This is a genomic window from Rhizobium sp. M1 (assembly GCF_002531805.1).
Classification (GTDB): Bacteria; Pseudomonadota; Alphaproteobacteria; order Rhizobiales; family Rhizobiaceae; genus Rhizobium; species Rhizobium etli_C.
On record NZ_NWSW01000008.1, the window covers coordinates 57,672 to 229,900 of the forward strand.

At 62.3% G+C, this 172,229-nt stretch carries 146 protein-coding genes and 2 pseudogenes (1 of these 148 only partly in view); 75 read left to right on the top strand and 73 right to left on the bottom strand.

The window, feature by feature from the left end; genetic code table 11:
* Positions 1–523 carry the 5' portion of an L-threonate dehydrogenase gene (gene ltnD, locus CO655_RS09315; protein ID WP_097664440.1) on the bottom strand. It extends 422 nt beyond the left edge of the window, so only the first 523 of its 945 coding nucleotides appear in the window; it begins with the start codon at positions 521–523; its stop codon lies beyond the left edge, outside the window.
* A gap of 68 nt (positions 524–591) precedes the next feature.
* Positions 592–1,908 carry an MFS transporter gene (locus CO655_RS09320; RefSeq protein ID WP_097581029.1) on the bottom strand — a complete coding sequence of 439 codons (1,317 nt, stop codon included), beginning with the start codon at positions 1,906–1,908 and terminating at the stop codon, positions 592–594.
* Between the two features lie 242 nt (positions 1,909–2,150).
* Between CO655_RS09320 and CO655_RS09325 the strand changes: the two genes are divergently transcribed.
* The 4 genes from CO655_RS09325 to CO655_RS09340 all read left to right on the top strand — a co-directional run bounded on the left by CO655_RS09325 (position 2,151) and on the right by CO655_RS09340 (position 5,986).
* Positions 2,151–3,149 (top strand): LacI family DNA-binding transcriptional regulator, encoded by a 999-nt coding sequence (locus tag CO655_RS09325; RefSeq protein ID WP_097664537.1) that lies wholly within the window; start codon positions 2,151–2,153, stop codon positions 3,147–3,149.
* Between the two features lie 16 nt (positions 3,150–3,165).
* Positions 3,166–3,834, top strand: coding sequence for an aldolase (locus CO655_RS09330; RefSeq protein WP_097608744.1), 669 nt, complete (start codon positions 3,166–3,168; stop codon positions 3,832–3,834).
* 195 nt (positions 3,835–4,029) lie between these two features.
* On the top strand, positions 4,030–4,698 hold the full coding sequence (locus CO655_RS09335) for a haloacid dehalogenase type II (RefSeq protein ID WP_010032957.1): 669 nt from the start codon (positions 4,030–4,032) through the stop codon (positions 4,696–4,698).
* Between the two features lie 13 nt (positions 4,699–4,711).
* On the top strand, positions 4,712–5,986 hold the full coding sequence (locus tag CO655_RS09340) for an FAD-binding oxidoreductase (RefSeq protein WP_097608745.1): 1,275 nt from the start codon (positions 4,712–4,714) through the stop codon (positions 5,984–5,986).
* A gap of 94 nt (positions 5,987–6,080) precedes the next feature.
* Here CO655_RS09340 and CO655_RS09345 read toward each other — a convergent pair whose 3' ends face one another.
* The 6 genes from CO655_RS09345 to argE all read right to left on the bottom strand — a co-directional run bounded on the left by CO655_RS09345 (position 6,081) and on the right by argE (position 12,774).
* Entirely contained in the window at positions 6,081–7,538 is a 1,458-nt protein-coding gene (locus tag CO655_RS09345; protein WP_097608757.1) for an NAD-dependent succinate-semialdehyde dehydrogenase, read from the bottom strand.
* Between the two features lie 54 nt (positions 7,539–7,592).
* Positions 7,593–8,636 (bottom strand): tartrate dehydrogenase, encoded by a 1,044-nt coding sequence (locus CO655_RS09350; protein ID WP_097664441.1) that lies wholly within the window; start codon positions 8,634–8,636, stop codon positions 7,593–7,595.
* Positions 8,637–8,645: 9 nt separating this feature from the next.
* Positions 8,646–10,109, bottom strand: coding sequence for an aldehyde dehydrogenase family protein (locus tag CO655_RS09355; protein ID WP_097608747.1), 1,464 nt, complete (start codon positions 10,107–10,109; stop codon positions 8,646–8,648).
* Between the two features lie 204 nt (positions 10,110–10,313).
* Entirely contained in the window at positions 10,314–10,667 is a 354-nt protein-coding gene (locus CO655_RS09360) for a cupin domain-containing protein (RefSeq protein WP_097581022.1), read from the bottom strand.
* Between the two features lie 35 nt (positions 10,668–10,702).
* Positions 10,703–11,626: a glyoxylate/hydroxypyruvate reductase A gene (locus CO655_RS09365; RefSeq protein ID WP_097608748.1), complete on the bottom strand. Its 924-nt coding sequence runs from the start codon at positions 11,624–11,626 to the stop codon at positions 10,703–10,705.
* A 23-nt stretch (positions 11,627–11,649) separates the two neighbouring features.
* On the bottom strand, positions 11,650–12,774 hold the full coding sequence (gene argE / locus CO655_RS09370; protein ID WP_097608749.1) for an acetylornithine deacetylase: 1,125 nt from the start codon (positions 12,772–12,774) through the stop codon (positions 11,650–11,652).
* Between the two features lie 265 nt (positions 12,775–13,039).
* On the opposite strand from argE, the gene CO655_RS09375 reads away from it, so the two are divergent.
* Positions 13,040–13,942, top strand: a complete 903-nt coding sequence (locus CO655_RS09375; RefSeq protein WP_097608750.1) for a GNAT family N-acetyltransferase — start codon at positions 13,040–13,042, stop codon at positions 13,940–13,942.
* A 116-nt stretch (positions 13,943–14,058) separates the two neighbouring features.
* On the opposite strand, the gene CO655_RS34285 is transcribed toward CO655_RS09375, so the two are convergent.
* Complete coding sequence (locus CO655_RS34285) at positions 14,059–14,262, bottom strand: hypothetical protein (protein ID WP_097608751.1); 204 nt, start codon at positions 14,260–14,262, stop codon at positions 14,059–14,061.
* 249 nt (positions 14,263–14,511) lie between these two features.
* The gene (locus tag CO655_RS09385) at positions 14,512–14,823 is read right to left on the bottom strand and encodes a hypothetical protein (protein ID WP_097608752.1); all 312 of its coding nucleotides are present in this window, start codon (positions 14,821–14,823) and stop codon (positions 14,512–14,514) included.
* Between the two features lie 286 nt (positions 14,824–15,109).
* On the opposite strand from CO655_RS09385, the gene CO655_RS09390 reads away from it, so the two are divergent.
* Entirely contained in the window at positions 15,110–16,015 is a 906-nt protein-coding gene (locus CO655_RS09390; protein WP_097664443.1) for a LysR family transcriptional regulator, read from the top strand.
* Positions 16,016–16,072: 57 nt separating this feature from the next.
* On the top strand, positions 16,073–17,203 hold the full coding sequence (locus CO655_RS09395) for an HPP family protein (RefSeq protein WP_097664444.1): 1,131 nt from the start codon (positions 16,073–16,075) through the stop codon (positions 17,201–17,203).
* 61 nt (positions 17,204–17,264) lie between these two features.
* Here CO655_RS09395 and CO655_RS09400 read toward each other — a convergent pair whose 3' ends face one another.
* The 4 genes from CO655_RS09400 to groES all read right to left on the bottom strand — a co-directional run bounded on the left by CO655_RS09400 (position 17,265) and on the right by groES (position 22,763).
* Positions 17,265–20,333, bottom strand: coding sequence for an FAD-binding and (Fe-S)-binding domain-containing protein (locus tag CO655_RS09400; RefSeq protein ID WP_097664445.1), 3,069 nt, complete (start codon positions 20,331–20,333; stop codon positions 17,265–17,267).
* 115 nt (positions 20,334–20,448) lie between these two features.
* Positions 20,449–20,715, bottom strand: coding sequence for a hypothetical protein (locus CO655_RS09405; RefSeq protein WP_097608758.1), 267 nt, complete (start codon positions 20,713–20,715; stop codon positions 20,449–20,451).
* Between the two features lie 57 nt (positions 20,716–20,772).
* Positions 20,773–22,401, bottom strand: coding sequence for a chaperonin GroEL (gene groL, locus CO655_RS09410; RefSeq protein ID WP_097664446.1), 1,629 nt, complete (start codon positions 22,399–22,401; stop codon positions 20,773–20,775).
* 47 nt (positions 22,402–22,448) lie between these two features.
* A complete protein-coding gene (gene groES, locus CO655_RS09415) occupies positions 22,449–22,763 on the bottom strand; it encodes a co-chaperone GroES (protein ID WP_010029452.1) in 315 nt (104 codons plus the stop codon).
* A 387-nt stretch (positions 22,764–23,150) separates the two neighbouring features.
* On the opposite strand from groES, the gene CO655_RS09420 reads away from it, so the two are divergent.
* The 4 genes from CO655_RS09420 to CO655_RS09435 all read left to right on the top strand — a co-directional run bounded on the left by CO655_RS09420 (position 23,151) and on the right by CO655_RS09435 (position 24,691).
* Complete coding sequence (locus tag CO655_RS09420; protein ID WP_010032737.1) at positions 23,151–23,441, top strand: hypothetical protein; 291 nt, start codon at positions 23,151–23,153, stop codon at positions 23,439–23,441.
* Positions 23,442–23,524: 83 nt separating this feature from the next.
* Complete coding sequence (locus tag CO655_RS09425; RefSeq protein ID WP_097607799.1) at positions 23,525–23,881, top strand: hypothetical protein; 357 nt, start codon at positions 23,525–23,527, stop codon at positions 23,879–23,881.
* 58 nt (positions 23,882–23,939) lie between these two features.
* A complete protein-coding gene (locus tag CO655_RS09430) occupies positions 23,940–24,266 on the top strand; it encodes a DUF2934 domain-containing protein (protein WP_097664447.1) in 327 nt (108 codons plus the stop codon).
* Positions 24,267–24,271: 5 nt separating this feature from the next.
* Positions 24,272–24,691 carry an HD domain-containing protein gene (locus tag CO655_RS09435; RefSeq protein WP_097664448.1) on the top strand — a complete coding sequence of 140 codons (420 nt, stop codon included), beginning with the start codon at positions 24,272–24,274 and terminating at the stop codon, positions 24,689–24,691.
* Between the two features lie 55 nt (positions 24,692–24,746).
* Here the strand turns inward: CO655_RS09435 and CO655_RS09440 are convergent, their stop codons facing one another.
* Entirely contained in the window at positions 24,747–25,850 is a 1,104-nt protein-coding gene (locus CO655_RS09440; RefSeq protein ID WP_097607796.1) for a flavodoxin family protein, read from the bottom strand.
* Positions 25,851–26,128: 278 nt separating this feature from the next.
* On the opposite strand from CO655_RS09440, the gene CO655_RS09445 reads away from it, so the two are divergent.
* Positions 26,129–28,471 (top strand): PAS-domain containing protein, encoded by a 2,343-nt coding sequence (locus CO655_RS09445; RefSeq protein ID WP_097664538.1) that lies wholly within the window; start codon positions 26,129–26,131, stop codon positions 28,469–28,471.
* Positions 28,472–28,554: 83 nt separating this feature from the next.
* Positions 28,555–29,064, top strand: coding sequence for an HIT domain-containing protein (locus CO655_RS09450; RefSeq protein ID WP_097607795.1), 510 nt, complete (start codon positions 28,555–28,557; stop codon positions 29,062–29,064).
* 3 nt (positions 29,065–29,067) lie between these two features.
* Here the strand turns inward: CO655_RS09450 and CO655_RS09455 are convergent, their stop codons facing one another.
* From CO655_RS09455 to CO655_RS09485, 7 genes are all read right to left on the bottom strand, one after another.
* Positions 29,068–30,921 (bottom strand): DUF2264 domain-containing protein, encoded by a 1,854-nt coding sequence (locus CO655_RS09455; protein ID WP_097664539.1) that lies wholly within the window; start codon positions 30,919–30,921, stop codon positions 29,068–29,070.
* Positions 30,922–30,998: 77 nt separating this feature from the next.
* Entirely contained in the window at positions 30,999–32,273 is a 1,275-nt protein-coding gene (locus CO655_RS09460; RefSeq protein ID WP_097607794.1) for a sugar ABC transporter substrate-binding protein, read from the bottom strand.
* Between the two features lie 35 nt (positions 32,274–32,308).
* Positions 32,309–33,022, bottom strand: coding sequence for a YesL family protein (locus tag CO655_RS09465; RefSeq protein ID WP_097664449.1), 714 nt, complete (start codon positions 33,020–33,022; stop codon positions 32,309–32,311).
* 18 nt (positions 33,023–33,040) lie between these two features.
* Positions 33,041–34,150: a sn-glycerol-3-phosphate ABC transporter ATP-binding protein UgpC gene (gene ugpC, locus CO655_RS09470; RefSeq protein ID WP_097607792.1), complete on the bottom strand. Its 1,110-nt coding sequence runs from the start codon at positions 34,148–34,150 to the stop codon at positions 33,041–33,043.
* Positions 34,151–34,165: 15 nt separating this feature from the next.
* Positions 34,166–35,338: a glycoside hydrolase family 88 protein gene (locus CO655_RS09475; RefSeq protein WP_097664450.1), complete on the bottom strand. Its 1,173-nt coding sequence runs from the start codon at positions 35,336–35,338 to the stop codon at positions 34,166–34,168.
* Between the two features lie 4 nt (positions 35,339–35,342).
* Positions 35,343–36,179: a carbohydrate ABC transporter permease gene (locus tag CO655_RS09480; protein WP_037145706.1), complete on the bottom strand. Its 837-nt coding sequence runs from the start codon at positions 36,177–36,179 to the stop codon at positions 35,343–35,345.
* The gene (locus CO655_RS09485; protein WP_245423769.1) at positions 36,176–37,156 is read right to left on the bottom strand and encodes a sugar ABC transporter permease; all 981 of its coding nucleotides are present in this window, start codon (positions 37,154–37,156) and stop codon (positions 36,176–36,178) included. Before CO655_RS09485 ends, CO655_RS09480 begins: the two co-directional genes overlap by 4 nt.
* Before the next feature lie 221 nt (positions 37,157–37,377).
* Here CO655_RS09485 and CO655_RS09490 point away from each other — a divergent pair, with 221 nt between their 5' ends.
* A complete protein-coding gene (locus CO655_RS09490; protein ID WP_097664451.1) occupies positions 37,378–39,171 on the top strand; it encodes a heparinase II/III family protein in 1,794 nt (597 codons plus the stop codon).
* 69 nt (positions 39,172–39,240) lie between these two features.
* Positions 39,241–40,089, top strand: coding sequence for a carbohydrate-binding protein (locus tag CO655_RS09495; RefSeq protein ID WP_097664452.1), 849 nt, complete (start codon positions 39,241–39,243; stop codon positions 40,087–40,089).
* Here CO655_RS09495 and CO655_RS09500 read toward each other — a convergent pair.
* Both CO655_RS09500 and CO655_RS09505 read right to left on the bottom strand, forming a co-directional pair.
* Positions 40,084–41,094 (bottom strand): helix-turn-helix domain-containing protein, encoded by a 1,011-nt coding sequence (locus tag CO655_RS09500; protein WP_097664453.1) that lies wholly within the window; start codon positions 41,092–41,094, stop codon positions 40,084–40,086. The genes CO655_RS09495 and CO655_RS09500 overlap by 6 nt on opposite strands.
* On the bottom strand, positions 41,091–41,657 hold the full coding sequence (locus CO655_RS09505) for an isochorismatase family protein (RefSeq protein WP_010032668.1): 567 nt from the start codon (positions 41,655–41,657) through the stop codon (positions 41,091–41,093). The genes CO655_RS09500 and CO655_RS09505 overlap by 4 nt, the downstream gene beginning before the upstream one ends.
* Positions 41,658–41,862: 205 nt before the next feature.
* On the opposite strand from CO655_RS09505, the gene CO655_RS09510 reads away from it, so the two are divergent.
* Both CO655_RS09510 and CO655_RS09515 read left to right on the top strand, forming a co-directional pair.
* Positions 41,863–42,531, top strand: coding sequence for a response regulator (locus CO655_RS09510; RefSeq protein WP_097664454.1), 669 nt, complete (start codon positions 41,863–41,865; stop codon positions 42,529–42,531).
* Positions 42,521–43,921: a sensor histidine kinase gene (locus CO655_RS09515; protein ID WP_097664455.1), complete on the top strand. Its 1,401-nt coding sequence runs from the start codon at positions 42,521–42,523 to the stop codon at positions 43,919–43,921. Before CO655_RS09510 ends, CO655_RS09515 begins: the two co-directional genes overlap by 11 nt.
* Before the next feature lie 260 nt (positions 43,922–44,181).
* Here CO655_RS09515 and CO655_RS09520 read toward each other — a convergent pair whose 3' ends face one another.
* The 5 genes from CO655_RS09520 to CO655_RS09540 form a co-directional block, all read right to left on the bottom strand.
* On the bottom strand, positions 44,182–45,063 hold the full coding sequence (locus tag CO655_RS09520; protein ID WP_097607784.1) for an ABC transporter permease: 882 nt from the start codon (positions 45,061–45,063) through the stop codon (positions 44,182–44,184).
* 11 nt (positions 45,064–45,074) lie between these two features.
* Positions 45,075–45,893 carry an ABC transporter ATP-binding protein gene (locus CO655_RS09525; protein ID WP_097664456.1) on the bottom strand — a complete coding sequence of 273 codons (819 nt, stop codon included), beginning with the start codon at positions 45,891–45,893 and terminating at the stop codon, positions 45,075–45,077.
* A gap of 95 nt (positions 45,894–45,988) precedes the next feature.
* Positions 45,989–47,002 (bottom strand): ABC transporter substrate-binding protein, encoded by a 1,014-nt coding sequence (locus tag CO655_RS09530; protein ID WP_097664458.1) that lies wholly within the window; start codon positions 47,000–47,002, stop codon positions 45,989–45,991.
* 276 nt (positions 47,003–47,278) lie between these two features.
* Positions 47,279–48,007 (bottom strand): FadR/GntR family transcriptional regulator, encoded by a 729-nt coding sequence (locus CO655_RS09535; protein WP_088675663.1) that lies wholly within the window; start codon positions 48,005–48,007, stop codon positions 47,279–47,281.
* A 117-nt stretch (positions 48,008–48,124) separates the two neighbouring features.
* Positions 48,125–49,132: a LacI family DNA-binding transcriptional regulator gene (locus tag CO655_RS09540; RefSeq protein WP_010030799.1), complete on the bottom strand. Its 1,008-nt coding sequence runs from the start codon at positions 49,130–49,132 to the stop codon at positions 48,125–48,127.
* A 207-nt stretch (positions 49,133–49,339) separates the two neighbouring features.
* Between CO655_RS09540 and CO655_RS09545 the strand changes: the two genes are divergently transcribed.
* The 6 genes from CO655_RS09545 (at position 49,340) to CO655_RS09570 (ending at position 57,045) form a co-directional block, all read left to right on the top strand.
* Complete coding sequence (locus tag CO655_RS09545; RefSeq protein ID WP_097664459.1) at positions 49,340–50,662, top strand: alpha-L-fucosidase; 1,323 nt, start codon at positions 49,340–49,342, stop codon at positions 50,660–50,662.
* Positions 50,663–50,711: 49 nt separating this feature from the next.
* Positions 50,712–51,935: a sugar ABC transporter substrate-binding protein gene (locus CO655_RS09550; protein ID WP_097664460.1), complete on the top strand. Its 1,224-nt coding sequence runs from the start codon at positions 50,712–50,714 to the stop codon at positions 51,933–51,935.
* Between the two features lie 37 nt (positions 51,936–51,972).
* The gene (locus tag CO655_RS09555) at positions 51,973–52,899 is read left to right on the top strand and encodes a sugar ABC transporter permease (protein ID WP_097664461.1); all 927 of its coding nucleotides are present in this window, start codon (positions 51,973–51,975) and stop codon (positions 52,897–52,899) included.
* On the top strand, positions 52,889–53,773 hold the full coding sequence (locus tag CO655_RS09560; RefSeq protein WP_010032110.1) for a carbohydrate ABC transporter permease: 885 nt from the start codon (positions 52,889–52,891) through the stop codon (positions 53,771–53,773). The genes CO655_RS09555 and CO655_RS09560 overlap by 11 nt, the downstream gene beginning before the upstream one ends.
* A gap of 178 nt (positions 53,774–53,951) precedes the next feature.
* Positions 53,952–54,881 carry a substrate-binding domain-containing protein gene (locus CO655_RS09565; protein WP_097607778.1) on the top strand — a complete coding sequence of 310 codons (930 nt, stop codon included), beginning with the start codon at positions 53,952–53,954 and terminating at the stop codon, positions 54,879–54,881.
* Between the two features lie 16 nt (positions 54,882–54,897).
* Positions 54,898–57,045, top strand: a complete 2,148-nt coding sequence (locus CO655_RS09570; protein WP_097664541.1) for a methyl-accepting chemotaxis protein — start codon at positions 54,898–54,900, stop codon at positions 57,043–57,045.
* A gap of 75 nt (positions 57,046–57,120) precedes the next feature.
* Here the strand turns inward: CO655_RS09570 and CO655_RS09575 are convergent, their stop codons facing one another.
* Positions 57,121–58,233, bottom strand: a complete 1,113-nt coding sequence (locus CO655_RS09575) for an NADP-dependent oxidoreductase (RefSeq protein ID WP_097664462.1) — start codon at positions 58,231–58,233, stop codon at positions 57,121–57,123.
* A gap of 146 nt (positions 58,234–58,379) precedes the next feature.
* On the opposite strand from CO655_RS09575, the gene CO655_RS09580 reads away from it, so the two are divergent.
* Entirely contained in the window at positions 58,380–59,309 is a 930-nt protein-coding gene (locus CO655_RS09580; RefSeq protein ID WP_176539230.1) for a LysR family transcriptional regulator, read from the top strand.
* A gap of 138 nt (positions 59,310–59,447) precedes the next feature.
* Here CO655_RS09580 and CO655_RS09585 read toward each other — a convergent pair whose 3' ends face one another.
* Both CO655_RS09585 and CO655_RS09590 read right to left on the bottom strand, forming a co-directional pair.
* A complete protein-coding gene (locus CO655_RS09585; protein ID WP_097664464.1) occupies positions 59,448–60,710 on the bottom strand; it encodes a DUF3422 domain-containing protein in 1,263 nt (420 codons plus the stop codon).
* Between the two features lie 264 nt (positions 60,711–60,974).
* Complete coding sequence (locus CO655_RS09590) at positions 60,975–62,261, bottom strand: ABC transporter substrate-binding protein (protein WP_097664466.1); 1,287 nt, start codon at positions 62,259–62,261, stop codon at positions 60,975–60,977.
* Between the two features lie 191 nt (positions 62,262–62,452).
* Here CO655_RS09590 and CO655_RS09595 point away from each other — a divergent pair, with 191 nt between their 5' ends.
* The 6 genes from CO655_RS09595 to CO655_RS09620 are packed head-to-tail and all read left to right on the top strand — an operon-like array spanning position 62,453 to position 70,590.
* Entirely contained in the window at positions 62,453–64,975 is a 2,523-nt protein-coding gene (locus CO655_RS09595) for a hypothetical protein (protein ID WP_097664467.1), read from the top strand.
* Positions 64,976–64,991: 16 nt separating this feature from the next.
* Complete coding sequence (locus CO655_RS09600) at positions 64,992–66,086, top strand: glycoside hydrolase family 88 protein (protein ID WP_097607772.1); 1,095 nt, start codon at positions 64,992–64,994, stop codon at positions 66,084–66,086.
* A complete protein-coding gene (locus CO655_RS09605) occupies positions 66,083–67,447 on the top strand; it encodes a glycoside hydrolase family 28 protein (protein ID WP_097607771.1) in 1,365 nt (454 codons plus the stop codon). Before CO655_RS09600 ends, CO655_RS09605 begins: the two co-directional genes overlap by 4 nt.
* Positions 67,435–68,541, top strand: a complete 1,107-nt coding sequence (gene ugpC / locus CO655_RS09610) for a sn-glycerol-3-phosphate ABC transporter ATP-binding protein UgpC (protein WP_097607770.1) — start codon at positions 67,435–67,437, stop codon at positions 68,539–68,541. Before CO655_RS09605 ends, ugpC (CO655_RS09610) begins: the two co-directional genes overlap by 13 nt.
* Positions 68,542–68,543: 2 nt before the next feature.
* Positions 68,544–69,530, top strand: coding sequence for a sugar ABC transporter permease (locus CO655_RS09615; RefSeq protein ID WP_097607769.1), 987 nt, complete (start codon positions 68,544–68,546; stop codon positions 69,528–69,530).
* A 13-nt stretch (positions 69,531–69,543) separates the two neighbouring features.
* Positions 69,544–70,590, top strand: a complete 1,047-nt coding sequence (locus CO655_RS09620; protein WP_170965030.1) for a carbohydrate ABC transporter permease — start codon at positions 69,544–69,546, stop codon at positions 70,588–70,590.
* A gap of 238 nt (positions 70,591–70,828) precedes the next feature.
* Here the strand turns inward: CO655_RS09620 and CO655_RS09625 are convergent, their stop codons facing one another.
* Positions 70,829–71,980, bottom strand: a complete 1,152-nt coding sequence (locus CO655_RS09625) for an ROK family transcriptional regulator (protein WP_097664469.1) — start codon at positions 71,978–71,980, stop codon at positions 70,829–70,831.
* A 169-nt stretch (positions 71,981–72,149) separates the two neighbouring features.
* On the opposite strand from CO655_RS09625, the gene CO655_RS09630 reads away from it, so the two are divergent.
* A complete protein-coding gene (locus CO655_RS09630) occupies positions 72,150–73,181 on the top strand; it encodes an AraC family transcriptional regulator (RefSeq protein ID WP_097664470.1) in 1,032 nt (343 codons plus the stop codon).
* A gap of 38 nt (positions 73,182–73,219) precedes the next feature.
* On the opposite strand, the gene CO655_RS09635 is transcribed toward CO655_RS09630, so the two are convergent.
* A complete protein-coding gene (locus CO655_RS09635; RefSeq protein ID WP_097664471.1) occupies positions 73,220–74,257 on the bottom strand; it encodes a LacI family DNA-binding transcriptional regulator in 1,038 nt (345 codons plus the stop codon).
* A 177-nt stretch (positions 74,258–74,434) separates the two neighbouring features.
* A complete protein-coding gene (locus CO655_RS09640) occupies positions 74,435–75,067 on the bottom strand; it encodes a TetR/AcrR family transcriptional regulator (RefSeq protein WP_097607764.1) in 633 nt (210 codons plus the stop codon).
* 110 nt (positions 75,068–75,177) lie between these two features.
* Between CO655_RS09640 and CO655_RS09645 the strand changes: the two genes are divergently transcribed.
* The 5 genes from CO655_RS09645 to CO655_RS09665 all read left to right on the top strand — a co-directional run bounded on the left by CO655_RS09645 (position 75,178) and on the right by CO655_RS09665 (position 83,242).
* On the top strand, positions 75,178–76,251 hold the full coding sequence (locus CO655_RS09645; RefSeq protein WP_097664472.1) for an efflux RND transporter periplasmic adaptor subunit: 1,074 nt from the start codon (positions 75,178–75,180) through the stop codon (positions 76,249–76,251).
* Complete coding sequence (locus CO655_RS09650; RefSeq protein ID WP_097664473.1) at positions 76,248–77,333, top strand: efflux RND transporter periplasmic adaptor subunit; 1,086 nt, start codon at positions 76,248–76,250, stop codon at positions 77,331–77,333. Before CO655_RS09645 ends, CO655_RS09650 begins: the two co-directional genes overlap by 4 nt.
* Positions 77,330–80,401: an efflux RND transporter permease subunit gene (locus tag CO655_RS09655; RefSeq protein WP_097664474.1), complete on the top strand. Its 3,072-nt coding sequence runs from the start codon at positions 77,330–77,332 to the stop codon at positions 80,399–80,401. The genes CO655_RS09650 and CO655_RS09655 overlap by 4 nt, the downstream gene beginning before the upstream one ends.
* 76 nt (positions 80,402–80,477) lie before the next feature.
* Positions 80,478–81,632 (top strand): alpha/beta fold hydrolase, encoded by a 1,155-nt coding sequence (locus CO655_RS09660; protein WP_097664475.1) that lies wholly within the window; start codon positions 80,478–80,480, stop codon positions 81,630–81,632.
* A gap of 158 nt (positions 81,633–81,790) precedes the next feature.
* Entirely contained in the window at positions 81,791–83,242 is a 1,452-nt protein-coding gene (locus tag CO655_RS09665) for an NCS1 family nucleobase:cation symporter-1 (protein WP_097607759.1), read from the top strand.
* 90 nt (positions 83,243–83,332) lie between these two features.
* Here CO655_RS09665 and CO655_RS09670 read toward each other — a convergent pair whose 3' ends face one another.
* Positions 83,333–85,216, bottom strand: a complete 1,884-nt coding sequence (locus tag CO655_RS09670; RefSeq protein ID WP_097664477.1) for a HAMP domain-containing methyl-accepting chemotaxis protein — start codon at positions 85,214–85,216, stop codon at positions 83,333–83,335.
* 200 nt (positions 85,217–85,416) lie between these two features.
* Between CO655_RS09670 and CO655_RS09675 the strand changes: the two genes are divergently transcribed.
* Both CO655_RS09675 and CO655_RS09680 read left to right on the top strand, forming a co-directional pair.
* Positions 85,417–86,127, top strand: a complete 711-nt coding sequence (locus CO655_RS09675) for a DUF4272 domain-containing protein (protein WP_097664478.1) — start codon at positions 85,417–85,419, stop codon at positions 86,125–86,127.
* Between the two features lie 135 nt (positions 86,128–86,262).
* Positions 86,263–87,306, top strand: a complete 1,044-nt coding sequence (locus CO655_RS09680; protein ID WP_097607807.1) for a magnesium and cobalt transport protein CorA — start codon at positions 86,263–86,265, stop codon at positions 87,304–87,306.
* A 129-nt stretch (positions 87,307–87,435) separates the two neighbouring features.
* Here the strand turns inward: CO655_RS09680 and CO655_RS09685 are convergent, their stop codons facing one another.
* From CO655_RS09685 to CO655_RS09695, 3 genes are all read right to left on the bottom strand, one after another.
* Complete coding sequence (locus CO655_RS09685; RefSeq protein WP_097664479.1) at positions 87,436–88,209, bottom strand: aminoglycoside phosphotransferase family protein; 774 nt, start codon at positions 88,207–88,209, stop codon at positions 87,436–87,438.
* Between the two features lie 25 nt (positions 88,210–88,234).
* Complete coding sequence (locus tag CO655_RS09690; protein WP_097664480.1) at positions 88,235–89,116, bottom strand: MBL fold metallo-hydrolase; 882 nt, start codon at positions 89,114–89,116, stop codon at positions 88,235–88,237.
* A 63-nt stretch (positions 89,117–89,179) separates the two neighbouring features.
* Positions 89,180–89,542 (bottom strand): hypothetical protein, encoded by a 363-nt coding sequence (locus CO655_RS09695; protein WP_097607754.1) that lies wholly within the window; start codon positions 89,540–89,542, stop codon positions 89,180–89,182.
* 62 nt (positions 89,543–89,604) lie between these two features.
* On the opposite strand from CO655_RS09695, the gene CO655_RS09700 reads away from it, so the two are divergent.
* The 4 genes from CO655_RS09700 to glgB all read left to right on the top strand — a co-directional run bounded on the left by CO655_RS09700 (position 89,605) and on the right by glgB (position 99,501).
* The gene (locus CO655_RS09700; RefSeq protein ID WP_097664481.1) at positions 89,605–90,666 is read left to right on the top strand and encodes a DUF1963 domain-containing protein; all 1,062 of its coding nucleotides are present in this window, start codon (positions 89,605–89,607) and stop codon (positions 90,664–90,666) included.
* A 118-nt stretch (positions 90,667–90,784) separates the two neighbouring features.
* On the top strand, positions 90,785–94,012 hold the full coding sequence (locus CO655_RS09705) for a maltotransferase domain-containing protein (protein WP_097664482.1): 3,228 nt from the start codon (positions 90,785–90,787) through the stop codon (positions 94,010–94,012).
* Positions 94,013–97,294 (top strand): maltose alpha-D-glucosyltransferase, encoded by a 3,282-nt coding sequence (gene treS, locus CO655_RS09710; RefSeq protein WP_097664484.1) that lies wholly within the window; start codon positions 94,013–94,015, stop codon positions 97,292–97,294. It begins immediately after the preceding gene.
* Positions 97,291–99,501, top strand: coding sequence for a 1,4-alpha-glucan branching protein GlgB (glgB, locus tag CO655_RS09715; RefSeq protein ID WP_097664485.1), 2,211 nt, complete (start codon positions 97,291–97,293; stop codon positions 99,499–99,501). The genes treS and glgB overlap by 4 nt, the downstream gene beginning before the upstream one ends.
* A gap of 6 nt (positions 99,502–99,507) precedes the next feature.
* Here the strand turns inward: glgB and CO655_RS09720 are convergent, their stop codons facing one another.
* On the bottom strand, positions 99,508–101,136 hold the full coding sequence (locus CO655_RS09720) for a thiamine pyrophosphate-dependent enzyme (protein WP_097664486.1): 1,629 nt from the start codon (positions 101,134–101,136) through the stop codon (positions 99,508–99,510).
* A gap of 34 nt (positions 101,137–101,170) precedes the next feature.
* The gene (locus tag CO655_RS09725; protein ID WP_097664487.1) at positions 101,171–102,349 is read right to left on the bottom strand and encodes an amino acid aminotransferase; all 1,179 of its coding nucleotides are present in this window, start codon (positions 102,347–102,349) and stop codon (positions 101,171–101,173) included.
* A 147-nt stretch (positions 102,350–102,496) separates the two neighbouring features.
* Between CO655_RS09725 and CO655_RS09730 the strand changes: the two genes are divergently transcribed.
* A complete protein-coding gene (locus tag CO655_RS09730) occupies positions 102,497–102,964 on the top strand; it encodes an Lrp/AsnC family transcriptional regulator (protein WP_009995216.1) in 468 nt (155 codons plus the stop codon).
* A gap of 19 nt (positions 102,965–102,983) precedes the next feature.
* Here the strand turns inward: CO655_RS09730 and CO655_RS09735 are convergent, their stop codons facing one another.
* The 9 genes from CO655_RS09735 to CO655_RS09775 all read right to left on the bottom strand — a co-directional run bounded on the left by CO655_RS09735 (position 102,984) and on the right by CO655_RS09775 (position 110,502).
* Positions 102,984–103,745, bottom strand: a complete 762-nt coding sequence (locus CO655_RS09735; protein WP_097664488.1) for an ABC transporter ATP-binding protein — start codon at positions 103,743–103,745, stop codon at positions 102,984–102,986.
* On the bottom strand, positions 103,742–104,782 hold the full coding sequence (locus tag CO655_RS09740; RefSeq protein WP_097664489.1) for an iron ABC transporter permease: 1,041 nt from the start codon (positions 104,780–104,782) through the stop codon (positions 103,742–103,744). Before CO655_RS09740 ends, CO655_RS09735 begins: the two co-directional genes overlap by 4 nt.
* Positions 104,779–105,804: an ABC transporter substrate-binding protein gene (locus CO655_RS09745; RefSeq protein ID WP_010031421.1), complete on the bottom strand. Its 1,026-nt coding sequence runs from the start codon at positions 105,802–105,804 to the stop codon at positions 104,779–104,781. The genes CO655_RS09740 and CO655_RS09745 overlap by 4 nt, the downstream gene beginning before the upstream one ends.
* A 155-nt stretch (positions 105,805–105,959) precedes the next feature.
* On the bottom strand, positions 105,960–106,805 hold the full coding sequence (locus CO655_RS09750) for a metal ABC transporter permease (protein WP_010031420.1): 846 nt from the start codon (positions 106,803–106,805) through the stop codon (positions 105,960–105,962).
* Entirely contained in the window at positions 106,802–107,662 is an 861-nt protein-coding gene (locus tag CO655_RS09755; RefSeq protein ID WP_097664490.1) for a metal ABC transporter permease, read from the bottom strand. The genes CO655_RS09750 and CO655_RS09755 overlap by 4 nt, the downstream gene beginning before the upstream one ends.
* Complete coding sequence (locus CO655_RS09760) at positions 107,659–108,558, bottom strand: manganese/iron ABC transporter ATP-binding protein (RefSeq protein WP_097664491.1); 900 nt, start codon at positions 108,556–108,558, stop codon at positions 107,659–107,661. Before CO655_RS09760 ends, CO655_RS09755 begins: the two co-directional genes overlap by 4 nt.
* Positions 108,555–109,472 carry a metal ABC transporter substrate-binding protein gene (locus tag CO655_RS09765; protein ID WP_097607739.1) on the bottom strand — a complete coding sequence of 306 codons (918 nt, stop codon included), beginning with the start codon at positions 109,470–109,472 and terminating at the stop codon, positions 108,555–108,557. Before CO655_RS09765 ends, CO655_RS09760 begins: the two co-directional genes overlap by 4 nt.
* A 257-nt stretch (positions 109,473–109,729) precedes the next feature.
* Positions 109,730–110,011: a hypothetical protein gene (locus CO655_RS09770; RefSeq protein WP_097664492.1), complete on the bottom strand. Its 282-nt coding sequence runs from the start codon at positions 110,009–110,011 to the stop codon at positions 109,730–109,732.
* Positions 110,012–110,037: 26 nt separating this feature from the next.
* Positions 110,038–110,502, bottom strand: coding sequence for a hypothetical protein (locus tag CO655_RS09775; RefSeq protein WP_176539231.1), 465 nt, complete (start codon positions 110,500–110,502; stop codon positions 110,038–110,040).
* Between the two features lie 202 nt (positions 110,503–110,704).
* Here CO655_RS09775 and CO655_RS09780 point away from each other — a divergent pair, with 202 nt between their 5' ends.
* Positions 110,705–117,007 carry a HAMP domain-containing protein gene (locus CO655_RS09780; protein ID WP_097607736.1) on the top strand — a complete coding sequence of 2,101 codons (6,303 nt, stop codon included), beginning with the start codon at positions 110,705–110,707 and terminating at the stop codon, positions 117,005–117,007.
* Positions 117,008–117,017: 10 nt separating this feature from the next.
* Positions 117,018–118,691, top strand: coding sequence for a response regulator (locus CO655_RS09785; RefSeq protein WP_097664495.1), 1,674 nt, complete (start codon positions 117,018–117,020; stop codon positions 118,689–118,691).
* Between the two features lie 74 nt (positions 118,692–118,765).
* On the opposite strand, the gene CO655_RS09790 is transcribed toward CO655_RS09785, so the two are convergent.
* A complete protein-coding gene (locus CO655_RS09790) occupies positions 118,766–119,071 on the bottom strand; it encodes a type II toxin-antitoxin system RelE/ParE family toxin (protein ID WP_097664496.1) in 306 nt (101 codons plus the stop codon).
* Positions 119,071–119,352, bottom strand: coding sequence for a type II toxin-antitoxin system ParD family antitoxin (locus CO655_RS09795; RefSeq protein ID WP_010028205.1), 282 nt, complete (start codon positions 119,350–119,352; stop codon positions 119,071–119,073). The genes CO655_RS09790 and CO655_RS09795 overlap by 1 nt, the downstream gene beginning before the upstream one ends.
* A 181-nt stretch (positions 119,353–119,533) precedes the next feature.
* On the opposite strand from CO655_RS09795, the gene treZ reads away from it, so the two are divergent.
* The 10 genes and pseudogenes from treZ to CO655_RS09840 all read left to right on the top strand — a co-directional run bounded on the left by treZ (position 119,534) and on the right by CO655_RS09840 (position 126,535).
* Positions 119,534–121,291: a malto-oligosyltrehalose trehalohydrolase gene (gene treZ / locus CO655_RS09800; protein ID WP_176539232.1), complete on the top strand. Its 1,758-nt coding sequence runs from the start codon at positions 119,534–119,536 to the stop codon at positions 121,289–121,291.
* Positions 121,292–121,318: 27 nt separating this feature from the next.
* The gene (gene malQ, locus CO655_RS09805) at positions 121,319–123,226 is read left to right on the top strand and encodes a 4-alpha-glucanotransferase (RefSeq protein ID WP_097664498.1); all 1,908 of its coding nucleotides are present in this window, start codon (positions 121,319–121,321) and stop codon (positions 123,224–123,226) included.
* Between the two features lie 17 nt (positions 123,227–123,243).
* Positions 123,244–123,432 (top strand): annotated as a pseudogene (locus CO655_RS09810) (hypothetical protein); the annotation flags it as partial.
* 203 nt (positions 123,433–123,635) lie between these two features.
* A complete protein-coding gene (locus CO655_RS33805) occupies positions 123,636–123,797 on the top strand; it encodes a hypothetical protein (protein ID WP_170964797.1) in 162 nt (53 codons plus the stop codon).
* Between the two features lie 135 nt (positions 123,798–123,932).
* Positions 123,933–124,337, top strand: coding sequence for a hypothetical protein (locus CO655_RS09815; RefSeq protein ID WP_097664499.1), 405 nt, complete (start codon positions 123,933–123,935; stop codon positions 124,335–124,337).
* Positions 124,338–124,404: 67 nt separating this feature from the next.
* On the top strand, positions 124,405–124,653 hold the full coding sequence (locus CO655_RS09820; protein ID WP_097607731.1) for a hypothetical protein: 249 nt from the start codon (positions 124,405–124,407) through the stop codon (positions 124,651–124,653).
* Between the two features lie 211 nt (positions 124,654–124,864).
* Positions 124,865–125,095, top strand: a complete 231-nt coding sequence (locus tag CO655_RS09825) for a hypothetical protein (RefSeq protein ID WP_097607730.1) — start codon at positions 124,865–124,867, stop codon at positions 125,093–125,095.
* Positions 125,096–125,193: 98 nt separating this feature from the next.
* Positions 125,194–125,457, top strand: coding sequence for a hypothetical protein (locus tag CO655_RS09830; protein WP_010026897.1), 264 nt, complete (start codon positions 125,194–125,196; stop codon positions 125,455–125,457).
* A 128-nt stretch (positions 125,458–125,585) separates the two neighbouring features.
* Positions 125,586–126,083 carry a hypothetical protein gene (locus CO655_RS09835; protein ID WP_097664500.1) on the top strand — a complete coding sequence of 166 codons (498 nt, stop codon included), beginning with the start codon at positions 125,586–125,588 and terminating at the stop codon, positions 126,081–126,083.
* A 200-nt stretch (positions 126,084–126,283) separates the two neighbouring features.
* Positions 126,284–126,535, top strand: a complete 252-nt coding sequence (locus tag CO655_RS09840; RefSeq protein WP_097664542.1) for a hypothetical protein — start codon at positions 126,284–126,286, stop codon at positions 126,533–126,535.
* 4 nt (positions 126,536–126,539) lie between these two features.
* Here the strand turns inward: CO655_RS09840 and CO655_RS09845 are convergent, their stop codons facing one another.
* Entirely contained in the window at positions 126,540–129,044 is a 2,505-nt protein-coding gene (locus tag CO655_RS09845) for a methyl-accepting chemotaxis protein (protein WP_097664502.1), read from the bottom strand.
* A gap of 227 nt (positions 129,045–129,271) precedes the next feature.
* On the bottom strand, positions 129,272–130,000 hold the full coding sequence (locus tag CO655_RS09850) for an endonuclease/exonuclease/phosphatase family protein (RefSeq protein ID WP_097664503.1): 729 nt from the start codon (positions 129,998–130,000) through the stop codon (positions 129,272–129,274).
* A gap of 123 nt (positions 130,001–130,123) precedes the next feature.
* Between CO655_RS09850 and CO655_RS09855 the strand changes: the two genes are divergently transcribed.
* Positions 130,124–131,086: a lysylphosphatidylglycerol synthase domain-containing protein gene (locus tag CO655_RS09855; RefSeq protein WP_097664504.1), complete on the top strand. Its 963-nt coding sequence runs from the start codon at positions 130,124–130,126 to the stop codon at positions 131,084–131,086.
* On the opposite strand, the gene CO655_RS09860 is transcribed toward CO655_RS09855, so the two are convergent.
* Positions 131,033–132,559 (bottom strand): phospholipase, encoded by a 1,527-nt coding sequence (locus CO655_RS09860; RefSeq protein WP_097664505.1) that lies wholly within the window; start codon positions 132,557–132,559, stop codon positions 131,033–131,035. The two genes, CO655_RS09855 and CO655_RS09860, sit on opposite strands and share 54 nt — an antisense overlap.
* A gap of 90 nt (positions 132,560–132,649) precedes the next feature.
* On the opposite strand from CO655_RS09860, the gene CO655_RS09865 reads away from it, so the two are divergent.
* The gene (locus tag CO655_RS09865) at positions 132,650–133,900 is read left to right on the top strand and encodes a DUF763 domain-containing protein (RefSeq protein ID WP_097664506.1); all 1,251 of its coding nucleotides are present in this window, start codon (positions 132,650–132,652) and stop codon (positions 133,898–133,900) included.
* Positions 133,901–133,902: 2 nt separating this feature from the next.
* Here CO655_RS09865 and CO655_RS09870 read toward each other — a convergent pair whose 3' ends face one another.
* The 10 genes from CO655_RS09870 to CO655_RS09915 form a co-directional block, all read right to left on the bottom strand.
* Positions 133,903–134,820: a DMT family transporter gene (locus tag CO655_RS09870; protein WP_097664507.1), complete on the bottom strand. Its 918-nt coding sequence runs from the start codon at positions 134,818–134,820 to the stop codon at positions 133,903–133,905.
* Positions 134,821–135,021: 201 nt separating this feature from the next.
* Positions 135,022–135,765, bottom strand: coding sequence for an ABC transporter ATP-binding protein (locus CO655_RS09875; RefSeq protein WP_097664508.1), 744 nt, complete (start codon positions 135,763–135,765; stop codon positions 135,022–135,024).
* Complete coding sequence (locus CO655_RS09880) at positions 135,762–136,616, bottom strand: ABC transporter ATP-binding protein (RefSeq protein ID WP_097664509.1); 855 nt, start codon at positions 136,614–136,616, stop codon at positions 135,762–135,764. The genes CO655_RS09875 and CO655_RS09880 overlap by 4 nt, the downstream gene beginning before the upstream one ends.
* Entirely contained in the window at positions 136,613–137,548 is a 936-nt protein-coding gene (locus tag CO655_RS09885) for an ABC transporter permease (protein ID WP_097664510.1), read from the bottom strand. The genes CO655_RS09880 and CO655_RS09885 overlap by 4 nt, the downstream gene beginning before the upstream one ends.
* Before the next feature lie 4 nt (positions 137,549–137,552).
* On the bottom strand, positions 137,553–138,647 hold the full coding sequence (locus tag CO655_RS09890; protein WP_097664511.1) for an ABC transporter permease: 1,095 nt from the start codon (positions 138,645–138,647) through the stop codon (positions 137,553–137,555).
* 5 nt (positions 138,648–138,652) lie between these two features.
* Positions 138,653–140,239, bottom strand: coding sequence for an ABC transporter substrate-binding protein (locus CO655_RS09895; protein WP_097664513.1), 1,587 nt, complete (start codon positions 140,237–140,239; stop codon positions 138,653–138,655).
* Between the two features lie 145 nt (positions 140,240–140,384).
* Positions 140,385–141,335, bottom strand: coding sequence for a dihydrodipicolinate synthase family protein (locus CO655_RS09900; RefSeq protein WP_097664514.1), 951 nt, complete (start codon positions 141,333–141,335; stop codon positions 140,385–140,387).
* 22 nt (positions 141,336–141,357) lie between these two features.
* On the bottom strand, positions 141,358–142,245 hold the full coding sequence (locus CO655_RS09905) for an SMP-30/gluconolactonase/LRE family protein (RefSeq protein ID WP_097664515.1): 888 nt from the start codon (positions 142,243–142,245) through the stop codon (positions 141,358–141,360).
* Positions 142,242–143,072, bottom strand: coding sequence for an NAD(P)-dependent oxidoreductase (locus CO655_RS09910; RefSeq protein ID WP_097664516.1), 831 nt, complete (start codon positions 143,070–143,072; stop codon positions 142,242–142,244). Before CO655_RS09910 ends, CO655_RS09905 begins: the two co-directional genes overlap by 4 nt.
* 18 nt (positions 143,073–143,090) lie before the next feature.
* Complete coding sequence (locus CO655_RS09915) at positions 143,091–143,804, bottom strand: FadR/GntR family transcriptional regulator (protein ID WP_097664517.1); 714 nt, start codon at positions 143,802–143,804, stop codon at positions 143,091–143,093.
* A gap of 372 nt (positions 143,805–144,176) precedes the next feature.
* On the opposite strand from CO655_RS09915, the gene CO655_RS09920 reads away from it, so the two are divergent.
* From CO655_RS09920 to CO655_RS09945, 6 genes are all read left to right on the top strand, one after another.
* The gene (locus CO655_RS09920; RefSeq protein ID WP_097664518.1) at positions 144,177–146,117 is read left to right on the top strand and encodes an ABC transporter substrate-binding protein; all 1,941 of its coding nucleotides are present in this window, start codon (positions 144,177–144,179) and stop codon (positions 146,115–146,117) included.
* 113 nt (positions 146,118–146,230) lie between these two features.
* Positions 146,231–147,217, top strand: coding sequence for an ABC transporter permease (locus CO655_RS09925; RefSeq protein ID WP_097607711.1), 987 nt, complete (start codon positions 146,231–146,233; stop codon positions 147,215–147,217).
* 9 nt (positions 147,218–147,226) lie between these two features.
* Positions 147,227–148,348 (top strand): ABC transporter permease, encoded by a 1,122-nt coding sequence (locus CO655_RS09930; protein ID WP_097664519.1) that lies wholly within the window; start codon positions 147,227–147,229, stop codon positions 148,346–148,348.
* Between the two features lie 7 nt (positions 148,349–148,355).
* On the top strand, positions 148,356–150,092 hold the full coding sequence (locus tag CO655_RS09935; RefSeq protein WP_097664520.1) for an ABC transporter ATP-binding protein: 1,737 nt from the start codon (positions 148,356–148,358) through the stop codon (positions 150,090–150,092).
* The gene (locus CO655_RS09940) at positions 150,089–151,300 is read left to right on the top strand and encodes a mandelate racemase/muconate lactonizing enzyme family protein (protein WP_097664521.1); all 1,212 of its coding nucleotides are present in this window, start codon (positions 150,089–150,091) and stop codon (positions 151,298–151,300) included. The genes CO655_RS09935 and CO655_RS09940 overlap by 4 nt, the downstream gene beginning before the upstream one ends.
* Positions 151,301–151,312: 12 nt before the next feature.
* A complete protein-coding gene (locus CO655_RS09945) occupies positions 151,313–152,500 on the top strand; it encodes a galactarate dehydratase (RefSeq protein WP_097607806.1) in 1,188 nt (395 codons plus the stop codon).
* Between the two features lie 161 nt (positions 152,501–152,661).
* Here the strand turns inward: CO655_RS09945 and CO655_RS09950 are convergent, their stop codons facing one another.
* The 7 genes from CO655_RS09950 to CO655_RS09980 form a co-directional block, all read right to left on the bottom strand.
* Complete coding sequence (locus CO655_RS09950) at positions 152,662–153,234, bottom strand: NADPH-dependent FMN reductase (protein WP_097607707.1); 573 nt, start codon at positions 153,232–153,234, stop codon at positions 152,662–152,664.
* An 83-nt stretch (positions 153,235–153,317) separates the two neighbouring features.
* Positions 153,318–153,983 carry a nitroreductase gene (locus CO655_RS09955; RefSeq protein ID WP_097664522.1) on the bottom strand — a complete coding sequence of 222 codons (666 nt, stop codon included), beginning with the start codon at positions 153,981–153,983 and terminating at the stop codon, positions 153,318–153,320.
* 133 nt (positions 153,984–154,116) lie between these two features.
* Positions 154,117–154,476, bottom strand: coding sequence for a metalloregulator ArsR/SmtB family transcription factor (locus CO655_RS09960; RefSeq protein ID WP_097607705.1), 360 nt, complete (start codon positions 154,474–154,476; stop codon positions 154,117–154,119).
* Between the two features lie 205 nt (positions 154,477–154,681).
* Positions 154,682–155,374 carry a response regulator transcription factor gene (locus tag CO655_RS09965; RefSeq protein WP_097664523.1) on the bottom strand — a complete coding sequence of 231 codons (693 nt, stop codon included), beginning with the start codon at positions 155,372–155,374 and terminating at the stop codon, positions 154,682–154,684.
* Between the two features lies 1 nt (position 155,375).
* Positions 155,376–155,753 carry a response regulator gene (locus tag CO655_RS09970; RefSeq protein WP_040141746.1) on the bottom strand — a complete coding sequence of 126 codons (378 nt, stop codon included), beginning with the start codon at positions 155,751–155,753 and terminating at the stop codon, positions 155,376–155,378.
* A gap of 2 nt (positions 155,754–155,755) precedes the next feature.
* Positions 155,756–156,397: a response regulator gene (locus CO655_RS09975; RefSeq protein WP_097664524.1), complete on the bottom strand. Its 642-nt coding sequence runs from the start codon at positions 156,395–156,397 to the stop codon at positions 155,756–155,758.
* Positions 156,394–159,231 carry an MASE1 domain-containing protein gene (locus tag CO655_RS09980; protein ID WP_097664525.1) on the bottom strand — a complete coding sequence of 946 codons (2,838 nt, stop codon included), beginning with the start codon at positions 159,229–159,231 and terminating at the stop codon, positions 156,394–156,396. The genes CO655_RS09975 and CO655_RS09980 overlap by 4 nt, the downstream gene beginning before the upstream one ends.
* 322 nt (positions 159,232–159,553) lie before the next feature.
* Here CO655_RS09980 and CO655_RS09985 point away from each other — a divergent pair, with 322 nt between their 5' ends.
* The 7 genes from CO655_RS09985 to repC all read left to right on the top strand — a co-directional run bounded on the left by CO655_RS09985 (position 159,554) and on the right by repC (position 166,371).
* Positions 159,554–160,306, top strand: a complete 753-nt coding sequence (locus tag CO655_RS09985) for an NAD(P)H-binding protein (RefSeq protein WP_097664526.1) — start codon at positions 159,554–159,556, stop codon at positions 160,304–160,306.
* Positions 160,307–160,373: 67 nt separating this feature from the next.
* A complete protein-coding gene (locus tag CO655_RS09990) occupies positions 160,374–160,607 on the top strand; it encodes an AbrB/MazE/SpoVT family DNA-binding domain-containing protein (RefSeq protein ID WP_010028283.1) in 234 nt (77 codons plus the stop codon).
* Positions 160,604–161,008: a type II toxin-antitoxin system VapC family toxin gene (locus CO655_RS09995; RefSeq protein ID WP_097664528.1), complete on the top strand. Its 405-nt coding sequence runs from the start codon at positions 160,604–160,606 to the stop codon at positions 161,006–161,008. The genes CO655_RS09990 and CO655_RS09995 overlap by 4 nt, the downstream gene beginning before the upstream one ends.
* Positions 161,009–161,124: 116 nt before the next feature.
* A complete protein-coding gene (locus CO655_RS10000; RefSeq protein WP_097664529.1) occupies positions 161,125–162,438 on the top strand; it encodes a hypothetical protein in 1,314 nt (437 codons plus the stop codon).
* 276 nt (positions 162,439–162,714) lie between these two features.
* Complete coding sequence (gene repA / locus CO655_RS10005) at positions 162,715–163,908, top strand: plasmid partitioning protein RepA (protein WP_040112154.1); 1,194 nt, start codon at positions 162,715–162,717, stop codon at positions 163,906–163,908.
* A gap of 2 nt (positions 163,909–163,910) precedes the next feature.
* Positions 163,911–164,912, top strand: coding sequence for a plasmid partitioning protein RepB (gene repB, locus CO655_RS10010; RefSeq protein ID WP_097607699.1), 1,002 nt, complete (start codon positions 163,911–163,913; stop codon positions 164,910–164,912).
* Positions 164,913–165,066: 154 nt separating this feature from the next.
* The gene (gene repC, locus CO655_RS10015; RefSeq protein ID WP_097664530.1) at positions 165,067–166,371 is read left to right on the top strand and encodes a plasmid replication protein RepC; all 1,305 of its coding nucleotides are present in this window, start codon (positions 165,067–165,069) and stop codon (positions 166,369–166,371) included.
* Positions 166,372–166,503: 132 nt separating this feature from the next.
* On the opposite strand, the gene CO655_RS10020 is transcribed toward repC, so the two are convergent.
* Entirely contained in the window at positions 166,504–167,517 is a 1,014-nt protein-coding gene (locus CO655_RS10020) for a substrate-binding domain-containing protein (protein WP_097664531.1), read from the bottom strand.
* Positions 167,518–167,785: 268 nt separating this feature from the next.
* On the opposite strand from CO655_RS10020, the gene CO655_RS10025 reads away from it, so the two are divergent.
* The 5 genes and pseudogenes from CO655_RS10025 to CO655_RS10045 form a co-directional block, all read left to right on the top strand.
* The gene (locus CO655_RS10025) at positions 167,786–169,051 is read left to right on the top strand and encodes an ABC transporter substrate-binding protein (RefSeq protein WP_097664532.1); all 1,266 of its coding nucleotides are present in this window, start codon (positions 167,786–167,788) and stop codon (positions 169,049–169,051) included.
* A gap of 67 nt (positions 169,052–169,118) precedes the next feature.
* Positions 169,119–170,105, top strand: coding sequence for a sugar ABC transporter permease (locus CO655_RS10030; protein WP_097664533.1), 987 nt, complete (start codon positions 169,119–169,121; stop codon positions 170,103–170,105).
* Entirely contained in the window at positions 170,105–170,935 is an 831-nt protein-coding gene (locus CO655_RS10035; protein ID WP_097664535.1) for a carbohydrate ABC transporter permease, read from the top strand. Before CO655_RS10030 ends, CO655_RS10035 begins: the two co-directional genes overlap by 1 nt.
* 10 nt (positions 170,936–170,945) lie before the next feature.
* Positions 170,946–171,971: an ATP-binding cassette domain-containing protein gene (locus CO655_RS10040; RefSeq protein WP_097664536.1), complete on the top strand. Its 1,026-nt coding sequence runs from the start codon at positions 170,946–170,948 to the stop codon at positions 171,969–171,971.
* A 62-nt stretch (positions 171,972–172,033) separates the two neighbouring features.
* Positions 172,034–172,229, top strand: a pseudogene (locus tag CO655_RS10045) (trehalose utilization protein ThuA); the annotation flags it as partial.

Here is a 172,229-nt window from a genome sequence, read left to right on the forward strand (position 1 = left end):
CGGCGTCGCCGAGCTCGTAGACCTTGCCGGCCATGGCGTCGAGGGCCGGGCGGGCCGTATCGAAGGCTTGCCTGGAGCCGGAAGCCATGATCGTCAGCTCGCCAAGCGCGGCCTTGGCCGCGCCACCTGAAATCGGCGCGTCGAGATAGTGCAGGCCGAGGGCCTCCGTCCGCCCCGCCAGGTCGCGCGCGATGGCTGGATCCATGGTTGCCGACGAAATGAAGACGGCGCCGGGCTTCATCGTATCCGCAGCGCCCTGCGGTCCGAACAGCACCGTCTCGGTCTGTGCGCCGTTGACCACCACGGAGACGACGATGTCGGCGTCCTTGGCGGCGTCGGCTGGGGTCGCCGCGCCACGTCCGCCTTCGGCGACGAAGCGGTCCACCGCTGCCGGGGTTATGTCATACCCAACGACGTCGAGACCTGCGCGCTTCATCGACCGGGCCATTCCCAGCCCCATGGAACCAAGACCGATAACGGCCACGACGACGGCAAGGCGCGGGTTTTCAGCAAGCGGTGTCATGAGGAGGTTCTCCAGTCTCCGAGGAAAGATCCGTGCCCCTCCGGAAGCCGTCCCGGAGGGGCTGTGGTTTAGCGATTGACGGTTTTCGCAGGCACCGTCAACACGGCCAGCGAACCGATGACCAGTGCGGCCGCCAGCAGATACATGCCGGCGCTGTTGGTGCCGGTGAAGTCCTTCAGATAGCCGACTAGAAACGGTCCGAGGAACCCGGCGAGATTGCCGACCGAATTGATCCAGGCGATGCCGGCCGCAGCGCCCGTGCCGGCGAGGAAAGCGGTCGGAAGCGACCAGAACAGCGGTGCGCAGCTGATGGCGCCCGCCGCGGCCAGCGAGAGGCAGATGATCGACACCGTCGTGCTCGTCGCGATCGTTGCGGCAACGAAGCCGCCGGCGGCGATGAGAGCCGGAACGACGAGGTGCCACCGGCGTTCGCGCAGCCTGTCGGCCGAACGCCCGAGCGCCAGCATGGCGACGAATGTGCAGATATAGGGAATGGCGGAGATGAGGCCGATGTTGAGATTTCCGCTGACTCCCGAGGCCTTCACGATGGTCGGCATCCAGAAATTCAGGCCATATTGCCCGAGCACGAAACAGAAATAAATCAGGCACATCAGCCAGACGCGACGGTCGGTCAGCGTGCCCGAGATGCTGTGCGGGCTTGCTGTTTTGGCTTGATTTTCCGCCTCGATATTGGCCGTCAGCACCCGCTTTTCCTCATCGTCCAGCCACGTCGCGTCAGCGATCCTATCATCAAGATAAAAGAACGTCGCGATGCCGAAAAGAATGGCCGGAACGGCTTCGATCAGGAACATCCATTGCCAGCCGGAAAGCCCGTGCGTTCCGTGAAATCCGTCCATCAGAAGGCCCGAAAGCGGATTGCCGAAAATGGCGGATACCGGGATGGCGGACATGAAGGTGGTGATGATCTTGGCGCGGCGATGCGCCGGATACCAGGATGTCAGATATAAAATGATGCCGGGGAAAAATCCTGCCTCGGCAACGCCCAGCAGGAAACGCAGGACATAGAAGACGGTTTCCGACGAGGTGAACATGAAGGCGGCGGAGATGACGCCCCAGGTGATCATGATGCGGGCGATCCAGACCCGCGCGCCGACCTTGTTCATGATGATATTGCTCGGCACTTCAAACAGAAAATAGCCGATGAAGAAAATGCCGGCACCGATGCCATAGGCAGCTTCCGAGAGGCCGAGCTCGCTCGACATCTGCAGTTTGGCGAAGCCGACATTGACGCGGTCGAGATAAGCGACGACGTAACACAACATCAAAAACGGCACGATGCGCCAGAACACCTTGCCATAGGCGCGGTCTTCCGTCGCCTCTGCGGGATATGCGCCAGCGATTGGCGCCTCGGTATGCAGCGTCATGATTCTCTCCTCCGATCGTTGCCGCGGTCTCCGACAGGTCCTCCCGCGGCACGCTGAGCCTTTTTGGCAGCGCTGCCATTCTTGTTAACTTATTTTGGCAGCGCTGCCAACCGCAAATTGGCAGCGCTGCCAAAAAAATCTTGCTTCTTGCCTGAAGTAGTGAAAAATGAAGCCTGCCTAGCGACGGTGTTGTCAGACCGCTTCGCGCCGGAAGCTGCCTCATGTCGGGTTCAAAATTGACGATGGAATTCAAACACCAGGCGACGGTCACCCTTGCAGAGGTCGCGGAAGCGGCCGGTGTCGGTGAGAGCACGGTGTCGCGCGTGCTGCGCAATCACGGCTCGTTTTCAGGCAAGACCCGGGAGCGGGTGATGGCCGCCGTCGAGCGGCTGGGCTATGTGCCGAACCGGATCGCCGGAACGCTGGCCTCCACCGGTTCGCGCCTCGTCGCTTTCGTCATTCCTTCGCTGTCCAACATCGTCTTTCCCGATGTGCTGCGCGGCGCCAGCGCCGTTCTGGAGGAAAACCGATATCAGGCGGTTTTTTCGGTGACCGACTATGATCCGGGCAAGGAGGAAGCGCTCGCCGCCGCGATGCTCGCCTGGCGGCCGGCGGCGGTGATGCTGGCAGGATACGAACATACCGAAGGCACGGCGAAGATGCTGCGCGCCAGCGGCTGCCGGGTTGTGGAACTGCTCGATCTGGACGGGGATGCGCTCGACATCGCGGTCGGCTTCTCGAACCGCGCGGCCGGGCGGGAGAGCGCTGCCTTCCTGCTCAGGCGTGGCTACCGACGGATCGGTTATGTCGGTCACGACCTGAACCGTGACACCCGCGCCGGCAAGCGCTTTTCCAGCTTTTGCGAAACGCTCGACGCCAACGGCACGCCCCTGGTCGCCCACGAAATTCTTGCCGGCCCATCCTCGGTGGAGAACGGCAGGTTGGGGCTGGAGCGACTGCTTGCACGGGCGACCGATCTCGATGCCGTCTATTTTTCCAATGACGACATGGCGTTGGGCGGTTATTTTCATTGTCTGGCTCAGGGGGTTTCGATCCCGTCGCAGCTCGCCATTTTCGGCTATAACGGCCTCGATATCGGCCGGGCGATACCGCAGCCGCTGTCGACGATCCGGACGCCGCGCGTGGCGACGGGTGAGATAGCCGCGCAGCTGATCGTCGCCAACGCGCCGCCCCAGGCCGTCGATCTCGGCTTTGAACTGATCGAGGGGGCAACTGCCTGATATTGGAGGAAGTGTCATGTCCGACGCGCGCCAGCGTGAAGAAATCTGCCGATACGGCCGCTCGCTGTTCGAGCGCGGGCTGACGCCCGGCTCGTCAGGCAACATATCGTTGCGGCTGGAGGACGGCGGCTGGCTGGTCACGCCGACCAACGCCTCGCTCGGCTTTCTCGATCCGGCGCGTATTTCAAGGCTCGATGCCGAAGGCCGGCTGCTCTCCGGCGACAAGCCGACCAAGGAAATCCCGCTGCACACCGCCCTCTACGACACACGCGGCAGCGCTCGCGCCATCGTCCATCTTCATTCCACCCATGCGGTGGCGCTGACCATGCTGCCGGAGATCGATCCGCGCGCCGCCTTGCCGCCGATGACGCCATATTATCTCATGCGCGCCGGCGAGACGGCGCTGGTGCCCTATTATCGCCCCGGCGATCCGGCGGTGGCCGATGCGATCCGCGGGCTGGCGGGCAAATATTCGTCGGTGCTTCTGGCCAATCATGGACCCGTCGTCGCCGGTGATAGCCTGGAGGCGGCGGTCTTCGCCACCGAGGAACTGGAGGAAACGGCGAAGCTCTATCTGCTGCTGCGCAACCTCAATCCCCGCTTCCTCAGCCCGGAGCAGGTGGCCGATCTCGTCAAGACCTTCGGCCTCGATCTTCCCTCGCATCATCACCACGATCACGATTGAACCGGTCCTCGTTTCGTGGACCATCGAGCGTGACGGCATGATCCGTTTGCGGGAGCGCGCAACCTTCTGCCAAACCCCGCTTTCGATACGATAGATTCTGCTTCCGATGCCGCCAATTCAGGCAAGCCATGGGCAAAGCGGTGCCTATGATGGTGAACACGTTCCCCCTAGTTCCGATCGTACGAGGATATGCAGATGACCACGTTCCGTCCGAAATACATTACCTTCGATTGCTACGGCACGCTGACCAATTTTCAAATGGCGGAAGCAGCCCGCGACCTTTACGGCGACCAGCTCGACGAGCCGCGCATGGCGGAGTTCATCAAGAATTTCGCCGCTTATCGTCTCGACGAGATTATGGGCGCCTGGAAGCCCTATGCGGAAGTCGTGCACAATTCGCTCGAGCGGACATGCAAGCGCAACGGCGTGACCTTTCGCGACGAAGCCGCGGAAATGATTTATGCGCGTGTTCCGACCTGGGGTCCGCATCGCGACGTACCCGAGGGCCTTGCCAGGGTTGCGCGGGAAATTCCGCTGGTCATCCTGTCCAACGCCATGGACGCTCAGATCATGTCGAATGTCGAAAAGCTCGGCGCGCCCTTCCACGCGGTCTATACCGCTCAGCAGGCAAATGCCTATAAGCCGCGTTTCCAGGCCTTCGAATATATGTTCGACATGCTCGGCTGCGGACCGCAGGACGTGCTGCACTGCTCGTCTTCCTTCCGCTACGATCTGATGTCGGCGCATGATCTCGGCATCAAGAATAAGGTCTGGGTCAATCGCGGCCACGAGCCGGCCAATCCTTATTACGGCTATGTCGAAATCCCTCACATCTCGGGCCTGCCTGGCGTCGTCGGCCTCTGACGGAGACAAGCGGATGCAGTTCCAATCCTACTGGCACGACACGGCCCGCGCTTTTGCCGATGCGGCCCAAGGTCCTGTCGAAGGACATTACGACGTCGCCATCATCGGTGCCGGCTTCACCGGGCTTGCTGCGGCGCGCCAGCTTGCGAAAGCCGGCGTCAAGGTCGTCGTGCTGGAGGCCGAACGCGTCGGCTGGGGAGCATCGGGACGCAATGGCGGCCATCTCAACAACGGACTTGCGCATAGCTTCCTGTCCGCCAAGGCCGCGCTAGGCCCGGAGCGGGCCGTTGCGCTCTACCGCGCGTTCGACGATTCCATCGATACGATCGAGACGATCATCACCGAAGAGGGGATCGACTGCGATTTCCGTCGTGCCGGAAAGCTGAAGCTTGCCTCCAAGCCGCAGCACTTCGAGGCGATTGCCCGCAATTTCGAAGCTGTGCACAGAGAAGTCGATCCGGACACGGCGCTTCTGGGGGCAAACGAGCTGAAGAGCGAGGTCGGGTCGCCTTTTCATGGCGCCATGCTCTCGAAGAAGAGCGCGATGATGCATATGGGCCGCTATGTCGCCGGCCTTGCGACCGCGGCCGCCCGCCGCGGCGCGACGATCTACGAACAGGCTGCGGTGACCGGCCACAGGCAGGGTAACGGCCGCCACAGCCTTGAGACCGCGCGGGGCACCGTCACCGCCGACCACGTGCTGGTTGCGACCGGCGCCTACACGCCGTCGCTCTTTACCTATTTCCGCCGCCGGATCATTTCCGTCGGCAGCTTCCTGATCGCCACCCGTCCGCTGAGCGATGCCGAAATCGCCGCGACGATGCCGGCAAACCGGACCTGCGTCACGTCGATGAACATCGGCAACTATTTTCGGCTGTCGCCGGACAAGCGGCTGATCTTCGGCGGTCGCGCCCGCTTTTCCGCCGCGTCGGATCAACGATCGGACGCAAAGAGCGGCGATATTCTGCGTGCCAGTCTCGCCGAGATCTTCCCGCAGCTTGCCGGCGTCGAAGTCGATTATTGCTGGGGCGGTCTCGTCGATATGACCAAGGACCGTTATCCGCGTGCCGGCTATGTCGACGGCGTTTGGTACGCCATGGGCTATTCCGGCCACGGCGCCCAGCTTTCTACCCACCTCGGCATGATCATCGCCGACGCCATCATGGGCAAGGCGGACCGCAATCCGGTAAAAGGGCTCGAATGGCCCGCCGTTCCCGGCCATTTCGGCAAGCCGTGGTTCCTGCCGATGGTCGGGCTTTATTACAAGACACTCGATCGCTTCAAGTAAGCGGCGCGCACGCGAGAGCGGTTCGATCTTTCCAGAACATAGATGGTGCAGGGGCGCCGGGATGAATTTCCGGCGCCCTTTGTTTTTGCGCGGGTCAGGAAAGCCCGCCGATGTGGAAGCTCTTCATTTCCAGATATTCCTCGATGCCGCATTGCGCGCCCTCGCGACCGAGGCCGGATTGCTTGACGCCGCCGAACGGGGCGACCTCGGTGGAAATGGCGCCGGTGTTGAGGCCGATCATGCCGAATTCGAGCGCTTCGCCGACACGCCAGGAACGTTTCAGGCTCTCGGTGTAGAAATAGGCGGCGAGGCCGAAGGGGGTGGCATTGGCGATACGGATCGCCTCTTCCTCTGTGTCGAAGCGGAAAAGAGGCGCAACCGGCCCGAATGTCTCTTCGCTGGCAAGCTGCATGTCGGTCGTCGCGCCGCCAAGCACCATCGGCGCCGCATATTGATCGCCGGCCGGCATCGAACCCGCCGTGGCGAGGATCCTGGCGCCCTTTTCCACCGCATCGTCCACATGACGCTTGATCTTTTCGATCGCCGCCTTGTTGATCATCGGCCCGATATCTGTGCCGGCATCCGTTCCGGCCCCGACCTTCATGGCCGCGACCCGCGCACCAAGTTTGGCGGCGAAGGCCTCGTAAACGCCGGACTGGACGAGAAGGCGGTTGGCGCAGACGCAGGTCTGGCCGCCATTGCGGAATTTCGAGGCGATTGCGCCTTCCACGGCAAGATCGAGATCGGCATCGTCGAAAACGATGAAAGGCGCATTGCCGCCGAGTTCGAGGCTGAGCCGCTTGACGCTGTCGGCCGCGCCGCGCATCAGCAGCGAGCCGACGCGGGTCGAGCCGGTGAACGAAATCTTGCGCACGGTCTGGTTCGTCATCAGTTCGTCGCCGATCCCGGCCGGCATGCCGGTGACGATATTGATCACGCCTTTGGGGATGCCGGCGCGCTCCGCCAGGACGCCGAGCGCCAACGCCGAAAACGGGGTCAAATCCGATGGCTTGATCACGACCGTGCAGCCTGCCGCGAGCGCCGGCCCCACCTTGCGGGTGATCATCGCATTGGGAAAATTCCACGGCGTGATGATCGCCGAAACGCCGACGGGCTCCTTCAGGACGACGATCCGCCGATCTGCTGTCGGTGAGGGAATGGTTGTGCCGCCGATGCGCCGCGCCTCCTCGGAAAACCATTTGACGAACGAGGCGCCGTAACGGATTTCGCCGCGCGCTTCCGCAAGCGGCTTGCCCTGTTCGCTGGTGAGGATCAGCGCCAGGTCCTCGATATTGTCGAGCATCAGATCATGCCAGGCTTCCAGCAAAGCGGCGCGCTCGGCATGGGTCTTTGCCCGCCATGGGCCAAAAGCTTTTTCCGCCGCCGCGATTGCGGCCCGCGTATCGGCTCCGTCCATATCGGGCACCGTGCCCAGCACCTGTTGCGTCGCCGGGTCGGTCACCTCGATCGTGCGGCCGGCTGCGGCCCCGCACCATTCGCCGTCGATGAGACCTTGCTGGCGAAGCAGGCTGCCGTCTCTCAATCCGTTCATTTTCTCCCCTTTCATCAAAGCTTTTCCAAATTACTGTCCAGTTTGCGCGACGCGCTAACCGAGTGCGGAAAGCACCGATGCCGTGATCGCGTCGGTTTTGTCCTTGCCGGGAATTGCGCCGGTGCCGCGCGCCGTCGTCGCCTCGATTGCGGCCATCACCTTTTCGGCGGCGGTCGTCTCTCCGAGATGTTCCAGCATCATCGCTCCCGACCAGATGGCGGCGATCGGATTGGCGATCCCGAGATGAGCGATGTCGGGCGCCGAACCGTGGACGGGTTCGAACATGGAGGGCGCCGATCGATCGGGATTGATGTTGGCGGATGCCGCAAAGCCGAGTCCGCCCTGGATCGCGGCGCCAAGGTCGGTCAGGATGTCGCCGAACAGGTTGGAGGCGACCACGACATCAAGGCTTTCGGGCGCCATGACCATGCGGGCGGCCATGGCGTCGATATGGTAGCTGGTCACCTCGACATCGGGATATTCCGCAGCGAGCCCGTGGGTGATTTCGTCCCAGAAGACCATCGAATATTTCTGCGCATTGGACTTCGTCACCGAGGCAAGCTTGCCCCGCCGCCGCCGCGCCTGCTCGAAGCCGAAACGCAGAATGCGTTCGACGCCTGTGCGGGTGAAGATCGCGGTTTCGATCGCCACTTCGTTGTCCGTGCCCTGATGGACGCGGCCGCCGGCGCCTGAATATTCGCCCTCGGTGTTTTCACGGATGCAGAGAATGTCGAAACCGTCGGACCGCAGCGGCCCCTGCACGCCCGGCAACAGTCGGTGCGGGCGGATATTGGCATATTGCACGAAGGCCTTGCGGATGGGCAGCAGCAGCCCATGCAGCGATACGGAATCCGGCACTTTTCGCGGCCACCCGACGGCGCCGAGCAGGATGGCATCGAACGACCGCAGCGTCTCAATGCCGTCGGCCGGCATCATGCTGCCATTTTCGAGATAGTAGTCGCAGGACCAGGGGAGGCGGGTTGCCTCAAGAGAAAATCCGCTCGATCCGGCCGTCTTTTCGAGCACGGTCCAGGCTGCTTCCGTCACGTCGCGGCCGATGCCGTCTCCAGGCAGAAGGGCGATCTTGTAGGTCTTCATCGCAGCTCCTTAAAGGCTGATGAGCACGCTCTTGCTCTTGCGGTTGGCGTGATAGGCTTCGCGGCCGAGATCCTTGCCGATGCCCGACTGCTTGTAACCGCCGGTCGGCAGGATATGGTCGCGCGAGCGGCCGTAGCGGTTGACCCAGATGGTGCCGGCCTGCAGGCGGCGGGTGAGGCGGATGGCGCGCGCGAGATCGCGGGTGAAGAGGCCGGCGGCGAGCCCATAGGCCGGATGATCGGCCAGCCGTAGTGCCTCCTCCTCATCCTCGAAGGTCTGGATCGTCAGCACCGGTCCGAAGATTTCCTCGAGAACCGCAGGTGATGTTGCGGTCACGCCTGACATCAGCGTCGGTGCGTAGAAATAGCCGTCGCGGTCAAGGCGGTGGCCGCCTGTGAGGCACTCGGCCCCGCCGTCGATCGCGGCGCGGATGATGCCATCCATACGGGCAATCTGGCGTTCGGAGATGACGGGCGAATAGTCGGTCGTTTCTTCCCAGGTGGGACCGGGGCGGATTGCCGCCAGCCTGGCAAGCAGTGCCGTCACAAGCGCATCCGCCACCTTCACCTCGACGATGAGGCGGGATCCGCAAACGCAGGCCTGGCCGGCATTTGACAAAATGCTGCCGGCGATGGCGCCTGCGGCGAGTTCGAGATCGGCGTCGGCGAAGACCAGCTGCGGGCTCTTGCCGCCGAGTTCCAGTGTCATCGGCTTCACGCCGGTCCGGGCGATATTGGCCATGATCGCCGCGCCGGCCGCGGTCGAGCCGGTGAAGCTGACCTTGGAAATTCCCGGATGGCCGGTGATGGCGGTTCCGGTGGTCGGACCGTCGCCGAGGACGACGTTGACGAGGCCGGCGGGCAGGCCGGCCCGCACCGAAAGTTCGGCAAGGTAGAGCGTCGAAAACGGCGTCATCTCCGATGGCTTCAATACCACCGCATTGCCCGCCGCCAGTGCCGGAGCAAGCTTCCACCCCGCCATCGACAATGGAAAATTCCACGGCGTAATGGCGCCGACGACGCCATAGGGCTCGGTCACGATCATGCCGAAATTCGCATCGTCGGTCGGGACGAGATCGCCGCCTTCCTTGTCTGCGAATTCGGCGAAGAAGCGGATCTGCTCGGCGGTGACGGCGATATCGCCGGCGACGAGCTGGCCGACCGGGCGGGTCGAGGAGAGCGCTTCGAGCCTGGCGAGGGTTTCCGCCTCGGCTTCGATCAGGTCGGCCCAGCGCTGCAGCGCCTTGGTGCGCTCGCGCGGCCGCACGCCTCCCCAATTACTGGTCTTCAACGCCTTTCCGGCCGTCTCGACGGCGTGGCCGACAAGAGCCTCGTCAGCAAGCGGACAGCCCGCATAGGCCTTGCCGTCGGACGGCCGGTGCATGTCGATGACGGCTTCGGCCGGAACCAGCCGGCCGCCGATGAAATGTCCGACAGGCAAGGAGATCGTGTTCGGATCGAAGTTGAGTGTCATTGCGTGTCCTCGGCATGAACTGAGGGCAAGCCTAGCTGGGGAAGGCGAGCAGCATGCATCGACCGATCGCGCTGCGGCGGCCGAAAATTGCGTTTTGCCCGCCGCGGCCAGTCAAATCTACGGCGGGTGGCCGGCGCCCATGCCGCGCTGTCTGCGGTCGGGAAACGCCTGCTCCGCAGGCGAGCGTGGCGCGCGGCATCGGCGTCATGACACCGTCACGTAGATCTTGCGCACCGTCTCGATCGTCTTCCAGACGCCGACGAAACCCGGCTTCATGACAAAACTGTCGCCGGCCTTGTAGACCACCGGCTCTCCGCCGTCCGGCGTCAGCTCGACCAGGCCGGAAAGGATGTGGCAGAACTCGAACGTCTCGCCTTTGATCGAACGCGTCTCGCCGGGCGTTGCCTCCCACACGCCGGTATGAACACTCTCTGCGCGGGCGACATCCTGCGCCCAGGTCTTAAAGGTGGGATTGCCCGAGATCAGGCGCTCGGGAAGGGGGCCGGACTCGCGCGGCGCCTGGGATGGGTTGGTGTCGATCGTCTTGAGCAGGGTCATGGCTTTCCTTTCGGGGTTTACGTTTGGGGGATGATTCAATAGCCGCGGCTGCGGTCGACCAGCCCGATCGGGTCAAGGCCTGCCCGATGCCGCTTGATATTGTCGATCACCGCCGCTGCGGCAGTTTCGGGCTGCGTGACGCTGGCAATATGCGGCGTCAGCAGGATTTGCGGATGGCTCCAGAAGGCGTGACCCGCAGGCAGCGGCTCCGGATCGGTGACATCGATGACGGCGCCGGAGAGATGCCCGGCATCGAGCGCGTCGACGATCGCCTGATGATCGAGCTGCGCGCCGCGGCCGATATGGGCGAGCGCGGCGCCGACCGGCAACCTTGCGAAGAGCTCGGCATTCAGGAAGCCGCGGGTCTCCTCCGTCAGCGGCAGCAGGCAGACGAGAATGTCGGTGGTTGCAAGCAGGGTGTCGAGACCTTCGCCGCCGCTGAGGCACCGGACGCCGCCGATCGTGCGCGGACTGCGGCTCCAGCCGGAAAGCGGGAAGCCGAAGGGCTGCAGACGTTCGAGCACCGCGCTTCCAAGCATGCCGAGACCGAGCACGCCGATGCGGCGTTCTGCGGCCTGTACCGGTTGGATCGGCTGCCAGATCCCGCGCCGCTGCTGGTCGAGATAGGCCGGCATGTCGCGATGGAGCGCAAGGACGGCGAGCGTCGCATATTCCTGCATCATCCTGACGATGCCGTCCTCGACCATGCGCACCACCTTGACCCGCTCAGGCACGGCATCGATGCGGAACTGGTCGATGCCGGCGCCGATCGAGAACAGGATTTCGAGATTGCTGTAGCGCGCGAGATCGTCGGGCACGGTCCAGGTGATCAGGTAGCGCACAGCCTCCGCTTCGACCGATGCCGGGTCCATGGAAAAGGCGATGTCAGGCAGTTCGCGCGCGAAGGCTTCGGCGAACATGGCGCCGCGCTTGGCGTCGGAATTGAAGAGAAAGGTCATTGCATCGGCTCCGTGATCTCAGGTCAGGCGGTGCAGCGGCGGGCGAGGGCTTCGACCATTGCCTGGCAGGCCAGGAGTTCTTCAACCAGAATGAATTCGTCCGGCCTGTGGGCCCGGCCGATATCGCCCGGCCCGCAGATGATCGCATCGATGCCGGCGCGCTGGAAAAGGCCGGCTTCGGTGCCGTAGCTGACGGCGGCGAGCGGCTCGATGCCGGTCAGTTCGCCAAGCAGGCGCGCAAGCGGCGCATCGGCAGCAAGCGACAGGGCCGGATAGGCGCTGAGTTCGCGCCATTCCACCTCGAAGCCCCGTAGCGGTAGCGCCTCGGCCGCGGCGCGCAGCGGCGCCAGCAGCACGGCCGGATCGATGCCGGCAATGGCTCTTGCCTCGAACTCGGCCTCGCAGGTGTCGGGAATGATGTTGACCGCCTGGCCGCCCTTCAATGTGCCGACCTGGAGGGACGAGTAGGGCGGCTCGAACACACCTTCGAATGGGCCGTGTGTCAGCCGGGCGGCTTCGGCATTGGCGCAAGCGAGGACGCTGCTCATGGCATGGATTGCGTTCAGTCCCTGATCCGGGCGGGAGGAGTGGCCGGACCGGCCCCTGACCGTCAGCCGGGCGGCGGCCTTGCCCTTGTGGGCGCGGATTGCCCGCATGCTGCTCGGCTCGCCGATGATCGCGCCAAGCGGGGGCGCGCAGAGGTCCGGCAGGCGTGCGATCATGTGCGGGACGCCGCGGCAGCCGGCCTCCTCATCGTAGGAAAAGGCGAGGTGGATCGGCCGGCGGAGCTGCGTCTTCGCGAGCATCGGGACGGCGGCAAGAACGGCGGCCAGGAAACCCTTCATGTCGGTAGCGCCGCGGCCGTAGAGGCGGTCCGCGTCGGCGCGCAGGCGGAACGGGTCGCTGCTCCAGCCGGCCTCGGCGGCGGGAACCACGTCCATATGGCCGGAGAGGATATAGCCCGGCACCTCGACCGGCCCGATCGTCGCGAAGAGGTTCGAGCGGTCACCCTCGGGGCCGGGAAGCTCGGTGGCGACGATGCCGTGGCGTTGCAGATAGTGCCGGATCCAAGCGACGATTTCGCCGTTCGGCGTACCGACGACGGAGGGAAAGCCGACCAGCCTTTCGAGAATTTCAATTGCCTGCATGGGCGTCCTCACGGCACGGGATGTCGGGTGCAACCGGGCTCTTGCGGTCAACGGCGCCGTCGGCCGGTCGGGGTCTGGCCAATGACTGTAGAGACCGGCCCAGGCTTTATTTGCCGAAAGCGCATCGGATTTGGTCGATTGTTGTGTTTGCGCGGGCGTCGCCAGTGAATTGTATCGCGCAATCCGTCCTAATCTCGATGAGGGAGTTTTCCGTGGGGCAGCTTTCCCTGGGGACTTTGCCAGAAAATGCGGCAGGAGGGCGGGAGTGAGCGCACTGACATCCGAATCCAGGTTTGTCGACAGTTTCGAGACGCGCATTGCCGACATCGACAGCGTCGATATCGATAAGCTGCATGCGCTCTCAATGTCGGTCGCCTGGCCGCATCGTCGCGAAGACTGGCAGTTCTTGCGCGACTTCGGCCAGGGCATTGCGGCGATCGATGAAATCGGCCGCATCCTCGGCTCTGCGATGTGGTTTCCCTATGGCCGCCAATTCGCGACAATCGGCATGGTCATCACCTCGCCGCGCCTGCAGGCCAACGGCGCCGGGCAGTGGCTGATGGGCCACGCACTCGATCAGGTTGCCGGGCGCAATCTCGGGCTGAACGCGACGCGGGCGGCGCGGCGCCTTTACATGTCCCTGAATTTTGTTCGCGAGGCGTCTGTCTTCCAATGCCATGGCGAAGCGATCTCGCCGCCGGATGTGGAACTGCCGCCAGGTGCCGCGATACGGGCAGTGGAAGCCGATGACCTGGAGGCGATTGCGGCATTGGATGCTTTGGCCTTCGGCGCCGATCGCACGCTGCTCCTGGCTCGGCTCCTTGCAAATTCCAAGGGTGTCGTCCTGATCCGCGCCGGCCGGATCGAGGCCTTCTCGCTTTGCCGAAGGTTCGGGCGCGGCCATGTCATCGGTCCGGTCGTGGCAAGCAATGACGCCGATGCGATTGCCGTCGTCCATCCGCATGCGGTCGAGCATGCTGGAGCATTCTTGCGCCTCGACACACGCGAGAAAGGCGGGATATTTGCCGATTTCCTCTCCCGCTGCGGTCTTCCCATTTATGATATCGTGACGACCATGTCGCGGGGCGACCCTTGGCTCCCGGTTCCGGGACGTCGAGGGATGCACGAGCCGAAGACCTATGCGCTCGTCAGTCACACGCTCGGCTGACCTGGACGAGTTCTAAAGCGCGTCGCATCAAATATGATTCACGCAACGCGCTTTAGCGCTTTGTTTTTATGCATGTCGTTGTCCCGGAACCGCTGCACACTTCCGGGCGACATGCATTAAGCGCCGGGACAGAGGGGCAGCGATGCCTGAGCCTGAGCGCGCTCGCATTCGGGCCGGAATGAGCGATATTGCCAGAAACCGTCCGGAGATTCTCGCCGGTATACGGTCTCGAGCCAATAGATGGTGTCGTCGAGCGGCAAGACGGGATGCCAGGCATACCACTGCGACCAGATCTTTCTTCCCTGTTCGTTTCCTCTCATCGCCCCCTCTCTTTTCTGAGCGGTCCGCTCCGACAAATATTCAGAGGATGAGAATAATATTACGAAACTATTCTTCTACGAAGATCCTTTTAGGATTAGTCAAAATTGTCCTTCACCGAATGAGGCAATTCCGCACGATATGGATGGGCACGACCTGTTTGCGGGGAGCTGCGAGCCGCGTGATGGAATGAGACCGACTTTTGCAACGGCTCCATCGCCGTCTGCCGGGTCATGAGGCAGAGCGGGTGCTCAGTTGATCGAGCGCAGCCCGAGATAAGCGGCCAAGCAGACGGCGGAAAGGCTGATGGTCAGCCTGGGTCTGCCGTCGTCGAACATTGCCGCCACCGAAAGGCAGAGCATCAGGATGACCGTTTTCGCCCAAAGGTCCTGATCGGAGAGGGTGAAGGCGACTGCCGCCAGAAAGACCGCACTGGCGACCATCGTGACGGGAGCGGATTTCTCGGCGAGATCACCGTCAGAAAAATACGGCAGGAGAAAACGTCGCATGCTCAAGCCTGAAGCGACGCTCAGAAGAAGGCAGGTCAAGATAAGGTGCAACATTGGTCGTCGACGATCGCTCTGCAGATAGCTTTCAGATGCAAACGCCATGCCAGCCGCAATTGCCCTGCCGCAGAGGCAATGCTGGGCTTCTATGGCTATTTCGGCGGCGGCGCGATCCTTTTTTCGGCAGTCGCCGGCTTGTCCATGCGCTGAATAGCGCGCGTGCAGCCCCGACAAGCCGGGATGACGAGGCGAAACTGTGCGACGCTGAAACCTGCTTGAGCGGATGCAATGATTTTTATATAGAGAATGATAAATCATCCAAATTCTGAAAAAGAGATTTTCATTGGATCTTTCCTCGATCGAGATATTCCTCGCCGTCGCCAGCGACCGGAGCGTTACAAAGGCCGCCAGGGCCGTCGGGCGGGTGCCGTCGAACGTGACGACACGTATCCAGCAGCTGGAGGAAGACCTCGGCGCTTGCCTGTTCAGCCGTGACGGCAAGAAGATGACGTTGACGCGGGAGGGCGAAACGTTTCTCACCTATGCCAACAGGCTTCTGGCGCTTGCGCTCGAAGCGCGCCAAGCCGTGCGGCCACTCGCCCCATCGGGAACATTGCGGGTCGGAACGATGGAGAGCACGGCGGCGAGCAGGCTGCCGGCGGCGCTGACGCACTTCAACCAGATGTGGCCTGACGTGTCGCTGCAGCTGACGATGGGCGCGTCCCGCGATCTCGCCCGCGATGTTCTGGCCGACGCACTGGATTGCGCCTTGATTGCCCGGCCGCCGAAGACGATGCGCGAAGATGACCGCGATTTCGATGCCGAGCTCGAGGCGCTGGCGTTGGAGACGGTCTTCGTCGAGGATCTGTTGATCGTGCTGCCGTCCGGGCATCCCGCCATCAAATCCGCCGCCGACCTGCGTGTCGGGGCGCTCGCCGCTTTGGAGCCCGGCTGCACCTATCGCAGGATCGCCGAAAACTGGGCGCGTCAATCGAGCGCCCTGCCGACGAGCGAGCTCGGCTCCTACCACGCGATCCTGGCGAGTGTTGCGACCGGCAATACCGCAGGCGTGATGCCGAAATCCGTGCTCGACCTCATGCACTGGCCGGCGGCTCTCCCGACCCATCAGCTCGGCCCCGTCGAGACGCTGCTGGTGTCCCGCAGGGGTAGTCGCCCCAGCGCCTTTAGCGCCTTCCATGAAGTCCTCAGCGCGACCAAAGGCAGAGACATGAGGCTGGCGACAAACTAGTTTCTCCGTCTTCCTCCTTCGCTCGCCAGACAATCCTCGCTTCCAGTTGGTCTTTGCATGCAATATCCCGTTTCCCCAAAGATGGGGCCGAGCCGTTTTCGCCGCTTTCGCCTATTTTCGCCCATCCTGGCCGGTGCGACGCTAAAAGAGCGGCTGATCGCCTGTTTCGGCGCGTTGCTGGGCATCGGTCTCACCGGCGTCATCAGCGGCTATCTGTTCGGCCAGGGACCGCATCTTCCCTTGATCGTCGCGCCGATGGGCGCCTCGGCAGTGCTGCTTTTCGCAGTGCCGGCAAGCCCGCTGGCGCAGCCATGGTCGATCATCGGCGGCAACACCATTTCCGCCATGATGGGCATCATTGCCGCTTATTTCATTCGCGACCCGATTATCGCGACCGGCGTCGGAGTTTCACTGGCGATCGGGGCGATGTCGTTCACACGATCCCTCCATCCGCCCGGAGGGGCTGCGGCGCTGACCGCGGTGCTCGGCGGTCCCGTCGTTGCTGGCTGGGGGTTCCTCTTTCCCTTCGTGCCCGTCGCCCTGAACTCCTGCATTCTCGTCGCACTTGGGCTGCTGTTCCACAGGCTTTCCAAGCGGAATTATCCGCATGTCGTGCTGAAGCCGGCGGAGAATACCCATCAGACGGTCGACCTGCCGTCTGCCGTGCGGGTGGGCTTTCGTGAGGAGGATGTCGATGCCGCCCTGGAAGCGCTCGATGAAACCTTCGATATCGATCGGGCCGATCTCGGACGGCTGCTGCAGCAGGTCGAGTTGCAAGCCGCCATCCGCTCGAACGGCAAGATCAGCTGTGCCGATATCATGTCGCGCGATGTGATCGCTATCGGCGAGGCTTCGGAACCGGATGCTGCACGGCATCTTCTCCTGAAGCATAATATCCGGACGTTGCCGGTGAAGGATCCGGAGGGCCGTCTCGTCGGCACCGTCGGCCTGCGGGAGTTGTTCGCGAGCGGCGATACGATTGCCCATGCGATCTCCAGGCCGGCGGTGGCGAGAGCTTCGGATGCCGCTCTGTCGCTGCTGCCCGTTCTGACCGATGGGCGCACGCATGCCGTCATCATTGTCGATGACGATCACCGGATCCTCGGCCTGATATCGCAGACCGATCTGCTGAGCGCCGTGGCGCGGCTGCTGCCAAGTGACGGTGAGGCGATCGCGGCCGTGGCGTGAACTCGCGAAGCGGCTCGGCTATTGCCGGCCGGTCTTTGCGTCGCAGCCACTGCCTTCGTCGTCAGCTCCGTGGAGGTGTCGTGTGCAAGTGCGGGATTTCTGCCTTTTCCGACACTATCCGGGCAATGACCTGCAGCGGATGCGGGATGCGCCTGTCGTCGATTTCCTTCACCTGGGAGCGGCAGGAATATCCGGTCGCCATAAGGATATCGGCATCGCCGGCCGCATCGAGCTCGGGCTTCCAGCTTAGCGCATAGAGGCGCTCTGCGATCGGCCGGTTGCGGGCCTCGTGGCCGAAGGTGCCGGCCATGCCGCAACAGCCGGTTTGCGCCGCCTGTAGGTCGATGCCGAGGCTTTCGAATACTTTTTGCCATTGTGCGACGGAGGCCGGCGCATTGGTGCGCTCGGTGCAATGGGCCATCAAGCGAAAGCTTTTGCCTTCGGCAGCGGAAGGCGAGGCGGTCAGCCGGTCGAGGTTGGCGGTCAGCCATTCCTGAGGCAGCAGGACATTCGCCTTCGATATCCCCTTATATTCGCTGCGAAAGGCGAGCGTCATCGATGGATCGAGCCCGACCAGCGCTACGCCTGTCTCATCCAGTCGCTCGAGATAGCGGGCCGTCCGCTTGGCCGCCGCCTCGAAGCGTCCGAGATAGCCATGAACATGCAGGGCTTTGCCATTGGTGTGGGAGGCCGCAAGGAACGGCGTGAGCCCGATTTTCCTGGCGAGCCCGATTGCGGCAAGCGCAACCTCAGGATCGAAATAGGCGGTGAAGGCGTCGGCGACGAAGACGACGCTGCGCTGCCGTTCCTGCGGCGGCAGAGCTTCGATCGTTTGAGCGGTCGCAAGCGGCACGCCGAGGCGGGCGGCTTCCCTGGCGAGCGAGATCCGCGGCAGATGCGGCAGGGAGGTCAGCCCGGCGACACGCATCATCGTTCTGCCGGCGCGCGTGCCCACGACCATATTATAGGCTGGCCGGATGCGCCGGACGAGCGGCAGCGTGGTTTCGATCGCCGCGACCAGCGGATCCTTCAGCGGGCGGAGGTAGCGTCCGTAATAGAGTTCCAGGAATTTCGAGCGGAAGGCCGGCACACTGACCTTCACCGGACACTGCCCCGCGCAGGCCTTGCAGGCCAGGCACGTGTCCATCGCCGCGCGCACCTCGTGGGAAAAGTCATCGCGGTTTGCCGGGTTCAGCGAATTGAAGGCGCGCCGCGCCAGGCTGGCGAACGGAATGCTCCGTCGCAGGCGCATCGCCTCCTGGCGGGGATCGATGCCGTTCTCGGCCAGCAGCCTCAGCCATTCCCGCATCAGCGCGGCGCGGCCCTTGGGCGAAAAGCGCCGGTCGCGCGTCGCCTTGTAGGAGGGGCACATCGGGCTCGTTTCGTCGAAATCGAAGCAGGCGCCGTTGCCGTTGCAGTAGGCGGCGTTGTCGAAGGCGGCGCGGATCTCGTTGCCGATGATGCGGTCGATATCTCCGCGCAACGGAACATCGTCGATTTTCGTCAGTCCTTCCGCGGAAGGGGTTGCGATCTTGCCGGGATTGAGCCGATTCTCGGGATCGAAAGCCCGCTTGATCTCCTGCAGGCTGGGATAAAGGTCGCCGAAAAACTCCGGCACATATTCCGAACGCACGCCCTTGCCATGCTCTCCCCAGAGCACCCCGCCATATTTGCGGGTGAGCGCCACGACGGCGTCGCTGACCTCCCGAACCAGCCGGACGTGATCAGCGCGGGTGAGGTCCAGTGCCGGCCGTACGTGCAGGACGCCGGCATCGACATGGCCGAACATGCCGTAGGAGAGGCCGGCACCATCGAGTAGTGCGCGGAACTCGCGAATATAGGCCGCCAGGTTTTCCGGCGGCACGGCCGTATCCTCGACGAAAGCGACGGGTCTGACCGGCCCTTCCACGTTGCCGAGCAGGCCGACCGCGCGCTTGCGCATCGACCAGATCGCCTGGACATCGGCATGGCCCCGGGCGATCGTATATCCGGCATGGCGGGCATTCGCGCCCGTGTCGAGCGCGGCGGTCACCTCCGCAAGCCTGCGTTCGAGTTCCTCTTCATCGTCGGCCAGCACTTCGGCGATGTTGATGCCGTTGGTCGCGCTGCCCGGATCGTCCGGAAAGAAGCGGGCAATGCCGGTCCAGACGATGTCGCCTTTCGCGAGGCCGAGAACTTTCTCGTCGACCGTTTCCACCGAAGCGACATTCAGCGCCACCAAGTTGCGGGCATCCTCCAAGGCGGTGTTGAAGTCGCCGTAGCGGATGTTGATCAGCGCCGCATGGGCCGGGATCGGCAGAAGGTTGAGTTCGGCTTCGGCGATCATCGCCAGCGTTCCCTCCGAGCCGCAAAGAACGGCATTGAGGTCGAAGCGTCCGTCGTCACGCCTGATATGGGCGAGGTCGTAGCCGGTCATGTAGCGGTTGAGCTTCGGAAAGATCTCGGCGATCTGCTCGTGTTTTTCCCGGGCGATCCGTTCGACCGTCCTGTGGATCTCGCCGACGCGGCTCTCTCGCGCGGCGATCTCCTCGAACGCCTCCGCGTCGAGCGGGCGCGACCAAAAGTCGGAGCCGTCCGTAAGCACGATGCGCAATCCGAGAACGTGGTTGCTGGTCTTGCCGTAGAGGCATGAACCCTGACCGCAGGCATCGGTGGAGATCATGCCGCCGATCGTGGCGCGGTTGGAAGTGGAAAGTTCGGGCGCGAAGAACAGGCCGTAGGGCTTCAGGGCCCGGTTCAGCTCATCCTTGACAACGCCCGCCTGGACACGCGCAATCCTTCGGACAGGGTCGATGTCGAGAATGGATTTCATATGCCGCGAACAGTCCACCACGACGCCCGATGTCAGGGATTGACCGTTCGTGCCGGTGCCGCCGCCGCGCGGCGCGATGCTTATCTCCCGGAAGGTCGATTCCGACAGCACCGCCGCCACAACCTGCAGGTCTCCGACGCTCCTCGGAAAGAGGACGCCGGTCGGCTCGACTTGGTAGATGGAATTGTCGGTTGAAAATACGGTCCGGCTCGCCGCACCGGTCTCGATATCGCCGTCAAATCCCGCCTCGACGAGCCGCTGGAAAAAACCCGGGGCGGGAAGCGGGATGGGAGCCTTCGGCTGGAGGCGTGGAATCATTTCGAAACCTTCAGAATGCACTCGAGCCTTGTCACTAGCGCATCGGCCCGAAAATCGGAATCGATTTTCGGAAGGAGCGGCATATGCCGCTCCTGAAGGCATCGTCAACGGCCTGTCAACCGGTCGGCGTGGCCGCCGGCCGGTTGACAGCGCCGTCCGCTTCGAAGAGGCCGCGGGCCGCCTCGACCATCGACTGCAGGTGGTTGGGGTCGCGCACGCCCTGTCGGTAGAGCTCGATGATGATGCTCGCCATTCGTTCGGCTTCGGCGCTGTCTCTTGCTATCGCGTAGTCGGCGCTGAGCTTGTCGAAGACCTGCTGGCAGGTTGCCAGATCGCGGGAGTCCAGCGGCACCTGCGATCGGTTTACGATCGTTTGAACCATTTTCATTCCCTCGAAAAAAGCCCGCCCGGCGATGCGTGCGGGCCGATGTTTCATCTGTTAGAAATCCATGCCGGGGCCGCCCGGCATTGCCGGAGGGGCATCCTTCTTCGGCTTCTCGGCGATCATGGCTTCCGTCGTCACGAGAAGACCGGCGATGGATGCCGCGTCCTGAAGCGCGGTGCGAACGACCTTGGCCGGATCGATGACGCCCTGCGCATAGAGGTCGCCATATTCACCCGTCTGGGCGTTCCAGCCATAAGAGAAGTCGGTCTTTTCGCGCAGCTTGCCGACGACCACCGAGCCCTCCGCGCCGGCGTTCTCGGCGATCTGGCGAGCCGGCGCCTCAAGTGCGCGGCGAACGATGTCGACCCCGACGCGCTGGTCGGCATTGGCGGTCTGGACTTTTTCAAGCGCCTTGACGGCGCGCAGCAGGGCCACACCGCCGCCCGGCAGGATGCCTTCCTCGACCGCCGCGCGGGTTGCGTGAAGCGCGTCGTCGACACGGTCCTTCTTTTCCTTGACTTCGACTTCGGTCGAGCCGCCGACGCGGATGACGGCAACCCCGCCGGCGAGCTTGGCGAGGCGTTCCTGCAGCTTCTCGCGGTCGTAGTCGGAGGTGGTTTCTTCGATCTGGGCCTTGATCTGGGCAACACGGCCTTCGATGTCGGACTTGGCGCCCGAACCGTCGACGATCGTGGTGTTTTCCTTCTCGACCGACACTTTCTTGGCGCGGCCGAGCATGTCGAGTGTCACGGATTCGAGCTTGATGCCCAGGTCCTCGGAGATGACGGTGCCGGCAGTGAGCACGGCGATGTCTTCGAGCATGGCCTTGCGGCGGTCGCCGAAGCCAGGAGCCTTGACGGCAGCGATCTTCAGGCCGCCGCGCAGCTTGTTGACGACGAGCGTTGCAAGGGCTTCGCCTTCGACGTCTTCGGCGATGATGAGGAGCGGCTTGCCGGACTGGACGACGGCTTCGAGGATCGGCAGCATCGATTGCAGGTTCGAGAGCTTCTTCTCGTGGATCAGGATATAGGGATCCTCGAACTCGACCCGCATCTTGTCGGCGTTGGTGACGAAATAGGGGCTGAGGTAACCGCGGTCGAACTGCATGCCTTCGACGACTTCGAGTTCGGTGTCGGCGGTCTTGGCTTCTTCAACCGTGATGACACCGTCATTGCCGACCTTTTCCATCGCCTCCGCCAGGAAGCGGCCGATTTCAGCATCGCCATTGGCGGAGATCGTGCCGACCTGGGCGATCTCGGAATTGTTGGAGATATTGCGGGCGTTGGCCTTCAGTTCCGCGACGATGGCGACGACGGCGAGATCGATGCCGCGCTTCAGGTCCATCGGGTTCATGCCTGAGGTAACGGCCTTGGCGCCCTCCTTGACGATGGCCTGGGCGAGGACCGTCGCAGTCGTGGTGCCGTCGCCGGCGATGTCGCTGGTCTTCGAAGCGACTTCGCGGACCATCTGGGCGCCCATGTTCTCGAACTTGTCTTCGAGTTCGATTTCCTTGGCGACCGAAACGCCGTCCTTGGTGATACGCGGCGCGCCGAAGGACTTGTCGATCACGACGTTACGGCCCTTCGGGCCAAGGGTCACCTTCACGGCGTTGGCCAGGATGTCGACGCCGCGCAACAGCTTCTCGCGGGCTTCGACGTTGAATTTGACTTCTTTAGCAGCCATGTCCTCACTCCTTCATAGGCAGCTAGCATTGACCACGTCCTGAGGGTTCAGGCGGCCTGCTTTCCTTCGCTCTGGGCTTCGATGATACCCATCACGTCGCTTTCCTTCATGATCAGCAGGTCTTCGCCGTTGATCTTGATTTCCGTGCCGGACCACTTGCCGAACAGGACGCGATCGCCGACCTTGACGTCGAGCGCCTGAATCTGGCCGGCATCGTTGCGGGCGCCGGGACCGACGGCGATGACCTCGCCTTCCTGCGGCTTTTCCTTGGCGGTGTCGGGAATGATGATGCCGCCCTTGGTCTTTTCCTCGGAATCGACGCGGCGGACGAGAATGCGGTCATGAAGCGGTCGGAACGACATGTCTTCCTCCATCGACAAACAATGATGACGTTGTTCGCCAGACCGGACCGGATGACGAGGTCCGGGTGGGTGCAAGGTCGCGCGCCTTGCGGGATTGATCTGGTTCGATGGTTTTTCGATTTCAAGGGGCGGCGCAGAAAAATTAGCACTCGCTGCCGGCGACTGCTAATGGCCCTGCGGGGAACAGAAGACCGGCTGCTGCGTTCGAACTAATGACGATGGTCGTCCCCTCGTCTTGAAGACGCGTTCAAAACTGTGCTCCGGCTTGAATCCGGATTTCGGCGTTCCTAGCTCTCAGGCGATCGAGGCTCGATGAGCTCGATCACCGTCACACGTTCTTTTAGGCCCACGTTCTTTTAGGCCCACGTTCTTTTAGGAGTGAGTGACATGGAGGAGAAGACCAATATAATCAAAGACCTCACTATCGAGGAACGCGAGGAAATCTTCGTCGACATCGCTCGTACGCTGGAGGATACGGCGCGCGAGGCCCTCGTCGAGGGCAATATGCACTTTGCTGTACTGTCGAACAACATGGCCGAAGCGATCCGCGTCAACGCCGACGAACTCGCCCGGGACGATCCCGAGAATGCCGAGCGCGTATTGCTCCAGGCGACGGCGATGATCTCGCAGTTCGAGGCCGTGCACCCTTATCGCATGGTAAGCATGGCCGTTCACTGATTGACCCGCTCAAATCAATCGCCGGCGTGCGGAACTCTCACAGCTGGCGAAGGTTAATGGATCACAGCATCGAGAGGTGATCCATGACGACTTCGAAAACCAACACACCACCCGAAAGCGGAACCGACGACGCGCGTTCCTTCGACACGCAACGGGCCGAGGTCTATCGCCAGAATGCATCGGACGCAGCCCGGCGCAATGCGAGTTCGACATCGGATCGCGACAGCGGCACCGAAACGCCAAGCCTGAAACTCGCGAAAGAGTATCTGAGCCTCGGCGGGCGCCGCCGGTCCAAGATCGACGACAACATCACCACTGTTCGCCAATGGGAGGTGGATCCGCCGGCGGCCGAACGCTTCTGGCAGGAGCGGGTGGAGACGCTTTCAAAGGCTGAGCGCAAGCAGGTGGAGGATTTTCTTCCCACCATCAACACGCCTTGAAACACGGCCGCTCGAGGCGAAACCAAACTGCGAGGTCTGGTCGGACCTGGAGAAGATCATGGCCACAGACAAACACGAACAGATACGCCGGCGGGCCTACGAAATCTGGGAGGCCGAAGGCCGCCCCGAAGGGGCGGACCTGCGTCATTGGATGCAAGCCTGCGACGAGCTGGCCGGCGAGGACGAGGATGAGACGCTGCAGGACCTGCTCGATCAAGACGACAGGGACGACGCGGCGCTGCTTCAAGGCGCCGGGGAAAGCGGCGATCTCGATCGGCCACGCCCCGGATTTGGTCAAGGTGCCGGGGCGACGCCGCCCGATATCGAGATAACCACGGGGGAGAAACCTTCCCGGCAAAAGATCAGAGAGACCGAAGGACCGTAATCGTCATGCAGCATCTCGACCACGCCATGCAGATCGCCATGGAGGCACATGACGGCCAGACGGACAAAACCGGACGGCCCTTCTTCGAGCACTGTCAGCGGGTCGCGCTTCTCGTGCCGGGCGACGAGGCGCGAACCGTCGCCTACCTTCACGACGTCGCCGAAAAAGGCAATGGCTGGACGCTCGACAGGTTGAAAGAGGAAGGCTTCCCGTCGGCGATCATCTCTGCGGTGGATGCATTGACCCGGCGGCCCGACGAGCCGGACGAGGAATTCGTCAGGCGTGCGGCAGCAAACTCGCTCGCTTTGCCTGTCAAGTGGACCGATCTCGAAGACAATCTACGCCAAGCCGAACAGGCCGGCAAAGACAAGCAAAAATATCAAAGCGCCCTGGATCTGCTACGCGATATCGAGAACGGACAATAGTGTTCCCTTCCGGTGGCCGCAGCGAAGGTCCGGCCGGCAAGAGGCGTTCGTGTCGCTATTTCTGACGCGGCTGCCGCAAGCCGGCGCCGGCAGCGATCTGGCCGCCTTGGCGCCTGGCGGCAGCGGCTTCGTATAGCGTTCGCGCCGCATTGCGGATTTCCTCCTGCATCGCCTGGTCTTTCTCGTATGCCGCATGGCTTGTCGCGTAGGGTTCCCAGTAACCAATATAGCGGTCGATTTCGGCAAGCGGGCCTGCTGGTACAAGATCCATCGATCTCAGCCAGTCCGAAAGGTTCCTGCGGACACCTTCTGCACCTTCCGTGTCACCATGAACGACGACGGAAAACAGGCGGCCTTCCAGATGGCGGGGATAGGGCCATCCGTTCATCTCCAGCTGTTTTGCCTGGTCGGCATGTTTCCCATGGGTGCTCGTCGGATCCGGGTTGCCGCCGTCGGCACAGACAAGCCGGTCGATCATCAGCTTCAGGGATGACGGCGCCTGATACCAGTGCACCGGCGTGACGATCATGATGCCGTGCGCCTCGACCCACATCGGATAGATCTCGTTCATCCAGTCATGGATCTGTCCGAGCGAATAGTTGGGATAACAGGAACAGGGCCAGTGACAGAGAGCCGCCGCCGTGGAGAAGCAGGCTTTGCACGGATGGATCTGCCGGCCGTATTCCGAGGCGAGCCGGCTCAAGTCGAGGATCTCGATCTTCACATGGCGCTGCTGTTCCAGCACCTCCCTGGCGATGTCGACCATGCGGTAGCTCTTCGAAATCTCGCCCGGGCAGGTGTGTTCGCTGCGCGTCGAGCCGTTGACGAGAAGCAGACGGGTCGGCCCGTTCGGATCGTCATGCCGCTTTTGCGCGTCACGGATGGCATCGCGGGCCGCCAGCCAGTCTTCAGCCAGATCATAATCGGGATCGGCGAAGCCGGGGCCGGCCTTGCGGGTCTTCGGGCTTTTTCGCGAATTTGCGTAGGCTTCCCAGGCTGCCGACGCGAGTCGCGTAAGCTCTTCCTGCAATTTGCCGTAGGCCGGATCCCGAAATTGATTGAGAAAGCGCCGTTTGAATTCATGTTCGTCGAGCCGCGGGCTGGGACTGCCCTTGCGCGGTTCGAGATCGGAGGCTGAAGTGGCAACGTTGGCTGGCATTGGGACCTCCTGAAGCCGGTGCTTTGCTGAACGCACCGGCAGATACTGTGTTCCCGGCATGCCACCGATGGGCCGATGCAAGCGGAGCGTCGAGCGCTAAACTCTTCAGGATTTCAAGAAGTAGCCGCCACCCGCTAACCATTTCCTGACCATGAAACAGGCCACCATGGCATGCCGACCAGCGGTAAGTCGCTTATTAACTCATACGACCTATAGTCGCGGCCACTTGGGCGAACGGGGGAGTAGTCTTGTCCGACGAACTGCACATGATCTCTGCAATGGGTGGTGCGTTGACGGGCCTGCCCGGACTTGGCGATTGCCTTGATCAACACGATATCGTGCTCAGCGTTCACCTCGATCGAGATGAATTTCACGAATGCGTCGCCAAGCGGACGTTGCCCAACCTTATCCTGCTCGACGCCCTGTCGCCGGAGGGACGCGGTCTCGAAGACTGCCGGCGTCTCAAGGAAAACGCCGTAACGCGTGATATCCCGGTGATTATCCTGGTCTCGCCGCAGGACGAGCAAAGCAAGATTGCGGGGTTTGCCGCCGGTGCGGTGGATTGTGTCTCCAACCGCGTGTCAGCCGCCGAGCTCGTCGCCCGCATCAAGCGACATATCGAGCTCGGCGTGGCGCAGGCGCGACTGCAGCGGCGCAACGAGCAACTCGACACCGCGCTTGCCAGCATGGGACAGGGCGTGTGCCTGTTTGACGAGGGCGGCCGGCTGCTTCTTTCGAACAATCGTTATGCTGAGGTTTACGGACTCGATCCCGCCGTCATCCATCCGGGGCAGTCCCTGGAAGACATCCTGAATCTGAGACATGAGGTCGGTGCCGTTCCCGCCACTTCGACGTCGGACTATCTCGCCTGGGCCGAAGCGACCAATATGGGCGACGTGCCCCAGGATTGGATCAAGGAACTCAAATCGGGCCGGATCATCCGCGGCTATCATCAGCGGACGCCGGGGGGCGGCTGGGTATCGACCCATGAGGATATCACACAGGCCTGGTTGGCGGAAAAAGCCCTTGCAGAGGCGCACGCCCTGGCAGAACGCGCCGAGCAGGAGGCGCGGGCGGCGCATGCCCGGCTTCTGGCAGCCTTCGAAGTCGTCCCGGAAGGCCTCGTCCTGTTCGACGCCGAAGACCGCTTCGTGCTGTGGAACCGACGATACGAACAGCTTTACGCCGAAAGCGGCGATATGCTTGTCAAAGGGATGCGCTTCAAAGACCGCCTGCGTGCAGGCCTCGAACGAGGCCAGTATCCGGAAGCGGTTGGGCGCGAAGAGGAATGGCTTGAGGAGCGGCTGGCCCATCATGCCGAGCCCACCAGCAAACACGAGCAGCGTCTGCCGGGAAACCGGTGGATCCGGATCGAGGAACGCCGGATCTCCGAAGGGGGCAGCGTCGGCATCCGAGTCGACATCACCGATCTCAAGATGCAGGAGGCGTCGTTCAGGCTGCTGTTCGAAGGCAACCCGATGCCGATGTGGGTGTATGACCGCGATACCTTGAAGTTCCTCCATGTCAACCAGGCCGCCATCGATCATTATGGCTATCGTCTGGAGCAGTTCCTGACGATGACGCTGCGTGACATCCAGGCGCCACAGGACGCCGGACGGGTCACGTCTGCCGTCTTCGACGCCGAGGATCCAGCCGCCACGACCTGCTCCTCCCGCCACCGCAAGGGAGATGGCGGCACCATTGAAGTCACCGTCTATTCCACCTGCTTGAACTACAAGGGCAAGGCGGCATCGCTGATGGCCGTCGTCGACGTCACCGAGGCCAAGCGTGCCGAAAAGGCATTGCTGCAGCACCGCGATACGCTTGAGGAGATGGTGCGCTCCCGCACTGTCGAACTGGCGCGGCAGACGGAAGAACTCGAACGCATGCTCGAACAGGAAAAGCAGATCAACGAGTTGCAGCGCCAGTTCGTCTCGATGGCGTCGCATGAGTTCCGCACCCCGCTGGCGGTGATCGACGGCGCGGCGCAGCGGCTTATTCGCCGCAAAGAGGCGGCGACGCCGGAATTCCTGGCCGAAAAGGCCGACCAGATCCGCAGCTCGGTTTCCCGTATGCTCGAATTGATGGAAAGCATTCTTGCCGCCGGGCGGTTGGATCATGGCCGGATCACCATCGTACCCAAGCCGTGCTCAATTGCCGAAATCATCGAAACCTGCAGCGCGCGTCAGGAAAGCATCCGGCGATCCCATCGCTTCCTGCTCGAACTCGACCGGATTCCTCAGACCATTTATGGTGATCGCCCCGCGCTCGATCAGGTCTTCAGCAACCTGTTCTCAAATGCCGTGAAATACGCGCCGGAATCTCCCAATGTTCACGTCACAGGGTGGCAGGAAGGAGAAAGCGTCTGCATCACCGTCCGCGACGAAGGCATCGGCATCGACGCCGACGACCTCCCGAAGATGTTCCAGCGTTATTTCCGCGCCAGAAGCTCCACAGGCATTGCCGGCACCGGCATCGGTCTCAATCTCGTCAAACAGATCATCGAGCTTCACGGGGGCACGATCGAGGTGGCGAGCAGCCGCGGGAATGGCACGATGTTCACCCTCAGGATACCGATCGGTGCCGAGATGTCGGATGAATTGCGCGTCGCTACGCGATAGCAAGCCGGGCGGCCCGTCATAAAAAAACGTCAGGCGGTCGACTGCATTGCCTATCGCTTACCGTGCGGGAGAGGGGGTCCAAGATGAACGACCGGCACCCATTTGATCTCGAGACCTATCTGCGGGACATTGCAATCAGGCCGTGCTTTATCTGCGGCCTGGTCAAGGGTGATCCCGCTTTCTTTCATCATCGCATTTTCGAAGACGAAGAGACGATCATCTTCCTGAGTAAATATCCGACCCTGCCCGGTTACTGCCTTGTCTGTCCGAGGGAGCATCGCGAGGATCTGGCGCGGGATATGTCGACAGATGAATATCTTCGGCTGCAGGAGAAGGTGCACGTTCTGTCTCGCGCCCTTAAAAGCGTGTTCGACGCCGAGCGAATTTACGTCCTTTCACTCGGCAGCCAGCAGGCTAACAGCCATTTGCATTTTCACGTCGTTCCCTTGCCGCCGGGCGTACCTCTCGAGAGGCAGCAATACCACGCGCTGATGGCAGAACACGGCGTTTTGCAGATGCCGGACGATCAAATGGCGGAGTTAGCCCAGCGGATCGTTGCTGCGTATCGTTCGGAGCTGTCTGATCGCCGTTAGGCCTCACGCCGCGGGGAGGGCAAAGGCCGGTACGCGTTCGCCGTTCTCGCGGAAGCGCCGCTCCAGCTCGTCTAACTCCGGTTGAGCCGGCGGATTGCTCAGCGCCATCGCCCAATTCTCGCCGATCGGCAAGGCCATCGCTGTGGTTGCGAGTAGTGTGGTCCCCGGGGCGATTTCGCCGCGCAGCTGCGGCAGCACTGTCTTGGCATAAATGAGGTTGGTGTTTGGTATCGAGCTCATCGCATGCCCGACGCGGGGGGACGGCGACAGATCGATGATCGCGCTGACGTCGGTCTGGCCGTACCAGACGGCGCTGCCTTCCCTTGCATCGGACCGGTCGGCATTAAAATCGGCACGTTCGATCGCAAAGCCGCCTTCGATGGTGCTCAGCGCCCGCGGTGTGGTTATGCGGTGAATGCGGATGTGCCAGGGGTTTGCGGGGATGAGCCAAGTCTCGATGGCGACATCATTCCAGGGGCGCCAGCGCGAATAGAGCCGGTCGCCCGCTATCAGCGCTTCTTCGAGGGTTTCGCGCATGCGGAAATGAACGCCGTCGTCGGAGAGGCCGAGCATGCCGTCGAAGCTGGCGGCGGCAAAGTTCCGGTCGTCGGCCTCGATGTTGAAGGCATAGCGGGTGGAGTAGGCGAATTTCGAATATTTCTCGTTTGCACCGCGCATCTTGTCGTGCTGCTGGCCGGAGGAGAGCACGACGACATTTCCCGGCGTATGCATGGCGACCATGCCGGCCGGCTTCAAAGCCACCGGCTCTGAGAATTCCGGCTGCGGCGCTTCTTCGGCGGCCCAGAAGGGGTGATCGTGGGGAAGGGCGAGCGGCAGGAAGAATTTCAGCGCCCAATAAGGCGAGCCGGGAGAGTTATAGCTCTCGCTCATCAGAAGGTTCGGGTAGCCGTAGCCGATGGAGAGAACGCCATCGCGATCGGCGATCGGCAGCGCCGACCACCAACGGATATGGCGCATGTAATAGCCCTTGATCTCCGCCCAGGGCAGTGCTTCGAGGCCGGCAAAGGCAAGCGCGCCCCAGAAGCCGCCGGCGGCGAAGCGGTAGGTCTGGCTGCGGCCGAAGGCAAGGGCAGCGCCATCGGGGCCGAACCAGTGGCGGATATCCCGGGCGAAGATTTCGGCGCGATGGCGGAAGCGCTGCTTGCGCGCCTTGTCGCCGGGCGCCAGCACGGTGTGGATCAGGCCGTAGAAATGCATGGCGAAGGGGATGTAGTGATCGACCCGCCGGACCGGCCCGTCGCGATACCAGCCGTCGCCGAGATCGAAGGCTTCCAGTTCGTCGAGATAGGCGACGGTTTTGCCGTGGTCGAACGCCACGCCGACACGCTCCAGCCCGAGATCGATGAGGACGCGGAAGAATTTCCAGTTGTTGTCGATAAATTCCAGGTTCCGCGCGGCGACAAGATAGGCGGAGACCGTCTTCTTCTCGTTGTCAGCAAGCGGCTCCCAGATATGTTCGGGCACCAGCGCCAGCGCAAAGCCGACGGCGGCAAGCTCGACCAGCCGCTGGTTGCGATCGGCGAGATCACCCCAATATTCGGGATGGGCGGGATTGGTGCCGTTTGCGAGCCCCTGCCGATAGAGATCCCAATGCGGAAAATGGCCGCCGCCGGCGGCGAGCGGAACGATGCCCCAGAGCGGTCGTGCAAATCCCTCCAGATCCGCTGCCGCCCGGTCGAAGATCGCGCCAGCAGCGCCCAGGCGCACACGGGCGCCGCCTTCGGAGAAATAGGGCAGGAGCGGTTTGAAGAGGTCGATGACGGCCTTTGCCAGATCGTCGCGCGTCTTCAGGGGATTGCCGGAAAGCGGATTGGCCCGCGCAGGATCGTAGATCATCATCAACTCGGAATTTCGTAAAAACAGATTCGGCCGCGGGGCCGATGTTGACCCGCGGCCGTCGGTATCTTGTGAGGCTACTTGATGGCTTTCACGCCTTCAGTCATCTCCTTCAGACCGTCATCGACGGAGGTGTTGTCGGTCATGATCGCGTCATGGGCGCGGTTGAGCACAACCTCGATCTTCGCGGCGTTCGGATTGACGGCCATTTCCAGATAGGCTTTGGCCGGTATCAGCGCTTCCTTGCTGGCCTCATCCTGCGGGAAACCGGGCGTCGAGGCGATTTTTGCGCTGACATCGGCGGTCTTCAGCGCCGGGAAGGTGCCGGTCGCCGCGATGACGGCCGCGCCCTCCGGGCCGGTGACGAACTTGATGAAATCGAGCGCGGCATCCTTGTGGGCGGAATTGGCGTTAACAGCCAGCCCCGAGATCTGCGCAGCCGTCGTGCCGGCGGCCACACCGTCGGGATGCGGGAACTTCACGATGCCCCAGTTCTTGCTCTTCGATTCACCCGACTTGACCTTGGCGATCTGGGTGCCGACGAACCAGGTGCCCATCGGCAGCATGCCGATCGTGCCGTTGAAGAAGAGCGCCGAATAATGCGTATTCGATGTCTTCAGGAAGGCATAGGAGGGAATGGCGCCATCCTTCTGCAGGGTGAGCGCGCGCTCGTACCAGGGCTTCAGGAAGGCGTAGTCGCCATCAACAAGCGTATGTTTTCCGTCGAGGATGCCGGGCAGCTGGACGGTCGAACGCCAGGTGTGCAGCAGCGCGCCATAGGTCTTGTTGGTGCCCATGCCGCCTGCGAGCTTCTCGGCGGTCTCGTCGAACTGCGCCCAGGTCATGTCGTTGGTGGGGTAGGGGACGCCGGCTTTGTCGAAGATGTCCTTGTTGTAATAAACGATCCAGAAGTCGGAGCGGAACGGCAGCGAATAGATCTTGCCGTCGATGGTCAGCTCTTCGATCAGGCCGCCATAAGGCGCCGGATCGATCTTCTGATCCTTCACGAAGCCGCTGAGATCGGCGATGTTGCCGGCGCGCACCAGATTGGTATAGCCCGGCACGTCCTTGATGGTGACGATGTCGATATCTTTCGAGCCGCCGGTCAGCTGGGTCGAAATCATCTGCTGGTAGTCCTGCGAGCCGAGATCCATCGGCTCGAACTTCACGTTCGGATGCTTAGCCTGATAGGCCTCGATCAGCGGCTTGTAATAGGCGGTCTTGTCCCAGTCCCACAAAGCCCATTTGAGCGTCACGGCGTCCTGAGCAAGTGCTGCGCCGGCTGTCGTCGCGGCCAGAGTGAAACCTGCCACGGCAAGTTTCACCGTCCTCCCGAATTTGTCCAAATACATTCCTGTTCTCCTTCCCTGGATCGTCTCTGGATCAGTTATTTTATGAAGTGTCGGTGCGGCCGCATTGCCTCTGGCAGGTCCAGAACCAACACCACTGCCCGATGGACGCCGAATGCGACGGCGAACATTCCGAGTGAAAAATTCAAGGTCGCCGGCATGAACACGGAAACCGGATAGAAGAGGATGTGCGCCAGCCACAGGGCGGCGTTGACGGCGAGCGCGGCAAGCGCCGGGAGCGGGCGGGCGACGGAGGCGAGCGCGGCGAGGCGAAGGAGCCGCGGCACCGGCAGGTCGCGCATCACCATCAGCACGATGAGATGGCAGGCGGTGACCGCAAGGAAGGCGGTGGCAACAAGCGCGACCGCCAGCGGTGCGGCGAGCATCAGATTGTCACGCGCGCCGGCGGCATAGGTGACAATCGCATGGACGCCGATCGCAAGCGCGCCTGCCAATGCCAGGCCCCAGGCGGTGGCGCGCCAGAAATAGCGCAGGAATGCTTCGGTGTAGTCACGCAGGAGATAGGTGTTGCGATCTTCGACGAAGGCGACCGAGACGCGGGCCATGGCGGCGAGTGCTGCCGGCAGCGTCACCACGAAGAGCGAGGCCAGGATGAACAGAATGTTGAGCTTGACCATCTCCCACCATTCGCGGGCGAGGATATCGGCGAACAGGGCAAGGCCGGTCTTCGCAGGCGCATCCTTCGGAATGCCCGGCCCCTCTTTCGTCCACATGTCCCGCAACCACTGCATGGCCGTCTCCCCAGGCGCTCAGTAGAGAATCGATCGTTCGGTTTCCTTGTCGAACAGCTGCGCATTGCTCATGTCGGCGACCAGCGTCGCCTCCTCGCCGATATCGGGCCGGAAGCGCGGCGATACGCGCGCGATGAGATTGCGCCCGCCGGCCACCATGTTCAGATGCACTTCCGAGCCCATCGGCTCGGCAAGTTCCACCACCGCCTTCACAGGGGCCAGGTTCTCGGCCGGAATGTCGGCCGGCGGCAGTTCGTGGAAGTTTTCCGGGCGGATGCCGAGCACCAGTTCGCGGCCCTCGTAGGGAGCGATCCTGCTCTTGTCGAAATGCGCAGGCAGCGGCAATTCGCGGCCGTCGAAGATGGCGACGTAGCCGTCACCCCGGCGCTGAATGGTCGAGGGCAGCATGTTCATCTGCGGCGCGCCGATGAAGCCGGCGACGAACATGTTGACGGGGCGGTCGTAAAGGTTCTGCGGCGTGTCGACCTGCTGGATATGGCCGTCCTTCATGACGACGATGCGGTCGGCCATCGTCATGGCTTCCACCTGATCGTGAGTGACGTAGATGAAGGTGGCGTTGAGGCGCTTGTGCAGCTTGGTGATTTCTGAGCGCATCGTGCCGCGCAGCTTGGCGTCGAGATTGGACAGCGGCTCGTCGAGCAGGAAGACGGCCGGGTTGCGCACCATGGCGCGGCCGAGCGCGACGCGCTGGCGCTGCCCGCCCGAAAGCGCTTTCGGCTTGCGGTTCAGGAGATGGGTGATGTCGAGGATCTTGGCGGCATCCTGCACCTGCTTATCGATGAAATCGCGCGAGACTTTGCGCAGCTGCAGGCCGAAGGCCATGTTCTTGTAGACGGTCATATGCGGGTAGAGCGCATAGTTCTGGAAGACCATGGCGATGTCGCGGTCCTTGGAGGGGACGTCGTTCATGACGTCGCCGCCGATCCGGAGTTCGCCGCCGGAAATCTCCTCAAGCCCGGCGATCATCCTGAGCGTCGTGGATTTGCCGCAGCCGGAGGGGCCGACCAGGATGATGAATTCCTTATCGGCGATCTCAAGATCGATATCGTGGACGACGGTGAGCGCGCCGTAGGATTTGTTCAGCTCTTTAAGCGAAATGCTGGCCATCGGGTTCTCCTGACGTCACCAATAGGAAGACCAGCGGCGCGAAAGGCGCGTCAAAGCTTCCATGTAATAATAATCTCCCCAGGAGACGCACTCATCGACGCCCTCGCCGCGGCAGGTGTTGAAGGGCGATTTCTTCGAATAGGTGGCGTGCAGCACCAGTCCGTTGGAGACGGCGGGATCCTTGACCGCATAGTGATCGGCAAGGCTCTTCACCATGCGCCGCGCCAGCATGCGGTAGCGCGCGGCGGTATCGGCATCGACGAGATCGGCTATCTCAAGCAGGCCGCAGGCGGTGATCGAAGCGGACGAGCTGTCGCGCGGCTCGCCGTCGCCATCGGAAAAGACGAGATCCCAATAGGGCACCATGTCGGCCGGCAGCCGGTTGAGATAGAAGGCAAGCAGCCGGTCGAAGGTCTGGCGGTATTCCTCGATCCGCTCATAGCGGTAGGAGAGCGCCATGCCCGCGATGCCCCAGGCCTGCCCGCGCGCCCAGAAACTGTCGTCCTGGTAGCCCTGCTTGGTGGCGCCGCGCACCGGTGCGCCGGTGACCGGGTCCATGTAGAAGGTGTGATAGGTGGAATCGTCCGGCCGCACCGAATGGGCGAGCGTGGTGCGGGCATGTGTGAGCGCGATCTCGCGGTATTTTGGGTCGCCCGTCTCGCTGCTGGCCCAATAGAGAAGCGGCAGGTTCAGCAGGCAGTCGATGATGTAGCGGTATTCTTCCGGTCTGCCCTTGCGGCCCCAGGCCTGGATGAACTGGCCGATCGGCTGAAAGCGCTCGATCAGCTGGTCGGCGGCCAGGATCGCGGCCTTGCGGCCGTCCTCGTCGCCGACGAGTTTCCAGGCGGCGATGCAGGAGGGCGAATACAGGAAGCCCATGTCGTGATGATCGGTCTCGATGTGGTTGACGATCCGATGCAGGAAGGACTGGACCTGGATCTGCGCGGCATGCCGGAAAATGGGATCGCTGCTATGCTCGAAGGCGAGCCAGAGCTCCCCCGGCCAGAAGCCGGCCGTCCACTGGTCGTTGGCAACGGCGGGATAGACATTGTTGACGCTCGAATGGTTCTGCGCAGCGTAAGTAAACTGAGGAAGGTTGCGCCTGACCTGCGCGACGGCGAGATCGAGCGCGGCGTTCACTTCCTTGTCGGTGATCGGCTGCGGGGCGACTGTTGAAACGGCATTCATGGCTTTACCCCTTCAGTCCCGTCGAGGCGATGCCCTCGACAAAGAAGCGCTGCAGAGCGAGGAAGACGATGAGAACGGGAACGAGGGCGACGACGGAGGCCGCCATGATCAGCCCATACTCGGCCGAATACTGCGAGATGAACATGCGCAGGCCGATCTGGACGGTCTTCAGCTCTGTCTTGGTGAGATAGATCATTGGCCCGAGGAAATCGTTCCACGTGCTGACGAAGGTAAAGATCGTCAGTGTCGAGAGGGCGGGCTTGGAGAGCGGCAGCATGATGCGCGCCCAGATCTGATATTCGTTCATGCCGTCGATGCGTGCCGCCTCGCAGAGCTCGGTCGGGATCGACATGTAGAATTGCCGCATCAGGAAAACGCCGAAGGCGGTGAAGGCCTGCAGGCAGATCAGCGCCAGATGCGTGTTGTTGAGGCCGAATTCGCGCATCAGCAGGAATTGCGGCACCATATAGACCTGCCAGGGCATGGCGATGGTGGCGATATAGCCGAGGAACAGCGTGTTTTTGTAGGGGAAATTGAGCTTGGCGAAGGCGTAGGCGGCAAAGCTCGACGTCAGAAGCTGCAGCAGCGTGACGATGATCGTCAGTTTCGAGGTGTTGTAGATGAAGAGCGCAAGCGGGATCTTCGTCCAGATATCGACGTAGTTCTGCCATTGCGGCTGCGACGGTATCCATTCGATCGGGAAGGCGAAAACGTCGCGGCTGAGCTTCAGCGATGCCGAGAGCATCCAGGCGAAGGGCATCAGCATGACAACCGTCACCGTGATGACGATCGCATAGAGGAGGACCGTTTTGACGGTGATCTTGCGTCCGGCGATCCTCATGCCTCGTCCTCCCTCTGGCGGCGGAACTGGAAGACCGTGACCGCGAGCACGAGGAAGAACAGCACCAGCGAAATCATGCTGGAATAGCCGAGATCCCAGGAAATGAAGGCCTCGTTATAGATGTGGTAGACGAGCACGAGCGTCGAAGTGCCGGGGCCGCCCTGGGTGATCATGAAGATCTGGTCGAACACCTTGAAGGACTGGATCGTCAACATGACGGTGACGAAGAAAGTGGTCGGTCCGAGCTGCGGCACGGTGACATGGATGAATTTCTGCCAGGAATTGGCGCCGTCGAGATCGGCGGCCTCGTAGAGTTCGGAATTGATGCCCTGCAGCCCGGCCAGGTAGATGACCATGTAATAGCCCATGTTCTTCCAGATGCCGAACAGGATCACCGTCACCATCGCCCAATGGCGGTCGGCCGCCCATCCCGGCATGTTTTTGGGGTCGAGGCCGAGCGTGTAGAGGATCATGTTCACCGGCCCCATCTCGGGGTTGAAGATCATGTTCCAGACGACGGCGACGGCGACCAGCGAGGCGACATAGGGGAAGAACATCGCCGTGCGGAAGAAATTGCGCCCGGCGATCTTCTGGTTGAGGAGGACGGCGAGGCCGAGCGCGCAGAGCAGCGTCGCCGGCACCGAAGCGACCGTATAGATGATGGTGTTCCAGAAGGCGGCGACGAAGGCCTTATCGTCGAACAGCCGCCAGAAATTGTCGAGCCCCGCGAATGTGATCGCATTCGAGCCGTCCCAATGCATGAAGGCAAGCGCGAAGGCGAAGAGGATCGGCCCGAGCGTGAAGACTGCGAATCCGATGAAATTCGGCGCGATGAAGGAATAGGCGACCAGCGCACTGCGGATCTTGCGCTGGCGCTTGGACAGAACCGCGACCTTCCGGCGTGGGGTTGCCGGGGCGCCATCCGTCGCGATGACCGAATTCGATATGGACACCGATGCTTCCTCCTGGTCGGGCATTCTGCAGCTGGCGGCTTCTGGGCTTCTCTAGCCTAAATCCAGAGCCGTTCGGGCGGATGGGTGCCGCTGTTCTTCCTCCTGCCAAGGACATAGCACATCTCCGGTATTGGTCAAACAAGTTCTGAATAGATCATACAAATTTTATGGCAAGTGCCGAAAACATATGATAGGTGGGGTGAAGGCCAGACGCCCGTCGATACTTTTCCAGTGCGGGGAGGGACATGTTCAGCGAGATTTCAGGCGCGTTGCCGGACATCCTCGGCGATTTCATGCCGGGAGCCGTCTACGCCGATCGCGAAAGATGGAGCGCGGTGCCGCAGGCCGTGCGGGACGTGGTCGTCCGCGACGCCGAGGCCGCGCTTGCGCGCGCATGGTCTTTGATCACGGCCTCGGATTACCGGGAATATACGGCGACCGGCAATCGCTCGCGATTCGAGGAGCTTTATTTCACGCGGCGGCGGATGCTCAACGATCTGGTGCTGGGTGAACTCGTCGAAGGGGGCGGGCGGTTCCTGCCCAGGATTGTCGACGGCGTCTTCCTGATCGCGGAGGAAAGCGGCTGGCAGCTTCCGGCGCATAATGCCTATGGGCGCGGCGGTCCTCGTCTGCCGCTGCCTGATACTTCGCAGCCGGTGGTCGATCTCTTCGCCGCCGAAACGTCAGCCCTTCTGACAACGATCGTCGCCTTGCTCGGCGATGCGCTCGACGGCATCAGCCCTGAAATTGCGGCGCGGGTGAAACGCGAGATCGAGGCCCGCATCCTGACGCCCTATCTCGGCCGGCATTTCTGGTGGATGGGCAGCGGCGACGAGCGGATGAACAACTGGACCGCCTGGATAACCCAGAACATCCTGTTGACCACCTTCTCGCTGAAGACCGATCAGCCGACGCGCCGCGCCGTCATCGAAAGGGCGCTCGGCAGCCTCGATGCTTTCCTGAAGGACTATGCCGAGGACGGCGCCTGCGAGGAAGGCGTGGTCTATTACCGCCACGCCGCTCTCTGCCTGCACGGCGCGCTGACCGTGCTCGATAGCGTCGCGCCCGGCCTGTTCGACGGGATCTGGCGGCAGCCGAAGATCCGCAACATGGCCGAATATATCGCTCATATGCATGTGGCCGGCCGCCATTATTTCAACTTCGCGGATTCCTCCGCAGTGGTCGAACCCTGCAGCGCGCGCGAATATCTGTTCGGCAAGGCGGTCGGCTCCGAAATGCTGGCGGCCTTCGCCGCGGCCGACCGGACTGACGCCGAGAGCCCGCACCTGCCGGGGGAATGGAACCTCTGGTATCGCGTGCAGGAATTGCTGACCGGGCCGGCAATTCCGAAGGCCGAGCCGAATGCCGCGTCCGGGCGGGATATCTTCTATCCCGGCATCGGCCTGTTCGTCGCCCGCGACGAGCAGTTTTCGCTGGCGGTCAAGGGCGGCAACAACGGCGAGGGCCACAATCACAACGATGTCGGCAGCGTGACGCTCTACAAGAACGGACGTCCGTTCCTGATCGATGTCGGCGTCGAGACCTATGCCGCCAAGACCTTCTCGCCGCGGCGTTACGAGATCTGGACGATGCAGTCGGCCTATCACAACCTGCCGACTTTCTCAGGTGTCATGCAGTCCGCCGGCGAAGCCTTCGGCGCAAGGGATGTCGAGGTCGAATTCGCCGAGGCGAGCGCGCGCATATCCCTCGATATTGCAGGCGCCTATCCCGAGGAGGCGGAGCTGCGCAGCTATCGACGCGTGGTCGCCCTGCATCGGGACCGGCACGTGGAGATCGTCGATACCCATGACGGCGACCGGCCGGTGGTGTTGTCGCTGATGACGTGCCTCGCGCCTGTTATCACCAAAAACAGGATCGATCTACCCGATCTCGGCAGCATTTCTGTCGACGGCGCCGGCGAAATCGAAATCGACGAGATCGAGGTGAATGATGCCAGGCTGAGATCGGCCTGGCCCGAGAAGCTCTACCGGCTGCGTCTGCCGCTCGCCGGGAAGCGACTGAAATTGCAGATAAATTAAAAAGTTAGAGCATGATGTTGTCCGAAAACCGCTTACACTTTTCGGCATCATGCTCTGAGGAGGTCGAGCATGGAATTGACGCTGAAGATCGTGGATGCCGATGGATTCGTGCGGGCAAGTTCCACAGCGCGGGACGAGACCTTCCTGGTCTATCGCCAGGACTATCGCGAGGGCGACTGTGTCGTCGTCGAGGCTTCCGAACCCGGACATCTCTTTCTCGCTTTGGACAGCGCAATCCACTCCGCTTTGGTCTACATCAGGGAAAGCGCCTACTCGCTCGCCGTGCCTTTCGGCGATAAGCGCAAGTCTTATTCGCCGAATGCCTTCAAGGGCGATATTCACCGGCTTTCGGCAAGAAAGGCGCGGCCCGACGAACTCGCCCAGCGGCGCAATCTCGCTCTAAATCCCTGGGACGATCATGCTAATCGGGCGCTCTTCCCGCATGCGCGCGCTAATGTCGAGACCCGCGGCGAAGCGGTCTTTGCCGCGCGCAACGCGATCGACGGCGAAAAGGCCAACGACAATCATGGATTCTGGCCTTACACCAGCTGGGGCATCAATCGCGATCCCGAAGCCGCGCTGACCGTGGAGTTCGGTCGGCCGGTGCGGATCGACGAGATCGTCTTCTACCTCCGCGCCGATTTCCCGCATGATTCCTGGTGGGAAGAGGCCAGCGTCACCTTCTCGGACGGCAGAACCTCCTCCTTTCCGCTGGTGAAATCCGGCACGGCGCAGCGTTTTTCCATCGAGCCCTGCACTGTCGAATGGGTGGAACTGCACGGGCTTATCAAGGCCGAGGACGGCTCGCCCTTTCCTGCACTGACGCAGATCGAAATCTGGGGGACGGAGGCGCTCGGCGTTGCAGCCGTTGCTGCCGAAGACGAGGCCGGGCCTGCCGCCCTTTCTCTTCCTCTATGAACCGAACGTCGGCCTCGGCCGTGCCGCGCTCGGCGGGCTCTCGTGCAGCCGATTCCATGCTCGGCGCAACTGTCGGGCAGAGCCGAAGCCTGAGCGCATCGCCACGGCCTCCATATCCAGCCGAGAGCCGGCGAGCATTTCGCGGGCGAGAGCCACGCGCATGCGGTTGACGAAATCCGTGACGCTCATGCCGGCCTGCTCGTTGAACAGCCGCGAGAGGTTCCGCGGGCTGGCGCCGCTGAGACGCGCAAGCGAGGCAACCGACCAGTCGCGCGTGGGATCGGCGGCAACCGCATCCTGTGCACGGTGAATGACCGGATGGATATGGTTGCGGCCTTCGAGCCAGGGCGAAAGCTGCGGGTCCGAGCCGCCGCGCCTGAGATAGACGACAAGATATCGCGCCACCGCAAGCGCGCAGGCATGTCCCGCCGCTTCGGCGACGATATACAGCATGAGATCAATGCCGGCGGTGATGCCGGCGCTGGTGAGACGCTCGCCGTCCTCGACATAGAGCCGGTTGTCCCGGATGCGCGCGGTGGGCGCGAGTCTGGCGAGGTCCTCCATGCAGCCGTGATGGGTGGTGCATTCGCGGCCGTCGAGCATTCCGGCCTCGGCGGCGAGCAGGGCGCCGGAGCAGATCGAGACCAGCCGAATCCCCGGGCGGATGGCGCGCTTCAGCCAAGCGACGATGGCAGCCTGCGCGGCGCGCTCCTGCTCGTTCCAGGGACGGTTGTTCTCCATGGGCGCGTCGGCGCTGCCGGCGATGACGACGAGCGCCTGATCCGGCAAGCGCTCCGGCAGGGCGGCGACACCGGTGACGGCAAGGCCGATCGAGCTGCCGACCGTTGCCGAAGGGCCGATATAGGTGACGCTGAAGCGCACCGTCCGCTGTTCGAGGTTCGCCTTGCGCAGCACTTCGATCGGGCCGGCGACGTCGAGCAGCAGCACGCGCGGCGGCACGACGACGAAGACGGGGATATCGAAGGGCTGCGCGGCGTCCGTCATGCGGCGAGCAGCTCTGCGCGCCCTGCCAACGCCTGTTCGACGGTGGCGATCCTGGCGAAACGGCCCGACAGGACCAGTTCCGTGCGGCCCCGGATTTCTCCAGCGCTCCAGGTGCGTCCCGCCGCGTCGGTCATCGGGAAGGTGAGGGTCGATTCGCCGACATAATCGACCTGATAGCCGAGATCCGATGCGTGGCGGGTGGTGGTCTCGCAGCATTGTTCGGTGCGGATGCCTGAGACGATGATGCGACGCACGCCATTCTCGATCAGCCAGACGTCGAGCCCGGAGCCGACGAGAGCGCTGTGACGGCTCTTCCTGAAGGTCGCGTCGGCGGCGATCCTGAGCGGGGCGAGCGTTTTGACAAAGCCCGAGCTTTCCGAAAACGGCCCGCTTCCATCGACATGGAAGATCTGGATGACGGGTATTCCTTTGGCCACCGCGCCGTCGATCAGAGCCTGCTGGCGATCGATATAGGCGGATGCGAGGCTTTCATCCCAACAATCGCGCTGCCGGAAGGACTCCTGAGCGTCGATGACGAGAAGGATGGTTTCATGGTCGGACATTTCTTGCTCCGTGGATGTTGATCATGAAGCCATATTCGGCGATCCAAGGACAGAGGAAAATGCACGCGCCGGACAAATAGAGGACACTTCGCGCCAATGACGGCTGATGACGCTCTGATACTCGGAGCGGCAGGCGATGTCGAATGTAGCCGGCCTCCCATGCGCGCGCTTCCGCGAGCCCCTCCGCACGTGCTAAGGGGATCGGATGCGACTGCTTGTGGTGGAGGACAACAAGGATCTGGCGGCCTGGCTGGGCAAAGCCCTGCGGCAGGCGCAATATACGATCGACATTGCCTATGACGGCGAAGACGCGGAACATCTGCTCAAGGTGGCGGAATATTCGGCGATGATCCTCGACCTTTCGTTGCCGAAGCTTGACGGATTGACGCTTCTGAAGCGGTTGAGACAATCAGGCAATAAGCTCCCGATCATCATCCTGACCGCCAATGCAAGCCTGGACGGCCGCGTGGCGGGGCTCGACAGCGGCGCCGACGATTATCTCGCCAAACCCTTCGAAATCGCCGAACTCGAAGCCAGGATCCGCGCGGTGGTGCGCCGCGGGCAGGACCGGGCATCGTCCGAGATCACGGTCGGGAACCTGCGCTTTTCCGGCGGGACGCGGCAGTTCTTCGTGGAGGGCGAGCCGCTGCAATTGACGCCGCGCGAATATGCCGTTCTCGAGCAGTTGGTCATGAAGCTGGGCAATACGGTCTCGAAGGCCGCCCTTTCCGAAAGCGTCTTCGGTTTCGACGACGAGGCGAATCCGAGCGCCATCGAAATCTATGTCCACAGGCTTCGAAAGAAGCTCGAGGCCAGCTCGGTGCAGATCGCGACGTTGCGCGGCCTCGGCTATCTCCTCAGACATGTTCAATAGCGTCTACAGCAAGATCGGCGCCGCCTTCGGCCGGCTCAGCCAGAGCCTCAGGGTGCAATTGCTTTTCCTGGTGCTGCTGACGCTGTTCGGCGCGATCGGCTTCAATCTCTACGACAGCTTCTGGTCGGCCGATGCGACGGCGAAATTGGTGACGGACCGCACGCTCCTGGCCTCGGCCCGTGTCATTGCCGAGGCGGTGCGCGTCGACGAGGGCGGCAATGTCCAGGTCGATGTGCCGCCCGCAGCGCTCGAGATGTTCGATACGGGGTTCGGCGACCGCGTCTTTTACCAGGTCATCACCGTGTGGGGTAATCTGGTGAGTGGCTTTCCCGACCTGCCGCTGCCGGCCGCTCAGCGCGTCGGCGAGGATCGCGCCTTCCACGGTGCCGATGTGCGCGTCCTGATGCTCGACCATCCCGTCGTCGGGCTTCCCGAGGACGGCACGATCTCCGTGACCGTTGCCGTGACGCATAACAGCCAATATGCGATGCGCAGGCAGCTGTGGCTTTCGGATTTTTCGAAGCAGTTCGTGCTCGTCTTCCTGGCGAGCCTGGTGACCATCCTCGGGCTGCAGCGCGGCCTGGCGCCGGCTTTGAGATTGCGGGACGCGGTGCGAGCGCGCGGCCGCAAGCGTCTCGATCCGCTGCCGCCGGAGATGGTGCAGAGCGAGCTGCGCCCGCTCGTCCATGCGCTGAACGACCATATGGAGCGCGTCCAGAACCAAATGGCCGCGCAGCGGCGGTTCGTATCGAACGCGGCGCATCAGCTCAGAACGCCGCTGGCACTGATTTCGACGCAGGCGAGCGTGGCGGCCCGCGAAGGCGACGCGGCTCGTCGCGACGAGGCGCTGGCGGCGCTTCGCGCCAGCACCCGGCAGATTTCGCGCCTCGCCGGCCAGCTCCTGACCTTGTCGCGGGCTGAGCCGGGGAGCCGGCGCCCGCGCGGCGACGTGACCGATCTCAGCAAGGCCGCCCGCGAGATATTGGAAGCGCATGCCGAAGAGGCGCTGAGGCGTAATATCGATGTCGGCCTGGAAGCGGACGGCCCCGTCATCGTCGAAGGTGACGGCACCATGCTGCGCGAAATGCTGGTAAACCTCATCGACAACGCGATCCGCTATAGCGGTGCGGATGGACGAGTGACCGTCTCGGTCGGACAGGCTGACGGAAGCGCCGTCGTGACCGTGGAGGACAGCGGGCCAGGCATTCCCGAAGCCGAGCGTGAACAGGTCTTTGAACGCTTCTACCGGATCATGGGGACCGAAAGCGACGGGAGTGGCCTCGGGCTTGCGATCGTCCGCGAGGTGGTCGAAGGCGCCGAAGGTTCGGTGTCGCTCAGCGATGCGGAAGGCGGCGGTCTGGTGGTGACCGTGCGGCTTCCGCTTGCTTAAAGGCGAAATGCTTCCATAAAAAGCGCCGGATCTGGCGCCCAGGAACTGGTTTATGGCACCCCTCGCTCTCTACCCGGCGTCATCCTCGGCCTTGTGCAGCCTTGTGCCGAGGATCTGCTGCCCTATCGACCGGAGGCAGATGCTCGGCAAAGGCCGAGCATGACGAAAGGGAAATTGGCCGAGTTTGCCATCAAAAAACGAAGGCCGGGCTTTGCGCCCGGCCTTCCCTTCGATCTGCCTTGGGAGGGAGGCCGATCTGGTTACTGCGTATCGAGCTGCTGCTGCGGGCGCCATTTCGCCAGACGGTTCTCGATCAGCGTCATGATGTATTCGGCAACGAGTGTCACGACCATGACGAGGAGGATTGCCGCGAACATGCCGGCGGCGTCGAATGTGCCCTTGGCGATCGAGATCAGCTGGCCGATGCCGAAACGGGCGCCGACGAATTCACCGACGATGGCGCCGATGATCGCAAAGCCGAAGGAGACGTGCAGGCTCGCGAAGATCCAGCTCATCGCCGAGGGAATGACCACCGTACGGGTGACCTGCCAGTCCGAAGCGCCGAGGATGCGGGCGTTGGCGATCATGTTGCGGTCTGCCTCGCGCACGCCCTGGAAGGCGTTGGCAAAGACGACGAAGAACACCATGATGAAGGCGAGCGCCACCTTGGACGGCAGGCCGAGACCCATGATCATGATGAAGATCGGCGCCAGCACCACGCGGGGGATCGAGTTGATCGCCTTGATGTAGACCGAGAAGATATCCGACAGGAAACGGTTGCGGCCGAGGCCGATGCCGACGAAGACGCCGGTGATCGAGCCGGCGAAGAAGCCGATCAGCGCCTCTTCCATCGTCACCCAGAGATTATACCAGAGCGAGCCTTCGGTGGTTCCCTCGGTCGCCCATTCGTAAAGGCGCTCGAGAACGCCGCTCGGGCTCGAATAGAAGAACGGGTCGATCCACTGCATGTTGGAAGCGAGCTCCCACATGCCGATGACGAAGACCAGGATGGCGATCTGCCAGAAGCGCACCAGCGTGTTGCGCCGGTGCATCGCCTTCAGCGCGGAGGCTTCGATTTCGGCATCTGACGTGCCCGGGCGAAAGAGAGCGGCCGAACCGGCCTCGAGCGTGATGTGTGCCATGATATCCTCCCTCAGGCCGCTTCGCTTGCGCGGCGGTAGCTGGTCTCGACCTCTTCGCGCAGGTCTTCCCAGATCGTCTTGCAGTAATCGATGAAACTCTGCTCGTAGCGGATCTCCGATACGATGCGCGGCCGGGGAAGATCGATCGTATAGACCGACTTGACCGTGGCCGGGCCGGCGGTCAGCACATAGACCTTGTCGGCAAGCGCCACTGCCTCTTCGAGATCGTGGGTGACGAACACCACCGAAGCCTTGCGCTCCGCCCAGAGCTTGAGGAGTTCCTCGTGCATGACGGTGCGGGTCTGCACGTCGAGCGCCGAGAAAGGCTCGTCCATCAGCAGGATCTCAGGCTCGTTGATGAAGGTCTGCGCCAGCGAGACGCGCTTGCGCATGCCGCCGGAGAGCTGATGCGGATAGTGGTGCAGAAACTTCGAGAGGCCGACGCGCGCCAGCCAGTCGCGGGCGCTCTTTTCCGCCTCGGCGCGCGGCTTGCCGCGGAACAGCGGCCCGGCCATGACGTTGTCGATGACATTCTTCCAGGGAAAGAGCGCGTCGGTCTGGAACGCGAAGCCGACACGCGGGTCGATGCCGGTGATCGGCCCGCCCATCAGGCGGACTTCGCCGGCGGAGGGGCGTGCGAGGCCGGTCACGAGGTTGAGCGTCGTCGACTTGCCGCATCCGGTAGGGCCGACGACGGCGACGAACTCGCCGCGGGCGACCGTCATGTTGAAATCCCGCAGTGCCGTGAGCGACTTGCCGGTCGGCGAGACGAAGCGGCGGCTGACATTGATCAGCTCGATCGCCGGGACCTGTCTGTTGTCCTGTTGCATGGTGATACCTGAGGCGTGCTTTCAGGGCGCGCACGCAATGCCCATGATCGATCGGAGGCCGCTCCCGCTTGGGAGCCGGGAGCGGCGCGGCTGACTTACTTGACGTTCTTGACGAATTCCGTCGTGTAGGTCTTTGAAAGATCGATCTGTTTGCCCTTGACGTTCTTGGAGAATTCCGACAGCACGGCGAGCACCGTCTTCGGGCCGTCTTCCGGCATGACGCCATCGGGCGTAAACATGCCCTTGCCCTCTTCGAGAGCCTTGATGTAGCCGTCCTTGTCGCCGACATAGAAATCCTTCGGCATCTTGTCGGCGATTTCGGCGGCGGAATGCGTATTGATGTATTTCAGCGTCTTGACGAAGGCGTTGGCGAGCTTCTGCGCCTCTTCCTTATGTTCGTCGACCCAGGACGTTTCCATGTAGAGCGAGGCGGCCGGATAGGTTCCGCCGAGCGCCTTGCGGGTCGCCTCGACCGTCCGCATGTCGACGAGGACGCTCGCTTCGCCTGTCTTGATCATGCGCGAGATCGTCGGCTCCGTCGTCATGCCGGCCTGGATCTGATCCTGCTGCATCGCGGCGATGAAGGTGCCGCCGGCGCCGACGGGAATGGTGACGACATCGCCGGGCTTCAGACCAGACTTGGAGGCCATGAAGAGGGTCAGGAAATTGGTCGAGGAGCCGAGACCGGTGACGCCGAGGCTCTTGCCCTTGAAGTCGGCCGGCGACTTGATCTCCGGATGTTTGCTCGAGACCATCTCGACCTCGCCCGGCGCCTGGCTAAACTGGACGATGGATTCGACGAATTTGCCTTTGGCTTGCAGATCGACGCAATGGTCGTAGAAGCCGACGACGCCCTGGACGGCGCCTGCCAGCAGCTGATTTTCGGCATCGACGCCGGCCGCTTCGTTCAGAAGCTCGACATCGAGACCCTCGTCCTTGAAGTAGCCGAGGGATTCGGCGAGCTTGGCGGGCAGATAGATCTGCTTTTCATAGCCGCCGACCATGATGGTGATCTTGTCGGCCGCATGGGCAGCTGTTGAAGCAAAGGATGCCGCGGTCAGCAGCGCGGAAAAAGCGACGGTGTGAAAAAGGCTGCGTGAAGAACGCATGGAAAACTCCTCCTAATGGTTTACCCGCATCGTCGTCTCGCCACCTTTGACCCGTGTCTCCTCCACGATGCTGCCCTTTCCTATGACGCCGAAGCTTTCAACTAGCTTTCAGTTGCAGACGGGTAGACAGCCCGTCCGTGCCGTATGCGGATAAGGGCTGCGCAGTATCCGCCACAATAGACGCGGTGACGCAATCGGCCAGCAGATTCGCTTGCTGCGGCTGGATGAAGGATTACCTCGTGATGCCCGAAGAGCTTGCGGCGCTTGCCGCCGCCCTCAGCTGGTAAAGCTGCGCAGATCCTTCAGCAGGTTGCGATACCTCGCCTGGCTGCCGACCAGATGCTCGCGCATGGCGTTACGCGCGGCCTGATCGTCCCTGTCGGAGATAGCGACGATGATCGCTTCATGTTCGCGATGGATCAGCTTGCGGTAGGCGGTCTGCTCGGCGGTGCGGGTTTCCGGGACGAGCCGCGACTGCGGGATGATCGCCGAGCCCTGGGATTCCAGAAAGTGCTTGAACAGCGGATTGTTCGTCGCCTCGGCGATGGCGACGTGGAGTTCGAGGTCCGCCTCGCGGATGGATTGGTCCGTCTCGATGCAATGGAGGATTTTCCGGTGGCATTCGAAGATCGCCTCTTCCTGCGCCGGCGAGCGGCGGAGCGCGGCAAGTCCCGCTGCCTCGATTTCGACGGGCGTCCGGATTTCGAGCACTTCGAGATCGGAAGCGACGCGGGCCTTGTCGACCTTCCGGCCCGACAGCGCCGGGTCGGGGCTGATCACGAAAATCCCGGCACCCTGGCGCACCTCGACCAGCCCGTCGGATCGCAGCGCGGCGACGGCCTCGCGCACCACGGTTCGGCTGACGCTGTGCGTTTCGGTCAGTTCATGCTCGCTCGGAAGCTTGTCGCCGGCGGCATACTGGCCGCTCAAAATGGCTTGCCGAAGGCTTTCGCCGACCCGTGAGACCAGCGACCCCGAGCCCCTGCCGCGATCCTTCCCCTGCATAGCCACGCCTTCACCCCGCATCGGCCTTGATCCGGATGCCGGCGGCACTCCGAAATTTACGATTCATCACACATGTATGACAAATTCTCGGATCTTTCAATGGCGAGGGGCAAGTCTTCACAGCCGCCTGGTCGACTCCCCCCGCACGAATCTCGGCGTCAGGATGAAATCCCGCGGTGGTTCGGCGGCGGCCTCGGAGCTTGATATTCTTGCCAGCAGCCGCTGCGCCGCCAGTTCGCCGAGCTTTTGCGCATCCTGCACCACCATGGTGATGCGCGGCGTGATGACATTGCTCCAGGGCACGTCGTCGACCATCGCCAGGGATACGTCCTCTGGGCAGCGGAAGCCCATTTCCTGCATCACCTGCAGCGTCGCGAGCCCCATCATGTTGTTGGCGCCGATGATGGCGGTCGGCCGGTCGCGGCGGGTGAGCAGCCGCATCGCCTGCGTATGGCCGCCCGTCCTGGTATAGCCGCCCTCGGTGACCAGCGAAGGATCGACATCGACGCCGGCGGCCGCCATCGTATCCATGAAGCCCTTGAGCCGTTCGTCGGCGGTGTGCAGGCCGCTCGGGCCGGAGATGAAGGCGATGCGCCGGTGGCCGAGCTGCAGCAGGTGCTCGGTCAGGATGGTCGTCGTCAGCGGATTGTCGGAGCCGACGAAATCGCGCTCTGCACCTTCGACCTTCTGGTCGAACATCACGATCGGCGTCTTGAAGTCGCGCAGGAAGGCTGCGTATTCCGCGCCGTGGCCGTTTGTCGCCAGCGCAATACCGGCGATCTTTTGCGCTTCCATCCGCTCCAGCAGCGCCCGTTCGAGGTCGGCGCGGCCGGAGGAGTCGGCGATCAGGACGAAATAGCCGTGGTCGAGCGCCTGATGCTCGATCTCGCGGCGGATATCGCCGAAGAACATATTGCTGAGATTGGCCGACACGAAACCGATGAGCGAGCTGCGCCCGCGCGCTAGCGTCTGGGCCACCGGATCGATGCGGTAGCCGGTCGATTTGATCGCCTGCTGGATGCGGTCGAGCGTCTCGGCGCCGACCCGCTTCGGGCTGTTGAGCGCAAGCGAGACGGTCGAGATCGAAACCCCCGCCAGGCGCGCGACATCTCGTATGGTCGTCATATCTATCGAACCGGTTCTAAAGCTTTCCTTTTGTCAGATTTCTTTCGTCTGCGCAACTTATCCTCCATGATTAGCCAGAATGTGTGTCGATACAATGGGTTTCACGATTTCAGAAATTCGGCTTGACAGGCAAGGGATCAAGCAAGATGATCAATTACCGAACCGGTTCGATATGATGTCGAGCCGGAAAACAGGGAGGAGAAACCTGTGACGAGTTCGGAACGCTGGCCGGAAAAGCCTGAATCGTTAGGGGCGGGCAAGCACGCCTGGTTCAGCCATGATCGCCTTGGCATGTTCATCCATTGGGGGCTTTATGCTCTGGGGGCGCGGCATGAGTGGTTGAAGAACCGCGAAGAGCTGAACGACGACCATTATCAGCGCTATTTCGAGAATTTCGATCCCGATCTCTACGATCCCAAGGCCTGGGCGCGCCGCGCCCGGCTTGCGGGCATGAAATATGTCGTGGTGACGACCAAGCATCACGAAGGCTTCTGCCTCTGGGATAGCAAGGTCACCGATTACAAGGCGCCGAACACGCCCTGCGGCAAGGATTTGCTGACGCCGCTGGTCGAAGCGTTTCGCGCCGAAGGGCTGAAGATCGGCTTCTATTATTCGCTGCTCGACTGGCACCATCCTGACTTTCCGATCGACGTCCACCACCCCTTGCGCAACCATCCCGACGCCGAGGCGCTGAATTCAGGGCGCAACATCGCCAATTACGCCGCCTATATGCGCGAACAGGTGCGCGAGCTTCTGACCGGCTTCGGCCGCGTCGACATCATCTGGTTCGATTTCAGCTATCCCGGCCGCGAATATCGCGGCCTGCCCGGCAAGGGGCGCGCGGACTGGGAGAGCGAGCGGCTGCTGGAACTGGTGCGTGAGCTGCAGCCCGAAATCATCGTCAACAACCGACTCGACCTGCCGCCGGGCAAGCTGCCCGACGTGACGACGCCGGAGCAATATACGCCGCGCGTGGCGCCTGCCATCGCCAGCCAGGGTGTGCTCTGGGAAGCCTGCCACACCTTCAGCGGCTCCTGGGGCTATCACCGCGACGAGGACAGCTGGAAGAGCCCGGAGCAGATCATCCAGCTGCTGATCGATTCCGTCGCGCTCGGCGGCAACCTCCTGATGAATGTCGGCCCGACCGGCCGCGGCACCTTCGACGCCCGCGCCATCGCGGCGCTCGAGGTCTACCAGAACTGGATGGAGGTCAATGGGCGCTCGATCTACGGCGCCGGTCCCTCCGAATTTCCGGTGCCGGCCGGCTGCCGCTACACCCAGCGCGACAACCGCCTCTACCTGCACGTCTACAACTGGCCCTACCGCCACATTCATATCGAAGGTCTTGCCGACAGGATCGCCTATGCGCAGTTCCTGCACGATGCCAGCGAAGTGCGCTGGCTCAGCCAGACGAAAGACGTGGATTCCAATATCGGCGTGATGGTGCCGGAGGGCATGATCACGCTCGAACTGCCGGTCCGGCGACCCGACGTTACCGTCCCGGTGATCGAGATCGTCCTCAAGGCGTGAACTCGGTCGCATTCGCGTGTTCATTGCGTCATGGAGGGAGGAGAAACCCATGAAGGTTCTGAAGAAAACGCTTTTGCTTGCCGCAATCGGCGGCAGCCTCTTTGCCACAACAGCATCGGCCGAGCAGGTCAACCTGACCTGGCAGATGTGGACCGGTTCCGAGGCCGATACCAAGGGCTGGCAGCACCTGGCCGATATGGTGACCGCCAAATATCCCGATATCAAGGTAACGCTGACGACGACCGGCTGGGTCGATTACTGGACCCGCCTGCCGGTGCTGGCGGCGTCGGGCCAGCTCGCCGACATCGTTTCCATGCAGTCGCTGCGCATGCCGAATTTCTATTCGCTGCTCGAGCCTCTGAACGACCGGATCGCCGCCGACAAGTTCGATGTCGGCGCCTTTACGCCTTCGATCATCGGTGGCATGTCGGTCGACAAGCAGCTCTACGGTCTGCCTTACGACGTCGGCCCGTGGGTCATCTACTATAACCAGGATGCGCTTGAAGCCGCCGGCGTTCCGCTGCCGAAGCCGGGCTGGACGCTTGCGGAATTTACCGAGGCTGCCAAGAAGCTGACCAAGGACGGCAAATACGGCTTCGGCATCACGCCGCAGAACTATTCGGTGCTCGCTTCGGCCTGGGGCGACAAATATGTCAATGATTCAGGAGAGCTCGACCTTACCAATCAGAGCGCTATTGCCGCTGCCGACAGGGTGATCGGCTTTGCCGCCAAGGATAAGATCGCGCCGCTGGTGCCGTCGAGCGCAGATGCCGGCACGGTCATTCAGGGTCGGTTCAATTCGGGCAATGTCGCCATGTATGTCGATGGTCCCTGGTCGATCATCGGCATGAAAGACAAGGCGAAGTTCAAGATCGGCCTCACCACCCTGCCGCGCGAGGACGACAAGGACCTTGCCGCAGTCACGGCGGGCTCCGGTTTCGGTATCGCCACGACGAGCAAGAACAAGGATGCGGCCTGGAAGGCGATCCAGGTGCTGACCAGCCCCGAGGCGCTGCAATATCTCGCCGAACAGGGCCGCGCGCTGCCGGCCCGCACGGCCTCGCAATCCTCCTGGTACAAGGTGGCGGCCAAGGACATCACCAATGGCGGCGAGGCGCTCGATTATTCGCTGGCGCATTCGGTGCCCTATGTGATCACCAACAACTGGGCGGCGGTGGAAAACCTGTTCAACCAGTATTTCCCGCCGGCCTTCGGCGGCAGCGCCGACGCCAAGCAGACGATGGAGTCCATCCAAAGCCTCGCGCAGCAATAGAGCGCGGCGGCGGGATTTGCCGCGCATGGAGGAAAAGATGTCGGAAAGCGCCGTCGCCGAAATCAGCCTGCAGCCCGGGCAGCCTCGGCGCTTCCTGAAGCCGGAAACGCAGACGGCCATGCTGTTCCTGCTGCCGAGCTTCCTCGGCTTCATGATCTTCATGGCCCTGCCGATCCTGGCGTCGCTGGCGCTGTCCTTCACCAACTGGCAGCTGCTGACGACGCCGTCCTTCGTCGGCTTTCAGAATTATATCAAGCTCTTCACCGTCGATCCGGCCTTCTACACCATCCTCGGCAATACGCTGTTCTTCGCGGTCGAATATCTGGCGGTGAATATCATCGTCTCGCTGACGCTGGCGGTGTGGATATCGAGCCTCAAGCGCGGCAAGGCGATCTTCCGGGTGATCTTCTTCCTGCCGACCTTCACGCCGACGATCGCGGCCTCCGTGGTGTGGCTGCTGATCTTCACGCCGGATGGGCTGGCCGACAGCATCATCCGGTCACTCGGCCTCGGCCTGCCGAATTTCCTGCTGAGTTCCTGCTGGGCCATGCAGGCGGTCGTGCTCGTCACGCTCTGGGCCAATGTCGGCTACAACGTCGTGATGTTCAACGCCGCGCTCGACCTGGTGCCGAAGCACTATCTCGAGGCGGCGATGATCGATGGGGCAGGGCCGTGGCGGCGCTTCTGGCGTATCCGCCTGCCGCTTATCTCGCCGACGGTCTTCTTCGCCACCGTCATGACGGCCATCACCTCGCTGCAGGTTTTCGACGAGATCTTCGCCATGACGCGCGGCGGCCCGGGCTCGGCGACCGCCACTCTCGGCTTCGCCATCTACCAGAAGGGCTTCACCAATTTCCAGATGGGCTATGCCTCGGCGCTCGCCTGGGTGATGTTCGTCATGATCATGGCGCTCACCATCCTGCAGTTCCACATGCAGCGCAAATGGGTGCATTATGACGATTGACGCGACCTCACGGCATCCGCACTCCCAGTCCCGGAACCGGCACCGCATCCTGCGGCGCATCGGCACCTTCTTCAGCTATGCCGGCCTTTCGCTGGTCGCGCTGCTCTTCCTCTTTCCGTTCTTCTGGATGGTGTCGAATGCGGTGCGCTCCAATACCGAAGTGCTGGCCGTGCCGGTGCGCATCCTGCCTGAGGAATATCAGTGGGGCAATTTCGTCGAGGCGCTGGTTTCGCTGCCCTTCGGCACCTTCCTGATGAATTCCTTCATCGTCGCCTGCGGTGTGACCGCGATCGTACTCGTGGTTTCCTGCCTCTCGGCCTATGCTTTCGCGCGCCTGCGGTTTCCCGGACGGGAAGGGCTGCTGCTCACCTATCTCAGCACGCTGATGATCCCGCAGGTGATGCTGGTCATCCCGCTCTTCCTGGTCGTCAGCAAGCTCGGCTGGATCAACACCTATCACGGGATGATCCTGCCGGTCGCCTTCTCCTCTTTCGGCACCTTCCTGCTGCGGCAGTTCATCCTCGGCATTCCAAAGGATCTCGACGAGGCGGCGATGATGGACGGGGCGTCGCGCCTGCGCATCCTGGTCACCGTCATCGTGCCGCTCGCCATGCCGGCGATCGGCCTGCTCTCGCTCTTCACTTTCATCGCCCAGTGGAAGAGCTTCCTCTGGCCGCTGATCGCTACCAGCGGCCTCGACAAAGCCACGCTGCCGCTCGGGCTCACCTTGTTCCAGACGCAGCAAGGCACCTCCTGGAATTACATCATGGCCGGCGCGACAATATCCATGGTGCCGGGCGTCATTCTTGCCATCGTGCTGCAGAGGGTGATCTACAAGGGCATCACCGTCGGCTCCGGTTTCGGCGGACGCTGATATTTAAAAACAAAGACTTGATGCCGTCACTTCAAATCCGGCTTGACCTGTTTCAAGTCCAGCCGTGCGCCGCTGCAAGATTCCTATTCCCCGCGTTACTTCTCGTTTCCGCGCGCAAAGTAAAATTTAACCATGATTTGAAATAACGCATTCATATCCGAATCGCATAGGGGATTTCATGAAAACCGCGACGCTTGCATCCATCGCCTTGGCGATATCGGTCTCTGTTGCCAATGCGCAGACGATCGGGGTTTCGATGACCAATCTCGACAAGTTCAGAGAGATGCTTGTGAACGGCGTCGTCTCGCACGGGAAGACGATATCAGGCCTCAAGCTCGTCACCCAGAATGCCAATGGCGACAATGAGCTGCAGAAGAAGCAGGTTCAGCAGTTCGTCGCCGACAAGGTCGATGCCATTATCATGATGCTGTCTGATGGCGATCTCGGGCCGCAAATGACCAAGATCGCAGCGGATGCCGGCATTCCGCTGATCTACATCAACACGACACCCTCCAATCTCTTGGACTTGCCGGACAATCAGGTCGTTGTCGCCTCCGATGAGAAAGACTCCGGTACGCTGGAGACGAAGCAAGTATGCTCTCTCCTCAAGGGCAAGGGCCGCGTCGTCGTACTGATGGGCGAGGTTTTCCATGTGGCCGCCCGCACCCGCACCCAGGACATCGCCGATGTCATCGCGACGCCGGAATGCAAAGGCCTTGAGATCGTCGAGCAACAGGCGGCCTATTGGTCGCGCGATTATGCCGATCAGCAGATGCAGGAATGGCTGGCGGCCGGCGTCAAGTTCGACGCCGTCATCGCCAACAATGACGAGATGGCGCTCGGTGCGATCCGCGCCATGAAGAAGGCCAATATCCCGATGAAGGACGTCGTCGTCGCCGGCGTCGACGCCACCGACGATGCACTCGCCGCGATGGTGGCCGGCGATCTCGACGTGACCATTCTCCAGAGCGCCGTCGGGCAGGGTGCCGCCGCCGTCGAGGCTGCCGTCAAGCTCGTCAAGAAGGAGAAGGTGCCGCGCGAAAACAACGTGCCCTTCGAGCTCGTCACCCCTGAGAACATTGCGCAATACCTGCCGAAGAGCCAGTGAGCATAAGAGGCCTATGATGTTGCATTTCTGGAATAAATTCGGCATTCGCGCGCAGATCACCGCAGGCTTCGTGCCGTTGATCCTGCTGATGAGCCTGCTGACCGTCAGCGCGATCTCCGGCATGAACGGGCTCGCCGCGATCTTCGCCTCCTATCGCGCCACGGCCGGTCAGAGCCTCGCCATCTCGGATTACAGCGAGAAACTGCACGAGATCCAGATGTCGGCGGAAGCCTTCCGCACCACGCCGACGCAGGCCGTCGTCGACAGCTTCCGCGCCGGTGTGAAGGCATTCGAGGCGGACGATCCGCGTTTTGCCGGCAACAAGGACCTGCAATCCGGTCTTGCGGTCATCCGCCAGGATATCGCCGCCTATGGCAAGGCCTTCGAGCAGATCGTTTCCCTTCAGGCCCGTCGCGACCTGCTGATCTCCAAGGTCACCGAATTCGGTCCCTGGACCAGCATCGCGCTCAACGATGTCATGCGCAGCGCCTGGCGGCAGAACGATGTCGCCTTGCTGCACATGACGGGAGCGACGCTGGAAGCCCTGAACCGCAGCCTCTATTTCTCCGAACGCTTCGTGCATTCCGAGGATTTTGCCGCTTACGAAACGGCTCAGGCAGCACTCGCCGAAGCCGTGGCACTCAACGATGCCGCCGCCAAGGCCGCGAAGGACGAGCTGCAGAAGAAGCGCTTGATGGGCGCCGGCCAGCTGATGCAGAACTACACCGCCCGTCTCGGCGATATGAAGGAAGTGCTGCAGGCTTCCGGCAATATCCGCCAGACGCAGCTTGGAGTGCTCGCCCCGAAAATATCAGGCGAATTTAGGGATTTGCAGGCCACCGTTACCGGCGCCCAGAAGAATCTCGACGGTTCGGTCGAAGCAACCGTTGCCTCCGCGACGAGCGCGACGCTTGTTATCAGCGGCTTGCTGATCGTCATCGGGCTCGTGCTCTCCTATTTTGTCGGCCGCTTGATTTCCTCGGCGGTGCGCGGGATGGCGCAGTCCATGGAGCAGCTCGCCCGTGGCGACGATGCGATCGTCATCACCGGCGTCGAGCATCGCCACGAGCTTGGGGGCATGGCGCGTTCGCTGAAGGTTTTCCAGGAGACCGGACGCGCCAAGCTGATCGCCGAAGCCAATGCCGAACGCGCCCGCCTCGCTGCCGAAGAAGAGCGGCTGCGCCAGGAAGCCGAGCGGCTTAGCGATGCGCAGGTGATGGAGCATGCGTTCCGGCAGATTTCCGTCGGCCTCGACGCGCTGTCGAAGGGCGATCTCACCGTCCGCGTCGGCGAAGTCGACCATCGCTATGTCAGGATCAGGGATCACTTCAACAATTCGGTCGCGAGCCTCGAGGAAGCGGTCGACTCCGTCATTCGCGCGGTTGCCACCATCCGGTCCGGCCTTGCGGAAATCTCCACTGCCTCCAACGATCTTGCCCGCCGCACCGAGCAGCAGGCAGCGTCGCTGGAGGAAACGGTCGCGGCGCTGGGTGACGTGACCCGCGGCGTCAACGGCACGGCCGAGGGCGCCAGCCGCGCTCAGGCTGTCGTGGCGACGGCCCGCACTAACGCCGAAAAGGGCGGCGAGATCGTCTCGCGCGCCATTGCCGCGATGACGGAAATCCAGAACTCATCGTCGAAGATCGGCAACATCATCAGCGTCATCGACGAGATCGCCTTCCAGACCAACCTGCTGGCGCTGAATGCCGGCGTCGAAGCGGCGCGCGCCGGTGATGCCGGCAAGGGCTTTGCCGTCGTCGCCCAGGAAGTCCGCGAGCTCGCCCAGCGCTCCGCCAACGCGGCACGGGAGATCAAGGAACTGATCTCCACCTCCTCGGCGCAGGTCAAGACCGGCGTTGAACTGGTCGGCGAATCCGGCCTCTCGCTCGAACAGATCGTCGAGCAGGTCACCGCCATGAACGCGACCGTGGCCGAGATCGCCGTTGCCGCCCGCGAGCAGGCCACCAGCCTGCGTGAAGTCTCGGCCGCCGGCGACCAGATGGACAAGGTGACCCAGCAGAACGCCGCGATGGTCGAGGAAACCACGGCCGCCGCCCAGAGCCTGACGCACGAGACCGAAAGCCTCGCCGAGCTGCTGCGCCGGTTCAGGACCAGCAGCGGCCGGGCATCGGACCACCACCGCCATTACGCCATGGCGTCCTGACCGCCGGAGCTATCATCATAGCCAACGGCTCAATGCGAACGTTCTCCGGAGGCGGCGACGCCTTCGGACATCGCTTCAAAGTGTTCCGAACTGCACCTGCAGCTTCCCGGACCGGCCGGCGCGGTAGAGGCCGGCGACGGCTTCAGGCAGCTTCTCGAAACCCTCCACGAGGTTGGTGACCGGTTTCAGTCTTCCTGCGAACATCAGCCGTGAAAGATCATCCTCGGCTTTCAGGCGTTCATGGGCGAAGTCGGTGACCATCCAGGCTTCGGCCTTGATATTGCGCCGGCGCAAGATTTCTTCGACCTCTTCGGAAATGCCCATCATTCGGCGTATCGTAGGCGCAGGCGCTCCGGCTGCCGGACTTTCGCCGTAGAGCGAGGCCGCCGAGCCGTAGGAGAACATGCGGCCGTTCATGTTCAGCCGTTTGAGGACGGCCTCGGTGACGCGCCCGCCGACCCCGTCCGAGAAGAAGTCGATGCCTTGAGGGAAGCGGCTTTGCAGCTCGGCATCAAGATCATCGGCCTTGTAGTCGATGCAGTCGTCGATCTCCAGCGTATCAACGATCCAGCCGCACCGGTCTGCCCCACCCGCGAAGCCGATGACCCGTGAGCCTGCAATTTTCGCCAGCTGCGCCGCGATTGATCCCACCGAGCCACTCGTGCCCGCTACGGCGACCTGATCGCGCGGCATTAGCGGCCCGCATTCGCGCAGGCCGAAATAGGCAGTCAGGCCTGATGTGCCGAGCACATTCATCAGTACCGAGGGCGACCACATTTTGACGAGTGCGGGCCTGAATGCATAAAGGAAGGGCGAGCTGGTGCCGTTGGCTGTTTTCACCAGCTCGCTGACCGCAGGGTAGCCGACCGCAGCGTCAGTGCTCGATACCAGCTGGTATTCTTGCCACCCGGCCTGGCAATGGATCACGTCGCCTTCGTTGAACACCGGATCGCGCGACTTCACGACGACGGCGCAGGCGAAGTTCGTGGAGTCGGTCGAACCGACTTTCGTGCCACCGGCAGCCATACGTTTGCGTGTGGCGGAATGGATGTTGGCAAGCAGGACCCGCACAAGCGCCTGTCCTGGCGCTGGCTCGGGTAGAGGTACCTCCCGCAGCTCGAAGTGGCTCGGCTCAAGCGATCCTTCAAGCGGTTTTGCAAGCACCCACTGGCGAAATGTCTCGGCCAAATCTGATCTCTTTTGTTACTGCGTTTCTGAATTGCGGCAGCAGGTCCGCATGCCACGAGAAACGAGGATGCTCGTTCGAAGCGGTGAATGGGAGCAGCGTAGCGGGTGCTATATTTTGCGTCCAATGAATGATACGCATTAGCGTTATGCAGAAAACGGATTTTCGTAATGTCGACCTGAACCACCTTGTCGTGCTGCGTCTGCTGCTGGAAACACGCAGCGTGACCCTCACCGCGAAGCGGCTCAATATGAGCCAACCGGCCGTAAGCCGTGCACTGGCAAGGCTTCGCATGCTGCTCGGTGACAAGATTCTGCTGAAAGGAAAGTCCGGAATGACGCCGACGGCTCGGGCCGAAAGCCTGATTGATCCGCTCGCGAGCTTGCTCAATCAGTTAGAGAGCTTCGTTGCGCCATCTGCGTTCGATCCCGGAACCACGCAGCGCCTGTTTCGCATTGCCATGACGGATCACGCCGCGATCATCATGCTTCCCAGCCTGATGTCCATGTTCGCTCAGGAGGCGCCGAATGCGGTCATCGAGATCGTGCCGTTCACAAACGACACGTTCGTGCAGCTCGGAAGCGGACATATCGACCTTATCCTCTATACCGATCATCCGGTCCCGGAGGGGCTGATGACCCGCTCGCTGTTTGAAGAAAGACTGATCTGCTTGATGAGCACACGCCACCCGCTGCTTGCCGGGCGCGAGAACGGATCTCAGCGGAGTTTGACCCCCGAGGAGTTTCTCGCCTACCCGCACGCACTTGTGAGCGTTCCGGGCCTGCCCAGGAGCCATGTGGATGAGGTGCTTGCCAGGCAAGGCCTGGAGCGGCGTATCGCTCTCAGGCTCCCTTATTTCGCTACCGCCGCGTTCGTCTGCGCGGCGTCCGACCTTATCGTCGTGCTGCCGAGCCGGGTAGCATCCACGCTCGCAGCCGGCAGAGACTTGACACTTGTCGAGCCACCGCTGGAATTACGCGAATTCGGCTACCGGATGGTGTGGCATAGGCGCGTCCACGAAGACCCCGGAGCGATTTGGTTGCGGGACCTTGTAGCAGCAAGCGTTCGAAGTTTGTAAGGTTCCACGGATGCGATCACAGCATGCGCTGGGGGCGACATCGAAATCTTCGGGACTGGGAGGATGCATCCTGTCATGAAGGTGCTTTCGCACAAGAAGCGATGGCAGGGGGCACAGGCGCAAGCGGTTGACGTCGCGTCAGTGGCTTCCGGATGTCGGGCCGTGCGGTGTGCCGGCGATGCTTCTGCGGACATGGCGAACCGCGGTCCAGACGGCGAAGAGCACGAGTGGGATGGCGCCGAGAACGGCGAGCTTCGTCACATGAGGGTCGACACCCAAGGCGGAGATGCTTTCGAGGCTGATCTTCGCCAGGCCAATAGTATAATAGGTGATGGCGATGACCGAAAAGCCTTCGACCGCCTGCTGGATATGCACCTGGATGCGCGCGCGCTCTTCCATCGAGGTCAGCAATGAGGCGTTCTGATCTTCGAGCTGAACCTGCACGGTGGTCCTGAGCAGGTCTCCGGCCAGGCTGACGCGTTCGGCCAGTTCGTCGAGGCGCCGTTCTGCCGCATAGACCGAGCGGACAGCCGGTTGGAAGCGCCGGTCGATGAACGTACCCAGCCTCTGCCTTTGTTCGACCCGCTCTTCTCGAAGCTCCGACAGCCTGCTCGCCACGATCTCGGCATAGGCTTTCGTCGCGCCGAAGCGGTGGCGGGCAAGTGCGGAGAAGTTGAGCACATCGGAGGAGAGCCTCGTCACCTCCGATAACAGCGCCTTGTCGACTTTGACGGCGCTCTGCATATGGACGATCAGGAGATCGAGGCGCTGGTCGAAGGCGGAAAGCTTCGACACGGTCTCGCGCGCCATCGGCAACGCCAACAGCGCCATCATCCGATATGTCTCGATTTCCAGGAAACGCCGGACCATGCGGCCGGTGCGATAGGCGTTGAGGTTGCGGTTGAAGAACAGGAACTCGAGGAAGCCGCTGTCGGTCAGTCGAAAGTTCGAATGCACCTCGGCGTCGCCGCCGCCGACCCGCGAAGCGACATAGTCGAGCTTGGGTTTTTCCAGGATGCGCCCGTCCTTTTCGTCGCGCACCAGCACGCGCACGGCCGCGATGACCTTGCCGCCAATCTGGCTGCAGCAGGCTCGAAAGGCTTCCGGCGGGTTGCTGCCGGGTTCGGCCGATGCCGGCACGACGAAGGTGAGGGTCAGGAACTCGGTATGGGCTTCCCATTTCAGCCGGCCGTCGCCGACGCGGCCGATGCCGTGGTTGCCCTCGCCGGTCGTGGTCACATCTTCCAATCCCGGCAGGGAACCGGGCAGCGAGGGAGGGCCGTTCTCGCCGACGATGGCGACGTGCCAGACATCGGTGTCGCCATCGAAATAAAGCGACGGGCGCGCATGGAGCTCGTTGTGAAGTTCCCTTCGCAGCGGATGCTCGGAGCCGAGTGGCATGGAGATGCACCTCAATGGGCTGGACTGCCGCCGGTTTGCCGGCTTCAGTAAGTTGAGCCTGACGCCGGCGCGCCGCGCAGGCCGACACGCCTATAGCCGCTCGCGAAGTCCGTGTCACGACACCAAAGAACCATCCCTCCTATCCGCGCCGATCTGCCGCGGCGGCTAGCTGATCGACAGAGGCGGCCAAAAACGATCAGCCACGGCCTGTTGCGAGGCCGTGGCTGATGCAGCGCGCAATCTGTGGGAGACAGGCGCGGCCGGTTACTTGTTGGCGGCGAGCGCCACGTTGACCTTGTCGACGTCCGCGCTCATCGCCTTGAACGTGTCTTCAAGGGAAAGTTCGCCGACGATCAGCTGGCTCATCCGCTGGACGATGAGCTGATAGATGGCGGACGAGCCCTTGAGGCGTTCGAGGTCGCGGGCTGCCTTCGGCGCGCTGTTGCGGGCCGAAAGGAAGACGGCCATGGCGTCCTTGGCATTCTGGCTCTCGAGCTTGTACTGCGGATCCTTGATGTCGGCGCCGGTCAGGATGACGTAGTTTTCGGCGATTTCACGCTGGATCTTTTCCGAGCCGAGGAACTCGATGAAAGCGGCGACAGCCTCAGGATGCTTGGTGCGCTTGAAGCCGACGATCGCGGTACCACCAGGCATCGCATAGCAACCGGCATCGCCGCAGGGCGCGCTGATCGCCGTCCAGTCGAAGGCGTCGCCGATCTTCTTCTGGAACGGATTGACCATCCAGTTGCCGGCGAGATAGGTCACGACATTGCCGTTGACGAACTCGTCACCCATGTTCTTGTACTGGGTTCCGCCGGCAGCACCCCACATTTCCTTCGGGAAAGAGCCGTCCTTCGTCCAGTTGTAGAGATCGGTGATGTAGTGCTTGGCGGCATCGTCCGGGAACGAGAACTTGCCGTCCTTGACGTAGTTCGAGCCGTAGGAGAAGGCCCCGCCGGAGAAGCGGTGGCCCGAGCGGTCCATCGTGAAGGGGATCTGAGCGCCGGTCGCCTTGGCGACGCGAGCGGAAGCTTCGACGATGTCCTTCAGCGTGGCGGTCGGCTTCGGAAGCGGTTCTTTCGCCTGCTCGAACAGCGTCTTGTTGACGAAGGGCAGGTTGAAGGTCTGCGACGCGACATAGCCGTTGATCGAATTCGGATCGTTGACGCCGGGGAAGCGAAGCGTGTTCAGGCTGTCGCCGTGCAGCTTGGCGAAGCCGTCGGGATCTTTCATCAGCGGGCGCATGTCGAGGTAATAGGGCGCCAGCTGCCAGTCGGTGATCTTGGCGATGTCGGGACCTTCGCCGATGGCGAGCTGCACCGGCAGCTGCTTGGCGACGGCATCATAACCCGACGAGACGAAGTTCACCTTGATGTCGGGATGCGCGGTCTCGAATTCCTTGCTCAGCGCTTCCATCCGCTCGACGTAAGCCTGGTCGTCGTCGGTGAAGAGAAAGGTGATCGTCTGGGTTTCGGCCATGGCCACGCTGGACCAGGCGAAAGAAACGGTGGCCAGCGCCAGTGCGAAAGCCCCTGAGAGATAGGTTTTCATTTTCATCCTCCCATGAAAACATTTTCATCAATCGCGGCATCAGCCATCGATAAGTGAATTTCATATACTTGACATTCGTCCCGTCAAGCTATTTTCTAAGCGAATAGCGATGTTTTTGAGCAATTTTCAGAAATAACGCGCCAAAATCACCTAATGAAAATATTTTCATAGGATTGCGGAGGAGGCGATCTGTGAAAACGGAAAGCATCAAGCAGCCGGACGACATGGCGCCAGCATACGGCGTGGCCGAGGGGCAGACGATCACGGCATGGGCCGTTTCCGCCCTCATCGAGCGCTATTTTCCCGGCGAACCGGCCCCGGCCGAAGATCGCGTGAACTATCGTTTCATCAACGGTTTCGTCGATGTCGGCGACCTGCCGTGCCGCAAGGCCTTCTGGTCCAGCATGGTCGGGCGGGCGCTGGAGCCGGACACGTCCTGGCCGACCGAAAGCCTCTATCTTCCCGGTTCGAACCGCCGCGTCGAGTTTACCAGCTTCTGGCATGTGCCGACCCATGTGCAACGATGGCTGAAGGGCACGTTCAGGACGGAAGCCCCGCGCACACTCAAACTCGCGCTGAAGACCTGCGGCGGTGTCCGCATCTGGGTCAACGGGCAGGAAGCCGTGCGTTTCGAGCCCTTCAAGCGCAACGTCGAAAGCGCAACCGAGATAGCGCTGCGGCTGGACGCCGGCGACAACGAAATTCTCGTCCATACCGAAGATCTCGCCGAACGCGACACCACCTGGTTCTTCGAGCTCGAAATGCTGGACAAGGAGCCGCTCTGCGTGCTGCTGCCGGTAGCACTCGATCAGGACGAGGTGCGCGAACTGGAAGCGCTTTCGCGTGGGGTGCGCCCGGCGCGCGACGTCTTCGTCAACCAGCCGCTGGAGATCATCTTCGACACGGCGCCCGAGCGCGACCTGCCGGTCGAACTCAAGGTCGTCGGCCATGGCCATGAGCGGCCCGTTCTCGTCCATTCGAAACTAACGCTGCGTGCCCATCAGGGCCGGCTGATCGCGGAGGATGTCTGCGGCATTGCGGATGGTTATCACGGCATCCACATGACGATCGGCTCCGGGCCAGGCTCGGTCACCCGCGTCATCGATGCCGCCTTCATGAGTAGCCTTTCGCCATTGCCGGCAGAGGCATCGCTTGCCGCCCGCAAGCGCCAGGCGCTGGAATATAGCGCCCGCTTCGGCGCCAACCGCGCTGGGCGGCTGATCGCGATGATGGAAACCGGCCATCTCGATCCGGAAAGCTTCGACCGCATCGTCGACGCGACGCTCGCCTCCATCGATGCGCGCGAGGATTGCTCCGATTTCATCATGGTGCCGCTCCTGTGGCTGCTCGGCGCCTATGGCGACCGGATGCCGGAGGCGACGGTCGAACGCATCCGCCGTTCGGTCCTCTCCTACCGCTACTGGGTCGACGAGCCGGGCAATGACGCGATGTGGTTCTGGAGCGAGAACCATGTGCTCTGCTTTCATACCAGCCAGCTTTTGGCCGGGCTTCTCTTGCCGGACGCGATCTTTTCGGCCTCGGGCCGCACGGGACGGCAGCAGGCGGAACTCGCCGTCGAGCGGCTCGGGCGCTGGTTCGACAGCGTCGAGGCCCATGGCCTGGCGGAGTGGAATTCGGCCGCCTATTATCCGATCGATTTCATCGGTCTCCTGGCGCTGGAGCGCTGGGCAGAGAGCGGGATTGCCGATCGCGCCCGCGGTCAGATCGACCTCATCTTCCGCATGATCGCCCTTCATACACTGGCCGGCGTTCCGGCCGGCTCCCAGGGGCGCGCTTACGACAAGGAGCTGCGCGCCGGCCCGCTGACCGAGCTTGCCCCCTTCGCCCAGGTGGCCTTCGGCACCGGCTGGCTCAACAACGGCGTTGCGGCACTGACGATGTTCTGCGCCGGCGATTATGAGCCGCCGGCCGATCTCGCCGAGCTGGCTTCGCTGTCGCGGGGGAGAAGCGTCGAGGCGCGCTACAGCCAGGGGCTGGAGAGCGGAAAGCTCGTGCTCTTCAAGAACGAGGCGGCGCAGCTTTCGACGGTCGTAGATCACAAGACCGGCCGGAAGGGGCACCAGCAGCACGTCCTCGACATCAAGCTGGCCGGCCATCCGATGGCGAGGCTATGGGTCAATCATCCCGGCGAGGACGATCCGTGGGGCAATCAAAGGCCGTCCTACTGGGCCGGCAACGGCATCCTGCCGCGGGTTGCCCAGCATCGCGATATCGCCCTGCTGATCGAGGACACAAGCGACGCGCGGCATGCATGGACGCATGCCTATATCGGCCGCGACGGTCTCGACGATCTCATCGTCGAAGACAAATGGCTGATCGCCCGGTCGGGCAGGGGATTTGCAGCCCTCTGGGCGTCTAACGGCCTGGAACTGATCGCCGATGGGCCGACCGCCGGCCGCGAGGCGCGCTCCTACGGGCCGCTCGGCGGCTGGGCGGCCATCGTCGGATGCGGCAATGGCGACGCCTTCAAGGCCTTCCTCGAACGCCTTTGCCAGACAACGGTTGCCTTCGACCCTGCGCGCCGCCTGCTGACGCTGACGCCGCCGGGTGGCGCGGCGCTCTCTCTTTCCTATGCCGACGGCCTTTCCATCGGCGGCAAGCCCCGGCCGTTCACCCATGATCAGCCGCACCCGATCCTCACCCACGACAGTGCTGCCTCCGGCGCCGGCACTGACGGACCCTTCTATTCCTGAAACATAGGTCTCCAGCATGAACACAGCATCTGTCGATAACGCCGCCCTCCTGACGACGATTGATCGCGTGGCAACGGCTTTCAGCCGGCTCCGAGGCATCAAGGAAGGTCTCGTCAGTGGAAGCGCCACCTCCGGAATCCAGTTCGACGAGTGGGACTGGGAAGTCGGTGTCGGCCTTTACGGCTTTCTCCGACGCGCAATCTCCACCAATGACCAGAAGGCGCTACAGGAGCTCGTCGTCTGGTACAGCGGCCAGATCGAGCGCGGCCTGCCGCCGCGCCAGATCAACAGCACGGCGCCGATGCTGCCGCTCGCGATCCTTGTCGAGCATGTCGATCGTCCGGACTTTCGCGCCCTCGTCGAGGACTGGGCCGAATGGCTCGTCAAGGAATTGCCGAAGACGGAGGAGGGCGGCTTCCAGCACGTCGTCAAGGAACGCCTCAACGACGGCGAATTGTGGGACGACACGCTGTTCATGGCCTGCCTGTTCCTTGCGCGCGCCGGCGTGCTCTGCAGGCGCAACGACTGGATCGACGAGGCCGTCTACCAGTTCGTCATCCACACCCGCTATCTCTCCGATCCCGTCAGCGGGCTCTGGTATCACGGCTGGACCTTCAACGGCCGGCACAATTTCGCCAATGCCTTCTGGGCCCGCGGCAATGCCTGGATCACCGTCGCCATTCCCGAACTCTTCGATCTCGTGCCGACGCTCGGCGAGAAGGACCGGCGGTTCCTGTCGAACGTCCTCGTCAGCCAGGTGCGTTCCCTGAAAGCATATCAGCGGCCGGACGGCATGTTCACGACGCTGCTCGACGATCCCTCTTCGCCGCTGGAAACCTCGGCCACGGCGGGCATCGCCTACGGCATTTTGCGCGCCATCGATGCCGGCATTCTCGGCGAGAGCGACAAGGTCCATGCAGAGCGCGCGCTGAAGGCCGTGCTGGCCCAGATCGACGAGGAGGGCGTCGTCCACGGCGTTTCGGACGGCACGCCGATGGGCCATGACCTCGACTTCTACCGGCGCATTCCGAACCTGCCGACCCCTTATGGCCAGGCGCTGACCATGCTGCTGCTGACCGAAGTCCTTATCGAGAGCGGCCGACGCCAATGAGTGCCACCTCCCTCGTCACGATCGAGGCATTCGACGGCGACAACACCGATCGCCTGCAGACGGCAATCGACACTCTTTCAGCTTCCGGCGGCGGACGCCTGGAGCTCCTGGCTGGCATCCACCTCTGCCAGGGGCTCCGGCTCCGCTCTGGCGTCGATCTGCACCTGGCGGCCGGCGCCATCCTGCGTCCCATCCCCGACTATGCGGCCTATGCGCATACGACCGTTTCGGTGATCGCCGAAAAATCCGATCGCGGCATGATCGTCGCCAAGGATGCGCGGCGGATCGGCCTGACGGGGGAGGGACGCATCGAAGCCGGCTGCGAGAGCTTCATCATCGGAGACGACGAGAGCGTCGGCACCTTCATTCCGGCCGAATTCCGTCCGCGCGTCGTCGTCTTCGAAGGCTGCGACGAGGTCGAGATCAGTTCCATCACCATCAGCCGCTCGCCGATGTGGACGCTACATTTCGTCGGCTGCGCCGATCTTGCCGTCCGCAACGTCACGATCGAAAACGACCGTCGTCTTCCCAATACCGATGGCATCGTGCTCGACGCCTGCCGCGGCGCCGTCATCGAAGATTGCAGCATATCGACGGCCGACGACGGCATCTGCCTGAAGACCAGCATCGGGCCTGACGGTGTGGCCATCGGGCGATGCGAGAACATTCTTGTGCGCCGCTGCGCTGTTCAGAGCCTCAGCTGCGCGCTGAAGATCGGCACGGAAACGCATGGAGATGTCAGCAATGTCGTATTCGAGGACTGCAGCGTTTCGTCTTCCAACAGGGCGCTCGGCATCTTCTCCCGCGACGGCGGCCGAATATCGAATGTGAGGTTTTCCCGGATTGCCGTAGAGTGCGTGGAAACACCGGATGGTTTCTGGGGTTCGGGCGAGGCGCTGACCGTCAACGTCGTCGATCGTATCGCCGAGCGGCCTGCGGGCGCCGTCGAAAATCTCATCGTCGAAGACGTGACCGGCCGCATGGAAGGGGCGATCACCATCATCGCGGCCGCGCCGGCAGGCATCCGCAATGTGTCGCTCGCCCGGATCGCCATCGATCAGCAGCCCGGGCAACTCGGCACCGGGCGGAGCTACGACCTGCGTCCGACCAATGCCGATCTCGCGCCGAAGGCCGATGGCGGCGGACGGGCCAATGCCTGGACCCGCGGTGCGGACGGCCGCGTGATCGGCCTGCAGGACTATCCCGGCGGTATGCCGGCCGCCTACGTGGCCGGCGTTGCCGGGATCTTAATGAAAGAGGTGCGGATCAATAGGCCGACACCGCTGCCGCAAGGCTGGAACGCAATCGACGTCGTCTTCGAAACGGCGGCACCCGATGGGAGTGGGGCATGGCAGAACTGAAACTTTCCACCGTCAACAAGTCGTATGGCTCCGTCAAAGTGCTGCATGACGTCGAACTCGATATCAAGGACGGCGAGTTCGTCGTCTTCGTCGGCCCGTCGGGATGCGGCAAGTCGACCCTGCTGCGCGTCATCGCCGGCCTTGAAGAGGTCACGTCGGGCGGAATCGCGATCGGCGGCCGGGACGTCAGCGCCCTTTCGCCGGCCGAGCGCAAGATCGCCATGGTCTTCCAGTCCTACGCGCTCTATCCGCATATGAGCGTCCGCAAGAACCTCGCTTTCGGCCTGGAGAATCTGAAGTTCAAGCGCGCCGAAATCGAGGCGCGGATCGCCGAAGCCGCCAGGATGCTGGCGATCGAACCCTATCTCGACCGGCGGCCGAAGCAGCTTTCCGGCGGCCAGCGCCAGCGCGTGGCGATCGGCCGGGCGATCGTGCGCGAGCCTGACATTTTCCTGTTCGACGAGCCGCTTTCCAACCTCGACGCGGCGCTGCGCGTCCAGACCCGGGCGGAGATCACCAAGCTCCACCGCGAGATCAAGACGACGATGATCTATGTCACCCACGACCAGGTCGAGGCGATGACCATGGCCGACAAGATCGTCGTGCTGCGCGCCGGGCGGGTCGAGCAGGTCGGCGCACCGCTCGAACTCTTCGACCACCCGCGTAATCTCTTCGTCGCCGGCTTCCTCGGCTCGCCGCGCATGAACATCATCAAGGGCAAGGTCGCCGCCATCGGCGAGAGCGGTGTCGTCATCGATGTCGTCAGCGGCGGCAGGATCGTCAGCGATGTCGATCCCAAGGGCATCGCCGTCGGGCAGGATGTGCTGGCCGGCATAAGGCCCGCGCATTTCTCCCGTTCCAGCGAGAGCGGTCTGCCGTTCGTCGTCCAATATCACGAAGGCCTCGGCACCGAGACCTATGTCTACGGCAATCTTGCCGGGCAGGAGGAGCAGATCATCATCCATGAAGCCGGCCATTTCGCACCTGTTCAGGGCGACCGGATCATGATCGATGCCGATCCGGCCCGCGTTCATCTGTTCGATCCCGAAAGTGGCCTGGCTTTTGCCCGCCGATCGGGGCAGGGGAGGCGCTGACCATGGCTGCTGCTGCATTGTTCTCCCAGGCGGGCGACACGGCGATGAAGGTGGTCGAGGCGCCGATGAATGCGTTCGAGCGCCTCTTCGGCCGCAAGCGCATGCCTTGGCTGTTCCTGGCGCCGAACCTTATTCTGTTCGCCATCTTCACATTCCTTCCGATCGCCATCGCGGTCGGTTACGCCTTCACCGGCGGCACCAATCTTTTCGTCTCGGAGCGGCCCTTCGTCGGCTTCGACAACTTCCGCGCCCTGCTTTCCTGCGGCAATTACCTGCAGCCGGGAACCTGCCAGGAATCGCTGTTCTGGACGGCGGTGTGGAATACGCTCTGGTTCGTCGCATTGAACGTCACCGCCACTTTGCTGGTGGCGCTGATCACGGCGCTGATCCTCAACCGGGCGATCTTTGCGCGCGGCTTCTTCCGGGCGATGTTCTTCTACCCCGTTCTGCTGTCGCCCGTCGTCATCGGCCTGATCTGGAAATGGTTCCTCGATCGCAACGGACTGCTGAACGCCTTCTTCCAGATGCTCGGCGTTCCCCCGGAGATCTTTCTGCTCGATGTCGGCTGGTCGCGGTTCTTCGTGGTGGTGGTCTCGGTCTGGTTCCACATGGGCTTTTACACCCTGATCCTGCTCGCCGGTCTCCAGGCGATCCCGAAGGAGCTCTACGAGGCAGCCTCCATCGACGCCGCGTCGCCGCGCCGCACCCTCTTCAGGATCACGCTGCCGCTGCTGGCGCCGAACCTGCTCGTCGTCTTCATCCTTCTGATGATCAAGTCCGTGCAGATCTTTGACGAAGCTTGGGTTCTGACGAATGGCGGCGGCCCGGGCACGGCCAACAGCTTCATCGTCCAATATATCTACCAGATGGCCTTCAGCAGCGATCTTCGCCTCTTCGGCCTTGCCTCGGCCGCGTCGGTTCTCATGGGGCTGGTGCTTCTGGTTCTCACCCTCATACAGCTGCGCCTCGGCAAGCGAATGGAGTCCTGAGATGAACAGCTCTATGAACCCGATCCGCTTCATGACGCGCACGCGCCGGGCCGGACGCATCGACATCACCGATATCCTGTCGTGGGTTTGGCTGATCGGCGGCACGCTCGCCGTGCTCGTTCCCGTCCTCTGGGCTGGTCTCTCCTCGCTGAAGCCGGCGGCCGAAATCACCCGCTTTCCGCCGACGCTGCTGCCGCGCGCCGCGGTGGAGCAAACCGTGCCCGGCTTCGACAAGCCGCTCAGCATCTGGCAGGTGACGATCGACGGCCAGGCGCGTGAAATGGCGATGGTCCGGCGCATCGGCCTCAAGGCGCAGATGGTCGATCCCGCCAATCCGGGACAGCCGGTCAGCGTCGACGTGAAGGGGATCACCCCGGTGCAGCACATGACCGTCGCCACCGAGAACTACACCGATCCGCTGACGCGCTTCAACTTCCTGACCTTCCTCAAGAACTCGGTGTTCGTCACCGTCGTTGCGACGCTTTTGACGCTTGTTGTCAACGCCATGGCGGCCTTTGCCCTGTCGAAATACAAATTTCGCGGCGACACGACGGTTTTCGTCATCATCATCTCGACGCTGATGATCCCGCTCGCCGTGGTCATGGTCCCTGCCTATCTCGTCATCGTCGGGGTGGGGCTTGCCGACAATCTCTGGGGCGTCATCCTGCCGACGATCGCCTCGCCGACCGCCGTCTTCCTGCTGCGGCAATATATGCTGACCATACCGGACGAGTTGATCGAGGCGGCGCGCGTCGATGCGGCGAGCGAATTCTGCATCTTCTGGCGCATCATCCTGCCCCTGACGGCGCCGGCCCTCGCGGTTCTCGCGATCTTCTCCGTGCTCTGGCGCTGGAACGACTTCCTCTGGCCGCTCATCGTGCTCAACAGCCGCGAGAATTTCACGCTGCAGGTGGGCCTCAACGCCTTCCAGGGCGAGTTTTCGGTGCAGTGGCACTATATCCTGGCGATGACCTTCCTCAGCCTGCTGCCTGTCACCGTCGTGTTCCTGTTCCTGCAGAAATACATCACGACGGGCATTGCCGGAACGGGGATGAAGTAGGCGAAGCTGGCGCATAACCCCGACCAGGGGTTGAGGCGGGAGACCCTCCCGAGCGTTGCAGCTGCAGCGCTCGCCGGCGAGGCAGATCGCCTTCGGGCCGGATTCGACATCGCACCATTGCGCGGGTAGGGCTGTGGCCTCCCGCTTTCGACAGGAGCGGTTCAGGCTCGATCGCCTGAGCCGCTTCAATGTCGTGTGAGGCAATGCCCGCAACCAGCACCCTGCTGCGGGCGAAAAATCACAAAACGGTTTCGAAGAGCGGGATCAAGGCCGCACCGATGGCGCCGGGGGCATCGATGATCTGCGCCACGGCAAGCCGCGGAACGTCGCGCAATGCGCCGTGCCGAGGCAGATTATTGAATTCGGTCCGTTCGATCAGCATTCTTGCAAGTGAATGCGGAAGCTCGCCGCCCAGCACGATCAAGGCCGGGTCGAAGATCGCGCAGATCGCGTTGATGGCCCGATTGTGGGCCGGCGTGACACGGTCGATCCACTCCTCGACGCCGTCCCAATCCACCAGATTTTCGTTCTTCAGGTCCTTCAGGGTCAGCCCCAGGCGCCCCTTGGTGCGAAGATGTTCGAGCAGTTGGTTGAGGGCGGGTCGATCGTCGTAATCCTGACGTCCGAAGAGAACGGAAAATTCCCCGGCGTTTCCGAAGCTGCCGCGAAATGGCATGCCCCCGCAAACCAGGCCGCCGCCATAGCCATGAAGGTGGGCGATATAGGCGAAATCGGCGACATCGCGGCCGACGCCGAAGATTGCTTCCGCCAAGGCAGCGGTCCTGGCGACATTGTCAGCCCAGACCGGCAGACCAAGGCGCTCTCCAAGCACGGGCGCGAGATCGATCAGCGACCAATGGGCGAGCGGCAGCGGACAGTTGAATGCCGTTTCCAGCATGCGGTGGCCGGCGACCGCCAGGCCGACGCCGAGAACATCGCGCCGCCCCGCGCCGCGCCGGGCAAGAATGTCTTCGACCGCCGCTTCGATTCGGTCCATCTCCAGGGATAGCGAGGAGCCGGTCTGCGGAATTTCCATATTCTCCAACGGCTCGCCGAAACCCATGAGGCAAAGGCTGATGGAGCCGACGTTGACGGAGATGCCGAGCGTGAGACACCAGTCCTTTCGGAGCGTCAGCTCCGGACTCGGCGGTCCGGCGCGCCGGTTCTCCGATTGGGAAAAGACGAGCATTCCCCGCTCGTGAAGGCGTCCGACGATCCTGTGCAGCGATTGCTGGGTCAGATCGAGCGGCTCGGTCAGATCGGAGCGCTCAATGCCGGGCGACTTCCAGATCAACCGCAAGACGTCCCGTTCATTGCGAGAAGCCACCCGCGTCGGTTGTGCGTCTTGCAGGAAATGGGGGGCGACATGGTCCAGAGGAACGTACTTCATTTTCCGATCATTTTGATTTACACTGTGAGTGTGAAGCAGGTGAAGGGGACGCTTTGCTTCTGCGGGGCAAGGAAGTCATCCGTGGTTTCGCCGGTCCTGCTTACCTCATCGAGATTGGTCATACCAGTCGAGATGACATGTCATGTGGCAAGGAAAAGAATCGAGTTGCATGAGATCATTGAGACCTGAGAATACTGCCCGCGCTCCTGAGCATGAGGGTTACGGTTTTGTGCCGACGCATGAAGGCGCGAACTTCGAATCGATGGTTCAGGCCTTTTCGACAGGCTATGGGGTTTTCGGCGGACAGCCGCTGAGTAACGACCGGAGTTTTGCCTGGGCGGCAGATTTGAGACGGACTGAGGCATTCACGATGTTTCATTCCGTATATCAGAGTTCCTGGACAATCCGAACGCTCGACGAAAGCCCGCAACATCTTGCGTTTTACATGCCGTATACAGGTTCCTTTCGCTTGTCTGTCGGCAAGAGAACGGTCGAAAGCGGGGCCGGACACCTTCTCATGGCCAATAACCATGAGGCCGGTGATCGCGTGATCCAGGGTGGCCCGCATCGCTCGGATGTCCTCTTCCTGGACTGGAAGGTCGTAAAGCGAGTGCTCTCTTCGCTGGTGGAGACGCCGCTCTCCGAGTCGCTCGACCTCGAGCCCGTCCTGGATCTCTCCACTCAGCCCGGGCAGCTCATCGGCAATCTGGCCCGGACGGTTGTGCAGGGCATGCGCGAAAGCGGCCCGCTTCTATCTTCCCCCCTTGCCGCAGCGGCGATGAGCGAGACCCTCGCTCACCTGGTGATCCGATTTGGCCGACACCGTCTTTCCGACCATCTGGAAAAAAAGAAAGTGTCGCTGATTGCACCTTGGCATGTCCGACGGGCGATCGACTACATGCATGCCAATATCGCGGAACCTCTCACCATGACGATGGTTGCCGATGATGTCGGTGTTTCCCTGCGCGCGCTGCAGACGGGCTTCAAAGCTTTCCGGGGGACGTCGCCGGCCGGTTACCTTCGCACGATCCGGCTGCAGGCCGCTCGCGAGCAGTTGCGGGATCCGACGAACCAGCAATCCGTCCGGGAAATCTGCGCGATATGGGGTTTTGCCCATGCGGGCAGGTTCTCCATTGTTTACCGCAGCACCTTTGGTGAGAGCCCGCGGGATACCCGGCTGCGGGCCGAACGTTTGCGCTGATCTGAGCTTTGGAATTCGAGTCCCGGTCTTCCCGGCGGTTAACCAGGCGGTGCGACGCTGCCGCGCAGGACGAGATGGCATCCGAGCTCCAGGCGATGGGCCGGCCGTTGGGGGTCGTTGGCGATCAGCCTCTGTTCGATAAGCGCGAGCGCCGCGGCACCGAGCTTGTCGGTGGGCACGCGGACCGTCGAGAGTGGCGGGCGGCTGAATTCGCCGGGAACGATGTCGTCGAAGCCGAGGACCGAGATCTCCTCGGGCACGCGGATGTCGCGATCGGCCAGTGCTTTCAGGCAGCCGAGCGCCAGGTTGTCGGCGGCGCAGAAGACGGCGGTGGCGCCTTTCATCGTCGGATCGCGATCGAGCAGCGCATTGATGGCAGCTTCGCCATGCCGGGGCTCATATCCCTCGGCCTCGACGAGCATCTCCTCGGGCACCGGAAGCTGAGCGGCGAAATAGGCATCGGAGAAGCCGTCATATCGGCGCTGAATGGTCGTGCGCCCCTTCCAGGTCAGGTGCAGGATGCGGCGATGTCCGAGCGCCAGCAGGTGCTCGATGCCGAGCCGGGCGCCGAAGCGGTTTTCGGGTGTCACCGTATCGACCAGCATGGTCGGATCCTCGCCGTTGACGATGACGACGGGCATATCGGCCGAAGCGAGACTGCGGATCAGTTCCGGCTGATCGTCGTTCAGGACCACGATGCCGTCGGCGTGCTCCGCAAGCGCGATCTGCCGGACCTCAGCGCCGTCGATACGCCGGCCGGTGCTGACGAAAGGCACGATTCGGATGCCGCGGCGCTCGCACTCCTTTCTAAGGCCGTTGAGGATTGTCCAGCTCACCAGGTTGAGGTCGCTCTCCGGAGCGGCGTCGCCCGGAATGGCGAGAAGCAACACACGCAAGGCGGCAATCGTCGCCTTCGTTCTCCGGCGGTCGAGGTAACCCAGGCGTTTGGCCGAATCCAGAACCCTTTCGCGCACTTCGATGGTCAGCGGCGCGGTTCCGTTCAGCGCGTGCGAGGCCGTACTCAGCGATACATCAGCGTCGCGCGCGACATCCTTGAGATTGACTTTGCGTTCCACTTTCTTCCGTCGCGAATTGAGGTGGCGCCTTTGAAGGCGCTAGCTAACTCGATGTTTTCACATAAAAACTTCAGAAAATCTACGTGCCTCGCAGCCTATTTTTCCGCTTTCGGCGAAAACCGGCTGCAGCGCTGCCGCAAACGAACGACGAATGCGGGCGCCGGGAGCCATTGCCGATCAGTGAGGCTTGGCGAGCAGACCGTTGAACAGCAGGTCGAAATAGGTCCGCAGGAAGGCCTCCTTGTTGGGAGTGGGCACGCGGCGGTCGTCGAATATCAGCCGCAGAACCGTCGTCGTCAGAATGGGCGCGACCACGATGTCGGAGAATTCCACCGGAATGGGGCGAAACTCGCCCGACGCCACGCCCTCGAGGATCAGGGCGTCGATCTTGGCGATGATCGGCGCAATGAACTGATCGTGGTGGCGATCGATCAGGTCGGGGAAACGCTGCCCCTCCGAGATGACCAACCGCGTCAACTCACGCGTTGCGCGGTCCTCGGGAATTTGTTCGTAGAAGAGGCCGAGAATGGAAATCAGCCTGTCGGTAGCGCTGCCGCTGAGCCGATCGGCGATCGCCAGCAGTTCCTGAAACGGCACGGAGAAGTGGTTGATCATGGCTTCGAAGAGCTTTTCCTTCGTCTCGAAGTAGACATAGACCGTGCCCTTGGTGACGCCGACCCTGTCGGCGATGTCTTCCACGCGCGTGCCGGCGAAACCGCTTCTGACGAATTCCTCGAAGGCAGCGTCCAGAATCTGGACGGGCCGCAGGGCCTTCTGTTCCGCTCGCGTCAGTTTCTTCTGAGTTGCCATTTCCTGCCTCCCCTTTGTTGCGTGCGCCCTCTTCCCCGCGGCGCAAAGTTTCATTGACTAATGCGTCAGTCAATTATATAGGAGCTGCCGTTGAGAGCAAGAGGTCAACTATGAGAACCATTCTGATCGCCACAGCGATCGTATGCGCCATCGGTCTCGGATCATGCAGCGATGAGAGCGGGCCGACCGAGCCGACCCCGCGCCAGGTCGGTGTCGTCGTCGCCAAGCCTGAGCCGCTGGTTCAGGGCGGTGCGATCACGGGAGAAGTGCGGGCGCGTGTCCAGACCGATCTGTCCTTCCGCGTCAGCGGCAAGATCATCGAGCGGCTGGTCGAGGTTGGACAGTCCGTGAAGGCGGGGCAGCTTCTCGCGCGCATCGATCCGCAAGAGCAGAAGGCCGACCTGGATGTGGCCGCGGCCAATCTTCAGTCGGCCGAGGCGCAGCAGACCCAGGCACAGCTTGCATTCGACCGCCAGCAGAGCCTGTTTCGAACGCAGGTGACGACCCGTGCGGCGCTCGACCAGGCACAGGAGGCGCTTCTGACGGCGCAGGCATCGACGAAATCGGCGCAGGCGCTCTTCGAAACCGCCCAGGACAGCCTGTCCTACACCGAGCTGAAGGCGGACGCCGACGGGGTAATCACCGCCCGCAATGCCGAGGTCGGGCAGGTGGCGCAGGCCGCCCAGGTCGTCTTCACCCTTGCCCATGATGGCGACCGCGATGCCGTCTTCGAGGTGGTGGAAAGCGCCTTCCTGCGTCCGATCGACGGCGACGGCACGGTAACTCTGTTGTCGGATCCGACACAGAAGATCACGGCGAAAGTGCGTGAGATTTCGCCGACGATCGATTCCGCCACCGGCACCATCAAGGTCAAGGTCGCGATATCGAGCGATGCTCCCGTTCCGCTGGGCGCTCCCGTCGTCGGGCGGTTCAACTACCTCTCGCAGGACGTCATCCAGCTGCCCTGGTCGGCAATGACCTCGAAGGACCGCAAGCCGGCCGTCTGGATCGTCGATCCGGCATCCTCCGTCGTTTCGGCCAGGGCGATCGACGTCGCCGGCTACGAGACCGGCAGCTTTGTCGTGAAGTCGGGCGTGTCGGCAGGAGAGGTCGTGGTGACCGACGGCACCAAGTTCCTCAGGCCCGGTGAGATCGTGTCTTACGTTAAGGAAGCTTCCAAGTGAGTATTCGTCTAAAGATAGTCGCACTTATGCTAGGCACGGCCCTCATCTCCTCCTGCGCGCCGAAGGCAGAAGAGAGGGCGGACACGCCTCGTCCGGTGCTGTCGACGACAGTCAGGCAGACGCCGGCCACGAGCCTCAGCCTGACTGGAACGATCGAACCGACGATCGAGACCGAACTCGGCTTCCGGATTCTCGGGCGAATGATTGCCCGCAACGTCAATGTCGGCGATATCGTCAAGAAGGGTGACGTCGTGGCCGCCATCGATCCGGTGGCGCTGGAGCTTGCCGTGCGCAGCGCCCAGTCCGATGTGGAAAACAGCGATGCCCAGCTTAGAAACGCGGTGACCACCGAGCAGCGCCAGCGCGCGCTGGTGGAAACGCGCTCGGGCACGGCAGCCTCGCTCGAAGAGGCCGAGCAGGCGAGGCGGACGGCCGCGGCCGCCGTCGCCAAGGCACAGGCCAATCTCGACAAGGCCAAGGAGCAGCTGGGCTATGCGCAGCTGCGGGCGGAATTCGATGGGGTTGTGACCGCGACGTCGGCCGAGGTCGGGCAGGTCGTGTCGGCCGGCCAGACGGTCGTGACCATCGCCCGGCCGGACAAACGCGACGCCGTCGTCGACGTGCCGCAGGCAGCCGCTCAGAAACTGAAGATCGGCGCGCCCTTCGAAGTGACGCTGCAACTCGATCCGACGATCCGCACCTCGGGGGTCGTGCGTGAGATCGCGCCGGAAGCGGAGACCGCCACCCGCACCAGCAGAACCAAAATCGCGCTCGCCGATCCGCCTGAAGCGTTCCGGCTCGGCTCGGTTATCACTGCCGCTGCAACCATCGCGGCGGAGCCGGAGATCGTGCTGCCGTCCTCGGCCATCCTTGCCGGCAGCGACGGCCCGAGCGTCTGGATCGTCGATGTGCCCGGCAAGAAGGTGTCGCTGCGCCGCGTGAAGATCGCGGGCGACGTCGTCGACGGCGGCACCGTCCGCGTCACGGAAGGGCTTGTCCTCGGAGACAGGGTGGTCGTGGCCGGCGTGCATAAACTTGAAGATGGCCAGGCCATCAGGATCGACCAGGAGATCAGCCAGTGAAGTCCTTCAATCTTTCCGACTGGGCGCTCGAACACCGTTCGCTCGTCTGGTACTTCATGATCGTCTTCATTCTCGCAGGCGCCTTTTCCTACCTGAACCTCGGCCGTGAAGAAGATCCGAATTTCACGATCAAGACGATGGTGATCACCGCCCAGTGGCCCGGCGCTTCCGCAGAGGAGGTGACGCGGCAGGTGACCGACCGGATCGAGAAGAAGCTGCAGGAGCTGGAATCGCTCGACTACACCAAGAGCCAGACCGTTGCCGGCCAGACGACCGTCTTCGTCGAACTGCTGCCGACGACCAAAGCAAAAGATGTCGCGCCGACCTGGCTGCGCATCCGCAACATGATCGCCGATATCAAGGGCGATTTCCCGAGCGGCGTCGTCGGGCCCTTCTACAACGATCGTTTCGGCGACGTGTTCGGCAACATTTATGCCTTCACCAGCGACGGGCTGACCCAGCGCCAGCTTCGCGATCTGGTGGAAAACGCCCGCTCCGAAGTCCTGACCGTGCCCGATGTCGGCAAGGTCGACGTGATCGGCGCGCAGGACGAGGCGATTTATCTGGAATTCTCCACCCGCCAGATCGCAGCGCTTGGCATCGACCAGCAGTCGGTCATCCAGACCCTGCAGGCCCAGAATGCCGTCACGCAGTCCGGCTTCGTCGATGCCGGTCCGGAGCGCATCGCCTTGCGGGTGAGCGGACAGTTCACATCCGAGGAAAGCCTGCGGTCGATCAACCTGCGCATCAACGACCGCTTCTTCCCGCTGACCGACGTCGCCACGATCACGCGCGGCTACGTCGATCCGCCGTCAGCGCTGTTCCGCTTCAACGGCGAGCCGGCGATCGGGCTTGCCATCGGCATGAAGCAGGGCGCCAATCTTCTGGAATTCGGCGAGGGGCTCGACGCGCAGATGAAACGCGTCGTTGCCGATCTTCCGATCGGCGTCGATGTCCACCGCGTATCCGACCAGCCGCATGTCGTCGACGAAGCCGTTTCGGGCTTCACCCGCGCGCTCTTCGAAGCGATCGTCATCGTTCTCGTCATCAGCTTCATCAGCCTCGGCCTGCGCGCCGGCATGGTGGTGGCGATCTCCATCCCCCTCGTGCTCGCCATCACCTTCGTGGTGATGGAATATTCCGGCATCTCGCTGCAGCGCATCTCGCTCGGCGCACTCATCATTGCGCTCGGGCTGCTCGTCGACGACGCCATGATCGCCGTGGAGATGATGGTGGCACGCCTGGAGGCGGGCGACGATCTCAGGAAGGCGGCGACCCACGTCTATACATCGACGGCTTTTCCGATGCTGACGGGAACGCTCGTCACCGTCGCGGGCTTCATCCCCGTCGGTCTCAACAACAGCGCCGCCGGCGAATTCACCTTCACGCTGTTCGTGGTGATTGCGGTTTCGCTGGTCGTTTCCTGGATCGTGGCGGTGCTGTTCACGCCGCTCCTCGGCGTCACCATCCTGCCGAAGACGATGAAGTCGCATCACGAGAAGAAGGGGCGCTTCGCCGCCATCTTCTCCTGGCTGCTGAAGCTCGCCATGCGCTGGCGCTGGATCACCATCGTGCTGACGGTCGGCGTCTTCGCCCTTTCGGTCGGCGGCATGGGCCTGGTGCAACAGCAGTTCTTCCCGAATTCGGACAGAACCGAGCTCGTCATCGACTGGAATCTGCCGCACAACAGCTCGATCGCCGAGACCAACCGGCAGATGGCCAAGTTCGAGAAGGATATGCTGGCCGGCAACAAGGACATCGACCACTGGACGACCTATGTCGGCCAGGGCGCGCCGCGCTTCATCCTGTCCTTCGACGTGCAGACGCCGGATGTGTCGTTCGGGCAGACGGTGATCGTCACCAAGGGGCTCGAGGTGCGCGACAAGGTGCGGGCCGATCTGCAGGCCTATCTGACGAAGACGTTCCCCGGCACCGACGCCTTCGTCAAGCTTCTCGACATCGGCCCGCCGGTCGGCAAGCCGGTCCAGTACCGCATCAGCGGCCCTGACATTCAGAAGGTGCGCGACATTTCCCAGCAGTTTGCCGGCGTCGTCGGTTCGCATCCGCTGCTGTCGAATATGGTTCTGGACTGGAACGAACCTTCCCGCGTGGTGAAGGTCGATGTCCTGCAGGACAAGGCGCGCCAGCTCGGCGTCTCCTCCGAGGACATCGCAACCGCTCTCAACGGCATCGTCGAGGGCTCGACGGCAACGCAGATCCGTGACGACATCTACCTGGTCAACGTCGTCGGGCGGGCCAGGGCATCCGAGCGCGACTCCATCCAGACGTTGCAGAACCTGCAGCTCTCCACCTCCAACGGCAAGGTCGTGCCTCTGTCGGCGGTGGCGAACTTCCGCTACGAGCTCGAGCAGCCGACGATCTGGCGTCGCGACCGGCAACCGACCATCACCCTCAAGGCAGCCGTCATCGGCTCGACGCAGCCGGCCACGATCGTCGAGCAGCTGAAACCGAAGGTCGAAGAGTTCCAGAAGAACCTTCCCGTCGGATACAAGGTGGAAGTCGGCGGCGCGGTCGAATCCAGCGCCGAAGCCCAGGGGCCGATCGCGGCCGTGGCACCGCTGATGCTGTTTACGATGGCGACGATCCTGATGATCCAGCTGCAGAGCTTCAGCCGCCTCTTCCTGGTCTTCGCGGTGGCGCCGACGGCGCTGATCGGCGTGGTCGCGGCGCTGCTGCTGAGCAATGCCCCCATGGGCTTCGTCGCGATCCTCGGCATTTTGGCGCTGATCGGCATCCTGATCCGCAACTCGGTCATCCTGGTCGTGCAGATCGAACATCTGCGCGCCGAAGGTGTTGCGGCGTGGCAGGCGGTCATCGAGGCGACGGAACACCGGATGCGGCCGATCATGTTGACGGCGGCGGCCGCAACCCTCGCGCTGATCCCGATCTCGCGCGAGATCTTCTGGGGGCCGATGGCCTACGCCATGATGGGCGGCATCGTCATCGGAACCGCGCTGACCCTGCTGTTCCTGCCGGCGCTCTACGTCGCCTGGTTCAGAATCCCGAGGGATGAGGGGGTTCGGGCCGACGCCGCGGCGGAAGCATGAGGACGGGCTTTGACGGCTTTCAAAAGCAGCCGCCGCGTCGGCGGCTGCATCGCTCGGTTTCCAGGGGAACAAATCGATGAGGGAATGGTACTGTCAAAAGCTGCCAAAGGCCGGCTCGGCCGTTATAGTCGCGATCGGCCTGGCGGTGCTTGCAGGCTGCGCCACGAGACCATCGCCTGAAGTCCTGAAGCCCGTTCATCTCAGTGAGCCTGTTCATGCCGAAACGGTTCCGGATCGGGTAAACGTCCTGGCCGCGACCAATAGGGCGCCCGATAGCGTGCGGGGCGGGTTTGGCGGCACATGGGCCGCGAACCTGACATACGAGCAATACACGTTTTCGGTTCCGCCCGGCAGGAAGGACACCGCCATCGTCTACCCGACGGTGAAGCCGGACCCGGAACGGCAATTTGCCGTCGTCGAGCGCAAGCCGTTGCCGAAGGACGCCTTCGTGAAGCAGGCGCTGGGCTCCGTGCAACCCGACGGCACCATCGGCATCTTCGTGCACGGCTATAACTACAGTTATCAGGAGGCGCTTTATCGCACCGCCCAGATCGCCGCGGACGCCAAGATACCGGGCGCTCCGATCCTGTTTTCCTGGCCTTCGGCCGCATCCGTCGCGGGATATGTCGCCGACCGCGATGCCGCGCTTTCCTCGCGCAGCGAACTCGACTCTCTCGTCACGTCGCTTTCGGCCTCGGGCAAGGTGAAGCGCATCATCCTGTTCGGACACAGCATGGGCGGATTCCTGGTGATGGAAACGGTACGGCAGCTCAAGCTGCAGCATCGCGACGAGGTCGTCGGTAAGCTGGCCGTGGTGCTCGCCGCCCCCGATATCGACGTCGACGTGTTCCGTTCCCAGCTCACGGATATCGGCCAGATGCCGATCCCGATCTCCCTTCTTGTCTCGAAGGATGATCGGGCGCTCGTGGCATCGAGCTTCATCGCGGGAGAGCGCCCGCGCGTCGGGCGTCTCGATATCAATGATCCCGTCATCGAGGAGGCTGCCATGAAGGAAAGGCTTCGGGTCATCGACATCACGTCGATCGAGGCATCCGACGGGCTGGGGCACGATCGCTATGCATCGCTTGCCAAGTTCGGCGCCCAGCTCGCCTCCTTCGAGAGCGGCCGACGCCAGAGCGCCGGCGACGTCGGCGCCTTCGTCTTCGATGCTGCCGGGGCGGCGGTCGCAAGTCCGTTTCGACTGGCCGGACGGGTCGCCGCCGCTCGATAGGCGGCGGCCACCGCTTGTCCGCGGCGCTGCCCGGAGGCATCTGTACAGTATGGTCATCAGCATTGTGTACAATGTGACTATTAAATTGTCAGATGCCTAAATGAAGCGCAGACTTCCTCCCGTGGTCGAGTCGCCACAGGGGATATGGGAGGGCATTCATGAGCATTCGAGATCCGTCTCCCTCGTTGTATAACGAGGACCTTGCACCCGCCGCGGAGCGCAAATGGGGTGCATTCAGCATCTTCAACGTCTGGACGTCTGATGTCCACAGCCTGTGGGGCTATTATCTGGCGGCGAGCCTGTTCCTGCTGTGCGGCAGCTTCGTCAATTTCGTCATCGCCATCGGCATCGGCTCCCTGGTGATCTTCTTTCTGATGAGCCTGGTCGGCAATGCCGGCGTGCGCACCGGCGTACCCTTTCCGGTTCTGGCGCGAGCCTCCTTCGGTACCTTCGGCGCCAATGTTCCGGCACTGGTCCGGGCGGTGGTCGCCTGCTTCTGGTACGGAGCGCAGACCGCCGCCGCATCCGGCGCGATCGTCGCCTTGCTGATCAGGAACGAGAGCCTGCTCGCCTTCCATCAGAACAGCCACATGCTCGGCCACTCGACCCTCGAACTCATCTGCTACGTCATCGTCTGGGCGCTGCAGCTGCTGATCATTCAGCGGGGGATGGAAACGGTTCGCAAGTTCCAGGATTGGGCCGGCCCCGCCGTCTGGATCATGATGCTGATCCTGGCCGTCTACCTGGTCGTCAAGTCGGGCACCTTCTCGTTCGGTTCGGAAATCCCGCGCGATGTGTTGATCGAAAAGACCAAGGATGCCGGCGTGCCGGGCGAGCCCGGCTCGTTTGCGGCGCTTGCCGCGGTGGCCGCCACCTGGATCACCTATTTCGCAGCGCTCTACCTGAACTTCTGCGATTTCTCGCGTTATGCGACGAGCGAAAAGGCGCTCAGGAAAGGCAATCTCTGGGGGCTGCCGATCAATCTCCTGGCCTTCTGCCTTGTTGCGGGTGTCACGACCACGGCGGCCTTCACCGTCTATGGCGAGGTGCTGCTGCATCCGGAAATGATATCGGCGAAATTTGATAGCTGGTTTCTGGCGCTGCTTGCCGCGCTGACATTCGCGGTCGCCACGCTCGGCATCAACGTCGTGGCGAACTTCGTGTCGCCGGCGTTCGATTTCGCCAATGTCTTCCCGCGTCAGATCAACTTCAAACGCGGGGGATACATCGCCGCGCTGATCGCGCTCGTGCTCTATCCGTTTGCTCCCTGGGAGACGGGTGCGGCGCATTTCGTCAATTTCATCGGATCGACGATGGGGCCGATTTTCGGCATCATGATGGTAGATTACTACCTCATCCGAAAGAGCCAACTGAACGTCGAAGCGCTCTACCACGAGAATGGCGAATTCCGGTTCCAGAACGGATGGCACGGCAATGCCTTCATCGCATTTGCGGTGGGCGCACTGTTTTCTTCGATCCTGCCGACCTTCACCTCGATCCTGCCGGACTGGTGGGGCACCTATGGCTGGTTCTTCGGCGTCGCCATCGGCGGGGCGATCTATTTCGTGCTGAGAATGGGCGCGCGGCGCAATCCGGCCTTCGCGTCATGACGAAAGGAAGGCGCCCGGTACTGGCCGGGCGCCTTCATATTATGTTTGCGTGAGCTGCCGTCAGGGCAGGGATCCGTCATTCGCCCCTGTTCAGCGGCGTGCCGCCACCGCATGGATGGCCGCGCGGGCTGTCGGTTGCGCCATCGTCCTCGCCGTCGAGCGAAGAGCTGCCGACTGGCCGTGGGCCGCATCGTCGAGCCTGAACTGGGCGATCAACTCGCGAAGCTTCTGGGCTTCCTGCGCGAGCGAGTCGGATGCTGCCGTCGACTGTTCCACCATCGCTGCGTTCTGTTGTGTGGTCTGGTCCATCTGATTGACCGCGACGTTCACTTCGCTCAATCCGATCGACTGCTCTTTCGCAGACGTGGCGATCGAATCCATATGATGATTGATCTGGGTGATGAAGCCGCCGATGGTCTTCAAGGCCTGGCCGGTATCGCGCACCAGCTTGACGCCGCTTTCTACCTCCTTCGAGGAGTTCTGGATCAGGCCCTTGATTTCCTTGGCAGCGCTCGCGGAGCGCTGGGCGAGTTCGCGCACTTCCTGGGCAACGACGGCAAAACCCTTGCCGGCCTCACCGGCTCTCGCCGCCTCGACGCCGGCATTCAGGGCCAGAAGGTTGGTCTGGAATGCGATTTCGTCGATGACGCTGATAATGTTGGAAATCTGCTGCGACGACGTCTCGATGCGTTCCATCGCTTCCTCTGCATGGGAGACGACTTCTGCGGAGATCCCGGCGCTGCGATTTGCTTCTGTGGCGACCGTGCGCGTCTCCTCGGTCCGCTTGCTGGAATTCGACACGTTCGCGGTGATCTGTTCCAGCGCGGCGGCCGTCTCCTCGAGCGAGGCTGCCTGCTGCTCCGTGCGCTTGGAAAGATCGCTGGCGCCGGAAGAAATTTCTCGCGTGCCTTCGTCGATCGTGCCGATGCTTTCGGAAATTGCTCTCAACGTCGCGCCGAGCTGTGCTACCGACTGGTTGAAGTCGTGGCGCAGCGCCTCGAAATCGGGAGCGAAGGCCTCGTTGAGCTGGAAGGCGAGGTCGCCCGCGGCGAGCCGCTTCAAACCGGCGGCAAGACCCGAGGTGGCAATGCGCAGCCGCTCCGAAGCGTCTTCTTCCGCCTGCTTTTGGGCGGCAACGCGATCGGCCTCCGCCTTGTTGCGGTTTTCTTCGGATTCCAGCGCCAGCCGCTTGTTCGTGATCGCCGCTCGGCGGAAGATCTCTACTGCCGCAGCCATCGAGCCGACCTCATCGGCGCGGTCGGCAAAGGGGATTTCCGAGCCGGTGTCCCCCTCGGCCAGGCGCCGCATCGAGACGGTGATGCCGGTGATCGGGTTGGCGATGCTCTTCAGCACGAAGGCGACTGCGCCGAGAACGAGCAATCCCGCAAATCCGATCGCGGCAAGAAGGTAGAATTCTATCGAGGCGAAGGTTTCCTTGCTGAGTTCGGCAGCCTTGTTGCTGCCGCTGACATCCAGCTCGACGAGGCTCGCCGTCGCTTCCTTCAGCGTGTCCGAGTAGGAGCGCATCCCAGCGCCCAGATATTGCCCGGCTTCCTCGGTCTTGTTGGCGCGCGAAAGAGCGAGCAATTGCGAGCTGCTGGCGATGTAGCCCTCAACGCTCTCCTTGATCGCCTTGATCAGCTCGCGCTCGTGGTCGGACGAAGCAAGCGGAAGGTAGGCGTCCACCGATCTGCGAATGGCATTCTCGGCGACGGCAATGGACTCTTCGCGCGCCTTTTTCTCCGCCTCGGTCTGCGCGATGACGTGATCGCGGTAGGCGAGGCGCAAATTCGTCATGTTGAGATTGATCGCCTGCGAAGCCTGCACGCTCGGCAGCCAGCGGGTGGCGATTTCCTCGGTGGAACCGTTGGTATTTCGAAGACCATCGACGGCGAGATAAGCGACAAGACCGAAAAGGAGGGCGATGCCGCTGAAGATCAACAGCAAACTCGTTTTTATGTTTGGACGACGCATTAAAGTCCTCATCGAACGGTCCCGGCGTCATACCGGCTTGACGTTATCCCTTTGTAACGAAAAAAATTTAACGATGTGTTCCGGAAGGTAACAGGGCCGTTTACCAGTTTTCCGGAAACTCGCCGCCCCTTGCGTGTTCATGATCTCGCTCAGACAGGAAAACGCCTATCGATAGTCGTCAGGGATGACAGGAGCCAGTAATGATGAAGCGCATATTTTCAGTCCTTCTTGCATTGATCCTTCCGGTGCAGGCGGCCGTTTCTCAAGCCCCGGACGAGGCGCAGGCCCGCAAAGCCCGGTCTATCGCCCAGCTTCAGTCGGAAGGCGTGCCGACCATCGATCATCTGCCGACGATCGAGGCCGAGAGCGACAGCCGCCGCCGTGATAACAAAGCTGTCGTTCAGCGTGCTATCGCGCTTGCTATCGTTGCCGTGAAAGGCGAGACCGGCGATCACGCGATGGGCCAGACCCTCATTCGGCAGTTCGATGCGGCAAGTTTCTTGACCCCCAAGGAACGAGCGTTCATGGACGATCCCGATCCATCGGAGCAGGATCGGGTGAACTTCACCTGGCGCTACGAAGGCGTGCATGTCATGTTGTGGGCGCTCGGCATAACGCCTGAGCTCGAACGTCCGGACCATATTTGCGATGTTCCGTTGATCGCGGACACGCTCCGTGAACTGGGAACAGACGGGCTGATGCGCCGCGCCAAGCTGCGCCCGCAGAAAGAGCTGCTTGACGCTGCCGACCTGATCTACCGCTACGACTGGGCTGCGGTGAACGCGCGGCTGAAGGGCGAGGAGCCGCCGGCGGGATTGAACAAGGGCGTCGTTTACGAACGCCACTACGCCCTCAATTGGCTGATCGGCTACATGGGCCAGGACTGGGACGATATTTCCACGGATACTTGATGCTGTCCTGCGCCGAATGGGCTTCCACCAAGGCGGATGCATATTGGGTGAAATAGCATTATGATCGCCACCACGCGGATCGGCGAGGAGGCCGGCCGTGGCGAGGCCATGTCTGGAAATGGAGGACGGCAGGATTTGGAACGGTTGAAGGATCCGGACAGTGTTTCCCCGCAGGCCGGCAGCGGCTCTGCATCGCCGCGGCATGAGCGGCGGGGCGTGGTGGCCGCCGCCGTATACCAGCACGGGCAGCGCATTCGCGACATCAGGATAGAAGAAGCCGGCGAATGGCGCAGCCGCGAGAATGCCATCGTCTGGATCGGCCTGCATGAGCCGGATGAAGTGCTGTTGCACCAGGTGCAGGCCGAGTTCAATCTCCATCCGCTGGCGATCGAGGATGCGGCGCAGCCCCATCAGCGCCCGAAGCTGGAGATTTACGGGGATGCGATGTTCATCGTCGCCCGTACCGCCCATATGAAGGATGGCGAGATCATCTTCGGCGAAACGCATCTGTTCGTCGGCCGCGGCTATGTCGTCTCGGTTCGCCATGGAGAGTCCTCTTCCTACCTGGCAGTCAGGCAGCGATGCGAGGCGACGCCTACCGCACTTGCCCATGGCGAGAACTACATCCTTTATTCCATCCTCGATTTCATCGTCGACAACTACATGCCCGTCATCGAGGTCGTGCAGGAGGAGGTCGAGAAGCTCGAGGATCTGGTGCTGCGCGAACAGTTGGAAAAATCCGACATCGAACGGCTTTACCTGTTGCGGCGCAAGCTCTTGCGGCTGCGCAACGCCGTGGTGCCGCTGGTGGATGTCTGCCGGCGATACGAGCACATCGACCTCCCCGGCATGGATCCGACGCTGCAGTCGCTGTTTCGCGATGTGACTGATCATGTGCGCCGGGTTCAGGAAGATATCGACGCGCTGCGCGAGGTGCTGGCCTTCGCCTTCGAGGCGAGCGTCATGATCGGCCAGACGGAACAGACCGCGATTGCCCGCAAGCTCGCCGCCTGGGCGGCGATCCTCGCCGTTCCGACCGCGATCGCCGGCATCTACGGCATGAATTTTGACGACATGCCGGAACTGAAATTCCAGTACGGCTATTTCGCGGTGCTTGGCGTCATCGGCGTCCTTTGCCTCAGCCTGTTCACCTTCTTCCGCCGGAGGAAGTGGCTTTAAAACATGTCGTGCAAAAGTGTGCAGCGGTTTTTCCAGGCAAAGCGCAAAGCGCTTTTGCCGCAACGACATGCGCGAAAATTAAGAGCTAAAGCGCAAGGAGCGAATCTGAAAGATCGCGACGCGCTTTAGTCAGGACAGCCCTTTCAAAAGCCGATCCCGGTGCATGCCGACATAGCCGATGTCGTTCAGATAGAGGCGTGCGTCTCCCGCCGCGACATCCTCGGCAAAGGTCTCGTCTCCGGCTGCGGCACTTGCCAGCATGAAGTCGACGAGGGCTTGAAGCCGCCTGCAGATCATTTCCGGAAGCCGGCGCCGTTCTTCGACCGTCGCTCCATAGGCGGTGCAGAAGATTTCCGCCCGCCGCAGTTGCTCGTCGAAACCAAATACGACAGCCGGGTTGGCGGGATCGGAGAGGGGAGCCCAGCGATAGACCGCATAGGCGAGATCCCATAGGCGTGGCGCGGGATGGGCGGTGTCGAAGTCGATGATCCCGACAGCCTCGTGATCTACGGTGGCGACGTTATAGGGCGCAAAGTCTGCATGGCAGACGATCTCCCGCGGCTCCCGCGGCGGCAGCATCCATGCCTTGATCTCGCCATCCGCTTCCAGAAAACCTTCGGAGGCCGAATGAAACTCGCGCAGAAGCCTCGCTGCCGATATCAGCATGCGCTCCGATCCGACAAAGGGATCGCTGAGGTCTTCGCAGACGCGCCCGGCGACGTAGCTGACGACTTCCTCGCCTTCGGCTGATATCGCGATGGGTTCCGGCGCTGCCCGGAAGCCTCTAGTCCTGAGATGGCGCAAAAACCGATGCACCGTCGGCGTCCATGCGCCTGATGGTCGGATCACGCTATTGCCGTCGCGCCAGATCTGCCCGGTCCGCCCGCCCTCCAGCAATTTCACGTCATGGCCTCCCTAGGCGACAGATCTATGCGGATTTCCGTTTTTCGATATGAGCCTGAACCGTGGCGCCGAGATTTGTCTCATGGCAGTTCCGGTAGAACACCAAAGTATCTGAAGGCATGTCGTCCGGAATGGCAACGAAGTCTTCGAGCCTGAACCCGCTTGCACTGCCGAGTTGAGTGTCCGCGAGCCGGCTCTCGCTCAAGGATCCGACACGATCGGCCAGGGTCTCGAAATAGGCGAGGTTCTCATCGACCGTCGAAGGGGAGGACGTCCTGCCGTGCGCAGGGATGACCAGCCTCGCATCAAGGTCGCGGATACGCTCGAGCGAGGAGCGGATCAGGCGAAGATCATCTGCACTTCTGCTCCAGACCTCGGGAATGGGATATTCCACCGCGTCGACGGCGAGGCAGATGCGCAATTCGGGAATCCAGACGGCGAGATGATCGGGCGTGTGTCCCGGCGTGTGAATGAGTTCCAGCGTCAGATCGCCGCCATTCAGAACCATCGAGCCGGAGAAAGTGATGTCGGGACCGATGAGCTGCACATCGCGAAACCGCGATTCCTCGCCGGCCCTGTCCGTCAGGATCTGCTGTGTCGCGGGATCGCGCAGACGGTCGAGTGCTGCGGCATGCGCAATAATCGGAGCACGCCCTGCAATGGCGGCGTTTCCCCAGAAGTGATCCCAATCCATATGCGAATTGACGACGATCAGCGGGCGGGCCTCGGCTTTTTCCTCAAGCAGATCCAGCGCCGTCCGGCAAAGCTCAGGGGTACCGAGCGTATCGATCAGGACGTTGAACCTCTCGGTTCTGACAAACACGGCATCCACCTCGTCTCCTGCCCTGACGATCACGATCCGCTCGTCGAGTCCGGGATAGGAGCACAATTCTATCGATGGGTTCACGTCCGGTGGCCTTTGTATAATCGCGAGAATTTCATCAATATCTCAAATGTTAGCCTGCTTCCTCTACGGGCGGGCAGGTTTCCGCTCCACCGGTACATGCACATCCCACCGCTTCATCACGCCGTTCGGCACGGCGGCTGAGCATATCACCGTCACACTGGCTTTCGAGCGGCCGAGGCTTTTCGGCATCCATTGAGCCAGAAGCGGCACCGCGCAGCGAGGAACCAGCACCTTCGCGTTGGGTTCCAGCACGTCCCACTGCTCAAGTCTTTTGGCGTTCTCCTGCGCGATAAAGCGTCTGGCCTCCTCACGGATTTCGAACAGGCCGTGCTTGTCTGGTGTCGAGCGATCGGTCTCGATGCTCCAGGAGGCGAGGCATGCGGCGCAAGCCGACAGTGCGATCGTGAGGAGTATGGATCGAAGCATTGATGCGCTCTCAACCGCCCGATAGGTTCCGGATTTGAAACAGTCAGGGAATCTTTTAGCGCATGGCGGCAATATCTCTACCGGCAAATCGTGAGGCCCTTTTTCTCTCCTTGTACGAAACCGATCTGCCTGATGGCGTCATATTCCGTCTCGCCGCGCAGGCGCGACCCGCCATTCTCCTGGCCACGGCCGAGAGCGACGAGGATGCGATTTCGCTCGGAGCATCCAAGATCGGCGGTCGGCCCGATCTGCCGCGCGGGAGCGCGTGGCCGACAAGACCGCCTTATCCGGATGCAGGTCAGAGAGCCGAGGGACATCGCAAGGAAGCCGACCGTCTTCTCGCGGATTCCAGAAAGCCGCGCTCCTGGATGACGCCGGAACAGGGCGACCGCTTCAGCCGCGAATACAAGGCGAGGGCCGATTCCATCGAAGCGGAATTCCCGCTGGCCTTCTTTGCTCAGGTCGATCTTTTCGAACTCAGCAAGGAAGAAGGGTTCGACCCGGCCTTTCCCAGCGAAGGCCGCCTGCTGGTATTTTATGATTTCTGGGAGCAGCCGGAAGATTTCACCCCCGAGGCTTCGGTGGGGTGGCAGGTAATATGGGACAAGACGCCCCATGCCGAACTCGTCCGGGTGCCATTCCCCGCGGCGCTGTCTTCGATTTCTTGCGATGAATGGACATGCATTTTTCGAGCCGCGCGCATATCGGCCCGAACCGTTCTGACGCCGATCCCGCCCAACGATAAATCGTGGGATGCCTTTCCGCTCGATGACGACGAGGCGCTCGAAGCCTATCAGGAATGGCTGGAGCAGTTCGGCACGCCCGATGCGATCGATCGCGACAATCATCAACTCGGCGGCTTCCCACAGACGCTGCAGAACGGCCTCCAGGCCTGCAGTCAGCTGGCCGCCAATGGTGTGAACTGTGGCAGGGGGGAGGCCTGGGAAACGGATGCCGCAAAGGAGCTGTTGAAATCCGCCGGCGATTGGCAGCTTGTCCTGCAGATCGGCGTCGACCGCCATGCGGGCATCCCGCAACCGGGCGCCTATTACGTGATCATGCGCAAGGAAGATATCGCCGCGCGCCGGTTCGATAGGGCGCGCGTAACCTACCAATGTGATTGAGCGGAACCTGGAATCCGATGCCGGCCGCGACGCCCATACAGCCGTGAATTGACGTGTTGAGTGGAACAACCTCCGCCAAAGGAAGTTTGCCTCAAAAGCAAACGCGAGGCGGCGGCCGATGTTACTCTCTGTGAAACAGGGTGCACTCAGCACCCCACCCCGGATTTATTATGTCAATCCGCTGCTCCTCCAAGGGGCCGATGCATGGCGCGAGGTTTTCGACCATGCGGCGGATATCGGTTTCGACCATGTGCTGACGGCGCCCCTTTTTAACAGGGGCGGGGAATGCAGCGTCTTTTCCTCTCAAGACTTTGATCGCCTCGATCCTGAACTGCAGCTCGAAAGCGCGGTTGCGGATGGAGTGTCGCGGCTGGCGGAGGTCGCCGGCAAGAGCGGCGTCGGCTTGATGATGGACCTGATGCTCGACGGGAAAGCGCGGGACCCGCAAGCGAGCTACCGCCCCGTCGACCCCCGGCGCTCGCCGCTCGACCCGCCGGAGCCGATGACCACGGCGGGGGCGGAGCAGCAGTCGCAGCTGCTGGTGGAATGGACCGAGCGGCTGCAGCGCCTGTCCGACGCCGGCCTCTCCGGGTATAGGGTGCTCGGGATCGATCGGGCGGCACCGGCCTTTTTCAAATCGCTGATTGCGGGCGTGCGAGAGAAGGCCGAGGTGCAATTCTTCGCCTGGACGCCCGGCACCGATTTTGCGGTGAGAAGCGCCATCGCCGATGCGGGTTTCGCGGGATGTTTTTCATCGATGGCCTGGTGGGATCTCGACGAGAGATGGTTCGTCGATGAGCATCGTATCCAGGAGCCGCTCGGCTGGCAGATCGCCTTTCCCGAGCCGCCTTTCGCCAAGCGTATCGCGCATGGGACCGAGAGCCGCGAAATCCTCGAGCGGCGCGCCATCAGAGCGCTGCGGCTTGCCGCTTCGCTCGGCGGCGGCCTCATGGTTCCCATGGGTTTCGAATATGGTGCGGCGACGCCGCTTGATCCGACGCATGGTGATGGCTCGGGCTTGCGCAAGCTGCGTCATGATCTCGCCTTCGACATCTCATCCGAGATCCGTCTTGCCAACAGCGAGATCGGCAAGGCCGGCAAGGCGCGGGCTCCGTCGCTTCGCTTGATCCGCAATGCCAGCGGGCCGGTTTCGGTGCTTGTCCAATCCGAGGCGCAGGATCTTCGCAGCGCGTCCGATGTGCGCTTCATCCTGCTCAACCGGGACCTCAGGCGAAGCGCGCCTGCGCCGGTGACGGCGCTTCGCGAGGCCGCCTCCGGTTTTCTACCCGTCGCCGCCGATGGCGCGGCCCTGCGTCTGCGGGCAGGCGAGACCCGGGTGATTGAAGGCAAGGCGCCGGAGCCGATCACATCCAGGCCCGCCCTCGAGGTCGAGCAGGCGACGGCGTCGGCGCGGCTTGCCATCGAAAACATCATGCCGCGGGTTGATGACGGACGCTTTCCCGTCAAACGCGTGGTCGGCGACACCGTCACCGTCGAGGCGGATATATTCGCCGATGGTCACGACCCGCTCGCAGCCGTCCTGCTCTGGCGGCCGCATGAGGCCATGGCGGAGTGGAACGAGACGCCGATGCAACTGGTCGAGAACGACCGCTGGCGGGCCGAATTCCTGCTGGAGCGCATGGGGCGTTACGAATTCGCCGTCGAGGCGTGGAAGAACCCGTTCGCGATCTTCCGTTACGAGCTGACCAAGAAGAACGATGCGAGACTGGACCTGAAGCTGGAGCTCCAGGAGGGATTGAACCTCGTTCGCGCCGCGAAGGCGCAAGCGCTGGCAGCGCTCGGCGCCGGATTGCAGGCTCTGATCGACAATCTCGAAAAGGCTTCCGATCCCGAGCGCACGGCGATCCTGCTCGCCCCCGAGACATCCGAGCTGATGAACCGGGCTGACAGGCGGCCATTCCGGCTTCGCTCGACGACGAGCGCTGTCGATGCCGAACGCAAGGAGGCGGCCTTCGCCAGCTGGTATCAGATCTTCCCGCGTTCGCAGAGCGGCGATCCGAACCGGCACGGCACCTTCGACGACGTCATTCCGAGACTGGCCGATATTCGCGGCATGGGCTTCGACGTGCTCTACTTCCCGCCCATTCACCCGATCGGCTCGACCAACCGCAAGGGGCGCAACAACAGCCTGAAGGCCGCACCCGGCGATCCCGGCAGCCCCTATGCCATCGGCTCGGAAGATGGCGGGCACGACGCCATCCATCCCGAGCTCGGCGATTTCGAGGATTTCGGCCGGCTGGTCGAGGAGGCGGGCCGGCATGGGCTGGAGATTGCGCTGGACCTCGCCATCCAGGCCTCGCCGGATCATCCCTGGCTGACGGAGCATCCCGGCTGGTTCGACTGGCGCCCCGACGGCACGATCAAATATGCCGAGAACCCGCCGAAGAAATACGAAGATATCGTCAATGTCGATTTCTACACGAAGGACGCCTTGCCTTCCCTATGGGTGGAGCTGAGGGATATCGTCCAGCTCTGGGTCGACCAAGGCGTCAAGCTGTTTCGGGTCGACAATCCGCACACCAAGCCTTTTCCGTTCTGGGAATGGCTGATCGGCGATATCAGGGCGCGCCATCCCGATGTCGTCTTCCTGTCGGAAGCCTTCACCAAACCGAAGGTGATGTACCGGTTGGCGAAGATCGGCTTCTCCCAGTCCTACACCTACTTCACTTGGCGCAACGCCAAGTGGGAGCTCGAGCAATATATGCGCGAGCTGACCGAGACGGCGCCGAAGGAATTCTTCCGCCCGCACTTCTTCGTCAACACCCACGACATCAACCCGGATTTTCTGCAGAACGCGCCGCGCCCGGCCTTCCTGATCCGCGCCGCACTCGCCGCCACCCTGTCGGGATTGTGGGGTGTCTATAACGGTTTCGAACTGTGCGAGGGGCGCCCCGACGCCAAGCGCAAGGAATATGCCGACAGCGAGAAATACGAAATCCGAGCCTGGGACTACGACCGGCCGGGCAACATCATTGCCGAAATCAGGATGCTCAACCGCATCCGGAACGAAAACATCGCGCTGCATTCGCATCTCGGGCTGACGCTGCTCCCCGCCTGGAATGACAACATCCTGTTCTTCGAGAAGGCGAGCCGTGCGCGCGACAATGTATTGCTGATCGCGATCAACCTCGACCCCCATAATTTCCAGCAAAGCGACGTCGAGCTGCCGCTCTGGAAGTGGTCGCTCGGGGACGGCGGCGCGCTCGACGTCGAGGATCTGGTCGGCGGGCATCGTTTCAGGTGGAACGGCAAACGGCAGACTATCAGTCTCAATCCTCACATTCTGCCCTTTGCGATCTGGCGCGTTCGCGCCGCGGAGGCATGAATGGACACGATGAACACCGGTAACACCGAGCCGCTGCTCTGGTACAAGGATGCGATCATCTACCAGCTGCACATCAAGTCGTTCTATGACGCCAATGGCGATGGCGTCGGCGATTTTGCCGGTCTGCACGCCAAGCTCGATCATATCGCGGCGCTCGGCGTCAACGCCATCTGGCTCCTGCCCTTCTTTCCTTCGCCGCGCCGCGACGACGGCTATGACATCGCCGACTACGGCAATGTCAGCTCCGACTACGGGACGCTGGAGGATTTCAGGGCCTTCGTCGATGCCGCCCACCAGCGCAACATCCGCGTCATCATCGAGCTCGTCATCAACCACACCTCCGACCAGCATCCCTGGTTCCAGCGCGCCCGCCAGGCGCCGGCAGGTTCACCCGAGCGCGATTTCTATGTCTGGTCGGATAACGATCAGAAATTCCCGGAAACGCGCATCATCTTCCTCGACACGGAAAAATCGAACTGGACATGGGATGCGGTGGCCGGCGCCTATTACTGGCACCGCTTCTATTCCCACCAGCCGGACCTCAACTTCGACAGCCCGCTTGTCATGGAGGAACTGCTGAAGGTGATGCGCTTCTGGCTGGAGACCGGCATTGACGGTTTTCGTCTTGACGCGATCCCCTATCTCGTCGAGCGCGAGGCGACGATCAACGAAAACCTGCCGGAAACCCATGGGATCCTCAAGCGCATCCGCGCCGCCCTCGATGCCACTCATCCCGGCGTGATGCTGCTGGCCGAAGCCAACCAGTGGCCGGAGGATACGCGCGAATATTTCGGCGACGGCGACGAATGCCACATGGCCTTCCACTTCCCGCTAATGCCGCGCATGTACATGGCGATCGCCAAGGAGGATCGGTTCCCGATCACCGATATCCTGCGCCAGACGCCGGAGATTCCCGAGAATTGCCAGTGGGCGATCTTCCTGCGCAACCACGACGAGCTGACGCTCGAAATGGTGACCGATGCCGAGCGCGACTATCTCTGGGAGACCTATGCCTCCGACAAGCGCGCCCGCATCAATCTCGGCATCAGGCGGCGCCTGGCGCCGCTGATGGAGCGCGACCGCCGCCGCATCGAGCTGATGAACGCGCTTCTTCTGTCGATGCCGGGAACGCCTGTGATCTACTACGGCGACGAGATCGGCATGGGCGACAATATCTATCTCGGCGACCGGGACGGGGTGCGCACACCGATGCAATGGTCGCCGGATCGCAATGGCGGCTTCTCGCGCACGGATCCGGCGCGCCTCGTGCTGCCGCTGATCGCCGATCCGCTCTACGGTTTCGAGGCGGTCAATGTCGAGGCGCAGAGCACGGATGCGCATTCGCTGCTCAACTGGACGCGCAAGATGCTGGCGCTGCGCGGCCGGCATCCGGCCTTCGGGCGCGGCTCGCTGCGTTTCCTCTCGCCCGAGAACCGCAAGATCCTCGCCTATCTCAGGGAGTATGACGGCGAGACGCTGATGTGCGTCGCCAATCTCTCGCGGCTGCCCCAGGCGGTCGAGCTCGACCTCTCGGCCTTCGAGGGCCGCGTGCCGATCGAACTGACCGGCATGTCGCCATTTCCGCCGATCGGCCAATTGACCTATCTCCTGACATTGCCGCCCTATGGCTTCTTCTGGTTCCAGCTGGAGGCCGATGCCGATCCGCCGGCCTGGCGCACGGCGCCACCCGAACAGCTGCCCGATCTCGTGACGATGGTCATCCGCCGCGGCCTGCTCGATCTCGTCGACGAGCCCGCGCATGCGCGCGTGCTGACCAACGAAATCCTTCCCGCCTATCTCACCAGGCGGCGCTGGTTCGGGGCGAAGGACCAGCCGCTGCAGGCGGCGAGGCTGATCTCGGCGACGCCGATCCCCTTTGCCGATGGCGTCGTTCTCGGCGAATTGGAGGTGGTGCTGCCTGACCATACCGAATCCTATCAGCTGCCTTTGACGGTCGCCTGGGATGATGCCCAGCCCTCGGCGCTAACCCAGCAGCTTGCGCTCGGGCGGGTTCGCCAGGGCAGGCGGGTCGGTTTCCTGACGGATGGATTTGCCGTGGAGCCGATGGCGCGCGGCATCCTGCGCGGACTTGCCGACCGCTCGCGCATCACCGGGCGCACCGGCACGCTGGAATTTCTCGGCACCGAGCGGCTCGACCGGCTTGATGTCAGCGACGACATGCCGGTGCACTGGCTGTCGGCCGAGCAATCCAACAGTTCGCTGATCGTCGGCGATGTCGCTATGATCAAGCTGATCCGGCACATCTTCCCCGGCATCCACCCCGAGGTGGAGATGACGCGGTTTCTGACGCGCGCCGGCTACGACCACACCGCGCCGCTGCTCGGCGAAGTCGCGCATACCGATTCCAGCGGGCGCCGCTCTACCCTGATCATCGTCCAGGGCGCGATCCGCAATCAGGGCGACGCCTGGAACTGGATGCTGAACAATCTGCGCCGCGGCGCCGATGAGCTGGTGCTGGCCGATCCGGCAGTCGAGCCCGGCGACGACGTCTTCCGGTCGCTGATCAGCTTCGTCGCGATGGTCGGCATGAGATTGGGCGAATTGCATGTGGTGCTCGCCGGAGAAAATGCGGATGAGGCCTTCAGCCCGATCGTCGCAGGCGATGGTGAAGTCGAGGCGATCAAAAAGGCAGTTGCCGGCGAGGTCGCCTATGCGCTGTCGAAGCTCGCCGAACGCGCGGTGGGAGCCGATCCGGCGATCGACCTGCTCGCGGCCCCGCTTCTTGAGCGCCGCTCCGAACTGGTCGAGCTTGCCGCGACGCTGGCGGACAGTGCCCGCCATGCGCTGATGACGCGCACCCATGGCGACTTCCATCTCGGCCAGATCCTGGTCAGCGAGGGCGATGCCGTCATCATCGACTTCGAGGGCGAGCCGGCGAAAAATCTGGCCGAGCGCCGCGCCAAGACGGTTCCCTTGCGCGACGTCGCCGGCCTTCTCAGGTCGCTGAGCTATCTCGTCGCCACCGCCCAGCTCGATAATGACGCTGTCACCGAACACGAAAACGAGGTTCGCCGCAACGCCATCGCCCGTTTCGGACGCAACGCCGAGGCGGCCTTTATCGACGCCTATTGGCAGGCGGTGTCGGCGTCGAAGGCGCTTGCCATGCCGCCCGATCAACGACGGAGGCTTCTTGATGCCTTTCTTCTCGAAAAGGCCGCCTACGAGATTGCCTATGAGGCCCGCAACAGGCCGAAATGGCTGCCGATCCCACTCGCCGGCCTTACCGAAATCGTATCGCGCTTAGCGGGGGTCAATGCATGAATATCGAACGTTCGGAACTTCTCTCAGGCATCGGACACGATGCGCTTTGGGCCTTGATCGAGGGGCGCCATGGCGATCCATTCTCGATCCTCGGACCGCACGAGAGTGGCGGGATGACGATCGTGCGCGTCTATCTGCCAGGCGCCGAAGCGATCGATCTCATCGAGGCGGCGAGCGGCAGGGTGGTAACGCCTTTCAGCATCGCTCACCCCTCCGGCCTGTTCGCAGCGACGACGGGTTCGAGAATGGGATACCGGTTGCGGATCCAGTGGCCGGATGGAGAGCAGGTTACGGAGGATCCTTACAGCTTCGGTCTTCTGCTCGGTGAGCTCGACCTTCACCTGATATCCGAGGGGACCCATTACAGCCTGAGCCGGACGCTCGGCGCCGTGGCGATGTCGATTGACGACATACCGGGCGTTCGTTTCGCCGTCTGGGCGCCGAATGCGCGGCGTGTCTCGGTCGTCGGCGACTTCAACGCTTGGGACGGCCGCCGCAATCCGATGCGACTCAGGCAATCGGCGGGCGTATGGGAGCTGTTCGTCCCACGTCTCGCCCCCGGTGAAAGATACAAGTTCGAGATCATCGACGCGCAGGGAACCTGCCTGCCGCAAAAGGCTGATCCCGTCGCGCGGGCAAGCGAGGCCGCCCCGTCCACCGCCTCCATCGTTGCATCGTCGACGCCGTTTCGATGGACCGATGACGGTTGGATGAAAGGCCGCGACCGGCAGGCCAGGCTCGAAGGCGCGATCTCCGTATACGAGGTGCACGCCGGCTCCTGGCTTCGCGACCGGCAGGACAGCAACAGCTATCTCGATTGGGCCGAGCTCAGCCAGCGGCTTGTTCCCTATGTCCGCGACATGGGATTTACCCATATCGAATTGCTGCCGATCATGGAGCATCCCTTCGGCGGCTCCTGGGGATACCAGCCGCTCGGGCTGTTTGCCCCGACCGGCCGATACGGAACGCCGGAAGATTTCGCCTATTTTGTCGACCGATGTCATGGCGCCGGTATCGGTGTCATCCTCGATTGGGTGCCGGCTCACTTTCCCACCGACGTCTGGGGCCTTGCCCGCTTCGACGGCAGTGCGCTCTACGAGCACGAGGACCCGCGCGAAGGTTTTCATCGCGACTGGAATACGATGATCTACAATCTCGGCCGCAACGAGGTGAAGGGCTTCCTGATCGCCAGCGCGCTGGAATGGCTCGAGCGCTACCACGTCGACGGCTTGCGCGTCGACGCCGTCGCCTCGATGCTCTACCGCGATTACAGCCGCAACGAGGGGGAGTGGATCCCAAATCAATATGGCGGGCGCGAGAATCTGGAGGCGGTGGAGTTCTTCAAGCACCTCAACAGCATCGTTCACGAGCGTTGCCCGCATGCCATGACCATCGCCGAGGAATCGACGGCCTGGCCGGGTGTGACCAAGCCGCCGGAGGAGGGCGGGCTCGGCTTCGATATCAAATGGAACATGGGCTGGATGCACGACAGCCTGAGTTATATCGAAAAGGACCCCGTCTACCGGAGCTATCACCACGGCACGATGACCTTCGGCATGATCTATGCCTATTCCGAGCGTTTCATCCTGCCGATTTCCCATGATGAGGTGGTCTACGGGAAAGGCTCGCTGCTGACGAAGATGCCGGGCGACGACTGGCAAAAATTCGCCAATCTGCGCAGCTATCTCGCCTTCATGTGGGGCCATCCCGGCAAGAAGCTGCTGTTCATGGGAAGCGAAGTCGCCCAGCCGGGCGAATGGAACCACGATGCTTCGGTGAGCTGGGATGTGCTGGACCGGCCGGCTCATGTCGGCATCCAGCGTCTGGTGAAGGATCTGAACAGCCTCTACGGCGAAGAGCCGGCACTGCAGTTCGGCGATTTTCACCCCGAGGGCTTCGAATGGGCGGCGGCCGACGATGCCGTCAATTCCGTTCTCGGCATGCTGCGTTATGCTCCTGACCGCTCTTCATCCGTCCTCGTCGTCTCGAACTTCACGCCGGTGCCGCGTTACGGCTACAGGATCGGCGTGCCGCACGATGGCGTGTGGATCGAGCGCATAACGACGGATGCGCGCGAATATGGCGGCTCCGGGCTCGTCAATGGTGCAGTCTCGAGCGAACCCATCCCCGCCCACGGCAGGCCCGTCTCCGTCTCGCTGACGCTGCCGCCGCTGGCGACGGTCTTCCTTAAGGGACCGTCGCCATGACAGGCTTCATTCGGCGTGTGGTGCCGGATGAATGAAGGGCCAGGGGCTCGCCTCGGATCCTTTTTCGATCGGAACCTCGATGAGCACGGGTTCATTGAGCGAGAGGGCCTTATGCAATACCTCTCTCAATTCGCCGGGACTGGTCGCCTTAAAGGATTTGACGCCGAAGCTCTCGCCAAGAGCGACGAAATCCGGATTGGTGAGTTCCGAGCCGAGATAGCGGCCTTTGTAGGCCTGCTTCTGGTCGCGCAACACATTGCCATAGGCCGAATTGTTGAAGACGATGGCGATGACGGCGATCTTGTGCTGGACGGCTGTGGCAAGTTCCTGAACGCCGAACATGAAGCCGCCGTCACCGGAAACGGAGATAACGGCTTTATCGGGGTTGGCGACCTTTACGCCGAGCGCGGTGTTGAAGCCGAAACCGAGATTGTCCTGATAGCCGCATGTCACATATTGGCGCGGGCCGTAGACCGGGAAGGCAAATCGGGCGGTGAAGCCCATCTGGCTGATTTCCTCGACGAAGAAGCCGTCTCGCGGCAGAGCCTCGCGAATGGCATCGAGATAGGCGAGCTGCGGCTGCACCGCCGAAAAACGAGATCTCGCCTCTTCATTCAGTTCGGCGAATTCGCGCGTGCGATCCTCGCGGCTGGCACCTGCCAACGCAGCGGTCAGTGCCTGCGTTCCATCGCTCGCATCAGCGACGATGCCGACATCGGGCTTGAGGCGGACCATCTCGGTCGGATCGATATCGATGCGGATGATCTTGAGGCCTTTGGGCAGCCACTTCCACCGCATGAATTGCAATTCGAGCCGGCTGCCGATCCCGATCAGCACGTCGACCTTCTTCCAGTATTCGTAGGCGGCGACGAAATTCAGATAGTTCGGATGGTCGTCGGCGACGATGCCCTTGCCGGAGCGGTGGGAGGTGACCGGCGCCTGCAAGAGCTCCGCAAGTGCTGCGATGTCAGCGCCGGCATCCGCGGCGCCGCCGCCGACCATGATCATCGGATTCCGAGCGCCTGAAATCAGCGCCGCCGCGGCGGCGATCTGATCGGGATTGACGGCCGGATGAGCGGCTCTCGTGCCAAGGGGGAGATCGGTTTCCGGGCCGGATTGTCCGAATACATCCCACGGTGCTTCGACTGCTCCCGGGCCTTGGCGTCCGGAGAGCATTTTGCCGATGATCTCTGATATGACCGGACCGGCCTCGGACTGGTGGTTGATGCGCTCCGCCGTCTTTGTGATCCCGCGCATGGTCGCAAGCTGGTCCGGCAGTTCGTGGAGCTGTCCTCTGCCTTGCCCGATCAGGTGGGACATGATGTTGCCGGTGATGCAGAGCACCGGCGCATTGGCGCCATAAGCGGTGCAGAGAGCCGCGCCGGAATTGAGCACGCCCGGGCCGGGGACAACGGTATAGGCACCAATCCGGCCGGTAGACTTGGCATAGCCGTAGGCCATATAGCCGGCACCCTGTTCATGCCTGGTATGGATGAAGCGAAGCTTGTCACCGGCGCCGTAAAGCGCGTCATTGAAGTCATACATGTGGGCGCCCGGAATGCCGAAGACCGTATCGATTCCGTGGGCCACAAGCGAACGAGCGATCGCCTGGCCGGTCGTTTCTTTCCTGCTCATTTGCAAATCCAATGATTTGAGTTCGGTTATGTCACTATTGCTTCAAGCAACCTTCGGCTCGAAGTGCGGCGACGATGGCGCCGGCGTCGGCCGGCTGCATGCCCGCGAGATTCATCCGCCCGGAATCGGCCATGTAGATGCCGTGTCTAGCTCGCAGCGCCGCCGCGATATCCTTTGACATGGCGAGATTGGAGAACAGGCCGCGCTGGCTGCTGATGAAGGCGAGATCGGGTGCTGCGGCGGAGAGCGCGGCGCGATTGCCGTTGATACGCTCGCACATTTCTTCGAGCTCGGTACGCCACATTGCCGACATTTCGGCGCTTTCGAGAATGGTTCGGACGATTGCCGCGCCATGATCCGGCGGCATGGACCAGTTGACGCGGGCGAGCGCGGCCATGTTGCTTTCGGCTTTCCCGATGTCGCCGGCATTGCGGGTCATGACATAGAGCGCGCCGACGCGCTCGCGATAGAGGCCGAAATTCTTGTCGCAGGAATAGGCGATCAGCGCCTCGTCGACGGCATCGAGGATCATGCGTGTCGGCGCTGCATCCTGATCGAGACCGTCGCCGAGCCCCTGATAGGCAAGATCGATGAAGGGCACGAGCTTGTGGACGACGAGCAGTTCGGCAATTCGGCGCCACTCTTCCATGGTGAAATCGATGCCGGTCGGATTGTGGCAGCAGCCGTGAAGAAGCACGACATCGCCTGCGTTGGCGGAAGACAGGGCCTCGACCACGCTGTCGAACTTCACCTGCTGCGAGGTGAGATCGACGAAGGAATATTCCCTTACGGCCAGCCGCGCCGAACCGAAAATCGGCGCATGGTTGGGCCAGCTCGGCGTGCCCAGCAGAACCTTTGCCGATGGATTTGCCGTCTGGATGAGTTCCGCGCCGAGACGCAGCGCGCCGCTGCCGCCCGGCGTCTGGATACCGACAAGACGCTCACCGAAGGCCGGCGATTGCCCGAAAATGATCGGCTGCAGCAGACGGACAAAGTGCAGATCGCCTTCCGGGCCGAGATATTTCTTGCTGTCCTGCGTCTCCAGAAGAAACTGCTCCGCCGCCTTCACGGCCCGCATGACCGGAGTGCGGCCCATGGCGTCGCGATAGACGCCGACGCCGAGGTCGATCTTTCCGGTTCGTTCGTCGGCCTGGAAGGCCTTGATGAGGGCAAGCAGGCTGTCGGCCGGCCGGCTATTCAGTTCTTCAAACACAGGTCCACCTCCATTTATCCTTTCTGGAGATTAACTGAAGTTTCGCGGCGAATTTCTGCGATTGTCTGCCTGTTTCAATGTATATATGCAGACATTCTGCGTCAGATGTCTATACTATGCCGAAATTCCCCTCATCTCGGGTGATCCATGCTTGACCAGTTCGATATCAAATTGCTCGCCGCACTTCAGCAGAACAGCGAGATGACTCAGGGCGAGCTGTCGCAGAAGGTCAATCTCTCCGCCACCCAATGCGCGCGCCGTTTGGAACGGCTGCGCAAGGAGCAATATATCCAGAGCGTCGTCGCCATCCTCAATCCCGCGAAACTGGGTTTCAGCGTCGTCGCCCATACGCTCGTCAGTCTGCGCGCGCATACGGAAGGCGGAAACGAGCGGCTCCATCGCTTCATCGAAACCGCGCCGGAAATCCTGGAATGTTATTCGCAGACGGGTGACGCGGATTTTCTGATGAAGGTCATGACGCGCGACCTCGACCATCTCAGCCAGTTTCTCGAACGAATGATCCGGGTCACCGACAATCTGGCCTCGGTCAAATCGAGCATCGTCCTGAAGACGATCAAGAAGACCACCGCTCTGCCGTTGCAGATCGTGACGTGAGGGCGTCACGCAGCCGCTCTCACTTGAGATAGTGGATGTGCGGGCGGGAGTGATAGGGCGATGCTTCGACGCGCGCCTCGATCGAGAAGACCTCGCGCAGGAGCTTTTCGCTCAGCACATCCTCCGGTGCGCCGGAGGCAACGATCGTGCCCTGCTGCATGATAACAAGCTCATCGCAGAACATGGCGGCATGGTTGAGATCATGCAGGGCGACGATGCTGGTGATCGGCAGGCCGGAGACGAGCCGCATCAGGCCGATCTGGTGCTGGATATCGAGATGGTTTGTCGGCTCGTCGAGGATCAGCTCCTGCGGCGACTGGGCGAGCGCCCTGGCGATATGGGTGCGCTGCTTTTCGCCGCCCGACAGGCTCTGCCAGCGGTCGTTGCGTTTCCCCGTCATGCCGGCGCGGGCGAGTGCCGCTTCGACCGCCTCTTCGTCGGTCTTGGTCCAGCCGGAAAACATGGAGCGGTGCGGGAAGCGGCCGAGTTTGACGACATCGACGACCTTCAGATTGGCATTGGTCGTGGCATGCTGCTCGACGAAGGCGATGCGCCGGGCGATCGAGCGGCGGCTGATCTTGCCGATATCTTTGCGATCGAGCGTGACACGGCCGGAATGCGGCCGCTTCAGGCCGGCGAGAAGCCGCAGCAGCGAGGTCTTGCCGGAGCCGTTCGGCCCGAGCAGTCCGAGCATCCGGCCGGGCTGAGCCTCCATGGAAACGCCGTCCAGAATGGTCTTCCTGCCAATTTTCCAGGTGAGGTTGTCGGCCTTGATGCTCATGACGCGCGCTGAAACCGATAGAGGATGATCGAGAAGAAGGGAACGCCGACCAAGGCGGTGACGACGCCGATCGGCAGGATCTGGCCGGGAATGAGGGCGCGCGCGGCGATATCGGCGAACACCATGAAGATCCCCCCTGCAATGGCGCAGGCCGGCAGGAGGCGGATATGAAGCGGCCCGACGACGAAGCGGGCGACATGCGGCACGACAAGCCCGACGAAGCCGATCGAGCCGACCATGCTGACGATCGTTGCCGTCATCATTGCGGTCAGCGCGAAGAGCACCATACGCGCGCGGCCGACATTAACGCCGAGCGAGGAGGCCGCCTCGTCGCCGAAAGCGAAGGCATCGAGCACGCGGGCGTAGAGCAGGCAGGCGGCGAGACCGATGCCGACGACGATCGAGACCAGCGCGAATTCCGGCCAGCGCACGCCGCCGAAACTGCCGAGCAGCCAGAACATGACGTCGCGGGCCTGCTGCGCATTGGCCGAAGTGGTGACGATATAGGAGGTCGATGCGTTGAAGAGCTGCGATGCGGCGACACCGGCAAGGATGGTGCGGTCCGCGCCGCCGCGTGTGCCGTTCGAAAGCAGCGCCACGAAGAAGAAGGCTGCAAAGGCGCCGGCAAAGGCGCCTGCCGACAGCGACACCGCGCCGGCACCGAGCCCCAGGATGACGATTGCGACGGCGCCGGTGGAGGCCCCGGCGGAGATGCCGAGCACATAGGGTTCGGCAAGCGGGTTGCGCAGCAGCGACTGCATGATGGCGCCCGACAGCGCCAGCCCCGCGCCGCAGAAGGCGGCGACGAGTGCCCGGCTCAGGCGATAGTCCCAGATGACAGTCTCGTGGATGCGATTGAGCTCGACCGCGGTCCAGCCGAGCCGGTTGGTGACGGCGGAAAATGTGGTCGCGAGCGGAATCGGCAGATCGCCGATTCCGACGCTGACGCCGATGGCGACAGCGATGAGGCAGAGGGAAGCCAGAAGCAGTGCGGTGACCGCTCCCAGCTGCCGGAAGAGACGTCCCGCCTCGGTCACTTCAGCAGACCGAGGGCCTTCAGCTGTTCGGCCACCTGTTCGGCGCCGTAGATCGTGCGGATGGTCGGGTTCATCGCCTGGCCGTCCATGACGACCAGCGCCTTGTTCTTGACGGCAGGGATCTGGCTGACGGCAGGATCGGTGTTCAGGAACTTGATCTTGGCCTCAGGCTTGTCGAGCTCCCAGCGGTTGCGATCGAGGCTGGCGACGACAATGACATCGGGATTGGCGGCGATGATGCCTTCCCAGCCGATGGTCGGCCATTCCGCTGCCGCGTCGATCGCGTTGCGTCCGCCGAGCAGGTCAGCGATGAAGCCGGAGGCGCTGTTCTTGCCGCCGACATAGGCATCGGCCGACGGGCTGGGGCTGGAGAACCAGAAGACGTAGGAGAGTTTCTGGCCGTCCTTGGCAACGCTTCCGCGCAGCTTGGCTTCACGCGCCTTGAAATCGGCGATCAGCGCCTGACCGCGGTCGGCGACGTCGAAGATCTGCGAGAGCTCGTCGATCTCCTTGTAGAGAAGGTCCATGTTCCACAGCTCGCCGCGGCTGCCGTACTGGTCCTTGACATCCTTGGTGCTGAGGCAGGTGCTGGGCGAGAGATAGGTGGCGACGCCGACCTTGTCGAAATCCTCGCGCTTGGCGACCTTGCTGTTCGGCCCGACCAGGCTCGGCAGCGCCGCCGCGACGAAATCGGGATTTTCGGCAAGCATCGATTCAAAGGTCGGCATCTCAACGGTCAGAAGCTTGACCTTGGCATTGGCCTCAGCGAGCTGTGGCAGCACCCTGCTCGGCCAGAAGGCGGTGCCGACCATCTTGTCCTGAAGGCCGAGCAGCAGCAGGATTTCCGCGCTGTTCTGGCCGAGGCCGATCGCCCGCTCGGGTGCCTTCTTGAACGTCACCTCTGCGCCGCAGTTTTCCAGCGTCAGCGGATAGGTGGTCGAACCCGCCAGAGACGGCGTTGCGGCAAGGCCGATCAGGGCGGAGAGGCCGCAGGCGGCCAGGAGCGATTTGAGGTTGGTCACGAAGAAATCCCCGGTGCGTGAGTATATGCGGCCGGGGTATAGCCACAGGAACAGCCGGAAAACAAGACCGATTAAATCAACTTATCGCAAAAAGCGACAGCACCGGACATGCGGCGGGCGCAGGCTCCGTTCCGGAGGCAGGCGGTCGCTCATCCTCAGCTTGCCTCCTGGGTTTCGATCCGTGCGGCCTTGCGCGTGGCATGGAGGAAGGCTCCGATAAAGACGATCGCGAACAGAAGAACGATGGTCGGGGCCGGCGCGCTGTCGATAAAGAAGGAGAGATAGACGCCTGCAAAAGCCGTGATCACCGCGATTGCGACCGAAAAAACGAGCATCGTACTGAAGCGGCGCGTCAGCAGATAGGCGATGGAGCCTGGTGCAATCAGCAGCGAGATGGCGAGAATGATGCCGACCGACCGAAGCGCTGCCACGATCGTCAATGAAATCAGGCAGAGCAGGCCGTAGTGAAGCAGGTTCACCCTCAGTCCGACCGCTCTCGCCTGCGCCGGGTCGAACGCGTGCAGCAGCAGGTCACGCCACTTTATGGCGACGATGGCGGCCGTCAGTAGCGCAACGGCTCCCGTTTCCACGATGTCGGGAAAGCCGATGCCGAGCATGTCGCCGAAGAGGATGTGATCGAGATGCACCTCGGACTGGATTTTCACATAGAGAACCAGGCCGAACCCGAACATGCCCGAAAATACGATGCCCATCACCGTGTCCTGCTTGATGCGGCTGTTATCCTTGAGGAAACCGGTGGCAAGCGCACAGACCATCCCGGCCGCAAAGGCGCCGATCGAGAAAGGAAAGCCGGCGATATAGGCAATCACCACGCCCGGGAATACGGCATGGCTCATGGCGTCGCCCATCAGCGCCCAGCCCTTGAGCACGAGAAAGCAGGAGAGCAGCGCCGTCGGGATGGCGATCAGCACCGAGATGATCAGGGCGTTGATCATAAAATCGAACTGGAACGGCACCAGCAAGGCGGCGAGACCGTTCATGGTGATGTCTCCAGCGCTTGAGCAGCCCTGCGCCGGCTCGCCAGCATTCCGTGCTTGGGCGCCAGGAAGAAGGCGGCAAGGAAGATCAACGTCTGGAAAACGATGATGATGCCGCCGGTCGCGCCGTCGAGGAAATAGCTCACATAGGCGCCGACGAAGCTGGTCGCTGCCCCGATCGCTACGGCGATGACGAGCAGCCGCGGGAAACGATCCGTCAGCAGGTAAGCCGTCGCGCCCGGCGTCACCACCATACAGATGACGAGAAAGGCGCCGACGGTCTGGAGGGCCGCGACCGTCGAGGCCGACAGCAGCGTGAAAAACATGATCTTGAGCCGCGTTGGATTGAGCCCGATTGAACGGGCGTGGGTCTCGTCGAAGAAGACGACCATCAGGTCCTTCCATTTCACCAGCAGGACGGCGAGCGAAACGAAGCCGATGATGGCAAGCTGGAGCGTGTCCTCGGGCGTGATTGCGAGGATGTTGCCGAGCACGATCGTCTGGATGTTCACTGCAGTCGGTCTCAGCGATACCATGAACAGGCCAAGCCCGAAGAAGGAGGAGAAGATCAGGCCGATGATGGCGTCTTCCTTCAGTTTGGTGCGCTGGTTGAGGAAGAGCATCGCCGCGGCGGCAAGGCCGCCGGAGAAGAATGCGCCGATCGAGAAGGGAAGTCCGATCATATAGGCGCCGGCGACACCCGGCACGATGGAATGCGAGAGTGCGTCGCCGATCAGCGACCAGCCCTTGAGCATCAGATAACAGGAGAGGAAGGCGCAGACACCGCCGACTAGAGCCGAGACCCACATGGCGTTCAGCATGTAGTCATAGGTGAAAGGTTCGAGAATGGCGGCCATCAGCCTTGATCCCCGCTTCCGTCCGCCGGGGCAGGCGCGAGCAGTTTGCCCTCCCGCAGGACCAGCGGCCGCTCGTCGTCAGTGAGGATGCCGACGGGATATGGCTTGCCCCCGGAGCCATTCAACACGAGATGGCGAAGCACGCCGCCGAAGGTTTTCTCGAGGTTTTCCTGTGTAAAGGTCTCGTCTGTGGAGCCGTGGGCCAGTACCGTACCTTTGATCAGCACCGTGCGGTCGCAGAATTCCGGCACGCTGCCGAGATTATGCGTCGAGACCAGCATCACCCGGCCTTCGTCGCGTAGCGAGCGGAGCAATTTGACGATGGCCTCTTCGGTCTTGACGTCGACGCCGGTGAAGGGTTCGTCGAGCAGGATGACGCGACCGTCCTGCGCCAGCGCGCGAGCGAGGAAAACGCGTTTCTTCTGGCCGCCGGAAAGCTCGCCGATCTGGCGCTTGCGGAATTCGCTCATGTTGACGCGGGCGAGCGCCTTGGACACAGCGTCGTGGTCGGCCGCTTTCGGTATGCGCATCATCCCCATGTGGCCGTAGCGCCCCATCATGACGACGTCCTCGACCAGCACCGGAAAATTCCAGTCGACCTCTTCCGATTGCGGCACATAGGCGACGAGATTTTTCCGCAGCGCTTGTTCGACCGGCATGCCGAGCACCGAAATCTGGCCCCTGGCGAGGCGCACGAAGCCCATGATCGCCTTGAACAGGGTTGACTTGCCGGAACCGTTGACGCCGACAAGCGCGGTGATGGTGCCGGTGGGGGTCTGGAAGCTGGCGTCGCGCAGCGCCGTGTGGCCGTTGCGATAGGTGACCGTGGCGTCCGTCACGGCAATGCCGGCCCCCGCATCCGAAGATGCGGGGAAAACAGGGGAAACGATCGCGTTCATTGCGACAGGCCTTCGGCAAGACCCTTGACGATGGTATCGGAGGTGACGCGCAGCAGGTCGATATAGGTCGGCGTGGGGCCGTCGGCTTCGCTTAAGGAGTCGACATAGAGCACGCCGCCATAATGGGCGCCGGTTTCACGGGCGACCTGCCGGGCCGGCTTGTCCGACACCGTGCTCTCGCTGAACACGGCAGGGATCTTATTGGCCCTGACGGCATCGACGACTTTGCGGACCTGTTGCGGCGTGCCCTGCTGATCGGCATTGATCGGCCATAGATAGAGTTCCTTCAAGCCGAAGTCGCGGGCGAGATAAGAGAAGGCCCCTTCGCTCGATACAAGCCAGCGCTTATCCTCGGGGATGGTACCCAGCTTCTGGCGGATCGGCGCAACGGTCGCCTCGATCTCCTTCTTGTAGGCCTCCGCATTGGCCTTGTAGACCTCGGCATTCTCAGGATCGTATTTGACGAAGGCATCGCGGATGTTGTCGACATAAATGATCGCGTTCTTCGGCGACATCCAGGCATGCGGATTCGGTTTGCCGCTATAGGGGCCTTCGCTGATGCCCATCGGCTCGACGCCTGTGGAGACCACGACGTCGGGAACATCTTTCAGGTTCCGGAAAAATTTCTGAAACCACAGCTCGAGATTGAGGCCGTTCGACAAGAGGATCTGGGCGCCCTGCGCCCGCTGGATATCACCCGGCGTCGGCTGATAGCCGTGGATCTCGGCCCCGGGCTTGGTGATCGATTCCACGATCGCGGCATCGCCGGCAACGTTCTTTGCCATGTCGGCAATGACGGTGAAGGTGGTCACCGCTTTGAATTTCTCCTGCGCGGCGGCACCGCCGGCCATCAGGCCGAGTGCGGCAACGGCCACCATTCCGGTTATGACTCTGCGTCTTAGGCAACTAAGCATGAATATTCCCTTCTTTTGCCCCATCAACCGTTCGGCACGCACAGCGACGGCCGATAACAAGTTCACCGATGTAAATGCGACGCATTTGCAATTATTGCTGATGAGCCTCGTATCTATCTATTCTGCAATTGCGACTGAATTGCAACAAGGATTTTCGAAGAGGTCAGGCTGCCACGGTCAGGACCGGCCCCGTGGTGGATCCGCAGCCGGCCTGGGCTCGACGCCGACAGCCTCAAGGGGAAATCCCTCGAACACGCTCAGCTCAGCTTTCCCACGAGCTTGGCATAGTCCGAAAAAGTCCGCTGCTCGCCTTTTCCGGCGGCCTGCTCGGCAACCTGCAAGACACGGATAGGAAACAGGATCGCAGCGCGGTTGGCGTCCGAAAGCTCATGATCGTCGTCGTCCTCGATGGCCTTCATGGCTTTCGACAGCGCGGCATTGAGTTCCTGGCGGGTGAGCAGTTCTTTCTCGACGATCGCGTCGCATATGGACGCCATCGCCATGATCAGGCCCTTGAGCTGCAGATTGGCGGTATTCATGAGAACTCCAATGAAAGAGGCGGGCTCTAATCCGGTTCAACCGACCGGATCGTGTCGACCGAGACCGTACCCTCCAGGATGCCGCGTTTGATATCGCGCCTGTTCCGGTCGATCTCGATGACAGTATAGAGCTTGTCATCGCGGAAGGCACTGGCATTGGCCGTCGTCACATCCTCGGCGGGCGCCGCATCCACTTCCATGAAATCGAGTTCGCGCGCCGCGGCGACGATCCTGGCATCGCCAGGCGTTCTGGCGGCGACGACAACGATGCCATGGCCGGGGGCATTGTCCCATCTCGGATCGTCGGGGGCGGCGATCGGTTCCAGCCGGTAGATGTTGAGCATTTCATCGCCGGCATCGGGCGAGGCGTCCGCCGCCGCATCCTGGATCTGCGCCTGGCTTTCGACCGATTTTCCAAAGGTGGTCGGGCTGGTCGCGTTGTTGATCTCTTCCTTGCCGGTCCTCGAGACGTTCGACATGTCGCTCTCCATTGTCAGGACGGAAACGACGGCCGGCGGAGAACGGTTCCAGCCTGCGCGAAAAACGGCAAAGCCGGCTTCGTACAGGGCTTTGGGTTTATGCAGCTATTAAGTTCATTTTGAATAACAAACCATGATAAGCTCTACCGGGGATGGCCCATACCATTTTCCAAGTTGAGCACTAAATTACCAGTCTTCGAAGAGGGGGATTTTCGTGAGCAACCAAACCAGCGAATTCGCGCGTGACAACGCTGCGGTAGAGAGCCTCAATGGGCACGATCACAAAACCATGGCGTTCGATGACGCCAGCGCTCTTCTCGAGGTTCTGGTCGCGGTCAGGCGCGGTGATTTCTCCGTGCGGATGCGCTCTGATCTCACCGGCGTCACCGGCAAGATCGCCGACGCCCTCAACGACATTATTGCCGCCAACCAGCGCATGGCCCAGCAGCTCGAACATGTCGGCCAGGTCGTCGGCCGCGACGGGCGAACGAGCACACGGGTGCGCTTCGGCCTTTCCGATGGGTCCTGGTCCGAGATGGAAGGATCGATCAACGGCCTGATCGACGATCTCCTGTGGCCGACGACGGCGGTGACGCGCACGATCACCGCGGTCGCCAAGGGTGACCTGCTGCAGACCGTGCCGCTCGACGTCGACGGCCGGCCGCTCAAGGGCGAATTCTTGCGCTCGGCCGATATCGTCAACACGATGATCAAGCAGCTGAGCGTCTTCACCTCGGAGGTGACGCGCGTCGCCCGCGAGGTCGGCACCGACGGAAAACTCGGCGGCCAGGCGCAGGTGTCCGAGGTGACCGGCGTCTGGAAGGACTTGACCGAAAGCGTGAACTCGATGGCGTCGAACCTGACGGCGCAGGTGCGCAACATCGCCGAAGTGACGATCGCCGTTGCCAACGGCGACCTTTCCAAGAAGATCACCGTCGACGTGCGCGGCGAAATCCTGCAGCTGAAGGAAGCGATCAACACCATGGTCGACCAGCTGCGCTCCTTCGCTTCGGAAGTGACGCGCGTGGCCCGCGAGGTCGGCACCGAAGGCAAGCTTGGCGGCCAGGCGCTGGTGCCGGGCGTCGCCGGCACCTGGAAGGATCTGACCGATAGCGTCAATGCCATGTGCGGCAATCTGACGGCCCAGGTGCGCAACATCGCCCAGGTGACGACGGCCGTGGCGCGCGGCGACCTGTCGCGCAAGATCACCGTCGACGTCTCGGGCGAAATCCTGGAGCTCAAGGAAACCATCAACACCATGGTCGATCAGCTCAACGGCTTCGCCGGTGAGGTGACGCGCGTCGCCCGCGAGGTCGGTACCGAAGGGCGGCTCGGCGGTCAGGCGCAGGTGCCAGGCGTCGCCGGCACCTGGAAGGACCTGACCGACAACGTCAATTCGATGGCCTCGAACCTGACGGCGCAGGTGCGCAACATCGCCGAAGTCTCGACCGCCATCGCCAATGGCGACCTGTCGAAGAAGATCACTGTTTCGGTCTCGGGCGAAATCCTCGAGCTGAAGGAAACCATCAATACGATGGTCGACCAGCTGAACGCCTTTGCTTCGGAAGTGACGCGCGTCGCCCGCGAAGTCGGCACGGAAGGCCGGCTCGGCGGCCAGGCCAATGTGCGCGGCGTCGCCGGCACCTGGAAGGACCTGACCGAAAACGTCAACTCGATGGCCGGCAACCTGACGGCGCAGGTGCGCAACATCGCCGAGGTTTCGACCGCGATCGCCAATGGCGACCTGTCGAAGAAGATCACCGTCCCGGTTTCGGGCGAAATCCTGGAACTGAAGGAAACCATCAACACGATGGTCGACCAGTTGAACGGTTTTGCCGGCGAGGTGACGCGCGTCGCCCGTGAAGTCGGCACGGAAGGCCGGCTCGGCGGCCAGGCCAATGTGCGCGGTGTCGCCGGCACCTGGAAGGACCTGACCGACAGCGTCAATTCCATGGCCTCCAACTTGACCGGCCAGGTGCGTAACATCGCCGAAGTCGCGACCGCGGTCGCCCAGGGCGATCTGTCGAAGAAGATCACCGTCCCGGTTTCGGGCGAAATCCTGGAGCTGAAGGAGACCATCAATACGATGGTCGATCAGCTGAACGGTTTTGCCGGCGAGGTGACGCGCGTCGCCCGCGAGGTCGGCACCGAGGGGCGGCTCGGCGGCCAGGCCAATGTGCTCGGCGTCGCCGGCACCTGGAAGGACCTGACCGACAGCGTCAACTCGATGGCGGGCAATCTGACGGCGCAGGTGCGCAACATCGCCGAAGTCTCGACCGCCATCGCCAATGGCGACCTGTCGAAGAAGATCACAGTGTCGGTCTCGGGCGAAATCCTCGAGCTCAAGGAAACGCTGAACACCATGGTGGATCAGCTGAACCGCTTCGCATCGGAAGTGACGCGCGTCGCCCGCGAAGTCGGTACCGAAGGCAAGCTCGGCGGCCAGGCGCAGGTGCCGGGTGTCGCTGGCACCTGGAAGGATCTGACCGAAAACGTCAATTCCATGGCTTCCAACCTGACCGGCCAGGTTCGCAACATTGCCGAAGTGACGACAGCCGTGGCGCGCGGCGACCTGTCGCGCAAGATCACCGTCGACGTGAAGGGGGAAATCCTCGAACTGAAGAACACCATCAACACGATGGTCGATCAGCTCAACGCCTTCGCCGGTGAAGTCACCCGTGTGGCCCGCGAAGTCGGCACCGAAGGCAAGCTTGGCGGTCAGGCGCAGGTCTCCGGTGTGGCCGGCACCTGGAAGGATCTGACCGACAGCGTCAACTCGATGGCCGGCAACCTGACGGCACAGGTGCGCAACATCGCCGAGGTGGCGACCGCGATCGCCAATGGCGACTTGTCGCGCAAGATCACCGTCGACGTGCGCGGCGAAATCCTGCTGCTGAAGGACACGCTGAATACCATGGTCGACCAGCTGCGTTCCTTCGCCGGCGAAGTGACGCGTGTGGCCCGTGAAGTCGGCACCGATGGCCGCCTTGGCGGCCAGGCCGTCGTTCCCGGCGTCGCCGGTACGTGGAAGGACCTGACCGACAACGTCAACCTGCTCGCCGCCAATCTGACGACCCAGGTTCGAAACATCGCCGAGGTGACGACGGCCGTGGCGCGCGGCGACCTGTCGCGCAAGATCACCGTCGACGTGAAGGGTGAAATCCTCGAGCTGAAGAACACCATCAACACGATGGTGGACCAGCTGAACGCTTTCGCCGGCGAAGTGACGCGCGTTGCCCGCGAAGTCGGCACCGAGGGCAAGCTCGGCGGCCAGGCGCAGGTGCCGGGTGTTGCCGGCACCTGGAAGGACCTGACTGATACCGTCAACGTCATGGCCGCCAACCTGACCGAGCAGGTGCGCGGTATCGTCAAGGTGGTGACGGCGGTGGCGAACGGCGACTTGAAGCAGAACCTCACCGTCGCCTCCAAGGGCGAAGTCGCGGCCCTTGCCGAAACCATCAACAACATGACCAACACGCTTGCCACCTTCGCCGACCAGGTGACCACGGTGGCGCGCGAAGTGGGCGTCGAGGGCCGCCTCGGCGGCCAGGCGAACGTGCCGGGCACGGCCGGCACCTGGAAGGATCTGACGGGCAACGTCAACTTGCTCGCCGCCAACCTGACGACACAGGTGCGCGCCATCGCCGAAGTGGCGACCGCCGTCACCAAGGGTGACCTGACACGCTCGATCAAGGTCGATGCGCGCGGCGAAGTGGCCGAGCTCAAGGACAACATCAACACGATGATCGACAACCTGCGTCTCACGACCGAGCGCAACACCGAGCAGGACTGGCTGAAGACCAACCTCGCGCGCTTCACCAACATGCTGCAGGGGCAGCGCGACCTGACGCTGGTCGGCAAGATGCTGCTGTCGGAGCTGGCGCCGCTGGTCGGCGCCCATCAAGGCGTCATCTACCAGGTGGATGCCGACGAGAGCCAACCGTTCCTGTCGCTGCTGTCGGTCTATGCGCAAGGGGGCGAGGCAGCGCATCCGCCGCGGCTCGACCTCGGCCAGGGCCTCGTTGGCCAGTGCGCGAGCGATGCCCGCCGCATCCTGGTCACCGATCTGCCCGATAATGTCGTACCGATCAGCTCCGGCGTGTTCACCACCCTGCCGAGGAGCGCGATCGTGCTGCCGGTGCATTTCGAGGGGCAGGTGAAGGCAGTGATCGAGCTGGCCTCCGCCGGCGAATTCACCGAGCTGCAGCTCTCTTTCCTCGACCAGTTGACGACCTCGATCGGCATCGTTCTCAACTCGATCGAAGCGACCATGCAGACCGAAGGCCTGCTGAAGCAATCCCAGCAGCTCGCCGCCGAGCTGCAAACGCAGCAGCGCGAGCTGCAGCAGACCAACGAACAGCTCGGGCAGAAGGCGCAGCAGCTGGAGGAACGCAACGTCGAGGTCGAGGCGAAGAACCAGGAGATCGAGCAGGCGCGGCGCGCGCTGGAAGAAAAGGCGACCGAACTGGCGCTGACTTCGAAATACAAATCCGAATTCCTCGCCAACATGTCGCATGAGCTGCGCACGCCGCTGAACTCCATCCTCATCCTCGGCCAGCAGCTCGGAGAAAACCCCGACGGCAACCTGTCGGGCAAGCAGGTCGAGTTCGCAAAGACGATCCACGGCGCCGGCACCGATCTGCTCAACCTCATCAGCGATATTCTCGATCTCTCCAAGATCGAGTCCGGAACGGTCTCGGTCGATGCCGAGGAGATCTTCGTCAACAATCTGCTCGAAGTGATGGCGCGACCGTTCCGGCACGAAGCGGAAACGCGGAACCTGTCCTTCGCGGTCGAGGTCGGCGCCGACGTCACAAAGAGCATTATCACCGACTCGAAGCGGCTCCAGCAGATCCTCAAGAACCTGTTGTCGAACGCCTTCAAGTTCACCGCGCAGGGCGGCGTGACACTTCGCGTCGCATCGGCGACGAGCGGCTGGTCGTCGGATCACCCCTCGCTCCGGCACGCGCCGTCGGTGATCGCCTTTGAAGTCGTCGATACCGGCATCGGTATCCCGCCGGAAAAACAGCGTATCATCTTCGAGGCATTCCAGCAGGCGGACGCCTCGACGAGCCGCAAATATGGCGGCACCGGCCTCGGGCTGGCGATCAGCCGCGAACTGGCAAACCTGCTCGGCGGCGAGATCCAGCTGCGCAGCACGCCCGGCGTCGGCAGCACCTTCGTCCTCTACCTGCCGCTGACCTATGTCGGCGCCGGTGCGGTTGCACCCAGGCCGGTTTCGCCGCCGGCGAATGTCGTGGAATTCGCCGAGGCGGCGGCAAGCCGCCGCGCCGAGAAGCCCACCGAACATGTCGCAGACGATCGACACCGGATCGCGACGGGTGACTCGGTGCTGCTGGTCGTCGAGGACGACGCGCATTACGCCCGCGTCCTGGTCGATCTCGCCCGCGACAATGGTTTCAAGGTGCTGGTGGCGATGCGCGGCAGCGACGCGCTGACGCTCGCGCAGGATTACAAGCCATCGGCGATCTCGCTCGATATCTTCCTGCCCGATATGCTCGGCTGGACGGTGCTGAGCCAGCTCAAGCAGAACCCGCAGACGCGGCATATTCCGGTGCAGATCATCAGTCTGGACGAGGATCGGCAGCATGGGCTTACGCGCGGGGCTTTCGCCTTCATGAGCAAGCCGACGACACCGGAAGGTCTCGGCAAGGCGCTGTCGCGCCTGAAGGCCTATGCCGAGCCGCGCCGCAAGCAGTTGCTGCTCGTGGAGGACGACGAGGCGGAGCGCTTGAGCGTCACTGCGCTGCTCGGACATGACGACATCGACATCACCAGCGTCGGCTCGGGATCCGAGGCGCTTGCCGCTTTGCGGCGCAATTCCGCCGACTGCGTGGTGCTCGATCTTTCTCTTCCCGACATGTCGGGCTTCGACGTGCTGGAGCAGATACGCGACGATGCCGAGATCGGCGAGGTGCCGGTGGTCGTCTTCACCGGCAGGGAGCTCTCCGCGGAGGAGGATGCGACGCTCCACAGCATGGCCCGCAGCGTCGTGGTCAAGGGTGTGGAGTCCCCCGAGCGGCTTCTCGACGAGACGGCGTTGTTCCTGCACCGGGTGGTCGCCGATCTTCCGGCGGCAAAGCAGGCGACATTGCAGGAACTGCACAGCTCGGACGAGGATCTCGTCGGCGAGACCGTGCTGCTCGTCGATGACGACGCCCGCAACATCTTCGCCCTCAGCAGCGTGCTGGAGCGCCGCGGCATGAGGGTGCTGACGGCGACGACCGGCAGCGAAGCCATTGACGTCATCAACAACGAACCCTCCGTTGCGATCGTGCTGATGGACATCATGATGCCCGGGATGGACGGCTATGAGACGATGCAGGTCATCCGCTCGGAGCCCCGCTTCCGGCGGTTGCCGATCCTGGCGCTGACGGCCAAGGCGATGAAGGGTGACAGGGAGAAATGCCTGGAGGCGGGTGCGTCGGATTACTTGGCGAAGCCCGTCAACACCGAGCAGCTCCTGTCGGCACTGCGCATGTGGCTGCACCGCTGAGGATCCGGCCATGAACCCCGTCAACATCCTCCTCGTCGACGACCAGCCCGCGAAGCTCCTGAGCTACGAAGTCATTCTCGAAGAGCTCGAGGAAAACCTCATCAAGGCGCAATCGGCCCGCGAAGCCTTCGAGCACCTGCTGCGCACCGAAATCGCCGTGATCCTCGTGGACGTCTGCATGCCTGAACAGGACGGCTTCGAGCTCGTCAGCATGATCCGGCAGCATCCGCGCTATCAGAATACGCCGATCATCTTCGTCTCCGCCGTTATGCTGGCCGAGCCGGACCGGCTGCGCGGCTATGCGGTCGGCGCCGTCGACTACGTCTCCGTCCCGATCGTGCCCGAGGTGCTGAGGGCCAAGGTCAGGGTCTTCGCCGATCTCTACAGGAAGACGCGGGAACTCGAACGCCTGAATGCCGAGCTGGAGGCGAGGGTGCACCAGCGCACCGCCGAGCTCGAAACATCGGCGGCGCAGTTGCGTCAACTGAATGAGGAACTCGAGCACCGGATCGATCAGCGGACGCGCGAGCGCGAGGAGGCGCTGGCGCAGCTCTTCGAAGCGCAGAAGCTCGACACGATCGGCCATTTGACCGGCGGCGTGGCGCACGACTTCAACAATCTTCTCATGGCGGTGCTCGGCAGCCTCAGCCTGCTGAAGAAGCGGCTGCCGGCCGATGAACGCAGCGAACGCCTGGTGACGAACGCGATCCAGGCGGCCGAGCGCGGCACGGCGCTCACCCAGCGCCTGCTCGCCTTCGCCCGCCGGCAGGAGCTGAAGCCGCAGGCGGTCGACTTCCTCAGGCTGTTCGAAAACGTCGAGGATCTGCTCGCTAAGGCTGTGGGGCCGCGCGTCGAGATTCGAAAGCGCATCCCGGCGGATTTGGAGCCGCTGCTGGTGGACAGCAACCAGCTGGAGCTGGCGCTGCTCAACCTCTTCGTCAATGCGCGCGATGCGCTCGAAAGCGGCGGCGCGGTGACGGTCGCCGCGGCGGCGGAAGAAGCACGGCCGACCGGCCTTGCGGGCGGGAATTACATCAAGATATCGGTCTCGGACGATGGCGAGGGGATGGACGAGGCGACGGTTCTGCGTGCTGCCGAGCCATTTTTCACCACCAAGGGGATCGGCAAGGGCACCGGCCTCGGCCTGTCGATGGTGCACGGCCTGGCAGCGCAATCGGGCGGCTCGATCCAGATTTCGAGCGCGAGAGGCAAGGGCACTACCGTCTCCCTCTGGCTGCCCGTCGCCGAGAGCTTCACCAAGGCGCAGCCGGCGATCGTGCCGGCGGCCGCGGAACCCGTGAAGCCGGTGTCGCGATCGCTTGCCATTCTTGTCGTCGACGACGATGCGCTCGTCAGGACCGGAACCGTGGCGATGCTGGAGGACCTCGGACACCTGCCGCGGGAAGCGGCTTCCGCTTCCCAGGCTCTGGAATTCTTCGCCGGGGGGCAGGAGTGCGATCTCGTTATCACCGATCACGCCATGCCGGGCATGACCGGCGCAGAGCTCGCGCGTCACCTTCGTGCAGCCTTCCCCAACCTGCCCGTGATCCTCGCTTCCGGCTATGTCGAGCTTACCGAGGACCAGGGGCTCGGCCGGATGCTCAGGATGACGAAGCCGTTCACGCAAGAGCAGCTTCAGGCGGCCATGGACGAAGCGCTCCGGGACAAGGTCGCGGCGGCGTGATGGAGAAGTGAGTGACAGGCGGATCATATTTGATAGGCGGGCGGCGCGCGCGATTCTGATTAGTTCAGAAGCTGCTAGCTTTCCTCGCTTTCAAACCGCTGGCCGGCGTAGAGGATACGGATGATAACGACCTCGGTGGGCTCGACAACGAACGCTACGCTTACCCGGCGCTCAAAGCCGACTATACGCAAGCCTGGGCGAACATGATCACGGAGGCTGCCACGTTCGGGATACATCTCGAACCCACCCACGAAGGTCCTGATGCGGGCCACGTAATCGCGGGCGACGGCGGCAGACGCGGATTTCCTACGAACGAAACCATAAATACGCGCCAAATCCAGTTCCGCCTCATCGGTCAGGCGGATATGATAGTGCTTCATCAATCCTCTTCCCGATCGATCTCGTCCATGCGCGCTTCAAGGCGCCTCCAGACCTCATCGAGGGGTTTAGCTTTAGTGGGATCGGCCTTATACGCGTCATAGGTGGCCGCAACTTCCGTTCGAAGCCAATGCTCGACAGCGTTTTCGCGTTCTTGCAAAGCTCTCAGACCTTCGCGAATGACTTCGCTCTCTGAGGCGTAATCGCCGTTGGATACTCGCTGCTTAACCAGCTTCGCCATTTCCACGGGCAACGTGATGCTCATCTGCTGCGTCGAACGCATCGATTGCACTCCTATCTATCTGCATATTAATAGCACATGATGGGATGGAATCCTACTCTTTCCCAGCCAAAACAGGTGACGGCCGCAGGCTTCCCCACATCCGGCTTGCAGACGAAACTTTTTGTTCCCGCGACAGTTACCCAGATCCCGTCCATTCATCAAAGGCTCTCCCTTGACCAAAATGATGTTCGGCCCCGCATTCAGCGAAGACGGCGTTCTGTTCCGCCTCTGGGCTCCTCTGCATGAAAGCGTATCGTTGAGGATCGAAGGCGCGGATCCCCGTCCGATGCAGGCGGACGACGATGGCTGGCATCGCTGCGTGGTCGCGGAAGCCGGCGTCGGCACGCGCTACCGTTTCGTGCTGCCGGATGGTCTCGAGGTCCCCGATCCCGCCTCGCGGTTCCAGCCTGAGGATGCGCATGGCCCGAGCGAAGTGGTCGATCTTTCCACCTACCGCTGGAAAACCAGCGAATGGACCGGCCGGCCTTGGGAAGAGATGATCATTTACGAAATGCATATCGGCTGCTTCACAGCGCAGGGAACTTTCAAGGCCGCGATCGACCGGTTCGACCATCTGCAGGCACTGGGCGTGACGGCGCTGCAGATCATGCCGCTCAGTGAATTCCCGGGCCGCTATAGCTGGGGCTATGACGGCGTGCTTCCCTATGCGCCCGACAGCAGCTACGGCCGGCCGGACGATCTCATGGCGCTGGTGGACGCCGCACACGAGCGCGGCATCTCGGTCTTCCTCGACGCGGTCTATAATCACTTCGGCCCGGACGGGAACTATATCCCGTCCTACGCGCCGCTCTTTACCGATCATCACAAGACGCCCTGGGGCCACGGCGTCAATTACGATGGCGACGGGTCGGAGATGATCCGCGAATTCATCATCGAGAACGCCATCTACTGGATTAGCGAGTTCAGGCTCGATGGTTTTCGCTTCGATGCCGTCCACGCGATCAAGGACGACAGCAGGGAGCATCTTCTGCATGCGCTCGCCCGTCGTGTCAGGGCAGCGGCTGGCGACCGGCAGGTTCACCTGATCGTTGAGAACGAGGAGAACGACAGCGACCTGCTGCAGCGCGATGAGAGCGGCGCGGTGCGGCTGTTCACCGCGCAATGGAACGACGACCTGCACCATGTGCTGCATATCGCTGCGACCGGCGAGACCTTCGGCTATTATGCCGACTACGCCGGTGATGCCGATAAGCTCGGCCGCGCGCTGGCGGAAGGTTTCGTGTTTCAGGGCGAGCATATGCCCTATCGCGGTGGGAGCCGGGGCAGGCCGAGCGGCCACCTGCCGCCGACCGCCTTCGTGTCCTTCATTCAGAACCATGACCAGATCGGCAACCGGGCGCTCGGCGACCGCATCATGGCCGCGAGCCCGGCCGATGCCATCAAGGCCGTCACATCAATCTACCTGCTGGCGCCCGAGATCCCGATGCTGTTCATGGGCGAGGAATGGGGTGCCAAAGAGCCCTTTCCGTTTTTCTGCGATTTCGACGAGGATCTGAACGACAAAGTCCGCAAAGGCCGGCGCCAGGAACTGTCACGCCTGCCGGGCTTCGATGCCGACGAGCTTCTCGACCCGACGGCGCCGTCGACCTTCGCTGCCGCCAAGCTCGACTGGTCGAAACGCGCCTCCTCGGAGACCCTCAATTTCTACAGGACGCTTCTCGATCTGCGACGTCGAAGAATCATTCCCTTGCTGAAAGGGGGCGCCGGACATGCGGCTTACCGGTCGGCCGGCACTGCAGTGGCGGTGGATTGGACGTTTGCCGACAACCGGCGCCTTCACCTCACCGCCAATCTCAGTGACGAGGCCGCGACGCTCGGCCCTCAGCATGAGGACGGCGAGACGATCTTCCGTCTCGGCCGCAATGACGATGGCGATCTTGCGTCTTGGACCGTGATCTGGAGCATCAGCAAAGCGTAAGGGGGCTGAGATGAAGGCGATCGAACCATGAGGCCCTGGGAGATCGAAAGGCTCGCCCGCCGGCACGGCATCAGCCCGACAAGGCCCAGTCCCGACAATCGGGAAGTGGCGATCTCCAGCGACACCAAGCGCAAGCTACTTTCGGCACTGAAGGTCGACTTGTCGGCAGCGGCTGATCGCGAGACGGCCGGGACGCGCCAGCAGCCGAAGCCGACGTTCAAGCAGATCCCAAGGTCATACCTCCCGGATTTTCTGTCCGGCACGCGCGTCTGGGGCATCAGCCTGCAGCTTTACGAGCTTCGTTCGGCGCGCAACTGGGGCATTGGGGACTTCGAGGATCTGTCCGTCATGACAGATCTGGCGGGATCGCTTGGCGCCGATTTCATCGGTCTCAACCCGCTTCACGCGCCCTTTCTCGCCGATCCCGAGCGCTGCAGCCCCTATGAGCCCTCGAGCCGCCAGCATCTCAACCCGCTCCAGATTGCCGTCGACCGGGTGCCGGGCTTTACCGGCAATGCCGACCTCGAGCGGCAATTGCAACGCCTTCGCCGAACCGAACTCGTGGATTACGCCGGCGTCGCACGAACCAAGCTTCAAGCGCTGCGGGATCTCTGGCCGGAGTGGCGGGCGCGAGCGGCGACCGACAAGGCCTATGATCCACGGGATTTCGACGCCTTCGTCGCGCAAGGCGGCGACAGCCTGCGGCGGCACGCTCTTTTCGAATGCCTGTCGCTTTCCATGGCGGCTCGTGGCGCAGGCGCCGGCTGGCAGAAATGGCCGTCCGATTTACAGCGCCGCGACAGCGCTGCCGTCGCCGAATTCGAGCGCGAACATGAAGACGATGTGCGTTTCCATATGTGGCTGCAATGGCTCGCCCACCGGCAACTGATGCAAGCGGCCGCGCGGGCGCTGAAGGCCGGCATGCGGATCGGGCTCTATCTCGATCTTGCCGTCGGCGAGGCAGTCGACGGCTCAGCGACATGGAGCGAGCCGGATGTCTATATTTCCGAGGCCACCGTCGGCAGTCCTCCCGATCCCTTCGCCGTCGACGGGCAGGACTGGCATCTTGCCGGCTATCTGCCTTCCATGATCGCATCGGGGAAAACGTCTCCCTTTCGTCGTATGGTGAGCTCTGCCATGCGCTATGCGGGCGCCATCCGCATCGACCATGTCCCGGCGCTTCGCCGCCTCTTTCTGGTGCCGCTCGGCGCCAGCCCGGAGGGCGGGGGCTATGTCCGCTATCCCCAGGATCGACTCCTGCAGATCCTTGCCGAGACGTCCGCCGAGCATCGATGCCTCGTCATCGGCGAAGCCTTGGGGATGATCCCTGAAGACCTGCCGGATGATCTGGCGGCGGCCCGAATTCTCTCTTATCGGATCCTTTCCTATGAACAGGACGACGACGGCTTCAAGCCGGCGGCAGCCTATCCCATTCTTGCCTTGGCGTGCATTTCGACGCACGATCATCAGACCCTGGCCGGCTGGTGGCGCGGCGCCGACATTCAGGACCGGCGCGAGCACGGCATCGTGCCGCCGGATCTCACCAAAAAGCATCTCGAACACCGCAAGCGCGAGCGGCGACGCCTGAAGGCGGCGCTCAGGGCCGCCGGTTTCGGCCTGCCGCAGCGTCTTGACGCAAGGGCAAGTCGGGAGGCGCTGAGGCAGCTGACTGTCAGCGCCTATCGCTTCATCGCCAGAACCCCATCCCTTCTCGTTGCGGTTCGCCTTGCCGATCTCACGGATGAGAAAAACCCGACCAATATTCCCGGCACCAGTGGCAGCTATCCGAATTGGAAGCCGAAGCTGTCGGTTTCGCTCGAGGACATGATGTCGAGCCCGCTCGTCAAGCGCGTAACGGAGGCGATGCGCAAGGAAAGGCCGCAAAATCAAGTGGCAAGGGAACGAATAGGACGCCGGCGGATTCTGAATAGATAGGGAAAAGGATCGCCGAGATGGTTTCCAAGAAACAACTGGTCGAAGTCGCGGTGGATACCGAAGAAGGGCGTGTCCCTCTCGGCATCATGAATGCCCGGCAGGCGCTCGCGCTTCCCGATGATCTCGATGTCGAAATATCGCATCCCGATCACGAGCCGGGCAATACCGACCGCTTCATCCAGAAGCACGAGTTGCGACGGCATCTCGACGTCAGCAGCAAGGGCGCGGGCAAGCCGGTGAAGACCAGAGCAGAAGACGCCGCGATGGCAAGCGGCGGCGGTGGCGGCGCGCATGATCGCCACCATGGCCACGACCCGCGGCGGAGGTGAGGGGCAGACTGGCGGCGGACTGACCAGTCGAAGGGATGAGGTCCGTCGTTTCATAGGATCAACATGATGGAAGACAGACCATGACGACCGCATTCATCCTTGTTGCATTGGCTCTCATCGTCATCTACGCCGGCCCGACACTGCTGTTTATCTGCGTCGGTTATGCCGACTACATGCTGGAGCGGCGCAGACACTTGTTGGCTTTGAAGCACGCGGTAAGGCGCCGCAGCGACGAGCTTTAGGCGTCCGGCAATATCATTGAGGCGCGAGCGCGAGGCAGGCTGCGCGGTGTGGCGACATGCGCTGTCAATCGATCATCAAAACAGGTTTCATGGCGGGACCGCGAGGTCGGAACGTTGATTTTGGGAGATGTGAAAATGCCGCGGCGCAAGAACAGTGAGACGACTACCCTCGATACCCGCGGAGCCAAGCTCGGCGAACCGGTGCCGAAAGCCATTATCGATACCAACACCGCATCCGTCGGCATCCCCCGGCAGCCCGAGGAGGACCTGCGCGTGGAATTGAGCACATTGCGGAAACAGATCGACATGCTCCAGCAGCAGGTGCTGGAGGCCGGGCGAGCGGCGAAGGACAGTGCTGGAAAAGCGATCCATCAGACCGAGGCCGTGGTCAAACATCATCCGCTTGCAACGGTTATGCTCGTGGCTGCTGTCGCGGGTGTGTTTGCCTTTGCCTCACATCACGTCTCCTCGCCGCGTCGCGAGCCATCCGCCTTGCGAGACGTCAGGGACTTCTACGAGAGGATGGGCCAGCTGATCTGACAAGATTTCAGGATTGTCAGCACCCCGATTTTGCCCGAGGCTCTGTCACGCAACAAGGGAAAACCGGATGCTCGACATCATTATACGCAGCGCTCTCGCTATCGTCGGGCGGACGGAACGCTTGATCGAAGCGGCGAGGCGGCTGCTTGACGGAGATGACCTCGACGAGGCGGAGGTGTATGAACTCGATCGTGAGATCGAACGGTTGAGGGACGTGATTTTTGGGATGGACGAGGCGGTCCGGTCGCTCGCACTCACCGTCGAATGCTGGCCGCAGGCCGCTCACGCCCATGCGTTAGAGAAAACATTGCACTGACCGCGTGACTTTAGCAGCACATCGTGATTTCCTAAGTTGCTGTTATAAAACAGGTTTTTCAACGCGAATCGGCATGTCACGCCGATGTCACGCGACCGTGGAGGCAATATGTGCTTGATTGGGGCGTTCGGCGCTGCCGATTTCCAGGCCGGATGCGCTTGGAACGCGGAAAATGAGGGGCAGGGGCGCTATTATCGTTGGGGCATGGGCGATGACTTTGGAGACCTCCGGGCCGATATCCGAGCCCGACGAATTCATATTTCCGGTTCACACCCGGACGATCGCGCAGATACGCTATGATATTCGTGGCCAGGTCATGACGGTCGTCTATCATGATGGCCGCTCGCGCACTACGACCGGCATACAGGGCTCGGCGATGCTGAGAATTCTCGCCCAGCGTCCGCTGGAGCGTTCCCCGTTTCTGTTGCGAACGGTCATCTGACAGAAAATCGGCGCATCCGCAGCTAAATCGTCCTCATGGTGCATCCATTTCCCGGGAGCTGCGTTCATCCTCGATAGCCAGTCTATGGAGGGAAGACGATGACCTTTCCACGGCCGAAAGCCGAAGCTCCCGCTCAGCGCTTCCAAGAAGCGAGCGCTGCTGCACGCGACGCTTTGGAAAAGCTGATTGCCGCCGCCAACGAAGCCGGATGGGGGACCGAGGAAATATCGGTCGCATTCCTCGAGGCCGCGCGGTTTTTGAACGAGGCCAACAGAAAAGATCCCGATCCTGCCGACGATCCGATCATCAGCGAGGTGCCAGGCAAGCGGGAGCAAATTGGACACGGCGAGCTTTTTGATTAAGGCATGTCGCACAAAACTGTGCAGCGGTTTGCGGCAGCGACATGCGTAGGCCCGCAGGGCCAGGTCGGCGAGTGGGATCAATTTGAGCCATCGGGCGTTCTGCGGTGAGGAAACACGGGAGACGCATCATGTTCAAGAACGAATCCGGCACTGGCGCCGACAACAGGCTCGACGACGCCGGCATCCCGCTCGCAAATAAAGAAGAGGCGGACATCAATCCTGACCTCATCAGGCGCGAGGGTTTCGCGAGCGAGGCCGAATACCGCGCCTATCTCGCCACGCTTGGCGGGGAGATTCCGTTCGACGCCTATGTGGCGGAAACCGTCGAGACCTCCGAAGGACATGCTCTGGAAGGCCATCTCAGGGAGTTGCGGGAAGAGCTCGAAAACCTCCAGGCCCGTCTGCAGGTGATCCGGCGGCAGGCCGCGACCGTCTTGACCGAAAATGCTCGCTGGGCCGATGCCAGCGCCCATGCCCAACTCGGTGACCGGCCATGGCTCAAGCTGGCGGGCGCGATGGCGGCAGCCTTCGTCGTCACCAGGGGGCTCCGGCGTTTGCCTCTCGGGACTGTGGCAACCGCGGCGCTGCCGCTGGCCGCCGCCGCGATCAACCGGAAGCTTGCCTGAGATTGATGTGCGAAGGCCAGAGCATGATGCCGAAAAATGTGAGCGGTTTTCGGACGACATCATGCTCTAATTCTTTAATTTAGAACAGGATTCAGATTTTAGGCCGACCGGGCCTAAAATCATCCTGTTCTAGGCTGGAATGAGCGCCATCTTCTCGCCGAAGTGTTCGCGCCATCTTACGGTCTGGAAGGGAGATGAACATGGCTGGACATGACGACCGCTATATCGAGATCACGACGCGTCTTCGCTCGATGCGGTCGTTCTGCGACTTCCTCTCGCAGGGCGGTACCGTCCGCGTCGCCTTGTCGGACGGCGAGCCCTTTAAGGACGTCACCGCCGTTCTGCTGGAACGGAATCGCCGGGAGGCAGAAGCGCTCGCCCGCACCCGCAGGCAGCTTTATCCCGATCTCGCAGACGAAGATGTGACGCCGCCGCTCTACAGCCGTCACTGACTCCTCAGGCAGCGGCCACGCCACGCCTGTCCGTTTCTTCCAGCTGGAACTGGTCGATCAGCTGCAGAAGCGTCCGCGTCTCGTCGGCCAGCTCCTTCGTCGCCGCGCTCGTTTCCTCGACCATGGCCGCGTTCTGCTGCGTCATCTGGTCCATCCGGTTGACGGAGGAATTTACCTCGTGCAGCGCGTTGTACTGCTCTCGGCTCGAGCGGGCGATGACATCCATCTGCTCGGATGCAGTAACCACTTTTGCGGAAATGCTTTCGAGGACTTCGCTGGTTTCGCGCACGACCCGCGCCCCGTTGGTAATCTCCGCGCGCGAGCGTCCGATGAGCTGCTTGATCCGCTGACCGGCCTCGGCGGAGCGCTGGGCGAGATCGCGGACTTCCTGGGCGACGACCGCAAAGCCTTTGCCGGCTTCACCGGCGCGGGCCGCTTCGATGCCGGCATTGAGCGCGAGCAGGTTCGTTTGAAAGGCGATGTCGTCGATGACGCCGATGATCTGCACGATCTCGTCCGAAGCGGCTTCGATCTTGCTCATCGCCTCGATGGCGCTGGCGACGACACCGGATGAGGAATCCGCCGTCTTCTTGGTGTCGGTGATGATCTCGCGGGCATCGTCGGCGCAGGCTGCCGACGAGCGAACCGTGGTGGTGATCTCCTCGATAGCCGCGGCGATTTCCTCGAGCGCGACGGCCTGCTGCTCGGTGCGCTTGGCGAGGTTGCTCGCCGACAGATCCATCTGGCCGGCATTGCCTTCGATCATGCGGGTGTTGGTGCGGATCTGGTCGATCGTTGCCTGCAGGCGCAGCAGCGACGCATTGAAATCATCGCGGAGCTGCTCCAACCGGCCGAAGAAAGGCGTGGCGATCGTCTGCGAAATATCGCCGCGCGCCAGGCGTCCGAGACCCTCGGCAAGCGCCGTCACGGCAAAATCGATCTGCTGTTCGACCGCACGCTTTTCCTCGTCGTTGCGATGCCGTTCCTCCTCGGCCTTTGTTCGCTCGATCTCGCTGCGCTCCTCGATTTCGACCTTGGCGATGGCGTTGTTCTTGAAGACGCCGAGCGCGCGGGCCATGTCGCCGATTTCATCGGCCCGGCTTTCGCCGACGATCGCCGTTTCGAGCTTGCCGTCGGCGAGCCGCCGCATGGCCGAGGTGATCTGGGTGATCGGACCTTTGAGCGTCACAGTCAGCCCGACGCCGGCGAGGATAGCGATCACCACGCCGAGGATCGTCGTTCCCAGCGACATGGAATTGGCTTCGGTGCGTTCTGCGGCCGCGTTCTGCCGCTGCATTTCGGCGAAAGCCGTCAGCTGCGACCACATGCCGTCCACATCGGCGGCGGCGGCGCGGAATTCGTCCTGGCGCTGCGCGCTGATGCGGACGAGATCGCTGGCGGCCTTCTGCATCTTATCCAGCGCCGGCAGGAGCTTCGGTTTGAGATTGTCGAATTGGGTAACGCCGCCGGCATTGGAAATCAGCATGTCCAGCCCTTTTCTGACAGCGGTGATTTCTTGCGAAAGCCGCTGGAGATTGGCGTCCGTCGGGGCCAGCGTCAGCTTCGCCAGGACGATCTGGATCACATAGGCCGAGGTCGTCAGCTTCTGGCCGTCTCTCTGGCTGGTCTTGGCGCGCTCGACCGTCTTGGCCGTTTCAGCCGCCTTATCCGTCACGGTCTTCAACCGCCGCGTGGCGATGACCTGCAATTCGGGCAGCCTGCCGACGATCTGGGCCGTTGCATCCCGAAGGCCGACTGCGCGCTCCTCGGTCTGGCCGGAAGCTTCGACGAGCGGCTTCAGGGCAGCGATGGCATCGTCGATCGCCTTTTTGGCGTCCGACGCCTCGCCGCCGAGCGCCATGCCGACGATGCGCTGTTGCCGGGCGAGTTCTTCCAAATCGGGGCCGCCGATCGGCCCGGCGGCCTGGGCCTTGTCGTTCAGCGATTGGGTGAAGGACGCGAAATCCGAAATGCGCCGCGCATCGGCGAGCGTGTTGCGGGATTCATCTTCCTGCAGGTCGGCGGCACGCTGGAGAGCCTTGGTGCCTTCGACGATATCCGTCTGGGACGATACGACAACGCTCTGCGCCTTTTGGAGATCGGCGAGCAATGCTGCCCGGTTCTCCTGAAGCTGCCACAGTAAATCCATGCGCGCCGAAATTCCGTCGATGGAAGCGAGCGCCTGCTCCAGTTCCTGCTGGCCGCTGCGATCGGCGGCGAGCCTGTCGAGGCCGGATTTCAGAAGGCTGCGTTGATCGGCAAGCCTGGCGGTGACGGCGTCGCGGTTTTCCTGCGTGGCATTGGCAAGGAACTCGGCCATTGCCGCCGACAGATTGCGAAAGCCGCTCAAGGATTGGAGTACGGAGTTGGAAATATCCATCCGCCCCTGAAGCAGGCTCGATGCATAAAAGCCCACGGCGCCCACGGCCATGATGCTCAAGATGAACGGAACGATGAATACCATCACCTGCGTCTGAATGCGCACACGTGACAATAGCCTGCCCAACATCAACCCCTCCTTCCCCGAGAGAACAATCGGTTTCGAGTGACGGTCTCCTCACCGCTCGAGCCGATTGCCTATCCGTTCCCGCTCGGACATATGACGGAGCGGCGGAATGAATATTCCATATCACATTATTCGTGAAATATTCGTTTCAATGTCGTTGAGGGTAGGGTGGATGTCGTTTTTCCACCGATATCCGGCCGCGAGGTTGTCCGGATGTGCCACGCCGACGATCAGGCGAAACCGATTTCCGCAAACAGAGGCAGGTGGTCCGAGGCGATCCGCGTCAGCCGATTTTGCAGGACGGCGGCCTTTTTGACGACGAGATCGTCGGTGACGAAGATGTGGTCGAGACGCATCAGCGGGTAGAGGGAGGGAAAGGTCGGTTTCGCGGCGGCCTTGCCCGCGAGCTGGGCGTCCTTCAACGACCGCGCGGCAAGTCGGTACGTCGCCGATGATGGAATGGCATTGAAATCGCCGCAGAGAATGCAGGGAAGAGGTTCGTTCGCCGCGCCGCGCAGCCAGCCCGCGTTGAGCAGCGTCGTCATCTGCCGGATGCGCTCGCGCCCGCGAAGGCCGAGATGGGTGTTGATCACCAGGAGCTTCCTGTCGCCGACCAGGATTTCGACGGAAAGCGCGCCGCGCTGTTCGCCGATGGAGGGCAGAGGGCCGGCCTTGACCGCGCCTGTCGGCAGCGCGGTGATGATCGCATCGCCATACTGCTCCTCGGCAACCGACAGCGCCGGATGGAAATGCGCCTGCATCTTCAGCAGCGAGGCGATCGCATGAGCCTGATCGACGCCGCCGGTCCGACGTCTCAGGACATCGACTTCCTGCAGGGCGACGATATCGGCTCCAGCCTCGGCAATGACCGACGCGATGCGGCCGGGGTCGAGCTTCCGGTCGTTGCCGATGCAACTGTGCACGTTATAGGTCAGGAGTTTGATCGATCTATCCGGCATAGGCCCGCTAAAGCTGGTCTCCCCTCGAGAGACAGGGTTCGTTCTCCCCGAGGGGAACACAAAACTCTTTTGATCGTTCCAGATGATCGAGCCATGGTGCTCGCACCTCGAAACGGACAATCGATGAGTCTGAAAAACGCAATCTGGAATGGACTGCTCGTTGCCGCCCTTTGTGTCGCGGGCTTTCTTCTCTATCGGATCTTCCGCCAGTACAGCCTGGAGCAGATCGTTCAATCGGTCCGCAGCATACCTTTTCCGAGCTTCTGCACAGCACTGCTGTTTGCGGCGGCATCCTATCTATGCCTGAGCTGTTTCGACTTGCTGGCGATCCGCTCACTCGGCAAATCCCTGCCTTACCGGAAGATCGTGCTCGCCTCCTTCATCAGCCTTTCGCTCGGCCACAATATCGGATTTGCGGGGCTGAGCAGCGGCGCCTTCCGCTATCGCTACTATTCCCGCTGGGGCCTGACGGCCGTGGACGTGGCGAAGATCATCCTGTTCTGCGGCGTCACCGTCGGCCTCGGGTTGATCACGCTCGGCGGCCTTGCCCTGATCGTCAATCCCGGCGATGCCGCGCGTCTGCTGCGCATCGACCCGGCGAGCACCCGCCTTTTCGGTCTGCTGGCGCTCGTCGTGCCGGTCGTCTATGCGGGGCTGGCGTTTTTCATCCGCGGCAGGCTGCGGCTCTGGCACTGGTCGTTTCAGCTGCCGCGATTTTCGATCGCGCTCGCCCAGATCGGGGTCGGGACGATCAATTTCATGCTGGTGTCCGCCTGCCTGCACCAGATGCTCTCGGTCTTCGGCGACGTTGCCTTCTTCAAATCGGTGACGGCTTACGTGCTCGCCAATTCCGCGATCCTCGCGACGCATGTCCCCGGCGGTCTCGGCGTACTCGAGGCGACGGTCTCCTATGTCGTGCCGCAGGAGGCCTCGATCGGCGCGCTGATTGCATTCCGCTGCAGCTATTTTTTCATTCCGCTGGCGCTCGGTACCACGCTTCTCATCGTCAGCGAACTGATCTTCCGGCGCCGGTCACGCGGAGCGGGCCAACAGACGGAAGAGCGCGCCGAGGCCCAGTCGGTTTAGGAGCCCGAAGGGCCGGGCCGGGTCGAAGAACGCGGTGCCTCTTATCGGCGAAATACTGCCCGACAGATCGACGGCAAATTCCCGCAAGCCCCGAGGCCCATCATTGAGCGTATCGATTGCCCGGATGATCGAGCCGCTCCGTGCAAAGGCCGCGGCGAAGGTCTCCGAGGTCGTTCCGAGATATTCGGCCAGCAGGCGATCGCGCAAGTCCGCGATACGGCGGCGATGTTCGTCATTGCCGGCCTCGAGCAGCATGTCGCATTCCGAATCCAATCCCTCCGAGCGGTTGTTGAGATTGGAGGAGCCGATGCGGATCAGTTCGTCGTCGGCAATGATCAGCTTGGAATGGATGAGCACCTCCACCCCGTCTTCCTTTCCGGGCATTGGCAACCCGGGCACTGACGGCCCGGGCACTGGCGGCCCGGGCACGACGGGATAATAAACCCTGAACCGACCGGCGCGATCGGCGCGCTTGAGGCGGCGGATGACGCGGTCGCGATTGCCGCCCATGAAGAGTTTTTCGATCAGGCCGTGCGAACGGCGCGTGCAGATGACCACGATCTCGGGGCCATCTTCCTCCTGCAGCCGCGCGGCGAGGGCGTCGGCGATGCGGAAGGAGGCGAGATATTGCGCTTCGATGTAAAGCTGCCGCCGCGCCCGGGCGATGATATCGAGTGTCGAGGCGATTCCGTCGCTGACCCCGGCGCGGAAAGTGGTCGCCGGCTCCGTCAGCACGAGGCTGATGGGGATCTGCTTCAGCGAAACGGCAAGATCGTCCGGCCATGTGAAAGGGTAGCTCTCGGCAAGCGGTCCATGGTTTTCGCCGGTGGCGTTTTCCCAGCGCCGCCGCGCGATGTCGCCGATCAGCCTGGCGGCGTCGCCGGTAACCATCGCCTGAACGTCATGCAGCGGATCGTAGGACACGCCTTCGGGGTCACGTCGCAGCGCCTCCTTGGCGCGATGGCGTCTCGTATCCCATCGCCGCGACGTCACGTCCATGCCGCCGATGAAGGCGACGGCATCGTCGATACAGACGAGTTTCTCATGATGGCAGCCGCGCACGGTGTTTTGAAGATCGAAGCGCAGATCGATCCTGGCATTCCTCGGGAAGTTTTTCTTCCGAAGCACCTGCAGGGATTTTCCCGAATAGATCGGTCCGAGCGTCCAGATGAGGATGCGTATCTCGATCGCCGGATTTGCCTCTGCCACGGCATGCAGCAGCTCGGCCAAGGTTTCGCCGGATTTTTCCGGCTCCATCGGAATATCAGGATTGAAATCCCATCCGACGATCCAGACCCTGCGCCGCGCCTGCCGCAGCGCCCGCGCCAGCTCGGCGAAATACCGGTTGCCATTGATCAGGAAGGCAGCTTTTTCGGCGTAGCCTTCCAGTTCCTGTTTTTTGCCGCCGCCTGGCTGTTGCGCTTTTGTTCTAAGCAGGTAGGGTTGATTGAGCATGGTTTCTAACGCGGTCATGGTTGCCTCGGCCTTTCGACTGAAAGCAAACGCCCGGGACTTTCCCGAGTTCCCGATCGCAGCCGGCGATGGAAAATGTAAGGAAAAGAAATGTCACAGCGAGCAGGCAGCGCCGATCTTCCCCTTCATGGGGGACGTGTGCCGCATTGGCTCGGCGACCGGATGACGCGGCTCGGCACGCTGATCACCGAGGCGATCGTTCATCATTACGGTCGCGATGAGTTTCTGCGCCGGCTCGCTCACCCTTTCTGGTTCCAGTCCTTCGGCTCGGTCATGGGCATGGACTGGCATTCCTCCGGCATCACCACAAGCGTTCTCGGCGCCTTGAAGCGCGGGCTGAAACCGCGCGCCGGGGAACTCGGACTGCATGTCTGCGGCGGGCGCGGCCAGCACTCGCGCAAGACACCGCACGAGCTCGTCTCGATCGGCGAGCGCGTCGGTTTGGACGGGGAGGGGCTGGCGACGACGAGCCGTCTCATCGCCAAGGTCGACAGTGCCGCCCTTCAGGACGGGTTCGACCTTTATCTTCACGGTTTCATTGTCGCCGATGACGGTCATTGGGTGGTCGTGCAGCAGGGCATGAACGGCGACAGGCGGCAGGCCCGCCGCTACCACTGGCTTTCCGAAGGGCTCGAAAGTTTCGTCGACTCGCCGCATGCGGCAATCGAGGGACGGAGCCAGGGCGAGATCGTCAATCTCGCAGACCGGCGCGCCGAGCGCTCGCGGCGCGGGCAGCTCGATCTGCTGGCCACTCTCGGTCCCGACAGGATCGTCCGCGAGGCGGCGGCGCTGCAACGCGCCGAGCAAGCGGAGCCCGAGCCGGACGAACAGCCGATGCTGCCGCACCTGATCATGCCCGCCCATCACGATGTCCGTGAGAGCGATGTCAATATGCGCCGCCTGCATGGAAATCTCGCCGCCGCGGCCGATCGCGGGCCAGCTGATTTTCAGGAACTGCTGCTCGTTCCCGGTGTCGGCGCCCGCACGGTGAAGGCGCTGGCGATGGTGGCGGAAGTCGTGCACGGCGCACCCTGCCGCTTTTCCGACCCGGCGCGCTTCTCGATCGCCCATGGCGGCAAGGACCGCCATCCCTTCCCGGTCCCGCTCAAAGTCTATGACGAGACGATCGGCGTGATGAAATCGGCAGTGCTGAAGGGCAGGCTCGGACGGGAGGAGGAGTTGCAGGCGCTGAAGCGCCTCGACGAACAGTCCCGACAGATGGAACGCTACGTGACCGGCCCCGACCTCAAGGAAATCATCGCCGGCGAATTCCGCCAATCCGCCGATTTCGGCGGCCGCAGTGTCTTCGGCTGGGAGGCGCCGCCGGCCCCGGACGATTGATTTCAGTGCCCGTCGGGCGGGACGGCTTCGGCTGGCACCGTCTCCTTCAGGTTCTTCCGATGGAAGATAAAGAGACCGGCAAAGACGATGATGGCGGCGCCGATGACGATCTGCATGTCGGGAATGTCGTTGAAGAAGATGTAGCCGAGCACGATCGCCCAGAGCAGCAGCGTATATTGCATCGGTGCCAGCAGCGATGCCGGTGCAAGCTTCAGCGAGCGCGTGATGAGCAGATGCGCGCAGGTCGCGACAACGCCGAGCAGCAGCATGCCCGACCAGTCGACGAGTGTGGCCGGCTGCCAGTTGCCGATGCTCAAGCCGATGCCGGTGACGAGGGCGGCGACCGTCTGCCACGTCACCAGCGTCGTGTCGCTGGTGGAGCGCAGATATCGGCTCATGACAAGCGAGAGCGCAAAGGCGAAGCTGCCGGCAAGGCCGAAGAAGGATGGAAGCGACAGCATCGCCGTGGAGGGCCGAAGCGCGATGACGACGCCGGCGAAGCCGACCAGCACGGCAAGCCAGCGCCGCCAGCCGATCTTTTCCCCGAGAAAGAAATGCGAGAGCGCGGCGATATAGATCGGTCCGGCCATATAGAAGGTCATCACATCGGCGAGCGGCAGATAGGCGACGGCTGCGTAGAACAGGGCGACATCGCCGGTCGCCATGGCGACGCGCATGAACTGCAGGCCCTTCTGCTCGACGCGGAACAAGGCCATCGGCCCTTGCCGTGCGATCATCGGTCCGAGCACGATGAAAGCGCCGACCGAGCGGATCACCAGCACCTGGCCGACGGCAAAGCTTGTCATCAACCACTTGCCCATTGCATCGTTCAGCGCAAACAGCAGATCGCCGAGCAGCATCAGCACGACGCCCGTCATGATCAGGTTGCCGGCATTGGCGACGGCCGTCTTTGTCTTCATTCCCCGAATCCTCGCAAAAACGGCCGCGCATGCGCGGCCGAATGCGGCTTCGGCCTTAACAAGGCCGATGTCAAGTGTTCACTAGTGTACAGACGGCGGGCGGCCGGTGTGGAACGAGCGTACCAAGCTGAACCGCTGGCGGTCATCGTCGAGCGAAGCGGTCGTTGCTGGGACTGCAAGCCGTCTTTTGGCTGGAGGGGGCTAACCCCTGCCGTACATCCTGCTCGCCCGCAGCAGGCGCTGCGAATAGGGATGGTCGACCGCGCCTCTTCGCAAGGCCTCGATATCGACCTGTTCGACGATCTCGCCGGCTTCCATGATCGCGACTCGGCTGCACATGTGGGAGACGACGGCGAGATCGTGGCTGACGAGGAGATAGGTCAGGCCGCGCTCCTTGCGCAGGTCCTGCAGCAGATTGAGGATTTCGGCCTGGACGGAGACGTCGAGGGCGGATGTCGGCTCGTCGAGAAGCAGGACGTCGGGGTTCAGCATCAGGGCGCGGGCGATCGCCACGCGCTGCCGCTGCCCGCCCGAGAGCTGGTGCGGAAAGCGGTAGCTCAGCGCTGGATCGAGGCCAACCGACCGCAGCACGGCGTTCACGTCGACGGAATTTCGGTCCAAGCCCTGGTTGCGCAGCGGCTCCTGCAGCTGCGAGCGGATGGTCTTGCGCGGGTGGAGTGAGCCGTAGGGGTCCTGGAACACCATCTGCACCCGCCGATAGAACGGCCGGCTGCGCTGGCGCTCCAGCGCCTCGCCGTTGAGGACGATGCGGCCGTCATAGTTGGCGTTGAGGCCGGAAAGCGCCCGGAGAACGGTGGACTTGCCGCAGCCGGATTCGCCGACCAAGCCGAACGCCGTGCCGCTCTCGATGGCAAGGTTTACGTCCTTGACGACCGGCCGCTGGCCGTGCCCGAAGCGGATGGTGAGATTGTCGATCCGGATCATCGCTGCGCCTCCGCGAGGTCATTCAGCCAGGCGGGATCGCGCTTCAGGATCGGCAGCCGGGCGGGCGGATCCTCGATCGTCGGCAGCGATGCCAGCAGGCCTTGCGTATAGGGGTGTCTGGCCTTGTCGAGATCGCGTGCCTCCAGCACTTCCACGACGCGGCCGGCATACATGATGAGGACGCGGTCGCAGAAATTGCGGATGAGGTTGAGATCGTGGCTGATGAAGATCAGGCCGAGATTGCGGCGTGAAACGAGTTCGTCGAGCAGCGCCAGGATCTCGAGCCTTACGGTTACGTCAAGCGCCGAGGTCGGCTCGTCGGCGATCAGCACCTCCGGTTCGGCAATCAGCATCATGGCGATCATCACGCGCTGGCCCATCCCGCCGGATATCTCGTGCGGGTAAAGGCGGGCGACGCGTTCGGGATCGCGGATCTGGACGGCTTCGAGCATGTCGAGCGCTTGGGCGTAGGTTTTTTTCGCGCTCTCCTTGGGATGATGGAAGCGGTAGGTCTCGGCAATTTGTTCGCCGATCCGCATAACGGGATTGAGCGAATATTTCGGGTCCTGCAGGATGAGGCCGATCCGCCGCCCGCGGATCGTCATCATCGTCCGCTCGTTCGCCTTGAGGAGATCCAGGTCGTGAAAGCGCATTCGCTCGGCGCTGATCATGGCGGTCGGCGGCAGCAGTTTCATGATCGCCCGGCCGACGGTGGATTTGCCTGATCCGGATTCGCCGACGATGCCGAGTTTTTCCTGGCCGAGCGTAAAGCTCACGCCGCGCACTGCGCGCATGTGGCCGCCGCCATAGGCGATTTCGAGGTTGCGGATATCGATCAGGGGCTCTGTCATTCCGAACCTCTCGGGTCGAGCACGTCGCGCAGCGCATCGCCGACGAGATTGAAGGCGAGGCTGACGAGCGCGATGGCGATGCCGGGCGCGGCGATCACCCAGGGGCTGTCGAGCATGAATTCGCGGCCGCTGGCGGCCATCGAACCCCATTCGGGCCATGGCGGCTGTGCGCCGAGGCCGAGAAAGCCGAGACCCGCGGCGGTGATGATGATGCCGGCCATGTTGAGCGTGACGCGCACGATCACCGAGGGAATGCACATGGGCAGGATGTGGCGGGTGATGATCGCGATCGACGTCGCGCCCTGCAGGCGCACGGCGGCGACATAATCCGCCTTGCGCAGGCTGAGCGTTTCGGCGCGCGCCAGTCGCGCGATCGGCGGCCAAGCCGTCAGCGAAATGGCGATGATCGCATTGGTGATGCCGGGGCCGAGAGCGGCGGCAAAGCCGAGCGCCAGCACCAGCCCGGGGAAGGAGAGGAAGATGTCGGTGATGCGCATCAGGATCTCGTCGACGATGCCGCCGAAATAGCCGGAGAAGGTGCCGATCAGCAGGCCGAGCGGCGCGACGATGATCGTCACCAGCATGATGATGTAGAGCGTCGTGCGGGCGCCGTAGATCACCCGCGCAAAGACGTCACGGCCGAAATTGTCGGTGCCGAGCCAATGTTCCGCGGAAGGCGGCGCAAGCCGCCCTGCCATGTCCTGAACGATCGGGTCGTAGCTCGTCAGCAGGGGAGCCGCCGTCGCCACGACGATCAACAGCACGATGATGACGAGGCCGGCGAGGCCGAGCGGGTGAAGGCTGAATTTTTGCCAGCCCTGATGGATCTGCTGCGCCGACGACTGGAACCAGCCCTGAGGCTCGGGCGCGTGCAGCCAGTTGCGAAAGCCGCCGGCATGGGTGGTGTCTGCGTCTTCGGTGGAGATCGTCATGGCGTCACCGTGTTCTCGGATCGAGGATGCGATAGAGGACGTCGGACAGGATGTTGATCGTCAGGAAGACGGCGCCGATCGTCAGCACCGAGCCCATCACGACGTTCATGTCGTTCATCTGCAGCCCGCGGGTGAGGTATTGGCCAAGCCCCGGCCAGCCGAAAACCGTCTCGATCAGCACCGCGCCTTCAAGCAGGCCGCCGAAGGTCAGCGCCAGGATCGTCAGGAGCTGCACGCGGATATTGCGGAAGGCATGGCGCCAGACGACCTTGCGGGTGCCGAGCCCCTTTGCCCGGGCGGTGATGATATATTCCTGGCTCAGCTGCTCCAGCATGAAGCTTCGCGACATGCGGCTGATATAGGCGACGGAGTAATAGCCAAGGATCGCCGCCGGCAGGATGATATGGCCGAGCGCATTGTGGAACACGTCCCATTGGCCCTCGATCGCCGCATCGATCAAGAGAAAACCGGTCATGGGCGTGACGAGGCCTTCATAGAAGACGTCGACCCGGCCCGACGCGCCGACGAGCTTCAGCTTGGCGTAGAAGATGAAGAGCGCCATCAGGCCGGTCCAGAAGATCGGGATGGAATGGCCGGCAAGGGCGACGATGCGGGCGATGTGGTCGATGATCGTCCCGCGCCGGACCGCAGCGGTGATGCCCAAGGGAATGCCGACGATCGCTCCGATGATCATCGCGATGATGGCAAGCTCGATGGTGGCAGGAAAGATCGTCATCAGATCGGTCAGGATCGGCTGGCCTGTCGTCGCCGACATGCCGAGATCGCCGGTGGCGATCTTCCCGACATAGGAGAGGAACTGCATCCAGATCGGCTGCCCGAGGCCGAGCTCATTGTAGACGCGGTCGTAGACCTCCTTGCTGACTTCCGCCCCGGTGATAGCAAGCACCGGGTCGGCAGGCAGAAGGCGGCCCATCGAGAAGGTCAGGAAGAGCAGGCCGAGCAGCGTCGTCACGACGGCGACCACGCGTCCCGCCAGCCGCCGCAGCAGGCTCAGCAGAGGGTGCGGAGCCGCCTCGGCGAACCCGCCCCCCGCCGGCTGGCGGCCTTCCCGCTTCGATGTCAGATCGGCGCTCGCCACGCGCTCTACTCCTTGGTCACATCATGCCAGCGCGTCGACCATGTCGTGTGCCCGTGATAATTCTTCACGTTGGCGCGCATGACATAGGGGTCGGTTCGCTGGAAGAAGATGACGAGCGGCGAAGCCATGCCGGCATAGATGCCGTCCATCTTCTTGAAGATGTCGGTGCGCTTTCCCGTGTCGCGCTCCCGCATCGACTGGTCGATGAGCGTGTTGAGTTCGTCCACCTTCATGCCCGTGCGCCAGAGGTAATAGCTGCCGAGGCGCGCCTCGTCGCTATTGTCGGGGTTGAAGGCATATTGCGTCGCGACAGCGAAGGGGTCGGGCAGGCGGGCGCCGGAATTGCCAAGCAGCACCTCGAATTTGCGCTCGCGGAAGGCGGGCGTGAACTCGCCGGGCACGAGATCAAGGTCGAAACCGGCGGCCCGCGCACTTGCCTGCAGCGCCTCGGCGAAGGGCAGGGTTGGGGCTCCCGAGGGATTGAGCACCTTCTTCAGGCCGTTGGGATAACCGGCCTCCGCCAGCAGCTGCTTGGCCTTGGCGGGGTCGTAATCATAGCGCACGGCCGCCTCCTCGGGCGCGCCGATCATTCCGCGCGGGATCATCGACTGCCAGGGAAAGCCGGTATAACGCATGATATTGCCGGAGATCGCTTTCCAGTCGAAGGCATGCTGGAAGGCCTCGCGAACCTTCGGCTTCTGCAGATCGGGGTCCTTCTGGTTGAGGGCGATATAGTAGAAACCAAGGCCCGGCACGTTCTCGATCACCACGTCCTTGTTGGTGGCGAGCGCATCGAGATCGCCGCTTGCCACATACTGGCCGACATCGACGTCGCCGGCTTCGAGCTGGAGCCGGAGGTTGCCGGACTCCGGGATGTGGCGGGCGACGACGCGCGCCATAGCCGGCTTGCCGCCCCAGTATTTCGGCTGCGCATTGAAGATCGCCACATCGTTCGGACGCCACTGCGCCAGGCTGAACGGACCGCTGCCGGCGGAATTCGCCGAAAGCCAGGCGCCGCCGAAATCGCCGTTCGCCTCATGCGACAGGATCGTCTTCTTGTCGACGATGCCGATCGACGAGCCGGCCAGCGAATAGAGCACGAGGTCGGTATTGACGGTCTGCGGCAGCTCGATCTCCAGCGTGTGCTCGTCCTTGGCGCGAACGAGCTTCTCGACGTTGTCTGAAGTAAAGCCCCAGAGTGCGACGTCGGTGGAGCCGACTTGGCCCATCTTGATGACGCGCTGGATCGACCAGGCCGCATCCTCCGCGGTGACCTTGTTGCCGCTCTGGAAGACCGCGTCGTCGCGCAAGGTCAGCGTGATGAGCTTGCCGTCGGCCGAGACCTCCCATTTCGTCGCAAGCATCGGCTTCAGCGTCTTGAGGTCGTCGGGCGAGAGCTGCACGAGGTTGTCGTAAAGATTCGAGATCAGCTCGGACACCGTGCGGGCGTTGTTCTGAGCCGGATCGAGTGTGCGGATGCCGGTGAGGTTGGTGCCGATGACCAGCATGTTGGGCGGCGACGCCGCCGAAGCGGGTTGCGCTGCCATCAGGGCACCGGTGATTGCGATCGTCGTCAGTACTTGTCTCAGCATTTCAAGACCTCCCAATCCTGTCGCTTGTCAAAATCGTGTCGAACTCAAAGCATGGTGCCGAAAAGCGTGAGCGCGTGGTCCGGCGCCATGCCTAACTCTTTAATCTGGAACGGCATTTAGACCGATCGGCCTAAATCGCCTTATTCTAGCCGGCCGCCTTCGCGTCCTGCCGGCCCGGGTCGGATCGAATGTCGCCGTCGGCCTCCCAGCCTTCCAGCAATCGATGAAGCTCCTCGCGGTCATGTTGGTCGAGCCGCGGCAGCCCCGGCACGCGCACCGGCCCGACGTCGAGGCCGGCATAGGTGACGGCCTCCTTCACAACGGTCACGTTCGCGCCGTTGCGGAATTTGGTCCGCATCCGCTCGAAGGGTTCGAGCTTGTTGACGATCGCCCTTGCACGGCCGAAATCGCCTTTTTCAAGCGCATCATGGACCGCAAGCGAGAGCTTCGGTGCGACATTGACGAGGCCGGAAGTGAAGCCGCGCGCTCCAGCAGCGGTGAAGGTCGGCGCCCAGCTCTCCGCCAGCCCGCAGACGAAGAGCGCACCGTTCGGATCGGCTGCCGGGATCGCGCGCGACAGCAGCATCAGGTCGGTTGTGGCAAATTTGATGCCGGCAATGTTGCCGTGGTTTGCGAGGCGGACGATATCGGCGACCGCAAAGCCGTCGGCCCTGACATAGGCGATGAGCGGCAGGGCGCAGGCATCGGCGAGATTGCAGAAATAATCAATCTGAGCCGAAGGTGCGGCGAAGGGATCGACGGGCTGGTGCGACATGACGGCGGAGGCGCCGATCGCCGCCGCATCCCTCGCCATGCCGATCGCCTCGCGCAGCGACCGGCCGATCGCCGCCGTCACCGGCGCCCTGCCGTCGACGCCCGATACCGCCGCCTCGTGGACGATCCGGATTTCCTGCGGCGTCAGCGCATAGAATTCCCCGGTATTGCCGGCGGCGACGATGTTGTGAATGCCGGCCGCCGCCACCCGCCCATAGACCTGCGCGGTGATACGCGGTTCGACGTCGCCTTTTCCGTCATAGGCCGTGACGGGAACGCCCGACACACCTGTCAGCGCCTTGCGCATGATTGCGATGCTCATTCTTCTCCCCGTTCGCTTTCCATCAAAATGAGTGATTGCCGAAGCGGAAGGGCGCCAAGCCCTCCGCATCCACGTCGAAGGCGATGACCGTGCCGGCCTCGAAACGTCCGGTACGGTCCGTCGACAGGCTGGTGACGAAGAGCGTCCTGAAATCGGGCCCTCCGAAACATGGCATGGTCGGCGCCGCCACCGGCAGATGATAGATTTCGACGATCTCGCCGTCGCTCGATATCCGGTTGAGCCGGCCGGCAGAGACGCCGGCGCTCCAGTAAAACCCGTCGCGATCTGTGGCCGCGCCGTCCGGCCGCCCCTCTTCCTCGGTGAAGCTGCGAAGCCGGCGTGCTTCGCCGAGCTCGCCCGTCGCCGGATCGAAGTCGAAGGACTGAAGAAAACATTGCCGGCTGTCGGAGTGGTACATCCGCCGGCCGTCTGGCGACCAGGCGAGGCCGTTGGAACTCGTTAGACCAGTCGCGACGGCGCGCGCGCTGCCGTCGGCTCCCACGCGAAAAAGTGCGGCGTCATTCACCTGCGGCTTGGCTTCGCTGATCGAGCCGACCCAGAAGTGTCCGTCGGGTCCGACCTTGCCGTCGTTGAGGCGGCCGTTGACGTGGCGCCCGGTCGGATCGCAAAGAAACTCGATATCGCCGGAGACGGGATCGAAAAGATGGACGCCCGTCTGAAGACCGACGACGATCCTGTTGTCACGGCAAAGCCCGAGGCAGCCGACCGCAGCCGGCATTGCGAAGCGGTCGACCGTGCCGTCCGGGGAAAGCCGCAGGACTGCCGGCGCCAGGATGTCGACAAGCCAGAGAGCTCCGGTCTCTTCGTCCCATACGGGCGATTCACCGACCGTCAGCGGCTGCTGCAGCACCGAACGGATCTTCGGTTCAATGATGCGCGGCGCCGTCACGAGACCGTCTCCGGGTTTTTGGCGAGACCCTCGCCATCGCGCATGCGAATGGTGCCGTCGTGATTGAATTCGCAGAAACCGCCGCCCTGGAATGCGCGGGCGACGGCTCCCTCCGCGCCATCCTCGATGTGGGCGTGATCGCGCGGCCGGTCCTGCGGCTGATAGCCGAGTCTCGCCGCCAGACCGTTGTCCCACCATTTCTCGTCCGTATCGGAAACCCCGTAGACGACCGTTGCGGCGATCGAAGGATGGCCGAACCCGATCCGCACGAGTTGCGCCAGATCCCGCGCGCTGATCCAGATCGCGATCGATCGTTCGCTGTTCGGATAGGTGCCGGCATTGCCGATGCGGATGGACAGAGAACGAATGCCCGAAGTGTCGTAATAGAGCCCCGCCACCAGCTCGCCCCAGCATTTGGAAAGCCCGTAGGGGCTGTCCGGTCGCATGGGGTCGAGTGGGGAGATGATCTGGCCGCGCGGATAAAAACCGGTCGCATGGTTGCTGGAGGCGTAGACCACCCGCTCGACCTTATTGATCCGGGCGGCCTCGTAAAGATTGTAGGTTCCGAGGACATTCGCCTGCAAGATCGCGTTCATGTCGACACCGCCTGCAAGACCGGCGAGATGAACGATGCCCTCGATGCCAGCCAGAGCCGCCGTCGCCTCATCGAGCTTTGACAGATCGGCGCCGACAAAGCTTTCGTTCTCGGCCAAATCCGCAGGTTCATGAATGTCGATCAAACGAAGATGCTCGACATGCTGCCGAAGAAACGGGCGCAGCAGCGTCCCGACGCGTCCGGCAGCACCCGTCATGGCGATCCGTCTCATCGTTCCTCCCATTGTCGCTCAACCCCCCTGAAACATGCGGGCGCGCGCATTCAGTATGTGTTTCTTCATCGCGTCATGCGCTTCGGCCTCCCGCCGCGCGAAGATCGCCTCCACGATCACGGCATGCTCGTCCTGGACGCTGCGGATCTGCTCCGGCGTCCGTTTCAGGCTCAGGCTTCGCGTCACGGAATGGCCTATGGCGAAATGCGGCTTGAACCATTCGCGAACGGTGATGTGAAACTGGTTGCCTGTTGCCGCCGCAATTGCGTCGTGGAGGGCCTGGTCCTCCTCGGCGCCGAGCTCGCCGTTGCGCAGGCATTGCTCGAGCGAGAGAAGTGCGGCCGTTATCCGCTCCTTGTCGGCCGGCTGCCAGTTGCGTGCCGCAAGCTCGGCCGCCTCGGCTTCGAGGCCGGCGCGGAATTCGAAGAACCGCTGGACGTCGGCGAGCGAACCGACCGGAACCATTGTCAGCATCGATGAATCCGGCCGCTGCCGTACGTAAGAGCCCGAACCCTTGCGCGAGACGACGAGACCGTCGGTTCTGAGCCGCTCCAGCGCTTCGCGCACGACGGGTCTCGACGCGCCGAAATCGCCGGCGAGCTTCGTCTCCGAAGGCAGCCGCTCGTTTATGGGAAATGTGCCGTCCGCGATCATCCCTACGATCTTCTCGTAGATGATGTCGCTGAAGCGCGTTGCGCCTCTGCTGGAAACGGCATCGACAGCGACGGTCATTATCGTCCTTTTCTCCTCCGCTAAGCGGCAGTCAGTTGTTGCTCTTTCGAACCGGCAGGCTGGCTCCGAATATGTCTCTCGCCCATGCGCCGAAATCGCGCCACGCTGTTCCCGGCCGCAAAGTGGCAGGCGTACAGCATATGACAGATCGGCGGCCTTTTCATTCCATAATCCGCCTCGGAAGGCGCCGGAGCGTGGCGTTTGATACTGCATCGCTATCGAATCTGTAATTATCTGTCAACTCTTGTAATCATCTGGGAACGTGGCTATGGTTTCGTCCGTAGCGCCGAGGAGGGCGTGAGGCGGCAGGTTGGGAGACCGCCGCACAAGCCGGTACAAGAGCTGCGCCGGTCTAAAACAGGGAGGAACTCGATGCCCAATGAAATTCTGTCGCGCGGTGTCACCCGCCGCGCCGTGCTTGGCGGTATGGCCGGCGTCGCAGCGCTGTCTGTCACCGGTCGCGCTTTCGCTGCTCCGGGAGGTGAAGCGCCGGCATTGGCGCAGCTCGTCAAGGACGGAAAACTGCCGCCGCTAGCCGAGCGCCTGCCGAAAAAGCCGATGGTGGTGACGCCGTTCGAAAAGGTCGGCACCTATGGCGGTTCGCTGCGGCGCGGCCTGCGCGGTTCATCGGACCATAACGGCATCCTGCGCATGGTCGGCAACCAGAGCCTCGTGCGCTGGAACCTGGAATTCACCGCCGTCCAGCCGAACCTGGCAGAACGCTGGGAGGTCAGCGACGACGCGACGCAATTCACCTTCCATCTCATCGAAGGTGTGCGCTGGTCCGACGGTCATCCCTTCACCGCCGACGATATCGTTTTCGCGATCGAAGACTGCGTCAAGAATACCGAGCTCTATAGCGCTACGCCGGCGCAGCTTGCCGTCGCCGGCAAGCCGGTCACCGTCGAGAAGATCGACGATTACACGGTGAAGTTCACCTTTGCGGCGGCCAACGCGCTTTATCTGGAAAATCTCGCCACGCCGCTCGGCCAGCACCCGACGCTCTTTCCGAAGCATTACTGCAGCCAGTTCCTGCCGAAATATAATCCCAACATCGAGGCCGATGTGAAGAAGGCGGGTGTCACCAGCTGGACGGAACTGTTTCGCAGCCGCTGCGGCGACATCGAAATTCCGACGCGCTGGGGCAACGTCGACAAACCGACGCTCGATCCCTGGGTCGTCAAGGAGCCCTATGTTGGCGGCGCGACCCGCGTCGTCATGGCCCGCAACCCCTATTTCTGGCAGGTCGATACATCAGGCAACCAGCTTCCCTATATCGACGAGGTCAACTTCAGCATCTCGCAGGACGTCGAATCGCTGATGCTGAACGTCATCTCCGGCAAGATCGACATCCAGGAGCGCCACATCAGCGTGCTGGCCAACAAGCCGACCCTGTCGCAGAACATGCAGAAGGGCGATTATCGCCTGCTGACGCTCGTGCCGTCAGCCGCGCAACAGTGCCAGATCTATTTCAACATGACCCACAAAGATCCTGCCATGCGCAAGATGTTTGCGGACAAGTCGTTCCGGCAGGCGCTTTCGATCGGCATCAATCGTCCCGAGATCATCGACATCGTCTATTTCGGACAGAGCGAGCCCTACCAGGCCGGGCCGCGTCCGACCCATCCCTGGTACAACGAGAAGTACGCGCGCCAGTTCACCGAATATGACGCCGACAAGGCAGGTGCGATGCTCGACCAAGCCGGCTACAAAAAGGGCGGCGACGGCTTCCGCCTTCGGCCGGACGGCCAGAAAGTGTTCTTCTCGATCGACGTCATTCCGACCCTCAATCCCGACCTCGTCGACGCGCTCGAACTGGTCAAGGGGCATTGGGCGCAGATCGGCGTCGACATGAAGGTCAACACCATCGAGCGGGCGCTCTATTATACCCGCGGCGACGACAATGCCCATGACGCTCAGGTATGGCCGGGGCCGGGCGGTCTCGATCCGATGCTCGACCCGCGCGACTTTTTCGCCTTCCATCCGCAGGGCTCGCGTTATGCCATTCCTTGGACGCTCTGGTACACGTCCAACGGCGCGCGCGGCGAGGAGCCGCCGGAAAGCCAGAAGAAGCGCATGAAGCTTTTCGACGAGGCGCGTTCGACGGCCGATCTCGACAAGCGCGGCGCGATCATGAAGCAGATCTTCGACATCGCGGCGGAGGAATTCGAGACTGTGGGCCTTTGCCTTGCAGTCGGCGGCTTCGGCATCATCCGCAACAATCTGCGCAATGTTCCCGAGAAGGAGCCGGACAGCTGGTCCTGGCCCAATCCGGGGCCGGCGATGCCGCAGCAGTTCACCTTCACGAGCTGATTTTGATCGAGCGCCGTACCGACGGTACGGCGCTTTTTTCGGTTCGCCTTCCCCCTTGCCGGCCGTGATGGCCGGCGAGGCCCGGCTGGCAACGTTAATGCAAGAGGCGCCTTATGCTGGTCTTCATCGCCAAACGCTTGCTATGGATGATCCCATCGCTCTTCGCCGTCAGCTTCCTTGCTTTCGTGCTGATCCAGCTGCCGCCGGGCGATTATGTCACCACCTATATCGCGACGCTGGCAGCCTCCAATGAGATTGTCGACCAGAACACGGCGGCGCAATTGCGCGAGCGCTTCGGCCTCGACGATCCGATGCTCGTCCAATATTTCAAATGGATGTGGGGCATTCTCTCACGCGGCGATTTCGGCATTTCCTTCGAGTGGCAGCAGCCGGTCTCCGACCTGATCTGGGAGCGCATGGCGCTGACCCTCGTCCTGGCGCTGTCGACATTGATCGCCACCTGGGCGATCGCGTTGCCGATCGGCGTCTTTTCCGCCGTGCGCAAATATTCGATCGGCGACTACTTCTTCACCGCCTTCACCTTCTTCGGCCTCGCCATTCCATCCTTCCTGCTGGCGCTGGTGCTGATGTATGTCGCGGCGGTCGAATTCGGCCAGGATGTCGGCGGGCTGTTTTCGCCGCAATACGAGAACGCGCCCTGGAGTTTCGCCAAGATGGTCGATCTCTTCTCGCATCTCTGGCTTCCCGTCATCATCCTTGCTGTCTCCTCGACGGCGAGCCTCATCCGCGTCATGCGCGCCAACATGCTCGACGAACTGCCGAAGCCCTACGTGACGACGGCGCGGGCAAAGGGGCTCTCGGAGTTCCGTCTGCTGATGAAGTATCCTTTGATGATCGCGCTCAATCCGTTCATCTCGACGATCGCCTGGCTGCTGCCCAATCTCATTTCCGGCTCGGTCGTTGTCGCCATCGTTCTCAACCTGCCGACGGCAGCACCACTGCTGTTGCAGGCGCTGATGGCTCAGGACATGTATCTGGCCGGCGCCTTCGTTCTGCTGATCTGCGCCCTGACGCTGATAGGCTCCCTGATCAGCGACATCCTGCTTGCGCTGGTCGATCCCCGCATCCGGTTGGAATAGGAGCCTGATATGGCCGACATCACCGTGACAAACATTCAGCCGGACCGCGCCGCCGTCGCATCGCAGTGGCAGCTCATCTGGTGGGCTTTCCGCCGGCATCGGTTGGCCATGGTGGCGCTCGTCGTCACCGTGCTGATGTATATCGTTGCCCTGGTTCCGGGTTTCTTTGCCATCAACGATCCGTACCTGCAAAATGCCCGGGCGACCTTTCACCCGCCGCAGAAATTGCATCTGATCGACACAGAGAATGGGTTCTCCTTCGGCCCGCACTATTATCCGATGAAGCTGACCCGCGATCCGGAAACCCTGGCGGCGATCTTCAAGGAAGACACGACGAAGCGTGTCGACGTCCAATTTTTCGGGCGCGGATACGAATATTCGGTATTGGGCCTGTTCAAGTCAAACATCCATCTGATCGCTTCGCCCGACAAGACCACGCCGCTGCTTCTCTTCGGCGCCGACCGGCTTGGGCGCGATGTCTTCAGCCGGACGGTGCAGGGTTCGCAGGTTTCGCTGTCGATCGGTCTTGTCGGCGTCTTCCTGTCGTTGATGCTCGGCATCGTGATCGGCGGCATCTCGGGATATTACGGCGGCCGCATCGATTTCTTCATGCAGCGCGTGATCGATTTCGTGCTGTCGCTGCCGACGATCCCGATCTGGCTCGCCATGGCTGCGGCCCTGCCGCAGGACTGGCCGGCGACGCTGCAATATATGATGATCACGATCATCCTGTCGCTGACCGGCTGGGCGCAGCTCGCCCGCGTGGTTCGCGGCCGCTTCCTGTCCCTGCGCACCGAGGAGTTCGTCGCCGCCGCCAGGCTGGACGGCGTGCGCGAAAGACGCATCATCTTTCGCCACATGCTGCCGAGTTTTGCGAGCCACATCATCGCGTCGATCACGCTTGCGGTGCCGGCGATGATCCTTGCCGAAACCTCTCTCTCCTTCCTGGGGCTCGGGCTGCAGCCGCCGACCATCTCCTGGGGCGTGCTGCTGCGCGAGGCGCAGAACATTCGCTCGATCGCCACCGCACCCTGGCTGTTCATGCCGGGCTGTGCCGTCGTGGTCGCCGTGATGGCGCTCAACCTTCTCGGCGACGGTCTGCGCGATGCGGCCGATCCCTACAACAAATGAGGCCGGCATGACCGATATCGTATCCCTTGCCGGCAAGCCGCTGCTCCAGGTGAAAAACCTGACGGTCGAGTTCCCGCTGCGCACCGGCGTCTTTCGCGCCGTCAACGATCTGTCTTTCGCGATCGAACCGGGCAAGACGCTCTGTGTCGTCGGCGAAAGCGGATCCGGCAAGTCGGTGACGGCCCGCTCGATCCTGCAGATCGTCGACGCGCCCGGTCGTATTGCTGCCGGATCGATCGTTCTGAACGATCAGCACGGCGGCTCGACCGATCTGACCAGCCTCAATCCGCGCGGGCGCCAGATCCGGGCGATCCGCGGCCGCGACATCGCCATGATCTTCCAGGAGCCGATGTCGTCATTGTCGCCGATCCACACGGTCGGCAACCAGATCGTCGAGGCGCTTCGTCTGCACACAAGGATGAGCAAGGCGGAGGCGCGGGCGGAGGCCATATCGCTGCTGAAGCAGGTCGAGATTCCCTTCCCGGAAAAAGCGCTGGATCGCTATGCCTTCCAATATTCCGGCGGCATGCGCCAGCGTGCGATGATTGCCATGGCACTTGCCTGCAAACCGCAGCTGCTGATCGCCGACGAACCGACCACGGCTCTCGACGTGACGACGCAGGCCGAAATTCTCGACCTGATCGCCCGGCTGCAGAAGGCGAACGGCATGGCCGTTCTCTTCATCACGCATGACATGGGCGTCGTGGCGCAGATCGCCGACGACGTGCTCGTGATGCACAACGGCGTGGCGAAGGAATATGGGCCGGTCGAGCAGATCTTTCATGCGCCGAAAGACGACTATACCCGCATGCTGATCGGTTCGGTGCTGAAGCTGGAGCAGAAGGCCGAAATCCGGCTGGCGCGCGCACCGCTCGACAGGACGGCGGCGCCGATCCTCGAGCTGCGCAATCTGTCAATGAATTTCGGCGAACTGAAAGCGCTGGACGATGTTTCCATTTCGCTGCTGCCGGGCGAGACGCTCGGCATTGTCGGCGAAAGCGGATCCGGCAAGACGACGATGGGCCGTTCGATCATGCGGCTGCTCGATCCGACTGCCGGCGAGATCCTCTACCGCCGCGCCGGCGGCGAGGTCATCGATCTGGCCACGGCAAAGGGCCAGACGCTCGCCGCCGCACGGCGCGAATTGCGCATGGTGTTTCAGGATCCGTTCGGCTCTCTCAACCCGCGCATGACCGTTTCCCAGATCATCGGCGAGCCGTTGCTGGTCAACGGCGTTGCAAAGGGGCGGGCGCTGGACGAGCGCGTCTGCCATCTCATGGAGCAAGTCGGCCTCGATCCGAGGGCGCGCGAACGCTATCCGCATGCATTCTCCGGCGGCCAGCGCCAGCGCATCGGCATTGCCCGCGCCATCACGCTCAATCCGCGTGTCATCGTTGCCGATGAGGCGACCTCGGCGCTCGATGTCTCCGTGCGCTCGCAGGTTCTCGATCTGCTGATGCGCCTGCAGGACGAACTCGGCCTGGCCTATATCTTCATCAGCCATGACATCGGCGTCATCCGCTACATGTGCGACCGGGTCGGCGTCATGTACAAAGGCCAGCTCGTCGAAATCGGCGATGCGGAGAAGGTCTGCCGCACACCCGAGCACGCCTACACCCAGGCGCTGATATCGGCGATCCCGCGCCCCGATCCGCGTGACCGCGATCGTTCCGGGCGTTTCCGCTATGTCGCGCCGGATAATCTGAAGCCCGACAGTCTGAAGAATGGAAGTTCTCAGAGATGAAAATCACCGGAATCCGTACGTTTCTCATGCATGTCGGCCAGCCCGATCCCGCCAACTGGGCGTCCGACCAGCCTTCCGGCGATCGCACCTCCAAGCAATTCGGCGGCACCAGAAACTGGCTCTTTCTGAAAATCGATACCGATGAGGGCATCACCGGCATCGGCGAATGCTCGGGCTGGCCGCGCGTCGTCGAGACGGCGATCCATGACCTTGCGCCGCTGCTCATCGGCGAGGATCCGGCGCATATCGAACGGCTGTGGCAGAAGATGCATACCGCGATGATGGGCCATGGCATGCTCGGAACGGTCGGCGGCGGTGCGATGACCGGCATCGACATGGCGCTCTGGGACATCAAGGGCAAGGCGCTCGGTGTGCCGGTCTGGATGCTGCTCGGCGGCAAGGTGCGGGATCGGATCCCGATCTATTCCCATGCCAATACGCCCGAGCGCGCGCTTGCACTCAAGGAGCGCGGCATCAAGGCGATCAAATGCGGCGGCGTCGCCGATCCCGTCCGCAAGGTCGCGGCGCTGCGCGATGCCGTCGGCAACGATATGGACATTGCCATCGATCTGCATGGACCGCCTTGGCTGACGCCCGCCGATGCCTGCCGGCTGGTGCGGGCGCTCGAACCCTATGAACTGATGTGGGTGGAAGATCCGATCGCGCCGGAGAATTTCGACGGCTACCGGCGCATTCGCGACGCCGCTTATGTGCCGCTTGCGGCCGGCGAGCGCTCGGCGACCATTTTCGGCGAGCGCGAGCTGATCGAAAAAGAGCTGGTCGACGTGATCCAGCCGGATACCGGCCGGGCCGGCGGCATCACGCAGATGAAGAAGATCGCGGCCATGGCCGAGGCCCATCATATCCAGATGGCGCCGCATTCGGGCTCGCTCGGACCGGTGGCCGAATATGCCGCCTTGCACCTGCTTGCGGCGATCCCGAACGCCCTGATCCTCGAGCGGCTCGACGATGACTGGGACGGCCGCCGTCAGACCATCATGCCGCCTCCCGAGCAGGTCGACGGACTGATCGCGGTTCCCGATGGTCCGGGGCTGGGCTGCGATATCGACGAGGAATTCGTCGCCCGCTTCCCCAGCGCCGGCAATGTCTCGGTGCCGCAAGCCGCCGGCGCCTACAATCCCGGAACCGACAACGAGCATGTTTACGTGCAGACGCGCGTGGCGCGCCGCAGCTATTTCAATCGCTAGAAGGACAGAATGATGAAGATCGACCGCATGCGGGTGTTCATGACCCGCGACAAGGACCGTCCGCGCGTAATCGTCGCGCTCGACACCGATGACGGGCTGACCGGCTGGGGCGAATGCTACAATCACGGCCCCGACAAGGCGCTGCCGCCGCTGCTCGATTATCTCTACGGCTTTCTCTCCGGCCAGGACCCGACACGCGTCGAATATCTGGTCAATCTGCTGATCCAGCAGAGCCGCTTCCCGCCAGGTGCGCTTGGACTTGCTGCGATCTCCGCGCTCGACCATTGCCTGTGGGACCTTGCGGCCAAGGCCGCGAACGTGCCGGTCTATAAGCTGCTCGGCGGCGAGGTGCGCGACCGGATCAAGGTCTATGCCGGGGTCTACACCGCGCCCGATGCGCCGGCCGCACGTGAGGAATTCGACCGCCTGAAGGAGGAATGGGGTTTCACCGCCTTCAAGCTCAGCCCCTGGCGGATCGACATGCACTCCAATCGCTGGGGCAATGTCGTGAAGGCCTCGGCGGATTATTTCCGCTCGCTGCGGGAAACGGTCAACGACGAATACGAGATCGCCTTCGACGCGCATGCGAAGATCTTCGAGCCGATCGCGGCGCGCCAGCTCGGCAATGCGCTGGCGCCTTACGATCCGCTGTTTTTCGAGGAGCCGCTGCGTCCCGAGAATATCGAGGCCTGGGGTGACCTGAAACAGGGCCTCAACTGCACGCTTGCGACCGGCGAGTCGCTCTACAACAGAAACGAATTCCTGCGTCTGCTGCAGGTCAAGGGCGCCGATCTCATCCAGCCGGATATCTGCGTCGTCGGCGGCATCAGCGAGATGCGCCGCATCGCCACACTTGCCGAAGCCTATTTCGTCGGTGTCGCGCCGCACAATCCGATGGGGCCGCTGGCGACGGCGGTCAACGTGCATTTTTCGGCCGCGGCGCAGAATTTCCGCATCCTCGAATACCGGCTGCCGAAAGGCCAAGCCTATGTCTATGGCGGCCTCGATGTCGAGAAGCGCCAGGGAGAGACCCGCTACGTCGTCGATCCCTATCTGCCGAAGGACGGCTATCTCGAACTGCGTCCCGACCGGCCCGGCTGGGGCGTGGAAATGGACGAGAAAGCGATGGAAGAGGAAGGCTACATCCACTGGCAGCGGCGGGTGCCGAAGCGGCCGGACGGCTCCTACGCCTTCGCTTAAAAAAGCTTGAAAACCGAAAACTGGCCGCTGCGGCATGGAGCGGCCAGTTTCTTTTATGCTCTATAGCGCGTCGCATCAAATTTGATGCGACGCGCTTTAACCCTTTGTTTTTATGCATGTCGTTGTCCCGGAACCCCCTGTACACTTCCGGGCACCATGCATTAAGCATCTTTCGGCAGCACCGAGCGAACCCTTGCGATGAAGACGTGGAAGTCCTGCATGAACTTGCGCAGGAAGTCGGCAGTGGCCTCGTTCGTGACCTCGCCGTCATCGGTGATCAGCCCCGGTGTGAACTGGATGTAGGCTTCCGGGGCGTTCATCTGGGGCGAGTTGCAGAAACTGAGCACGCTGCGCAAATTCTGCTGGGCGATTGCGGTGCCGATCGCGCCCGGCGAGGTGCCGATGACCGCTGACGGCTTGCGTGTGAACGAGTTGGTGCCGTAGGGGCGGCTTGCCCAGTCGATGGCGTTTTTCAACCCGCCGGGTATGGATCGATTATATTCGGGCGTGACGAACAACACGGCGTCGACCGCCGCGATTGCCGCCTTGAATGCCTTGCCGGCCGGAGGGTAGTCGGCGTCATAGTCGTAGCTGTAGAGCGGCAGATCCTTGAAGGATATCTCCGACATTTCAAGTTCCGGCGGGGCGAGCCGCACCAGCGCCTTGGCGAGCTTGCGATTGATCGAGCCCTTGGCGAGGCTGCCGATGAGATAACCGACTTTATGCGTGGTCATGGCGTTCTCCAATATCGCGGATGATCAGGACCTATCATACGCAGGAAGCATGGAAGGGGTCTCTTGTTCCTTGAGCGCAGATATTACTCGTCGACGAAAGTGACCGTCTCGGCGAGGGGCGCGCGGCCCGTCCGGGCAAAAGTGACTGCGGGATCCTCGTACCCGATCGACATGCCGCAGAAGAGGATCAGCCCGTCCGGCGGTGACAGGGCTTCCGCAACCGTCTCGCGAACCTGTGACCATGCCATTTGCGGGCAACTGTGCAGTCCTTCGGCGCGCAGCAGCAGCATGACGGTCTGCAGATACATGCCGACATCCGCCCATTGGGGTGGGCCCAGGTCACGGTCGATGTAGCAGAACAGGGCGGCCGGCGCGCCGAAGCAGTTCCAGTTGGCGATTGCTGCCCGCTGGCGCGCCTCCCAGTCCTCGCGGATAATGCCGAGAGCGCTGTAGCGCTCCCTGCCGAAGGCGGATCGGCGCTCTCCGTACGGGGACTTGAGCGCGGCCGGGTACATCTCGTACTGCCGCTTGTCCCAGGGGTCGCCGTGGGCCACGCGCTCGATGGCTGATGTCTTGAGCTCGGCCAGCGACGCGCCGGTCATCACGTAAGTGTTCCACGGCTGGATGTTCGATCCTGACGGCGACCAAGCGGCGGCGGACAGCACGCGCTCGAGTGTGTCCCTCGCCACAGGCTTGTCTTTGAATCCACGCACCGACCGTCGGCTTGTGACTGCCTCATAGACGTCCATGATCGCCTTCTCCTGACCCTTCCGTTGCTGATGTGGTTCATTATCTCCATTCGTAATGGAGGCGTAACCACACCCTGGTCTAGGAGGCGTACATCAAACGTTCATCAGGGATTGAGCGGCAAGAGCAACATGGTCATTTCGTCAGCTGCCCGGCTCGGACGCGTTCTCCCGCGGAGTGACGGCGCGATCCGAAGATATCGGCGAGCGTATCGAGCATTGTCCTCGCGGTGTCGGATTGAAGGGAATAATAGATCGTCTGAGCAGCCCTTCGCGTCTGCACGAGTCCGTGTTCTCGAAGAATTGCCAAATGCTGGGAAGTCGAAGATTGGCTCAATCCCACTTCATCCGCCAGATCTGTCACCGACACTTCTCCCTCGGTCAACAGATGCAGAATATGGAGTCGTTTGGCGTTCCCCATGGCCGACAAGAAGGTTGCTTCGATGTCGAAGGCGTTGGTTTTTGGGGAAGGCGTGGCTGACGATCGATTGTTCAGGCGCGATCTCCTTATGGAATCAAGCCGGACATGAGGTCATATCCTTGAGCTTTAATTTAGAGATAACGCATGGGTGCGAAGCCGAAACCCATTGCCGGCTCCGCGTCGTCTTTTTCAACGCGAATCGGATACGACGCGCATGAAATGGACAGGCGGATCGTGTGTGAGGCCGGTATTCGGCTTCATTGGACAGCGCCAGGCAGAGCTAACGTGAGCCGGCCTGCCGCATTTGCGCCGGCAGCGTTTCCCAGGCCCGGATCAGTTCACCGATCGAGGCAGCCTCCATCTTGTGCATCACATTGCTTCGATGCAGCTTGACCGTCACTTCGCTGATGCCGAGATCGAAGGCGATCTGCTTGTTGAGGCGTCCGCGCGCCACTTCGTGCAGAACTTCGCGCTCGCGCTGTGTCAACGTCTCCAGGCGTTTGACATTGCGCTTGGCGATTGCGGCTTCGGCCCGTCGTTCGGCATCCATCGCAATGGCTGCAGTGACGGCGTCGAGCAGCGTTTGATCCCGCACCGGTTTGGTGAGAAAATCCACGGCACCCGCCTTCATTGCCTGGACGGTCATCGGAATGTCGCCGTGGCCGGTCAGAAAAATGATCGGTTTGGAAATACCGTTCTCGGCCAGATGGCTTTGCAGGTGAAGGCCGCTTGCCCCCGGCATGCGCACGTCGAGGATCAGGCAGCCGGGGTTTTCCAATATGTCGGCGTCAAGCAATTCACGGGTGGAGGCAAAACTGACCGACTGGAAACCGGCCGACAAAATCAGCTCGGACAGGGCCTCGCGTACCGATGCGTCGTCATCGACGATAATGACGAGCGGCTGGTCCTCTTGATATCTGCACTGTAATGATAACGGCGCCGATCTCCGCAGCAACGGCTGGTCAACTGTCATGTTACCCTCCATCTCTCGATTGTTGTAAAGCATTGGCGATAGCCGTCAGCAGGGCCTGTGCATCGAAGGGCTTGCGGAAAAAACCGCCGGTGCCCTGAGCGCGGCCCTGATCGGCGATCTCGTGGCGGCCGGTGATCAGGAAGACCGGCAGCTCCGGACGCGATTTTCTCACCAGGTCGCGAAGCTCGAAGCCGTCGATACCGGGCATTCCGATATCGGTGATGAGCACATCGAGGTCCGACAGTCCGCTGACGAGCAGCGAGCCCGCCGACGGGAAGCCTCGAGCCACATAACCCGCTGATTCCAGCAGGTCGCCCATCGATTCCAGCAGTCTTGGATCGTCATCGACAACGGCGACGACATGTCTTGTCTCGTTCATGTTCAATTCCCCCCCACCCGGCGCGAGTGGGTAATCGGTATTTCCAGTTTCTCTGCGATCCGCACGAGATCGGCGAGCGAGGGCGCCGCCATTTTCTGCATCACATTTCTTCTGTGGATCTGCAGCGTGACTTCGCTGATCCCGAGTTCGGCTGCCGCCTGCTTGTTGAGAAGACCGCTGACCACCAGCGGCAGCACTTCACGCTCGCGCGGCGTCAGATCGAGATAGTGCCGTTTCAGCATGTCGAGTTCGGCGCGTTCACCTCTCTCTTTTCGATCCTGGGCGATCGCCGCGTGGATCGCCGTCATGAGGTCGGCATCGCTGAACGGTTTGGTCAGGAAATCCACGGCGCCGCTTTTGATCGCACGCACAGAGGAGGGGATGTCGCCGTGTCCGGTGATGAAGACGATCGGCGGATGATCCCCGTCGGCGATCTGTCTCTGCAGATCAAGGCCATTGATGTCGGGCAGTTCGATGTCAAGGATCAGGCAGGCCGGAACATCCGGCTTGTCCATCTTCACATAGTCGCCGGCCGATTCGAAGACGACGGCACGCATGCCGTGCGAATCCAGTAGCTCGCCGAGCGCTTCGCGGATGCGTTCATCGTCATCGACGATGAAGACGATATGGTCGTCCGCCGTCATGACGCCGCCTTTGTTTCAATGGGCAATGTGAAGATCAACGTTGCTCCGTGCGGATTGTTCTGCTCCGCCCACAAGCGTCCGCCGTGCAGCTCGACGATCGAGCGGCAGATCGCCAGCCCCATGCCCATGCCGTGTTCCTTCGTGCTGAAGAAGGGCTCGAACATCTTTTCGGGAAACTCGATGCCCCGACCCAGATCTCGGACTTCGGTCTGGACGGTATTGCCGACGTGGTGCGAGCGTATCTCGACCACCCTGTCGCTTGTCGTGGCGTCCAGGGCCTCAATGCCGTTGCGGACGAGATTGATCAGAACCTGCTGGATCTGGATGCGGTCGACCGCGATCGACGGCAAGCTGCCGTCAACGTCGACGTCGATGCGCACGCGCCGCCGCCAGGCTTCGTCGGCCAGTAGGCTGCGCACTTCGTCGATGATGCTGGAGAGGGTCGTCTGAACCCTGCTGTCTGCGGATTGTTTGAACAGGGCGCGGATACGGCTGACGACATCCGCCGCCGAGTTGGCGTCGCGGATGATGCGCTCGACCGTCCTCTGCGCCCGCTCCATATTCGGAGGGTCGGCCATCAGCCAGCGCTGGCAGGCATGCGAGTTTGCGACGACGGCGGCGAGCGGCTGGTTCACCTCGTGGGCGATGGAGGCCGAAAGCTCGGCGAGGCTCGCCACCTGGCTCGCCCGCGCAAGGCCCTCGCGCACCTGACGCAGATCTTCCTCCGCCCGAACTTCGCCGTCGATATCGAGGCAGATGACATTCCACTGGACGATGATGCCCTCGGCATTGCGCATCGGCGCAGCGCGTGTCTCGACCCATCGGTATTCGCCGTCGAACCGCCGCAAACGATGCCTGCGCGCATAGGGCTCGCCGGTGCGCAATGAATGGGCATAGTCCAATTTGACGCTCGCCACGTCGTCGGGATGAACGCCGGCGTCGAGCGTGCCGTCCAACCGGGTCTTTCCCTTGCCGTCCAGTTCTTCCAGCTTGTAACCGAGGAAGTCGCGGAGCTGAGGGTTGCGGTATACCGGTTCTCCGTCGGGAGCCGCGCAATCGATCATTGCCGGCAGGGTTTCGACGATCTGCCAGAGCGATCGTTCCCTCTCGCGCAGCTCCTCCTCGATGCGCAATTGATCGTCGATGTCATGCGTCAGGCCGTACCATTGAATGATCCGCCCGTTCTCGTCCCTCAGCGGCTCGGCGCTGCCTCTGACCCAGCGATAGACGCCATCGGCGCGCCGCAGGCGATATTGCTTGGAGAAGCGTTCGCCGGTGGCGAGAGAAAGACGGAGTGCTTCGGTGAGGCTGGCGGCATCGTCAGGATGGACAGCGGCTTCGATCAGGGCCGCTAGCCGGCTCACGCCCGGCGTTTCCATATCGATAATGTCGAGACCGAGAAAATCAATCAGGCGCTGGTTGAAGAAGGTCGGCGTGCCGTCCGGATCAAGCCGCCAGAGCAGGCTCGGCACCATGTCGACGAGTTGCGAGAGCTCGCGTTCCCGCTCGCGCAACGCTTCCTGCGCGCGCATCTCATCGTCGATATCGACAGAGATGACGTACCATTGCGTGATCGTGCCGTTCTGGTCCCGCAGCGGCTCGGCGCGGCCGTCGACCCAGCGATAGGCTCCGTCGAAGCGGCGCATGCGGTATTTGATCGAGAAGGGATCGCCGCTGACGAGGGAACGATGAACCGTCTGAAGCAGCCTCGGTGCATCATCGGGATGAACCAGGGTATGAATGACGGCCGAAAGACGGCTCACGCCCGGCTGATCCATGTCACCGACGTCGAGGCCGAAGAAGTCGATCAGGCGCTTGTTGAAGAAGACAGGCTCGCCTGTCGGTGTCAGCCGTCTGATCTGGGCCGGGACCATGTCGACGAGTTGTGAGAGCTCGCGTTCCCGTTCGCGCAATGCCTCCACGCTTTGGCGCAGCGAAAGCACTGCCAGTTGATGCTGGCGGGATATGGCGGCGACAATGAGAGCCGAAAGGGCCGAGATGGCCAGAAAAAGCTGCAGCATGATCTGCTTGTGTTTCTGGGCCTCCGGATCGCCGGCGAATTGACTGGCGCCCGTTATCGTGAAGATTGCCGTTATCAGCGCCAGCAGCACGAGTGACACCGCCGCGCCCTTGAACTCGAAGCGGACCGCGGCCCACAGAAGCGGCGGCATGATGATATAGGCGAAAGGCAGGTAGCCACTCAGCGAAAGAGCGGCAATGGCTAGAAATATCAGGCCGAGAACGCAGGCTTCCATCCACTGTGTGGTCGAAAGCTGCGGTCTGCCCCGCCAGTTGTGGAGCACGACCAACGCCAGCGGCGCCACGATGAGGACGCCGGTGGCATCGCCGATCCACCACAGAGGCCATGCCGTCAAGAAGGATTGTGACAGGATGCTGAACCAGGCAAGGGTCGCACTTCCCACAGTCGCGCTGACGATCGGCGCAACCCCGGCGCCCAGCGCGACGAAAGCAAGGACTTCCTGCAGGCTTTCCAGCCGCACCGGCCGTGTCAGGACGCGGTTCACGAGCCAGGCTCCCACCAGCGCTTCCAGGGCGTTGCCGACATAAATCAGGAAGGCGGCGACTGGTGGGCTGTGAAACCACAAGTCATTGCTGAACATCTCCGCCAGGCAGCCTCCCAGCACCCACCACGGCCAGCTGTAGCCGGAGCTGAGAATAAGCGTCGCGATGAAAAGCCCGCTCGCCGGCCAGATGGAAATGCCGGTTCCAGGCACGATCGCAAGAGATTGAGCAAAGCCGCAGGCAAGCACATAAGCCGCAACAAAGAGGCCCAGATGCAAAGGCTTCGGACGGTGCGACCAGACGCTCATCATCAGCTGCTCCTGCCGGACGGAAATAACCGCGGGGTCGTCAGCATTTGCGGTGGTTGTTTTTGATTTTGGGGCCGGCGAGCTCATAATCGAACGCTAATCCTGTAACACCACAACCGCAACTCATGGAAACCCATGCATTGCGCGGGGATGTAGCCGGAATTTCGGAGTTGTCCGCCTTTTCCGATGGTACCCTATACCTGAGGCTGGCTCCCCTATGCCCATGGGCTAGGACGCCGGACCTCAGGCACGATGGAAGGTCTCTCACCTTCCGGTCATTGTCGGCCCAGGCGCGGCCATTGGGCTGAGATAGAGAGGTGCCGATATGAAGATGATGGTAGCGGGAGCAAGCGGCGTTGTCGGAACGCAACTCACGGCGAAGTTGCGCCGGGCAGGCCACGATGTCACTGCCGCATCCTTATCGCTTGGCGTCGATACGGTGACGGGCAGGGGCCTCGAAGCGGCGATGGCGGGGAACGAAATCGTCATCGATGTCACCAATGCCGCATCATTCGGCGACAGTTCGGCGTTCGATTTCTTCAGGACATCGACGAAGAACCTGCTCGCCGCTGCGGCCGGAGCCAACGTCAGGCATTATCTCGCGCTTTCCGTCGTCGGCACGCCCTACCTCGTCGAAAGCGATTATTTCCGCGCCAAAATGGTGCAGGAAAATCTCATCCGTGCTTCCGGCCGACCCCATACGATCCTCCGCTCGACGCAGTTTTACGAATTCATCAGCGGATTGATCGATATCGGTGCTGATGGCGACGTCCTTCGGTTGCCACCGGCGGCGATGAGGCCGGTCGCGGCCGGTGACGTGGCCGCGTTTCTGATGGAGCTGGCAGCGGGAACTCCGGTCGGCGATATTGTCGAGATCGGCGGCCCGGACCAGTTCGGCATCGACGAGATCGCGCGGATCTATCTCGCCGCCAACGAAGACCAACGGCCGGTGACGACCGATCCGGCTGTTTCCTATTTCGACGTCGAATTGACCGGCGATGTACTGCTTCCCGGTGCCGGCGCCCGCACGGCGAGCCAGACTGTCTCCGACTGGCTTTTCCAATCGATGGCCGCCTAACGGCCGGCTTGAAATTTGCAGCGCGAGGTAATACCCTTCGAAAAGAGAGTATTACAGAGGTGCCAGAATGGCCACGACCGTTACTGCGAAGGGGCAGGTAACCATTCCGAAGCCGGTCCGGGACATGCTCGGCATCGTTCCCGGCAGCAAGGTCGATTTTCATCGCGCTGCCGATGGCAGCGTGGTTCTCGTGCGCGCCGACAAGAAACGCCCGGCCAGCCGCTTCGAGAAGCTGCGCGGCCATGCCGGACAAGGCCTCGATACAGATGCCATCATGGCTTTGACGCGCGGCGAACCGTGACGCTTATCGATACCAATGTTCTTCTGGATCTCGTGACGGACGACCCGGAATGGGCAGACTGGTCGATAGCCCAGCTCGAGACGGCGAGCATAGAAGGCCCCTTGCTGGGCAACGACGTCATCTATGCCGAACTTGCGGTGCGCTACGACAGGATCGAAGCTTTGGAAGCTTTTATCGAGGAGGCCGGCCTCGAGATGGCGCCGATGCCGAAGGCCGCCCTGTTCCTTGCCGGTAAAGTCTTCACGCAATATCGCAAGGCAGGCGGATCACGCACCGGTGTGCTGCCTGATTTCTTCATCGGCGCTCACGCAGCCGTGCAGCAACTGCCGCTCTTGACGCGGGATGCCGGGCGCTACCGCACTTATTTCCCCTCGCTGAAATTGATATCGCCCGATTTTTAGCCGGCGCTTTGCGGCATGCGGCACATTCAATAAATCTTCATGAAGCCCAGGGTTGAAAAGCTCCGGTCCGGCTCCAAATCTCGCCGGCGGTCGCCGAAACGGCAGGGGAGGGGCGCATGGGCAATAGGGACATCGAGCGGATCCGTGGGATCAAATCGATCTTGGAACTCGTTGTTGTCCTCCTCTGCCTATTCTCCTGCCCGCAGGCGTTTGCCGCGCCCGCCGATATTGGCGGGCTGACGGTGACGCTGCCCGATGCCGCTTCCGGCTGGAGGAAGGCCGGCAAGGGCGATCTTTTCATGCTGCAGAAGGATTTTGCCGACACCGGGGATGACAAGCGCGGCAGCGCTCTGATCCAGATATCCAAGCCGCTTGCGGGAGGACGCAATTCCCTTCCGGCCGGGGTGAAGACCTTTGTCGCAACGCTGCCCGACATGGCCAAGGAAGATATCCTGATTAAATATTATGGCGTCACGATAAACGGCCACGATATCCGCGTGGAGGAACGCTGCTGCGTCCAGCAGAAGAATGTCAGCATCAGCCAGATCGTCGTCGGCATCGCCAATGACGAGCGGCAGGCCTATCTGCAGCTCGTGCTCTTGAACCTCGGAGGCGACAGAAGCCAAAGCGCCGAGGCCGCGTTCGAGGCTCTCGTGCGTTCGGTGAAGCTTGATCCTTCGGACAAGGATTTCGATCTCATTCCCGCGAGCGACGACGGCGGGCTCGATGGCGTCTTCACCCATCTCGATACCGGTGTCCGCCCGAATCTCTTCGGCGGCGTGGATTTCTATTCCGATAGCGAGATCACCATGTTCGATCCGAAGGGCCTGTTCAGCACGGAACTGCCGAAGGGCGGCCGCAGCATGACCGAGCACTGCACGGAAAACCCCTCCGACTGCGGCCTTTATAAACTCACCGGCGGCGGCTTCTTCTCCTCCGCCGGATCGATCGAAACGCGCAGCGTCACCTCCGCCTACGGCACGATCGAGATCGAGACGAAGCCATTTTCCAAAAAAGGCGACGACCTGGTGATCGACGAAGACGAGTATCGTGCGGTGCCGCCGTTCGAGGATGGCGCCACGCTTGACGGCGAATGGGTCTACAACTTCGCTTCAAGCGGCATGACTGCGACCTCGTCGGGATCGGTTGCCTCCAGCAATACGCTGACACTGCGTAACAACGGCACTTTCGAACGCTGCCGCTGGTCCGGCGCCTCAATGACGAACGAAATCGGCGAGTCGCGGACGGGTGTGACCGCGTCAGGCGATCGGCCCGGCTCCAGCGGCCGTTATAGGCTTTCCGGCTATCGCCTCGATCTGACCGACGCGACCGGTAAGACGGAGAGCCTGAGCATTTTCGAGCCGGACAAGGGTTCGGATGGACTTCTGGTGATCAACGGCAACAACTATCTGAAGGACGACGGGCAGTAGTCGGCGCGGGCCTTTCCATTCCGCCTGCGGCCTCGCAAAAATTTCATGAATTTCATGTGCATAACCGATGGCATAGGCCTTGCCCTTCAGCCCTCGCACGGATGCGAATCACCCGCCGATCCGTCCGCGCATTTGCCGGGTTCCGGAACCCGTTTGGTGTGCGTCGAGGCGTGGTTTGGTTAAGCATTTGTAATTCGGTCACGAATCGCGGCATATAGTAACTGCGCAACTGAAGCGCTTTCGTTCAAAATTGCGCAGTTACCTGGGAAAACGATCATGCAGCCGAGTCTTGCTCTTCAAGACGATCAAGAGCATCTCCCGTCGCTTCTGGCAACAGATGCGAAGGAGTTGTCCTATCAACTTCAGCAGCATCAGGCGAAAATCTTTCCGCCGCTTTCCCAGAAGACGATCAGGACCTTCTCGCCGGCGGAAGCCGCAGCCTTCATCGGCATCGGTGAAGGTTATCTCAGGCAGGTCGCTGCGGATGGCCACGGGCCCGATCCGCTCGCAAACGGACGTCGGCTTTACAGCGCAATCGACATGGACCGGATCCGCCGAGTTCTCGACGAGCGAAACGGGACGCCGAAATATGTGCCGGCCCGCAGGCCTGGAGAAAAGCTCCAGATCGTCTCCGTCATGAATTTCAAGGGCGGCTCGGGCAAGACCACCACGGCGGCACATCTGGCGCAGTTCATGGCTCTCCGCGGCTATCGCGTGCTTGCCGTCGACCTCGATCCGCAGGCGTCCTTATCTGCCTTGTTCGGCCATCAGCCAGAGTTCGACGTCGGCGAAGGCGAGACGATTTACGGGGCGATCCGATACGAGGCACCACGCCCGATCGCGGATATCGTGCGCGCCACCTACACGCCCAATCTGCATCTCATTCCGGGAAATCTCGAATTGATGGAATTCGAGCACGAGACGCCGAAGGCGATGGCGTCGGGGACGGCGGAGACGATGTTCTTTGCCCGTATCGGCGAGGTGTTGACGGAGATAGAAAGCCTTTATGATGTCGTCGTCATCGACTGCCCGCCGCAGCTGGGATTCCTGACGATGTCGGCGCTCTGCGCCGCAACCTCCGTTTTGATCACGGTCCACCCGCAGATGCTCGACGTCATGTCGATGTCGCAGTTCCTGACGATGACGAGCGAGCTGATGTCGGTCGTCGAGAAGGCCGGCGGCCGCACCAGCTACGACTGGATGCGCTATCTCGTGACGCGGTTCGAGCCGAATGACGGCCCGCAGAGCCAGATGACCGGCTTCATGCGGGCGATCTTCGGCAATCGCATGCTCCACAACGCCATGGTGAAATCGACGGCGGTCTCCGACGCCGGCGTCACCAAGCAGACCCTCTATGAGGTCGAGCGGTCGCAATTCACGCGCGGAACCTATGACCGGGCGCTGGAGTCGCTGAACCTCGTGAATGGCGAGATCGAAGCGCATATTCGCTCCACCTGGGGAAGGAGATAGAAATGGCGCGCAAGAATCTCATCGAAATCTCCGCTCCGAGCCCGGCAAGGGTGGAAGCGGTCGCGCCACGCGACAATCGTCCGATCGCCGGCTTCGTGCCGCAGGAGCGTGTCGGCGCGCCGGTCGGCGGCATTACCAAGACGCTCGGCAACATCACCGAGAAAATGGAACGGGCGAGCGAGCTGGAACGGCAGCTTGCGGCGGGCCAGATGATCGTCGAGCTTGATCCCGGCCTGATCGACGCTTCCTTCGTCAGCGACCGTCTGGCGATCGACGCGGCCGAACTGGCCGAGCTTGTCGAGCAGATCCGCGAACACGGGCAGCAGGTTCCGATCCTGGTGCGTCCGCATCCCGAGACGAAGGGGCGCTATCAGGTTGCCTACGGCCATCGCCGTCTGGCAGCCACCAGAGAGATCGGCATCCGCGTGCGCGCGGTGGTTCGCGATCTCACCGACGGCCAGCTGGTTGTCAGCCAGGGACAAGAAAACAGCGCCCGGACCAACCTTTCCTATATCGAGCGCGCGCTCTTCGCGTGGCGGCTCGAGGAACGCGGCTTCGGGCGCGACACCATCATGGCCGCTCTCAGCGTGGATAAAGCGGCGCTGTCGAGAATGCTGATCGTCATGCGGCAGGTGCCCTTGGAACTGATCAACGCCATTGGCGCTGCACCCGATATCGGTCGCCGGCGGTGGCTGGAGTTCGGAGAGCGGCTCGAAGGCGCCGATATCGGCAAGATCATCGCCGAGTTGTCCGCGGACGACGCCCGCAAGATGTCGAGCGACGAGCGGTTTCACCGGGCGTTCGCTTTGGCGACGAAGAAGACGCCGGCGCCGAAGCCGGCGGCGGCCAAATCCGAAGTCAGCGGCGTGCCTGTGATGATCAAGAAGACAGCATCCGGCGCCACTTTCGTCTTCGACGGCAAGACCGCGCCCGGCTTCGATCAATTCGTCCAGGAAAGGCTGCAGGGCCTGTTCCTGGAGTTCAAAAAGCACAGAGGAGCGTAGCGCGCAAAAGAAAAAGGCCCCCAACGACGCCGTCGTGGAAGCCCTTCTCAGATCTTAAGCACATCGAGAATCGCATTTCCACGAATCACAGTCAAGCGTCTTAGGCACCAAATTGGTGGATGGTTTTCTTTTGCCTGAACGAAGGTGAAGGCAAATGGAGAGTGGATATGTGACGACGCCCTTTGGGCGGCGGCCGATGTCGCTTGGCATGCTGGCAAGCCAGCAGCTGGCCGAGACGATCGAGCCGGGGATGAAGCGCAGCAAGTGGAAGCTGTTTCGGGCGATCTGCGAGGCGCGCCCGGCGCTTGGCGTGACCGATCGGGCGCTGACGGTGCTCGACGCGCTGCTGACCTTCTATCCCGATGATGAAATCTCCGAGGAGAAAGGCCTGATCGTCTTTCCCTCGAATGCACAGCTTTCGCTGCGCGCCCGCGGCATGACGCCGGCGACGCTGCGACGTCACCTTGCCGTCCTGGTCGAGGCCGGTCTGATTGTGCGCAAAGACAGCCCGAATGGAAAGCGCTATGCCCGCCGCGACAGGGCAGGGGCGATCGGCGAGGCCTTCGGTTTCAGTGTCGCGCCGCTTCTCGCCCGCGCCGTCGAAATTGAAAACCTCGCGGCCCAGGCGATCGCGGATCGGGAACTGTTGCGAGCGACCCGGGAACGGCTGACGGTCTGCCGGCGCGATATCTCCAAGCTGATCTCGGCGGCCATCGACGAAGCGGTTCCCGGCGACTGGGAGCAGATGACGATGATCTTTCGCGATCTTGTCGCCAGGATTCCGCGGGTGGCGGGCATCGAAGAACTGACCGCGGTGCTCGACGAGATGGAGCTGCTGCGCGACGAAGCCGTCAACCTGCTGGAAAGACATATTAAAAGAGAAAAAATAGACGCCAATGAGTCTCAAATTGAGCGTCACAAACAGAATTCAAACCCCGATTCCACCTATGAACTTGAACCAAGCTTCGAAACGAAGCCGGGCGAAAAGGCAGTGACAACCAATGACGGGATGGCCGAGCCGTCAGATGAGCCAAGGCTGAAACCGCCGAGGCCTTCCGCCCGACCTGGTGGCAATACGCCGGGTGCGGCCAATCCTGTTGCCGGCCACAGCTTGAAATCCTTCCCGCTCGGCCTTGTCCTGCAGGCCTGCCCCGCCATTCTTGACTACGGTCCCGGCGGAATGATCGGCAATTGGCGCGACCTGATGTCGGCCGCCGTCGTTGTGCGCTCGATGCTCGGCGTCAGCCCCTCGGCTTATGAGGAAGCCTGTGCCGGCATGGGGCCGGAAAACGCCGCCACTGTGATCGCCTGCATCCTGGAACGAGGAGGCCATATCAACTCGCCCGGCGGTTATCTTCGCGATCTCACCCGCAGGACCGAAAGGGGCGAATTTGCGATCGGCCCGATGTTGATGGCGCTCGTCAGGGCGAATGGCGGGGTAAGGCGAAATGCCGGCTAATGGACTTCGGCGACAACGCAGTCGGTTGGCCCGTCCGGCAAACCTTACTCTAATCGCCGGCTTGTTCGCAGATCTGGTGCGAGAGGTGCCGCGCGCGTTGCCATCTCCCGCTGAAGCGGAGTTCCGTATCTGTCAGCGCGGGGCCGCAGTGCTTTCTCGCAGGATCAGCTCGACCGGCCATAATTCGTGGATCTCCTCGGCGGCGCGTCCCGCAATAAGCTGCAGCGTCAGCTCGGCGCAACGTGTGCCCGCAGCACGCATGGAGGATCGCGTTGTCGAGAGTGACGGCACCATATTTTCGGCCGTCAGATAAGGGAAGACGTCGTCATGGGCGATAACGGAGACGTCCCGCCCGACCGTCATCCCAAGCGAGCGGATGGCGCGGTAAACGCCAAGCGCCGTCATCGTGGAGCCGGCGACGATGGCGGTCGGCGCATTCGCTCTCTCGAGGAAGGAGCGGGCATGGCGAAAGCCGCTCTCGTCGGAGAATTTATCGCAGACCATCATGTTGGGATCGGCGATGAGTCCACGCTCCTGATGGGCAATCCGAAAACCCTGTTCGCGATGGATGGAATAGGTCTTGCCCCTGAGGCCGTTGATCATGGCGATGCGGCGGTGCCCGAGATCGAGCAGGTGTTCGGTGGACCTGCGCACGGCACCTTCATTATCGATGTCGAGCCAAGCATGAACGTGCTCGGTGTCCGAGCGGCCGTGAACCAGGAAAGGCACGCCGAGGCTGTTCAGCATCTCGATCCGAGGGTCCTGGGGGCGTGGCGAATGAATGATCACTGCATCCACCCGGCGGCTTTCGACCAGGCGTCGATAGGCCTGGATCTCGTCGTCATCATTGTGTGCGGTGATGGGTGTGATGAGAATATCCGTATCGGCCGTTTCCAGGCGCTGCGCCATTCCCGACACGAATTCAGCGAAATGAATTTCTCCCGAACGTCCCATCATAACGCCTATCGCTCCGGCTCGTCCGGTCTTCAGGCGCACGGCATTGATGTCGGGACGATAGCCGAGCCGCATTGCTTCGCTTGCAACCCGGGCGCGCGTGGCTTCGCTCACCTCCGGGTAGCCGCTGAGCGCACGGCTGACCGTCGTCGGAGAAAGCCCAAGCTGCTTTGCGAATTCACGAAGTTTCATCGGTGTCTTCTTTATCTGGGCAATCAATGGACGATGTGTTGGCGGTACGCAACGGGCAAATATCCAATTCAAGTATGATTGAAATCGATTTCAAATTTGGCGGCTGGATGCGTCGCGTGCAAAGGCCATAGGTTTTCTTTTAAAGTGTATATAGTGTTGGAATTCGCGTAATCTGCAACTGAAAAGTGTTCAATTGGCGTATTGACGCGGCCAAGGCCTTCTGCAATGTTCTGCGAGCCAAATCGATTTCAATTTCTGGGAGGAGATCATGAAACAGTTTGCATTAGGCTTTTCCGCGCTCGCAGTCGCCATCGCAGTCGCCGGTCCGATCCGTGCCGCCGAGATTTCATTTGCCGCCAACACCACGGGGAAAAACGTCGAATTCCTCAACAAGCAACTCGCAATTTTCGAGAAGGAGACCGGCAATCAGGTCAAGCTCGTCACCATGCCGTCCTCGAGCAGCGAGCAGTTCTCCCAATATCGCCTGTGGCTCGCCGCTGGAAACAAGGACATCGACGTCTATCAGACCGACGTCATCTGGGCGCCGCAGCTTGCCGATCAGTTCATCGATCTCAAGGAGGCCACCAAGGATGTGGCCGGCCAGTTTTTCCCGTCGATTATTGCGTCGCAGACCGTCAATGGCCGGCTGGTGGCGCTGCCGTTGTTTACCGATGCGCCGGCGCTGTTTTACCGAAAGGACCTGCTGGAGAAATACGGCAAGCAGCCGCCGAAGACCTGGGACGAAATGGCCGCAACCGCCAAAGAGGTTCAGGACAAGGAACGCCAGGCCGGACAGAAGGACCTCTGGGGCTACGTCTTCCAGGGCAATTCCTATGAAGGACTGACCTGCAATGCGCTGGAATGGGTGAAGTCGTCGGGCGGCGGCCAGATCGTCGAGCCGGACGGGACGATCTCGATCAACAACGAGAAGGCGGCAGCAGCGCTTGACCGCGCCAAGAGCTGGATCGGCACGATCTCACCGCCCGGCGTGCTCGCCTATCAGGAAGAAGAATCGCGCGGCGTCTGGCAGACAGGCAACGCCGTCTTCATGCGCAACTGGCCCTATGCCTATTCCCTCGGCAATGGCGCCGACAGCGCCGTGAAGGGCAAGTTCGACGTCATGACGCTGCCGGTCGCGGCCGCCGGCGACAAGCCGTCCTCGACGCTTGGCGGCTGGAACCTTGCGGTTTCGAAATATTCCGAAAAGCAGGACGCGGCCATCGCGCTCGTAAAATTCCTGGCATCGAAAGAGGTTCAGAAGGCGCGTGCCGTCGAGCTGTCCAATTTGCCGACATTGACCGACCTTTATGACGACAAGGATGTTGCCGCCGCACAGCCCTTCATGCCGAACTGGAAACCGATCTTCCAGGACGCGGTGCCGCGTCCTTCGGCGACGGCCAAGGTGAAGTACAACGAGGTGTCTTCGAAGTTCTGGACGGCGGCGCACAACACGCTGTCCGGCAGCGGCTCGGCTGCCGAGAACCTCGAGCTTCTCGAAGCCGACCTAACGACCCTCAAGGGCGACGCCTGGTGAGGTTTCCGACCGGCGGCCTCAGGCCGCCGGTCCAGTCTTCGGACGAGCGAACGGGGGTAGGCGTTTCATGACCGAAATCGTAGTTCCGCAAGCAGTTGAACCAAGGGTTTCCATTCTCAGAGCCTCTACGGAGCTGCGATCCGAGCGCATTCGATCGGCCTGGCTGTTTCTGGCGCCGACGCTGCTGATCCTGGCAATCGTCGCCGGATGGCCGCTGTTCAGAACGATCTATTTCAGCTTTACGAATGCGTCGCTCAACGATCTTGGCAACGCTCGGTTCGTCGGCTTTGACAACTATCTGTCGTGGGTGACGCTGAAGAGCGGCAGGACCGTCTATCGCGGGCTGCTCGCCGATCCGGTGTGGTGGAAAGCCGTCTGGAACACTGCCAAGTTCACCCTCCTCTCGGTCGTGATCGAGACCGTGCTCGGGCTGATCGTCGCCCTGGTGCTCAACGCGCAGTTCGTCGGGCGCGGCATTGTTCGAGCCGCAATCCTCATTCCCTGGGCGATCCCAACGATCGTCTCGGCCAAGATGTGGGCCTGGATGCTCAACGACCAGTTCGGTATCCTGAACGACATCCTGCTCGGCTTCGGCCTTATCACTGAGAAGATTGCCTGGACCGCCAATCCTGAGACAGCGATGGTCGCGGTGCTGATCGTCGACGTCTGGAAGACGACGCCCTTCATGGCACTGCTGATCCTTGCCGGACTGCAGATGGTTCCCGGAGACATTTATGAAGCTGCCAAGATCGACGGCGTCAATCCGGTCAAGGTTTTCTGGCGTCTGACGCTGCCGCTGATCCGGCCGGCCATCATGGTTGCCGTGATCTTCCGGATGCTGGATGCGATGCGGATCTTTGATTTGATTTATGTCCTGACGCCGAACAATGCACAGACGAAGACCATGTCGGTCATGGCGCGCGAGAACCTGTTCGACTTCGACAAGTTCGCCTATGGCGCCACCGCATCGACGGTGCTCTTCCTGATCATTGCCTCCGTCACCGTCTTCTATATCTGGCTCGGCCGCGTCAGGCTCGGCGGGGAGGAACGCTGATGCTGCTGTCGATCGCCAAGAATACGCTCTTCTACCTGCTCGTCACGGTCATCGTCATCATCGCGGTCTTTCCGTTCTACTATGCGATCCTCACGAGCCTGAAGACCGGCACGGCCCTTTTCAAAGTCGATTATTGGCCGACTTCGATCTCGTTCGGCAGCTATACGTCCGTAATGGGCCAGGGCGGGTTCGTCCGCAGTCTTGCAAATTCCGCGATGATCGCCTGCGTCGTGGTTTCAGCGTCGCTCCTGCTTTCGGTCACCGCCTCCTTCGCCTTGGCACGGGTGCACTTCCGCGGACGTGCGCTGTTGATGCTGACCATCCTCTCGGTGTCGATGTTTCCGCAGATTGCCGTCCTTGCCGGCCTCTTCGAGCTCATTCGCTGGATCGGCATCTTCAACACGCCCTTCGCGCTGATCTTTTCCTACATGATCTTCACGCTGCCCTTCACCGTCTGGGTGCTGACGACCTTCATGCGCGAATTGCCGATCGAGATCGAGGAGGCGGCGATCGTCGATGGCGCTTCGCCATGGGTCATTGTTACCCAGGTGTTCATGCCGTTGATGTGGCCGGCGCTGGTGACAACAGGGCTGCTCGCCTTCATCACTGCGTGGAACGAGTTCCTTTTTGCGCTGACCTTCACGTCGTCGGATACGCAGAGAACCGTCCCGGTCGCCATCGCCCTGCTTTCGGGCAACAGCGAGTTCGAAATCCCCTGGGGCAACATCATGGCGGCTTCGGTGATCGTCACCGTGCCGGTTGTGGTGCTCGTTTTGATATTCCAGCGCCGGATCATTTCGGGGCTGACCGCCGGCGGCGTCAAGGGTTGAGGGAGTAGGAATGGCAGAGATACGACTGGAGAACATCCGCAAGAGCTTCGGCGCTTTCGAGGTGATCAAGGGCGTGACGATGGACATCCGCCGCGGCGAGTTCATGGTCTTCGTGGGGCCGTCGGGATGCGGCAAGTCGACGCTGCTCAGGCTTATCTCCGGCCTCGAGGACATCACATCGGGAGCGCTCTCCTTCGACAACGTGATGGTGAACCAGCACGCGCCCTCGAAGAGAGGGATCGCCATGGTGTTCCAGTCCTACGCGCTTTATCCGCATATGACGGTTTTCGACAACATGGCTTTCGGCATGAAACTGTCGGGACGCACCAAGGACGAATGCCGGAAGCGTGTCGAACAGGCGGCCGGCATGCTGCAGCTCTCATCTTACCTCGAGCGCCTGCCGCGGCAGCTTTCCGGCGGACAGCGTCAGCGCGTCGCAATCGGCCGGGCAATCGTTCGCGACCCCAAGGTCTTTCTTTTCGACGAGCCGCTGTCCAATCTCGATGCGGCGCTTCGCGTCGCAACGAGGCTCGAAATCGCCAAGCTTCATCGCAGCATGCACAATACGACGATGATCTATGTGACGCATGATCAGGTCGAGGCCATGACGCTCGCCGATCGGATCTGCGTGCTGCGGGACGGTGTCGTCGAGCAGATCGGCACGCCGCTGGAGCTTTATGAAAGCCCCAATTCGCTTTTCGTGGCCGGCTTCATCGGCTCGCCGAAAATGAATTTCCTGTCGGCCGGACTGGCAGAGCCCTATGGCAGCCATACGATCGGCGTGCGCGCGGAGCATGTTCGCATCGCGCCCGAGTCGCCGGTTTGGAGCGGCACGGTCATCCATTCGGAAATCCTCGGCTCCGACAGCTTCGTCTATGTGGATATCGGGGCAGACGAGCCGCTGATCGTGCGCGAGGCCGGTGTCTCCCGTCACGAGCCGGGCCAGACGCTCGGCCTTGCCCCGCTTGCCGGCCACATCCACCGCTTCGATCGTTCGGGCCGGGCGCTCGAGCGTCAATCCATGCAGGCTGCCTGACCTTCCCAGGATCGATGTTCCTCCCAAGACTCGATCCGTTTTGATGACAAGGAGAAAACGACGTGACCATACGCACCGTTGTGTGGGGTGAAAACATCCACGAGAATACCAATGAGATCGTCCGGGGCATCTATCCCGAGGGCATGCACACGGCGATTGCCAATGCGCTGAACAGTGATCCCACCATCTCGGCGACGACGGCGACGCTGCAGGAGCCGGAGCATGGGCTGAGCGAAGCCCGGCTTGCCGAGACCGATG

Coding starts and splice junctions, on each gene's coding strand:
- CO655_RS09965 (WP_097664523.1), bottom strand. CDS start 155,374: ATGACAGTTGACCAGCCGTTGCTGCGGAGATCGGCGCCGTTATCATTA.
- CO655_RS09765 (WP_097607739.1), bottom strand. CDS start 109,472: ATGCTTAGTTGCCTAAGACGCAGAGTCATAACCGGAATGGTGGCCGTT.
- CO655_RS09450 (WP_097607795.1), top strand. CDS start 28,555: ATGAACGACCGGCACCCATTTGATCTCGAGACCTATCTGCGGGACATT.
- CO655_RS09640 (WP_097607764.1), bottom strand. CDS start 75,067: ATGGCAACTCAGAAGAAACTGACGCGAGCGGAACAGAAGGCCCTGCGG.
- CO655_RS09475 (WP_097664450.1), bottom strand. CDS start 35,338: ATGAATGCCGTTTCAACAGTCGCCCCGCAGCCGATCACCGACAAGGAA.
- CO655_RS09850 (WP_097664503.1), bottom strand. CDS start 130,000: ATGCCGGATAGATCGATCAAACTCCTGACCTATAACGTGCACAGTTGC.
- CO655_RS09335 (WP_010032957.1), top strand. CDS start 4,030: ATGACCACGTTCCGTCCGAAATACATTACCTTCGATTGCTACGGCACG.
- CO655_RS09420 (WP_010032737.1), top strand. CDS start 23,151: ATGGAGGAGAAGACCAATATAATCAAAGACCTCACTATCGAGGAACGC.
- CO655_RS09915 (WP_097664517.1), bottom strand. CDS start 143,804: ATGACCGTCGCTGTCGATGCCGTTTCCAGCAGAGGCGCAACGCGCTTC.
- CO655_RS09555 (WP_097664461.1), top strand. CDS start 51,973: ATGTCGGAAAGCGCCGTCGCCGAAATCAGCCTGCAGCCCGGGCAGCCT.
- CO655_RS09860 (WP_097664505.1), bottom strand. CDS start 132,559: ATGACCGCGTTAGAAACCATGCTCAATCAACCCTACCTGCTTAGAACA.
- CO655_RS09625 (WP_097664469.1), bottom strand. CDS start 71,980: ATGAAGTACGTTCCTCTGGACCATGTCGCCCCCCATTTCCTGCAAGAC.
- CO655_RS09950 (WP_097607707.1), bottom strand. CDS start 153,234: ATGACCACGCATAAAGTCGGTTATCTCATCGGCAGCCTCGCCAAGGGC.
- CO655_RS09400 (WP_097664445.1), bottom strand. CDS start 20,333: ATGATTCCACGCCTCCAGCCGAAGGCTCCCATCCCGCTTCCCGCCCCG.
- CO655_RS09615 (WP_097607769.1), top strand. CDS start 68,544: ATGGCTGCTGCTGCATTGTTCTCCCAGGCGGGCGACACGGCGATGAAG.
- CO655_RS09825 (WP_097607730.1), top strand. CDS start 124,865: ATGACTTTGGAGACCTCCGGGCCGATATCCGAGCCCGACGAATTCATA.
- CO655_RS09830 (WP_010026897.1), top strand. CDS start 125,194: ATGACCTTTCCACGGCCGAAAGCCGAAGCTCCCGCTCAGCGCTTCCAA.
- ugpC (WP_097607792.1), bottom strand. CDS start 34,150: ATGGCCAGCATTTCGCTTAAAGAGCTGAACAAATCCTACGGCGCGCTC.
- CO655_RS09435 (WP_097664448.1), top strand. CDS start 24,272: ATGCAGCATCTCGACCACGCCATGCAGATCGCCATGGAGGCACATGAC.
- CO655_RS09480 (WP_037145706.1), bottom strand. CDS start 36,179: ATGAGGATCGCCGGACGCAAGATCACCGTCAAAACGGTCCTCCTCTAT.
- CO655_RS09395 (WP_097664444.1), top strand. CDS start 16,073: ATGCAATATCCCGTTTCCCCAAAGATGGGGCCGAGCCGTTTTCGCCGC.
- glgB (WP_097664485.1), top strand. CDS start 97,291: ATGAATATCGAACGTTCGGAACTTCTCTCAGGCATCGGACACGATGCG.
- CO655_RS10000 (WP_097664529.1), top strand. CDS start 161,125: ATGGGCAATAGGGACATCGAGCGGATCCGTGGGATCAAATCGATCTTG.
- CO655_RS09970 (WP_040141746.1), bottom strand. CDS start 155,753: ATGAACGAGACAAGACATGTCGTCGCCGTTGTCGATGACGATCCAAGA.
- CO655_RS09385 (WP_097608752.1), bottom strand. CDS start 14,823: ATGTTGCACCTTATCTTGACCTGCCTTCTTCTGAGCGTCGCTTCAGGC.
- CO655_RS09355 (WP_097608747.1), bottom strand. CDS start 10,109: ATGACACTCAACTTCGATCCGAACACGATCTCCTTGCCTGTCGGACAT.
- CO655_RS09790 (WP_097664496.1), bottom strand. CDS start 119,071: ATGAAGCACTATCATATCCGCCTGACCGATGAGGCGGAACTGGATTTG.
- CO655_RS09630 (WP_097664470.1), top strand. CDS start 72,150: ATGAGATCATTGAGACCTGAGAATACTGCCCGCGCTCCTGAGCATGAG.
- CO655_RS09645 (WP_097664472.1), top strand. CDS start 75,178: ATGAGAACCATTCTGATCGCCACAGCGATCGTATGCGCCATCGGTCTC.
- repA (WP_040112154.1), top strand. CDS start 162,715: ATGCAGCCGAGTCTTGCTCTTCAAGACGATCAAGAGCATCTCCCGTCG.
- CO655_RS09870 (WP_097664507.1), bottom strand. CDS start 134,820: ATGAAGACAAAGACGGCCGTCGCCAATGCCGGCAACCTGATCATGACG.
- CO655_RS09910 (WP_097664516.1), bottom strand. CDS start 143,072: ATGAGACGGATCGCCATGACGGGTGCTGCCGGACGCGTCGGGACGCTG.
- CO655_RS09495 (WP_097664452.1), top strand. CDS start 39,241: ATGGAATTGACGCTGAAGATCGTGGATGCCGATGGATTCGTGCGGGCA.
- CO655_RS09760 (WP_097664491.1), bottom strand. CDS start 108,558: ATGAACGCGATCGTTTCCCCTGTTTTCCCCGCATCTTCGGATGCGGGG.
- CO655_RS10020 (WP_097664531.1), bottom strand. CDS start 167,517: ATGAAACTTCGTGAATTCGCAAAGCAGCTTGGGCTTTCTCCGACGACG.
- CO655_RS09855 (WP_097664504.1), top strand. CDS start 130,124: ATGAGTCTGAAAAACGCAATCTGGAATGGACTGCTCGTTGCCGCCCTT.
- CO655_RS09660 (WP_097664475.1), top strand. CDS start 80,478: ATGAGGGAATGGTACTGTCAAAAGCTGCCAAAGGCCGGCTCGGCCGTT.
- CO655_RS09580 (WP_176539230.1), top strand. CDS start 58,380: ATGCAGAAAACGGATTTTCGTAATGTCGACCTGAACCACCTTGTCGTG.
- CO655_RS09535 (WP_088675663.1), bottom strand. CDS start 48,007: ATGCAGGGGAAGGATCGCGGCAGGGGCTCGGGGTCGCTGGTCTCACGG.
- CO655_RS09750 (WP_010031420.1), bottom strand. CDS start 106,805: ATGAACGGTCTCGCCGCCTTGCTGGTGCCGTTCCAGTTCGATTTTATG.
- CO655_RS09530 (WP_097664458.1), bottom strand. CDS start 47,002: ATGCGTTCTTCACGCAGCCTTTTTCACACCGTCGCTTTTTCCGCGCTG.
- malQ (WP_097664498.1), top strand. CDS start 121,319: ATGAGGCCCTGGGAGATCGAAAGGCTCGCCCGCCGGCACGGCATCAGC.
- CO655_RS09515 (WP_097664455.1), top strand. CDS start 42,521: ATGTTCAATAGCGTCTACAGCAAGATCGGCGCCGCCTTCGGCCGGCTC.
- CO655_RS33805 (WP_170964797.1), top strand. CDS start 123,636: ATGACGACCGCATTCATCCTTGTTGCATTGGCTCTCATCGTCATCTAC.
- CO655_RS09885 (WP_097664510.1), bottom strand. CDS start 137,548: ATGACGATCTCCACCGAAGACGCAGACACCACCCATGCCGGCGGCTTT.
- CO655_RS09405 (WP_097608758.1), bottom strand. CDS start 20,715: ATGGTTCAAACGATCGTAAACCGATCGCAGGTGCCGCTGGACTCCCGC.
- CO655_RS09465 (WP_097664449.1), bottom strand. CDS start 33,022: ATGCAGTGGTTGCGGGACATGTGGACGAAAGAGGGGCCGGGCATTCCG.
- argE (WP_097608749.1), bottom strand. CDS start 12,774: ATGCAGGCAATTGAAATTCTCGAAAGGCTGGTCGGCTTTCCCTCCGTC.
- CO655_RS09520 (WP_097607784.1), bottom strand. CDS start 45,063: ATGGCACACATCACGCTCGAGGCCGGTTCGGCCGCTCTCTTTCGCCCG.
- CO655_RS09895 (WP_097664513.1), bottom strand. CDS start 140,239: ATGCTGAGACAAGTACTGACGACGATCGCAATCACCGGTGCCCTGATG.
- CO655_RS09900 (WP_097664514.1), bottom strand. CDS start 141,335: ATGAGCATCGCAATCATGCGCAAGGCGCTGACAGGTGTGTCGGGCGTT.
- CO655_RS09340 (WP_097608745.1), top strand. CDS start 4,712: ATGCAGTTCCAATCCTACTGGCACGACACGGCCCGCGCTTTTGCCGAT.
- CO655_RS09975 (WP_097664524.1), bottom strand. CDS start 156,397: ATGACGGCGGACGACCATATCGTCTTCATCGTCGATGACGATGAACGC.
- CO655_RS09945 (WP_097607806.1), top strand. CDS start 151,313: ATGAAGATCGACCGCATGCGGGTGTTCATGACCCGCGACAAGGACCGT.
- CO655_RS09325 (WP_097664537.1), top strand. CDS start 2,151: ATGGAATTCAAACACCAGGCGACGGTCACCCTTGCAGAGGTCGCGGAA.
- CO655_RS09425 (WP_097607799.1), top strand. CDS start 23,525: ATGACGACTTCGAAAACCAACACACCACCCGAAAGCGGAACCGACGAC.
- CO655_RS09460 (WP_097607794.1), bottom strand. CDS start 32,273: ATGTATTTGGACAAATTCGGGAGGACGGTGAAACTTGCCGTGGCAGGT.
- CO655_RS09935 (WP_097664520.1), top strand. CDS start 148,356: ATGACCGATATCGTATCCCTTGCCGGCAAGCCGCTGCTCCAGGTGAAA.
- CO655_RS09505 (WP_010032668.1), bottom strand. CDS start 41,657: ATGTCCGACCATGAAACCATCCTTCTCGTCATCGACGCTCAGGAGTCC.
- CO655_RS09585 (WP_097664464.1), bottom strand. CDS start 60,710: ATGCCACTCGGCTCCGAGCATCCGCTGCGAAGGGAACTTCACAACGAG.
- CO655_RS09565 (WP_097607778.1), top strand. CDS start 53,952: ATGAAAACCGCGACGCTTGCATCCATCGCCTTGGCGATATCGGTCTCT.
- CO655_RS09695 (WP_097607754.1), bottom strand. CDS start 89,542: ATGCTTCGATCCATACTCCTCACGATCGCACTGTCGGCTTGCGCCGCA.
- CO655_RS09525 (WP_097664456.1), bottom strand. CDS start 45,893: ATGCAACAGGACAACAGACAGGTCCCGGCGATCGAGCTGATCAATGTC.
- CO655_RS09620 (WP_170965030.1), top strand. CDS start 69,544: ATGAACCCGATCCGCTTCATGACGCGCACGCGCCGGGCCGGACGCATC.
- CO655_RS09930 (WP_097664519.1), top strand. CDS start 147,227: ATGGCCGACATCACCGTGACAAACATTCAGCCGGACCGCGCCGCCGTC.
- CO655_RS09440 (WP_097607796.1), bottom strand. CDS start 25,850: ATGCCAGCCAACGTTGCCACTTCAGCCTCCGATCTCGAACCGCGCAAG.
- CO655_RS10030 (WP_097664533.1), top strand. CDS start 169,119: ATGACCGAAATCGTAGTTCCGCAAGCAGTTGAACCAAGGGTTTCCATT.
- CO655_RS10035 (WP_097664535.1), top strand. CDS start 170,105: ATGCTGCTGTCGATCGCCAAGAATACGCTCTTCTACCTGCTCGTCACG.
- CO655_RS09785 (WP_097664495.1), top strand. CDS start 117,018: ATGAACCCCGTCAACATCCTCCTCGTCGACGACCAGCCCGCGAAGCTC.
- CO655_RS09540 (WP_010030799.1), bottom strand. CDS start 49,132: ATGACGACCATACGAGATGTCGCGCGCCTGGCGGGGGTTTCGATCTCG.
- CO655_RS09550 (WP_097664460.1), top strand. CDS start 50,712: ATGAAGGTTCTGAAGAAAACGCTTTTGCTTGCCGCAATCGGCGGCAGC.
- CO655_RS09835 (WP_097664500.1), top strand. CDS start 125,586: ATGTTCAAGAACGAATCCGGCACTGGCGCCGACAACAGGCTCGACGAC.
- CO655_RS09600 (WP_097607772.1), top strand. CDS start 64,992: ATGAACACAGCATCTGTCGATAACGCCGCCCTCCTGACGACGATTGAT.
- CO655_RS09365 (WP_097608748.1), bottom strand. CDS start 11,626: ATGACCTTTCTCTTCAATTCCGACGCCAAGCGCGGCGCCATGTTCGCC.
- CO655_RS09500 (WP_097664453.1), bottom strand. CDS start 41,094: ATGACGGACGCCGCGCAGCCCTTCGATATCCCCGTCTTCGTCGTCGTG.
- CO655_RS09840 (WP_097664542.1), top strand. CDS start 126,284: ATGGCTGGACATGACGACCGCTATATCGAGATCACGACGCGTCTTCGC.
- CO655_RS09775 (WP_176539231.1), bottom strand. CDS start 110,502: ATGGAGAGCGACATGTCGAACGTCTCGAGGACCGGCAAGGAAGAGATC.
- CO655_RS09670 (WP_097664477.1), bottom strand. CDS start 85,216: ATGCGTCGTCCAAACATAAAAACGAGTTTGCTGTTGATCTTCAGCGGC.
- CO655_RS09360 (WP_097581022.1), bottom strand. CDS start 10,667: ATGACCCTGCTCAAGACGATCGACACCAACCCATCCCAGGCGCCGCGC.
- CO655_RS09820 (WP_097607731.1), top strand. CDS start 124,405: ATGCTCGACATCATTATACGCAGCGCTCTCGCTATCGTCGGGCGGACG.
- CO655_RS09510 (WP_097664454.1), top strand. CDS start 41,863: ATGCGACTGCTTGTGGTGGAGGACAACAAGGATCTGGCGGCCTGGCTG.
- CO655_RS10025 (WP_097664532.1), top strand. CDS start 167,786: ATGAAACAGTTTGCATTAGGCTTTTCCGCGCTCGCAGTCGCCATCGCA.
- CO655_RS09875 (WP_097664508.1), bottom strand. CDS start 135,765: ATGATCCGGATCGACAATCTCACCATCCGCTTCGGGCACGGCCAGCGG.
- CO655_RS09570 (WP_097664541.1), top strand. CDS start 54,898: ATGTTGCATTTCTGGAATAAATTCGGCATTCGCGCGCAGATCACCGCA.
- CO655_RS09350 (WP_097664441.1), bottom strand. CDS start 8,636: ATGAAGACCTACAAGATCGCCCTTCTGCCTGGAGACGGCATCGGCCGC.
- CO655_RS09795 (WP_010028205.1), bottom strand. CDS start 119,352: ATGCGTTCGACGCAGCAGATGAGCATCACGTTGCCCGTGGAAATGGCG.
- CO655_RS09560 (WP_010032110.1), top strand. CDS start 52,889: ATGACGATTGACGCGACCTCACGGCATCCGCACTCCCAGTCCCGGAAC.
- CO655_RS09940 (WP_097664521.1), top strand. CDS start 150,089: ATGAAAATCACCGGAATCCGTACGTTTCTCATGCATGTCGGCCAGCCC.
- CO655_RS09345 (WP_097608757.1), bottom strand. CDS start 7,538: ATGAACGGATTGAGAGACGGCAGCCTGCTTCGCCAGCAAGGTCTCATC.
- CO655_RS09955 (WP_097664522.1), bottom strand. CDS start 153,983: ATGGACGTCTATGAGGCAGTCACAAGCCGACGGTCGGTGCGTGGATTC.
- treS (WP_097664484.1), top strand. CDS start 94,013: ATGGACACGATGAACACCGGTAACACCGAGCCGCTGCTCTGGTACAAG.
- groL (WP_097664446.1), bottom strand. CDS start 22,401: ATGGCTGCTAAAGAAGTCAAATTCAACGTCGAAGCCCGCGAGAAGCTG.
- CO655_RS09675 (WP_097664478.1), top strand. CDS start 85,417: ATGATGAAGCGCATATTTTCAGTCCTTCTTGCATTGATCCTTCCGGTG.
- CO655_RS09455 (WP_097664539.1), bottom strand. CDS start 30,921: ATGATCTACGATCCTGCGCGGGCCAATCCGCTTTCCGGCAATCCCCTG.
- treZ (WP_176539232.1), top strand. CDS start 119,534: ATGATGTTCGGCCCCGCATTCAGCGAAGACGGCGTTCTGTTCCGCCTC.
- CO655_RS10040 (WP_097664536.1), top strand. CDS start 170,946: ATGGCAGAGATACGACTGGAGAACATCCGCAAGAGCTTCGGCGCTTTC.
- CO655_RS09770 (WP_097664492.1), bottom strand. CDS start 110,011: ATGAATACCGCCAATCTGCAGCTCAAGGGCCTGATCATGGCGATGGCG.
- CO655_RS09985 (WP_097664526.1), top strand. CDS start 159,554: ATGAAGATGATGGTAGCGGGAGCAAGCGGCGTTGTCGGAACGCAACTC.
- CO655_RS09880 (WP_097664509.1), bottom strand. CDS start 136,616: ATGACAGAGCCCCTGATCGATATCCGCAACCTCGAAATCGCCTATGGC.
- CO655_RS09705 (WP_097664482.1), top strand. CDS start 90,785: ATGTTACTCTCTGTGAAACAGGGTGCACTCAGCACCCCACCCCGGATT.
- CO655_RS09700 (WP_097664481.1), top strand. CDS start 89,605: ATGGCGGCAATATCTCTACCGGCAAATCGTGAGGCCCTTTTTCTCTCC.
- CO655_RS09980 (WP_097664525.1), bottom strand. CDS start 159,231: ATGATGAGCGTCTGGTCGCACCGTCCGAAGCCTTTGCATCTGGGCCTC.
- CO655_RS09490 (WP_097664451.1), top strand. CDS start 37,378: ATGTTCAGCGAGATTTCAGGCGCGTTGCCGGACATCCTCGGCGATTTC.
- CO655_RS09815 (WP_097664499.1), top strand. CDS start 123,933: ATGCCGCGGCGCAAGAACAGTGAGACGACTACCCTCGATACCCGCGGA.
- CO655_RS09485 (WP_245423769.1), bottom strand. CDS start 37,156: ATGCCCGACCAGGAGGAAGCATCGGTGTCCATATCGAATTCGGTCATC.
- CO655_RS09720 (WP_097664486.1), bottom strand. CDS start 101,136: ATGAGCAGGAAAGAAACGACCGGCCAGGCGATCGCTCGTTCGCTTGTG.
- CO655_RS34285 (WP_097608751.1), bottom strand. CDS start 14,262: ATGAGAGGAAACGAACAGGGAAGAAAGATCTGGTCGCAGTGGTATGCC.
- CO655_RS09430 (WP_097664447.1), top strand. CDS start 23,940: ATGGCCACAGACAAACACGAACAGATACGCCGGCGGGCCTACGAAATC.
- CO655_RS09925 (WP_097607711.1), top strand. CDS start 146,231: ATGCTGGTCTTCATCGCCAAACGCTTGCTATGGATGATCCCATCGCTC.
- repC (WP_097664530.1), top strand. CDS start 165,067: ATGGAGAGTGGATATGTGACGACGCCCTTTGGGCGGCGGCCGATGTCG.
- CO655_RS09665 (WP_097607759.1), top strand. CDS start 81,791: ATGAGCATTCGAGATCCGTCTCCCTCGTTGTATAACGAGGACCTTGCA.
- CO655_RS09730 (WP_009995216.1), top strand. CDS start 102,497: ATGCTTGACCAGTTCGATATCAAATTGCTCGCCGCACTTCAGCAGAAC.
- CO655_RS09845 (WP_097664502.1), bottom strand. CDS start 129,044: ATGTTGGGCAGGCTATTGTCACGTGTGCGCATTCAGACGCAGGTGATG.
- ugpC (WP_097607770.1), top strand. CDS start 67,435: ATGGCAGAACTGAAACTTTCCACCGTCAACAAGTCGTATGGCTCCGTC.
- CO655_RS09590 (WP_097664466.1), bottom strand. CDS start 62,261: ATGAAAACCTATCTCTCAGGGGCTTTCGCACTGGCGCTGGCCACCGTT.
- CO655_RS09330 (WP_097608744.1), top strand. CDS start 3,166: ATGTCCGACGCGCGCCAGCGTGAAGAAATCTGCCGATACGGCCGCTCG.
- repB (WP_097607699.1), top strand. CDS start 163,911: ATGGCGCGCAAGAATCTCATCGAAATCTCCGCTCCGAGCCCGGCAAGG.
- CO655_RS09605 (WP_097607771.1), top strand. CDS start 66,083: ATGAGTGCCACCTCCCTCGTCACGATCGAGGCATTCGACGGCGACAAC.
- CO655_RS09320 (WP_097581029.1), bottom strand. CDS start 1,908: ATGACGCTGCATACCGAGGCGCCAATCGCTGGCGCATATCCCGCAGAG.
- CO655_RS09735 (WP_097664488.1), bottom strand. CDS start 103,745: ATGAGCATCAAGGCCGACAACCTCACCTGGAAAATTGGCAGGAAGACC.
- groES (WP_010029452.1), bottom strand. CDS start 22,763: ATGTCGTTCCGACCGCTTCATGACCGCATTCTCGTCCGCCGCGTCGAT.
- CO655_RS09445 (WP_097664538.1), top strand. CDS start 26,129: ATGGGTGGTGCGTTGACGGGCCTGCCCGGACTTGGCGATTGCCTTGAT.
- CO655_RS09865 (WP_097664506.1), top strand. CDS start 132,650: ATGTCACAGCGAGCAGGCAGCGCCGATCTTCCCCTTCATGGGGGACGT.
- CO655_RS09920 (WP_097664518.1), top strand. CDS start 144,177: ATGCCCAATGAAATTCTGTCGCGCGGTGTCACCCGCCGCGCCGTGCTT.
- CO655_RS09990 (WP_010028283.1), top strand. CDS start 160,374: ATGGCCACGACCGTTACTGCGAAGGGGCAGGTAACCATTCCGAAGCCG.